The organism is Pusillimonas sp. T2 (assembly GCF_002236805.1).
Taxonomy (GTDB): domain Bacteria; phylum Pseudomonadota; class Gammaproteobacteria; order Burkholderiales; family Burkholderiaceae_B; genus Neopusillimonas.
On record NZ_NIQA01000002.1, the window covers coordinates 1 to 230,686 of the forward strand.

206 protein-coding genes, 3 tRNA genes, 1 other RNA gene and 1 pseudogene (1 of these 211 cut by a window edge) are annotated in these 230,686 nt (G+C 56.2%); 91 read left to right on the plus strand and 120 right to left on the minus strand.

Translation table 11 applies throughout. The annotated features are described in order from the left end of the window. Positions 1–194 precede the first annotated feature (194 nt). Together msrA and PuT2_RS03135 are read right to left on the minus strand one after the other, a co-directional pair. Complete coding sequence (msrA, locus tag PuT2_RS03130) at positions 195–773, minus strand: peptide-methionine (S)-S-oxide reductase MsrA (protein ID WP_093969594.1); 579 nt, start codon at positions 771–773, stop codon at positions 195–197. Positions 774–882: 109 nt separating this feature from the next. Further along, on the minus strand, positions 883–1,275 hold the full coding sequence (locus PuT2_RS03135; RefSeq protein WP_093969595.1) for a c-type cytochrome: 393 nt from the start codon (positions 1,273–1,275) through the stop codon (positions 883–885). 107 nt (positions 1,276–1,382) lie between these two features. On the opposite strand from PuT2_RS03135, the gene lgt reads away from it, so the two are divergent. Next, positions 1,383–2,177 (plus strand): prolipoprotein diacylglyceryl transferase, encoded by a 795-nt coding sequence (gene lgt / locus PuT2_RS03140; RefSeq protein ID WP_093969596.1) that lies wholly within the window; start codon positions 1,383–1,385, stop codon positions 2,175–2,177. On the opposite strand, the gene PuT2_RS03145 is transcribed toward lgt, so the two are convergent. The 4 genes from PuT2_RS03145 to PuT2_RS03160 all read right to left on the minus strand — a co-directional run bounded on the left by PuT2_RS03145 (position 2,131) and on the right by PuT2_RS03160 (position 3,998). Next, positions 2,131–2,886, minus strand: coding sequence for an SIMPL domain-containing protein (locus PuT2_RS03145; protein ID WP_093969597.1), 756 nt, complete (start codon positions 2,884–2,886; stop codon positions 2,131–2,133). The genes lgt and PuT2_RS03145 overlap by 47 nt on opposite strands. Before the next feature lie 50 nt (positions 2,887–2,936). Continuing rightward, positions 2,937–3,118: non-coding RNA, 6S RNA (gene ssrS, locus PuT2_RS03150), on the minus strand. Positions 3,119–3,206: 88 nt separating this feature from the next. Then, on the minus strand, positions 3,207–3,521 hold the full coding sequence (locus PuT2_RS03155) for a cell division protein ZapA (protein WP_093969598.1): 315 nt from the start codon (positions 3,519–3,521) through the stop codon (positions 3,207–3,209). A gap of 6 nt (positions 3,522–3,527) precedes the next feature. Further along, positions 3,528–3,998 carry a hypothetical protein gene (locus PuT2_RS03160; RefSeq protein WP_093969599.1) on the minus strand — a complete coding sequence of 157 codons (471 nt, stop codon included), beginning with the start codon at positions 3,996–3,998 and terminating at the stop codon, positions 3,528–3,530. Between the two features lie 112 nt (positions 3,999–4,110). Between PuT2_RS03160 and PuT2_RS03165 the strand changes: the two genes are divergently transcribed. Beyond that, positions 4,111–5,034: an NAD(P)-dependent oxidoreductase gene (locus PuT2_RS03165; protein WP_093969600.1), complete on the plus strand. Its 924-nt coding sequence runs from the start codon at positions 4,111–4,113 to the stop codon at positions 5,032–5,034. Here the strand turns inward: PuT2_RS03165 and PuT2_RS03170 are convergent. Further along, positions 5,031–5,609, minus strand: coding sequence for an RNA pyrophosphohydrolase (locus PuT2_RS03170; protein ID WP_093969601.1), 579 nt, complete (start codon positions 5,607–5,609; stop codon positions 5,031–5,033). The genes PuT2_RS03165 and PuT2_RS03170 overlap by 4 nt on opposite strands. A gap of 66 nt (positions 5,610–5,675) precedes the next feature. Here PuT2_RS03170 and PuT2_RS03175 point away from each other — a divergent pair, with 66 nt between their 5' ends. From PuT2_RS03175 to PuT2_RS03215, 9 genes are all read left to right on the plus strand, one after another. Beyond that, positions 5,676–7,424: a proline--tRNA ligase gene (locus PuT2_RS03175; RefSeq protein WP_093969602.1), complete on the plus strand. Its 1,749-nt coding sequence runs from the start codon at positions 5,676–5,678 to the stop codon at positions 7,422–7,424. After that, entirely contained in the window at positions 7,414–7,839 is a 426-nt protein-coding gene (ybgC, locus tag PuT2_RS03180; RefSeq protein ID WP_093969603.1) for a tol-pal system-associated acyl-CoA thioesterase, read from the plus strand. The genes PuT2_RS03175 and ybgC overlap by 11 nt, the downstream gene beginning before the upstream one ends. Before the next feature lie 2 nt (positions 7,840–7,841). Then, on the plus strand, positions 7,842–8,516 hold the full coding sequence (gene tolQ / locus PuT2_RS03185) for a protein TolQ (protein WP_093969604.1): 675 nt from the start codon (positions 7,842–7,844) through the stop codon (positions 8,514–8,516). Further along, the gene (tolR, locus tag PuT2_RS03190; protein ID WP_093969605.1) at positions 8,516–8,965 is read left to right on the plus strand and encodes a protein TolR; all 450 of its coding nucleotides are present in this window, start codon (positions 8,516–8,518) and stop codon (positions 8,963–8,965) included. The genes tolQ and tolR overlap by 1 nt, the downstream gene beginning before the upstream one ends. Before the next feature lie 14 nt (positions 8,966–8,979). Then, positions 8,980–10,170, plus strand: coding sequence for a cell envelope integrity protein TolA (tolA, locus tag PuT2_RS03195; RefSeq protein ID WP_093969606.1), 1,191 nt, complete (start codon positions 8,980–8,982; stop codon positions 10,168–10,170). 24 nt (positions 10,171–10,194) lie between these two features. Beyond that, complete coding sequence (gene tolB, locus PuT2_RS03200) at positions 10,195–11,502, plus strand: Tol-Pal system beta propeller repeat protein TolB (protein WP_093969607.1); 1,308 nt, start codon at positions 10,195–10,197, stop codon at positions 11,500–11,502. A gap of 34 nt (positions 11,503–11,536) precedes the next feature. Further along, positions 11,537–12,031, plus strand: coding sequence for a peptidoglycan-associated lipoprotein Pal (pal, locus tag PuT2_RS03205; protein WP_093969608.1), 495 nt, complete (start codon positions 11,537–11,539; stop codon positions 12,029–12,031). Between the two features lie 79 nt (positions 12,032–12,110). Beyond that, positions 12,111–12,794: a tol-pal system protein YbgF gene (ybgF, locus tag PuT2_RS03210; protein WP_093969609.1), complete on the plus strand. Its 684-nt coding sequence runs from the start codon at positions 12,111–12,113 to the stop codon at positions 12,792–12,794. Positions 12,795–12,807: 13 nt separating this feature from the next. Then, positions 12,808–13,638, plus strand: a complete 831-nt coding sequence (locus PuT2_RS03215) for an alpha/beta fold hydrolase (protein ID WP_093969610.1) — start codon at positions 12,808–12,810, stop codon at positions 13,636–13,638. A 15-nt stretch (positions 13,639–13,653) separates the two neighbouring features. Here the strand turns inward: PuT2_RS03215 and PuT2_RS03220 are convergent, their stop codons facing one another. Beyond that, positions 13,654–14,208 (minus strand): copper chaperone PCu(A)C, encoded by a 555-nt coding sequence (locus PuT2_RS03220; RefSeq protein WP_123661430.1) that lies wholly within the window; start codon positions 14,206–14,208, stop codon positions 13,654–13,656. A gap of 243 nt (positions 14,209–14,451) precedes the next feature. On the opposite strand from PuT2_RS03220, the gene PuT2_RS16180 reads away from it, so the two are divergent. From PuT2_RS16180 to epsC, 3 genes are all read left to right on the plus strand, one after another. Further along, entirely contained in the window at positions 14,452–16,413 is a 1,962-nt protein-coding gene (locus PuT2_RS16180; RefSeq protein ID WP_093969612.1) for a methyl-accepting chemotaxis protein, read from the plus strand. 206 nt (positions 16,414–16,619) lie between these two features. After that, the gene (locus tag PuT2_RS03230) at positions 16,620–16,835 is read left to right on the plus strand and encodes a DUF2061 domain-containing protein (protein ID WP_093969613.1); all 216 of its coding nucleotides are present in this window, start codon (positions 16,620–16,622) and stop codon (positions 16,833–16,835) included. A gap of 81 nt (positions 16,836–16,916) precedes the next feature. After that, positions 16,917–17,843, plus strand: a complete 927-nt coding sequence (gene epsC, locus PuT2_RS03235; RefSeq protein ID WP_093970042.1) for a serine O-acetyltransferase EpsC — start codon at positions 16,917–16,919, stop codon at positions 17,841–17,843. A 95-nt stretch (positions 17,844–17,938) separates the two neighbouring features. On the opposite strand, the gene PuT2_RS03240 is transcribed toward epsC, so the two are convergent. The 4 genes from PuT2_RS03240 to PuT2_RS03255 all read right to left on the minus strand — a co-directional run bounded on the left by PuT2_RS03240 (position 17,939) and on the right by PuT2_RS03255 (position 21,378). Further along, on the minus strand, positions 17,939–18,712 hold the full coding sequence (locus PuT2_RS03240) for a TorF family putative porin (protein ID WP_233575029.1): 774 nt from the start codon (positions 18,710–18,712) through the stop codon (positions 17,939–17,941). A gap of 153 nt (positions 18,713–18,865) precedes the next feature. Continuing rightward, positions 18,866–19,525 (minus strand): DNA oxidative demethylase AlkB, encoded by a 660-nt coding sequence (gene alkB / locus PuT2_RS03245; protein ID WP_093970044.1) that lies wholly within the window; start codon positions 19,523–19,525, stop codon positions 18,866–18,868. Between the two features lie 134 nt (positions 19,526–19,659). Then, positions 19,660–20,865, minus strand: a complete 1,206-nt coding sequence (gene hmpA / locus PuT2_RS03250) for an NO-inducible flavohemoprotein (protein WP_093969614.1) — start codon at positions 20,863–20,865, stop codon at positions 19,660–19,662. 60 nt (positions 20,866–20,925) lie between these two features. Next, the gene (locus PuT2_RS03255; RefSeq protein WP_093969615.1) at positions 20,926–21,378 is read right to left on the minus strand and encodes an Rrf2 family transcriptional regulator; all 453 of its coding nucleotides are present in this window, start codon (positions 21,376–21,378) and stop codon (positions 20,926–20,928) included. Between the two features lie 189 nt (positions 21,379–21,567). On the opposite strand from PuT2_RS03255, the gene purT reads away from it, so the two are divergent. Together purT and PuT2_RS03265 are read left to right on the plus strand one after the other, a co-directional pair. Continuing rightward, positions 21,568–22,773 carry a formate-dependent phosphoribosylglycinamide formyltransferase gene (gene purT, locus PuT2_RS03260; RefSeq protein WP_093969616.1) on the plus strand — a complete coding sequence of 402 codons (1,206 nt, stop codon included), beginning with the start codon at positions 21,568–21,570 and terminating at the stop codon, positions 22,771–22,773. Positions 22,774–22,842: 69 nt separating this feature from the next. Further along, positions 22,843–23,994 carry a mechanosensitive ion channel family protein gene (locus PuT2_RS03265; RefSeq protein ID WP_216820794.1) on the plus strand — a complete coding sequence of 384 codons (1,152 nt, stop codon included), beginning with the start codon at positions 22,843–22,845 and terminating at the stop codon, positions 23,992–23,994. 63 nt (positions 23,995–24,057) lie between these two features. Here the strand turns inward: PuT2_RS03265 and PuT2_RS03270 are convergent, their stop codons facing one another. The 3 genes from PuT2_RS03270 to PuT2_RS03280 all read right to left on the minus strand — a co-directional run bounded on the left by PuT2_RS03270 (position 24,058) and on the right by PuT2_RS03280 (position 30,162). Further along, positions 24,058–26,412 (minus strand): ABC transporter substrate-binding protein, encoded by a 2,355-nt coding sequence (locus tag PuT2_RS03270; protein WP_093969617.1) that lies wholly within the window; start codon positions 26,410–26,412, stop codon positions 24,058–24,060. A 143-nt stretch (positions 26,413–26,555) separates the two neighbouring features. Further along, complete coding sequence (locus PuT2_RS03275; RefSeq protein WP_093969618.1) at positions 26,556–28,724, minus strand: TonB-dependent receptor domain-containing protein; 2,169 nt, start codon at positions 28,722–28,724, stop codon at positions 26,556–26,558. Positions 28,725–28,938: 214 nt separating this feature from the next. After that, complete coding sequence (locus tag PuT2_RS03280; protein ID WP_093970046.1) at positions 28,939–30,162, minus strand: MFS transporter; 1,224 nt, start codon at positions 30,160–30,162, stop codon at positions 28,939–28,941. A gap of 249 nt (positions 30,163–30,411) precedes the next feature. Between PuT2_RS03280 and PuT2_RS03285 the strand changes: the two genes are divergently transcribed. Next, entirely contained in the window at positions 30,412–30,795 is a 384-nt protein-coding gene (locus PuT2_RS03285) for an RNA-binding S4 domain-containing protein (protein ID WP_093970047.1), read from the plus strand. A 60-nt stretch (positions 30,796–30,855) separates the two neighbouring features. On the opposite strand, the gene PuT2_RS03290 is transcribed toward PuT2_RS03285, so the two are convergent. Beyond that, positions 30,856–31,353 carry a DUF2165 family protein gene (locus tag PuT2_RS03290; RefSeq protein WP_093969619.1) on the minus strand — a complete coding sequence of 166 codons (498 nt, stop codon included), beginning with the start codon at positions 31,351–31,353 and terminating at the stop codon, positions 30,856–30,858. A gap of 118 nt (positions 31,354–31,471) precedes the next feature. Between PuT2_RS03290 and PuT2_RS03295 the strand changes: the two genes are divergently transcribed. The 6 genes from PuT2_RS03295 to pyrF all read left to right on the plus strand — a co-directional run bounded on the left by PuT2_RS03295 (position 31,472) and on the right by pyrF (position 36,958). Further along, entirely contained in the window at positions 31,472–32,161 is a 690-nt protein-coding gene (locus PuT2_RS03295; protein ID WP_093969620.1) for a VIT family protein, read from the plus strand. Between the two features lie 42 nt (positions 32,162–32,203). Further along, positions 32,204–33,517 (plus strand): ferric reductase-like transmembrane domain-containing protein, encoded by a 1,314-nt coding sequence (locus PuT2_RS03300; RefSeq protein WP_093969621.1) that lies wholly within the window; start codon positions 32,204–32,206, stop codon positions 33,515–33,517. A 158-nt stretch (positions 33,518–33,675) separates the two neighbouring features. After that, complete coding sequence (gene groES / locus PuT2_RS03305) at positions 33,676–33,963, plus strand: co-chaperone GroES (RefSeq protein ID WP_093969622.1); 288 nt, start codon at positions 33,676–33,678, stop codon at positions 33,961–33,963. 34 nt (positions 33,964–33,997) lie between these two features. Then, positions 33,998–35,644 (plus strand): chaperonin GroEL, encoded by a 1,647-nt coding sequence (gene groL / locus PuT2_RS03310; protein WP_093969623.1) that lies wholly within the window; start codon positions 33,998–34,000, stop codon positions 35,642–35,644. Positions 35,645–35,732: 88 nt separating this feature from the next. Further along, positions 35,733–36,122 (plus strand): diacylglycerol kinase, encoded by a 390-nt coding sequence (locus tag PuT2_RS03315; protein ID WP_093969624.1) that lies wholly within the window; start codon positions 35,733–35,735, stop codon positions 36,120–36,122. A gap of 20 nt (positions 36,123–36,142) precedes the next feature. Then, positions 36,143–36,958, plus strand: a complete 816-nt coding sequence (gene pyrF, locus PuT2_RS03320; RefSeq protein ID WP_093969625.1) for an orotidine-5'-phosphate decarboxylase — start codon at positions 36,143–36,145, stop codon at positions 36,956–36,958. On the opposite strand, the gene PuT2_RS03325 is transcribed toward pyrF, so the two are convergent. From PuT2_RS03325 to ribBA, 6 genes are all read right to left on the minus strand, one after another. Next, entirely contained in the window at positions 36,942–37,487 is a 546-nt protein-coding gene (locus PuT2_RS03325) for a CinA family protein (RefSeq protein WP_093969626.1), read from the minus strand. The two genes, pyrF and PuT2_RS03325, sit on opposite strands and share 17 nt — an antisense overlap. Next, positions 37,484–37,954: a phosphatidylglycerophosphatase A gene (locus PuT2_RS03330; RefSeq protein WP_254046950.1), complete on the minus strand. Its 471-nt coding sequence runs from the start codon at positions 37,952–37,954 to the stop codon at positions 37,484–37,486. The genes PuT2_RS03325 and PuT2_RS03330 overlap by 4 nt, the downstream gene beginning before the upstream one ends. A 140-nt stretch (positions 37,955–38,094) precedes the next feature. Next, complete coding sequence (thiL, locus tag PuT2_RS03335) at positions 38,095–39,063, minus strand: thiamine-phosphate kinase (protein ID WP_093969627.1); 969 nt, start codon at positions 39,061–39,063, stop codon at positions 38,095–38,097. A gap of 27 nt (positions 39,064–39,090) precedes the next feature. Beyond that, positions 39,091–39,597 carry a transcription antitermination factor NusB gene (gene nusB / locus PuT2_RS03340; RefSeq protein ID WP_093969628.1) on the minus strand — a complete coding sequence of 169 codons (507 nt, stop codon included), beginning with the start codon at positions 39,595–39,597 and terminating at the stop codon, positions 39,091–39,093. Next, positions 39,575–40,081, minus strand: a complete 507-nt coding sequence (gene ribH, locus PuT2_RS03345) for a 6,7-dimethyl-8-ribityllumazine synthase (protein ID WP_093969629.1) — start codon at positions 40,079–40,081, stop codon at positions 39,575–39,577. The genes nusB and ribH overlap by 23 nt, the downstream gene beginning before the upstream one ends. Before the next feature lie 13 nt (positions 40,082–40,094). Then, positions 40,095–41,255: a bifunctional 3,4-dihydroxy-2-butanone-4-phosphate synthase/GTP cyclohydrolase II gene (gene ribBA, locus PuT2_RS03350; RefSeq protein WP_093969630.1), complete on the minus strand. Its 1,161-nt coding sequence runs from the start codon at positions 41,253–41,255 to the stop codon at positions 40,095–40,097. 167 nt (positions 41,256–41,422) lie between these two features. Between ribBA and PuT2_RS03355 the strand changes: the two genes are divergently transcribed. After that, a complete protein-coding gene (locus PuT2_RS03355) occupies positions 41,423–42,970 on the plus strand; it encodes a CYTH and CHAD domain-containing protein (protein ID WP_093969631.1) in 1,548 nt (515 codons plus the stop codon). Positions 42,971–43,040: 70 nt separating this feature from the next. Here the strand turns inward: PuT2_RS03355 and ftsY are convergent, their stop codons facing one another. Next, positions 43,041–44,297: a signal recognition particle-docking protein FtsY gene (gene ftsY / locus PuT2_RS03360; protein ID WP_093969632.1), complete on the minus strand. Its 1,257-nt coding sequence runs from the start codon at positions 44,295–44,297 to the stop codon at positions 43,041–43,043. A 62-nt stretch (positions 44,298–44,359) separates the two neighbouring features. Here ftsY and rsmD point away from each other — a divergent pair, with 62 nt between their 5' ends. From rsmD to PuT2_RS03375, 3 genes are all read left to right on the plus strand, one after another. Further along, positions 44,360–44,941 carry a 16S rRNA (guanine(966)-N(2))-methyltransferase RsmD gene (rsmD, locus tag PuT2_RS03365; RefSeq protein WP_093969633.1) on the plus strand — a complete coding sequence of 194 codons (582 nt, stop codon included), beginning with the start codon at positions 44,360–44,362 and terminating at the stop codon, positions 44,939–44,941. A gap of 96 nt (positions 44,942–45,037) precedes the next feature. Then, positions 45,038–45,568, plus strand: a complete 531-nt coding sequence (gene coaD, locus PuT2_RS03370) for a pantetheine-phosphate adenylyltransferase (RefSeq protein ID WP_093969634.1) — start codon at positions 45,038–45,040, stop codon at positions 45,566–45,568. Next, positions 45,490–45,852, plus strand: a complete 363-nt coding sequence (locus PuT2_RS03375; protein WP_233575031.1) for a YfhL family 4Fe-4S dicluster ferredoxin — start codon at positions 45,490–45,492, stop codon at positions 45,850–45,852. Before coaD ends, PuT2_RS03375 begins: the two co-directional genes overlap by 79 nt. 44 nt (positions 45,853–45,896) lie before the next feature. Here PuT2_RS03375 and PuT2_RS03380 read toward each other — a convergent pair whose 3' ends face one another. Further along, positions 45,897–46,286, minus strand: a complete 390-nt coding sequence (locus tag PuT2_RS03380) for an MOSC N-terminal beta barrel domain-containing protein (protein WP_093969636.1) — start codon at positions 46,284–46,286, stop codon at positions 45,897–45,899. Beyond that, the gene (locus PuT2_RS03385) at positions 46,283–48,883 is read right to left on the minus strand and encodes an AsmA family protein (protein WP_093969637.1); all 2,601 of its coding nucleotides are present in this window, start codon (positions 48,881–48,883) and stop codon (positions 46,283–46,285) included. The genes PuT2_RS03380 and PuT2_RS03385 overlap by 4 nt, the downstream gene beginning before the upstream one ends. Positions 48,884–49,084: 201 nt before the next feature. Between PuT2_RS03385 and PuT2_RS03390 the strand changes: the two genes are divergently transcribed. Continuing rightward, positions 49,085–50,362, plus strand: a complete 1,278-nt coding sequence (locus tag PuT2_RS03390; protein ID WP_093969638.1) for a bifunctional O-acetylhomoserine aminocarboxypropyltransferase/cysteine synthase — start codon at positions 49,085–49,087, stop codon at positions 50,360–50,362. Between the two features lie 5 nt (positions 50,363–50,367). On the opposite strand, the gene PuT2_RS03395 is transcribed toward PuT2_RS03390, so the two are convergent. After that, complete coding sequence (locus PuT2_RS03395) at positions 50,368–51,300, minus strand: complex I NDUFA9 subunit family protein (protein ID WP_093969639.1); 933 nt, start codon at positions 51,298–51,300, stop codon at positions 50,368–50,370. Positions 51,301–51,325: 25 nt separating this feature from the next. Then, positions 51,326–52,294 (minus strand): helix-turn-helix domain-containing protein, encoded by a 969-nt coding sequence (locus PuT2_RS03400; RefSeq protein ID WP_158214002.1) that lies wholly within the window; start codon positions 52,292–52,294, stop codon positions 51,326–51,328. A gap of 157 nt (positions 52,295–52,451) precedes the next feature. Here PuT2_RS03400 and PuT2_RS03405 point away from each other — a divergent pair, with 157 nt between their 5' ends. Continuing rightward, positions 52,452–52,985, plus strand: coding sequence for a 2,4'-dihydroxyacetophenone dioxygenase family protein (locus PuT2_RS03405; RefSeq protein WP_093969641.1), 534 nt, complete (start codon positions 52,452–52,454; stop codon positions 52,983–52,985). A gap of 16 nt (positions 52,986–53,001) precedes the next feature. On the opposite strand, the gene PuT2_RS03410 is transcribed toward PuT2_RS03405, so the two are convergent. Genes PuT2_RS03410 through dctP form a run of 3 tightly spaced genes read right to left on the minus strand, consistent with a single transcriptional unit; the run spans position 53,002 to position 55,845 of the window. After that, entirely contained in the window at positions 53,002–54,321 is a 1,320-nt protein-coding gene (locus PuT2_RS03410; protein WP_093969642.1) for a TRAP transporter large permease subunit, read from the minus strand. A 12-nt stretch (positions 54,322–54,333) separates the two neighbouring features. Beyond that, positions 54,334–54,843, minus strand: a complete 510-nt coding sequence (locus PuT2_RS03415) for a TRAP transporter small permease (protein ID WP_093969643.1) — start codon at positions 54,841–54,843, stop codon at positions 54,334–54,336. Between the two features lie 30 nt (positions 54,844–54,873). Then, positions 54,874–55,845, minus strand: coding sequence for a TRAP transporter substrate-binding protein DctP (gene dctP, locus PuT2_RS03420; protein WP_093969644.1), 972 nt, complete (start codon positions 55,843–55,845; stop codon positions 54,874–54,876). Between the two features lie 110 nt (positions 55,846–55,955). Between dctP and PuT2_RS03425 the strand changes: the two genes are divergently transcribed. Next, positions 55,956–57,503 (plus strand): 3'-5' exonuclease family protein, encoded by a 1,548-nt coding sequence (locus PuT2_RS03425; protein ID WP_254046925.1) that lies wholly within the window; start codon positions 55,956–55,958, stop codon positions 57,501–57,503. Between the two features lie 3 nt (positions 57,504–57,506). On the opposite strand, the gene PuT2_RS03430 is transcribed toward PuT2_RS03425, so the two are convergent. The 10 genes from PuT2_RS03430 to PuT2_RS03475 form a co-directional block, all read right to left on the minus strand. Then, the gene (locus PuT2_RS03430; RefSeq protein ID WP_093969645.1) at positions 57,507–58,388 is read right to left on the minus strand and encodes a lipid A biosynthesis lauroyl acyltransferase; all 882 of its coding nucleotides are present in this window, start codon (positions 58,386–58,388) and stop codon (positions 57,507–57,509) included. A 192-nt stretch (positions 58,389–58,580) separates the two neighbouring features. Further along, positions 58,581–59,672 carry a redox-regulated ATPase YchF gene (gene ychF / locus PuT2_RS03435; RefSeq protein ID WP_093969646.1) on the minus strand — a complete coding sequence of 364 codons (1,092 nt, stop codon included), beginning with the start codon at positions 59,670–59,672 and terminating at the stop codon, positions 58,581–58,583. A 35-nt stretch (positions 59,673–59,707) separates the two neighbouring features. Then, positions 59,708–60,481, minus strand: a complete 774-nt coding sequence (locus tag PuT2_RS03440) for a type II CAAX prenyl endopeptidase Rce1 family protein (protein ID WP_093969647.1) — start codon at positions 60,479–60,481, stop codon at positions 59,708–59,710. Further along, the gene (gene pth / locus PuT2_RS03445; RefSeq protein WP_093970050.1) at positions 60,474–61,070 is read right to left on the minus strand and encodes an aminoacyl-tRNA hydrolase; all 597 of its coding nucleotides are present in this window, start codon (positions 61,068–61,070) and stop codon (positions 60,474–60,476) included. Before pth ends, PuT2_RS03440 begins: the two co-directional genes overlap by 8 nt. 119 nt (positions 61,071–61,189) lie before the next feature. Next, the gene (locus PuT2_RS03450) at positions 61,190–61,780 is read right to left on the minus strand and encodes a 50S ribosomal protein L25/general stress protein Ctc (RefSeq protein ID WP_093969648.1); all 591 of its coding nucleotides are present in this window, start codon (positions 61,778–61,780) and stop codon (positions 61,190–61,192) included. A gap of 104 nt (positions 61,781–61,884) precedes the next feature. Continuing rightward, positions 61,885–62,835 (minus strand): ribose-phosphate pyrophosphokinase, encoded by a 951-nt coding sequence (locus tag PuT2_RS03455; protein ID WP_173862506.1) that lies wholly within the window; start codon positions 62,833–62,835, stop codon positions 61,885–61,887. A 126-nt stretch (positions 62,836–62,961) separates the two neighbouring features. Then, positions 62,962–63,038, minus strand: a tRNA-Gln gene (locus PuT2_RS03460). A 10-nt stretch (positions 63,039–63,048) separates the two neighbouring features. Continuing rightward, positions 63,049–64,002, minus strand: a complete 954-nt coding sequence (gene ispE, locus PuT2_RS03465; protein ID WP_093969650.1) for a 4-(cytidine 5'-diphospho)-2-C-methyl-D-erythritol kinase — start codon at positions 64,000–64,002, stop codon at positions 63,049–63,051. Between the two features lie 7 nt (positions 64,003–64,009). Beyond that, positions 64,010–64,618 carry a lipoprotein insertase outer membrane protein LolB gene (lolB, locus tag PuT2_RS03470; RefSeq protein WP_254046926.1) on the minus strand — a complete coding sequence of 203 codons (609 nt, stop codon included), beginning with the start codon at positions 64,616–64,618 and terminating at the stop codon, positions 64,010–64,012. After that, on the minus strand, positions 64,619–66,391 hold the full coding sequence (locus PuT2_RS03475; RefSeq protein ID WP_093969651.1) for a tetratricopeptide repeat protein: 1,773 nt from the start codon (positions 66,389–66,391) through the stop codon (positions 64,619–64,621). It abuts the gene before it with no gap. Between the two features lie 84 nt (positions 66,392–66,475). Here PuT2_RS03475 and mutM point away from each other — a divergent pair, with 84 nt between their 5' ends. Continuing rightward, on the plus strand, positions 66,476–67,303 hold the full coding sequence (gene mutM, locus PuT2_RS03480; RefSeq protein WP_093969652.1) for a bifunctional DNA-formamidopyrimidine glycosylase/DNA-(apurinic or apyrimidinic site) lyase: 828 nt from the start codon (positions 66,476–66,478) through the stop codon (positions 67,301–67,303). A 44-nt stretch (positions 67,304–67,347) separates the two neighbouring features. Here the strand turns inward: mutM and PuT2_RS03485 are convergent, their stop codons facing one another. Next, on the minus strand, positions 67,348–68,760 hold the full coding sequence (locus PuT2_RS03485) for an FAD-binding oxidoreductase (RefSeq protein WP_093969653.1): 1,413 nt from the start codon (positions 68,758–68,760) through the stop codon (positions 67,348–67,350). Positions 68,761–68,843: 83 nt separating this feature from the next. Between PuT2_RS03485 and PuT2_RS03490 the strand changes: the two genes are divergently transcribed. Further along, positions 68,844–70,235 (plus strand): phosphomannomutase/phosphoglucomutase, encoded by a 1,392-nt coding sequence (locus tag PuT2_RS03490; RefSeq protein ID WP_093969654.1) that lies wholly within the window; start codon positions 68,844–68,846, stop codon positions 70,233–70,235. Here the strand turns inward: PuT2_RS03490 and PuT2_RS03495 are convergent. From PuT2_RS03495 to coq7, 9 genes are all read right to left on the minus strand, one after another. Beyond that, entirely contained in the window at positions 70,224–72,491 is a 2,268-nt protein-coding gene (locus tag PuT2_RS03495) for a glycosyltransferase (RefSeq protein WP_093969655.1), read from the minus strand. The two genes, PuT2_RS03490 and PuT2_RS03495, sit on opposite strands and share 12 nt — an antisense overlap. Beyond that, positions 72,484–73,605 (minus strand): glycosyltransferase family 4 protein, encoded by a 1,122-nt coding sequence (locus tag PuT2_RS03500; protein WP_093969656.1) that lies wholly within the window; start codon positions 73,603–73,605, stop codon positions 72,484–72,486. Before PuT2_RS03500 ends, PuT2_RS03495 begins: the two co-directional genes overlap by 8 nt. Beyond that, positions 73,602–75,512: an asparagine synthase (glutamine-hydrolyzing) gene (gene asnB / locus PuT2_RS03505; RefSeq protein ID WP_093969657.1), complete on the minus strand. Its 1,911-nt coding sequence runs from the start codon at positions 75,510–75,512 to the stop codon at positions 73,602–73,604. Before asnB ends, PuT2_RS03500 begins: the two co-directional genes overlap by 4 nt. Positions 75,513–75,525: 13 nt before the next feature. Further along, positions 75,526–76,641, minus strand: a complete 1,116-nt coding sequence (locus PuT2_RS03510) for a glycosyltransferase family 4 protein (RefSeq protein WP_093969658.1) — start codon at positions 76,639–76,641, stop codon at positions 75,526–75,528. A gap of 70 nt (positions 76,642–76,711) precedes the next feature. Beyond that, positions 76,712–78,043 carry a murein biosynthesis integral membrane protein MurJ gene (gene murJ / locus PuT2_RS03515; RefSeq protein ID WP_093969659.1) on the minus strand — a complete coding sequence of 444 codons (1,332 nt, stop codon included), beginning with the start codon at positions 78,041–78,043 and terminating at the stop codon, positions 76,712–76,714. Position 78,044: 1 nt separating this feature from the next. Then, complete coding sequence (locus tag PuT2_RS03520; protein WP_093969660.1) at positions 78,045–79,070, minus strand: SDR family oxidoreductase; 1,026 nt, start codon at positions 79,068–79,070, stop codon at positions 78,045–78,047. 9 nt (positions 79,071–79,079) lie between these two features. Continuing rightward, positions 79,080–80,354, minus strand: a complete 1,275-nt coding sequence (gene tviB / locus PuT2_RS03525; protein ID WP_093969661.1) for a Vi polysaccharide biosynthesis UDP-N-acetylglucosamine C-6 dehydrogenase TviB — start codon at positions 80,352–80,354, stop codon at positions 79,080–79,082. A gap of 17 nt (positions 80,355–80,371) precedes the next feature. Further along, a complete protein-coding gene (locus PuT2_RS03530; RefSeq protein WP_093970052.1) occupies positions 80,372–81,478 on the minus strand; it encodes a glycosyltransferase in 1,107 nt (368 codons plus the stop codon). 517 nt (positions 81,479–81,995) lie between these two features. Continuing rightward, complete coding sequence (gene coq7 / locus PuT2_RS03540) at positions 81,996–82,658, minus strand: 2-polyprenyl-3-methyl-6-methoxy-1,4-benzoquinone monooxygenase (RefSeq protein WP_093969663.1); 663 nt, start codon at positions 82,656–82,658, stop codon at positions 81,996–81,998. Between the two features lie 153 nt (positions 82,659–82,811). On the opposite strand from coq7, the gene PuT2_RS03545 reads away from it, so the two are divergent. The 3 genes from PuT2_RS03545 to PuT2_RS03555 are packed head-to-tail and all read left to right on the plus strand — an operon-like array spanning position 82,812 to position 84,576. Then, positions 82,812–83,234, plus strand: coding sequence for an OsmC family protein (locus PuT2_RS03545; RefSeq protein WP_093969664.1), 423 nt, complete (start codon positions 82,812–82,814; stop codon positions 83,232–83,234). Between the two features lie 7 nt (positions 83,235–83,241). Beyond that, positions 83,242–84,036 carry a thymidylate synthase gene (locus tag PuT2_RS03550; protein WP_093969665.1) on the plus strand — a complete coding sequence of 265 codons (795 nt, stop codon included), beginning with the start codon at positions 83,242–83,244 and terminating at the stop codon, positions 84,034–84,036. A gap of 36 nt (positions 84,037–84,072) precedes the next feature. Then, positions 84,073–84,576, plus strand: coding sequence for a dihydrofolate reductase (locus tag PuT2_RS03555; RefSeq protein ID WP_093970053.1), 504 nt, complete (start codon positions 84,073–84,075; stop codon positions 84,574–84,576). 38 nt (positions 84,577–84,614) lie between these two features. Here the strand turns inward: PuT2_RS03555 and gcvP are convergent, their stop codons facing one another. From gcvP to apbC, 9 genes are all read right to left on the minus strand, one after another. Then, positions 84,615–87,512 (minus strand): aminomethyl-transferring glycine dehydrogenase, encoded by a 2,898-nt coding sequence (gene gcvP, locus PuT2_RS03560; protein WP_093969666.1) that lies wholly within the window; start codon positions 87,510–87,512, stop codon positions 84,615–84,617. Between the two features lie 7 nt (positions 87,513–87,519). Then, the gene (gcvH, locus tag PuT2_RS03565) at positions 87,520–87,894 is read right to left on the minus strand and encodes a glycine cleavage system protein GcvH (RefSeq protein ID WP_093969667.1); all 375 of its coding nucleotides are present in this window, start codon (positions 87,892–87,894) and stop codon (positions 87,520–87,522) included. Between the two features lie 85 nt (positions 87,895–87,979). Continuing rightward, positions 87,980–89,065, minus strand: a complete 1,086-nt coding sequence (gcvT, locus tag PuT2_RS03570; protein ID WP_093969668.1) for a glycine cleavage system aminomethyltransferase GcvT — start codon at positions 89,063–89,065, stop codon at positions 87,980–87,982. A gap of 16 nt (positions 89,066–89,081) precedes the next feature. Continuing rightward, the gene (locus PuT2_RS03575; protein ID WP_371596399.1) at positions 89,082–90,344 is read right to left on the minus strand and encodes an NAD(P)/FAD-dependent oxidoreductase; all 1,263 of its coding nucleotides are present in this window, start codon (positions 90,342–90,344) and stop codon (positions 89,082–89,084) included. Further along, a complete protein-coding gene (locus PuT2_RS03580; RefSeq protein WP_093969669.1) occupies positions 90,326–92,587 on the minus strand; it encodes an arginine/lysine/ornithine decarboxylase in 2,262 nt (753 codons plus the stop codon). The genes PuT2_RS03575 and PuT2_RS03580 overlap by 19 nt, the downstream gene beginning before the upstream one ends. A 10-nt stretch (positions 92,588–92,597) precedes the next feature. Then, positions 92,598–93,164: a dCTP deaminase gene (gene dcd, locus PuT2_RS03585; protein ID WP_093969670.1), complete on the minus strand. Its 567-nt coding sequence runs from the start codon at positions 93,162–93,164 to the stop codon at positions 92,598–92,600. Positions 93,165–93,238: 74 nt separating this feature from the next. After that, complete coding sequence (locus PuT2_RS03590) at positions 93,239–96,778, minus strand: translocation/assembly module TamB domain-containing protein (RefSeq protein WP_093969671.1); 3,540 nt, start codon at positions 96,776–96,778, stop codon at positions 93,239–93,241. Positions 96,779–96,786: 8 nt separating this feature from the next. After that, a complete protein-coding gene (locus PuT2_RS03595) occupies positions 96,787–98,559 on the minus strand; it encodes an autotransporter assembly complex family protein (protein ID WP_093970055.1) in 1,773 nt (590 codons plus the stop codon). An 88-nt stretch (positions 98,560–98,647) separates the two neighbouring features. Beyond that, positions 98,648–99,730: an iron-sulfur cluster carrier protein ApbC gene (apbC, locus tag PuT2_RS03600; protein ID WP_093969672.1), complete on the minus strand. Its 1,083-nt coding sequence runs from the start codon at positions 99,728–99,730 to the stop codon at positions 98,648–98,650. Positions 99,731–99,836: 106 nt separating this feature from the next. On the opposite strand from apbC, the gene PuT2_RS03605 reads away from it, so the two are divergent. The 4 genes from PuT2_RS03605 to PuT2_RS03620 all read left to right on the plus strand — a co-directional run bounded on the left by PuT2_RS03605 (position 99,837) and on the right by PuT2_RS03620 (position 104,721). Beyond that, entirely contained in the window at positions 99,837–100,121 is a 285-nt protein-coding gene (locus tag PuT2_RS03605; protein WP_093969673.1) for a hypothetical protein, read from the plus strand. A gap of 113 nt (positions 100,122–100,234) precedes the next feature. After that, positions 100,235–102,307, plus strand: coding sequence for a methionine--tRNA ligase (gene metG / locus PuT2_RS03610; RefSeq protein WP_093969674.1), 2,073 nt, complete (start codon positions 100,235–100,237; stop codon positions 102,305–102,307). Continuing rightward, a complete protein-coding gene (locus tag PuT2_RS03615) occupies positions 102,307–103,239 on the plus strand; it encodes a cation diffusion facilitator family transporter (RefSeq protein WP_093969675.1) in 933 nt (310 codons plus the stop codon). The genes metG and PuT2_RS03615 overlap by 1 nt, the downstream gene beginning before the upstream one ends. Before the next feature lie 12 nt (positions 103,240–103,251). Next, complete coding sequence (locus PuT2_RS03620) at positions 103,252–104,721, plus strand: NAD-dependent succinate-semialdehyde dehydrogenase (RefSeq protein ID WP_093969676.1); 1,470 nt, start codon at positions 103,252–103,254, stop codon at positions 104,719–104,721. A gap of 68 nt (positions 104,722–104,789) precedes the next feature. Here the strand turns inward: PuT2_RS03620 and PuT2_RS03625 are convergent. Beyond that, a tRNA-Gly gene (locus PuT2_RS03625) sits at positions 104,790–104,863 on the minus strand. A gap of 63 nt (positions 104,864–104,926) precedes the next feature. On the opposite strand from PuT2_RS03625, the gene trmB reads away from it, so the two are divergent. Both trmB and thiS read left to right on the plus strand, forming a co-directional pair. Next, the gene (gene trmB, locus PuT2_RS03630) at positions 104,927–105,652 is read left to right on the plus strand and encodes a tRNA (guanosine(46)-N7)-methyltransferase TrmB (RefSeq protein WP_371596402.1); all 726 of its coding nucleotides are present in this window, start codon (positions 104,927–104,929) and stop codon (positions 105,650–105,652) included. Next, positions 105,649–105,849, plus strand: a complete 201-nt coding sequence (thiS, locus tag PuT2_RS03635) for a sulfur carrier protein ThiS (protein WP_093969678.1) — start codon at positions 105,649–105,651, stop codon at positions 105,847–105,849. The genes trmB and thiS overlap by 4 nt, the downstream gene beginning before the upstream one ends. 30 nt (positions 105,850–105,879) lie before the next feature. Here the strand turns inward: thiS and ffh are convergent, their stop codons facing one another. After that, positions 105,880–107,292, minus strand: coding sequence for a signal recognition particle protein (ffh, locus tag PuT2_RS03640; protein WP_093969679.1), 1,413 nt, complete (start codon positions 107,290–107,292; stop codon positions 105,880–105,882). Positions 107,293–107,394: 102 nt separating this feature from the next. Between ffh and PuT2_RS03645 the strand changes: the two genes are divergently transcribed. Genes PuT2_RS03645 through ampD form a run of 3 tightly spaced genes read left to right on the plus strand, consistent with a single transcriptional unit; the run spans position 107,395 to position 109,104 of the window. Beyond that, on the plus strand, positions 107,395–108,237 hold the full coding sequence (locus tag PuT2_RS03645; protein ID WP_093969680.1) for an inner membrane protein YpjD: 843 nt from the start codon (positions 107,395–107,397) through the stop codon (positions 108,235–108,237). A gap of 1 nt (position 108,238) precedes the next feature. Further along, positions 108,239–108,523, plus strand: a complete 285-nt coding sequence (locus PuT2_RS15800; protein ID WP_093969681.1) for a PP0621 family protein — start codon at positions 108,239–108,241, stop codon at positions 108,521–108,523. After that, complete coding sequence (gene ampD / locus PuT2_RS03655; RefSeq protein ID WP_173862507.1) at positions 108,520–109,104, plus strand: 1,6-anhydro-N-acetylmuramyl-L-alanine amidase AmpD; 585 nt, start codon at positions 108,520–108,522, stop codon at positions 109,102–109,104. Before PuT2_RS15800 ends, ampD begins: the two co-directional genes overlap by 4 nt. A 101-nt stretch (positions 109,105–109,205) precedes the next feature. Here ampD and htpG read toward each other — a convergent pair whose 3' ends face one another. Then, positions 109,206–111,116, minus strand: coding sequence for a molecular chaperone HtpG (htpG, locus tag PuT2_RS03660; RefSeq protein WP_093969682.1), 1,911 nt, complete (start codon positions 111,114–111,116; stop codon positions 109,206–109,208). A 215-nt stretch (positions 111,117–111,331) separates the two neighbouring features. Between htpG and PuT2_RS03665 the strand changes: the two genes are divergently transcribed. The 11 genes and pseudogenes from PuT2_RS03665 to PuT2_RS03715 all read left to right on the plus strand — a co-directional run bounded on the left by PuT2_RS03665 (position 111,332) and on the right by PuT2_RS03715 (position 128,079). Continuing rightward, complete coding sequence (locus PuT2_RS03665) at positions 111,332–114,367, plus strand: autotransporter domain-containing protein (RefSeq protein ID WP_093969683.1); 3,036 nt, start codon at positions 111,332–111,334, stop codon at positions 114,365–114,367. An 85-nt stretch (positions 114,368–114,452) separates the two neighbouring features. After that, positions 114,453–114,537 (plus strand) — tRNA-Leu (locus tag PuT2_RS03670). Positions 114,538–115,228: 691 nt separating this feature from the next. Next, complete coding sequence (locus PuT2_RS03675; protein WP_093969684.1) at positions 115,229–116,353, plus strand: Fic family protein; 1,125 nt, start codon at positions 115,229–115,231, stop codon at positions 116,351–116,353. Positions 116,354–116,369: 16 nt separating this feature from the next. Further along, positions 116,370–118,211 carry a class I SAM-dependent DNA methyltransferase gene (locus PuT2_RS03680; protein ID WP_093969685.1) on the plus strand — a complete coding sequence of 614 codons (1,842 nt, stop codon included), beginning with the start codon at positions 116,370–116,372 and terminating at the stop codon, positions 118,209–118,211. Then, positions 118,208–119,506: a restriction endonuclease subunit S gene (locus PuT2_RS03685; RefSeq protein WP_093969686.1), complete on the plus strand. Its 1,299-nt coding sequence runs from the start codon at positions 118,208–118,210 to the stop codon at positions 119,504–119,506. The genes PuT2_RS03680 and PuT2_RS03685 overlap by 4 nt, the downstream gene beginning before the upstream one ends. Further along, positions 119,503–120,438 carry a DUF5655 domain-containing protein gene (locus PuT2_RS03690; RefSeq protein WP_093969687.1) on the plus strand — a complete coding sequence of 312 codons (936 nt, stop codon included), beginning with the start codon at positions 119,503–119,505 and terminating at the stop codon, positions 120,436–120,438. Before PuT2_RS03685 ends, PuT2_RS03690 begins: the two co-directional genes overlap by 4 nt. Positions 120,439–120,491: 53 nt before the next feature. Continuing rightward, complete coding sequence (locus PuT2_RS03695; RefSeq protein WP_093969688.1) at positions 120,492–123,614, plus strand: type I restriction endonuclease subunit R; 3,123 nt, start codon at positions 120,492–120,494, stop codon at positions 123,612–123,614. Between the two features lie 337 nt (positions 123,615–123,951). Continuing rightward, positions 123,952–125,007: a retron St85 family effector protein gene (locus PuT2_RS03700; protein WP_093969689.1), complete on the plus strand. Its 1,056-nt coding sequence runs from the start codon at positions 123,952–123,954 to the stop codon at positions 125,005–125,007. Positions 125,008–125,009: 2 nt separating this feature from the next. Continuing rightward, complete coding sequence (locus PuT2_RS03705) at positions 125,010–125,936, plus strand: retron St85 family RNA-directed DNA polymerase (RefSeq protein ID WP_158214003.1); 927 nt, start codon at positions 125,010–125,012, stop codon at positions 125,934–125,936. 546 nt (positions 125,937–126,482) lie between these two features. After that, a pseudogene (locus PuT2_RS16065) lies at positions 126,483–126,584 on the plus strand (type I restriction-modification system subunit M N-terminal domain-containing protein); the annotation flags it as partial. Positions 126,585–127,014: 430 nt separating this feature from the next. Continuing rightward, a complete protein-coding gene (locus tag PuT2_RS03715) occupies positions 127,015–128,079 on the plus strand; it encodes a Fic family protein (RefSeq protein ID WP_093969691.1) in 1,065 nt (354 codons plus the stop codon). Positions 128,080–128,427: 348 nt separating this feature from the next. Here PuT2_RS03715 and PuT2_RS03720 read toward each other — a convergent pair whose 3' ends face one another. The 14 genes from PuT2_RS03720 to PuT2_RS03785 form a co-directional block, all read right to left on the minus strand. Further along, a complete protein-coding gene (locus PuT2_RS03720; protein WP_093969692.1) occupies positions 128,428–129,321 on the minus strand; it encodes an MBL fold metallo-hydrolase in 894 nt (297 codons plus the stop codon). Positions 129,322–129,441: 120 nt separating this feature from the next. Further along, the gene (locus tag PuT2_RS03725) at positions 129,442–130,227 is read right to left on the minus strand and encodes a GntR family transcriptional regulator (RefSeq protein WP_233574800.1); all 786 of its coding nucleotides are present in this window, start codon (positions 130,225–130,227) and stop codon (positions 129,442–129,444) included. Further along, on the minus strand, positions 130,224–131,339 hold the full coding sequence (locus tag PuT2_RS03730; protein ID WP_093969693.1) for an NAD(P)/FAD-dependent oxidoreductase: 1,116 nt from the start codon (positions 131,337–131,339) through the stop codon (positions 130,224–130,226). The genes PuT2_RS03725 and PuT2_RS03730 overlap by 4 nt, the downstream gene beginning before the upstream one ends. Positions 131,340–131,361: 22 nt before the next feature. Further along, positions 131,362–133,137 (minus strand): FAD-dependent monooxygenase, encoded by a 1,776-nt coding sequence (locus PuT2_RS03735; RefSeq protein ID WP_093969694.1) that lies wholly within the window; start codon positions 133,135–133,137, stop codon positions 131,362–131,364. A gap of 8 nt (positions 133,138–133,145) precedes the next feature. Next, positions 133,146–134,165, minus strand: a complete 1,020-nt coding sequence (locus PuT2_RS03740; RefSeq protein ID WP_093969695.1) for an ABC transporter substrate-binding protein — start codon at positions 134,163–134,165, stop codon at positions 133,146–133,148. 33 nt (positions 134,166–134,198) lie between these two features. Beyond that, the gene (locus tag PuT2_RS03745) at positions 134,199–135,050 is read right to left on the minus strand and encodes an ABC transporter permease (protein WP_093969696.1); all 852 of its coding nucleotides are present in this window, start codon (positions 135,048–135,050) and stop codon (positions 134,199–134,201) included. After that, positions 135,034–135,819, minus strand: a complete 786-nt coding sequence (locus tag PuT2_RS03750) for an ABC transporter ATP-binding protein (protein ID WP_233574799.1) — start codon at positions 135,817–135,819, stop codon at positions 135,034–135,036. The genes PuT2_RS03745 and PuT2_RS03750 overlap by 17 nt, the downstream gene beginning before the upstream one ends. A gap of 48 nt (positions 135,820–135,867) precedes the next feature. Next, positions 135,868–136,596, minus strand: a complete 729-nt coding sequence (locus tag PuT2_RS03755; RefSeq protein ID WP_093969697.1) for a dienelactone hydrolase family protein — start codon at positions 136,594–136,596, stop codon at positions 135,868–135,870. A gap of 60 nt (positions 136,597–136,656) precedes the next feature. Continuing rightward, complete coding sequence (locus PuT2_RS03760; protein ID WP_093969698.1) at positions 136,657–137,514, minus strand: SDR family NAD(P)-dependent oxidoreductase; 858 nt, start codon at positions 137,512–137,514, stop codon at positions 136,657–136,659. 179 nt (positions 137,515–137,693) lie between these two features. Further along, entirely contained in the window at positions 137,694–138,440 is a 747-nt protein-coding gene (locus PuT2_RS03765; protein ID WP_093969699.1) for a GntR family transcriptional regulator, read from the minus strand. A 130-nt stretch (positions 138,441–138,570) separates the two neighbouring features. After that, entirely contained in the window at positions 138,571–139,014 is a 444-nt protein-coding gene (locus PuT2_RS03770; RefSeq protein WP_093969700.1) for a nuclear transport factor 2 family protein, read from the minus strand. A 91-nt stretch (positions 139,015–139,105) separates the two neighbouring features. Continuing rightward, a complete protein-coding gene (locus PuT2_RS03775; protein WP_158214004.1) occupies positions 139,106–140,134 on the minus strand; it encodes an ABC transporter substrate-binding protein in 1,029 nt (342 codons plus the stop codon). A 95-nt stretch (positions 140,135–140,229) separates the two neighbouring features. Continuing rightward, positions 140,230–140,718 carry an aromatic-ring-hydroxylating dioxygenase subunit beta gene (locus tag PuT2_RS03780; protein ID WP_158214005.1) on the minus strand — a complete coding sequence of 163 codons (489 nt, stop codon included), beginning with the start codon at positions 140,716–140,718 and terminating at the stop codon, positions 140,230–140,232. A 10-nt stretch (positions 140,719–140,728) separates the two neighbouring features. Next, on the minus strand, positions 140,729–141,982 hold the full coding sequence (locus PuT2_RS03785; RefSeq protein ID WP_093969703.1) for an SRPBCC family protein: 1,254 nt from the start codon (positions 141,980–141,982) through the stop codon (positions 140,729–140,731). A gap of 172 nt (positions 141,983–142,154) precedes the next feature. Between PuT2_RS03785 and PuT2_RS03790 the strand changes: the two genes are divergently transcribed. Continuing rightward, the gene (locus tag PuT2_RS03790; protein WP_093969704.1) at positions 142,155–143,063 is read left to right on the plus strand and encodes a LysR family transcriptional regulator; all 909 of its coding nucleotides are present in this window, start codon (positions 142,155–142,157) and stop codon (positions 143,061–143,063) included. A 15-nt stretch (positions 143,064–143,078) separates the two neighbouring features. Here the strand turns inward: PuT2_RS03790 and arfB are convergent, their stop codons facing one another. After that, positions 143,079–143,492, minus strand: a complete 414-nt coding sequence (arfB, locus tag PuT2_RS03795) for an alternative ribosome rescue aminoacyl-tRNA hydrolase ArfB (RefSeq protein WP_093970059.1) — start codon at positions 143,490–143,492, stop codon at positions 143,079–143,081. 213 nt (positions 143,493–143,705) lie between these two features. Here arfB and PuT2_RS03800 point away from each other — a divergent pair, with 213 nt between their 5' ends. From PuT2_RS03800 to PuT2_RS03820, 5 genes are all read left to right on the plus strand, one after another. Further along, positions 143,706–145,235: an amidohydrolase family protein gene (locus PuT2_RS03800; protein ID WP_093969705.1), complete on the plus strand. Its 1,530-nt coding sequence runs from the start codon at positions 143,706–143,708 to the stop codon at positions 145,233–145,235. Beyond that, positions 145,235–145,534 (plus strand): YtcA family lipoprotein, encoded by a 300-nt coding sequence (locus PuT2_RS16070; RefSeq protein ID WP_093969706.1) that lies wholly within the window; start codon positions 145,235–145,237, stop codon positions 145,532–145,534. The genes PuT2_RS03800 and PuT2_RS16070 overlap by 1 nt, the downstream gene beginning before the upstream one ends. 5 nt (positions 145,535–145,539) lie before the next feature. Beyond that, positions 145,540–146,586 carry a multidrug transporter subunit MdtN gene (gene mdtN, locus PuT2_RS03810; RefSeq protein ID WP_093969707.1) on the plus strand — a complete coding sequence of 349 codons (1,047 nt, stop codon included), beginning with the start codon at positions 145,540–145,542 and terminating at the stop codon, positions 146,584–146,586. A gap of 13 nt (positions 146,587–146,599) precedes the next feature. Further along, positions 146,600–148,309 carry an FUSC family protein gene (locus tag PuT2_RS03815; RefSeq protein ID WP_093969708.1) on the plus strand — a complete coding sequence of 570 codons (1,710 nt, stop codon included), beginning with the start codon at positions 146,600–146,602 and terminating at the stop codon, positions 148,307–148,309. Between the two features lie 86 nt (positions 148,310–148,395). Beyond that, a complete protein-coding gene (locus PuT2_RS03820) occupies positions 148,396–149,880 on the plus strand; it encodes a TolC family protein (protein WP_093970060.1) in 1,485 nt (494 codons plus the stop codon). 27 nt (positions 149,881–149,907) lie between these two features. Here PuT2_RS03820 and PuT2_RS03825 read toward each other — a convergent pair whose 3' ends face one another. The 6 genes from PuT2_RS03825 to PuT2_RS03850 all read right to left on the minus strand — a co-directional run bounded on the left by PuT2_RS03825 (position 149,908) and on the right by PuT2_RS03850 (position 155,307). Then, entirely contained in the window at positions 149,908–150,366 is a 459-nt protein-coding gene (locus PuT2_RS03825; RefSeq protein WP_093969709.1) for a YaiI/YqxD family protein, read from the minus strand. 3 nt (positions 150,367–150,369) lie between these two features. Next, on the minus strand, positions 150,370–150,636 hold the full coding sequence (locus tag PuT2_RS03830; protein WP_093969710.1) for a hypothetical protein: 267 nt from the start codon (positions 150,634–150,636) through the stop codon (positions 150,370–150,372). 63 nt (positions 150,637–150,699) lie between these two features. Further along, the gene (locus PuT2_RS03835) at positions 150,700–151,866 is read right to left on the minus strand and encodes a PQQ-dependent sugar dehydrogenase (RefSeq protein ID WP_093969711.1); all 1,167 of its coding nucleotides are present in this window, start codon (positions 151,864–151,866) and stop codon (positions 150,700–150,702) included. Positions 151,867–151,919: 53 nt separating this feature from the next. Then, positions 151,920–152,972 (minus strand): enolase C-terminal domain-like protein, encoded by a 1,053-nt coding sequence (locus tag PuT2_RS03840; RefSeq protein ID WP_093969712.1) that lies wholly within the window; start codon positions 152,970–152,972, stop codon positions 151,920–151,922. Positions 152,973–153,051: 79 nt separating this feature from the next. After that, positions 153,052–154,245 (minus strand): serine hydrolase, encoded by a 1,194-nt coding sequence (locus PuT2_RS03845; RefSeq protein WP_093969713.1) that lies wholly within the window; start codon positions 154,243–154,245, stop codon positions 153,052–153,054. Between the two features lie 21 nt (positions 154,246–154,266). After that, positions 154,267–155,307, minus strand: a complete 1,041-nt coding sequence (locus tag PuT2_RS03850) for an amidohydrolase family protein (protein ID WP_093969714.1) — start codon at positions 155,305–155,307, stop codon at positions 154,267–154,269. 210 nt (positions 155,308–155,517) lie between these two features. Between PuT2_RS03850 and PuT2_RS03855 the strand changes: the two genes are divergently transcribed. After that, a complete protein-coding gene (locus PuT2_RS03855) occupies positions 155,518–156,258 on the plus strand; it encodes a GntR family transcriptional regulator (RefSeq protein WP_158214006.1) in 741 nt (246 codons plus the stop codon). A 52-nt stretch (positions 156,259–156,310) separates the two neighbouring features. On the opposite strand, the gene PuT2_RS03860 is transcribed toward PuT2_RS03855, so the two are convergent. The 8 genes from PuT2_RS03860 to PuT2_RS03895 all read right to left on the minus strand — a co-directional run bounded on the left by PuT2_RS03860 (position 156,311) and on the right by PuT2_RS03895 (position 164,388). Then, a complete protein-coding gene (locus tag PuT2_RS03860) occupies positions 156,311–156,904 on the minus strand; it encodes a mechanosensitive ion channel family protein (protein WP_370318027.1) in 594 nt (197 codons plus the stop codon). A gap of 172 nt (positions 156,905–157,076) precedes the next feature. Beyond that, positions 157,077–158,573 carry an aldehyde dehydrogenase gene (locus PuT2_RS03865; protein ID WP_093969716.1) on the minus strand — a complete coding sequence of 499 codons (1,497 nt, stop codon included), beginning with the start codon at positions 158,571–158,573 and terminating at the stop codon, positions 157,077–157,079. Positions 158,574–158,584: 11 nt separating this feature from the next. Further along, positions 158,585–159,211 carry a cysteine hydrolase family protein gene (locus tag PuT2_RS03870; protein ID WP_093969717.1) on the minus strand — a complete coding sequence of 209 codons (627 nt, stop codon included), beginning with the start codon at positions 159,209–159,211 and terminating at the stop codon, positions 158,585–158,587. Between the two features lie 34 nt (positions 159,212–159,245). Then, positions 159,246–160,526 (minus strand): TRAP transporter large permease, encoded by a 1,281-nt coding sequence (locus PuT2_RS03875; RefSeq protein ID WP_093969718.1) that lies wholly within the window; start codon positions 160,524–160,526, stop codon positions 159,246–159,248. Positions 160,527–160,535: 9 nt separating this feature from the next. Continuing rightward, entirely contained in the window at positions 160,536–161,105 is a 570-nt protein-coding gene (locus tag PuT2_RS03880) for a TRAP transporter small permease (protein WP_093969719.1), read from the minus strand. Between the two features lie 6 nt (positions 161,106–161,111). After that, positions 161,112–162,137, minus strand: a complete 1,026-nt coding sequence (locus tag PuT2_RS03885; RefSeq protein ID WP_093969720.1) for a TRAP transporter substrate-binding protein — start codon at positions 162,135–162,137, stop codon at positions 161,112–161,114. Between the two features lie 72 nt (positions 162,138–162,209). Continuing rightward, the gene (locus tag PuT2_RS03890) at positions 162,210–163,418 is read right to left on the minus strand and encodes a S9 family peptidase (protein ID WP_093969721.1); all 1,209 of its coding nucleotides are present in this window, start codon (positions 163,416–163,418) and stop codon (positions 162,210–162,212) included. Positions 163,419–163,497: 79 nt separating this feature from the next. Next, positions 163,498–164,388, minus strand: a complete 891-nt coding sequence (locus PuT2_RS03895) for a polysaccharide deacetylase family protein (RefSeq protein ID WP_093969722.1) — start codon at positions 164,386–164,388, stop codon at positions 163,498–163,500. Between the two features lie 208 nt (positions 164,389–164,596). On the opposite strand from PuT2_RS03895, the gene PuT2_RS03900 reads away from it, so the two are divergent. After that, a complete protein-coding gene (locus tag PuT2_RS03900) occupies positions 164,597–165,211 on the plus strand; it encodes a cupin domain-containing protein (protein WP_093969723.1) in 615 nt (204 codons plus the stop codon). A 43-nt stretch (positions 165,212–165,254) separates the two neighbouring features. Beyond that, entirely contained in the window at positions 165,255–166,241 is a 987-nt protein-coding gene (locus PuT2_RS03905) for an asparaginase (RefSeq protein WP_093969724.1), read from the plus strand. Between the two features lie 33 nt (positions 166,242–166,274). Here the strand turns inward: PuT2_RS03905 and PuT2_RS03910 are convergent, their stop codons facing one another. Next, positions 166,275–167,111, minus strand: a complete 837-nt coding sequence (locus PuT2_RS03910; protein WP_093970062.1) for a zinc-dependent peptidase — start codon at positions 167,109–167,111, stop codon at positions 166,275–166,277. Positions 167,112–167,374: 263 nt separating this feature from the next. On the opposite strand from PuT2_RS03910, the gene PuT2_RS03915 reads away from it, so the two are divergent. The 4 genes from PuT2_RS03915 (at position 167,375) to PuT2_RS03930 (ending at position 171,847) form a co-directional block, all read left to right on the plus strand. Further along, a complete protein-coding gene (locus PuT2_RS03915; protein WP_093969725.1) occupies positions 167,375–169,633 on the plus strand; it encodes a TonB-dependent siderophore receptor in 2,259 nt (752 codons plus the stop codon). Positions 169,634–169,722: 89 nt separating this feature from the next. Next, a complete protein-coding gene (locus tag PuT2_RS03920) occupies positions 169,723–170,403 on the plus strand; it encodes a Fe2+-dependent dioxygenase (protein WP_093969726.1) in 681 nt (226 codons plus the stop codon). Next, positions 170,400–171,506: an alpha-hydroxy acid oxidase gene (locus PuT2_RS03925; protein WP_093970063.1), complete on the plus strand. Its 1,107-nt coding sequence runs from the start codon at positions 170,400–170,402 to the stop codon at positions 171,504–171,506. Before PuT2_RS03920 ends, PuT2_RS03925 begins: the two co-directional genes overlap by 4 nt. A gap of 59 nt (positions 171,507–171,565) precedes the next feature. Beyond that, positions 171,566–171,847, plus strand: coding sequence for a peptidylprolyl isomerase (locus tag PuT2_RS03930; protein WP_093969727.1), 282 nt, complete (start codon positions 171,566–171,568; stop codon positions 171,845–171,847). A 62-nt stretch (positions 171,848–171,909) separates the two neighbouring features. Here the strand turns inward: PuT2_RS03930 and PuT2_RS03935 are convergent, their stop codons facing one another. The 3 genes from PuT2_RS03935 to PuT2_RS03945 are packed head-to-tail and all read right to left on the minus strand — an operon-like array spanning position 171,910 to position 175,385. Then, positions 171,910–172,968 (minus strand): aromatic ring-hydroxylating dioxygenase subunit alpha, encoded by a 1,059-nt coding sequence (locus tag PuT2_RS03935; protein ID WP_093969728.1) that lies wholly within the window; start codon positions 172,966–172,968, stop codon positions 171,910–171,912. Positions 172,969–172,970: 2 nt separating this feature from the next. Next, entirely contained in the window at positions 172,971–174,140 is a 1,170-nt protein-coding gene (locus PuT2_RS03940; RefSeq protein ID WP_093969729.1) for an ABC transporter substrate-binding protein, read from the minus strand. A gap of 51 nt (positions 174,141–174,191) precedes the next feature. Further along, on the minus strand, positions 174,192–175,385 hold the full coding sequence (locus PuT2_RS03945) for a 3-hydroxybenzoate 6-monooxygenase (protein ID WP_093969730.1): 1,194 nt from the start codon (positions 175,383–175,385) through the stop codon (positions 174,192–174,194). Between the two features lie 86 nt (positions 175,386–175,471). On the opposite strand from PuT2_RS03945, the gene PuT2_RS03950 reads away from it, so the two are divergent. Further along, positions 175,472–176,377 carry a LysR family transcriptional regulator gene (locus PuT2_RS03950; RefSeq protein WP_093969731.1) on the plus strand — a complete coding sequence of 302 codons (906 nt, stop codon included), beginning with the start codon at positions 175,472–175,474 and terminating at the stop codon, positions 176,375–176,377. 72 nt (positions 176,378–176,449) lie between these two features. Here the strand turns inward: PuT2_RS03950 and PuT2_RS03955 are convergent, their stop codons facing one another. The 7 genes from PuT2_RS03955 to brnQ form a co-directional block, all read right to left on the minus strand. Beyond that, the gene (locus PuT2_RS03955; RefSeq protein WP_093970064.1) at positions 176,450–177,685 is read right to left on the minus strand and encodes a TIGR03862 family flavoprotein; all 1,236 of its coding nucleotides are present in this window, start codon (positions 177,683–177,685) and stop codon (positions 176,450–176,452) included. A gap of 161 nt (positions 177,686–177,846) precedes the next feature. Further along, positions 177,847–178,581 carry an ABC transporter ATP-binding protein gene (locus tag PuT2_RS03960; protein WP_093969732.1) on the minus strand — a complete coding sequence of 245 codons (735 nt, stop codon included), beginning with the start codon at positions 178,579–178,581 and terminating at the stop codon, positions 177,847–177,849. Next, positions 178,578–179,357 carry an ABC transporter ATP-binding protein gene (locus PuT2_RS03965; RefSeq protein WP_093969733.1) on the minus strand — a complete coding sequence of 260 codons (780 nt, stop codon included), beginning with the start codon at positions 179,355–179,357 and terminating at the stop codon, positions 178,578–178,580. The genes PuT2_RS03960 and PuT2_RS03965 overlap by 4 nt, the downstream gene beginning before the upstream one ends. Further along, positions 179,354–181,276 carry an ABC transporter permease gene (locus tag PuT2_RS03970; RefSeq protein ID WP_093969734.1) on the minus strand — a complete coding sequence of 641 codons (1,923 nt, stop codon included), beginning with the start codon at positions 181,274–181,276 and terminating at the stop codon, positions 179,354–179,356. Before PuT2_RS03970 ends, PuT2_RS03965 begins: the two co-directional genes overlap by 4 nt. A gap of 131 nt (positions 181,277–181,407) precedes the next feature. Further along, the gene (locus PuT2_RS03975; RefSeq protein ID WP_093969735.1) at positions 181,408–182,619 is read right to left on the minus strand and encodes an ABC transporter substrate-binding protein; all 1,212 of its coding nucleotides are present in this window, start codon (positions 182,617–182,619) and stop codon (positions 181,408–181,410) included. A gap of 520 nt (positions 182,620–183,139) precedes the next feature. Beyond that, positions 183,140–184,738 (minus strand): PAS domain-containing methyl-accepting chemotaxis protein, encoded by a 1,599-nt coding sequence (locus tag PuT2_RS03980; protein ID WP_093969736.1) that lies wholly within the window; start codon positions 184,736–184,738, stop codon positions 183,140–183,142. Positions 184,739–184,863: 125 nt separating this feature from the next. Continuing rightward, a complete protein-coding gene (brnQ, locus tag PuT2_RS03985; protein WP_093969737.1) occupies positions 184,864–186,162 on the minus strand; it encodes a branched-chain amino acid transport system II carrier protein in 1,299 nt (432 codons plus the stop codon). A 294-nt stretch (positions 186,163–186,456) separates the two neighbouring features. Between brnQ and PuT2_RS03990 the strand changes: the two genes are divergently transcribed. Further along, positions 186,457–186,912, plus strand: coding sequence for a fasciclin domain-containing protein (locus PuT2_RS03990; RefSeq protein ID WP_093969738.1), 456 nt, complete (start codon positions 186,457–186,459; stop codon positions 186,910–186,912). Between the two features lie 119 nt (positions 186,913–187,031). On the opposite strand, the gene PuT2_RS03995 is transcribed toward PuT2_RS03990, so the two are convergent. Beyond that, complete coding sequence (locus PuT2_RS03995) at positions 187,032–187,214, minus strand: hypothetical protein (RefSeq protein WP_093969739.1); 183 nt, start codon at positions 187,212–187,214, stop codon at positions 187,032–187,034. Positions 187,215–187,305: 91 nt separating this feature from the next. Further along, complete coding sequence (locus tag PuT2_RS04000) at positions 187,306–188,082, minus strand: TOBE domain-containing protein (protein WP_371596275.1); 777 nt, start codon at positions 188,080–188,082, stop codon at positions 187,306–187,308. A 122-nt stretch (positions 188,083–188,204) separates the two neighbouring features. Here PuT2_RS04000 and modA point away from each other — a divergent pair, with 122 nt between their 5' ends. Genes modA through modC form a run of 3 tightly spaced genes read left to right on the plus strand, consistent with a single transcriptional unit; the run spans position 188,205 to position 190,794 of the window. Further along, positions 188,205–188,981 (plus strand): molybdate ABC transporter substrate-binding protein, encoded by a 777-nt coding sequence (gene modA / locus PuT2_RS04005; RefSeq protein WP_371596277.1) that lies wholly within the window; start codon positions 188,205–188,207, stop codon positions 188,979–188,981. 20 nt (positions 188,982–189,001) lie between these two features. Continuing rightward, complete coding sequence (modB, locus tag PuT2_RS04010) at positions 189,002–189,685, plus strand: molybdate ABC transporter permease subunit (RefSeq protein ID WP_371596279.1); 684 nt, start codon at positions 189,002–189,004, stop codon at positions 189,683–189,685. Positions 189,686–189,699: 14 nt separating this feature from the next. Next, positions 189,700–190,794, plus strand: a complete 1,095-nt coding sequence (modC, locus tag PuT2_RS04015; protein WP_093969741.1) for a molybdenum ABC transporter ATP-binding protein — start codon at positions 189,700–189,702, stop codon at positions 190,792–190,794. Here modC and PuT2_RS04020 read toward each other — a convergent pair whose 3' ends face one another. From PuT2_RS04020 to gltS, 3 genes are all read right to left on the minus strand, one after another. Beyond that, on the minus strand, positions 190,795–191,646 hold the full coding sequence (locus PuT2_RS04020; protein ID WP_093969742.1) for a fumarylacetoacetate hydrolase family protein: 852 nt from the start codon (positions 191,644–191,646) through the stop codon (positions 190,795–190,797). A 112-nt stretch (positions 191,647–191,758) separates the two neighbouring features. After that, entirely contained in the window at positions 191,759–193,252 is a 1,494-nt protein-coding gene (locus PuT2_RS04025; RefSeq protein WP_093969743.1) for a TAXI family TRAP transporter solute-binding subunit, read from the minus strand. A 1-nt stretch (position 193,253) separates the two neighbouring features. After that, positions 193,254–194,477 (minus strand): sodium/glutamate symporter, encoded by a 1,224-nt coding sequence (gene gltS / locus PuT2_RS04030; protein ID WP_093969744.1) that lies wholly within the window; start codon positions 194,475–194,477, stop codon positions 193,254–193,256. A gap of 613 nt (positions 194,478–195,090) precedes the next feature. Between gltS and PuT2_RS04035 the strand changes: the two genes are divergently transcribed. The 5 genes from PuT2_RS04035 to PuT2_RS04055 all read left to right on the plus strand — a co-directional run bounded on the left by PuT2_RS04035 (position 195,091) and on the right by PuT2_RS04055 (position 201,616). Next, positions 195,091–195,348, plus strand: a complete 258-nt coding sequence (locus PuT2_RS04035) for a DUF4212 domain-containing protein (protein WP_093969745.1) — start codon at positions 195,091–195,093, stop codon at positions 195,346–195,348. A gap of 11 nt (positions 195,349–195,359) precedes the next feature. Then, positions 195,360–197,186 carry a sodium:solute symporter family protein gene (locus tag PuT2_RS04040; protein WP_093969746.1) on the plus strand — a complete coding sequence of 609 codons (1,827 nt, stop codon included), beginning with the start codon at positions 195,360–195,362 and terminating at the stop codon, positions 197,184–197,186. Positions 197,187–197,278: 92 nt separating this feature from the next. After that, entirely contained in the window at positions 197,279–199,114 is a 1,836-nt protein-coding gene (locus tag PuT2_RS04045; protein ID WP_093969747.1) for a DUF294 nucleotidyltransferase-like domain-containing protein, read from the plus strand. Positions 199,115–199,149: 35 nt separating this feature from the next. After that, positions 199,150–199,677 carry a hypothetical protein gene (locus PuT2_RS04050; RefSeq protein ID WP_093969748.1) on the plus strand — a complete coding sequence of 176 codons (528 nt, stop codon included), beginning with the start codon at positions 199,150–199,152 and terminating at the stop codon, positions 199,675–199,677. A gap of 10 nt (positions 199,678–199,687) precedes the next feature. Beyond that, the gene (locus PuT2_RS04055; protein ID WP_093969749.1) at positions 199,688–201,616 is read left to right on the plus strand and encodes an exonuclease domain-containing protein; all 1,929 of its coding nucleotides are present in this window, start codon (positions 199,688–199,690) and stop codon (positions 201,614–201,616) included. Between the two features lies 1 nt (position 201,617). Here PuT2_RS04055 and PuT2_RS04060 read toward each other — a convergent pair whose 3' ends face one another. The 3 genes from PuT2_RS04060 to PuT2_RS04070 form a co-directional block, all read right to left on the minus strand. Beyond that, a complete protein-coding gene (locus PuT2_RS04060; protein ID WP_093969750.1) occupies positions 201,618–203,204 on the minus strand; it encodes an NAD(P)/FAD-dependent oxidoreductase in 1,587 nt (528 codons plus the stop codon). A gap of 9 nt (positions 203,205–203,213) precedes the next feature. Beyond that, positions 203,214–203,993: a cyclase family protein gene (locus tag PuT2_RS04065; protein ID WP_093969751.1), complete on the minus strand. Its 780-nt coding sequence runs from the start codon at positions 203,991–203,993 to the stop codon at positions 203,214–203,216. Positions 203,994–204,100: 107 nt separating this feature from the next. After that, positions 204,101–204,823, minus strand: coding sequence for a TetR/AcrR family transcriptional regulator (locus tag PuT2_RS04070; protein ID WP_093969752.1), 723 nt, complete (start codon positions 204,821–204,823; stop codon positions 204,101–204,103). A gap of 176 nt (positions 204,824–204,999) precedes the next feature. On the opposite strand from PuT2_RS04070, the gene PuT2_RS04075 reads away from it, so the two are divergent. From PuT2_RS04075 to PuT2_RS04095, 5 genes are all read left to right on the plus strand, one after another. Beyond that, the gene (locus PuT2_RS04075) at positions 205,000–206,208 is read left to right on the plus strand and encodes an NAD(P)/FAD-dependent oxidoreductase (protein ID WP_093969753.1); all 1,209 of its coding nucleotides are present in this window, start codon (positions 205,000–205,002) and stop codon (positions 206,206–206,208) included. A gap of 51 nt (positions 206,209–206,259) precedes the next feature. Continuing rightward, positions 206,260–207,213 (plus strand): TAXI family TRAP transporter solute-binding subunit, encoded by a 954-nt coding sequence (locus PuT2_RS04080; protein WP_093969754.1) that lies wholly within the window; start codon positions 206,260–206,262, stop codon positions 207,211–207,213. Positions 207,214–207,242: 29 nt separating this feature from the next. Next, the gene (locus tag PuT2_RS04085) at positions 207,243–209,192 is read left to right on the plus strand and encodes a TRAP transporter fused permease subunit (protein ID WP_093969755.1); all 1,950 of its coding nucleotides are present in this window, start codon (positions 207,243–207,245) and stop codon (positions 209,190–209,192) included. Positions 209,193–209,409: 217 nt separating this feature from the next. Then, positions 209,410–210,579: an ABC transporter substrate-binding protein gene (locus tag PuT2_RS04090; RefSeq protein WP_093969756.1), complete on the plus strand. Its 1,170-nt coding sequence runs from the start codon at positions 209,410–209,412 to the stop codon at positions 210,577–210,579. A 92-nt stretch (positions 210,580–210,671) separates the two neighbouring features. Next, on the plus strand, positions 210,672–212,150 hold the full coding sequence (locus PuT2_RS04095; RefSeq protein WP_093969757.1) for a GGDEF domain-containing protein: 1,479 nt from the start codon (positions 210,672–210,674) through the stop codon (positions 212,148–212,150). Here PuT2_RS04095 and PuT2_RS04100 read toward each other — a convergent pair. After that, on the minus strand, positions 212,147–213,352 hold the full coding sequence (locus PuT2_RS04100; RefSeq protein ID WP_093969758.1) for an MFS transporter: 1,206 nt from the start codon (positions 213,350–213,352) through the stop codon (positions 212,147–212,149). The genes PuT2_RS04095 and PuT2_RS04100 overlap by 4 nt on opposite strands. A gap of 169 nt (positions 213,353–213,521) precedes the next feature. Between PuT2_RS04100 and PuT2_RS04105 the strand changes: the two genes are divergently transcribed. Continuing rightward, positions 213,522–214,973 (plus strand): aldehyde dehydrogenase, encoded by a 1,452-nt coding sequence (locus tag PuT2_RS04105; protein ID WP_093969759.1) that lies wholly within the window; start codon positions 213,522–213,524, stop codon positions 214,971–214,973. A gap of 77 nt (positions 214,974–215,050) precedes the next feature. Here PuT2_RS04105 and PuT2_RS04110 read toward each other — a convergent pair whose 3' ends face one another. The 3 genes from PuT2_RS04110 to PuT2_RS04120 form a co-directional block, all read right to left on the minus strand. After that, on the minus strand, positions 215,051–215,722 hold the full coding sequence (locus tag PuT2_RS04110) for an OmpA family protein (protein WP_371596287.1): 672 nt from the start codon (positions 215,720–215,722) through the stop codon (positions 215,051–215,053). Positions 215,723–215,810: 88 nt separating this feature from the next. Then, complete coding sequence (locus PuT2_RS04115; RefSeq protein ID WP_093969760.1) at positions 215,811–216,833, minus strand: amino acid ABC transporter permease; 1,023 nt, start codon at positions 216,831–216,833, stop codon at positions 215,811–215,813. Beyond that, positions 216,830–217,846: an amino acid ABC transporter permease gene (locus PuT2_RS04120; protein ID WP_093969761.1), complete on the minus strand. Its 1,017-nt coding sequence runs from the start codon at positions 217,844–217,846 to the stop codon at positions 216,830–216,832. Before PuT2_RS04120 ends, PuT2_RS04115 begins: the two co-directional genes overlap by 4 nt. 110 nt (positions 217,847–217,956) lie before the next feature. Between PuT2_RS04120 and PuT2_RS04125 the strand changes: the two genes are divergently transcribed. Genes PuT2_RS04125 through mutY form a run of 3 tightly spaced genes read left to right on the plus strand, consistent with a single transcriptional unit; the run spans position 217,957 to position 220,652 of the window. Then, positions 217,957–218,628: a cell division ATP-binding protein FtsE gene (locus tag PuT2_RS04125; protein WP_093969762.1), complete on the plus strand. Its 672-nt coding sequence runs from the start codon at positions 217,957–217,959 to the stop codon at positions 218,626–218,628. Continuing rightward, entirely contained in the window at positions 218,625–219,533 is a 909-nt protein-coding gene (locus tag PuT2_RS04130) for an ABC transporter permease (protein ID WP_093969763.1), read from the plus strand. The genes PuT2_RS04125 and PuT2_RS04130 overlap by 4 nt, the downstream gene beginning before the upstream one ends. After that, positions 219,534–220,652 (plus strand): A/G-specific adenine glycosylase, encoded by a 1,119-nt coding sequence (gene mutY / locus PuT2_RS04135; RefSeq protein WP_093969764.1) that lies wholly within the window; start codon positions 219,534–219,536, stop codon positions 220,650–220,652. Here mutY and rodA read toward each other — a convergent pair. Genes rodA through PuT2_RS04160 form a run of 5 tightly spaced genes read right to left on the minus strand, consistent with a single transcriptional unit; the run spans position 220,621 to position 226,181 of the window. Beyond that, positions 220,621–221,760: a rod shape-determining protein RodA gene (gene rodA / locus PuT2_RS04140; protein WP_093969765.1), complete on the minus strand. Its 1,140-nt coding sequence runs from the start codon at positions 221,758–221,760 to the stop codon at positions 220,621–220,623. The two genes, mutY and rodA, sit on opposite strands and share 32 nt — an antisense overlap. After that, complete coding sequence (gene mrdA / locus PuT2_RS04145) at positions 221,757–223,670, minus strand: penicillin-binding protein 2 (RefSeq protein ID WP_093969766.1); 1,914 nt, start codon at positions 223,668–223,670, stop codon at positions 221,757–221,759. The genes rodA and mrdA overlap by 4 nt, the downstream gene beginning before the upstream one ends. Before the next feature lie 21 nt (positions 223,671–223,691). Continuing rightward, entirely contained in the window at positions 223,692–224,249 is a 558-nt protein-coding gene (gene mreD, locus PuT2_RS04150) for a rod shape-determining protein MreD (RefSeq protein ID WP_093969767.1), read from the minus strand. After that, positions 224,239–225,114: a rod shape-determining protein MreC gene (gene mreC / locus PuT2_RS04155; RefSeq protein ID WP_093969768.1), complete on the minus strand. Its 876-nt coding sequence runs from the start codon at positions 225,112–225,114 to the stop codon at positions 224,239–224,241. The genes mreD and mreC overlap by 11 nt, the downstream gene beginning before the upstream one ends. A gap of 23 nt (positions 225,115–225,137) precedes the next feature. Next, complete coding sequence (locus PuT2_RS04160) at positions 225,138–226,181, minus strand: rod shape-determining protein (protein ID WP_093969769.1); 1,044 nt, start codon at positions 226,179–226,181, stop codon at positions 225,138–225,140. Positions 226,182–226,369: 188 nt separating this feature from the next. Here PuT2_RS04160 and gatC point away from each other — a divergent pair, with 188 nt between their 5' ends. The 3 genes from gatC to gatB are packed head-to-tail and all read left to right on the plus strand — an operon-like array spanning position 226,370 to position 229,676. After that, positions 226,370–226,678, plus strand: a complete 309-nt coding sequence (gene gatC / locus PuT2_RS04165) for an Asp-tRNA(Asn)/Glu-tRNA(Gln) amidotransferase subunit GatC (protein ID WP_093969770.1) — start codon at positions 226,370–226,372, stop codon at positions 226,676–226,678. Between the two features lie 20 nt (positions 226,679–226,698). Further along, positions 226,699–228,222, plus strand: a complete 1,524-nt coding sequence (gatA, locus tag PuT2_RS04170) for an Asp-tRNA(Asn)/Glu-tRNA(Gln) amidotransferase subunit GatA (RefSeq protein WP_173862508.1) — start codon at positions 226,699–226,701, stop codon at positions 228,220–228,222. Then, the gene (gene gatB, locus PuT2_RS04175; protein ID WP_093969772.1) at positions 228,222–229,676 is read left to right on the plus strand and encodes an Asp-tRNA(Asn)/Glu-tRNA(Gln) amidotransferase subunit GatB; all 1,455 of its coding nucleotides are present in this window, start codon (positions 228,222–228,224) and stop codon (positions 229,674–229,676) included. Before gatA ends, gatB begins: the two co-directional genes overlap by 1 nt. On the opposite strand, the gene pyrE is transcribed toward gatB, so the two are convergent. After that, positions 229,673–230,344, minus strand: coding sequence for an orotate phosphoribosyltransferase (gene pyrE / locus PuT2_RS04180; RefSeq protein ID WP_093969773.1), 672 nt, complete (start codon positions 230,342–230,344; stop codon positions 229,673–229,675). The genes gatB and pyrE overlap by 4 nt on opposite strands. Before the next feature lie 201 nt (positions 230,345–230,545). On the opposite strand from pyrE, the gene PuT2_RS04185 reads away from it, so the two are divergent. Beyond that, positions 230,546–230,686, plus strand: the start of a protein-coding gene (locus PuT2_RS04185; protein WP_093969774.1) for a DoxX family protein. 264 nt of this gene lie beyond the right edge of the window; 141 of the gene's 405 nt are visible here — the first part of the coding sequence; the start codon lies at positions 230,546–230,548; the stop codon falls past the right edge of the window.

Genomic DNA, 230,686 nt, shown 5'->3' on the forward strand with positions numbered 1-230,686 from the left:
CTGCTGGGCTGACAGTTATTTCGCTGTGGCACCACTTAAAAATTACTGCAATCTCGCCTGCGACAACCTATTGTATTAAGCCCGAACCCTTACGGGGGCAACCGCTTGAAAGGAATTGTGACTCGAACCACCCAAACAACCGAAATAACTATATAGCTACACAACCACCGCAAATTGGCACTTTGCCTAATAACCTAAGACGCAGCCAACAGATCGGCATAATATTGGCGCAGCTTGGCGAGCTTGGGGGCAATAACAAACTGACAATACCCCTGGTACGGATTACGCGCGTAGTAACTATGGTGGTAGACCTCTGCCTCCCAAAAGCGCGCTGCCGGCAAAAGATGCGTAACGACCGGCTGACCCAATAGCGTCTGCACCTCTTCTATAACTTGCGCCGCCGTTTCTTTTTGCGCGTCGGACTGATAAAAAATGGCCGAGGCATATTGGGGGCCGATATCGGCGCCTTGTTGATCGGGTGTTGTTGGGTCGTGCGTTGCAAAAAATACGCGCAACAATGTAGCAAAAGAAATCTGGGCTGGGTCGAACACCACTTTCACGACTTCGATGTGACCTGTCGTCTTGTCGCACACCTGCTCGTATGTGGGGTTATCTACATGGCCACCGGTATAGCCTGGCTTAACCTCGACAACACCACGAAGCGACTGAAAAACCGACTCTGTACACCAGAAGCAACCGCCGCCCAATACGGCCTCTTCGAGGCTGGCCGTAGCGCCGGCATGTGTAGCATCGGTTGTCTTGGATGAACTCATGAACGCGATTCCGTTTAATGAAATGGACGTGGCCCACGGGATTCGCCGACCACGGCTCTAATTAACTACAGCAAAGACTACTGTAACAAGGGCGCCGATGCACGACTAGTTAACGTGGCAACGAGGCCGAGTCGCCAAGATGCGGGCCTGAACCGACACTGGCATCGCCCGTCAAAGACAACACCCAGGCGGCTAGCAGTTCGGCATTTTCTTGGCTAACGTGAGACTGTGCAGGCATGGGCACCGCCCCCCAGGCACCACGCGAACCATTTCGAATTTTGGTAGCCAGATGCGGGATGGCAGCAGCATTGCCCTGATACCGCTTGGCCACCACTTCGAAATCGGGGCCCAGACGCTTGCGACCCTCGGTCTCGTCAACACGATGGCACGCAACGCAATTATTGGCTTGCGCAAGGCCAATGCCCACCGTTTGGGCAGCGCCCGCGGGTGCATACACCGCCAAACTTAAACCTATGCTTAATACTGCGAAGCGAAAATACATAATCTACCTGCCATAAACAGTTTCGAGGCCGCCGAAACGGCCTACGATAACGCGTTATCATCCAACAAATTATCAGCGCCGGACGCTAAGATTAAAGGCCCTTTTCCATGCTTGTTCACCCCCAATTTGACCCCGTCGCCCTGCAGCTTGGCCCCATCGCTATTCACTGGTACGGCCTGATGTACCTTATTGGCTTTGGCTTGGTTTGGCTGGCCGGCCGTTGGAGAATCAACCACGGAAAAACCGACCTGAGCCTGCGCGACCTGGAAGACATCATTTTTTACGGGGTTATTGGCGTCATCGCGGGCGGAAGGCTGGGCTACATCCTGTTCTACAAGCCTGCCGAATACCTGCAAAACCCCATCGAAATTTTTTATCTCTGGCAAGGCGGCATGTCTTTTCATGGCGGGCTGATCGGCGTATTGGTTGTACTGTTTATATTGGCGCGCCAAAAGGGGCGAACCTTTTTGGAATTAGGCGACTTCATTGCCCCTTTAATACCCCTGGGCCTAGCCACGGGGCGACTGGGCAATTTCATTAATGGCGAACTGTGGGGCCGCCCCACCGACGTCCCTTGGGGCATGGTGTTCCCGCAACTGGGTGACAACCTAACTCGCCACCCCTCACAACTTTACGAAATGGCGCTAGAGGGCATACTGCTATTTGCCGTGCTTTGGTGGTTTGCCCGCAAGCCCCGAGCTACAGGTCAAGTGAGCGCCCTGTTTTTGATGGGCTACGGTGTATTCAGATTTTTAGCCGAATACACCCGAGAGCCCGATGCATTTTTGGGCCCAGTACTCGGGTCGCTAACCATGGGACAGCTACTTTGCCTGCCCATGATCGCCCTGGGCTTGCTTATTTATTTTCGAGCAAGTAAACCTCACCCCGAACAGACACCGTAACAGTCTCCACACCAGCCTCGAGCGGCACAGCCATTTTATCGGCGCTAGCTGCCATCATCATGCGCGGCATGGGCGTGTATTCGGCGCCGCCGCCATCGAGCGACAAAGTTTTAATACGAAACCCCTGATAACCAAACGCCTGCGAGACGGCTTGGGCACGCCCCTTAAACGCCTGAGCAGCGTCATTGAGCAAGTCGGCTTCCGCTTTCGCCCTTAATTGCGGGGAAACAGAGAACTGCAAGTTGGCAATAGGCATAAGCTCGGAGAGCTTGCCGGCCAAACCCGAAGCCGCGCCGAAGTCGGTTGATTCAAGAATGACCTCAGCACGCCCCTGCCAACCAGTGATTTTCCCTTCGTCGTTGGTGAGCGGCCAAACACGGTAATTGCCCGAATAAGTTTTAACCGAGCTGACGGCTTTGGCCTGTTTGACGACACTGTCGAGCGCTTGGGTTAACTGACTGCTGACCGCCTGATGACTGGCGTCTGCTACTTGCGCTGCGAGGGTGATTTTTATGGTGTCTTGGCTGACCTGCGACGAGGCCGAGGCGTTAAGGGTTGCCATTGGCAATTGGCCGCTGCGAACCTGCGCAGGCGCCTCGGGCATTATGTTTTGGGCGACCGCGGCGGGCGCACCCACGACCGCAAGGGCGGCGCTTAATACCAACGGGGCAATTGAAAAAGGCTTAGCCAAGGTAAACAAGTAAGACATGCGTTAGCTCCGAAATAGACAGGCCCGCATTAATGCGGGCCTGTCTTCAAAAATGCCCCGCCTGTGCCGTCAAGACCGGCATCCTGGAACCGAGGGTTCAAGGTGGTCGCCTTCAGTCAAGTTTCGGGATCGTCAGTTAAGACGTTCACTCCTACTTGTCAATCCGGCAACCTAATGCCATAAGCATTGGTTCAAGAAATGTAAGGTCAAGTCACGAACACTGCAGGGACTAACTTGTACAAGCCACAGCTTAGTAGATAAAACGGCTGTTTACCGAAACCGTATGTAAATACCGGGCCTGGCTTGAAATTTGGTGCTAACTAATTACTGGGGGCCGCCTGCTGGGGCAAAACCAGATCGAGCTGGCGATGCATATCTTCGAGACGACGTTTAAAGTCGCCAACGGCGACTTCACCCAATGGCCCGTCTGGGGCCCGCATGGCTAAAAGTTCGGCAGCAATTTGAATGGCTGCCATAACGGCAATGCGTTCATTGCTTGAGATTTTACCAGACCCTTTGATGGCCAGCATGCGCTGATCAACAAATCGGACGGCAGAGAGCAAATCATCTTTTTCGGAGGGCGAGCATGCCAGGGAATAATCGCGGCCCAAAATTGAAACATCGACGCGTTCCATGCGGGGTTACTCCTGAGGCGCGCCGGGCAGGCGCATAAGTACGGCGTCGATACGCTGCCGAGCGGACTCGACGGCTTGACGCAGGCTGGAGGTTTCGGACTGGCTGGCTTGCAGGTTTTGCCGGACTGTAGCCTGCTCGGCTTGCTGGCGTTCGAGCTGCTCTTTGAGCTGGGCCACAGCGCTGTCGGCTTGTGCGCGCAGGCTGGATTCGATTTGAGCGGCCTGCTGACGCAGGCTGTGAACCTCGGCATCGGCCTGCGCCCGCAGGGCATCCATTTCGGCCTGATGACGCGCAGCCTGAGCGGCAACGTCTTTATATTCGATGGCTTGCTGGCTAAGCTGGTCACGCAGCGCATCACGCTCTTGTTCAGCACGGGTAGCGCGCTGAACAAGCGTTTCGTTTTGCGACTGAAGCCGACGGGAGAGCTCAACCAGTTGGCCAACACGAGCGGCCAGAGATTCTAGATCTTGCAACATGGCGATATGGTAAACCACAGGCGCTTTCGAAGAAAAGCCCCGCGATCAAGTCTATGGAGCCGTTAGAATAACCGAAATTGCCTAACTTTCTACGACATCACGGAGCCTTGTCATGTCAGCATCAATCGCACCCCGAAGCTACGAAAACATCTCGCCCTTAAAAGTGGCGTTTATCGGGCTGGGCGCGATGGGCTTCCCCATGGCCGGTCATCTGGCCAAGGCCGGCCATCAAGTTTGCGTTTACAACCGCTCACCCGAAAAGGCCAGCCGCTGGGCAGCGGAGTTTGACGGCGTTACAGCACCCACACCCGCCCAGGCAGCAGCAGGCGCAGACGTCGTTTTTTGCTGCGTAGGCAACGACAACGACCTGCGCAGCGTACTAACCGGTAAAGACGGTGCGTTTTCCGGCATGAAGCCTGGCGCCCTCTGCGTTGATCACACCACGGCATCTGCCGACGTGGCACGTGAACTTTACGACGCGGCACGAAACGTCGGGCTGCATTTTTTGGACGCGCCGGTCTCAGGGGGGCAGAACGGTGCCGTACAAGGCATACTCACCGTGATGTGCGGCGGAGACGTGACCGACTTTGCCCGAGCCAAGCCCATCATGCAGGCCTACGCTCAGGCGACCACGCACATGGGCGCCTCTGGCGCAGGTCAGTTGTGCAAAATGGTGAACCAGATTTGCGTGGCCGGCGTACTGCAGGGCCTTTCTGAGGCCATCGCTTTTGGCAAGACTGCCGGGTTGGATATGGAAAAGGTCTTGTCGGTGATCAGCAAAGGCGCTGCGCAAAGCTGGCAAATGGAAAACCGCGGTCGCACCATGGTTAGCAACCAGTTTGACTTCGGTTTTGCAGTTGACTGGATGCGCAAAGACCTAGGGTTGGTGTTGGACGAAGCCCGGCGAAACGGAGCCAGCGTACCCGGCACAGCCCTGATAGACCAGTTTTATGCCGAGGTACAGAAAACAGGCGGTGGCCGCTGGGATACGTCGAGCCTGATTACCCGCCTACCCCAGCCTAAACAGCCCCTTTAGGGTGACCCTTCCGGGGCGGCCGCAAATTTAGCTGCAACGGGCTTTGCCGCGTCGCCCTTAGCGGCCTGCGGCCGCTGACGCAAATAACGACGTTCGTTAACGCGTCGAAACAAAATACCGGCGAGTTCATTCAGGGCTTGCGTATAGACATCGCGCTTGAACTCGATAACTGCATCAAGTGGCACCCAATAATGACTCCAACGCCAGGCGTCGAATTCGGGATGCCTGGTCGCACGCAAACTGACATCGGAATCGCGCCCCACCATCCGCAACAGAAACCAGATTTGCTTTTGCCCTTTGTAAATACCCCTTGAGTCGCGACGGATAAAATCATTGGGTACGTTGTAACGTAACCAATTGCGTGTACGCCCTAAAATTCGGACATGTTCTGGTAGCAAACCCACTTCTTCGCGCAGCTCACGGTACATGGCCTGCACCGGGCTTTCGCCGTATTTGATACCACCCTGCGGAAACTGCCAGGAATGCTCCCGAATGCGTTTACCCCAAAACACCTCGTTTTTATGATTAACGAGGATAATGCCGACATTAGGACGGTAGCCTTCACGGTCTAACATAGGCCACCTCTATAACGAATTTAATACAATTACACCCGATTATACGTATCTGCAGAGATCCTCACCATGCGCGCATCCAAGTATCACATCAACACCCTGAAAGAAGCCCCAGCCGAAGCGGAAGTCACCAGCCACCAGCTGATGACAAGAGCCGGCATGATCCGCAAAATTGCGGGCGGCATTTACACCTACATGCCGCTGGGCTTGCGGGTACTGAAGAAAATTGAAGCCATTGTGCGCGAAGAAATGGACCGGGCGGGCGCAGTTGAACTGCTGATGCCATTGGTACAGCCCGCCGAGCTATGGGAAGAGTCAGGGCGCTGGACCGCCTATGGCCCCGAATTACTCCGGATCAAAGACCGCCATCAGCGCGACTTCGTCCTCCAGCCCACCTCTGAAGAGGTCGTCACAGACATTGCCCGTAACGAAATTCAGAGCTGGCGTCAGCTTCCGGTCAACTTCTACCACATCCAGACCAAGTTCCGCGACGAACGCCGCCCCCGTTTCGGGCTGATGCGCGGCCGCGAATTCACCATGAAAGATGCGTATTCGTTTGATCGCAACGAAGAAGCCGCACAGGCCAGCTACGACAATATGTACGACGCTTACATGAAAATTTTCACGCGTCTCGGGCTTGAGTTCAGGGCGGTTGCGGCCGATACAGGGTCAATCGGGGGGTCGCGTAGTCACGAATTCCAGGTCATTGCCAACACGGGTGAAGACCTGATTGTGTATAACCCCCAGTCGCAGTACGCCGCCAATATCGAACTTGCCGACGCCCCCGCCTTACTTGCCACACGGGCACCGGCCGGCAAAGCCATGGAAAAAGTAGCCACACCCAGCATGACCAAATGCGAAGAGGTTGCTGCATTATTGAAGCGCCAGCTTTCAGATACGGTCAAAACCGTCGTTCTGGCCGTCGAGCCCACCGAAGAGATCAAAACCACACAGATTTTTGCACTGCTGATCCGCGGTGATCATGAACTAAACGAAGTCAAGGTAGGCAAACTGCCCGGGCTGAATCAAGGGTTCCGTTTTGCCACCGACGAAGAAATCAAACGTGCTTTCGGGTGCAGCCCCGGATCGTTAGGGCCGGTAGCTCCAGCAGAGCCAGTCACGATCATTGCCGACAAAACCGTTGCCAATATGAGCGACTTCATCTGCGGCGCCAACGAAGACGGCTTCCACCTTGATGGCGTGAATTGGGGTCGCGACTTGCCCGAACCCAACCTTGTCGCAGACTTGCGCAACGTTGTGGCCGGCGACGCCGACCCTAACGGTGGCACGCTGAACATCCAGCGCGGTATCGAGGTGGGTCATATCTTCTTCTTGGGCGACAAATACTCCAAAGCCCTGAACGCAACCTTCCTGGATACCGATGGCAAGCCGGCAATCATGCAAATGGGCTGCTACGGTATTGGCATCAGTCGCATCGCTGCGGCAGCCATTGAACAAAACCACGATGATCGCGGCATGATCTGGCCCGAAGCCATCGCCCCCTTCCAGGTGGTTATCTGCCCGCTGAATGCACACAAAAGTGAAACCGTTCGAAACACTGCTGAGCAACTGTATCAAGACTTGATTTCAAACGGTGCTGACGTCATCATCGACGATCGCGATATTCGCCCCGGTGTGATGTTTGCCGAGTGGGAGCTTATCGGTGTTCCTGTTCGCGTCACGGTTGGCGACCGCGGCCTGAAAGAAGGGGTTGTCGAGATCCAGCATCGGCGACAGTCCGAAGCCGAAAAAATAACTGTTGCACAAGCCACTGATTTCGTTCTGGAACAGTTAAAATTGCGCGCCCATGCCACCTGATTCAAACAACGTGCATTCAACGTTAGCTGTTCGTGTTTACTACGAAGATACCGACGCCGGTGGCGTCGTTTTCTACGCCAATTACCTCAAGTTCTTCGAACGAGGTCGCACCGAATGGTTGCGCAGACTGGGTGTCAACCAGTCCGAACTGGCTGTTACCGAACAGCGAATTTTCGTGGTGAAGCAACTCGACACCCGGTATATCAAGCCTGCAAAGCTTGATGATCTGCTGACCATCAACAGCCAGATCACCCGGGTGGGGCGGGCGTCCATCGACTTTTTCCAATGTGCAGAGCTCGATGGCCAACGCCTGTGTGAAGGAAATATACAAATTTGCTGCGTTGACGCAAACACCTTGCGTCCGGCAGCACTGCCCGACGAACTCAAAACATTATTGGAAAAGGTTCAGGTATAAACATGCAGCCCACCAGCGACTTGTCTATCGTCTCGCTAATTCTTGACGCCAGTATTCCGGTACAGCTAGTGATGCTGATTCTGGTTGGTATTTCCGTGCTGTCCTGGACGTACATTTTCAGCAAACGCACCGCGCTGAAACGTGCACACGAACAAACCAAGCTCTTTGAAGACGACTTCTGGGCCGGCGGTGACCTGACTGCCCTGCAGCAATCCGTATCAACCAGCCCTGCCGATTACGGGGCCCTGGCACGTATTTTCGATGCCGGCATGACCGAATTCATCAAGGCCCGTCGGGCCAACGGTAATACCGACGCCCTGCTCGACGGCCCACGACGCGCCATGCGCGCTTCGTACCAGCGCGAAATGGACAATCTGGAATCACACCTGAACTTTTTGGCATCGGCTGGATCCGTTAGCCCATACATTGGGCTATTGGGTACGGTATGGGGCATCATGCACGCGTTCCTGGGCTTATCCACCGTGCAACAGGCGACGCTGGCCGCAGTAGCGCCGGGTATTGCCGAAGCCCTGATTGCAACCGCCATCGGCTTGTTTGCGGCAATTCCAGCTGTCGTTGCCTACAACCGTTACACAAACGAAATCGATCGCCTGTCGATTCGCTTTGACAGCTTCATCGACGAATTCCTCAATATTCTGCAACGTCAGGTGCGCTGATGTCCTCTAACCGCAGTAGCATGGGGCGCTCATCAGGCCGCCGGCTCAAAAACGAGATCAACGTCGTCCCCTATATCGACGTCATGCTGGTTTTGCTGATCATTTTCATGGTGACCGCCCCCATGATCACGCCCGGCATTATCGAGCTACCATCGGTCGGTCGCGCTGCTGAAGTCCCCACCGAGCCGCTCGAAGTACAGATAGAGGAAAACGGCACCGTCTCTTTGCGTAAACGCATCGCCGGTGCCGAATTCGAATCAATTGCCAACGAAGCCTTGGTCGACGAGGTGCGCTCGCGCATCACCGCCGACACGCCTGTCGTGATTGCTGCCGACGGCAAAGTACCGTACGAAAAAGTAATGGAAGTAATGGACAAGTTGCGCAGTAATGGCGTGTCGCGCCTCGGCTTGCTGGTTGATCAAAGCGCTGGCAACCCCGACCAGAAATAACATAGGCTTGATGCATGAAGTGGCTTTGGTCTGAACCCTCTGGTCAATCTCCCGAACAGCTCGATGATCGTCGCGGCTTCGTGTATGCCATTTCGGCACACGTTGCACTGGGTCTGATATTGCTGTTGGGGGTCTTGACATCGGCGCCTCAAACGCCCGCTCCGGTTCAGGTCGAACTCTGGGCCGACGGCGTATCGCCAAACGCCGTTCAAGAGCCCCAGGAAGAAACGGCCACCGAAGAAACACCAGAACCTGAGCCGCAGCCCGAGCCAGAGCCCGTCCCTGCTCCTGAACCTACGCCTGAACCTCCGGCACCGGCACCTGCGCCAGAACCAGAGCCTGCACCGCAAGTGCGCCCCGAGCCCATCCCCGAGCCGCCTCAGGTTGATCCCGAGATTGCGCTCGAAAAAGCACGCCAGGAAAAAGCCGAGCAGGAACGCAAAGAGCGCCTTGCCCAACAAGAGCGCGAGCGCAAGGCGCGCGAAGAGGCAGACCGCAAGGCGGCCGAATTAAAAGCCAAACAAGAGGCTGAGCGTAAAGCCAAACAAGAGGCTGAGCGTAAAGCCAAGGAAGAGGCTGATCGTAAAGCGAAGGCTGAAGCCGAGCGCAAAGCCAAGGAAGAATCCGAACGCAAGGCTGAGGCAGAGCGTAAAGCCAAAGAAGCGGCCGAGCAAAAAGCTAAGACCGAGGCGGAGCAGAAGGCGAAAGCCGAGGCTGAACGCAAGGCCAAAGAAGAAGCCGCCAAAAAAGCAGCTGCCGATAAGAAAGCCAAAGAAGAAGCCGCACGCAAGGCCGCAGCCGAGAAAAAGGCCAAAGAAGAAGCGGCTAAGCGTGAAGCCATTAAACAAGCCATGCGAGGTGATGCACTAGGTGCTGCCGGTATTCCGGGTGGCACGGCCGACCGCAACCAGGCCGGTGGCGGTGGCAACGATAACGGATATGCCGCACAAGTCAGGGCCTGCATCAAGCCGCGAGTCACTTACCCTATTCCGCCGCGCGCGGGCGCAAACCCAACCGTGCAGTTCCGCGTTATGCTCAATGCTCAAGGACGTGTACAAGACGTCGAGATCCGCCGCTCGTCGGGCATTTCCGGTTTCGACCGCGCCGTAGAAAACGGCGTGCGCGGCTGCAACCCCTTCCCGGCACCGCCATCCGGCAAGTACCCGCCGTACATCGATGGGTACTACTATATGTACGATCAATAGCACGACCAACAGGAGATTGTCGAAATGACCCGTGTCACCTTCGCAAAAACCGTCGCCCGAACGCTCGGGCGACTGCAGGCCTGGGGCCTTGCGGTAATCGCCAGTGTGGCGCTCACCACACCGGCCTCGGCGCAATTACGCGTCGATATTTCAGGCGTAGGCGCCACCCAGTACCCCATTGCCATCGCCGACTTTCAGGGCAATCCGCAAGGCGCAAACCTGGCCGAAGTCATTCGTGCCGACCTGACCCGATCAGGGCAGTTCCGCCTTGTAAACGCCACAGGGGCAACACTAAGTGCCGAAACCCCAGTCGCCCACGACGATTGGCGAGGTCGAGGTGCCGACTACATTGCCTATGGTTCAATTACCGAAGCCGGCGGCCAGTACACCATTACCTACCGCCTGTCGGACACCGTACGCAAAACCGAACTTGATGGTATTGCTTTTGCCGGCAACGAACGTGAGCTTCGCCGCGTTGCGCACCGGATCGCCGACCGGATCTACGAAAAAATTACAGGTGTGCGTGGCGTTTTTTCAACACGTCTGGCTTATGTGGTACAAAAAGGCGACGTCTATGAGTTACAAATTGCAGACGCCGACGGCCAGAACCCGCAGGTCATGCTGCGCTCGAAACACTCGATTATTTCACCCGCGTGGTCGCCCGATGGCAAACAACTGGCTTACGTCAGCTTCGAACTGGGCAAGCCTGTAGTGTATGTACAAACGCTGGCGACCGGCCAACGTCTGCCCTTGGCCAACTTCAAGGGTAACAACAGTGCGCCCGCATGGTCCCCAGACGGCAGCCTGCTTGCCGTGGTGCTTTCGCGAGACGGCATTTCGCAAATTTATACGATCCGCAACGATGGCTCCGACCTGCGTCGAATCATGCGTTCGCCGCTTATCGACACCGAGCCGCAATTCTCGCCCGACGGTGCATCGATTGTGTTTACCAGCGACCGAAGCGGCAGCCCGCAAATCTACCGCGTGCCGGTAACTGGCGGCGAAGCACGACGTATAACTTTTAACGGAAGTTACAACATCTCACCAGCACTCTCGCCCGACGGTAACAGTTTGGTGTACGTTACACGTAGAGACGGTGCTTTCCGTATTGCATTGCAAAACATGAACACGGGTTCGGAACAGCTGTTAACAGCAGGCCCCGACGACCAGTCACCAAGTTTTGCACCCAACGGTATGCAAGTGCTTCATAGCGCCGTCCAAAACGGCCGCAGTGTGCTGGCCGTGGTTTCGGTCGATGGCCGTGTCCGGCAAACGCTGTCGACACTCGATGGCAAGGTCCGTGAACCGACCTGGGGCCCTTTTACCAATTAATTTCTAGTGTGACTCTTTTTCTAAAGGAACTTAAATGAGCTCGCGCATTACAAAAACGCTAAGTGTTGCTGCTTTAACTGCCGCTCTGGCAGCTTGCAGCTCTGTACCGCTTGACCAGGCCGGATCCGGCTCGGGTTCGGGTGCTGGGTCCTCGACCGGTATGGTCATGGATCCCTTCAACCCGCAAAGCCCGCTGGCGCAACAACGCTCCGTTTACTTCGAGTTCGACAGCTACGTCGTGCCTGAACAGTATCGCAACGTTGTAGAAATGCATTCGTCCTACCTCACCGCAAACAGCCAGCAACGCGTTCGCGTCGAGGGCCACGCTGACGCGCGCGGTGGTTCGGAATACAACCTGGCACTGGGCCAGCGCCGTTCCGAAGCTGTTGCCCGCATGATGACGCTGATGGGTGTACGTGCCGACCAAATCGAAACCATCAGTTTCGGTAAAGAGCGCCCGAAAGCCATGGGTAACACCGAGGCCGATTACGCAGAGAACCGTCGCGCAGACATCAACTACCAACGTTGATTTTTTGGCATAATCTGCATCAACAAAGCGCCGTGGCGGCTTCCCGCCGCGGCGTTTTCACTTGAATGGGACACACCTTATGACGAACTCTTTGTTTACGCTTCGCCGCATCGCCCTGACCGCATCTTTTAGTGCGCTAGCGCTATCAACCAGCGTTGCACATGCCTTTGCCGACGACGACGCACGCCGTGCCATTCTGGAATTGCGCGAACAAGTCCGTGTTCTGACCGAGCAGAACCGCCAGGCCCGTTTGTTACTGGCCGATCAGCTCGAAACGCTTCGCCAGGAAGTCACCAGCCTGCGCGGCCAGATCGAACGCATCCGTTTCGAACTGGATATTAAAAACGGCAATGGTCTGGGCAATAGCCCTGCAGCGCAAGTCAGCAACCCACAAGAGCAAGCTGCTTTCAATACGCCCATGGCGCAGTTCCGCGAAGGGAAATACAAAGACGCCGCCGACGGGTTCAAGACTTTTTTAACGCAATACCCCAACAGCCAATTGGTGGTTGATGCACAGTTTTACCAAGGCAGCAGCCTCTATGCCGCCAAAGATTTCAAAGGTGCAGTCCAAGCCCTCGGGGCGCTGGTTCAAGGTCACCCAGACAGCAACCGGGCCGCAGATGCCTTGCTGATTGTGGCCGCCGCGCAAATCGAACTGAACGACCTGGGCGGCGCCACCGCAAGCCTGAAACGTATTGTGGCCGATTACCCGGGCAGCAATGCGGCGCGCACTGCCCAAGACCGTCTCAAACTTTTGCAGTAATCCGACGGGCCTTATGCCAGCACTCGAGCTACCCGAGAAAGTATTCGCACTCGCAGATCATGCCCCGTTGACGTTCGTCGAACTGGGCTATGGGCGAACCACGCTGCTGATTCACGGCTCGTTGTGCGACTACCGATACTGGCGCTGGCAAATGGCGCCCTTTGCCGAGTACGGGCGTGTTATCGCGCCCAGCTTGCGGGGGTTCTGGCCCCATACCAGCACAGTCCCCGACCCTCGGTTCTCGGTACAACAACATGCGGCCGACCTGGTCGCGCTGATACGCGCGACCACCCCGGATGAGCCTGTCGATATTGTCGGGCATTCACGGGGTGCCCACGTCGCCCTCGAAATGGCCATACAAGCGCCTGAACTTGTGCGCAGCATGGTTTTAGCCGACCCTGGCATGAACGTCCCGGGCGTCTCGCGCAACAGCGGCTTTATCAACAATGCAGCACAATCGGTTGCTCAAGGGTTGACCGAAGCAGGCCTAGAAACCTTTATTGACACGGTTAGCGGCCCCGACACCTGGCGCCGAATGACCGGCTGGTTCAAAACTATGGTGCGCGACAACGCGGGCACGCTGCTTTCACAGGCGCTAGAAGCCGATACGCTGTACGACCTAGACACCGCAAGTCGGGTCAGCTGTCCGGTTTTATTGCTTGGGGGAAGCAATAGCCCGCAGCGCTATCGCCAGATTATCGATGCTTTGGCGCCCAGGCTAGCCGGCGCAAGCCGAGACACGGTGCCCCTCGCCTCGCATGGCATGAACCTGGCCAACCCTAAAAGCTTCAACCGGAAAGTACTTACTTTTTTTGCCGGCGAGCAAACCGCACTGCCGGCATAACCCCGGTTTGGTTCGTTAGTGCGACATCTTCCCGGGCATCGTGCCAGCCGGCTTGACTTCGCAGCTGGCCACGACTTTTTGACCCGACTTCAACACTAGATCAACCTGAATGGTGTCGCCCACAGCAACATCACGACGAGGCTGCTCGAGCATGATGTGATAGCCGCCTGGCTTGAATTCGAGCTGCCCCCCGGCCGGGACGGCAACCTCATCGACCATACCCATGCGACTCATGCCATTTTCGTGGCGCGTTTGATGCACCATTAACAGACCATAGTCTTTAGGGGCAGCCGCTCCCACAACGCTTACCGGCGCGCCAGTGCTGTTTTTAACCACAAAGTAACCTGCCGATGGCGCCGGAGCCGGCAACAACCTTACCCAACACGCTTCGGCGACAACGCCCTGGGCCACAGCTAAGTTAGCGGTGTCGACTTGTGGCGCCGCATGCGCCATAGCATGGGATTGACCACCATGAGCAGGCGACTGCCCATGGTCACCATGATGAGCGGCCAATGCAACACCTGATGACATCAACATCACAACAGAAGTATTTAAAAGCGTACGTAACATAACTTCCTCACAAATAAACTGCACAAAGTGTAGCGCTGAATCTTCCAATGCGCCTTGATGCGCATCAGACCTTGATCAAGGCGCCAGGCCTCACCCAGGCAATCCTTAAGGTTCAATCAAGCAGTTTTCTTCTATCTATTTCTGCTTACTGCAGGGTAAACACCCACGGTAGTATCGGTAAAGTTTCACCAAATATTGCCGTTACGTTAATTTGGTAACTATTTGCGCTTTCCCGGAGACAGAATGAGCAGAATTAAAACCCTGAGGGTCCGAACCAAACTGATTGGCGGCTTCCTGATTGTCGCAGCCATCGCCGCCATTATCGGGTTTGTGGGCATCCAGTCCATGCAGCGCATCAGCCAGATGACGGACCGCCTGTACGAAAACGAGTTTATCGGTATGCGCCATGCCACCGAAGCCGATCGTCAGTTGGTTGCCGCCGGGCGCGCCCTGAGCAATACCCTGCTCACCTCCACCGAAGACGAATACCGTTCCGAATACTTTTCTATCGATAACCACTTCATCTCGGCCAAGATGGCCCTAGATGACCTGGCACGTACCGTGAAAAGCGACGAAGGCAAACGCGCCGTCGAGAAGGCACGCGAGGCGGTCAATGCATTCGAAAAAACGGCAAAAGATATCGTTCGCGAACAACCTGCCGAAACACTGGGCCGATTGGACACGACCGAGCGCGTATTTAAAGAAATGCGCCCCCTGGGCGACGAAGCCGAAAGCCTGATCAAGCGCATTGTTTACGACCAGCAAGACAATGCGCTGACAGCCACCGAAGAAATCAAGGCAATTTACCTACAAGCTTTTACATTGATGATCGGCCTGACAGCCGGCGGTGCGCTGATTGCCATTATTCTGGGCTTGTTAATCACCCGGGGCTTTACGCGGCAGTTGGGCGGCGAACCCCACGAGGTGGCACAAATAGCAGCCGCTATTGCCAAAGGCAACCTGAACAACAAAATCGTTGTGCCACGCAATGCGAAGCAAAGCATCATGAACGCCATGAACCAGATGCAAGACTCGTTGCGCAAGGTCGTTCTGGCAGTGCGCAACAGCAGCGATCATATTGCAACCGGCTCGGCTGAAATCGCAACGGGCAACGTCGACCTGGCTCGTCGCACCGAAGAGCAAGCCGCCAACCTGACAGAAACTGCGGCAGCCATGGAGCAACTGGCCAGCACCGTCAAAAGCAATGCCGATGTCGCCAAGCAGGCTGCACACATGGCTTCTGCGGCCAGTGGCGCGGCCGTTCAAGGCGGTGAGGTGGTCAACAACGTTGTTGACACCATGCAAGAAATCAACGCGTCATCGCGCAAGATTGTTGACATCATTTCGGTTATCGACAGCATTGCGTTTCAGACCAATATTTTGGCGCTTAACGCCGCCGTCGAAGCTGCACGCGCAGGCGAGCAAGGCCGTGGCTTCGCAGTCGTAGCCAGCGAAGTGCGCAGCCTGGCACAAAAAAGTGCCTCCGCCGCCAAAGACATCAAGAATCTTATTGATAACAGCGTACAGAAGGTCGATGCCGGATCCAGGCTGGTGGACGAAGCCGGCGAAGCGATGCAGGGCATTGTTACCCACGTTCAGCGCGTTACCGACCTCATTAATGAAATCAGTGCGGCCACCGACGAGCAAACGTCGGGTATCGGTCAGGTCAATGATGCCGTCTTACAGCTTAGCGATGTAACCCAGCAAAACGCTGCGCTGGTGCAAGAGTCTGCCGCGGCGTCCGACAGCCTTAAAGCACAGGCAGCCAAATTAGTAGAAGTCGTTAACCTGTTTGATATTGGGCGTGACTATATCGACGTCGCCGCACGCGAAGTCAAGAACCCGGCACCCGAAGCCAACGCCCGGGCCATCCCAGTGGCTGCAGCCGCACAGTTGCCGACAGGCCACTCTGCCAAGAAGACGCGCGCCCGAGATACACACGCGGACGAAACGCATGCATTACATGATCACCAAGGCTACGCCGCACCAGCCTCGGGTGAGTCCTCCCGCGATTCGGCGCAGCGTCATAATGCACTTTCAAACGACGCAACACGCTCAGTCCGACGCGCGGGCGCATCAACCTCGGGGCACGACAGCTCGGGGTCTGGCGCAGCGCGCAACGACGCCCAGCTACGACGACCCGACCTTAATAATCAATCGTCGACAACAAGAACCGACAAAGAAGACGACTGGGAAGAGTTCTGAAGAAATTTCAGTATTAAAAGCCGGCAATCTGTTGATAAACCCCACTGTTGTTCATAGTGGGGTTTATTTTTTGAACGATTCCATCATCGGCATATCAGCCGCACGACCCCAATAGCACGCCCCTATCGTAGAGATTGAAACAATCAAATATCCCGTTTTATTGAGATTGATTATCATTAACTCAACTTAGAAGACGGAGTAACATCATGATTGTCCTTGAAAAAACCAGCCAGGTTCTCTTGCACATGGGCGTCGCCTTTGGCGTTACCTACGCGATGACCGGATCGGTGATGACGGGTGGCCTGGCTGCACTGGTCGAGCCGATTTGTAATGTGGCCTTGCTCCCCTTGCATGAACGGGCCTGGCGCCACATCAAGACGAAGTGGCGACTCTCCCTTCCGCAGTGGTCTCGCGCGTGCTGACCTGACAACATAAAGTCACCACCGCCAGAGCTTGTACCAGGTGGTAAGATTTTGTCTTTTATTCTTGGCGTAATTGCTGACATGGCGTCTTTCAACATCGACTCAATCGTTCAATCACTGGCCGATATCCGCAGCGAGTGGCGTACCGCCCAAGGGCGTTCTCGCGAACCCGGCAGTCGTGAGTTTCCATCGCGCCAGGCACTGGCCGACGTCATGGACGCCCTGAAAGGCGCCCTATTCCCGATGCGTCTGGGGCCTACCGACTTACGACACGACAGCGAAAACCATTATGTGGGTCATACCATAGACACGGCCCTGCATACACTGCTGGGGCAAGCTCGCCTGGAAATCCGCTACCAGAACAGGCACGCTCCACTAGACGACAACGAGCTTGAGGCTCGCGCTTTCAAAGCCGTCTCGAACCTGGCCAACAAATTACCGCACATCCGCAACATGCTCGACAGCGACGTGCTGGCGGCTTATCAGGGTGACCCCGCAGCGCAAAGTGTTGACGAAGTCTTGCTGTGCTACCCCGGTGTACAGGCCATGATTTACCACCGCATAGCGCACGAGCTGTACACCAACAAGTTGCCATTGCTGGCCCGGATTGCAGCCGAAATGGCACATGCCGAGACCGGTATCGACATCCACCCGGGCGCACAAATTGGCCGAAGTTTCTTCATTGATCACGGCACCGGCGTCGTTATTGGCGAAACCACCGTGATCGGCGAACGCGTGCGTATTTACCAAGCCGTCACCCTCGGCGCAAAAAGCTTCCCGACAGACGAAGACGGCTCACTTCAAAAAGGCCTACCGCGTCACCCTGTGGTGGAAGACGATGTCGTTATTTATGCCGGCGCGACCATTCTGGGGCGCGTGATTTTGGGCAAAGGCTGCGTCATTGGCGGCAATGTCTGGCTGACCCAGGACGTGCCAGCCGGGTGTGTCGTCACTCAGGCACGCTCTCAAGACACGCCTCGCTCCAAATGTCCCGATTCGATCATTTGACCCAAACTCGACTAATCCGCGCCATCGCCCTATAGAAAAAAGCGGGGTCTTCGAGCTGAAGACCCCGCTTTCACATTCGCCTCGAATCGTACCGATCAGAACGCTGCGGTTAATGAAAAAACTGCAGCAGCTTTCCCCTGGTATCGACCTGTGGCAGCGCTGGTGTATACGCCCTTGTCAGCGTTGGTGTCGACATAAGCCAGCGAGGCCGTGACATTACCCCAGGTTTTGCTTAAACCCAACGACCAGTCGGTATAGTTGCCATCTGCCAGGTTGCGCACGCGCTGGTAGCCCACATGACCATCGACATTCAAACCCCAAAAGCCCGTCGGCACACTGGCAGATAAATCGTAGTATTGGCTATTTTTACTGTCGGCCCAGCCAAACAAATTGGTGACCGCATGCGAATACTTGAATGACACCGGGCCATAACCCAGTCCCAGGTAAAGCTCGGTAGTGTCGGGGCTGACAAAACCCCGCGGGTAACTACCCGGGTAGTAATACTGCAAGACCCCGACATCAATGGTCAGATCGCCCCAGATCGGTGCGGTGTAGCCAGCGTAAAAATCCATCTCGAGGGGTGCAGAAACATTGTCGTCAGAATCACCCAGCCAACTGATGCTCGAGTTCCAGTTGCCGATGTAAAGACCACTACTATGACTCAAGTCGAAGCCACCCTGAATGGCAGGCTTGTTATTGGTCTGCATCAGCCCCCGGTAGCGGTACTGGCTAGCCAGCGTCATATTGGCGCTGAACGAAAAGTCTGAAGCCGGCGAGACCGGTTCGGTAGATTGCGCCGCAACCGGCGTGACAATCACAGCGGCCAAGACAGCACCGCACATAGCTTTTGCTACAGAAATTGAGGGCATGACGAGCTCCTTTTGAAGTTTGACAGCAAACAAGATGTGCCAAACTTACTTAAGCAATTTGCATGCCAAGACAAACGCGCTCTGTCGCTTGTCGCAAAATACCCATGGGGCGCGCGCCCTGCACCAAAACGAAACAGATTTAAACGTTTGCGCTCATCGGCGCTGCACGCGCCGAAATGTCAGGTTCAGGCGCTGCTCGCCCAATAGCTCATGATTTTCCTGTCGAACCGGCATAACCCCATGAAACCGCATACGGTCGGCCCCACCCCAAACCAACACATCGCCGTGCTCAAGCAAATACTTTTCTACCGGGTCTGTTCGTCGCAGCCCGCCAAATAGGAAAACTGCCGGCAACCCCAAGGACACTGAAACAATGGGCGCTGCCAGATCTTCCTCGTCACGGTCTTGATGCAAACCCATTTTGCTTTTCGGCCGGTAACGATTTAGCAAGCAAGCCTGCGGTTCGAAGCACTTAAACCCTGCAGCTTCGGCGGCCTCGAACGCACGCTGTTGCCACAACTCAGGCATGTCGGGCCAGGGTTGACCTGAAAGCGGGTCGGTGGACGAATAGCGATAGCCCGTTTTGTCGGATATCCATCCGTAAGGGCCACAGTTAGATTGATCAACCGACATCCATCCCCGTGCCGTAGGCATCCGACGCCAGGGGGAAACTTGCAAAACACCGTTCAGGTCAACAAGAAACTGCGCAGCGTCATCAAGCAAAAAGCCCCTGAAGATAAAAGCCTGCGGCCCGATTTGCTCAGACGAAGCCCCTTGGGTGCGGATTCCCCCGAGTAAATTCAGCTGTTGCATGGGCATCGGCTTGTCGGCGCACAAATGAAAAAAAAAGGCATGACCCCAAGTATAGGTCATGCCTTTCAGTCGACCCCGGCAGTTTGCGTGCCAACGCCGCCGAAGCGGGGCAGTGCACGCCCTGCTGACCGGAATTAACGCAGGTGATCCAGCAAGTCGGGGCCAAATACCTCTTGATGAATTTTGGTGGGCGGCACACCCTGTGCAACGAGATCGCGCCACTGCTGCTGCATGAATTTAAGCGGACCGCACATATACACCGGCACATCAGCATACGCCCAGGCAGGCAACTGATCTACACGCATAAAGCCTGCATGGTAGCCCGGCTTGCCCTCGTGTCCGGCATCCATCGTTTCGTAGAAAGTAACGACCTGCAGATTCGGCATGACAGCCTGGGCATGCGCAATATCGTCTTGATGAGCGTGATGCGCTGCATCACGTGCGGCATGTGCGAAAACAACCCGACGCTCAGGATGGCGCGTCGCGATGGCATTCAGGGCCGAAATCATGGGCGTTATACCAATACCAGCCGACATGAGTACGATGGGCGTCTGGGACGTGACATTGGGGGTGAAATCGCCGAACGGCGGGCTGATGCGCAATGTACCGCCCTGCTTCAGATTATCGTGCAACCAGTTCGACACTGTGCCGGCAGGTGTTTCGGCGCCCGCTGCTTCGCGCTTGACCGAAATACGATAGTACGGTGCGCCCGGCGCATCTGACATGCTGTACTGTCGCAGTTGGCGACGGCTGTTAGGTAAATTGGCTTCGACACTGATGTACTGACCGGGTTTGAAGTCAGCCAGCGGCTGGCCGTCAGTCGGCATCAAGATAAATGAACGCACATTGGCGCTTTGCTCGACCACCTGGGCCACCGTCATTTCACGCAATTGACCTGGCTCAACCCCGGCGGCTTCATACAACTTCCGTTCTTCGTCAATAAAGGCTTGAGCCAGCAATCCGTAGGCTTCGCCCCAAGCAGCCAGCAAATCGGGCGTTGCCGCGTCGCCCAATGTTTGCTGAATCGCCCCCAGCAAATGACGGCCAACAATGGGGTAGTGCTCAGCCGTAATACCCACCGACGCGTGCTTATGAACAATACGACTGACGACCGGGGCCAAGGCATCTGGGTTGTCGATGTTGGCCGCGTAAGCAAATACGGCCGCCGCCAATGACTGCTGCTGAGCACCGCTGGCCTGATTCCCCATATTAAAGATATTGGTCAGCTCAGGGTGTTCGGCAAACATGTTCTGGTAGAACGTGCGTGTGATGGTGACGCCATGCTCGCGCAAAACAGGGACACTGGCATCGATATACGGACGGGCTTCCTGCGACAACATACGACTCACTCCAATTGTTGCTTTTAATATGCAACATTTAAGTTAAAAAAACGCAAGCGTTCAACCCGCGCTTTGCTTTAAAAAACTGCGATGCATTTGTACGATTTTTTCGCCAGTTTCGGTACCGACCACATCGGCCAAAGTGTAGCGATCCATCGCGCTGTAAAACGCATTCAAACCTTCTTGCAACGCATTGCGTAAAAAACACTGCGTAGCAAGACGACAGGCCAACCCCTCGCAATCGATGGCTTCACGATCGCCTTCGAGGGTACGCAGAACGCTGCCAATAGGCAGGTGCCCGGGCGATACCGCCAAACGCACACCGCCGTGACGACCGCGCGTAGCGTGAATCCACCCTTGCTTGGCCATTGCCCCCACCACCTTAACCAGATGATTGTGCGGTACCCCGAACTGGCTGGAAATTTCGGCCACGGTAACGGGTTGTTCGCGAGCCTGCTGCGCCAAGTACATGAGCACACGCAGCCCAATATCTGAAAATCGTGTCAGACGCATTGCAAACTCCACTGGACTGGAATATTAACAAAGATGTATTTCATATGCAATTTATAAAACCAAAAACCAACACGCGCCTGAGCGAACGAAACATGACTTTATTGTAGAGGTGCAAGCGTCTTGACGACCGCTACTGTCTGACAAACATAACCGCTAAAATGACTGTTTTTGATGCTGGACAGAACCACCATGACAACGCTTGGCACCCCGCTTTCACCTTCTGCTACCAAAGTTTTACTGCTGGGTTCGGGCGAACTTGGCAAAGAGGTCATTATTGCATTGCAACGTCTGGGCGTTGAAACAATAGCCGTTGACCGCTATCCCGATGCCCCAGGTCACCAGGTGGCGCATCATGCCCGCACGCTGGTCATGACCGACCCGGAGCAACTACGCGCGCTGATCGAATCTGAACAACCTGACCTGGTCGTTCCCGAAATCGAAGCCATTGCCACTCCAGCCCTTGAAACACTGGAAGCAGAAGGCAAGGTCAAAGTCATCCCTACGGCGCGTGCGGCGCGCCTGACCATGGATCGCGAAGGCATTCGGCGGCTGGCCGCCGAAACACTGGGCCTGCCCACCAGCCCGTATCGTTTCTGCGACTCGCTGCGGGAGCTGCAAGACGCGATCGACAACGGTATTGGCTACCCTTGCGTTGTGAAGCCCGTCATGAGCAGTTCAGGTAAGGGCCAAAGCAAAATTGACGGCCCGCAAGACGTAGCGAAGGCTTGGGACTACGCCATGGCCGGCGGCCGCGTCAGCCATGGACGCATTATTGTCGAGGGCTTTATAGACTTTGACTACGAAATCACCTTGCTGACGGTACGCGCGAAAGACGCCGAAGGTCAGACACAAACCTATTTCTGCGACCCCATCGGCCACCTGCAAGACAAAGGTGACTACATCGAAAGTTGGCAGCCCCACCCCATGAGCCCGGCGGCACTGCAGAAAGCCAAAGATATCGGCGACGCTATTACACAAAACCTGGGCGGCCAGGGCTTGTTCGGCGTCGAGCTCTTCGTTAAGGGCGATCAGGTGTGGTTTAGCGAAGTCAGCCCCCGGCCACACGATACCGGCATGGTCACCATGATTACCCAATGGCAAAACGAGTTCGAACTTCATGCCCGCGCCATTCTGGGCCTGCCCGTAGACACCCGGCTGCGCAACCCCGGTGCCAGCGCCGTCATATACGGTGGCGTCGACGCGACCGGCATTGTCTTTGACGACGTTGACGTCGCCATGCGCGTCCCTCAAACCGAGATCCGCCTGTTCGGGAAACCAGAAAGCTTTGCTCGACGCCGTATGGGTGTGGCGCTGGCTTACGACGATGATGCAGAACGCGCCCGTGCAAGGGCACGTGAAGCTGCCGGCAAGGTCAAACCTCGACCCGCAAAATAAAGGGCCTATTGGCCGCGCTTTCCCTGTCTTGTTACACTAGGTCGCTTTGCAAACAGGGAAAGCGATTACATGGAAGAACCGATTTTTTCCGATCTTGCTGACAAGATCACCGAATATACCGGCGGAAACCACATGATCGGCCTGACGATCCAGGTCTTTCTGGTTGTATTTGCCGTTGTTGTCTTCAACTTTTTCTTGCGCCGTTTTCTGGCCAAACTAGAAGAAAAAACACACCACACGACCAGTTTCTGGGATAACGCCCTGATTGAGGCCGTTCGCAAGCCGGCAACCATTCTTGCCTGGATTATCGGCCTGTCGTTTGCCGCCGAGATCCTGCAGGTTGAAACTGAAGTGACGCTGCTCGACCTCATCGAACCCATCCGCGTCATTGGCGTTATTGGTTGTATTACCTGGTTCGTGATCCGCTTTATTGGCAATGTTCAAAAAGGAATTATTGCCAAGCGACATGCCAACAACGAACCCGTCGACATCACCACGGTTGATGCCGTCGGCAAGCTGCTACGCATTTCGGTGCTTATTACAGCCACACTGGTTACGCTGCAAAGCTTGGGCTTCTCGATTTCTGGGGTACTGGCGTTTGGCGGTATTGGTGGCCTGGCAGTCAGTTTCGCTGCCAAGGACTTGCTGGCCAACTTCTTCGGTGGGCTCATGATTTACATGGATCGCCCCTTTGCCGTGGGCGACTGGATCCGTTCGAACGATCGCAATATTGAAGGTACGGTAGAAGACATTGGCTGGCGTCTTACGCGTATTCGGACGTTCGACCAACGCCCCCTTTATGTGCCCAACGCCATATTCACACAAATAGCGGTAGAGAACCCGTCGCGGATGACGAACCGCCGTATCTCTGAAACGATCGGCGTACGCTACGACGATATTGCCAGCATCGGCAATATCGTCAGTGATATCAAGACCATGCTGCGCAATCACCCCGAAATTGACCAGAACCAAACACTGATTGTTAATTTCAACCAGTACGGCCCATCGTCCCTGGACATCATGGTCTACACCTTTACCAAGACCACCGCGTGGGTCAAGTTTCACGAAATCAAGCAAGATGTCTTGCTGAAAATGGGCGATATCATTGCTTCGCATGGCGGCCAGGTGGCCTTCCCGACGCAGACGTTGCACGTATTCAACAACGAGGCAAACCCCAATACGGAACCCGTCGAAGGTCGACCTGCAAGCCAGGCGTCGTAAGTAGGCAGCGCCGGTGGGTTTCTGCCGCCGGCCCCGCACACATTACACAGGCAATGGCCGGCGTTAACCGAGATCAAATACGATACGGTTACGACCTGCGCTTTTGGCTTGGTACAAGTTGTCGTCAGCCCCGGAAATTTGCTGGTCGATAGAGCCGCACCCAATCGAATCACAAATACCCCCGCTTACAGTCTGCACCAGGCCATGGTAAAGGGTTGCCCCAGCCAGGGCAGCCCTGACTTTATCGGCCACAACAAATGCATCCTTGGCAAGGGTGTCGGGGCAAATCAGCATGAACTCTTCACCGCCCCAACGCCCGAACGTATCGCTTTGGCGTATATTTTTAAGCACGATTTCGCAGAACCGACGCAAGACCTCATCGCCGGCCTGATGCCCGAACTGATCATTGACCTGTTTGAAGTGATCAAGGTCGAACATGACAATTGAAAATGGCCTGTGATAGCGCTGGTACCGTTCGAACTCTTTAAACAAGACGGCATCGAGGTGATAACGGTTAAATACACCCGTTAATTTGTCACGCACCGAGGCTTCTTGCAATTGTCGGTTCTTTTCGCGCAGCGCCTGTTCGGCCTCAAGCAAACTGGCGTTAGTCAGGCGAATACGCCGGTTAAGTACCCGCATGCGCATCGAATACACCAGCATGACCAACAAGGCCAGCGCCAACGCCCCAGCCCAGGGCAGAATCCGCCCCCACGGAAACGGGCTGGCCACCGACAGCTTGACCCAACGATCGTAGATGGCTGCGTGCTCTTGTGGCGTCATGCCTGCGAGTGCTTTGTCAATGGCATTACGCAGCAACGGCCAATCTGACCTTACCCCCATAGCCAGATCAAACGTATAAGGCGTTTGTCCAGAAATTTTAAGGTTGGCCAACCCTTGCATTTTGATGATGTGAGTGGACGCGGCCAAATTATCGATAAACGCATCGACTTCGCCGGCCGCCAGACGGCGCAAGCCATCGAGCGAACTGTCGTATCGGGTCAAAACAATACCAGGGTGGTAACGCGACAAAGTTTCATCAGACGCATACCCTCTCACCACGCCCACGCGCTGCCCTTCGAGCTGCGACAAGCTGGATATGTAATCGACGTCATCGCGGGTGACAATCACCATGGGCGAGATTAAGTAGGTATCGGTAAAGCCCATGTAATTGCGACGGTCGGGCGTAGACGCAGCCGACGGCAACATATCGATGGTGCGAGCCTTGACGCCTTCAAGCACCTCGCTCCAGCTTGGCGTACTGATGCGCTCGAACCTGACGCCCAGGCGCCTCGACAGCACATCGAGGTAGTCTGACACAATGCCCTGCAATTGACCCTGCGCGCCATAAAACTCGAACGGCGGCCAACCCACTTCGTCAACCGCAAACCGGATAGTTTCAAGGCTGGCCAAAAACTGGCGCTCTTCGGTGGTCAGGTCTATAACACCGCTCTCTGTTCCCGCCTTGTACACCAACCCTAGCGGTGCACTGCCCTGGGCACTGACCAGCTCAAGCGAACGCAGCTTGTCGTAAAGAAAGGCAACGCGCTTGGGATTGATTTGGCCCAACGGGGTTGTGTATCGATCGATCAGGGTTTCGATGCCACGCGCCTCGTTCATGAGCGCGTCGCGGGATTTATTTTGCGTGTTGTAGCGACGGTAAATCAGCTCGACCATTTCTTCTTTGTGATCAAGCGCGTAATGCCAGCCACGAATGACGGCTCGCCGGATAGCTTCAACCCGTTCCGGGTTGCCTTGGGCCTCGGCACGCGACGTAAACAACATATCGCCGTACAGGTCGATACCAAAATGCCGAGGGCTGATCAGGTTGACTTGATGGCCCTGCTCGTTCATGACGTAGGGCTCGTTGGTGAGGTAAACCGCTACGGCATCAATTTCGCCTGCCGCCAAACGTCGCAGACGTTCGTCCCACGCAACACGGATAGGGCTTTCGTTCAGCGCACGCTGCTCGACGAGCAAGGCTAATACGTCGATGCCGTCAGAATCGTTGTCGTAAAAGGCGACTCGCTTCCCCACCAGGTCTGCAGGTGCAGTCAAGCCCGAGCTGGTCATCGTCATGAGTGTGCCGGCCGAGTGCTGCAAGAATGCAGCCACCAGCACGACAGGGTCACCTGCCGCGTAATGCATGAGCAAGATGGAGTCGGCTACGCCATAATCGGCATGGCCTTCGAGCACTTCAGTGACAATATTTTTAGCTGGATCGCGCTCGCGCAAAACGACGTCGAGACCCTCTTCGGCAAAATAGCCCTGTTCAAGAGCAGCATACAAACCAGCGGACTGAAACTGATGCAGCCATTTAAGCTGAATGACGACGGGCTGGGCATTGGCCTGAGCAATGGATGCCGACGCCAACACAAAAACCAGAAAGGCTGCCAGCCGCCGTGCCACCCCAAGCATCGAAACTCTTTTGCCTTGATTTTTTTAAATTGGTGTCAAGATTAGCAGAACAGCAATGAAATTCGTATGAATAAATACACGAACGCCCCGACATCGTTGAAGATGCGGGGCGTTTACGACAAACCCAAAAGGGTTAACCCGGATTAAAACGTCATGTTCGCCGAAACCCAAAGGCGACGGCCTTCGAGGTTCTTGTAATAGGCGTTGCCCCAACCTGGGTTGCCGGTCGTTGTATAGCTGCCGTAGTCGACAAACTTTTTGTTCAACAGGTTTTCAACCGATGCATTAATTGAGATGCTTTTGGTCAATTGGTAGGAGCCGCCGACACCGAATAGCCAATAGGGGTTGTAAAAGTCTTGCTTACCCTCGGCGTTGATGCGGGCATACTGCTTGGCGCGATACTCGGCCCTCACCCATGCCGATGCCTGCGTGTTAATACGCCAGTCAAGACGCATGTTCAAACGGTGACGCGCTTCGCTGTTCAACGGTTCGCCCGCGTTGGCGCCGCTATCACGTTTTGCATCTGTGAACGTGTAATTGCCCGACAAGGTTAATACTTCTGTTAACGGCAACGCCCCACCCAGTTCAATTCCGCGTATGGTCGCTTCATCTACGTTTTCCCACGCGACAAAGTTATCTACCGGAGCGCCGCTACGGCGCCAATCGCCTAAGTCAAGACAACCGGGTACGTTATTGGCTCGACAATTTGGTACATTTTTTGTATTGAGCTTATCCTTGAAGGCAGTATGAAAAAGAGTCGCGTTGGCTTTTAAACCCTGCAAATCATCAAAATAAACGCCAATTTCTGATGACACGCTCTTTTCGGGCACCAGGGTAGCACTACCCACTTCAGGAATTGTCCCCTGCCCGCGCAAACCAATAATGCCATCGGTCATGACATTCAGGTCGGGCGTTTTATAACCGCGCGAAACCCCGCCCTTGACGGTCCAGTTTGGGCTGGCGTTCCATACGGCGTAGGCCCTAGGGCTCCAGTTACCTCCAAACTGTTCGTTTCGGTCGTAGCGCGCGCCCAAGGTAATGGCAAAGTCATCAACAACACGCCATTCGTTCTCAACAAACAACGCCCATTGCCATTGCTTCAAATCGAGTGGCGCCTCGGCCAAACTGTTGACAAATTTTTGCTCGCGCCATTGACCGCCAAAGGTCACATTGTTCGTATCGTCCAGCAACGACAGATTCCATTTGCTGTCCAAAACCAAGTTATCGTATTCCAATGTACGCGGTGCGCCATCGGTAGGCTTGCGAGGGCGACTCATGGGATTGGTTCGACCAATGGTCTCGGTAGTCTCGTAAAGAACGCTGGAATCGGAACTCAAGTTGCCGTAGCGCCCGAGGTGGGTCAAAACGTATCGGCTACGATCGTAACGTTGCTCTGGGTCGTAGCCGCCCCCAGCCGTATTCGGCGCGACGTTACTATTCAAGGTGCCCAGCTGGCCCGTGCTGTTGTCGTAGCGCTGCCGTCCTTGCTCAAGGTCTAGCAAGATATCGTGATTTTCATTAGGTGTCAGCGCAAAGCGTACGCCCAGATTATGCATTTTTGACCCGGCATAGCCATCTCCGGCAACGTTACCCGTGTATTTGCCGCTTGCGCTTTCAGCAGCACTTGCCGGGTACATTTCGTGCGCGGCCATTTTTCGGTCGTAGCGGCCATAAATCGAAATACCCAGCATGTCTTCTTTGATGGGGCCACTTAAGTAAAACGACGAACCGTAACCATTGCCGAACGTATCGTTAAGCTGCACGGTTCCGTCGGCCGTGATGCTGCCGCCCCACTCTTTGGCCACTTTTCGAGTAATGATGTTGATCACACCACCCATCGCGTCGGAACCGTACAAAGTCGACATCGGGCCGCGTACGACCTCAATACGCTCGATAGCCGACACCGGAGGAATGAAACTGGTGTCGACGTCGCCAAAGCCATTGGGGCGTGCACCCGAACTGTTTCGGTTAAGCCGCTTGCCGTCAACCAGAATCAGCGTGTAGTCAGACCCCATCCCTCGGATGCTGATGTTCATGCCGCCTGTCTTGCCGCCTCGCTCTACCGATACCCCTTCGATATCGGCAACCGCATCAGCCACATTGTTAAATGGCTTTTTCTCGAGCTCTTCGCGGGTGATCACAGAAATCGACGCCGGTGCGTCTTTAATCATTTGCTCGAACCCGCTGGCCGTCACCACAACCGAATCTAGCTGTTTGACGCTGTCGGCCTGCTGAGCAAAAGCGGCTTGCGTCGAAGCCACCAAGATTGCCGCATAGGCCAGTCGCCCTGTAACACGCTTCTTATGATGCATCACATTTCCCTTCTGAATAGAAACCTAAATGAGAACGGTTATTAATTTGATTTTCAGGATTCTATCAGAATTTTGTAAGAAACAAGATCAAGCGGAAACACTTTTAGCCGCATGATCAAGGTCAAGGCGGCAATTTAATAGGGGATGACTTGAAAACAAACGCACTACCGGCAACCAGAAAAATTTGCCGATAGTGCGAAGACGGGTAACCGCTTTACGCGGTACTACCCTGTGCGGCCGGGGGCACGACCCGGGCCTCTTTGATGGGCAAATTAACCAACGCAGCCAACAACGCCAGCACCATGTCGGCGTACCACATCCAGGTAAAGTCACCGAACTCGGTAATGGCCAAACCCCCTAGCCACGCGCCAAGAAAGCCCCCTACCTGGTGAGACAACAAGGTCAAACCAAACAATGTGGCCAAATAACGCGTACCAAACAATTTGCCGACAATGGCAGCTGTTGGCGGTACGGTGGCCAGCCAAGTAAAGCCAAGGCCCGCCGCAAACACGTAAAACACCCAGGGGTCGCGCGGCATGACTAAATACCAGGCAATAAGCACTGCCCGCGAAGCATACATAGTAGCCAGGATGTATTTGCTGCGATAACGCGCCACACAAGAGCCCGCGTAGATACTGCCAAAAATATTCGACAAACCGATAATGGCCAACGACCAACTGGCAACTGACGGCGGCAAGCCGCATAAGTCGACTTCGCCAGGCAAATGGGTGACCAAAAATGCAATATGGAAGCCACAGGTAAAAAACCCGAGGTTAAGCAAAATGTAATTCCGGTCTTTAACAGCTTGCGCCACCGCCGTGCGCAGCTTCTGCTCGCCTTCAACATGCGGGCGCGGTTTGTAGTCGGCGCCCACAAGCTTGCCAATAAGGGGAAGCGCAGCAAGCGCGGTAAGCGCCATGGCCCACATCGCGCCCATCCACCCAAACGACTGAATTAACTTCTGGAAGACAGGCGCAAAAACAAATTGCCCGAACGAGCCGCCGGCATTGATGATGCCTGATGCCGTGCCCCGCGACTCGAGCGGCAAGCGCTGCGCGGCGGCGCCGATAAGCACTGAAAAACTACCCGCGCCTGAGCCAATAGAGGCCAGCAACCCCAGTGAGACGATCAAACCAAACCCGTTGCCCATAAACGGCGTCATGGCACAACCCGCCGCCACAATTACCAGCGCCGCAATAAGCACAACCCTAGGCCCGTGCCTGTCGGCCACCGCCCCGGCAATGGGTTGGATCAACCCCCACGTAAACTGGCCAATGGCCAGCGCAAAACTGATGGTGGCAATGCTCATGCCGGTGGTGGCATTGATAGGGCTGATGAACAGGCCAAACGTTTGACGTATGCCCATGGTGACCATCAGGATGCCGGCTGCAGCCAGCGTAACCGCCATCGCACCCGGATGACGCAGGGAATAGAACATAATGACCTCGTTGCCAATACACAGACCACAAATGCGCTCGGGCGCGGGGCCATTTTGCCATATTAATCCTGTGACCTCTGAAGGCATCAACCGCGCAGACGTCGCCTTCGCAACTCAACGCTATCGCTAAGTGGGCTCTCGAAGACTTATGATCGAGGGTGGTGTGCCTTGCAAAACGGCGCAATAATGCATACCGACGTCGAGCAAAAACACCTGTGCCCTGAGCGGCGCAGCAAGTACGCAGAAACAATGGAAAAGATCAGAATAGATAAATGGCTATGGGCTGCGCGGTTTTACAAGACCCGTAGCCTGGCATCGCAAGAAATCACTAAAGGGCGCGTCTTGGTGAACGGCCAACCCGCCAAACCGGCGCGCGAAGTTGCAGTTGGCGATAGCGTGAACGTGCGCAAAGACGAACCAGCCATTACCGTAATTATCAAACAAATCAGTGCAGTGCGCGGCCCTGCGCCCGTCGCCCAATTGCTCTACGAAGAAACAACCGAAAGCCGCGAAAAGCGCGAAAAAGCCGCCGAACTGCGCCGATTGGCGCCGGAACCCGCACAAACCATAAGCGTCGGGCGCCCGACCAAGCGCGACAGACGTCAAATTGATTTGATTAGAGGCAAGGGGTGATCGCGCCGGGACGAAACAGATGCTCAGGGGCGCTAATGGCGCCAAATTGCACCTTGTCTTTTAGTCATCGAGTTCGGCATCGGGGACGGCCACGTAAATAAGCACCAGAATAATGGTGACCAAGAATCGGAAAGCCGACGGCACCCCATTCCATTGGGACGACATCCACATCCCGAACCACTCGCCACCAATAGACATAAACCCAACCTGCCATACCAAAAACCCCAACGACAGCCCCCACACTGCCATATTTTTAGCGCGATTGAAGTCACGCGCAGGCGCCTTGACCTGTCGCAGCAAACGCCAGGCTCCCAACCAGCAAAGCACTGCCGTCAATGCCTCGAGCCCGATGATGATGACGTAAGCCAAGTGATGAAACCAGGGTGCGTCTATGGCTCGATACCCGATGGCCGCGTCGGGAAAAATCGTATCCATACGCAGCACATGCCGTACAAAAGCAAAATTGCTGCCGTAATCGGTAATATTGCCGAACGCCACCAGCGTCGCGAATAAGGCTATAGCAGCCACAAACAAAATTTTTGAGTAACGGATCGCCATACGCTTTTAACTTATAAATGCCTGCCCTGAGTCTAGAACTCACCCGGTGCCAAGTGTAGAATTTTCAACATTATGTCACCATCTGTGCAGCCCCCGACGAAACGAACCGGCACGACCAATGAGACATAGCGAAAGGCATAAAACGCACCGCACCGGCTGGCTTAGGGCTGCGGTTCTTGGCGCCAATGACGGGATTGTCTCTACGTCAAGTCTGGTCTTGGGCGTGGCCGCTACAGGCGCGGGTACCCAAAGTATCCTTGTTGCCGGCGTCGCCAGCCTGGTTGCCGGCGCCATGTCCATGGCTGCAGGTGAATACGTGTCGGTCAGCTCGCAAGCCGACACCGAGAATGCAGACCTTGCCCGCGAAAAAGCAGAGTTAGCTGAAAACCCCGAACAAGAGCACGCCGAGCTTACAGCCATTTACGTCAATCGAGGCCTTGATGAACACTTGGCCTCGAGTGTAGCGACCCAACTGATGGCCCACGATGCCATCGCGGCACATGCACGCGACGAGCTGGGAATCTCGGACACATTGGCCGCTAAACCGGTACAAGCCGCTCTGGCCTCGGCGGCAACTTTTGCTGCGGGTGCACTCCTTCCTTTATTAGTGGTTCTGCTGTTTCCTACGTCGGCGCTCATGGGATATGTTGCAGGCAGCTCACTTTTCTTTCTTGCGCTTCTAGGCTTGATCGCCGCAAAAGCAGGCGGCTCCCCTTTACTGATCTCGACTGCGCGCGTAACCTTCTGGGGCGCCCTGGCAATGGGGCTGACTGCAGGCGTCGGTGCGCTGTTTGGTGTCGCAGCTTAACACTCACCGTTTTAACGTCACCAACCAAATCGGAGTGTTCTCTTGCGCCGTGCCATTGTTCTAATCCTGGCCTGTTTCTTTGTGATCTGGGCTGTCGAAGCCTTCTGGCTGTCGCCATCGCCACCCGGTGATTTGCTGTGGGTCATGCGCCAAGAAGGTATGCTGCTGACTGGCATTTTGGCCTTGGGTGCCATGACAGCCATTATGGTGCTGGCCTTGCGCCCCCGCTGGCTAGAGTCGCCTTTGGGCGGCATGGATAAAGCCTACCGACTACACAAATGGTTAGGCATCATTGCCGTTGCCCTGAGCTTTGCGCACTGGCTGGCTAAAGAGTCAAAGCCGCTCATTACTACAGCCATTGGCAACGCGGGCCGGCTGGCCAAGATGCCAGTACCCGAATGGGTCAGCGTTCTTAAGCCCTATGCCAAAACCATGGGCGAATGGACTTTCTACGCGCTGATCCTGATGCTGATCATCACGTTGGCCCGCCGCACCGTGCCCTACAAACGCTGGTATTGGCTGCATCGATTCATGCCATTGGCCTACCTGCTGCTGGTATTTCACGGCATCGTGCTGACCCCTTATGGTTATTGGGGCGGTGTCGGGGGCTGGCTGCTGGCGGCAACGATGACCATCGGCGTGATTGCCGCCGTGATGCAATTGATTCGTGATCTGAAACCAGCTTACCCGCACAAGGGTACCGTAGTATCGTGCACCCGGCTGGGCGACGTACTGGAAGTGCAATGCCGCCTGGGCGATTCGTGGCAGGGCCATAAGGCAGGGCAATTCGCCTTTTTGCGCGTGGCCGGAGAACAAGAGGCTCACCCGTTCACGCTGTCTGATGCAGACCAGAAGAACCATGTCGTACGCTTTCACATCAAACAATTAGGCGACTGGACACGCGGGCTATCCGAACGACTGCAACCCGGCCTCAGCGTAGAACTGGACGGCCCATATGGCCGCTTCGTGCCCCCTGACCACGACGATGGCGCTGTGCATGTCTGGGTCGGTGCTGGCGTAGGAGCAACACCCTTTTTATCTTGGCTAGGCCAGCATCACCAAGACGGCCATGCGCCACAAGCTTGGTTGCAGTATGCCTGTCAGCATGCAAACGACCCTTTGGCCAAAGCACTGAAAGAAGCTGCGGCCCTTCACCCCGATGTACATCTGGATATTTTTGCTGATGGCCGTCGCTGGACGCCAGAACAAGTCCTGCAACAGTATCAGGCCGGCAAACCACTGCAGGTGTGGTTTTGCGGTCCGGCAGCTATGGGCAAGCAATTAGAGCACGCACTTAAGAAGTCATTACCCCCTGGCTCCTGGCATTTGCACAATGAACACTTCGAGTTTCGTTGACCCTACGCCATCCCTCCGCAACCAGCAAAAATGTAACAAAACGCACCCTGCCTCTTGAAGTCTTAAGGTTCGTCCTTATAATTAGCACTCGACGGGGTAGAGTGCTAACAACACCCCCGATTATTGATTACATTCATTATTTTCTGAGGAGTACCTTCATGGCACTGCGTCCTTTGCACGATCGCGTGATCGTCAAACGCCTGGACAACGAGCGTAAAACCGCCTCCGGCATCGTTATCCCCGAAAGCGCCGCTGAAAAGCCTGATCAAGGCGAAGTTATTGCAGTCGGCCCCGGCAAGAAAACAGAAGACGGCAAGATTCTTCCCGTTGATGTCAAAGCAGGCGACAAGGTCCTTTTCGGCAAATATGCCGGCCAAACCGTCAAGGTCGATGGCGACGAACTGCTCGTCATCCGCGAGGACGAAATCCTCGCCGTGATCCAGTAATCAGCAACGAACAGAACAAGCAAGGAATCAAACCATGGCAGCTAAACAAGTCCTATTTGGCGACGACGCCCGTTCGCGCATTGTGCGCGGCGTAAACGTTCTGGCCAACGCCGTTAAAACAACTCTGGGCCCCAAAGGCCGCAACGTTGTACTCGAGCGCTCTTTCGGCGCCCCCACCGTCACCAAAGACGGTGTATCGGTTGCTAAAGAAATCGAACTGAAAGACAAGTTCGAAAACATTGGTGCACAACTGGTTAAAGAAGTTGCTTCCAAAACTTCCGACAACGCCGGTGACGGTACCACTACTGCAACAGTTCTGGCTCAGTCTATCGTTGAAGAAGGCATCAAGTACGTTACCGCCGGCATCAACCCAATGGACCTGAAGCGCGGTATCGACAAAGCCGTCACCGCCGCCATCGCCGAGTTGCAGAAGCTGTCCAAGCCCTGCACCACCAGCAAAGAAATCGCCCAAGTTGGTTCGATTTCGGCTAACAGCGACACTTCCATCGGCCAGATCATCGCCGACGCAATGGACAAAGTAGGCAAAGAAGGCGTTATCACCGTCGAAGACGGCAAATCGCTTGAAAACGAACTGGACGTCGTCGAAGGTATGCAATTCGATCGCGGTTACCTGTCGCCCTACTTCATCAACACCCAAGAAAAGCAAGCTGCTGTTCTTGAAGATCCGTTTGTCCTGATCTACGACAAAAAAATCAGCAACATCCGCGATCTGCTGCCCGTTCTCGAACAGGTTGCCAAGTCCAGCCGTCCTCTGCTGATCATCGCCGAAGACGTCGAAGGCGAAGCACTGGCTACTTTGGTGGTCAACAACATTCGTGGCATCCTCAAGACAACAGCCGTCAAGGCCCCTGGCTTCGGCGACCGTCGCAAAGCCATGCTCGAAGACATCGCCATCCTGACCGGCGGTACTGTTATCTCTGAAGAAACCGGCGGTTCGCTCGAAAACGCTACCCTCGAAGATCTGGGTCAAGCCAAGCGTATCGAAGTGGCCAAAGAAAACACCACCATCATCGACGGCGCTGGCGACAGCAAATCGATCGAGGCTCGCGTCAAGCAAATCCGCGTTCAAATCGAAGAAGCCACTTCCGACTACGACCGTGAAAAACTGCAAGAGCGCGTTGCCAAGCTGGCTGGCGGTGTTGCCGTTATTCGCGTAGGCGCTGCCACCGAAGTCGAAATGAAAGAGAAAAAAGCACGCGTTGAAGACGCGCTGCACGCCACTCGCGCTGCCGTCGAAGAAGGTATCGTTCCTGGCGGCGGTGTTGCCCTGATCCGTGCCAAAGCTGCTGTTGCTGCTGTTAAAGGCGACAACATCGACCAGGAAGCCGGCATCAAGCTGATCCTGCGCGCCATCGAAGCTCCTCTGCGCACTATCGTTGCTAACGCAGGCGACGAGCCTAGCGTCGTTGTCAACAACGTTGCTGCCGGTTCGGGCAACTACGGTTACAACGCTGCCACTGGCGAGTACGGCGACCTGGTAGAGCAAGGCGTTCTTGACCCCACTAAGGTCACCCGCACTGCCCTGCAAAACGCTGCTTCGGTTGCATCGCTGTTGCTGACCACTGAAGCTGCTGTTGCAGAACTGCCTGAAGACAAACCCGCACCTGCTATGCCCGATATGGGCGGCATGGGCGGCATGGGTGGTATGGGCGGCTTCTAATCAAGCCCCTGTAGTACCTGGTCTTTCCAGTAAAGCCCCCGCAGCAATGCGGGGGCTTTTTCGTGAGCAGACTTGACTACAATACGGTATGAATCACGCAAACTCCCCCTACAAAAGCAAAGGCGGCATGCGGCGCCTGGTTAACGCCCTGCGCTACTCTGCGCAAGGGTTCCGTGCTGCACTAGTACACGAAGCCGCCTTCCGCCAAGAATTGTTTGCATTTATTTTGCTGGTGCCCATCGCCATCTGGCTTGGTGACACGCTGGCCGAACGTGCCCTGCTTATCGGCGCCCTGTTTTTTGTACTCATTATCGAGCTGCTGAACTCGGCAATCGAAGCGCTTGCCGACACCATCACGCTCGATCACCACCCGCTTATCGGCCGAGCCAAAGACCTCGCCAGCGCGGCGGTCTTGCTGTCTATAACACTCGCCACCCTGATTTGGCTCATGGTCATCATCAGTCACCTGCTACCGTAACCCACACCTTTATTGCCGTCATGAAATTCACTGAAAAACTGGACTACGCCTGGGCGCACGCCGACTCAATGCTGATGGTTGGTCTTGATCCCGACCCCCAACGCTTTCCGGCCGAACTCAAAGGCAGGCCCGATGCCATCTATGAATTTTGCAAAGGGGTGATCGACGCCACTGCGCCGCATGTCTGCGGTATAAAGCCGCAAATTGCCTACTTTGCAGCTCAGCGGGCCGAAGACCAGCTCGAAGCCTTGTGCGATTACCTGCGCACCACGTATCCGCATTTACCGTTGGTTCTCGATGCAAAACGCGGTGATATCGGTTCAACGGCCGAACAGTACGCTGCTGAAGCCTTCGAGCGCTATCGTGCCGATGCAGTGACCGTCAACCCCTATATGGGTTTTGATTCGGTCGAACCCTATCTGGCCTGGGAAGAGAAAGGCGTGATTATTTTGTGCCGAACCTCGAACAAGGGCGGATCTGACCTGCAGTTTCTTGATGTCGGCAACGGCGAACCTCTTTATCTTCATGTGGCTAGCCTGGTCGCTAACCAATGGAACAAAAATGGTCAGTGTGCTTTGGTGGTGGGGGCCACTTTCCCGAACGAAATTGCCAAAGTGCGCGAGCGTGTTGGCGACATGCCCTTACTGATTCCAGGTATTGGCGCCCAGGGTGGCGACATTCAAGGCACAGTAGCGGCCGGCAAAAGCAGCACGGGCTTAGGCATGATGATCAATTCGTCGCGGGCTATTTTGTACGCCAGCAACGGCGATGACTGGCGCGAAGCCGCCGCCAAGGCGGCGCTTGAGACCCGCAACGCGATTAACGCGGCAAAATAAGCTGGATACTCGTCGCAAGGGCAAACTGAACCGCCGCTTGCCTGACCTGACGACGATCACCCTCAAAAACCCGGGTAACAGCCTGGGTTGAAACGCCGTCTTTAACGCGATGTGCAAAACCAAAGCACACCATGCCCACCGGCTTACCGGCCGTACCGCCCCCCGGGCCGGCAATACCTGTCGTGGACACCGCAAAATGGGCCGTCGGAACTGAAGCCAACACGCCAGCTGCCATTTCCATGGCGGTTTCTTCGCTGACAGCGCCAAAGCGATCGAGAGTGTCGGGCGCCACGCCAAGGTGAGCCACTTTGGCATCGTTGCTGTAGGTAACAAACCCACGCTCGAACCACTGGCTGGAACCGGCAATATCGGTGATGGTTGCCGCCAGCAGGCCACCGGTGCACGACTCGGCGCAGGCTAACATCCAGCCTTGCGCCTGCAAGCATTCGCCCAGCAAACGGGCATTATTTTGGGCGCCATCACCCAGCCCGACAATGGTCTCGTGTATTTCTGTGTACCGAATGCTCATAAAACCCCCAACAAACCTACGCGTTGCAATACAGCCAGCACCAAGAGCGCATATAACGCAGCAACGATATCGTCCCACATTACGCCGAAGCCGTTCTTGAGTCGAGCATCAAAATAGCGGATGGGTGGAGGCTTGACGATATCGAACAAACGAAACAAGCCAAATGCAATGGCTTGCGCCCATAAGGTGTCGGGCGTAAACCAGAGCACCAGCCAAAACGCGACCATTTCATCCCAGACCATCCCCCCGTGATCGGGGCGCCCTAGATCTTTGCCGACGCGATGGCAAACGAGGCAGCCATAGGCGAAGGACACCGCCAGCGCGACGGCCACGCCGGTATCGGACAACCGGGACAAGACGACAACCCATACAAGCCAACCAGCCAGCGTGCCCCACGTGCCTGGTGCCGGCCGTATCAAACCACTGCCCAGCCCAAAGGCGACCATTCGCGCCGGTGAGCGCAGCATCCAGCTAACAGAAGGCTGGATTGCCGCCTCGCCCGAAACGCCGGAAGCATCGGAGACTTGACCTGTTGAAATTGGAGGTTCGTTGTTATTTTGATTTGACATGACAACCTTGAAAGCTGCGACAGCCATTGGCGCCGGCGTTAAAAATGCTGAAAGCCGTGATGCGCCACCGACACGGCCTGACCATTATTGCGCATAACGTGCAGTTGACCGGCCTGCGGCACAATAGTGCCAATATGCGTCGCCAGAACACCGTGCTGATGGGCAAGCGCCTGAATGGCGCTACGTGACGTGACAGGCGCCGTAAAACATAGCTGGTAGACATCACCGCCGCCTAATACAGCCTCTTCTTGCCACGCCTGCGACAACCCGGCCAGGGCCGGGTCGATGGGCAAGTTATCGTAAAACAACTGCGCGCCGCAGCGGCTAGCCTTAAGAATATGCCCCAGATCTTGAAGGAGGCCGTCGGAAATGTCGAGCGCGGCGTGGGCGAGGCCTGGGAGCCCTTGCGAAAACGCGACGGGGGGTAACGGCTGTTCGAGCGAAGAGCGCACTTGGGCCAGCAAGGCCGCCGTGTTATTGCAGCCTGGCGGCACATGGCCTTGCAACAATCGCAACGCCACATGCGGGCCGCCCAAAAGCCCCGTAACCCAGATGTCGTCACCTGCGTGCGCCGCGCTGCGACGCAGCGCCAAGGCTGGGTCAACCTGACCAAACACAGTCACACACAACGTTATTTTGTCGGCTGCGGTGGTGTCGCCCCCAACCAAAGGGCAACCAGCCGCATCGGCCAGCGCGTAAAAGCCGTCGGCAAACGCTGCCAACCAGGATTCATCGATTGCCGGCATGGCAATGCCCAACACACAACCCAAGGGTTTAGCACCCATGGCCGCCAGATCGGACAAGTTAACTGCCAGTGCCTTATGACCTAAGGTGCGAGGGGATACGTCGGGGAAGAAATGCCGGCCTTCGATGAGCAGGTCGGTACTGACTGCCATTTGCATGCCTGAGGCAACAGGCAACAAGGCGCAGTCGTCACCGCCGCCCAGATAACCCGCCGGCACTTTACGGGAAAAGTAGCGGTCGATTAAATCGAATTCGCGACCCATGATGCCGGGTTGACGACGACCGACGCGTCAGGCGCGCTGCGCCGCAGCCTGAACCTCGGTGGTGCGCACTTGCGCGGCGAGCTTGTCGAGCACCCCATTGACGAACTTGAAGCCATCGGTACCGCCAAACGATTTCGCCAGTTCGACAGCTTCGTTGATGGCCACCTTGTAAGGCACTTCGACGTGATGAACGAGTTCGTAACTACCGATGAGCAAAATGCCGTGTTCGATGGGCGAAAGCTCTTCGAGGGGACGGTCGATGAAAGGCGTAAAGCCTTCACGCAATGCCGGGGCCTCGCGCAACACGCCATGCAGCAATGTTTTAAACCACGCCGCATCGGCTTCGGGGAATTCTTCGTTGTCGCGGATGTGGGCGTCGATGGCGCCTGCGTCTTGCAGACTTTCGTCGCCACGCAGCAACCAGGCGTAAACGCCCTGCAGCGCAAATTCGCGCGCACGGCGGCGCGCGCTACGCGCGTTGGCGCGGGCAGCGCCCGCGTTGTTGGACGCTTTACTCTTCGTCAAGATCTTCATCCTCGTAGTCGTCATCGTCGGCTTCGGGCTCGAGGGCGGCAACCAAGTTGGCCATTTCGACTGCAGCACGGGCGCAATCGCGACCTTTTTCGGCGGCGCGAACTTCGGCCTGCTCGTCGGTTTCGGTGGTCAACACGCCGTTGATGACGGGGATACCGGTTTCGAGAGCCACGCGCGTTATAGCCGTGCCGCTTTCGTTGCTGACCAGCTCGAAGTGATAGGTTTCTCCGCGAATCACGGCACCCAGAGCAATCAGGGCGTCGAATTCGTAGGTTTCGGCCATTTTGGCCAGCGTGATGCCCAGCTCGAGGGCGCCGGGCACGGTAACCACCATGACGTCGCGCTCGTCAACGCCCAGTTCGGCCAGTTCGGCCAGGCAGGCGTCGAGCTCGGTCATACCGATGTTTTCGTTAAAGCGGGCTCGGACGATACCAATGTGTAAACCTTCCCCGTTCATATCGGGAAACAGTGTGTAGGGAGTCATGTGCAGGATCCTTTCAGGCGTTGGAATCGGGTTCGGTATGGTAACCGGTAATGGTCAAGGAAAAGCCCGCCATGCTGGGCATTTTTCGGGGCCGGGCCAACAATTTGGCTTTACCCACGTTGAGGTCGCGCAAAATTTGCGCGCCAATGCCATACGTGAGCAGATCGAAGCGACTGCCCTCGGCACTTTTACGTGGCGCTGGCGGCTTGCCCCAGGCCTGCGCCTGTTCGAAAAGATGGTTGACCGAGCCTTCGCAATTTAAAAACACCATGACCCCGCTGGGTGCCGACTGAATGGTGCGCAGGGCGCGAGCGACTGTCCAGCTGTGAGCAGACGCATCTTCGGACAAGATATCGATGAGCGTGGTGGGTTCGTGGACGCGCACCAGCGTTTCGATGTCGTGGGAAATCGTGCCATGAGTTAACGCCAGGTGCGCGGCACCCGAGGCCTTGTCGCGGTACGCCACCGCATGGAATTCGCCCCAAGGCGTGCTCATGTTGCGTTCGCCCACGCGCTCGATCATGGATTCGTGCTCGGAACGATACTGAATGAGGTCTTCGATGGTGCCGATTTTAAGATTGTGTTGCGCGGCAAAAATTTGCAGGTCGGGCAAACGCGCCATGGTGCCATCGGGTTTGAGGATTTCGCAGATGACCGCAGCCGGGGTTAAACCGGCCAGCGCGGTCAGGTCGCAACCCGCTTCGGTGTGCCCCGCACGCACCAGCACGCCCCCACGCACTGCCTGCACCGGGAAGATATGGCCGGGCTGCACAACGTCAGACGGGCGGGCATCTTTGGCAACAGCCACCTGAATGGTGCGCGCACGATCGGCTGCCGAAATACCCGTTTCGACGCCTTCAGCGGCTTCGATGGACATGGTGAAATTCGTGCCAAATCGCGCCCCGTTTCGGGACGCCATAAGCGGCAGATCGAGTTGCCGGCAACGCTCTTCGGTAAGCGTCAGGCATACGAGCCCGCGCGCATGCGTAACCATGAAATTAATGGCTTCGGGAGTGACGAAGTCGGCCGCAAGTACGAGGTCGCCTTCGTTTTCGCGATCTTCTTCATCGACCAGAATGACCATACGGCCTTCGCGCAATTCGGCGATGATTTCTGTAACAGGGGAAATACCGGCCGGCTGGAGGGTTTGGCCGGCTGAAATCGTTTCGGTCATGACATCATGCTCAGTTGTAGTTGACGCCCATTTTAGCGCGTACGCGCGCGCGATTCGATCGTGCAGTGCAGCAGAACGGTCGCTTTGTTGATTCTTGTCATACAAACAAGCGCATACGGCAGGTATGATCGACGTTTAAATGAAATAACGGCTGCCCTCACCCCATCATGACTGAACGCGAAATCAAATTGCATGTTCCTGATCAGGCCAAGGCAGGCATTGCACGTCAACTACGCACCGCAAAAGCGAAACGGGTGACTTTGCAGGCCCGTTATTTCGACACGCCATCGCGCGAACTGGCCGGCGCAGGCATCGCCCTTCGATTACGCAAAGAGGGCCGTCGCTGGGTTCAAACCATCAAGGCACCCGGTGCAGACCCACTGTCGCGCATCGAGCTGAATCATCTGCGCAGCGCACCCGAGCTAGACCTTTCACTGTATACCGGGACAGCACTCGAAACCCTGTTCGCCAACTTGCAAAGCCCGCTGTGTCTGCGCTACGAAACGCGCGTCACGCGGCTCGTATTGCTGCAAGAAGGGCCGATCGGCAGCGTCGAAATCGCGTACGACCAGGGCGCACTTTTTGCCGGCGAACTCGAACTGCCCATCAGCGAAGTCGAGTTTGAGCATGTATCAGGGGACATCCAGCACATGTTCTTGCTCGCGCGCGAATGGGCCGAAAAGCACAACCTGATTCTCGATATCAGGTCCAAGGCCGAACGGGGCGACGCCCTGGCTGGCCTGGCTCTCACTACCACCACCGATGCCAGCGGTCAAACCGTCGTGTCAACCGTCGCCAATCCCAATGCAGGGCAGTTGTTCCGGGCCCGCAAAGCCGGTGCGGTAACACTCAAGCCCAAAGTCGACGCCACCCAGGCTTATCTGGCGTGCATTAACGAATGTCTGGCACAAATTATCCAGAACACCGCGTTTGCTGCGGGCGTTGATACCCAGCATGCCAATCAGGGGTTGCACATCGAATACACCCATCAGTTACGGGTGGGCATACGCCGGCTTCGGTCGTGCCTGAAACTGTTCAACGACTGGCTACCCCCATTGCCGGAAGCCAACCTTAAAGTGCTAAGGGCCGCATTCGACCAGTTAGGCATGGCACGCGACGGTGATGTTGTTGCCCTTGTTGTTCACCCCCAGTTAAAGCTGGCCGGCCTGCCCGACTTACGCATGCCGCGGCAATCTGCACGCGGGCCCAAGCCATCGGTTGTTGCCGCCAACCCCGAGCTTCAGACCACCCTGATCGACCTGATGAGTCATGTGGTGCAACTGGGCGACCAATGGCAAAAAGCCAACCTCGAATCAGCCACTCAACCCATCAGGCCCATGTTGGTCAAGCGGCTCAATGAATGGCTGAAGAAAATAGGCAAAAAAGGCAGTAAATTTAATGACCTGCCCATAGAAGCCCAGCACGACCTGCGTAAAGAAGTTAAAAGCCTGCGCTATTGCCTGGATTTTTCGAATGACCTGCTTGCAAAAAGCAATGTAAGCGGCCTGCGCAAGCTGCTGGAACTCGTACAAGAAGAACTGGGTGACCTGAACGACCTATACACCGCCGAAATTTTTTACGAGCCCATGACAGAAAAACAGCCCCAGGCGTGGTTTGCCATCGGTTGGCTGCGGGGCGCGCAAGCACAAAAACGTTTGCTCGCCCAGGCCCTATTCAAACAGTTGGCCAAAGCCGGCGCGATTAAAACCCGCTAAGGCCAGGCCGTCTGGGCCAGCGGCTCTAGCGAAAATGCAAGCAGGCCCGTCTGGGCCCATCGGCCCGTTGCTAGTCGAGTAGCGCCGCGGCAAACTCTGCGGCCACGAAGGGCTGCAAATCTTCAATCCCTTCGCCAACCCCAATCCAGTAAACAGGGACCGGGCGCACGCCCTGACTGCCAGCGGCTACCGCCGCCAAGGTGCCGCCCTTGGCGGTGCCATCAAGCTTGGTCACGACCAGGCCTGTGAGGTTAACGGCCGCGTCAAAGGCACGAATTTGCGCAATCGCATTTTGACCCGTGTTGCCATCAACCACCAACAATACCTCGTGCGGCGCATTGCCATCGGCCTTGCCGATAACGCGACGAATCTTCTTGAGCTCTTCCATTAAATGCAATTGGGTGGGCAAACGGCCAGCCGTATCGACCATCACCACGTCTACACCTCGGGCGCGACCGGCATTGACGGCATCAAAAGCTACAGCAGCAGGGTCGCCCCCCTCTTGCGAAATGACAGTCACATTATTGCGCGCACCCCAGGCAATCAGTTGCTCGCGTGCGGCCGCGCGAAAGGTATCTCCGGCCGCCAGCAAAACACTCTTGCCCTGTTGTTGAAAGGTATTCGCCAACTTGCCAATCGACGTTGTTTTACCCGCGCCATTGACGCCGGCAATCATCACCACCAAAGGCTTGGCGGCATCGATTGGAAAATGCTTTTCGAGCGGGCGCAAATGATCGGCCAATATATCGCGCAACGCGGTTTTAACCTGCTCGGCATCGGTCAAGCGGTCTTTTCGCACTTTGGCGCGCAATGCAGTCAACAACTTGTTAGTGGCCTCGACACCCGCGTCGGCCATAATAAGCGCGGTTTCAAGCTCTTCGAAAAGGTTCTCATCAACCTTGACACCCACAAACAACCCGCCCAACGATTGCCCTGTTTTCGACAATCCCTGCTTGAGACGGGCCATCCAGGACATTTTGGCGGGTGCCGCGGGTGCCGCAGGCGGGGACGCAGGACTTGGGGCATCGGCTGATTCAAGCGTAACCGGCTGGGCCGCGATCGTTTCTACGCCGGCCTGAGACGCTGGGTTCGCGCTTGATGAGTCAGAACTGGCCCCGAGGCTTTGAGACGTTGCATCAGTCGTCGGGGATGATGACGCCAACGCATCGCCGTCGGCCAACGCCTGCTCGGTGCTTACCAAGCGTGTCTCTTGCTGCGCCTGCTCTGCCTCGGGCGTACCCGTCTGCCCGGCGACGTCAGTAGCCTCGGGGGCCGTCACCTGATCTACGGCGTCGGATGATTTTTTTCGTTTAAAGAAACTGAACATACGCTTTACACTAACCTATATCAATTGCCAGACGAGCGCTGGCCAACAGCAAACAGCACAGTATGAAAAAACACAATGTCCGTATTGTAGGCGGTGAATACCGGCGGACTCCAATCCCCGTCATCGACGCCCCCGGCCTTCGCCCCACCCCTGACCGTGTTCGCGAAACGCTTTTTAATTGGCTTACCCACTTGTGGGCCGGCCAGTTCACAGACAAAAACGTACTAGACCTTTTTGCCGGCACAGGCGCCCTGGGCTTCGAGGCCGCATCTCGGGGCGCCGCTCACGTGCAAATGGTTGAGCAAAACCCCAAGGCGGTTGCCGCCCTTCGCGCCCTGCGCACCAAACTCAAAGCCGACTGCGTACGCGTCTTTCCGGGCGATGCCATGCATGTACTCGAGCGCACGGCCAACCCATTCGATCTGGTTTTACTCGATCCACCGTTTAACCAGGGCTGGCTTGAAAAAATCTGGCCGCTGCTTCCTTTAGTGCTATCACCCGACGGTTATGTCTATGTCGAGGCCGAGGGCCCCGTTACCCCACCGCCCGCCTTTGCAGTACTGCGCGAAGGAAAGGCCGGCCTTGTACACTACCTGCTACTTAAAATTGTTGCGGCGCAAGAAAAACCACAACCACTGAGTTAAACTAACCCGGACATCGGGCCTTATCGCGGCCCGCCATGCATACAATAACCGTCGCAGTCATTTAAAAACTACGCTTCTGACTCTCTCGGGAACCCTATGATTACTGCCGTCTACCCCGGAACATTCGACCCACTGACCCGCGGTCACGAGGATCTGGTCCGGCGTGCTGCCAGCCTGTTCGACCATCTGGTTGTTGGCGTTGCCCACAGCCAGGCAAAAAAACCGTTCTTTACTATCGACGAACGCCTTGAAATTGCCCAGGAAGTACTTGGACACTATCCAAACGTCGAAGTCAAAAGCTTTGCTGGTCTGCTCAAAGATTTTGTTCGCGAACAAAATGCCCGAGTTATTGTGCGGGGCTTACGCGCCGTTTCAGACTTCGAGTACGAATTTCAGATGGCCGGGATGAATCGTCACTTGCTGCCCGAAGTCGAGACGCTGTTCATGACGCCTTCAGACCAATACCAGTTTATTTCGGGCACGATTGTGCGTGAAATTGCCATTTTGGGCGGTGACGTCAGCAAATTTGTGTTTCCGTCTGTCGAGCGCTGGCTGCATACCAAAGCGGCGGCTCATCGCGAAGCGGCACAAGCCGCAGCGCAACTCGAACAACAAAAACAGGCTTAAGCCAGCAACCAAGCGCCGCAGCTATGGCATTGCATATCACCGACGAATGCATCAATTGCGATGTGTGCGAACCCCAGTGCCCTAACCAGGCCATTTACATGGGCGAGCACATCTACGAAATCGACCCATCGAAGTGCACCGAATGTGTCGGTCACTTCGATGAGCCGCAATGCGTGGTGGTGTGCCCGGTTGAATGCATTGAAATCCACCCCGAAAAAAACGAAACGCACGACGAGCTGATGGCCCGTTATCGTTTACTGACGGGTAGCGCCGACCCGGCCTGACCAGATTCAGGTCGTTCAATACAGAAATTACCGGGTACGTACGCTTATTCGGGCCAGCGCAATGCAAGCGCATCGGGGTGAATTTTCACCAAACGCGATTTTTGCCCCAAAAAATTAGATACCCAGGCTGCGGCCAGATCGCCCTCGTCGACAACCTTGACTGGCTGTTGCCCTAAATGGGCCTGACGAACAACACTGTCGTCATCTTCAATGACATCGAGCGGGATATCCATACGTAGCATGCCGGGCGCGCGCATTACCAGGTATCCGAAACTGAGCGTGACCGAAATGTCGGTCAGCAGCTTGCACTGGTCAGCCAGCAAAATTTGGCCGGCATCATCGGTAATTGCCCACCGTAAATGATACGGAGCGGCATCGACATCGTTCAGTGGCGCGCATCCGGCCACCGGATAATATTCATTGATGGTGCTCATCGGCCCAACAACCCCTTCAGTGTGTTCCCCAGATCTTTGACCGTATCGGCTGGCTTGGGCGCCGATGACGCCGCAGCGCCCCCTGACGGGGCCGGTGCTTTTTTATCGAGCAGATTCATTAGCCCGCGTTCGAGCAATTGCTTGGCAACGCGGCCACCAATTTCTTTCCATTCGACCGCGTATTTCATGTCGGTAAACGGCCCATGAACACGCACGGGAACGGTGACCCCCTGCAATTGACTGAGATCAGGCCCACCCTGCCCACGCGCGGTGTTGACCACCCGTACGTTCGAGACGACATCAAGCGTTTTTGTAACTAGGTTGATGGTCGCAGGCGACCCTTGCGAAACGCGCAACAACGGGGCCTCGACGGCCAGTTTACGCAGCGTACCCACCCCTTTATCAAAATTAAGGTTAGCTTCAAGCGAAGTGAACTGAGTTTCACGAGAAAGATCGTACTGCGCACCTAAATCGGGGATTTGACCACTGCTGATACGGCTTAATGCCTCGGAAATTTGCACCAGTGTTTGCTGAACGTTAAAGCCCTTGACGGCGCCATCGCGTAACGCCAGTTGCACCGAGCCCCCCAGGCCGGCTGGCAAGTCATCGACGGTATCGCCGCGGGTTGTCAGGTTGAGTTTAAGCGTGCCTGTGCCGGTCAGGCGATCTTGGCCCGTGGCAGCCGCCACCAATGGCCCTACCGACACCCCAGCCAGATTCAGCTGCGCGCCAAACACATTTTTTGATGTCACGCTGAATTTGCCGGTGGCGGTGCCGCCATATAAATTGGCCGACATCTGGCTGATGTCGAGACGACCTTTTTGTGCTTTGGCATCGAGGACAACATCGTCGGCTTCGATGCCGCGCCCTACCAACTTACCCACTTTGGCATTGGCCACAAGATCGATCGCGTCGAGCACGCTTAAGTCCAACTTGGGGGAAGCGGCCGGTGCGGCCGCATCGGCCGCAGGTGACGCTGCCGTATCAGATGCCGGCTTCTCTGTCGTTTCAGCCGCATCTGGGGCTGCTTTTGGCGCGGCCTGCACCACAGGGAAAAGCTTGTCGAAATCGAGTTCGTCAGCCTGCAGATTGAGTCGTACCGAAGGAGCGTCGAAACCCGCCACACGCGTCGAAAAACTTAGCGGGTTACCGTTCAAGACAGCATTCAGGTCGCTGTTGATCTCTTGCTTCTGAAGATTGGCCTGAAGGCTGCCAATAAGCGGGAACTCGAAACCGGCCGCACCCAACGCCTCGGCATTGATTTTCACATCACCCTTGATGGCTGTGAGCCCCAGCAGTTGCTCGGCAGCGCGCCACCGCACAGGCGACGACAAATTGACGCGAATCAGGCGGTCGGCCTTTTTGACCGTGCCGTCGACTTTCAGCTCTTTTAGATTGAGGTCTTGCGAGTTGCCGCCTAAACCCGACATCTCGAAGGCCAGCCCTGCCACGGATTCGCCGGACAACTTTAATGTGCCCGCAACGGTCTCGCCGGTTGCGGCTTCGGGCGAAACAGACAGATCGGGCGCGTCGAAAGCAACTTCGAAGGATTCGGCTGGCATTTTGCCAGAAGCCCTGACCGCAAGACGTTGAACCTGCAATAACGAACGGCTGGGATCAACTCTTAGTTGCGGTGCTGTCAGAGACACCTGCAACCCGTCGACCGCAGGCTGTTCGGGGGTCAGGCCTTGCACTTTGCCCTGCAACGCCACCGACAAACCCGTGGCGTCGAAATGCTTGTTGACGGCACTGTAGGCCACATTACCCTGCAATGTAATAGACTGGGCCTGGAGCTTGGCAAGTAAGCCCGTCACTTGAACATTAAGCTTCTGTGCCGAATATTGTTTTTTTAATGGATCGAGGCGCAGCAATGCCTGACCCTGAATATTGGCATCGGCGACCGGATTGTCACCGACCAGTTTCCCGCGCAACGTAACATCGAAGGGTTGATCGAACGTGACCCGACCGGTGCTGAGTTGAACACCTAACAACCGACCCATATAGCCTTTTTGGGCATCATTGAAATGGACTTCGCCGTCTTTCAGGTCGAGCCCGGCAATATCGATTTGCAATTGCGCACTTTCGGGCGTGAGTCGGGGGTCGAGGGCAACTTTACGGCCGTCGGTCGCCGAGGGCGTCGACACCCCGACGGTGGCCACGGCGGGCACCACTGCCAGAGCCGGGGCGGCGTTGTCGACCCCGTCGATAAGATCCTGAAAATTAAATATGCCCTGCGGCGAGCGCGTTACCCAGGCACGAAAACCCTCGACGGTGATGTGGTCGACCACGAGATTATTGGACAACAACGGCCAGATAGCGACGGCAACGCGGGCCTGCTGAACCGAGGCGAAAACGGTGGTGCTATTGCGGTCGGATACCGAAACGTCTTGAACGGTGAGCCCAATACGCGGAAACAACGACAAAGAAATGTCGCCATTGATCACGAGCGTGCGTTGGTAGCGCTCTGAGACCAGTTCCTGAACTTTGCTTTTGTATGCGTTGGGGTCGAACGTGAGCAGGAAAATAGCCAGCCCTAACAGTGCCAGAATAAACACTGCCACAGCGCCAACCACAATACGTTTGAACCAGACTTTCATTTAAGGCCTTCGGAACCCGGGCATGGCCCGACACTGCAAATAGACAAATACGCTCAATGCTAACCCAAGTCCAACCGTATTTCACGCTAGGCCAGCTCAATGGCGGAATTTTGCCGCGTAGGCCCAAGCATTACCAATGTTTTGATATGCTTGGCCGTCTAAAAGAACTATTTTCAACATCCAACCACGAGACAAGCACACATGAAACTTGAAACTCTGGCCATTCACGCTGGCTACAGCCCCGACCCAACCACAAAATCGGTCGCCGTCCCTATCTATCAGACCACGTCTTACGCCTTTGACAGCACCCAACACGGTGCCGACCTGTTCGACCTGAAGGTGCCCGGCAACATTTACACCCGCATCATGAATCCCACCAACGCGGTCCTCGAAGAGCGCGTTGCGGCCATGGAAGGCGGCGTCGCTGCCTTGGCGCTGGCGTCGGGTATGGCCGCGGTAACCTATGCCATACAAACCATTGCCCAAGCAGGCGACAACATCGTTTCGGTCAGCAAGCTGTATGGCGGTACATACAACCTGTTTGCGCATACATTCCCGCGCCAGGGCATTACGGTAAAGTTTGCGCCGCACAACGATATTGCCGCACTCGAAGCATTAATCGACGATAAGACCAAGGCGGTATTTTGTGAAACCATCGGTAACCCCGCTGGTAACATCGTCGACCTTCAGGCTTTAGCCGATGCGGCGCACCGCCACGGCGTGCCGCTTATTGTTGACAATACAGTGGCCTCGCCGGCGCTATGCCGGCCTATCGAGTACGGCGCCGACATTGTTGTCCATGCGCTAACCAAATACATGGGTGGGCACGGCACCACCATTGCAGGGTGCGTTGTCGACTCGGGCAAGTTCCCCTGGGCCGAGCACAAAGACCGCTTCCCGATGCTGAACGAGCCAGATCCGTCGTATCACGGCGTGGTTTACACCGAAGCCTTCGGCCCCGCCGCGTTTATTGGCCGCTGCCGGGTTGTGCCTCTACGAAACACCGGCGCAGCGCTCTCGCCCTTTAACGCCTTCCTGATTCTGCAAGGCATCGAAACACTAACGTTGCGCATGGAGCGCCACGTCGAGAACGCCCAGAAGGTTGCGGAGTTCTTGAAAAATCATCCGCAGGTATCTTGGGTGCAGTACGGCGGCCTGCCCGACCACCCCGAGCACGACCTGGCCAAAAAATATTTTGGCGGCAAACCCGCCAGCATTATGTCGTTTGGCATCAAGGGCGGCAGCGAAGCTGGCGCGCGGTTTATTGACGCCCTTAAACTGGTGCTGCGCTTGGTCAACATTGGCGACGCCAAATCGTTGGCGTGCCACCCGGCCTCGACAACGCATCGTCAATTGAACGAGCAAGAGCTGAAGTCGGCGGGCGTCAGCACCGACATGATCAGGTTGTCGATTGGTATCGAACACATCGACGACATTTTGGCCGACATTGCTCAGGCCCTTGACGCCAGCAAGGCCTAAACCCGTTACGCCCAACGTCGCCGCTGTGTGCCCAGGTAACCGGGCACCACAGCTTCGAGCGGCGTAGGCACAACCCCCAGCTCGGGCGCCAATGGCGCCCGAAGTACATTGTCGGCTTTAAGCGAATCGAGGTTGTCGCGCGACATGATGGGCTGCCCGGGCAAACACTCGAACAGACTTGCCTGCAAATAGCCCACAGCCCAAGGCAGCGAAACCACCGGCCTGGGATGCCCCGACCAACGCGCGGCAAAACCCACCAGTTCGGCCAGGGTGTAGGCCTGCGGCCCACCCAGCTCGTATGTATTGTTACGACACTTGGGGTGGGTAAGGCAAGCCAAAACCGCTTTGACGACATCACCGACATACACCGGTTGAAGCCTGGCATGCGCCCCAGCCAATGCCAACACCGGCATACAACGCGCCAACCGTGCAAACAAATTCATGAACTGGTCTTCGGGACCAAACACGACCGAAGGCTGCAAGATACTGAAATAAAGATCAGACTGACCTGTATAAGCGTCACGGATGACCTTTTCGCCATCTGCTTTCGAGCGGGCGTACCCGCTGGTGCCAGAGGAACTGGCTCCGAGCGCGCTGACGTGCACAAAATGGCGCACGCGAGCGGCCATGCAAGCCTTTGCAATTTTTTCAGGCAAATCGACATGCGCACGACGAAAGTCGGGGCCATAAGGCTGACCGCGGCGGCTGTGCAAGATACCCACCAAATTAACCGCAGCGTCGCAACCAGACACCAGACGCCCCAGGACGGCATCATCGTAGATGTCGGCCTGCAGCACATTGACGGTTGGCATGGGCAGTAAGTCACGGCCATGCGCATAACGACGCGTGGGGACAACGACCTCGTGACCTTCGGCAACCAGCCGCGCCACCAGATGCTGCCCAATGAAACCTGTACCCCCAGTCACCAAGACACGCATACAAAAGGCCCTCGCCGTTTAAAAATTACGATTCAACCGAAAACTGACGCCGATACTCGGAGGGCGTCATGCCAAATGCCGACTTAAAGCTGCTGGCGAAATGCGCCTGGGTGCTGAACCCGCAGCCCAACGCCACCTGCCCAATGCCGGCGGCCGGATTAGCCTGCAATTGCGTACACGCCAGTTGCAACCGTAACGACCAGATCAATTGGGCAACGGTAGTGTCGTGCGCCAAAAAAACGCGGTTGAGTGTACGCACCGACATATGCAAATGTGCGGCAACCGCTGCCGCATCCAGTTGCGGATCACATAGATTCTGCAATATGAAGGCTTCGGCTTTGTGGAAACGCGCTGCGGATGAATCAACCTGCGCATCGCACGGCGGCACCCCCATTAACTGGCCCAACAAGAACTGAATGCGTTGCGCCACTTGCTGCGCCTGCCCGGCCAAGGGCTGCTGCACAAAACCCGCCAGGGTCGTGCGCAATGACTGACTGACCCCGGACAATCGCGAACGTTGCGCGTCGATTTTGAGCGGCTCGGCGGGGCGTTTAAACAGCCCAGCTGCGCCACCTTCATCGAAGCTGATATCGACCAGAATTTGCCGTGTACCAGGCTGCGAAAACCCGAACAAATACGGACTAACCGTGGGATACACCACGACATCGCCCGGCTTTAACGTAATACAGGCGCCCGACTGATAAAAGAATGCGGCGCCATCGAGCAATACACTGGCAAACAGGGCATCTTTAGGATGCGTTTTAATCATTTGACGCGGGCGCTCGATGACGTGCTCGGCGCCACGAATATCACTAAGGCGCAAGACGCCCAAATCGAAATTGCGTTCGCCCACAAACAAGCCCGCCGGGCTGTAGTCGGAGCAACGCAACCCCACTAACTCGGCCGCGTTGTGGGCTTCCCAGTACTCAATGCGTTGATCGAGCGGAACGGCTTCGGTACTGGCATGAGAAACAGGAACAAAAGCGGTATCCATGGCATCTGCCTGAAAAAATATCGCGAACTGGACATCAGCATACCTTGTTGTCCGGTACAAGAAAACACCTCGTCGCAATGACGAAAGCCAAAGCGGGACACCCATGGCTAGAATGTCTTTGGACCCTCATCCATAACTTACAACACAGGAGACTTTTATGAGCAAACTCGGCGGCAACGAATTCTGGCGTTCCATCCCCCCCATCAAAGACGTTTTCAAGCCAGATGCAAAACCCGAAGCGTACATCCAGAACGCCCCGACAGACGACATGCGCTATTACGTCCCGTTCAGCGAAACAGTGTCTTCGCGCCCGCTCTGGATTTCACCCTCGGAAAACAAGTGGGCAGATATATTACGTGCCGACGCACCGGGGCTGATTAACCGCCATTACCATCCGCACGAAGTGTTTGCCTACACCATTTCGGGGCAATGGAGCTACCTGGAGCATGACTGGGTGGCCCGTGCCGGCGACTTTGTATACGAAACCCCCGGCGAAAGCCATACCCTGGTTGCTCACGAACACGAAGACCCAATGCGTGTGTTCTTTATTGTGAAAGGGCCACTGATTTGGCTGGATGAAGAAGGCAATTCGACCGGGCACTTTGACGTGCACGACTACATTGCGATGTGTAAGGCCCACTACGAGAAAGTCGGCATTGGTGCCGACTATGTCGAAAGCCTGTACCGTTAAAACCCAGCCGGGTTGCCTAGCCTTTTTGTATTAAGCTGGGCAACCAAAGCCCAATTTCGGGGAAAAACAAGACCGCCAGCAATACGCCCATTTCGATGATGATAAAAGGCATGGCGGCCTTGTACACCGTTGTAATACCTACTTCGGGCGGCGCAATGCCCTTCATGACGAACAACAACAGGCCAAACGGCGGCGTTAAAAAGCCCATCTCCATGGTGATGAGATAAATAACCCCTAACCAGACCAGGTCGATACCCAACGCGTTAGCTACCGGGATGAACAGAGGTACGGTAATCATGACCATGCTGACCTGATCAATGAAGCACCCCAACACCAGCAAAATCAGCATCATCATGAGCACGACAGTGAACGGGTCGGCCCCGGCACTGGTAATCAGGCTGACCATGCCACTGGTGGCCCCCGAAAACGCCAAAATTTGACTGAACGTGGTTGACGCCATGATGATGAACAGAATCATGGTGCTGGTTTTAGCCGTTTCAGACAGGGTGTCTTTGATGACCTTAAGGTTAAGGCAGCGATAGCAGGCCGCGGCCACAAACGAAGCTATTACACCCAGCGCTGCTGACTCGGTTGGTGTAGCAATACCGGCCAGCAGCGAGCCCACCACAACCACCAAAATACCCGACAGCGGTACAACGTGAATAAGGAACGGCATCCATCGCTCGGCCATGGTGCGTTGCACCGGTTCGTCGGCGGGGGCATCTTGCGGCCGCATTTTGGCGCGCACGACGATATAGCCAAAGAACAAAACGGCCATGATCAGGGCAGGAATGATGCCGGCCATGAGCAATCGCGAAATAGATATGCCCGCCAGACTACCCACCAGTACGGCCAGTGCCGACGGTGGAATAAGCATGGCTATAGCACCCGTGGCCATAATCGGCCCCATAGAAAGCGTGGGGTGATAGCCGCGCCGCAGCATTTCGGGCATCAACGAACGCCCCAGCATGGCGGTGTTCGCAATGGTAGAGCCCGACAACGTGGAAAACACTGTACCCGCCACAACAGACACCACAGCCATGCGACCTGGCACGCGCGTGATCAGGCGCTCGATGGCGTCGATGGCCTTGAACGCCATACCCGAATGCAGGAGAATTTCGCCCATTAAAATGAACAAAGGAATGGGCGCGAGGTTGTAATTGGTAATGGCTGTGACGACATTGCGTGTCATTTGCACCAAGCCAATTTCACCATTTAAAAACACAATGGCGCCAATAACGTTGACACCAAAAAAGGTTACGGCAACCGGCAAGCCCAACAACAGAAAAAACGCCAGCGCACCGACAAGCAAAGCTAAAGCAGAGGTCCAATCCATAGTGCAGTCCGGTTAGCGGGAATCGGTGACAGCATTCCGGCCAAGCCGGGCTTTGACCAACAATAAAAACTCGATGACCATGAAGAACATGCCAAAAGGCACGAAAAAGGTCACGAGCCACTCGGGTACCGTGAACGATTTGTACACCAGGCTACCGCGCTCGAAGGCACGCCAGGTCGCCAGTGCACTGTAGTAGAAAACAATAAAACAAATGACACTGCCCAGTAGCGCCGCAACCACCCCCACCCAACGCGCCGCGCCTCTGGGCAAGGTCGAAGTGATAATGTCGACACTGACGTGCGCCCCTTCGCGTAACACCCAGGGCGCAGCAAACACCGTAGCCACATAGATGGCATATTCCATGAGTTCGATGACCCAAGCCAGGCCGGCACCGGTGACGTTGCGCATTAAGACATCGGCGCCAATAAACACCGCCATCAAACCAAAAATGGCACCCGAAATAATGGCCAGACCTGTAACCACTGCGTTATAGGCCTGGCCAACAATGTGCTGAGACGACATATAGGTTTTGTTTTTTACGTTGAAACGCGATTAGTTTTTACTGAGCTTTTCGCGCAGGCGCGCGGCGGAGTCAGGGGCAACCTTTGTCACCTGCGCCCACCCGGCTTCGCGGGCAGTGTTCAGCCACTTCTCGCGCTCGGCGCCTTCAAGCGTGTAAACCTTCATGCCTGCAGCGGCCTGCTTCTTGACCTCTTCGGCGTTAATAGCCGCGTTTTCGGCGTTGGTCGACTCGAGCCATTCGGCCATCTTGTTGAGAAAGGCACGCTGCTCGTCGTTCAAGCTCTTCCATTTGTCGAGATTAAGCAGAACGTTGACGTCGACGTTATAAAAGCCCGGGTCGACGCGCGCTTTGGTAACTTCGTGCCAACCCAGGTCGAGAATGCCCTGGATAGGCCAGCCGTAGCCATCGGCCACACCACGTTCAAGCGTTGTGTAGACCTCGGAGGGTGGGGTTTGGATACTGTTGCCATTAAGCGCCTCGAAGAAGGCGCGGTAAACCGGCGTAACCCGCAGCGTTAAGCCAGACAGATCTGCCTTGGTGACGGGCTTGTTGACATACAAATGGAACGGAACACCGTCGCCGGTACGCGCTAGGTACCAGGTATTCATTTTTTTATTGTGCAGCTCGTTGATCAGTTCCCAACCGCCGTTTTTACGCAGCTCTTGCATGGTGTAGTCTGACAACTTGAGGGCATCGCCCTCGGGCAGAAGGTTGGAATAAAACGCAGTCGTCACGAACGCCATATCGACCACACCGGCAGAAACCGCGTTGCCGATTTCAAAGGGTGGAATAGCGGAAGGCCCACCAATAAGGTTAATTTTTACGAGGCCTTTACCCTCGGCATTGACTTTCTCAACGAAGCGTTCGAAGGGTCGCGCCACGGTAGACCCGGGCTGGAATGCAGTAACCGCGCGTAGCGTGACTTCTTGAGCCGCGGCAGGGGCCGCGCTGAACAGCATACCTACAGCCAAAGCGGCCGCAAGCTTGTTGAGTAGCTTCATGGTTGTCTCCTGTGTCTTGACGACTTTGAGTGTTTTCTCAAGTCTTGCACACTGCGGGACAAATGAACACTAGGGGTTGCCCCATGAAGTGAAAAGTCAGGCGGACTGTCTTGTTGCAAAACATTGTCACGTTAAATTCGGGCAAAAATACCGTTTGTGGCAACATCACCCGCTATCATGTGTGCACACTGACTGCGAGTGATATGCCTGCCCCTGACCGCCCCCTTGCTTTTGTCGACATTGAAACAACCGGTGCAACTGCAACCCGAGATCGGGTAACAGAGGTTGCCGTGATTACATGGGACGGTGTTGACACCACTACATGGTCGCAACTGGTCAACCCCGAAACCCGTATTCCGGATTTAATCACGTCGATAACGGGCATCGACAACCTCATGGTTGGCGACGCACCGCGTTTTGCAGACATCGCCCACGACCTGGCGGCCCGACTACAAGGCCACGTTTTCATTGCTCACAATGCACGCTTTGACTACGCATTTTTAAAAAACGAATTTCGCCGCGTCGGCATTGATTTTCGGGCCCCGGTGCTTTGCACAGTAAAGTATTCGCGTCGCCTGTTCCCAGAGCACCACAAACACAGTCTCGACGTCCTCATCGAACGTCATGGACTTAAAGTTAGCCAGCGCCACCGTGCCTTGGGCGATGCACAAGCCATTTTTGATTTCTGGCGCCTGACCGAAGCACAGTTTGCGACTGACCACCTGGAGTCTGTGCGCAAAGCCTTGCTGTCTCGTCCGGCACTACCCAGTCATATCGACCCCGATCTGATCGACAGCACTCCCGACCGTCATGGCGTTTACCTGTTCTATGGCGAAAACGACTTGCCCATTTACGTGGGCAAGGCCAACCGGCTACGTCAGCGTGTGTTGTCGCACTTTTCCGCCGACCATGCCATCGCCAAAGAGCTGACCTTGTCGCAGCAAGCCCGCCATATTGAATGGCAGGAATGCGCTGGCGAGATTGATGCCCTCATTACCGAAGCACGGCTGGTCAAAACGCTACAACCTACACTCAACCGGCAATTGCGACGCAACCGGGAACTATGCTCGTGGCTGGTACCCGCCGAAAGCTTTGATCAGCACGCGCCCCGCCTGGTGTACGGCCGAGATCTTGACCGAGGGCACCAGCCCAACTTATTCGGACTGTTCAACTCGGGCGCCGAAGCAAAAAAAACATTGAACGCTATTGTTAAAGAAGCCGGCCTGTGCCCCGTGGTGCTGGGCCTTGAAAAAGGCGCTGAAGGCAAACCCTGCTTTGCCCGACAGCTAAAGCGCTGCCGCGGCGCGTGTTGCGGCGAAGAGTCGGCCTCGCAGCATTATGTGCGGCTATTGGATGCCCTGGCTGGCTTGCGGGTTAAGTCCTGGCCCTTTGAAGGGCCTGCCATTTTGCGGGAAGGCAATGCGGTTCATGTCATTGACGGCTGGTGTCATTTAGGCACAGCCCGCTCTGACGAAGAACTACGGGCCTGCCTGAGCAACGGCCGACCAGGCTTTGACCGCGACACCTACCGGATTTTGATCAAGCACCAAGCGAAAATGCAGCGCTTGCCAGCTGCATTCGAATCTGAACTAGCTGACGCCGCAACATTTCTTGAGAACATGAATGAACAAGTTAGCAACCGAGGCCGAAGCTTCTAGTGCTTACAAGTAAACGGAAGGCTCAGCGTCAGGGCGTCGCTTAAACCTGCGATGCACCCAATAGTATTGTTCTGGTATCCGTCTGATTTGTTCTTCAAGAAACTGATTGGTGGTTATCGCGTCGGCTTTGTCGTCCCCGCTGGGGTAGTTTTGCAAGGGTTCAAAGATTTTCAGTGCATAGCCCTGGTAATCGGGCCGCACCTCGGTCACAAACGGGACCACGCGGGCACCGCTGATCTTGGCCAGACGGGAAACCGCCGTCAGGGTGCAGGTTTGAATGCCAAAGAAGGGAACAAATACCGAGTCTCGCAGGCCAAAATCCATATCGGCGGCAAGCATAATAGGCTTGCCTGTTTTCAAAACGCTCAGGGTTTGGCGGGCACTGGCACTGCGGGGTAGCATCACAGTTCCAAACCGCGATCGTTGCGTATAGGCAATTGTTTCCATCGCCTTGTTTGACATAGGCGTGTACAGCGAAGCCACGCCGTGCAAGATGGAGTAATACATACAGCCGGCTTCAATCGCGGCAAAATGAAAGCCCAGAAAAATTGTGGGTTGTTCGTAACTGTCCGCCAGTTCAATGGCGCTTTCCAGTGTGCTCAGGTCAAGCAGCGTCTGTCCCCTGCCATACCATTGCACGCCGCGCTCAAGGTAGCTGCGAATCACGTGCTGGAAAGTCGCCCTTCCCAAAGTATCCAGTTCCTGTTCGCTTTTTTCCGGAAAGCACAGCCGAAGATTGGTTTGCAGGATGCGTTTGCGTTTTCCGGGGAGGCGGTAAAGCAGGGAGCCCAGAGCGTGCCCCGTTCTTGCGACCCATCGGTAGGGCAGGCTGGCTAGCAGCCGCAACAGGCCGGAAATAAGTACGTGCTGGATTTTTTCACTCAAGACGGGTGCTCAGGAAGGTATACCGGGTGGTTTATCCCGGGTGAAGTATGACCTGACAGGATACAGGATGAATGTGTCATCGCTGCATAGCGTAGGCCCACCCATGCGTAATATCAGAAAAAAAGTCCCGTAAGATCTTACTCTTACGGGACTATGCTTATCTAAGCAAATTCGTGAAAATTTAACTCCGGTTCAGACGTTGAACAAGAAGTTCAACACATCCCCGTCTTTGACCACATACTCTTTGCCTTCGGCCCGCATTTTGCCGGCTTCTTTGGCGCCTTGCTCGCCCTTGTGGGCGATATAGTCTTCATAGGCAATGGTTTGGGCACGAATAAAGCCGCGCTCGAAGTCAGTGTGAATGACACCGGCGGCTTGCGGCGCGGTATCGCCAATATGGATCGTCCAGGCGCGGACTTCTTTGACACCGGCGGTGAAGTAAGTTTGCAAACCCAGCAACCGGAAACCGGCGCGAATCACGCGGTTCAGGCCGGGCTCGTCCATACCCATGTCGGCCAAAAACACGTTGCGGTCTTCATCGTCGAGGTCGGCGATTTCGGCTTCGACAGCAGCACATACGGCCACAACGGGCGCGTTTTCGGCCTTGGCGTACTCTTGCACGGCTGCCAGGTGCGGGTTGTTTTCGAACCCGCTTTCGATAACGTTGGCAACGTACATGCTGGGCTTGGCCGTAATAAAACACAGAGGCTTAAGCAAAGCCAGGTCGTCGGCATCGAGACCCAAAGACCGGATGGGTCGGGCTTCGTTAAGCGCCGGAATAACCTTTTCAAGCAGGGCCACCATTTTGATGGCTTCTTTGTCGCCTGCACGCGCCGTTTTCTGGTGACGCAGCAACGCCTTTTCGGCAGCCGTCAGGTCGGCAAGCGCCAATTCAGTGTTGATGACTTCGATGTCGGAAATTGGGTCGACGCGCCCTGCAACGTGAATGACGTTTTCGTCTTCGAAACAGCGCACGACGTGCACAATGGCATCGGTTTCGCGGATGTTGGCCAAGAACTGATTACCCAACCCCTCGCCCTTAGATGCCCCGGCCACCAAACCCGCAATGTCTACGAACTCGACGACAGCCGGCAACACGCGTTCGGGCTTGACGATTTCGGCCAAAGCATCGAGACGTGGATCGGGCACTTCGACCACGCCGACGTTGGGCTCGATGGTGCAGAACGGGTAGTTCTCGGCGGCAATGCCTGCTTTGGTGAGCGCATTGAAAAGAGTAGATTTACCAACGTTGGGCAAACCAACGATGCCACATTGCAAAGCCATGAGTATCCTGAAATTTGAACAATAAAAGGGCTATTTTAACTTGGCTGCCCCGAGACCGACGACAAGATCAGCCATATCACGAGGAGCGGACCTGCATTGAATATGGCATGTAGCGCAACCGCTGCCCCAAACCCACGGCGTACGCGGATCCAGGCCAAAACCAGGCCGGTCAGCCACTGTGGCAAAACCAACATGGGCATGACCCATAAGGGTGTTGCGTTGTACGAAAAATTACCCAGATGAATCGCGGCAAATGCCAGGCAAGACAAATGAATAACCCAGAAAAATACAGCGCGATACTTTTTTCGACGATGCCACATCCCGGCTGAAAACCGGGCTGTGGCACGCGCGTTAACCGGCCACCAAGCGGCCAGCAACACCAGTGCAACCAAGGCGATGGTTAACGCTTGCGGCCCGACAAACAAGGCACACAATGCGGCGGGCAATAGCCACCACAACTGCCAAAGGCGGCGCAGCCCGTAACGAAACACCAGCTCTTCGACCAGGGGTGCCCACAACACGGCTTGAAGCCACGGAATGCTGTCGAGCCGAAGACGGTGCTCGGCACCCCCTAAACCAGCGGCAGCGACGGCAATTGGCCCGAGCACCAACATGTTTAACAACCACAACAAACCGGCCCACTGAAACAGTCGTCCGATACGCAAACTTGGAAACCAGTCTTCGACCCAGCCGTCACGGGCGTGACGCCCAGGCAGTCGACCGAAATCGGGACGGCGCACAAAACGCACAAAGTCACGGAATTCGGTGCCGAAATCAGGCCAACCGTCTGCGACAGATGGCCTAGCCACTGTTGGCCTCGTGCAATTGGTTCATGGCTTGCGGATATCGACCTTCGAGGAGCGCCGGCATGACGGCACGACAACGTTCTAGCGATTGCTCGATTTGATCGAGCTCTTCGCGACGCGGCGCATTAAGCACAAACGCCGCGACCTGCTGCGCCAAACCCAATGTGCGCGGGTGACCGATACCAATACGCAAGCGCCAGAAATCGGCACTACCAAAGACAGCCTGGATATCGCGCAGGCCATTATGGCCGGCATGCCCACCACCCTGCTTAAGCTTGACACTGCCCGGCATCAGATCGAGCTCGTCGTGCAAGACCAGCACTTCGGGAGGAGTAAGTTTATAAAACCGCATAAGTGCACCGGCAGCCTGCCCGGAGCGGTTCATGAAGGTGGTTGGCTTGGCTACGATAACCTGCTCACCCGCCACCCTCGCCTTGGCCACCCAGGCAAAGAAAGCTTTCTCGAGTGTAAAACTGGCACGAAAATCATCGGCCAGTTGGTCGGCCAACCAGAAACCGGCGTTATGACGCGTTTTCTCGTATTCGGCTCCGGGGTTACCCAGGCCGATAATCAGGCGAATCGGAGGCTTCATTGCTGCCAACAAAAAGTATAAAGGGGCTATCGTAAAACAAAACCCCTGGCGGACAACCGTCAGGGGTTTTTTTGCACCCGGTGACTACGCACACGGGTACGACACAACAGTGCAAGCGATTACTCGGCTGCAGCTTCGCCAGCTGCACCACCCTTGACCATGGCAACAGCCAAAGCGGGGTTGGCATCGCCACCGTGAGCAACAAACGTTACACCTTTAGGCAGTGTAATGTCGGCCAGGTGAACAGTTTCGCCGGCAATCATTTTGCCCAGGTCAACTTCGATGAACTGGGGCAGGTTGCCTGGCAGGCAGCTGATTTCGAGCTCGTTCATGACTTGGCTGATGAGCGCACCACCCAGTTTGACCGCAGGCGATGCATCGCCGTTGATGAAGTGCAGAGGCACTTTAGTGTGGATGATGTGGCTGGCATCGACGCGCTGGAAGTCGACGTGCAGGACCAACTGCTTGAAGGGGTGCCATTGCACAGCACGCAGCAAAACTTTTTGCGATTTGCCTTCGAGGTCCATTTCGAGAATCGACGCGTGGAATTCTTCTTTACGAAGTGCGTGATAGATTTCGTTGTGATCGAGCTCGATGTTGATAGGGGCCTCGGGGCCGCCGTAAACAATGGCTGGAACACGACCGGCGTTGCGCAGGCGGCGGCTCGCACTCGTACCTTGGACGCTACGCAAAGTGGCATTAAATTTCATGGATAAAGCTCCGGAATAAAGGGCACTACGCCCCGTTAAAAAACAGCCATGAAGGCTGCAGTTACCTGCGGGCTGCCGCGACCAGCAAACCCGCAGTAAAAAATTTAATCGACAAACAACGAACTGACCGATTCGGCGTTTGAAATACGCAGAATGGTTTCGCCCAGCAACGACGCGCACGACAGCTGACGGATTTTGCCGCAATTGCGGGCGGCTTCAGACAGCGGGATGGTGTCGGTGACGACAAGTTCGTCGAGATCGGACGACGTGATGCGCTCGACGGCCTGACCGGACAAAACCGGGTGGGTACAGTAAGCATATACGCCCAACGCACCACGCTCTTTAAGCGCTTGCGCTGCTTTGCAAAGCGTACCGGCGGTATCAACCATGTCGTCCATGATGATGCAGGTACGGCCTTCGATTTCGCCAATGATGTTCATGACTTCGGACACATTGGCACGCGGACGACGCTTGTCAATAATGGCAAGGTCGGCCTCGAGTTGCTTGGCCAGTGCACGAGCACGCACCACGCCACCAATATCGGGCGAAACAACAACGACATCTTTATAGTTACGACGCCAGATATCGCCCAACAAAATGGGGCCGGCGTAGACGTTGTCGACGGGGATATCGAAAAAACCCTGAATTTGGTCGGCGTGCAGATCCATGGTCATGACGCGATCGACACCCACAACCTGAAGCATGTTAGCTACGACCTTGGCCGAAATTGACACACGCGCAGAGCGCGGGCGGCGGTCTTGGCGCGCATAACCAAAATACGGCAGCGCTGCCGTAATACGGCCGGCGGAAGCACGACGCAGAGCATCGACCATGACCATGATTTCCATGAGGTTGTCGTTCGTGGGTGCGCACGTAGGCTGCAACACGAAAACATCTTTACCCCGGACATTTTCATTGATTTCAACCATGACTTCGCCGTCGGAGAACCGGCCTACTGTCATTTTCCCGAGGGACATGTCGAGGTGGTTGACGACGTCGACGGCAAGGCGAGGATTAGCCGTGCCGGTAAAAATCATGAATCTGTCTTGTGCCATGATGGATGGGAGGTAGTTGCGAAGCGTTAAATAACAAAAGCTGTTGACCCGCACACCCTTTTTTATGGGGCCGACTCAACAGCTTGTATTAACTGCAAGCCTTTGAAAGGCTTTACACCAAATTTTTGGCTGGGGAAGAAGGATTCGAACCTTCGCATGCTGGAATCAAAATCCAGTGCCTTAACCAGCTTGGCGATTCCCCACCTGACTGTTTTACCAGTTGTACAACGGGTGATTAGCTAACCCGGGGCATACCCAAGTACTATTCACTGCCGCTGTGCTGCCGTTTTCATAGCACGCTATTTTACCGACAATTTTTTTCTGAAAGGCTTCGGCCTGGCTTAATGTTACAAACTCGACAAAAAGACAAGCGCCTGATCCTGTCATTCGTGGTGTTACCCCAAGGCTTTCGATAAAGCGGCTGGCATTTTGTACCGCCGGGTACTTTCCAAAAACAACGGGCTGCAAATCGTTTCGACCAAATAAAGCGTTGTTTGCATTACTGCCAACCTTCTTTTTTTGCTCAACCGATTCTTGCCAATCAGTAAAGACCGTTATTTTGACGTAATTTGTATTCCTTGTCAAATCGGGCGACGAAAAAATTCCTGCGGTGGGCACAGACTGCGTCGGTTGCACAACAACATAAGCCCGGTCAGGCATGGGCACCGGGCTAAGAACTTCGCCTATGCCTTCGGCAAACGCTGGCTGCCCAAAAATAAAAACAGGCACGTCGGCCCCCAGGGGCAACGCAAGCTGCATGAGTTGGTGACGGGTCAAGCCGGTACCCCACAACCGGTTAAGCGCAATGAGCGTACTTGCCGCGTCGCTAGAGCCCCCGCCCAAACCGCCCCCTGACGGAATATTTTTTCTGTAGCTGATCTGTGCACCAAATGAAGTACCCGATGCCTTTTGCAAAGCCATCGCGGCCTTAACCACCAGATCATCTTCGGGCGCAATGCCCGGAAAGGTGGTTTCACATACGATGCGACCATCGGTACGCAGATCGAAATCGAGGTAATCGTACAGACCGATAAAACGAAAGACGGTTTGCAGAAGATGATAGCCGTCGGGACGACGCCCCACCACATGCAGAAAGAGGTTTAACTTAGCGGGGGCCGGTACGTCGTATAACGCTGTGACACCAGGCGCGGGGGCTTGCAACACCATGACAGCCTTAAGAAGCGTCGACAACCAGGCGTACGCTGATCGACCTTTGGCCTTCGGTACGTTTAAGCTGCAACAAGCCTGGCCCCAGGTTGTCGTAACGCGACAACGTCACCGACCAACCGTCTTGCACAAAACGCGTCAGGCGGCCTTCAGCATCAGTTTCGCGCGACTGCACCAACCCCTGCCCCGTACGCCCCCTAAGCCAGTCGCGCAGACCCGCAACCGGAATAGCCACGCCGACGACTTCTTGCACCAGGGCATCGGCGTTAGGCGCCGTTTGCGTTGTGCCATTGCTGCGCGTTAACACGGCCTGCCCAGGCAATACTTCAACCCGAGCCAAGGTGCTGCCCAGCGGGTTGGCCAGGTCGAGCAACAAACGGTGGCCCGCGTCGTACCAGGCGAAACCACCCTGCACGGCCTGCGGATCGACGCCGACCTCTTCAACCGACACAGCGAACCGGCCGCTACGCTGAAAAGCCGGATCGGCGGACTGCACCTGAATGGCCGCGGGCGTAGCGCACGCCGCCAAAATGGCGGCAACCCAGACGACCAGAATACTGCGAAACCAAAGACGGTAACGCCCAAGGCGCGATGACAAACCCGTGCCGACAGCCAATTACTTCACCCCGAAACGACTAAGCGTTTTCAGCAAGGTGTCGTTATTCGGGTCTTTTTCGCGACCTTGCTCCCAGATTTTCAGGGCATCGTCTTTGCGCCCCATGGCCCAATAGACCTCGCCCAGATGCGCTGCAACGTCGGCGGCGGGCAAGGCGCGGAATGAACGCTCGAGGTATTGCACCGCCGCGGCGTAATCGCCCGTACGATACAAGTACCAACCAACGCTATCCAGAATATAGGGATTATTGGGCTCTAGCTGAAGCGCCCTTTCGAGCAAGGCCTGCGCCTCGTCCAGACGGATATTCTGGTCGGCAAAGGTGTACCCCAACGAATTAAAGGCATTGGCATCGTCGGGCTCAAGCACCATGACTTCACGCATGAGGCGCTCGAACGCCTCGAAATTGCCCTGGCGTTCGTAAAGCATGGCCAGATCGTATTTGATTTCGGCGCTATTAGGCACCGCCGCGTTGGCCTTGGCCAAGGTGTCGATGGCCAGGTCGGTGCGACCGCCGTCACGATATATGGACGCCATCGACATGGCCAGCACGGCACGCTCATTTTCGCTTTGGGGCGAAATGGCGTCGATGGTTTTACGAGCTGCAGTCAGATTGCCCATGCGGCCATAAAGCACGGCTTCATGCACGCGCACCTGAAACTCAAGCGCAGGCTCATCGATTTTGCGCAACTGCGCAATAGCTTCGGGCAAGTTGTTTTCTTGCTCGGCAATGCGCACGAGCATCAGCCGGGCGTCGGACGTATCGGCGATGGCATTACTGGCCTTGTCGTCGAGCGACTGGCGCCGCTGGGTTTGCACATTGATGTACTCGTTAAGTAAAGCCTTGGCCGCACTGTTATTACCGGCCCTGAAATTAACTTCGGCTTCGGTGTAGAGCAAGTCGAAATTTTCGGGGCTGCTTCGGCGCATTTGCTGGACTTGCCGCAACGCGGCGGCATAATCGCCGCGCTCGGCAAGCCGCGACACCAGCATCAGGCCAAGCCGCCCACTTTGCGGGTTGCGAGCAATAAAGGCTTGGGTAGCCGCAATGGCCGCCTGCGGGTCGACCTTAAGACCGTATTCGAGGATGCGCTGGGCAGCCTGCTCGGACGAGGGATCGAGTTCGAGTGCACGACGGGCATCGCCTAGCGCGCGCTGCGTATCGCCCCCCGCCCACGCGGCATCGGCCAGCGCCAGATAGGTAATAGGCAGTTTGCGAACCGGCTCGCGCAAAGCGGCGTCGAGCACTTGATAGGCTGCGCGCTTGTCGGCCAGCTTGCTGACAATAGCCGCCGCCTGACCCACTGCAGCGTCTTTATCGTCGGCCTTTTCGATGCGCGTCCAGAGTGCGGCGGCCAACCCTTCGGTTTTCCCGTTAGATGCGGACAAGGCCAGTGCGCTGGCAACGGCTTCGGGATCGTTGGGCGCCATTAAAGACCACAACTGAGCAGCCTGATCGGCCAGCCCAAAATTGCGACTAACCATGGCAAACTGGAACGCACGTTTGGCCAAACGCGGATCGGAGGTATCGCGCGCCGCGCCGAGCAGCAATTCGCTACCCAGGGTAAGGTCGCCACGCTGAACCGCAAATTCGGCCACCATCAGGCGGTATAGCAGTTCGGGCGTTAGCGTGACCGTGGGCAACGCATTAGGCCGCAAATGGATTTGCTCGACAGGTGTGGAAGGCGCATCGCCGGGCGCCGCGTGCGCCGCAGCAGAAAACTGCAGCAATGCCGCCGCCACAACAGAGGACAGCAGGGAAATCGAAAGTTTCATTAACAAGAACCGTCACAATTGCGCCGATAATACTGCGCCTGATGGCAAAATAACATAAAGCCGCATAGACCGTAGCCCCCCAATATGCCCGAATTACCAGAAGTTGAAACTACCCGTCGCGGAATTGCGACGGTCATGCCCGGACAAGCGCTCAGAGCCCTTAATGTCTTTGAGCCGCGTTTACGCTGGCCGGTTCCCTCCGACTTACCAGACCGGGTCAAAAACCAGGTCGTACGGGCGTGCGAAAGACGCGGAAAGTACCTGCTGATTGCGTTTGATCATGGCGTAATGATCGTCCATTTAGGGATGTCTGGGTCGTTGCGCCGGGCCCTGCCCGACGAGCCGGCAAAAAAGCACGACCATATCGAATGGCTGTTTGACGATGCCCGGTTTTTACTGCACGACCCTCGTCGGTTTGGCGCAGTACTGTGGCACGACCTGGCCGATGGGCCCGTGCTGATGCACCCTTTGCTGGCCAAGCTGGGCATTGAGCCCTTTGACGACGCCTTTACGCCCCAATATTTATTTAACGGGTTGCGCGGTCGCACACAAAACATCAAGCAGGCCTTGCTAAGTGGCGACATTGTGGTGGGGGTGGGTAATATTTACGCCTCTGAAGCCTTATTCAGGGCCCGCATCAACCCGCGCATCAAGGCCGGCAGCCTTTCGCTGGCGCGGGCCGAACGCCTGTGGGCAAGCATCAAGTCGACATTATCAGACGCGCTGACCTCGGGCGGCAGCACGCTTCGCGACTACGTTAATGCCACGGGTACGCCAGGCAGTTATTTCGAGATACACGCGGCCGTATACGACCGCGCCGGCCAACCTTGCCGCGTATGTCAGACACCCATTAAACGCATTGTGCAAGGGCAACGCGCCACCTACTATTGCCCAAACTGCCAGCGCCGTTGATAGCGACGCTGCAGCCCAAGAAGTGCAGACTAGCGGTTGGCAAGCTACATCAGCACCTTGCCCGGATTCATGATCCCTTTGGGGTCGAACACCGCCTTGATACGGTGCATCAGCGCCATTTCGACCGGGTCTTTATACTGGGGCAAGACATCGCGCTTGAGCTGACCCACGCCATGCTCGGCACTGATCGAACCGCCTAACCGATACACGCTGTTGTGCACCAGTTCGTAAACCTGGTCTTGCAACGCAAGCAAATCATCTTCTGATAGCTTGCTACCACGCGTAATGTTGTAGTGCAGATTGCCGTCGCCCAGATGACCAAAAATAACGTGCCCCAACCCTGGAAAACGAGCCTGCACGGCCTGGTTTGTCGTTTCGATGAACTCGGCCATTAGCGACACAGGTACCGATACGTCGTGCTTGATGCTTTTACCCTGCATTTTTTCGGCCAGCGGAATGCTTTCACGCAAGTGCCATAGGGCCTTGCTTTGGGCAATGTTTTCGGCAATGACAGCGTCGATGACCAGACCGGACTCGATGGCACTGCCGATAATGGTCTCGAAACGTTCGCGGGCGTGATCCGCACTTTCGGCGTCTGAAAGCTCGAGCAAGGCATACCAGGGCAGTTGTGCCGACGCCCCTTCGAACGGCAACCGCTGTTGCGGGAAGCAATCGTTGACGGCTTTGAGGCAATTACCGGCGATCAGTTCGAATCCGGTCAGGGCGGGCCCAAAACCCTTACGGGCCACCGACAGCAGAGCCACCGCGTCTTGCACGCTGTTAACCCCCACCAACGCCGTGCATTGCGCGACAGGTAAAGGGTAAAGCTTGAGCGTTGCTGCCGTAATGACACCCAACGTGCCTTCACTGCCGATGAACAGGTCGCGAAGATCGTAGCCGGTGTTGTCTTTGCGCAGGCCACGTAAGCCCTGCCAAATCTGGCCATCGGCCGTAACGACTTCAAGCCCCAGCACCAGGTCGCGCGCATTGCCGTAACGCAACACCTGCGTACCCCCGGCGTTAGTGGCCAGATTACCGCCAATAGTGCAGCTGCCCTCGGCAGCCAGCGACAGGGGAAACAGGCGATCGGCATCGCGGGCCGCCTGCTGCACCGTCTGCAAGATACACCCCGCCTCGACGACCATGGTGTCGTTGTCGACGTCGATACTGCGGATGCGATTGAGCCTACCCAGCGACAAGACCAAGGCGCGACCGGAGTTGTCGGGGGTGGCCCCGCCGCACAAGCCTGTGTTACCCCCTTGCGGCACCACGGGCACGTTATGGTGATTGCACCATTGCATAACGGCCGCGACCTCTTGAGCCGAGCCCGGCCGAACGACGGCCAGCGCCGCGCCGGTATAACGGCCTCGCCAGTCGGTTAAATAACTTTCGGCATCGGCGCCGGTCAGGACATTGGGTGCGCCAAGCAGGCGCACAAGTTCATCGAGCTGGGTCATGGCTTACCTCGTAGACATACATTTTTCATTTTAAGCCTATGCCATAATTGGATCGCTTTTAACCCCACGGTTCATCAGGATCTATTGTGACGACCTCTTCCTTTCCCGACGCTGTTTTTAAAGCCTACGACATTCGTGGCACAGTCCCCGAACAGATTAACCCCGACTTTGCCCATCACCTGGGTCTGGCGCTGGCTAAGCAAGCCATCAGCGAAGGCGTTGATACGCTGGTCGTGGGTTACGACGGTCGTCTGAGCAGCCCTGCGTTGTCGCAAGCGCTGCAAGGGGGCATTCAGGCAGGCGGCGTCAACACGCTGGACCTGGGTTGCGTACCTACACCACTGGTTTACTTTGCTGCACACACTAAAAAAACCGGCTCGGGCGTGGCAATTACGGGTAGCCACAACCCGCCCAATTACAACGGCTTCAAAATGATGATGGCCGGAAAAACGCTATATGGCGCGGGTGTGCAAACCCTGAAAGCCAGCATGAATCAAGGCAATATGCCGGTCGCTGCGACGCCTGGCAAAGGCACACATTACGCCCCCATCACTGACTATATTCAACGCATTGTTGGCGACATCAAGCTCACGCGGCCCATGAAAATCGCCATTGACTGCGGCAACGGCGTAGGCGGCGCAGTCGCACCTGCCCTGTTCCGCGCACTGGGTTGCGAGGTCACCGAACTGTTCTGTGAAGTGGACGGCAATTTCCCCAATCACCACCCCGACCCGGCCGACCCGCACAACCTCGAGGACTTGATCCAAACGGTTAAAACTACCGACTGCGAACTGGGCCTGGCCTTCGACGGTGACGCCGACCGCCTGGGTGTGGTCACCAAGTCGGGGCAAATCATCTGGCCTGACCGTCAACTCATTTTGTATGCACAAGACGTACTGCAACGCGAGCCCGGCGCCACCATTATTTTCGATGTAAAATGCAGCCGCCACGTTGCCCAGTCTATTCGTGCCGCCGGCGGGCAACCACTTATGTGGCAAACCGGCCATTCGATGATCAAGGCCAAACTGGCCGAAACCGGCGCGCCACTGGCCGGCGAAATGAGCGGCCATACCTTCTTCAAAGAGCGCTGGTTTGGCTTCGACGACGGCTTGTACACCGGTGCCCGGCTGCTCGAAATCGTGTCTCGTCAGGCCGACGCATCCGCGCTACTAGAGGCGCTGCCTCAGGGCGTATCAACACCCGAGCTGAAGATTGAGATGAATGAAGGTGAGCCGCACGCACTGATCGCGCGGCTTCAAGCCGAGGGGCGATTCGCAACGGCAACCGAAATAAACACCATCGACGGCGTTCGCGCCGAATATAGCGATGGTTTCGGGTTGGCTCGTGCCTCGAACACTACCCCGGTTGTGGTGCTGCGCTTTGAGGGCGACAATGCGCAAGCGTTGGAACGCATCCAGGCCGAGTTCCGTCAAGCGCTGTCGGCCTTGGCACCTCAGGCACGGTTACCGTTTTAACAACGACTCGTACAACTGCAAATGGGCCTGCTGCACTAGCCGAATATCAAACACGCGTTCGGCCAGTTGTCGGCCGGCCCTGCCCATTTGTTGACGTAGTTCAGGGTTTTCGGCCAAGCGCACCACTGCGTCAGCCAGGGCCTGCGCGTCACGCGCAGGCACCAGCACCCCGGTTTCGCCAGGCTCAATGGCATCGCGGCAACCCGGTACGTCGGTTGTCACTACCGCGCGGCCGCTAGCCGCCGCTTCAATCAGCGACTTGGGCAGACCCTCGCGATACGAGGGCAGTACGGCGATATGCGACGACTGGTACAGCTCGGCAATATCCGTGCGCTCGCCCAAACACTCGACCACACCCTCTTGTTGCCACGCTTTCAGTGTCTCTTCGTTTACGCTGGCTGGGTTGATCACGTCAGGGCTACCGACCAGTACCCAACGTAAGCCCGACGGATGCCCACGCGTGAGACGCGCTGCCTCGACAAACTCGTTGACGCCTTTGTCGTGCAACAAGCGCGACACCATAATGGCCACCGGCGCGCCACCGGGCTCAGGCAATGCAGGAAACTCGTTCAGATCGACCCCCGACCCGCGAATCATGACCACCTGCCCCGGCCGTAACGCTCCGGCTGCCTGCAACATATCGCGGTCACCACCGTTCTGGAATATGACCCGACTGTGGGGATGGCCGAGCGCCAATCGGTACAAACGTGTTGCCGCCCAACGAATAAGGTTGCGTTTAGGGTCGCCCCCGGTAAACACAAAGCCCAGCCCGGACACTGCCCCGATAAAGGCCGGCACTTTAGCCAGGCGCGCCGCTATCCCGCCGTATAACAAAGGCTTGATGGTGACGGCATGAACGATGGCGGGACGCTGCTGAATAAACAAGCGGCGAAACGCCAACATGGTCAGAAGCTCGCGAAACGGGTTGCGCCCACTGCGTGACATGGGGATGACATGGTGGCGGAAACCCAAGGCCTGGATTTGTGGCACGGTCGGGCCATCCATGGTCGCCACATGCACGTCGAACCCAGCCTCGCGCGCGGCTAGCGCCAAGGGCAAGCGGTGCGACAGGAAAAAGGCGGGGTTATTGATCGCAAACATCAGGCGACGGCGACCGGCCAATTCGTGCCAATGCGCACGGTAGGCTTCGACCATCGCCGACAAACTAAAGAATCGCGCCACACGCTCACGCCCTTTTTGAAGGCGGGTTGCCATATCGGGCTTGCCCAATTGCGCTAAGGCCTGATTTAGCGCGTCGGACAAGGCCTCGCTGTTTTGCGCAGGCGCAACCCAACCCAAGGTACTGACAATGCGCGACGCATCGCCGACATCGGTTACCACATTGGCAACGCCCACGGCCATGGCTTCGGCCACCACATTGGGAAACCCTTCAGCGCAACTGGACAATACATGAATATCAAGCGCTTTCATGATGTCGGGCACATCGTCGCGTCGCCCTAGCAGCAATACCCTGTCGCGCAGGCCATGCCGTTCAATAAGCGACATGAGCTGTGTATTGTTTTCGTCAACCTGATGGCCGACCAGCACCAACTTTAGTTTGGGGTGCGTTTGCGCACTACGCGCAACGGCAGCCAATAAATTGGCGTGGTCTTTCAGTGGGTTCCAGCGCGCAATACACCCCAACAAAGGTGTATCGAGCGACACATGAAGCTGCGACCGCATGCGCAAACGCACCTCAGGGTCAGGTTTCCAACGCGACAGGTCGTATCCGTTGGGGATAACGCGAAAAAGGTTGGCCCGGTACCCCCACGACTTATGACGGTGGGCGGCGTTATCGGCGCAAGCCACAATGCCCGCAGGAATAACGCCTGAAGTACGAGCGCACAGCCACGCAATGGCCCGACTGACTCGGCTGGCCTTGTGCAAGTTGGCGCCCGAGTTGCGAATACCCCAGGACACCGCCCGAATACCAGCGAGGCGTGCAACCACGCCGCCCACCAGATCGGCGTGGTACATCCAGGTTTGTACGACATCGGGCGACAACTGGCGCAACAGGCGATACATTTCGCGCAGACCAGACCAGGTCAGCCTGCCAGAGGGCATGTCAAGCGTCAGCACATTAACGCCGGCCTCACGCAATCGGGGACCAAACACGCCAGCGTCGGTCATGGAAATGACGGTATGACGATCTTTTTGTTCGGGTGCCGTCAACAAACGGTGCAACACGGTTTCGGCCCCACCGTGCCCCAGCCCCGAAATGATATGAACGATGTGCAGAACGGTCGTATCAGTCATTGTGCTTTGTTACCCTGGAAAGAACCCCGCCCCATTGCTTAACCACAGCAGACAGGCTGAATCGGGCCCGCACAGACTGCGCTGCCCCTTTACCCAGTTGTTGCCGTTGATCGGCATCGCCCAACAAGGCGCGCAAACCCGCGACAAACTTGTCTTCGTCGCCTAACGGCACCAACACAGCATGTTGACCGTCTTCGGTCAGCTCGCGCGGACCACTGGGGCAGTCGTACACAACAGCGGGCAGCCCAAGCGCCATCGCCTCGAGCAATACATTGGGAAAACCCTCTACAGAGGACGTCATGACAAACGCACTTGCCTTTTGCAGCTCGATCCACGGCGACGTCGTACGCCCCGGCATAAGCACCCTACCCGAAAGCCCCATTTGCTGAACCTTTAATTCGAGCCCTTCACGCATGGGGCCGTCGCCAAAAATATAAAGATCCCACTGCGGGAAATTGGTGTGAATGCGCGAAAACATGTCTATCAAACGGTCGAATTGCTTGTTGGGCATAAACCGGCCCATGGCGACAAGACGGAAACGACCGCTGTCATCGGGCATAAGCGACGAAAGCGCCATGTCGTCGAGCTCCGGTGGCATCGGATTGGGCAATACGTCGAGGCTGGGCATGTTCGGCACCATCTGCGCAAAAGCGCTGGCCGTTGCCTGGGTTTGAACACAAACCGCCGTTGCGCGTCGGTACAGCCATCGGCGCAGCATCGACAATACCCGCCCGCTGCTGTCGCTGAACGCCGGATTAGTACGCTCGCATACCACGACAGGCACGGTCAGCCCCCAAGTGGCCAATAACGTCATGACATTGACATTGGTCAGGAAAGAAACAACAACATCGGGCTGCGCGTCGGACACAAACCGACGCATCTGGCGTAACTTTAAAAACGGCGAACGCCACGAATGAGCGCCGGCACCTAACCGATCAGCAAGCCATTCGACCTGCACATTTGATGCCAGCGGATAAAAACTATGTCCCTTAACGGGATAGGTCGGCATGAGCAGCACGTGATGACCCTGCGACGCCCAGGCGTTGCACAGCGTTGCCGCAACACGTTCGGCACCGCCTGCATTCATCGAGCTGACCAGGAGCGCGATTTTCATGCCGAGAGGCCTTCGTTCGATTTCGCGTCAAGCCAGGCCTGCGTCATTAACACCCCCCACAAGTGGGCGCTCCAATCGTGATGACCCGCCAAATGCGACTGCCATTTTTTCATGACAGGCTCGGCATTGAACACACCATGGCGCGCAAGATGCGCTGGGTCGAGCAGACTTTGCGCCCAGTCTTTTAATGGACCACGCAGCCACTGCCCGACAGGTACGCCAAACCCCTTCTTGGGCCGGTCAATGAGCACTTCGGGCACATGGCGATAAAGCACTTGCCGCAGCAACCATTTGCCCTGCCCGTCGCGAAACTTGTATTGCGGTGTCAGGCGCTGCGAAAACGCATACACACGGTGATCCAGTAAAGGCACGCGTGTTTCCAGGCTGGCCGCCATGGCAGCCCGGTCGACTTTAACGAGGATATCATCAGGTAGATAGGTCAGCGTATCCAACAGCATCATGTGATCGGAAAACGGCAGGCCACTGGGTTGATCGAATACTGTGGGCGCCAGGCGTCCACCGTTAATTACGGCCGAGGGGTCTTCCCAGTACGACACAAACTGACGATAAAACGGCCCCGAGCCCTCAGCGTGCATCAGACGACCGAATTTATCGAGCTGCCCGGCACCGTTGCCAGGCCAAGCGCGACCGAACGTTTGTGCCAGCGAGCCAAATGGCTTGCGCATCAAACCCGGCATGCTGCTGCGCTTGTCCCACCAGCGCTGCGCACGCTGATAACGCGAATAACCGCCGAAAAGTTCATCGCCCCCATCGCCCGACAAAGCGACCGTCACGTGCTGACTGGCCATTTGCATCAGCAACACGGTGGGAATCTGGGAAGAGTCGGCAAAAGGTTCGTCGTAAATGTCAGGCAGCCGCGGAACGACATCCAGGGCATCTTGTGCCGACACATACAATTCGGTGTGCCGTGTTCCCAGGTGCGCAGCCACCTCACGCGCATATTCGGCCTCGTTGAACGCGGGCTCGTCGAAACCAATGGCGTATGTATTGACGGCGTTGGCGCTCAGCGCTTGCATCAGGGCTACAACCAGCGACGAGTCGACACCACCGGACAAAAAGGCACCCAAAGGCACGTCGGCCATCATTTGACCGCGAATCGCCGTCATCAACACTTCTTCAAGAGCGTCGACGGCATCCTCTTCGCGAGAAAAACTCAGCGCCTGCGACTTGCTTTCTTCGGCCACCTGTCGCGCCGACCAATACGCCGAGGCCGGCGGCAAATTGCGCTGCCGGCAGTCTTCGACGGTCAGCGTAATGTAGTGTCCGGGCGGCAGCTTTTTAATGTCTTCGTAAACGCTGAATGGCGCCGGAATATAGTTGTGACGCATCATCAGCGTCAGTGCGGTTTTGTCGAGCGCGGTATTGAAACCGGGCATACCGCGCAGCGCCTTAAGTTCGGAAGCGAAAACCAGCGCTTCGCCGGCATGGCCCCAATACAGCGGCTTTTCGCCCATGCGGTCGCGTGCCAACGAGAGTGTTCGGGCATCGCGATCCCAGACCGCAAAAGCAAACATGCCCACCAACGACCGCAATGTGGTTTCGAGCCCCCAGGCGGCAATGGCTGCGAGCAGGGTTTCGGTGTCGGAGTGGCCCCGCCAGTCGGGCGCCTGACTTTGCACCTGCAACAACTCGCGCAGCGCCAGATGATTGTAAATTTCGCCGTTAAGCACAACCACATAACGACCGCAAGCCGACACCATGGGCTGATGACCGGCTTCGGACAAATCAATGATGGCCAGCCGCACATGGCCCAGACCAATATTGGCGTCGGCGTCCTCCCAATAACCCTGACTGTCCGGCCCACGATGCTTCATCACCTTGCGGCTGTTGGCCAGAACATTCTGCCGGTCATTCAGCGGGCCCCAGGCCCCAACAATTCCACACATAATTACCCTTTTTTCAGGCTGTTTTACCCGGATCGGCAGCGTCGACAAACACCTGACGCCACAGCGCCATGACCCGGGCCGACGAAAAGCGGTCGCGCACATCGATGGCGCGCCTGGCCATGGCCTCGCGCTTTTGCGCGCGGGACATCAGGTCGGACAAATGGGCTGCCAAGGCCTCGACATCTTCAGACGGGCTGACCAAAACACCATCAATACCGTCACGGACGATTTCCCGCGGGCCTGTTTCACAATCGAAAGCTACAGCGGCCAACCCACTGGCCATGGCCTCTAGCAAAGTATTCGACAACCCTTCGACCCTCGAGCTGAGGACGTAAAGATCGGACTGCTCGTACCAGTGGCCGACGTTACCGACGCGACCTGGCATCGTAACCCTGTCGGCCAGACCCAGCGCTTCGATTTGCGCTTGTAGGTTTTCGCGCTCGGGCCCCTCGCCCAACAAGGTCAAGTCCCAATCGGGCAAATACTTTGCAATGGCGGCGAACGCGGTCAATAGAAGATCGAACCCTTTGTGCGGGTGCAGACGGCCAACCGCAAGTAAACGCTTGCGACCGTGCCGCTCGGGCGGTTCGACGCACGGATCGGTCGCATCAAGCGGCCAGCGTACCGCATTGGGGATGACGCAAACCTTCGAGCCCGGCACATGCTGCGACAACCATTGCGCCGTGCCCGATGTAAGCGCGACCACCCGTGCAGCGCGAGGATAGGCCCAGCGACGCATGCGCAACCAGAAGGTTGACAGCTCTTGCGATGGCGGGTGCGTGTGTTCGGTGGCAATGACCCGACACGGCAACCCCCGCGCAGCGGCCACAGCCAAGACCGATGACGTCGTCATCATGCCCAGCACGAGCGTAGGCCGCACACGCCGGATCACGCGGCGTAATTTCATCACACGACGCATGTTGGCCAACAACGCACTGACCCGCCCCCGGCTGGCCCCGGCTGTACCCAGCACAATACGGCTAATGCCCGCTTGCAGTGGATAGGCATCGGACGACGCATCGGCCTGGGTAACCACGGTGACCCGATAGCCCTGGTGGTACCAATAGGCCCCCAGGTCGGCTGTGACGCGCTCGGCCCCACCCCCACTCAGGGAGTGAATCACAATCATCAAATGCGGCGCAGACTTCTTTTTAGACACAACCCAACACAACCCAAAAATACATTGAAAACCATACGGTTTAAGGCCGGTACCGCAAGGCCGCAACCGCATAGCATACATAGGACGACGCATACATGAAGGCGGTGGCCAACATGATGCCCTGCGCGCCATACACTGGCGCCAGAACCGCGTTCATGGCCGCCTTTACGGCAAAGTTTGCCACTGCAATGGCCGCCATGACACGATAACGATTTTGACTGGCCAGCAACTGCACCAGAATCAACACCCCGAAATAGAAGGGCAACTGCAACAGCCCCCATCGCAATACTTCGGTTACGCGCTGCGTATCGTCGGCGCTAAAAGCACCACGCTCGAACAACAGCGCGACCCCATAGGGCGACAGCCACCAGCCGGCTGCCGTCGCGACGACACCCGCGGCCAGCATGACCACCGACCACTTAAGCGCAACGCGCCTTCCGTAAAGAGCGTCGCCCCGGCTATGAATATCGGCCAACACGGGCAAAGCCGCCCGCCCAACCGACGCCGCACCCACGCCAAGCACTAAGGCCAACAAGCGCGTAGCATAGCCAAGCGTGGCGTTGGTGTTGTCGCCCAGCGACGCCGCTGTGTATTGATCGATGGGGCCGACGAAACTCATGGCCACCTGCCCGATAAGCATGACGCCTGCCGCCTTGACCAATTCGGGCCAGTGCGAAGACCCAAACCCGAATCGCGGCATGGCCAATGTTTTATCAGCCCGCCCCGCCAACCAGAGCAACAGTACCGACTGCAAAAAGTACCCGACCAGCGTACCCCACAACAGCGGCCCCACGTTGTCGACGACTCCGGCCAGCAAGACCCAGATCAAAATAACCACTGCCGGCACACTATCAAGCAACGTATTCAGATGCCGCTCGTGGGCACGCAAACGGGCAGCACTAATCCCTGCAACCAGGGTCAGCAGTGCCGCTGGCGCAAACGCCCAGGTCAGCTGCAAACTCATGGCACGGGTTTGAGGGCTTAACCCTTGCCCAGCAATCTGGAGTACCCAAGGCCACGCCAAGTAAATCAATACGGCCAATACCGTGCCCAGCGCAATGGACCAGGCCTGAAGTTCGGACAAGAACCGGTTACGCGCCTGCTCGGGTTCGCGCCGCGTGCGAACCAATACAGGGATGAGAACAACCGACAGGACACCCACTAACGTGACGGGCAGCCAACTGACCAGCGTCAAGGTGAACTGATAGGCATCGACCGCATCGGACACGCCATAACGGTAGGCCACGGCCATTTCTTTGGCCGCCCCCGCAAACTTGCCCAGCAACAAAAACATCGCGACCCGCAGTGCTGCTTTGGCGATGCGCTGGTGATCGTGACCCAGCCGGGCAAGTTTTTGGGACAGGAAACTCAAATCAACCCAGGAATTGAACGTACCAAGGCATGGCCTTTTTCAAGCCGTTGACAATATCGTAAGCCGGGGCATAACCCAGCAAGCGTCCAGCCTTGCCAATGTCGGCTTGAGAATGGCGAACGTCGCCGGCACGGAAATTGCCGTAAACAGGAGACTTTGCATACTGGATGCCGTTCTCGGACAATGTTTGCGCCAGATACCCGAACAACTGGTTCAGGCTGGTACGCGCATTGAAGGCAACGTTATAAACCTGATTAACAGCTTCACCCGTTGCGACGGCCGACAATATATTGGCCTGAATGACATTTTCGATGAAGCAGAAGTCTCGGCTGGTTTCGCCGTCGCCATTAATGGTGACGTCTTGATTTTTGATCATGGCGGCCACCCATTTCGGGATGACTGCGGCATAGGCGCCATTGGGGTCTTGCCGACGGCCAAACACATTAAAGTAGCGCAGACCAATGGTATTGAACCCGTACGAACGCGCGAATACGTCGGCATAAAGTTCGTTAACGTACTTTGTGACGGCGTATGGCGACAGCGGGCGACCAATACGTTCTTCGACCTTAGGCAAGGCCTCGTGGTCGCCGTAAGTAGAACTAGAGGCCGCATAAACAAACGAGCTGACCTGCGCATCGCGGGCTGCGACCAGCATATTCAAAAAACCGGAAACATTCACCTCGTTGCTGGTGATGGGGTCGTTTAGCGAGCGAGGAACCGACCCCAGTGCGGCCTGATGTAAAACGTAGTCTGCGCCCTGCACGGCCTGACGGCAGGCGTCAAGATTACGGATATCGCCTTCGATAAAACTGAATCGTGCCCAGGCTTGCTGACCCACGTTTTTGCTGACCTCGTCGAGGTTGCGCTGGTGACCCGTAGCGAAATTATCCAGCCCGACCACGGTCTGGCCCTGCTCAAGCAAGACTTCGACGAGGTTGGAACCGATAAACCCGGCACACCCGGTGACCAGCCAACGTTTCGGCTGGGCACGCAGGTTATCGAGGACTTCTGAATAACGTGTCGTCATGCCCGCCCCTTACAGACGCAGATCGGCTTCGTCGGCCGACAACACATACTTCAGGTCGTAAAGCACATGATCGGGCTTACCCAAAGCGCGAATGGCCTGCGCGCCCATTTCGACAAACTGATGGTGCGAGACCGCGAGAATGATAGCGTCGTACTTGCCATTGACGGCCGATGGTACAGGCGTAATGCCGTATTCGTGCACAGCCTCTTCTGCCGACACCCATGGGTCGTAAACATCGACCTCAATGTTGTATTCGCCAAGTTCACGAACGATATCGACCACGCGGGTATTACGTAGATCGGGGCAGTTCTCTTTGAAGGTAAGACCCATCACGAGCACACGCGAACCCTGCACCTGAATGCGCTTTTTGGTCATGGCCTTGACCAGCTGAGAAACGACATAGCTGCCCATGGCGTCGTTAAGGCGTCGGCCCGCCAGAATGATTTCGGGGTGATAGCCGATAGCCTGCGCCTTGTGGGTAAGGTAGTAAGGATCAACGCCAATGCAATGCCCACCCACCAAACCCGGGCGGAACGGCAGGAAGTTCCATTTGGTGCCTGCTGCTTCGAGTACAGCCTGCGTGTCGATGCCCATTTTGTTGAAAATCAGGGCCAGTTCGTTGATAAGCGCGATATTGACGTCGCGCTGGGTGTTCTCGATAACTTTGGCGGCCTCGGCGACGCGGATGGACGGCGCTTTGTGCGTACCGGCCACAATGATTTCACCGTAGAGGGCATCGACAAGGTCAGCCACTTCGGGGGTCGAGCCGGATGTCACCTTTTTGATGGTGGACACGCGGTGCTGCTTGTCGCCCGGGTTGATACGCTCGGGGCTGTAACCCGCGTAAAAATCGACGTTGAATTTCAAACCCGAAACCCGCTCGAGCACAGGCACGCAGTCTTCTTCGGTGGCCCCCGGGTAAACCGTAGACTCGTAAATAACAATATCGCCGCGCTTAAGCACTTTACCAATGGTTTCGCTGGCACGAATCAGCGGTGTCAGGTCGGGTTGCTTGTAGTCGTCGATGGGTGTGGGCACCGTCACAATAAAGACATTAGCCTGACCCAACTGGGAAGCTTCGTGACTGAATATCAACCCACTGGCTTCGGCAAGTTCAGATTCTTCAACTTCGAGCGTGTGATCTTTACCCGTTTTCAGTTCGGCAATACGCCGCGCATTGATATCAAAGCCAATAACAGAACGCTTTTTACCGAATTCGACGGCCAGAGGCAGGCCCACATAGCCCAGGCCAACCACAGCAAGTTTTACGTCTTGAAGTTGCAAAATTGATCTCCAGAAAATTATTTAGTGTGACGACCGATAGACGGCAACAGTAACCAAGAGGGGCGACGCCAAGACACCAGGCGCGAGTAAATCCAGATGTAGACCGACGCAAACACAACAAGGCTGATGCACAGGATCAGGGTGTTGTCCCACCAGATAGTGGCCGGCACCAGCCCAATAAGCGTCAGCACCCACAAATAAGGGGATGTCATGGCATTGCACAACGCGGGGACCGCGTGACGGCCATCGCGACTGAACGTAACGCGTACCAGCCGACGAAAGACCAGTTGATGCAAATGCAAGGCGTCGGGTTGGTCGATAGGCGTACCGCGCTTGAAGCGACGACGCCAAATTGAGAAGAGGGTTTCGAATACGGGGTAAAACAAAACCGCCAGGGCATAAAACGGCGACACCCCGGGGTTACGGACCACCAGCTGGACCGCCAGCTCGGCCAGCATAAAACCCAGAAAATACGCCCCGCCGTCACCCAAAAATACGCGCCCGAACGGGAAGTTCCAGACAAGGAAACCCAGCGTAGCGGACGCCAGCGCCGCGGCAATAAGAAAAATGGGAATGTCTTGGACTTGCAACGCCACCAAACCGATGGATACAGCCATGAGCGTCGCCACCATGCCAGCCAGGCCGTTCATGCCATCGACAATATTGAGCGCATGCGTACAGCCGCCCACCGCCACCATGGTGAACAACAGCGAAACAGGCCAATACGCTAATAGCCAGTCGACGCTGGAGAACCCGACCCGTGAAACCCCACCAATAAGCCACCAGGCAATGGCAGCCGACAAAAAGGCTGCTAACAGACGCTTGCTGGCGCCGATATCTTTGGTGATGTCTTCAAGGAGGCCCGCGACGAACACTGGCATGGCTGCGATAAACAACACCGGCCAAAGCCAGGTAAGCGTCATATTGCTGGGGCCCAATACCAGCAACCCCGCCAAACTACCCGCAACGACAGCAAGCCCGCCCACGCGCGGCGTAGCCCGCGAATGCGAAGCCTGAGGCTTGCTCAGGTCGGAATCGCCCGTCAGCTTGCCGTGCCAGCGCTCGGACGCCACAATAAGACCGCCCACCATGAAGGCGACGATACAGATGTAGAGCCACGTCAGGGTGTCCCAGGTTTGAGGAGAATTCACAAATTACCTACAACGCAATTCAGATAAACGCTAATTATGCAGTGGATCTGTAACAATGGTGCCACTTGCATGCAATAAGATGCTACTGAAAATTGTTACCGTATTTAAAAATGGAACACCTGGGCAAAAAAAAGCCCGAGATCGAGAGATCTCGGGCTAAATCCACCAAAGGAGGAGGGTGGAGGAGACAACCTGGGCATGTCGGGCTACGAAGGCACTTGCCTGAGCCACACTGCGCTAAAACTAGGGTTAACCCCCTTGCGCTGCGTTTCGACATCCGATAGAAGCATTGTATTTAAACTTTTGTTGCGTTGCAAGAAAAATTTTATTTTCCTGCATTTTTACAACAGCCACTTTAACTTGCTGCGGCCTGTTCAAATACGTTTAAGCTTCAAACATTAAGCAAATTGTAGACTAGGGCAAACCCTAGGTCAATAGCTTTTTTGCAGCTTTTTGTTTTGTTACAAAAAAGGCGTATACGTGCGAGACACTACACACGGTATGCCGTGGTGGTCATTATTTTGGCCATGAATTTCATGCCTGCTTTAAGCGGGCCCGGCAACGGCACTGCCCCGTTTTTTTCGGCCGTTTGGCGATGACTGATTTCGTCGTCACGCATTTGCTCGACAATTTTGCGCGAACGCACATCGTTATCGGGCAGCATCGACAAATGACTTTCAAGGTGGTGCTCGACCTGGGTTTCGGTTTCGGCCATAAACCCCAGGTTATGGCCTATGCCGGCACGGCCGGCAACCACCCCTAGTGCAAAAGACCCGGCATACCAGAGCGGATTCAGATGGCTGGGTCGACTATGGAGCTCTTTAAGCCGGTCGGCGCACCACGCCAGATGGTCGACCTCTTCGCTGGCCGCGTCGTAAAGCATATTTCGCGTTGCAGCATCGCGACAAAAAAGCGCCTGGCCACGATACAACGCCTGCGCACATACCTCGCCAACGTGGTTGACTCGCATCAAGCCTGCTGCATGCTTTTGTTCGGTTTCGGATAGCGCGCGATCTACTGCGGTAGGCCGACCAGCCGGATTGGGCCTTGAAGCGTGAACGGCGCCGGCCAGAACCTCAAGCGCTCGCCCGGCCTCGGCCAGACATTGATCGACCGGACTGAACTGGCGTTGCATGGGTTTAACAGCAGTCATACGAACATCCTTTAAAGACAACATGGCGGCTTGAGGCGTCGCAAAGGCCCGGCCGGCTGGCATACCTGAATTCTACAAAATACCCGCCCAGCGCGGGGCACGGCAAACGGCGATGATAATATTGAAGCTTTTCTTCGACGCTGGATTTTTGCCATGGAATGCACAATTGACTGGGGTGGCCCCGAAGGCATGCTTTTTGTTGCCCGTACCGGTAGCGGGCACGTAACCGCGATGGACGGCGCGCCTGAAGGCGGCGGCAACAACCTGGCTCCGCGACCTATGGAAATGATGTTGACCGGTGCTGGCGGCTGCGCCGCGTACGACGTGGTGCTCATATTAAAGCGCGGCAGACACGCGGTAAGCGGTTGTCAGGTCAAGCTGACTGCCGAACGCGCCGACACCGACCCGAAAGTCTTCACGCGCATCAACTTTGCCTTTACCGTCACGGGTGCCAACCTGCCCGAAGCCGCCGTCGAGCGCGCCGTAAAACTGTCGCACGAGAAGTACTGTTCGGCGACAGCCATGCTGGCCAAAACGGCCGAAATCACCCACACCATTACCGTCGTCAATACCTGAGCGCCCAATGAACCAGTACGAAACCTTCATGCACCACGTGTATACGCACGGGGTACAAAAAACCGACCGCACAGGCACGGGTACCCGATCGGTCTTCGGCTACCAGATGCGCTTCAATCTGGCCGAAGGTTTCCCGCTGGTTACGACAAAAAAGCTGCACACCAAAAGTATTTTTATTGAACTGCTTTGGTTTTTGCAGGGTGGGCGTAACGTGAATTGGCTAAAAGAGCGCGGCGTTAGCATTTGGGACGAGTGGGCACGCGAAGACGGCGACCTGGGCCCCGTTTACGGCGTGCAATGGCGATCCTGGCCCACCCCCGATGGCGGCCATATCGACCAAATCAGCCAGGTTGTCGAGCAAATCAAAAGCACCCCCGATTCGCGCCGGCTGATTGTGTCGGCCTGGAACGTCAGCGACATCCCCAACATGGCGCTCCCGCCATGTCATGCGTTCTTCCAGTTTTATGTGGCCGACGGCAAGCTGTCATGTCAGCTTTACCAACGCAGCGCCGATATTTTTCTGGGCGTGCCCTTTAATATTGCCAGCTACGCCCTACTCACCCATATGGTGGCGCAGCAGTGCGACCTTGAAGTGGGCGACTTCGTCTGGACAGGCGGCGACTGCCACCTGTACAGCAACCACTTCGAGCAAGTCGAAACCCAGCTTTCGCGCGAGCCGTTTCCGTACCCCAAGCTCAATATCAAACGTCGGCCGGCGACCTTGTTTGACTACGCCTATGAAGACTTCGAAGTGCTTGACTACCAGCACCACCCGCACATCAAGGCGCCGGTTGCCGTCTGACGGCAGGTTCGCAACACGTTTATGACATTGGCCGACATGCCCCAATTACCCCGTATCAAGTGCGTAGTTGCGTATTCGCGCAACCGCGTTATTGGCAAAGACAATACCCTGCCCTGGCATTTGCCGGCCGACCTGCAACACTTTAAAAAGAATACGCTGGGCCAGCCCATTATCATGGGGCGCAAAACCTGGCAATCGTTGGGCCGACCGCTACCCAAGCGACGCAATATTGTCATCAGCCGCGATGCAGCCTTTAACGCGCCGGGCGCCGAAGTTTTTACCTCGCTAGAACTCGCGCTGGCGGCCTGCAGCCACGAAGCCGAAATTTGCATCATTGGCGGCGCACAAATATTTACCGATGCCCTGCCCTACATCGACGAAATCATTGCCACAGAAGTGCATGCCGATATCGAAGGCGATGTTTACTTTCCAGAGCTGCCTTCGGGGCAATGGCAAGAAACCGAGCGATTACTGCAGCCCCCTGAAAACGGCTACACCTACGACTTTGTGACCTACCTGCGGGTAGAGCCCACCCGCTAACGCTTACAGGTCGAGCCTTCCTGGCACGCCAAGTAGCGCTATTGCCCAGCCTGCCAGGGTGGGCAGGCACAAAACAGATTGCGGTCCCCGTAAACGTTGTCGACTCGCGCGACGGGAGGCCAGTATTTGGACTGCTTAAGCGTTGCCAGCGGATACGCGGCCTGCTCGCGAGAATATGGTGCGCTCCAGGTATCTGACAGCAGCATCTGCGCGGTGTGAGGCGCGTTCTTAAGCATATTGTTTTCGGCGTCGAACTCCCCCGATTCGATACGGGCAATTTCCGCGCGAATGGCGATCATGGCATCGATAAAGCGGTCAAGCTCGGCCAGCCCTTCTGATTCGGTGGGTTCGATCATTAGCGTGCCCGGCACCGGGAAACTCATGGTCGGCGCATGAAAGCCGTAATCGACGAGCCGCTTGGCCACGTCTTCGACCTGAATGCCTGCGCTGTCTTTGAACGGGCGCAAATCGATAATGCATTCGTGGGCGACCCAGCCGCCTCGCCCCGAGTACAGAATTGGATAATAGTCGCGCAAACGCGCGGCAATGTAATTGGCATTTAGTATGGCCACGGCCGTGGCCTCACGCAGACCCTGCGCGCCCATCATGGCAATGTACAAATACGGTATGGGCAAAATGCCGGCCGACCCGTACGGCGCTGCCGACACTGGCCCGCAAGGGTCGGTGGGCACAATACCCCGAGCGCCGGAAACACCGGGCAAGTAAGGGGCAAGGTGGGCCTTGACTGCTACGGGCCCAACACCCGGGCCACCACCGCCATGCGGAATACAAAACGTTTTGTGCAAGTTCAGGTGCGATACGTCGGCGCCAAACAGACCCGGCTTGGCCACACCCACCATGGCGTTCATGTTGGCCCCGTCGAGGTAAACCTGCCCGCCTGCCCCATGCACAATATTGCAAAGTTGCACGACTGACTCTTCGAATACGCCGTGTGTTGACGGGTACGTAATCATGACTGCCGCCAGGGCATCGGCGGCCTGCGCCACCTTTTGCTCAAGATCGTGCATATCGATATTGCCATATTCGTCGGCCTGCACGACACGTACCTCGAAGCCTGCCATTTGCGCCGAGGCCGGATTGGTGCCATGAGCGGATGAGGGAATAAGGCAAATATTCCGGTGCCCCTGGCCACGCGCGCGATGCCAGGCCCGGATGGCCAGCAAGCCCGCGTACTCGCCCTGGGCGCCCGAATTGGGCTGCAGGCTGATGGCGTCGTAACCGGTGAGTTCACATAGCCAGGCCGACAGCCGTTCAATTAATTGCTGATAACCTTGAGCCTGCTCGAGCGGTACAAACGGGTGCAGCTGTGAAAAGGCCGTCCAGGTAATGGGGAGCATTTCGGCCGTCGCGTTCAGCTTCATGGTGCACGAACCCAGCGGGATCATCGTGCGATCGAGCGCCAGGTCTTTGTCGGCCAAGGCGCGCAAGTAGCGCAACATGTCGGTTTCGGACTTGATGGACGAAAACACCGGATGGGCAAGCACCGGTCGGGTACGCTGCAACGTTGCTGGGAATAACTGCGGCAACAGCACACCGACGGTCTGAGGCTTGAACGACCCCAGAAAGTCAGAGATCGTTTCATGAGCCTGCGCGGGTTCGGCCGAGACCTCGGCAAAGACCGCCAAAATATCTTGCACGTCAGTCAACTCGACAGTTTCGTCGAGCGAAATGGCAAGGCTGTCGGGGCTCGGTTGCCTGAAGTTAATATGCCGGGCTTGCGCCGACTGCACTAAGGCCGAAGTTTGGCGACCTGTGGCAATGTGCAGTGTATCGAACTGGCTCGCATTAACCACGCGCCACCCCAAGGCCTCGAGTGTGCGCCGCAATAATGTCGTACTGGCCGCGACGTGCGTGGCGATCGACCGAAGGCCGTCAGGGCCATGCCATAAGGCATACATGCCCGCCATCACGGCCAACAGCACCTGGGCCGTACAAATATTTGACGTGGCCTTCTCGCGCCGGATGTGTTGTTCGCGCGTTTGAAGCGCCAGACGCAATGCCGGATTGCCTTGCGAATCGACAGACACCCCAACCAGACGCCCCGGCAAATGCCGGCGCAAGGCTTCGCGACAGGCCATGAAGGCGGCGTGCGGCCCGCCATACGCCATAGGCACACCGAAGCGCTGCGCCGAGCCGACAACGATGTCGGCGCCCCACTGCCCTGGCGGTGCCAGCAACACCAGCGCCAATAAGTCGGTGGCAACCGCCACCGTGGCGCCCGCCTGATGCGCCTGGTTAACCAACCCGGCGTAATCGACGACCCCGCCCAAAGAGTGCGGATATTGCAATAAAACACCAAAGCACTCGGGCAGGCCCTCGGCCTCGTCACCCACAGTGAGCTCGATACCCATAGCCTGCGCTCGCGTATGAAGCACCGCCAGCGTTTGCGGATGACAATGCACCGACGCGAAGAAACAACGGCTGGGGCCGGTGGCATTGCGCAGGGCCATACCCATGGCTTCGGCTGCCGCTGTTGCTTCATCAAGCAACGAGGCATTGGCGATGTCCATGGCGGTAAGGTCGGCCACCATGGTCTGAAAGTTAAGCAGCGCTTCGAGGCGCCCCTGAGAAATTTCGGGCTGGTAAGGCGTGTATGCCGTGTACCATGCCGGGCTCTCGAGGACGTTGCGTTGTATGACGGGTGGCGTATGCGTACCGTAATACCCCTGACCGATATAGCTGCGAAACAATGTGTTTTGCTTGGCCAGTTCAGCTACCTGTCGCAAGGCAGCCGCTTCGGTCAGCGGCTCGGGCAACGACAAACCGTAGTCGCGAATGCCCTGGGGTACGACTTTTTCGATGAGATCGTTAAGGCTCTCTGCCCCAACTACCGAAAGCATATGCACCTGTTCGGGCGCAGAAGGCCCAATATGACGGGCCGCAAAAGGGTTGAGGTTTTGGGCGCCGCGGTGCATAGGCTATTTACTCGTGGGCCTGCCGATAAGCTTCGGCGTCGAGAAGGCCGTCGAGATCGGCCGGATTGGCGGGGCGAATCTTGAATATCCAGGCCTCGTAGGCCGACGCGTTGATAAGTTCGGGCTGCCCTTCAAGCGCAGTATTGAACTCGACAATTTCACCGGCTACCGGCGCGTAAATGTCGGACGCCGCTTTGACGGATTCGACAACGCCTGCAGTGTCTCCGGCCTTCAGTGTATTGCCCACCTTGAAGTCGCCGACGAACACCAGGTCGCCCAACTGGTCTTGGGCATTGTCGGTAATACCGACCGCCAGAACATCGCCATCGGCTTTAACCCATTCGTGCGACGCGGTGTATTTACGATCGTTTGGCAAATTCATTCAAACCTCTTTGTTCTGGAAAACTGTGTTCTGGAAAATAATGACAAGCATAGCGTAAGCCGGGCCAACTGCGTAGCTGGCGTTTTTACGCCCGCGAGCGGACAAACGGGAGTTGGACAACCCGCGCAGACAACCACTTATCGCGCATTTCGACGTTGACGGCCTGACCGACAGAAACGCCCGCCGGCACCCGGGCCAACGCGATCGAATGCCCCAGCGTCGGCGACATGGAGCCGCTGGTGATTTCGCCATCGCCCAGCGGTGTTTGAACGGCCATCCCCGCCCGCATTACGCCACGTTCGAGCAGCTCAAGGCCGACGCGAACGCGATCTCTCGGGGCAATATCGAGCGCATCTCGACCCACGAATTCGCGGTCCGGATCAAGCAAAGATACCGTCCAACCCAGACCGCACTCGTAAGGGTTGACGCTTTCATCCATGTCTTGCCCGTACAAATTAAGCGCGGCCTCTAGGCGCAAGGTATCGCGCGCGCCTAGCCCACATGGCTTTACCCCGGCGTCGAGTAGCGTTGCCCACAACTGGACAATCATGGCCAACGGGCCGGTAACCTCATAGCCGTCTTCGCCGGTATAGCCTGTTCGCGCCACCAGGACGTCGTCGGGCAAAACGGTTGAGCCAAAAGACGGCACAACCGAAAGAACGTCAGCCCATTGGGGCCACGCCCGGTGCAGCATCGACCGCGCATCGGGACCCTGCAAAGCCAGCATGGACAAATCGGATCGCGGGATAACCTGCACGTTGAAGTGCTCTTCGTGGGCAACGCGACGCATCCAGTCAAGATCGGCGTCGGCTGTGGCCGCGTTTAACACCGTGCGCCACGAGCCCTCGGCATGGCGATAAACGATCAGGTCATCGATGACGCCGCCCTCAGGGTTAAGCATGCAGCTGTACATGGCCTGCCCCGGACGCTGGACCCGAGCGGCATCGTTAGCCAACAACCGACGCAAAAACGGCAAACTGCCATCACCCTGGATGTCGACCGCCCGCATATGCGAGACATCGAACATACCGCAAGCACGACGTACCGCGTGATGCTCTTCAAGCTGCGACCCATAAGTCAGCGGCATCGACCATCCTGCGAAATCGACCATGCGCGCACCCGCGCTCAGGTGAGCGTTGTACAGCGCCGTTTGTTTTAAAACGTTTGTCATACCACCCCGCTCAAACCTATACCGGGCGCGCCGTTGCAATAAGCGCCCTGGCGCACGCCACTGCCGACGACCACGCCCATTGAAAGTTATAGCCGCCAAGCCAGCCGGTGACATCGACGGCCTCGCCAACGAAATAAAGCCCGGGCACCGCCTTGGCCTGCATGGACTTTTGATTCAGGCCCTGCGTGTCGACACCGCCCTTCATGACCTCTGCCTTTTTATAACCAGCCGTGCCGGTGGGAGCAAGCACCCATTGATGCACGCGCTGGGAAAGGTCGCGCAAAAAGCGGTTTGACGCATCGGCCAAACGTATGGTGCCTGCCTGACCTTCGTACCCTGGCATATCGGCCAACCACTGCTCGGCCAGGCGGCGGGGCCACAACCCGGCCAGCACCGTTGATAGTTGCTGCTTGTTCCCCGGCCGTGCGTCGAGCAAAAGCTGCTCGATTGACTGACCGGGGGCAAGATCGATATGAATGGACTGTCCGGGTTGCCAATAGCTGGAAATTTGCAAAATAGCGGGGCCCGACAAACCACGATGAGTGAACAACAAATCTTCGACGAACTGGCCGCCGTCCCCTTTTCGCCCGGTCTGGCCACAGCTCACTTTAACTTCGAGCGCCACACCGCTGAGGTCGGCAAACGGTTTCCAGTGATCGGGATCGAACAACAGGGGTACCAGCGCAGGCCTGGGCTCAACGACTTTCAGCCCAAACTGGCGCGCTATTTTCAAAGAAAAGTCGGTCGACCCCAATTGCGGGATAGCCATGCCTCCGGTGGCCATGACCAACTGCCCGGCCCGGATGGTTCCACTGTCGGTGGACAACACAAAGCCCGCTGTATCTTGACCAATGTCGTGCACCGTGCACGGCATGCGCCAAGCCACGCGCCCCGTGTCGCACTCGGCACGCAACATATCAATAATGGACTCACTGGAGTCATCGCAAAAAAGCTGACCCCGGTGCTTTTCGTGCCAGGCAATACGGTGGCTACGGACCAGTTTGAGGAAGTCTTCCGGGGTATAACCGGCAAGCGCCGAACGGCAAAAGTGCGGATTTTGTGAAATGAAATTGGCAGGAGTCGTGCCAATATTGGTGAAATTACACCGCCCCCCGCCCGAAATACGGATTTTCTCGGCCAGACGAGCCGCGTGATCAATGAGCACCACGCGCAAACCGCCTTGACCGGCAACAGACGCTGCCATCATGCCGGCCGCACCGGCCCCCACAATGGCAACGTCGAAGTCAGCGCGCGACACGCTTAGTCTTCGCGCAAGCAGTCAACGTAGTAGCGAGGCTGACCGTCGGGGCCGACATCTTCGGCCAAACCATGCACATAAGTTTCGAAGCCCGGGAAACGGGAGTTAAATTCGCGGACAAACTGCAAATAATGAACAATGCGCGAATTGAACCGTTCGCCCGGAATGAGCAATGGAATGCCGGGAGGATAAGGCGTCAGCAACACGCCCGTTACGCGGCCTTCAAGCTCGTCGATCGAAACGCGCTCGACCTCGCGGTGGGCCATTTTGGCGTAGGCGTCAGACGGCTTCATGGCCGGCACCATGTCGCTGAGATACATTTCAGTCGTCAGGCGCGCGACGTCGTGATCACGATAGGCTTCATGAATTTGCTGACACAAATCGCGCAAGCCCATGCGCTCGTAGCGGCGATTTTCTTTGCAGAAGTCGGGCAAGATGCGCCACAGCGGATGATTGCGGTCGTAGTCATCTTTAAACTGCTGCAGCGCAGTCAGCAATGTGTTCCAGCGGCCTTTGGTAATGCCGATGGTAAACATGATGAAGAACGAATAAAGGCCGGTCTTTTCGATGACCACGCCGTGCTCGGCCAGGTACTTGGACACCAGCGCAGCCGGAATGCCCGTTGGCGCGAACGTGCCTGAAATATCGAGGCCGGGCGTAACAATAGTGGCCTTGATCGGGTCAAGCATATTGAAGCCCTTGGCCAGCGGGCCAAAGCCATGCCACTCGTCGTCGGCTTCAAGCATCCAGTCTTCGCGGCTACCAATGCCGTCGGGCACGAGGCGTTTGGGGCCCCACACTTTGAACCACCAATCGTTTTTGCCGAATTCGGATTCGACCTTGCGCATGGCGCGACGAAAATCGAGCGCCTCTTTGATGGACTCTTCGACCATGGCAGTACCGCCAGGGGGCTCCATCATGGCGGCGGCGACGTCGCACGACGCAATAATGGCGTATTGCGGCGAGGTCGACGTGTGCATGAGGTACGCCTCGTTGAACACGTTGCGGTCGAGTTTACGGTTCTCGGGCTCTTGCACTGTAATTTGCGAAGCCTGCGACAAACCCGCCAGCAGCTTGTGAATAGAGTGCGTGGCAAACACCATGGCATCTTTGCTGCGCGGCCGATCTTTACCAATGGCGTGCATGTCTTTGTAGTACTCGTGGAACGCCGCGTGCGGGATCCAGGCCTCGTCAAAGTGCAGGGTATCGACTTCGGAACCCAGCTTTTCTTTGATCATCTCGACGTTGTAGCTGACACCGTCGTAAGTACTTTGCGTGATGGTCATGATGCGCGGACGCTGGTTTTTAACGCCGCGCGCAAAAGGGTTGGCTTCGATTTTGGCCCGGATGGACTCGGGCTCGAATTCTTCGAGTGGAATGGGGCCAATAATGCCCAGGTGATTGCGGGTTGGCCGCAAAAACACCGGGATGGCGCCCGTCATGGTGATGGCGTGCAAAATTGATTTATGGCAATTGCGGTCGACCACAACGATGTCGTCGTTGGCCACGTTGGCATGCCACACAATTTTGTTCGACGTAGATGTGCCGTTGGTCACGAAAAAGCAGTGGTCGGCGTTAAAAATACGCGCCGCGTTGCGTTCGGACTCGGCGACCGGCCCGGTATGGTCGAGCAGCTGGCCCAGTTCGTCGACGGCATTACACACGTCGGCACGCAGCATGTTCTCGCCAAAAAACTGGTGAAACATTTGCCCGACGGGGCTTTTCAGAAACGCCACCCCGCCCGAGTGCCCCGGGCAGTGCCACGAATACGACCCGTCAGATGCATACTTGACCAGCTCGCGGAAAAACGGCGGCGCCAGGCCGTCGAGGTAGGCACGCGCTTCGCGAATGATGTGACGCGCCACGAATTCGGGGGTGTCTTCGAACATGTGAATGAAACCGTGCAGTTCGCGCAGGATATCGTTGGGAATATGCTGCGATGTGCGGGTTTCACCGTACAAGTAGATAGGGATATCTTCGTTGCGAAACCGCAGCTCGCCAATAAAAGAACGCAAGTTCTTGATGGCGTTGGCGACGTCTTCCGGAGAATCAACGTCGAATTCCTCATCGTCAATCGACAAAATAAATGCACTGGCCCGGCTTTGCTGCTGAGCGAACGAGCTGAGGTCGCCGTAGCTGGTCACCCCAAGTACTTCGACCCCTTCAGCCTCGATTGCAGCGGCTAGCGCGCGAATACCCAGACCCGAAGCATTTTCGGAACGGTAATCCTCGTCGATGATGACGATGGGAAAACGGAATTTCATGCGCCTGCTCCTATGTGCGTGGCAATGTCACGCCCTGCTGACCCTGGTACTTGCCACCACGGTCACGGTACGAGGTTTCGCAAACCTCGTCGCTTTCAAAAAACAACATTTGTGCACAACCTTCGCCCGCGTAAATTTTGGCCGGCAAAGGCGTTGTGTTGGAAAATTCGAGTGTAACGTGCCCCTCCCACTCGGGTTCGAGCGGAGTCACGTTGACGATAATGCCGCAACGCGCATACGTGCTTTTGCCCAGGCAAACCGTCAGCACGCTGCGGGGAATACGAAAGTATTCGACCGTGCGCGCCAACGCGAATGAATTGGGCGGAATAATGCAGACATCGCCTTTGAAATCGACGAACGATTTCTCGTCGAACGCTTTCGGGTCGACAATAGTTGAGTTGATATTGGTAAATATCTTGAATTCGTCGGCGCAGCGCACGTCGTAGCCGTAGCTGCTGGTGCCATAGCTGACGATTTTCCCGCCATTAACACTACGCACCTGGCCGGGCTCAAAGGGTTCGATCATGTGGTGCTCTTGCGCAACACGACGAATCCAGCGGTCACTTTTAATCGACATAGGGATCCCTTGTTTAATGGGCGTCTATTTTATAGCCAGCCCATGACAAATGCGCGGGCAAACAGACAAATGAATCAATCACGGGCGACGTAACGGTAAATAAGCGCCAAGCCATTGACTGTACCGGCACTTAATTGGGCAGAAAGCCCCCGCGCAAGACGGTAGCTGACCCGGCCCACTGTACCCGTATCGGACAAGGCCTGCTCGAGGCTGACAGTGAAGCCACTGGCCAAATGCTTGGCGGCCACCATGAACTGACGTTCGATATCGCTGGTGCCGCTATCGAGCCCGCGCACCACCGACTCGGCAGGCAAGATGCTACCCACACTACCCAATTCGCCAGAACGCATACTGACCTCGTCTATGCCAAATTTTCTGTAGAACGGCTCACCATCCCCCAGAAACGACGTCCCGACAGAGAACAACAATGCCGCATCGCCGCCCGAATCATCGGGGCCGCGCCCCAGCAACAGCCAAGACAATTTCTGGACATCGGCGACTTCGGGATAAGAAATCAGATCGATGCGCGGGCGCCGCGCCGTGCCGCTGACCCGCACGCCAGCCTCAACGGCCACGCCAGTACGCAAGGCTTCGATGTTCAGGACAGGGCTAGCGATATCACCCTGGAACGTGATGGTACCGCGACGCAACTGCAACCGCTGGCCATAAGCCTCTATGGCGCCGCCCCGCGTGCGTAGGGCGCCATAGGCCGAGAGCCTGCCATCGTCCATGATGATGCGCATTTCTCCGACCAAACCGGAGTCGACACCATAACCAGTAATGTAAAAACGCGGCCCAAGATCTACCGAAATATTCATCCCGATATTCATGGGTGCGGCCTTAGGCGGCGGTTTCCCGGCCCGCACAACCACAACGTCGCTATCAAGGGTGGGCACGCTGCTGAGCATGTCCAGATCTACCCAGCCCGCGTCAACCGTAATCTCACCATTGATATCCAGCCGCTCAGAGGGGGCATCGACACCGATCTTGCCCGTCACCATGGCAAAGCGATCCGAACGCTGCAATATGGGATAACGATAGAGGTCGACCTCGATTTTGCCGCCCTGGTCGCTTAAGTCCCAGTAACCCGTCAACGTCAGTTTGCCCCCCTGCGCGTCCGGGTTTGCGCGGGTCCACTCTTCGGTCCGCCACTCTTTGGGAATGGCGCGACGCCGTGCGGGGAACTCAAGACTGTCGAGCACAAAACGGTCGCCTTCCATATGGGCTTGCAATGTGCCCTCGACAAGCCTGACACCGTCATCAATACGCACAAAGCGAATATCACTGCCGCTTACCGTGCCACTCGTCTGCCAACTGCCATCGGGGCGGCTGCGGGCCTGCACATCGGCGGTCAAACGGCCGCCGATGTCGGTGGCATCGCCAACAAACAGGCTTAACCAGCTCAAGTCGGCTACGTCGGCGCTGACATTGACCGTTGTTGCGTCGCTGGAACTGACATAAAAGCCGCCCTCGGGCGTCGTTCGCAGCAACGTATTGGCCTGAATCTGAGCACGCCCCATTTTCACGGTGTCGACATTAATGTCTACGTCGATCCGACTGGACCCGTTTCCGTTAGGCCGAGCGCGCACGTCGGCCTGCAAAGTACGCAAACCCAGCGGAAACGGCGGGTCGCCCGGCACGATCATGTCGCCGCCCAGACGTCGCACCTGCGCAGCGCCCGAAAGCGCCCCTTCGAAAGCAAAATCCCAATTAAGCGCGTAGGTGATTTCGACCAGGTCATTACGATCGTCGACATCGAGAATGACGCGTCCGCGGTCGTCCCCGCCTGCGGGGCTTGCCGCGTCGATCATTGCCGTCACCTCATCAATGATCCGCTTCGAGAGCGTCAGGCGATTGATATCACCCCGGGTGGACCAACGGCCCGGCGAAAACAAAGTACGCGCGTGATCGATGACCACACTATTACGCGACGGCAGGGCCAGTTCGATTTTCGTTGCGCCAACGTCGAGCAGCCAAGCCGGCGCCTGAGCAGTCGGCACAACTTGCAGCGGTACCGGTGAGCGCGCATCGACCTTGACGCCGGCGTGCCCGATATCGAGCCGGGTGACACGGCCCGACCATGCTGACGGCAAATCGGGCCTCGCGGTATAGCCACCCTCGACCTGGGCATCGAGCACAACGGGCGCTTCTCCCAGAGTATTGCCGCCGGGCTGGTTTAAATCGTACTGCCCTTTAACGGTGAGATTGTGAGCAGCCATCGCCCCCGAAAGACGGGTCTCGACAGAAAGTCCGCCTGGCAGCCCAGGCCAGAAATCGGCCAATCGTGACGCACTGAGTGCCAACTGCATTTGAGTGTCGGACCACCCCAGGCGCCCGCTGCCTTTGAGCTGATGCGACCCGAGCCGGACATCGAGTTGCAGATTGTCGGCCCGAAACCCCGGGTCGTCGGGCGCTACAGGCGCGGTGTGCCTTATTGCCAAAGCCACGTCGGCCTGCAGAGGCTGACCGTTCCACCGCGAACCCTCGTTAACCTTCCATGTCAGGTCGGCGGCCTGCAACTGGGTTTTCTCTTTAAGCGTCGCCGCAAACGTCAGGCTGGATGACAACAGCGCCTCGGGCAACCCTGCCCCTGCCAGACCCGTCAGGTTCAATTGACGGACAGTCAGTTGCCCGTTTACCTGATCGGCATCGCCACCACTTTTCCAGTCAAGGTCGGCGTTGACCGAAGCACCATCGCTCAAACCTAGTTGTAGTCTGGCGGTGCGCAGCGGGAACGGCTCGCGTGGCGCCAACTGCGCGGCTGCGTCAAGTGTCATGTCCTGACCGCTACCTTCCAGCTTGACAGACACTGCGTCAAGGGAGCCTTCTGCAGTCGCTTTCAGGTCTACTGCACAAAAGGTACTGATGGCATCCAGCTCGGTCGCCGGCTCGCCGCTGGACGGCGCTGCCGCTGCCGTTTCGGCTGACTGCGGTAACCCCGGCAAAAAACGGCGCGCGCACAACAAGGAATCGGGCACGCTGCTTTTAGCATTGGTTTCTATGGCCAACGAGAAAGGCCACGGGTCGGCCAGCGCCAACAACCTAAACTCGCCAGTAACATCGGCGTCGATATCTTGCTGGCCCAACAACACCCGACGAAACACCAACTGCGCATCTTGCGCGTTCAGCGCCAGCGAGGCTTCGAGATTTTTAACGCGGGCCAGCACAGGCTCGCCATTGAGCGATACATTCAGTTCGCCCAGCGCAATGCGATCAAGCGCCAGAGTGACAGGAATCGCCGGTAACGCAAACGGTTGGTCTTCGGGCGGCGGCTCGTCGCTTTCAAGTACATCGAGCGACAACTTCCCGGCAGAAATATTTTGCGCATGTAGACGGCGATCACGCAATGCCGGCCAATCAACGACCAGGTTGACGTCGGCCAGCCCGATTTTTACCGCTGGCGTATCGACCTGGAGTTCGCCGACGCGAAGACCTGCCCAAATGGTGCCGTCGACTTGCGCAACCCGGCCGCCGGCCAGACCGACGCCTGTTTCGAGCGCCCAACGCGACCCTGGCGACGAGGCCACGACCCAATAAACGAACGCCGCCAAAATGGCGACAAGCAAAACCAGAACCGGCCCCAGCCAGAACAGAAAACGACGAAGTCGACGCATTGGCCCGCTCAAAATGCCACGCTCAGGGAAAAATGCAGTTTCAGGCGGCGATCGCGCTGACCATAGGCCAAGTCGATCGCAAATGGCCCAGCAGGCGTGCGCAATACCGCACCCAAACCATAGCCATAGTACATATTCATGTCGCGGAACGATGGCGCTGCATCGCCCGCATCAAAAAATGCCCGCATACCCCACTGCTCGGTAAAGAAATGCATGTACTCAATACTGGCCCAAGCCAAGGCGGGCGCGCCAATAATGGCATCGCCCCGCGGGATACCAATACTGTTGTACCCATAACCACGAATAGTTCGCGCCCCGCCGGTGCGAAACCCGAAATCTTCAGGCAAACGTTCGGTTTGTGACCAGACCTTACCCACTTCGGCACGCACGGTAAACACGTCGCGACGCCCAACCGGCCACCATTGCTGACCGCGCAGACTGGTTTTATAGAACGGTTCGCCACGATCGAGCGTTACGCCGGCACCCAAGCTAAGATCAATCAGATTGCCGTCGCGCGGGTCGTACTTGTCGTTGACGTCGCGGCGCAGCCATTGCCAGCCTGCCACCATTGTTGGGACGCGATACGATTCGGCCCCCGCAATTTTGGTTTCGTCTTGGGCGGCCACCAAGCTCCATTGCGTTTCGTACTCGACTCGACTATTACCGGCCGCTTTACGCGTTTGATTACGCCGCCACCCCAGACCATAACGAGAGGTGTCCAGGCCTTCGATGTCGGAATGACTCGCCAGCACACCAAAACTGTCGGTATAACCGCGCGTGTCGGGTGGCAAATGCACATCGAAAAATAAACGCTGACGGTTTTTATCGACGCCCAGCCCGGTTTCAATCCAAACCGGCTGACCGAACACCACATTCTGGCGATACAGGCCTTCGACACGGGCACCGTTATCGGTATCAAAACCCAGTGATGCCGTATACACGCGCGGCGGCGCCTCGGTCACCCGAACAACTACCGGCATTTCTACGTCGCCATCGGGAAGCTGGATACGCTGGTCGGCGCTGGTGTCCATAACGACAAAAGCGCCACGAAAAAAAGCAGTTGACTGCAAGGCCTGCTGCCAGTCGTCGAGTTTGTCCTGATCGTAGGCATCACCCGGGGAATAACGGACATAACGGTCGATAAGCTTGGGCGGCACACGCTTCAGGCCGATTAACGTCAACTCGCCCATCCGCACACGCGGGCCGCTATCGACCTCAACATCGAGATCGGCCCGAGCCTCTTCCGCCAAAACAGTGGCTTGAGACCGAACCATGCGGGCCAGCAAAAAGTCTTTGCGGCTTACTTCGGTAATCAGGTCAGACTTGGCCTTGCTCCACGACTCGTTGATAAACGGCATCCCCTCGTCGAGCGGCCACTCTTCTTCCAGTAAACGCACACGACCCGCGAACTCGGGCTCGGCGATTTTGCCGGAAAAGCGAATATCGACCTGCCCAACCTGGGCGCGTGGCCCTGGGTCTATTGTGATTTCCCAGGTTTCACCGGCGTAGTCTTGCCCGACAACCAGATCGACCTTGGACGCAAAATAGCCCTGAGTCTCGAGTGCCGACAGCGTCGCGTCGCGTGCGCGACGACGCAACCGCGAGACCTCGCCGCCATCTTGGTCTTCGGCCAGACGCGTGATGGCGTCGATAGCCCCCATAATCGATTGCAACGCTTCGGGCGGCACCACGCCAGGGTCGATAATAACTTCGGGTTTGGCGGCCCACGCCAGTTGCGTACCTGCCAGGCCCAATGCAAGCAGCAGGCGTCGGGCCGACATAACCACCCCACCGGACTTTGCCCGAGCCAGGCCCGACCGATTCGAACCCCGATTACCCGCGTAAAACACCCGCAACGACATGGGTAACTTAGTTCTGGACGACGACAGACGGCATCTTGGCCGCCATATCTTTGGGCAACGCTGCCACCAGCATCGCCACCCTGTGCGCAATACGCTGATACTCGGCCGCGGCGTCGCTTTGCGGGTCGGCCACAACGGTAGGCGTACCCGCATCGGTTTGAGACCGGATACTCATGGCCAAAGGCAAAGACCCTAACCAGGGCAAATTAAACTCGGCCGCCAGATGCTGACCGCCGTGCTCGCCGAAAATCGGTTCGGCGTGACCGCAGTTTGAACAAATATGCATAGCCATATTTTCGACGATGCCCAAAACGGGAACGTCGACTTTACGAAACATTTGTAACCCTTTGCGAGCATCAGCCAGTGCCAGGTCTTGCGGCGTAGTGACGATAACCGCCGCGGTGAGCGGCACTTTTTGGGACAAGGTCAGCGCGATATCGCCGGTACCCGGCGGCATGTCGATAATCAGGTAATCGAGGTCGCCCCAATTAGTTTGACGCAACAACTGCTCAAGGGCCTGACTGACCATTGGACCGCGCCAAATAGCAGGTGCGTCAGGGTCGATAAGAAACCCGATGGAATTGGCCTCGATGCCATGCCCTACCAGCGGCTCCATGGTTTTGTTGTCGCGACTTTCGGGCTTGCCCGACAATCCCAGCATAATGGGGACACTAGGGCCGTAGATATCGGCGTCGAGCAAGCCTACCTTGGCCCCTTGCGCACGCAAGGCCAACGCCAGGTTGACCGACGTCGTGCTTTTGCCTACGCCCCCTTTACCCGAAGCCACGGCAATAATATTGCGCACATTAGGCAAGGGTTTAAGGCCGCGCTGCACAGCGTGGGTTTCGACCGCCAGCGTGCAATCGAGGCGCTCGAGCGACAACCCGGCCCCGGTCAAAACGGTTTCAATTGATTGCCGAAGTGCATCGACCCCATTGAAAACCGGGTAGCCTAACGCCAGATTAAGCTTAAGAACCGAGCCGTCGATGACGATCTCACTTTTTTTTACGATTGGGCCCAGTTTTTTTTGCGTGTTCGGGTCAACAACGTCAGACAATAGGGTCTGGATTTGCTCTACGGTAAAGCTCATGGTGTGGCCTTGCAGGTATTGTTTTCAGCTAAAGTCAAAGCATAGCGGATTGCCGTGATTCTTGGGGACTGGAACTTTTCCCCGCAAAAATGTCATACTTGATCATATGAATACATTCACTCAAATTCTTCGCGGCCTGCTGTTTTTCGTACTTGCCATTTTTGGCATGGCCATGGCGTTTATTTTCATGGTGTCTACCGCCATTGCCGTTGGCATTTTGTACATTGTGGCCAAAATCAAAGGCAGGCCTTTTGGCGCCCGCGCCTACTGGGAGGCACGCCAGCGTGCGGCCGCCGCCAGTGCCGGCCGGTATCGGCCCGGTGCGGCCAAACAGGCTTCGCGCTTTAACAAAACCGACGTCGTCGACGTCGAAATGCGCGAAATCCGCTAGTTACCCTAATCAGGCCGGCGATAGCCGGCGCTGGGGGGTATACCCCGAACACCGCGGCAGACGATTCATTACAATAGAGACTTCGTTTCTATTGTTGATAAATACGCCTGCCCATGTCGCGCACCCTATTCGTTACCACAGCACTTCCCTACGCCAACGGCTCATTCCATATCGGCCACATCATGGAGTATATCCAGGCCGACATTTGGGTGCGCACCATGCGAATGGCGGGTCACACCGTACACTTTGTCGGGGCCGACGATGCCCACGGCGCGCCCATCATGCTCAAGGCCCAGGCCGAAGGCATTACGCCGCAGGCGTTGGTGCAGCGTTACGCGAACGAGCGCCCTCAATACCTGAATGGCTTTCATATCCAGTTCGACCACTGGCACTCAACCGATTCGCCCGAAAACGTCGAACTGTCGCAAAGCATTTACAAAGCGCTTAAAGCCCAGGGCCTGATCAGCACCCGCCAAATCGAACAGTTTTATGACCCGGTCAAGGGCATGTTCCTGCCCGACCGCTACATCAAGGGCGAATGCCCCAAATGTCACGCCGCCGACCAATACGGCGATTCATGCGAATCGTGCGGGGCAGTGTATGCGCCCACCGACCTGATCAAGCCTTATTCAACGCTTACCAAAGCCACGCCCGTACTCAAAAGCTCCGAGCACTATTTCTTTAATTTGTCCGACCCGCGCTGCGTCGCGTTTTTGCAAGAGTGGACGACCGGCACCAACACGCGCGGCCAAAAACGCCTGCAAAGCGAAATTCTGGCCAAAACCCGCGAATGGCTGGGTTCTGGCGAGGCCGACAGCGAAGCCAACCTGGCCGACTGGGATATTTCCCGCGATGCGCCCTATTTTGGTATTGAAATTCCCGACGCACCGGGCAAGTACTTCTATGTCTGGCTCGACGCGCCCATTGGTTACCTGGCGTCGCTGAAAGCCTATTGTGCCAAGCAGGGCCTTGACTACGATGCGCTTGTCGCACCCGACAGCGCCACCGAGCAGGTTCACTTCATTGGTAAAGACATCGTTTACTTCCACGCGCTGTTCTGGCCTGCCACCCTGAAATTTTCAGGGCGCAAGGTGCCCGACCAATTACACGTACACGGTTTCATTACCGTCAGCGGCGAAAAAATGTCAAAAAGCCGCGGCACCGGCATTTCGCCCCTGCGTTACCTCGAATTGGGTATGAACGCCGAATGGATGCGCTATTACATCGCGGCCAAACTGAACGCGCGTGTCGAAGACCTCGACTTCAACCCTGATGACTTTATCGCACGGGTCAACAGCGACCTGGTCGGCAAATACGTCAATATTGCCAGCCGCGCCGCCAATTTCATCAGCAAATATTTTGATGGGCAATTGGGCTACGTGGGCGATACCTCGGGCCTGACGAACGACATCACCGAAGTGGTCACCGCCGTTCAGGCCGACCTTGAAGCCCGGGAATACGGCCGTGCCGTGCGCACTGCCATGGCTTATGCCGATCGCCTGAACCAGGCCTTCGATACCGCCCAACCTTGGGTGTTGGCCAAGGGCATTGCCCAAGCGTCGGACGAACAAAAAGCACAGCTGCAAGACATCTGCTCGCGTGCTTTGGCCGGCTTCAAAGCCTTGTCGGTTATGTTAAGCCCCATTTTGCCGGTACTTACCGCGCGTGTGGCCCAAGAGCTGTTTGCCGATGCCGACCACTACCAGTGGGCCGACGCCACCCAGCTGCCGTCCAAAATCAATGCCTTCAAACACCTCATGCAGCGCGTCGAGCCCCAGATGCTCGAAGACCTGTTTGAGCCCCCAGTCGTAGAAGCCCCCAAACCCGGCGGCGAAGCCATTGCAGACACCATCGACTTCAAAGATTTCGCAAAAATCGACCTGCGTATTGCCCGTATTGTCGAATGCACTGAAGTCGACGGTTCGGACAAACTACTGCGGCTCATGCTCGACGTTGGCGAAGGCCGCCACCGCCAGATTTTCTCTGGCATCAAGGCCGCCTACAAACCAGAGGACCTGGTCGGCAAGCTCACCGTTGTCGTGGCCAACCTGGCCCCGCGCAAAATGCGGTTCGGCGTGTCTGAAGGTATGGTGCTGGCAGCCAGTCACGCCGACGAAGGCACAAACCCCGGTATTTATATTCTTGAACCCGTTGCCGGCGCAGAACCCGGCATGCGCATCAGTTAATGGATAAACATACAGACGACACACCACACGCGTCACGATATGCCCAGGGGCAATTCAGCACCTGGGTCAGTGTGGTGGTCAATGTTGTTTTAACCATTGCGCAAGCCGTCATCGGCGTCTTTGCCCAGTCGCAAGCGCTGGTGGCCGACGCCGTGCACTCGCTGTCCGACCTGCTGTCTGACTTTGTTGTACTGGTGGCCAACAAACAGGGGCAAAAAGCGCCTGACGCCGACCACCACTACGGCCATCTGCGCTTCGAGACCGCCGCGTCTTTAATACTTGGCGTACTGCTCCTGATCGTCGGCATTGGTATGCTCTGGGCAGCATTTAGCAAGCTGCAAGACCCGACACTCATCCCGCAAGTTCATTGGGCTGCGCTAGTCGCAGGCGTTCTGACGCTGGCCTGCAAAGAGTGGCTGTTCCGCTATTTGCTCAGGGTGGGCGAACGCGTGCGCTCCAGTATGTTGATTGCCAACGCCTGGCATGCCCGCTCCGATGCAGCCTCGTCGCTGGTGGTTGTCGTGGGCATTGGCGCCAACATGTTGGGCTTCCCTATGGCAGACCCCCTTGCGGCGCTTATCGTCGGGCTTATGGTCGGGCGCATGGGTTGGCGGTTTTTTCATAATGCCTTCAGCGACCTGATGGACCGCGCCGTCGACAACGATACCGAAGACCGTATCCGAACACACCTGTTGTCCACGCCCGGCGTACAAGGTATTCACGACCTGAAAACCCGAAAACTGGGTGACATGATCTGGGTAGAAGTCGACCTTGAAATGGATGCGACGCTTACTATCGCCCAAGGCCACGACATCGCCGTCGAGGCGCGTCGTCGAGTCATCGAGAACGAGCCCGTACTCGATGTCATGACACACTTCGACCCGGTCGACATCACCACCCGCGCCCAGGCTACCCCTAACCCACCTTCCTGAACGGAGCTGCTCATGACCACTGCCGCCACATTCCAGTTGCAAGACCCCACCCTGTTGCACACCCAATGTTATGTCGATGGTCAGTGGCGCGATGCAAACAATGGCAAAACGCTGGCTGTCATTAACCCAGCTAATGGCCAAGTACTTGCGCACGTTCCCGAGGCCGGCACCGACGAAACCCGGCAGGCGATAGACGCCGCCCAAAACGCCTTGCCTGCCTGGCGCGCCCTGACAGCAGCCGAACGCGCACGATATCTGCGACGCTGGTACGAACTGATGCTAGAGCACAAGGCCGATCTGGCGCGCATCATGACGCTGGAGCAAGGCAAGCCGCTAGCCGAGGCCATCGGCGAAATCGGGTATGCGGCCTCGTTTATTGAGTGGTTTGCCGAAGAAGGCAAACGTGCTTATGGCGAGGTTATTCCAGCGCCAGCACCCAACGCACGCTACGTGGTGGTCAAGCAGCCGGTCGGCGTGTGCGCCGCCATTACCCCCTGGAACTTTCCATCGGCCATGATTACGCGCAAGGCCGCGCCGGCATTGGCCGCAGGATGCACACTGGTATTGAAGCCGGCCGAACTCACCCCCTTATCGGCCCTGGCTTTGGCCGAACTGGCCGAACGCGCCGGCATCCCAGCAGGGGTGTTCAATATTGTGACCGGCGACGCCAAAGCCATTGGCGCAGAACTCTGTCGCAACCCTATTGTGCGAAAACTATCGTTTACGGGCTCTACCCCGGTCGGCAAACTGCTGATGGAGCAGTGCGCCCCCACGCTTAAAAAATTGTCGCTTGAACTGGGCGGCAACGCACCGTTCATTGTCTTCGACGACGCCGACATCGACGCTGCCGTCAAAGGCGCCATGGCTGCCAAATACCGTAATACCGGCCAAACCTGCATCTGCGTCAATCGCTTTCTGGTGCAGTCGGGCATTTACGAGCGCTTCGTCGAAAAGCTGACCGCAGCCACCCAAACGCTCAAAGTGGGCAACGGTCTGGAAGAAGACGTCGTTCAAGGCCCACTAATCAACGATGCCGCTGTGCAAAAAGTCGAACGACTTATTGCAGACGCCACCCATAAAGGCGCTCAAATCCACACTGGGGGCAAACGTCGCAGTTCCGACACCCTATGGTTCGAGCCCACCGTGCTTGCCAACCTGACGCCAGACATGGACATTGCCCGCCAAGAAATCTTTGGCCCGGTTTCTGCCGTATTCCGCTTCGATACCGAAGAGCAGGCCATCGCCATGGCCAACGATACCGAATACGGCCTGGCCGCGTATTTTTACACGCGCGACATCGGTCGAGTCTGGCGAGTGGGCGAAGCGCTTGAGTACGGCATGGTGGGCATCAACACCGGCGCCATTTCATCCGAAGTCGCCCCGTTTGGCGGCATCAAGCATTCTGGCCTGGGCCGCGAAGGCTCGCGCCACGGGCTGGACGAATACCTGGAGCTTAAATATATGGCGATGGGCGGGCTGTAAAGCAAAAAAGCCAACCCTTAAAACGGTTGGCTTTTTTGTGCGAAACCAAGAAAGGCTTCGAAAAATTCTGGAGCGGGTGATGGGAATCGAACCCACGACGGAAGCTTGGGAAGCTTCAGTTTTACCATTAAACTACACCCGCGGCGCACGCATTATAGCGCCAAGTATAATGGCGCGCATGACCAGCACGCCTAATCCCAACCTCATGTCCGACACCCCCAATAGCCCTGCCTCCGATAGCGCCGATACCGAAGCGCTGCGCACTGGCCATATCCGAAGCTTCGTGCATCGCCGCAGCCACATTACGCCCAGCCAGCAGGCGGCTATCGATGTGCTGATGCCCAAGTGGTCATTGCCCTATAAGAACACGCTGTTAAATGTCGAACAGACGTTTGGGCGCCCCGGGCCCGTTATTTTAGAAATTGGCTTTGGCATGGGCGAAACCACTGCAAAAATTGCAGCGGCACGGCCCGATGACAACTTTCTGGGCGTTGAAGTTTTTAACGCCGGAGTTGGCGCGCTGTTAAAGCGTATTGATGAAAACGGGCTGCAAAATATTCGCATTATTCAACACGATGCCGTCGAGGTCGTACGCGACATGATCGCTCCCGACAGCTTGGCTGGCGTGCATGTTTACTTTCCCGACCCGTGGCCCAAAAAGCGGCACCATAAACGCCGCTTGCTTCAGCCGCCGTTTGTACAACTGCTGGCCAGCCGCATTGCGCCGGGCGGCTATTTTCACTGTGCAACCGACTGGGAAAACTACGCCGAACAAATGCTCGAGGTCTTGAGCGGCGAGCCCTTGCTGCAAAACACCTGCACAGACTACGCGCCCCGGCCCGATTACCGCCCGCAAACCAAATTCGAAACCCGTGGCCTGCGTTTAGGCCACGGCGTCTGGGACTTGATCTTTACACGCAAACCGTCATGAACATCACACTGAACGGCCAGCCCAAAGCGCTGGACCAGGTGGCGACTGTGGCCGACCTGATTCGTTATCTGGGTTACGAAGGCAAACGTATTGCCGTAGAACGCAACGGTGACATCGTGCCCAAAAGCCAACACGGCCAGCAAGCGCTGGCCGAGGGTGATGAAATTGAAATTGTGGTGGCTGTAGGCGGCGGCTAACCCCCGCCCCACACCCTGAAGGTCAAAAGCTTAACGGAACGGGAAACCGCCCTTGCCCAGGCCCTTCAGGCCGCCCATGGCCCGCATCATTTTGGCCATGCCACCCTTCTTCATTTGCTTCATCATGCCCTGCATTTGGTCAAACTGGGCCAGCAGTCGGTTGACCTCTTGCACCGACACACCCGAGCCCGCCGCAATGCGGCGCTTGCGCGATGCCTTGAGTAATTCGGGCTTGGCGCGTTCGGCTGGCGTCATGGAATTAAGAATGCCCTCGGTACGGCGCAGTTGCTTTTCGGCCTGACCACTTTGCAACTGACTGGCCGCCTGCGCAAACTGAGCGGGCAGTTTTTCTAGCATCGACCCCATATCGCCCATTTTCTTGACCTGCTGCAGCTGGTCGCGAAAATCGTTCAGATCGAATTTGTCGCCCGACTTAAGTTTAGTGGCCAGCTTCTGGGCTTCGGCAATATCGATATTTTTTTGCGCTTGCTCTACCAGCGAAACGATATCGCCCATGCCCAGGACGCGTTGAGCCATGCGTTCGGGGTGGAAGGGTTCAAGGCCGTCAAGCTTTTCGGACACCCCTACAAACTTCAGCGGCTTGCCTGTGACATGACGTACCGACAACGCCGCACCGCCGCGCGCGTCACCGTCGAGTTTGGTAAGCACCACCCCGGTAAGCGGCAGGGCATCGCCAAACGCCTTGGCCACATTAACCGCATCTTGACCCTGCATGGCGTCGACCACAAACAGGGTTTCGATAGGGTTGAGCAAATCGTAGAGCGCGCGGATTTCGCGCATCATGTCTTCGTCGATACCCAGGCGACCGGCCGTATCAACAATAAGTATGTCGTAATAATGACGCTTGGCGTGATCGAGCGCCGCACGCGCAATGTCTTCGGGCTTTTGCGAGCCATCGGACGGGAAAAAGTCGACCCCGACCTGGGCGGCCACGGTTTTCAATTGATCGATAGCCGCGGGACGATAGACGTCGGCACTGACGACCAGCGTTTTCTTTTTGCCCGATTTCTTACCCTTGGCCGTATGCCCGCCTTCGGACAGCCACTTGGCCAACTTACCCGTGGTGGTTGTTTTACCCGCACCCTGCAAACCGGCCATAAGGATGACGGCGGGCGGCTGGGTCGCCAGCGACAACTCGCTGGCGAATTCGCCATCGGCCCCCCCCATCAAGCCGGTGAGTTCTTTATGCACCACCCCGACCAGGGCCTGGCCTGGGTTAAGGCTGTCGGCTACCTCGGTGCCCAGCGCCTGTTCTTTGACGCGGGCGATGAAATCGCGCACAACAGGCAGAGCAACGTCGGCCTCGAGCAAGGCCATGCGCACTTCGCGCAGCATATCTTGCGTGTTGGCTTCGGTTAAACGCGCTTCGCCCTTGATGGTTTTAACAACACGGGAAAGACGCTGGGTAAGATTTTCTAGCATGACGATGGATTCGCTGAAACTGGTTTAGTATCGTGGGATACCGTCTAAAATGATGGCTTTGGGGCATTATGCCCCAGGCCATCAACGAACAACGCAGGATGTATGTCTGAAGGCATTGTATTTCACACCTTGGCCGCACTGGCCTACGCCGCTTTAGCCCTATTAGTTTGGCGCCCCCTGCGGCACGGCCGGATACCTACCAACACCAGCGCAACCGCCAAAGGTTGCCTGCTGGGCGCACTGGTACTGCACGGCGTTGCGCTTTACCAAGCCGTATTGCCCGCCACCGGGCTTTACTTGGGCTGGGCGCTGGCACTATCGGCCGCCATATGGCTGGGCATGCTGATTTTCTGGCTTGAAAGCCTGGTGCTCAGTCTTAACGGCTTGCTGCTTATTTTACTCCCCGGCAGCGCCCTGGTCAGCGCACTGGCCGCCCTCTTTCCCACAGGGCACCTGGTTGCGCACGCCCACAACGAACTTCTGCGGCTTCACCTGCTCATTGCGCTTATGGCCTATGGCCTGGTCACTGTCGCTGCCCTACAAAGCATTTTAATGGCTGCGCTCGATCGCTATCTGCACCGCCCGGCCGAGCAATCACAACACGCCCCCTGGTTTACCCACGCGCTCGATGTCATGCCGCCGTTGCTGGTACAAGAGCGCTTGCTGTTCCGGCTGATCTGGATCAGCTTCATTGCCCTGACGCTCACGCTTATTACTGGCTCGCTGGTGTCGCTTAACCTGGCCGGCCCGGCGTTTCCGATAGACCACAAAACCATTTTCACGCTGCTGTCGTGGCTTACCTTTGCCGTGTTGCTGGCGGGGCGCTATGTCCGCGGCTGGCGCGGTCGTCTGGCCTTGCGCTGGACACTCACCGGCTTTGCATTTGTGCTACTGGCCTACACAGGCAGCCGGTTCGTCATCGACGTCATTCTTCAACGGGGCTAATGTGGGAAAACTGCTTTTCTGGATCATTGTTGTTATTGCGGCGCTGGTGGCCGTACGCCTGCTGGCTATACACAACCGCAATAAAAACGCAGCCGACAACGGCACAACAACCACAACAGCGCGCAACAAACCCGGCGGCAAATCGGTTGCCGGCAGCACTGCAAACGCCGAATCTATGGTGCGCTGCGCCCACTGCGGCATACATATGCCACGCTCTGAAGCGGTGCTTTCGGGCGGCGACACTTGGTGCAGCGCCGAACACGCCAAGCTTGGGGTCAGCCAATGATCGGGCTGATGCTCGACAGACAAGGCTGGCTTAAACCGCACGGCAAGGTACAACGCCTGCCTTCCCCGAATTTCGACAAACGCCCCAAAGGGGTCGAGCCCACGCTGCTGGTGCTGCATAACATCAGCCTGCCCCCGGGGCAGTTCAGCGGCAACGCCATTTGCGATTTTTTTCAGAATAAGCTGGATTGCGACAGTCACCCCTGGTTTGAGAACATCAGGGGGGTAAAAGTATCGGCCCATTTTTTAATTCGTCGCGACGGCGATGTCGTGCAGTTTGTTTCGACCCTGCATCGCGCCTGGCATGCCGGGGTTTCGCGCTTTAACCAACGCGACAACTGCAACGACTTTTCAATCGGTATCGAGCTGGAAGGCACTGACACCGAGCCGTTTACCGACGAGCAATACCACGCCTTAAAACGGCTGACGACCGCGCTGCAGGCTCGGCATACCTTAACGGCCGTGCGCGGCCACGAACACATTGCGCCAGGCCGAAAAACCGATCCGGGGCCCCACTTTAACTGGCGTCGCTATGGCCGCGAGGCCCGCTGGCTTTTGCGGCAACTGCCGCCACTGGCGTGATGTACGAATAAGCCATTGCCTTAAAGCGCCACAACGCCCCCCCAATAAAACAAAGGCACGCATAGGCGTGCCTTTGTTTTATGCGCAATAGCCGTTAACGACTATGCACCTTGCAACAACAACTTGTTCAGCCGCTTCACGAAAGAGGCTGAATCTTTCAGTTGCGCGCCTTCAGCCAACATAGCCTGGTCCAGCAACAACAGCGCCCACTCGGCAAAATCGGCTTCGTTGGCGTCTTGCACACGACCAATCAGCGGGTGCTCGGGGTTGATTTCAAGAATAGGCTTGACCTCGGGCGCCGCCTGGCCCGCTGCTTGCAACATACGCAGCAAGTGCGGGCTCAGCTCATTAGCATCGACCACCACGCACGACGGCGAATCGACCAGACGAACGGTGACGCGCACGTCTTTTACTTTGTCGCCCAATGACGTTTTCAGGCGCTCGACCAGCGGCTTGAAGTTTTCGGCGACTTCTTCCTGACGCTTTTTCTCGTCTTCGTCGGCCAAAGCGTCGAGGTCGAGCCCGCCCTTGGCAATCGACACCAACGACTTGCCTTCAAATTCTTGCATGAAGGACAGCATCCATTCGTCAACGCGATCGGACAGCAACAACACTTCAAGACCCTTCTTGCGGAAGATCTCGAGGTGCGGGCTATTGCTGGCTGCCGCATAAGATTCACCCGTAACGTAGTAAATCTTGTCCTGGCCCTCTTTCATGCGCGACACATAATCGGCCAGCGACACATTTTGGGTAGCGCTGTTGGCCTGGGTCGAGGCAAAACGCAGCAACTTGGCAATGCGCTCTTTGTTGGCCGCGTCTTCGCCCATACCTTCTTTCAGGACCTGGCCAAACTGCCCCCAAAACTCGGCGTACTGCTCGGCATTGTTCTCGGCCATGTCTTCAAGCACCGACAAAATGCGCTTGGTCGAACCCTCGCGAATAGCGCGAACATCACGGCTTTCTTGCAAGATTTCGCGCGAAACGTTCAGCGGCAAATCGGCCGAATCAATCACGCCACGCACAAACCGCAAGTAAGCCGGCAGCAGCTGTTCGGCGTCGTCCATGATGAACACACGCTTGACGTAAAGCTTGACCCCACGGCGCGCATCGCGGTCCCACAGGTCGAACGGCGCCCGCTTGGGCACGTAGAGCAGTTGGGTGTACTCGCTGCGGCCTTCTACCCGGTTATGGGTCCAGGCCAGCGGGTCTTCGAAGTCGTGTGAAACGTGTTTGTAGAATTCTTTGTACTGCTCGTCGGTCACGTCAGACTTGGCGCGTGTCCACAAGGCATTGGCCTGGTTGACGGTTTCCCATTCAGTCGTCTTGACCTGCTTCGATGCTTCGCTGTCCCACTCTTCTTTCAGCATCTGCACGGGCAACGAAATATGGTCGGAATAGCGACGCAAAATTTCGCGCAGTTTCCAGCCGCTTAAAAACTCGTCTTCGTCGGCACGCAAGTGCAGGGTTACCGCGGTGCCGCGGTCCGCCTTCTCGACCGTCATGATGGAAAACTCGCCCTGGCCGTCAGATTCCCAAAGCACGGCTTCGGTTGCATCGGCGCCGGCACGACGGCTTAACACCGAAACTTTGTCAGCGACGATAAACGACGAATAAAAGCCCACACCAAACTGACCGATAAGATGCGCGTCTTTTTGCTTGTCGCCTGTCAGTTGCGAAAAGAATTCTTTGGTACCAGAACGGGCAATGGTGCCCAAGTTGGCAATGGCTTCGTCACGCGACAAACCAATACCGTTGTCTGAAATCGTAATAGTGCGCTTATCGGCATCGTATTCAACACGGATGCGCAAATCGGCATCACCCTGCATTAGCTCGGGTTTGTCGATGGCTTCGAAACGCAACTTGTCGCAGGCGTCTGACGCATTCGACACCAGTTCGCGCAAGAAAATTTCTTTATTGCTGTACAACGAATGAATCATCAGGTGCAGCAACTGTTTGACTTCGGCCTGGAAACCCAGGGTTTCAGAGGCCATTGCGGTTTCGGATTGGCTCATGTCAGCGCACTCCATAAATGCGGTTAAAAACGGTAGCAGCCGCCACAGGCGGCGAACTCGGCATATTTGGGGGCTGTCTGCCCGTTTTCAAGGGCCCAGCTTGCTTCTATGCAACAAAACGCTCGGGACAGCGGAACCAATGCCGCATGAATGCTGGGCAATTGCCATTAAATAGTGCTAAGGTTTCGCCGGATTGCATCACCTCCTGTCATGTCATGCGCCGTTTAATCACTATCTCTTTACTCGCTGCCGTCACCGCTTTCCATTCTGCGGGGCACACCCAAGACTACAACACCGAAGAATATCGTAACCAAACCGGCCTTGACTTGATCAAGGCCGGGGACGCTTACCGCCTGGGCTTTACCGGACAGGGGGTCACTATCGGCGTGGTTGACTCGGGCATTGCGGCCTGGCACCCAGAGTTTGCCGGACAAATTGTGGGCGGCTATGACTTCAGATTGAGTCAGGCAGTCAGCCAATCCAGCGGCATCGACACCGATGGACATGGCTCGCACGTGAGCGGCATTATGGCGGCCCGACGCGACGGCGTGGGCATGCATGGCGTCGCTTTCAACTCGAAGATATTTTCCACCCGTTACGGGGCTGACGATAACGACGACGATGATGATGACGACAACGGAATCGACGATTTCGACATCGGTAGCGGCATCACATTTCTTGAAAAAGCCCAGGCGTTTGACCCCGTCTTGAGCTCCGCCTGGAACTACATGGCGCGCCAGGGGCTGACGGTCATAAACAATAGCCTGGGACTGAATAGTTGCGCACCTGGCGCATCTGGCACCGCAACCGAACCCTGCAACGTTAAAGATTTTGGTTTAAGCACCGACACCGGCTACACCGGCAATTTCAAGGTCGACGAACTGTTTGGCGAGACCATTTTGGCGATGCATCGGTTAAAAGATGCCGGCACACTAATGGTGTTTGCCACAGGCAACGAGTCCCAGCCGCAACCCGACATACTGGCCGGCATGCCTGTGCTGTACCCCGAACTCGCCCCCAACTGGCTGGCCGTCACCGCCGTTAACGTGGATATCGACTTCAACAACCCGGTTGTAGCCACCTACGCCAACAAATGTGGTGATGCCAAAGCGTGGTGTCTGGCCGCTCCGGGCAGCCGATCGACCCCCGACGCCAACGACTCGAGCACCTGGCAAGGCATTTGGTCTGTTAACAAGGACGGACTTTACGTCTCCCTGCCCGGCACCTCGATGGCCGCACCCCACGTCACCGGCGCAGCGGCCCTGGTCAAAGAGGCCTTCCCGTTTTTTAACGCCTACCAATTGCAGCAGACCCTGCTAACCACCGCAACCGACCTGACACCATCGGATAACAAACGCTACGACGACATCTTCGGCTGGGGCTTGTTAAACGTCGGCAAAGCCGTTCTGGGCCCGTCGGCGTTTGTATCTGTTTTTGATGTAGACACCAAAGGGTACAGCGCGACGTTTTCTAACAATATTGGGGACCTGTCGGGCGAAGGGCTGGGCGCCGGGTCGTTAATCAAACGCGGTGCCGGTACGCTGACCTTGGCCGGCACCAACAACTATACGGGCACAACAACCGTTGAAGGCGGCACCCTTATTGTTGCCGGCACCAACAACACGGGCGACACCATTATTAATGGGGGTAACCTGACCGTAGACCGCAGCGGCCAATTGAACTCGACCGCCAATACCGTCAATGGCGGCAAAATGGTGGTCAACGGTAACCTGGCAACCACCAGCACCACGACCGTCAAACTTAACGGCATTTTGGGTGGCCGCGGCAATGTCGGCATCTTGGTCAACGAAGGCACCGTCGCCCCCGGCAACTCGGTCGGCACCTTGACCGTAAAAGGTAACTACACCCAGACGGCAACATCGGTGCTAGAAATTGAAGTTGACGGCAATAACGGCTTTGACCAACTGGTTGTAGAAGGCAACGCCGCACTGGACGGCACACTGGCATTGCGCGGCGGGCCATTTCGCCAAGGCGTGAACTACAACTTTTTGTCGGTGGCTGGCGGCGGTGGTTTAACAGGCAACTTTGCGCAAATCGACACCTCTTTGCTCTTTCTAAGCCCAAGCCTTAGTGTTTCGGGAACGGGCATTTCGCTGTCGGTGGCCCGCAACGCGCAAGCCTTTGCCGCGTATACCCACACCGCCAACCAGCGCAACGTAGCCGCCGCGCTCGACCCTTTCTCGGCCAACCCGCCAACCGCGCTGTCGAGCGTGTACGACGACGTCTTGAATGCCACCGCCAGAACCTTGCCTGGGCTCATGGACGCCCTGAGCGGCGAAATTCACGCCAGCGTTGCGTCTAGTTTATTCAGCCAAAGTCAGTTATGGACGGCGTCTGCAACGCGACGGTTAAACCAAGTGCTGACGCGCCCCGACATTAACCAGCGCCGCCCCCTATGGGTTACGGTACAACGCCAATGGAGTGACCTGAATGGCGCGAATGGCTCGGCCGCTACCCGCAGCTACGCCAACGGCCTTTTCCTGGGCGCAGACACCGCGCTACGCAACGGGTGGCACGCCGGCGCGGCCCTAGGGGCTCACGACACACGCATTGACGTCGGCGAACGACGCAGCCGCGCCGATGCGCACAGCTACACGGCCGCCCTATACGGCGCAAAGCATTGGCCGACTAGTGAGAACACCGCCCTGAACTGGCGTGCTTCAACCGCCTATACCTACCACGACCTGAACACCCGCCGCCAACTGGACGTTGGCGGTAGCCAGACCCTAAAGGCCGACTACCACGCCCACCAGGTACAAGCGTTTACCGAACTGGGATATGCCTTTGCGGCAAACCAAAACCTGGTACTGGAGCCCTACGCGCGCCTGGGATGGACCCAACTGCAGACGTCGTCGATGCGTGAAAACGGCGGCCAGGCAGCGCTGCAATCTGGCGCTGCGACAGACCGACAAGGCACCCTGAACCTGGGCCTGCGTGCCTATAGTGAATTGGCGCTAACACCCGCCACCACTGCACGGATTAACGGCGAGCTAAGTTGGCAACACACCCATGGCGACACCACCGCCACACGCCATATGGCCTTTGCCAACGCAACTGATGTGGGCTTTAGCGTCAAAGGCGCCCCAGTAGCGCGCAACGCGCTGCAACTGGCCTTGAACGGCGAAGTAGACGTAAACAAATCCACCCAAATTGGCTTGAACTACAGCGGCCAGTTCGGCGGCGGCAACACCCAAAACACGGCTTCGCTGTATTTGAATTTGCGGTACTAAACGGACTTCTGCAAAACATTTAAATTCAGCGTATAATCGTGCCCTTCTGCCCGGTGGCCCTTCTAGCCACCGACCCAGTCCGAATGCCCGGGTGGTGAAATTGGTAGACGCAGGGGACTCAAAATCCCCCGCCGCAAGGCGTGCCGGTTCGATTCCGGCCCCGGGCACCAAATTTTAAAGACCGTCTCTGTTTTGCAGAGACGGTCTTTTGTTTTTGGGGTCTGGCTCTTCCCCATTATCGGGCTCTACCCCATTATCGGGGGATACGCATTCACTAGACACGGTTAATCACACCGTTCCAACCGCACTGGGCCAAGACACGCAGGCGGTAATTTTGACCTCACGTCCGAGCGCCTTGACGCGTTCACGTTCGGCGCTGGTAACACCATCGCGTGTACCGGTATTTGAGCCACCNTTCGATTCCGGCCCCGGGCACCAAATTTTAAAGACCGTCTCTGTTTTGCAGAGACGGTCTTTTGTTTTTGGGGTCTGGCTCTTCCCCATTATCGGGCTCTACCCCATTATCGGGGGATACGCATTCACTAGACACGGTTAATCACACCGTTCCAACCGCACTGGGCCAAGACACGCAGGCGGTAATTTTGACCTCACGTCCGAGCGCCTTGACGCGTTCACGTTCGGCGCTGGTAACACCATCGCGTGTACCGGTATTTGAGCCACCAAGCCTCCTGACTACGATTAATGTACGAGAACTATTCGAACTTCGGCCCGGAGAAAAAGTAGCCGAGGCCCCGGCTCACCAGCAGATGCCGAAACTCAGCGTGACCGAGCCATCCGCATAAACCCCGCGACGGTGTATCAGGGTTTGACGAAAACCTAAAACGCCGTCACAATCACCGCATGAAATACGGCGAATATATCTGGCAATCGCCGCACTGGCCTGACTGGCGCTACGACCTGGCCGCCCTGGCGGAACCCCTGGCGGCTGTCAGTCGTGCTCAGGGTCTTTTGCTTGGCCGCCTGGCAGACGTGGGAATGGCACTGCGTGACGAAGCCCGCTTGGCAGCGCTGACCGAAGACGTCGTTCAAACCAGCGCGATTGAAGGCGAAACGCTCAACGTCGCCTCGGTCCGGTCCTCCGTCGCACGCCGCTTAGGCGTCGACATCGGGGCTTTGGCACCCACAGATCGTCATGTCGACGGCATCGTTGACATGATCCTAGACGCAACCAGCAAAGCGATGGCTCCCCTCACTACCGAACGCCTATTCGGCTGGCACGCGGCGCTATTCCCAACTGGCTACTCTGGCATCAGTGCGATCAAAGTCGGCCACTGGCGGAACGACAGCAACGGCCCTATGCAAGTCGTTTCAGGCTCTATCGGACGGGAAAAGGTGCACTTTGAGGCACCGCCTGCCAACCGGCTCGCGGCAGAAATGGCACGCTTTTTGGCCTGGCTCAATGACTCATCACAAAAAGAGCCCGCCCTCGTTCGCGCTGGCCTAGGACACCTCTGGTTTGTCACCCTGCACCCCTTCGACGACGGCAACGGCCGCATTGCACGTGCTATTGGCGATCTGCTGCTGACCCGTGCCGACGGCAGCCCACAACGTTTTTACAGCTTATCAGCCCAGATCCAACGAGAGCGCAAAGCCTATTACGACATCCTTGAACGCACGCAAAAGGGCGACATGGACGTGACGCAATGGCTAGCGTGGTTCCTCGCAACCCTATTGAAAGCCATCGAACATGCTCATGGCGTCCTCGATCAGGTGTTCACCAAAGCGAAATTCTGGCAGCACGCCGCGACCATTCCGATGAATGAGCGGCAAATCAAGGTGCTGAATCGGCTGTTGGATGGGTTTGACGGCAAGTTGACCACTGGTAAATGGGCCGCACTCGCCAAATGCTCAAGCGACACGGCCTTGCGCGACATCACAGAGCTGCTGCAACACGGCATCCTTCAAAAAAATGACGCGGGAGGGCGTAGCACGAGCTATGCCATCAAGCTCAGCGACAACCTATAAAGAGTATAGAAATACTATGAATCACCAAGCACTATCATCCTTTATTTGGTCTGTTGCCGACCTGCTGCGCGGCGACTATAAGCAATCCGAGTACGGTCGCGTCATTCTGCCCTTCACCATACTGCGCCGCTTGGATTGCGTACTGGCCACAACTAAACCTGCCGTCCTCGCTGAATTCGACGCTAAAACCAAAGCGGGCCTGAATCCTGATCCCTTCCTATTGCGTAAGGCTGGCCAGAGTTTCTACAACACCTCACCACTGGACCTTGGCACACTGCTTGGTGACCAGGACCACATTCGCCAGAACCTGTACGCTTACGTTCAGGCCTTCTCGCCAGCCGCACGCGACATTTTCGAACGGTTCGACTTCCATACCCAGGTCGAGCGTCTTGCCAAAGCCAACCTACTGTATCTGGTGACTGAAAAATTCGCCAATATCGACCTGCATCCACAATCGGTCGACAACATGCAGATGGGCCTGGTTTTTGAAGAGCTCATTCGTAAATTCGCTGAAATATCCAACGAGACCGCTGGAGAACACTTCACCCCACGCGAAGTGATTCGCCTGATGGTCAACCTGCTGTTCATCGAAGACGATGATGTGCTCACCCCCGGTAATGCCGTAGTACGCACCATTTATGACCCAACCGCGGGAACTGGCGGCATGCTGTCCGTAGCAGGCGAGTACCTTCGGGAGCACAACCCGCAAGCACGACTTACCATGTATGGCCAAGAGCTCAACGACGAGTCCTACGCCATTTGTAAAGCCGACATGCTCATCAAGGGCCAGGACGTAGGCAATATCGTCGCTGGCAACACGCTCAGCGACGATGGCCATGCCACCCGTAAATTTGACTACATGCTTTCCAACCCGCCTTTCGGTGTGGAATGGAAAAAAGTAGAAAAGGCCATCCGCCAAGAGCACGAACAGAAAGGCTTCGACGGGCGCTTTGGTCCTGGCCTGCCCCGCGTGTCCGATGGCTCCATGCTGTTCTTGCTCCACCTTGTCAGCAAAATGCGTCCCGCCCAAGATGGTGGCAGTCGCTTTGGAATTGTGCTGAACGGCTCACCGCTGTTCACCGGTGGAGCAGGCAGTGGTGAGAGTGAAATTCGCCGCTACGTGCTGGAGAACGACTTGGTTGAGGCGATTGTTGGCCTGCCCACGGATATGTTCTACAACACCGGGATTGCCACCTACGTTTGGATCTTGTCGAACAAGAAACCTGCCGAACGCAAGGGCTACGTACAGCTGATAGACGCCAGCAGCTTCTGGCAAAAAATGCGTAAAAGTTTAGGCTCCAAGCGCAAGGAGATGAGCGACGCTCACATCGACATGGTGACACGTCTATTTGGACAGTTCACTGAAGCCGAAATGATCTCCGTGCTAGACGCCAGTGGTCAAACCATAGGTGAACCACAACTTGTCACCACGATGGATTCGTTACCTACAGCTCCGGACGGCGGTCGTCTCAAACGTGTACCGATCTCACGCATTTTCAAGAATGAAGCGTTTGGCTATACCACCATCACGGTCGAGCGCCCGCTGCTGGACGACAACGGTCAAGTGATGCTGGGTGTCAAAGGCAAGCAGAAGGGCAAGCCACAGCCCAATACCGCATTACGAGACACCGAGAATGTGCCATTAGGCGAAGACATAGACGCCTACTTCCAACGTGAAGTCTTGCCACACGCGCCAGATGCCTGGATAGACACGGAAAAAAGCAAGATCGGCTACGAAATTCCGTTTAACCGCCACTTCTACGTGTTCGAACCGCCGCGCAGCCTTCAGGTTATTGATGAAGAGCTGAAAACAGTGACGACCAACATCATGAAGATGCTACAGGAGTTGGCGGAATGAGCTTGCCAACATACTCCGAATACAAAGACAGTCGTGTCTCGTGGCTAGGACGGGTACCAGCACATTGGGAGGTCAAACCTCTTAAACACAATTTGCGACTGCTAACCGCAAAAACTGACCGCCGTATCAATCCGGTGGCTTTAGAAAATATCGAAAGTTGGTCAGGACGTTTTGTAGCTACCGAGAGCGAGTTCCAAGGGGAAGGCATAGCATTTGAGCGCAATGACATCTTATTTGGAAAGTTACGTCCCTACTTAGCCAAAGTATTAGTAACCTCTGCGGCAGGAGAAGCCGTTGGCGACTTCCTCGTTATGCGCCCAAACATCACGTTTCAGTCCAAATTTGCGCAGTACAGCATGTTGAACCAGAGCTTTATCGAAATTGTGGACGGCTCCACCTTCGGTTCAAAAATGCCGAGAGCGAGCTGGGACTTTGTCAGCTCGATAGCTTTACCCACACCTCCGATTGCTGAGCAAGCAATCATTGCCACCTTTCTCGACCGCGAAACCGCCAAAATCGACGCTTTGATTGCCGAGCAGGAAAAGCTCATCGCCCTGCTAGCCGAAAAGCGCCAAGCCACCATTTCCCATGTCGTCACTCGTGGCCTTAATCCTGATGTACCGATGAAGGATTCTGGCGTCGCGTGGCTGGGGAAGGTACCGGCGCACTGGAAGGTACTTGCAGCGAAGCGAATAGCGACTGTTTTTGTACCCCAAAGAAATAAGCCTGAAATTAACGAGGTCGGAAACGGTATTTGCTGGGCGACCATGGAGAATGTAAAACAAGCGTTCTTAACGGCCACAAGCTGCTGGGTGAGCGAGAATGCACGCGTAAATGCTGGCTCACGAGTTCTCGCGGCAGGAGCGGTCATAGCTAGTTGCGTTGGCAACTTTAACGTTGCAACCATTAACACGGTAGACGTTATCATTAATCAGCAATTACAAGCTTTTATACCGAGCGCCGCCATCAACCCCGAGTACCTTCGATATGTTGTACTAATCTCGCAACCCTACTTTGAACTAATCGGTACAGCGGCAACTCTTGCCTACGTAAACCAACAGGGCTTCGAAAACCTTCCTATTCCTCTCCCTCCCCCTTCAGAACAGAATCAAATTTTAGAGGCCCTAAATTGTGAGTTGGAAATATTCGATCGGATAGCTGATGATTCGACGTACGCGATCCAGCTGCTTAAGGAACGACGTAACGCCCTCATTACTGCTGCCGTTACGGGCCAAATCGACGTACGCGACTCAGCAGCTAAGATTGGCGTTGAAGAAAAGACGGAGGCTATATGAGTGACATCCAGCTATTCCGCCTAACCGCAGGCAATGCTACCGAACTGACCGGCGCCCTCGCGCCGTTAGAAAAGTCTTTGCAAACCCTCATCGACAGCCAGATGAGCACCTTTCTAGGCGTGCAATTTCTCGCCAGCGAGTACCAAACAGGTAAGACTCACCGAGGTCGCATTGATTCTCTGGGGTTGGATGAAAACGGCTGTCCTGTCATCATTGAGTACAAGCGTCACAGCAATGAGAACGTCATTAACCAAGGGTTGTTCTACCTTGACTGGTTGATGGACCATCAGGCAGAGTTTCGCTGGTTAGTCATGGAAAAACTAGGCAAGGAAGCAGCAGAAAACATAGAGTGGGCAGGCACTCGGCTGTTGTGTATCGCGGCAGACTTCACTCGCTACGACCAATACGCCGTGCAGCAAATCCCGCGCAATATCGAATTGGTTCGCTATAAGCTCTTCGGTGAGGACTTGCTACTGCTTGAGCTGGTGAATGCGCAAGCTGTGCCAGACGCAACAGTTGCGAAAACATCGACCCCTGCCGACCTCTCAACCGGATCACCCACTGCGAAATCAGCCGGCAAGGACAAATCCCTAGCTGAGCAGTTGGCTCTTGCGACGCCAGACATCCAGCACCTCTACGCGCAGACAAAATCTTACCTGCTTGGATTGGGCGAAGACGTTCAAGAAAAACCCCTCAAGCTCTATACCGCCTTCCGTCGATTAAAGAATTTTGCCTGCGTCATCGTGTCTCCTAGCCGAATGCTCATCACTCTGAAGCTTGACCCCACCACGGTGGCATTAGAGGAAGGTTTCAGTCGTGATGTGAGCCAAGTCGGTCATTGGGGCACAGGCGACACCGAACTTTGCCTGCGCAGCTTTGCAGACTTGGAACGCGCCAAGCCGCTGCTAAACCGCAGTTATTCGGAAAACTGAGACGTCTCGACAGATCGGTCAGCACCACATAAAGCAAATAGCCTGGAGGGACAATGAGTCAGCAGAATTTTCATCAAGAGCACCATTTCGAATCAGCCATCTGCCAGCATCTGGCCGCACATGGCTGGTTCTATCAAGAGGGTGATGCGGCGCTATTTGATCGTGCCCATGGGCTCTTCATGCCAGACCTGCTGACATGGGTAGAAACCACACAACCAGACAGCTATCAACGTCTCAGCAAGACGCATGGCGCTGCACTGACGAGTATTCTCGCTGACCGCATTCGCAAGAGCCTGAATGAACGCGGCACGCTGGATGTACTCCGACGCGGTGTTGAAATGCTGGGTCTGAAAGAGCCACTGATGCTGGCACAGTTCAAACCTGCGTTAGCCATCAACCCCGAGACGCAAGCACGTTACGCAGCCAACCGGTTGCGCGTGGTTCGTCAGGTTTGTCACTCACCGAACAATCCAAAAGCCGAGCTCGACTTGGTGTTGTTTCTCAACGGGATTGCCGTCGCCACGGCAGAACTGAAATCGAATTTCACTCAGAGCGTGCAGGATGCCGTAGACCAATATCGTTTCGACCGACACCCGCAGCCCAAAGGTGGCGTCACCGAACCGCTGCTTAGCTTTCCGGGTGGCGCTCTGGTGCATTTTGCAGTGAGCCAGTCAGAAGTGATGATGACGACCAAGCTGGCTGGGCCAGCCACGACGTTTTTGCCATTTAACCGAGGCAACGAAGGCGGGGCAGGCAATGCGCCGAATCCCAACGGGTATGCGACCGCCTATCTTTGGGAAGAGGTGTGGGCCCGCGAAAGCTGGTTAAACATCCTGCATCGCTACCTGATTGGAAAACGTGACGATAAGAAGCAACTCAGCGCCGTTATTTTCCCTCGGTATCATCAGCTGGATGCCACACGTCGGCTGGTCGCTGACGTCTTGGACAATGGCGCGGGCCAGCGCTATCTGATTCAACACTCAGCCGGTTCCGGCAAAACGAACTCGATTGCGTGGACGGCACACTTCCTCGCCGATTTGCACGATGCCGAACACAAAAAAGTGTTTGATAGCGTGTTGGTGGTGAGCGACCGCAACGTGCTCGATGCACAACTCCAAGAGGCGATTTTCGATTTTGAGCGCACCACGGGCGTGGTCGCCAGCATCACGAATGAACATGGCAGTAAAAGCGCACAACTTGGCCAAGCCCTAAAAGATGGCAAGAAAATCATTGTCTGTACCATCCAGACGTTCCCGTTTGCACTGCAAGCGGTGCAAGAGCTGGCAGCCACTGATGGCAAGCGATTCGCGGTGATTGCGGATGAAGCACACAGCTCGCAAACGGGCGAAGCTGCTTCTAAGCTCAAACAGTTGTTATCTGCCGAAGAGTGGGCGGATCTGCAAGATGGAGGTGAGGTCGACACCGAAGCTTTGCTGGCCGCACAGATGGAAGCCCGCGCCAATGTGAAAGGCCTGACGTATGTAGCCTTCACCGCGACACCAAAGGGTAAAACGCTAGAGCTATTCGGCCGCCCAGGACCGAATGGGTTACCGGAGCCCTTTCACGTGTATTCGATGCGCCAAGCCATCGAAGAGGGTTTCATTCTCGACGTATTGAAGAACTACACGAGCTACAAACTAGCCTTCAAGCTGGCGCATGACGGCCACGAGTACGACGATACCCAGGTCGAACGCAGCACAGCCATGAAAGGCATCATGCAATGGGTACGGCTGCATCCATACAACATTGCCAGCAAAGTGCAGATCGTCGTAGAGCACTACCGCGAAAATGTTCAACCACTGCTGCAGGGGCGCGCCAAGGCGATGGTCGTTGTGGGCAGTCGCAAGGAAGCCGTACGCTGGCAGAAAGCGATTCGAGCGTATATCGCTAAGCAGAACTACCCATTGGGCGTACTGGTCGCGTTCTCAGGTGAAGTGGACGACCCTGAGAGTTTCCCGGAAGCTGTGACCGAAAACAGCAAGGATCTAAACCCAGGCCTTAAAGGGCGCGACATCCGTGAAGCATTCAAGGAGCCGGACTATCACCTGCTGCTCGTGGCTAATAAATTCCAAACCGGCTTTGACCAGCCCTTGCTATGCGGCATGTACGTAGACAAGATGCTAGGCGGTATTCAGGCCGTCCAAACATTGTCACGCTTGAACCGAGCTTATCCGGGGAAAGACGAGACGTATGTCCTCGACTTCGTCAACGAACCGGCTGAAATCCTAAAAGCGTTCAAGACTTATTACGAAACGGCCGAGCTGGAGGCGACAACGGACCCTCACCTCGTCTACGACTTGCGAGCCAAGCTAGATGCCTCCGGCCATTATGACGATTTCGAGGTGGACCGGGTCGCCCAGGTCGATTTGGACCCCAACGGTACGCAAAAGCAGCTTGATGCCGCCATCGCACCGGTTGCCGATCGCTTACTCAAGCGCTTTAAAGCAGCGCAACAAGACAAAAATTTTGCTGAAGAGCAAGGTGACGACAAAGCTGCCAAGGCTGCAAAGGAAGTGCTGGATGCCCTGCTGCTATTCAAAGGCGACATGGGTGCCTACATTCGCTTGTATGCGTTCCTGAGCCAAATTTTTGACTACGGCAATACAGATATCGAAAAGCGCTTCCTGTTCTTCAAGCGCCTACTGCCGTTGCTGGAGTTCGGGCGAGAACGCGATACGGTAGACCTAAGCAAAGTGGTACTTACCCACCACACGTTGAAAAATCACGGCAAACAGCCCTTGGGGCTGAACCACGACGGCACCTACAAACTAGCACCTATGGAGGCTGTGGGCAGCGGCTCAGTGCAGGAGAAGCAGCGTGCCTATCTGGTGGAGATCATCCAGAAGGTCAATGGCCTTTTCGAAGGTGACTTAAGTGATGGTGACCAACTCGTTTACGTCAATGGTGTACTGAAGGGGAAGCTGCTCGAAAACGAAACGCTGATGCAACAGGCAGCGAGCAACAGCAAGGAGCAATTCGCAAACTCACCTGACCTGAAGGATGCACTATTGAATGCCATCATGGATGCTTTGGACGCGCATCAAATCATGAGCTCGCAAGCGCTTGGGTCAGAGAAAGTGCGTGACGGGTTGCGCGATATTCTTCTAGGGCCTGCTCAACTATATGAGGCGTTGCGTGCGAAGTCCAATGATGGTGACCATGCTACTTCGAACTAACGGAGTGGCCTACTAACAGCATCGTGGACCGGCAAGAGTTTGCCATGGGATACGTATATAGCAAGATATTAAATACACATGATGAAAGACATTCCTACCACTGATGATTTCAATTCAACAGTACAAGCCCAATATGAGTTACCTTGGGATATCGTAATTTCCCTCTCCCACCAAGCAAGGAGCCACAGCCGTTCAACCGTGTTTTATCTTCAACAGTCACATTGATTATGCTGCTAAGAGGGTAAACCCCAAGCCCAAACTTCGTTGCGTAACAACAAGAAATATAAGATAATAATTACTCAATTACGCGTAGGTAGCCTCAACTACAGGGCTATCAATGTCGGGCGATTCGCCAGACTGTATTGCAGTGGATATATTTTACGAGGCAAAACCGGCTTGGCCGGAGAGCCTCGACACTCGGCTCTCCGGCCAAGCCGGTTTTGCCTCTATCAAGGTAATTGAAATGCCGTACGCGGCTCTTGTGGCACATTTCACAGGTGCTATTGCGCCGGAACAGACAACAATTTACCGGTACCCTCAACATATCTTAATATTTGGGGGGCTAGCTGGCGTCGGAGATTCTTTTAAAGCAGACGCTTCATGCCGGCACGTATTTATTAACAAAGCGACCACCCTAGGCCATCCTTTGGCCAACAGCTTCATTATCCCCGAAAGTTACCCTGAGTGGAATTTAGCTGACGGCTATCATAATCTCGTAGAGTTCGAGCTTGATGCTGGGTATTTAGCTAGGGCTATTGTTTTAATCGTAGAGACGGCTGGCTCTATTGCAGAGCTTGGCTCATTCTGCATGGACCCTACTCTACGAAAACGGCTTTTGATCGTAATAAATCAAAAATATGTCCATGCTGCAAATTCTTTTATATTCAACGGCCCTGTAAAATTAATAAAGAGAGACAATGAGGATTACTCCGTCTGCGCAGTGGACTTCATTGAACAACCAGAAAAATTTGAAGATGAAGTTACCCATATACTTGATGTTTTAAAAGAAAAACTAGAAAAGGAAACCAACAAACCAAAATTTATTAAGGACCAGGAACGAGACAGGTTTCTATTAATTGCGGATCTTATCGATCTATTCCGCGCCCTTCTCATAACAGAAATACAATTTCTATTAGAGTTTTTTGGTATCCACATAGAGAAGCGCCGCCTTAATCAAATGATTTGGCAACTAAAACTATTCGAGCTAATTCAAGAGATTCAAGTTTATGGGAAAGTCTATTTTGTTGCGTTCAAGCGAAAAGACCATCAACTCCTTGACTACACCGCACCAGCCGAACAAAAAAACTTTTCACGGCTTGGATTTAAAGCGTTAGTGCAAGCTGCTATTCAAAAAGATCAAAAACGACGTAAAGCTATTGAGCAAGGGAGATGAACATGAAAAGCCTCATCTCCCTACTAGTAGATGAACTTCCTTTTAGTGAGCGCGAAATCCGTGAGCTATTGAATAGCGCACCTTCACGATACAAAGTACATTATATTGAGAAACGAAAAGGTCGAGGATTGCGGCAAATTGCGCAACCGACCGCTGAAATTAAATTACTTCAACGCTGGGCGATAAATCAGTATCGCGATCAGCTTCCGGTTCATCCTACTGCGAAGGCTTACATTAGCGATTCAGGAATTCGCCAGCATGCCGCTGCGCACGTGAAAAATTCTTATTTATTGAAACTAGATTTCAAAGATTTTTTCCCTTCAATTAAAGGCATAGACGTGCGCCGCCATCTCGCTAAGCACCTTGGTGCGCCAAGCGAAGATCTGTCACTTCTAATGAAACTGTTCTGCTGGAAAGGGAAACCAGTGGGAGGCTTGCGACTTTCCATCGGCGCCCCAAGCTCTCCTTTCATTTCAAATTCCATAATGTTTGAAATGGATGAAAAAATACAAAAAAAATGCAGCGACTATGACGCTACTTACACGAGATATGCAGATGACCTTGCAATTTCAACCAATCAAAAAGACGCACTATCAGCAATATATGAGCATATTTTAGAATTATGCGATAGCTCCAAATATCCTAGCTTAAAAATAAACCCTGGAAAAACTGTTTTTACTTCCAAAAAACATAATAGACATTTAACTGGATTAACACTTTCGAGTGATGGCAAGGTCTCTTTGGGAAGAGACAGGAAGCGTCTTATTCGAGCCATGACTCACGCCTACACCACTGGAAAATTAAACCCCGACGAACTTGGTAAGCTTCGCGGATGGATTGCATTTGCCTATTCAATTGAGCCTGATTTTGTAGAGAGCTTAGAGCGCATGATAGGCCTGCAAGCATTAAATCGCATTCGAAGAACTTAGATTAACAATTGGTGGCAAAAGTACTGTACCGAAAATCGGTACAGTACAGGTACATTCATCAGTTCCACTGGTTTTCGCTAAAATGCGCTAACTCACTGATTAGCAATTACTTTTACCTACTTTACCCTACGCTCACCTTCGCCGCACTCCCCTACACAAACACCTTCGCACGCCAACTCAAAATCCCCCGCCGCAAGGCGTGCCGGCTCGATTCCGGCCCCGCACCAAATTTTAAAGGCCGTCTCTGTTTTGCAGAGACGGCCTTTTGTTTTTAGAGCCAGGTCAACAAATGGGCAGAGATGGCCAAATGCTCGCAAGACAAAGCTTTACGTGGTACGACAGAGTTATTGCAACGCGGCATACTGCAGAAAGCTGAAGACGGGAACCCTAGCACCAGCTACAAAATCGGACATTTTCACCAGAAAGCGTAAACACCGCATAGAAATTTTTATGCTAGCTTCGATTCAGTTTCATTAACTTTCACTGACTTGTAAGCCACGCATGATCCAAAACATCAAAAAAACCTTATGAGCCGCTGCTGACAAGCTGCGTGCCAATATGGACGCCGCAGAATACAAACACTTGGTTCTGGGTCTGATCTTCGTCAAGTACATTTCGTACTCATTTGAGGAGTCGGCATTGGAGTTGATGCCGAAGGGGTGGCATGATACGGCGCTCGTTGAAACCCCATCCATTATTGTTGGCCGAAAAGGAACAGTCGGCGGTCTGTATTGGGAGAGCCGTTCTTCCCAATTGACACAGTCTTCTACGTCCAAATCACTCTGCCGATCACTTACTGCTATCAGCTGTTACAAACATTAAATCTGCGCGACATGAATCCCGATGCGGAAGAAGCCATCAATGCGGCTGTGTGACTCTTATCGACAAACACAACCTGCGAAAATTCTGGCATCTATCTACTTGACCTAACCACCACCTCTTTCCAAATAAGCAGAAAACGGTGGTTTCTATTCACATCCTGGGTTATATGTATAGAAATCTTGATTTTTTATACATATCAAACCCAACCCGCATAGAAAAAGACCTTTCCTATACATGGTGGGTGGCCTAACTTGCGATGCCGACACTCTCCTCCTTAAACACCCTCGACCCTAGTCGTTTCGATACCGCACCGATCCTTAAACGACTCGCGGCGGCCAGTCGGGCGCTGGCGGAGCTGAAAGGTGTCGCCGCTTCTATCCCGAACCAAGGCATCCTCATCAATGCCCTGGGGCTACAGGAAGCCAAAGATAGCTCTGAAATTGAAAACATCGTCACCACTCACGACGAGCTGTTCAAAGACGATGTGCTCCCCGCCACCTTCACCAACCCTGCTGCTAAAGAGGTGCTGCGCTACCGACAAGCGCTGCATCTTGGCTATCGGCTCGTGCGTGAAACAGGACTTATCACGACCAATCACATCATTCAGATTCAAGCTGAACTAGAACGTAACAATGCCGGGTTTCGCAAACTTCCCGGAACAGCGCTCAAGACAGGAACGGGTGTGACGGTCTATACCCCGCCCCAAGACCCCACAGACATCATTGCGCTAATGGGCGAGTTAGAACGCTTCGTCAACGATGGATCAGAATTCGACGTCGACCCGCTGATCCGCATGGCACTGATTCATCATCAATTTGAAAGCATTCACCCCTTCTACGATGGCAATGGACGCACAGGGCGTATTTTGAATGTGCTGTACTTGGTAAAAGAAGGCTTGCTCGACGTCCCGGTGCTTTATCTTTCCCGCCACATTGTGCGTACCAAGACAGAGTATTACCACCTACTCCAAGCCGTGCGCGATGCGGGGGCTTGGGAGGAATGGGTGCTGTACATGCTGGAAGCCGTGGAAAAGACCGCAGGTCAAACGATTCAAACTGTTTTGGCAATTAAAGAGGCGCTGTTTGACTATAAGCATCGCATCCGCGAAAAGTACAAGTTCTACAGCCAAGACCTGATTAACAGCTTATTCATGCATCCGTATAGCAAGATTGAGTTCATCGAACGAGATTTAAACGTCTCGCGCCTGACGGCGAGCAAATATCTCGATGCATTAGCAGCAGGCGGCTTTTTGCAAAAGAACAAAATTGGGCGTAGCAACTATTACATCAATCTGGCCCTGAATCAGATACTCCAAGGATAAGCGGATGACAGAGGACCAACTTGAGCAAGAGGCCTTAAGCTGGCTTGTAGAAACGGGTTGCCACCCGATCATTTCGCTGTGTTCAGAGCACTTACTAGGTATGCATTCGTCGAACGCGAGGCCGTTCTCGAAGCCCTTGGCATTTCCATGCATAACCCCAGGAGTGAGCGACGTCGCATCTGCACGCCCGAAGAACTCAATACGAAGGCCCCCCCATCACAAGACGCACCAGCCAACCCGCCCCCAGTCCCAAAACCAAAAGGCCGTCTCTGTTTTCCAAAGACGGCCTTTCGTTTACCTGACGCTTAACTAGTCTGCTTTTAGCACCTTGACTCGTTAACTTACCTCTTACAAATCAATGCGCATCAGGTCTTGTGCCAGGCGAAGCTCGCCACGGTAGCTCTTGCGAATGTCGCGGGCGACTTCGTCCAGGCGTTCGGGGCCCATCAAGTCAACCGGCAAGTGGTTGCCGGCGGCGCGCTTGATAACGGGGCTCAGCGAGTCAAAGTGCCCGAAGTGGGTGGCCACCAGGCTCTTGACGTTGGCCTTGACTGCCAATTCACCAAGTTGCAGCGGGCTGGTGTGCGCATAGGTACCTACACCCGAGCGGGCACGATGTTCGAGGAACGATTCGGGGAAGGTGCACTCGTGGATAAGCAGGTCGGCGTCTTTGGCCAAGCGGATCATGGCTTCGCACGGTGCGGTGTCGCCGCTGAACGCAACCACTTTGCCTTCTGCTTCGAAACGGATGCCGAAGCAGTCGGTAATTTCCGTTGGAATATGCTCTACCAGGTCAATATAGACTTTGACGTCTTCATCTTCGTACATCAGGCCGGGCGCCACTTCCGTGACAACGGGTCGGACGGCGCGGATGTTCTTTTGGCGTGCAGGGTAGCTGGCGCGCGCCTGAATATCGATTTTGAATGCGCCTTTTTCGAATGAGTGATCGACAAAGTCTTGAATACCGCGCGGCCCAAATACTTGCAGATCACCCTCGCGGTTGAACACCCAGCTCGACAGCACAAAGAAGGGCAAGCCGCATACGTGGTCGTAATGCAAATGGCTGACAAACACCCAAGGCACATCGGCCGGGTTGATATTGGCTTTGACCATCTGACGCGTGGCGCCTTCGCCGCAATCGAATAAATAATTTTTCCCGTTATCGAGGGTCACAAGAATGGCGGACTGGTTACGGTCTGGGTCCGGCAGTGCGGCGGCGGTTCCAAGCAAAGTGATTTTCATGGCAGCTCTCTGTAATAAATTTGAAGGTAGTAAAGGTTTTCTAAAAAATCATTAAATTCGTTTTTAAATACTTTTAAGGCCGGTTTTTTGAAAGATATTTCCTCCGGATCAAATCGACGTTTACCTTGACCTCAAGCCAAAGTCATTGCGTATGTATAAGTAATTTGCCGGGTACAAGACCCTTGCGGCATAAACAATTTCACCCGCCTGATTACGAATCAGGCGCACAACCCGCGCGACAGGCATGCCGATTTCAATTTGCAGTTGCCGTGCCATCACCGCGTCGGCAATGCGTACGGTCAGCATCTGCTCTGCGTGGTCCAGCTCGTTAGAAAACTGGCGTTTCAGTACCAACAACACCGGGGATGATTCGAAATCATCGCGTTGCTGCTGCCAGAACCGTTCGCACACATGCACCGTACTGATGCTGTAGGGGCGCCCATCAGACCAGTTGACTCGGGTGGTCCACCAGTAATTGCCCGTCGTCGTCTCGTTGGGAACGAGTCCGGCAGGCAGGGAAGCAACGCCCGAACCCAGCGAGGTAAATACGGCATTCAGCGTTTCGATGTGGTTGATCCAGGTATCCCAGTCGGTCGGCAACATCAGCCAGTGCCCTTTGGCCGCATCACCGATCACGAATGTACCTTTGCCTCGGATCCGCTCAATCAACCCTTCGCGTTCAAGCTCGTCTAGCGCAGCACGAACGGTAGCGCGAGAAACGCCGTATTCGGTCGCGAGGTCTTCCAGGCGGGGGATACAGGTTCCAACCGGCCATTCGCCTCGTTCGAGGCGCCCGCGCAAGGTGTATTTCACCTTCAAAGACAAGGGCAAACGCGACTGCTCTCGCAGGGTCGAGTTAACGCCCTCGGTCATTTCTGTCGTCAAACCCGAAAGATGGAAGCTCATGACAACAGTCCACTTTCATGAACAACATGCTCGGCCGTCGCCAGACATGCCGTCAGACCCGGGGTTTCAACGGCGTACAAGTTCACCAAATTGGCAATGCCGTGAACCTGGGGCCCATGAATTGCCCAATCGCTGACCGGTTCGCCTGGGCCTGTTAAGCGAGGGCGAATACCCGCGTAGCTAACTTGCAAACGTTCCGCATTGACGTCGGGCCAGTAGCGGCTGATGTTTTCGACAAACGCACCAACGTCATCGGGGTTGACTGAGTAGTCTCTGGTCGTCACCCATTCGAGATTCGGACCAAAACGCCCCTGCCCCGCCATATCAAGCGTAAATGCACCACCACGCCATAGGGTGTCCCCAACCGGCATGATCAGACGCGAGAAAGGTGTTTTCCCCTGACAGCTAAAGAATGAACCTTTGGCAAAGTGCACATTGGGCACCAGCGCCTGCGGGTAACCCTCGATGCGTTGCGCCAACGGACGCGCGCCCAGCCCAGACGCGTTGATCAGATAATCAGCCGTCATGGTGCCCGGTACATTGTCGGCGGTGAAGTCGACGCGAAACCGTCCGGACGGCTCAATATGTACGGCATCGACCGATGTCCCCAACGCCAGCATTGCCCCGTGCGCTTCCGCATCGGCCAATAATGAAATCATCAGCCCATGGGAGTCGACAATGCCGGATACCGGAGAGTAAATCGCCGCCTGGCAATTCAGGTTTGGCTCGAGGCGACGGGCCTCGGCTGCACTTAGCAGCTCGACGCCAGGTACTTGCAATACATTGGCGCGCTCGGTCAGACGCTCGAGTATGCCGACCTCGCGATCATCAAGCGCCGGCAGCAACTTGCCGACCTGACGGTGACCCACGCCATGTGTCTCGCAATACCGATACATCAAGTCCCGACCGCGGATGCACAACCGCTCTTTGATTGAGTCTGGGGGATACAAAAAGCCCGCGTGAATCACTTCGTTGCTTCGCGAGCTGGTCTCCTCGCCCATGCGATTATTCACTTCAACAATCACAACCTCGCGCCCGGTCATTGCCAGTTCGCGCGCAATGGCCAGCCCAACAACGCCGGCACCAACAACAATACATGTCACATGATCCACTGGAATGACTCCTGTTGCCAGATTAATGTGTGGACAAAATTTGCCGCAAAACGTGTTCTAGGCACTGTTCTGGATCATCAACCGCAACCGGTTGCCGATACGCGACGTAACGATCGGGCCTAACCAAAATGACCCCTTCAGGCCCGATGCCGCGATGCCGCGCCCACGAGCCGCGCAAGTCCAGATAGTCTCCGTCGTAAAGCCCTACGCGAATGGCACGAATGGAAAGCCCCAACCGGGCGCCAACGGCCTCTGCGGCCCGAACCCACGGCTGCCCTTCCTCTCCGGCCAACACCACAAAATGCCCACCCTCGACGAACGACGCAATGGGAACAACCTGCCCCAAGCGACTCAGCCACGCATGAGGCAGCGGATGACCTGGGCGGGTGCTGGGCTGGTAAAGCAAGACCGGATCAGGGCTTTGCACGGCAGGGCTCGCATCGCTGACGAGCGCCCCTTGGTCGTAGGTGTAGCCGAATTCGATATTGTGATGACGAAAACCGATGCGCTGCTTGGCAATGGCATTGGCAACAGCGACACGGACGGGTTCGGTCTCAGGCGAGGTGTCCCATACCTGCTTCAGACGTCGCCAATTTTCTTCTTTGCTGTTCTCTTCCGACAACCCTATGGCGGCGTCGATCAGAAAGTGCTGCATGGCATTGCCCAAGGCAACCGATACATTGCGTTGCGCTACGGGCCGGCGCTCAAGCTCATAAGATTCCAGAAGGGCCTCGGAGGCGCGCCCTTGAAGCACATGCGCAACCTTCCAGCACAGGTTGTAGGCGTCTTGTACGGCGCTATTCAGGCCCAGGCCGCCCGTGGGCGGATGCTTCTTGCACGCATCACCCACCAAAAAAATACGGCCATCCTGGTAGCGACTTGCAAGGAAGCCGCCCATCACCCACTCGCTGACATGATGGACATGAGCCTCATCGGGCGAGATACCAAGGACCTCGTACATACGGGCCAACACCCGCTCTGCATCTAACGGCGCATCATCTCCGAACAAACAACGCGAGTGATAAACCCATTCTTCAGCCATGTTACCCCAACGGGTCGGCCCTTCGGGCAAAAGAACACCACTGGCCCACGACCCGCCAAAATCCGGGTTGATCAAGAAACGGGTCAACACATCAGAGCCACCCATCCGCGTGCTCAGGTCGGCAGAGAAATGCACGGAACTCATCCGCATAGACTGGCCACTGGACTGCATCTCGATACCCAGACGCGGCCCAACCGTCTTACCTGCATCGGCGGCCAACAGATAGCGGCAACGCACTTCGTAGCACTCGTCGTCAGCGCGGTTGCGTATTACGGCGGTGACACCGTCTTCATCTTGCGAGAACTCGACCAATTCCTGGTAAAAAAACAAACCGTCAGGCGCCAGCGTTTCGGCATGGGCCTTGAGAATAGGTTCGAGATACATCTGGGGGTAATTGGCGGGCAAGCATGGGCTGGCGGCCAGGTAATCAGGATCCTCGCCACCGGCGCCCCAGGCTTCTACCCGACCAATTTCGCGACCATGATAAGGGCTACTGCCCCCAACACCGGCATACCAGCCTGCGTATTTCATGGCCTGCGGCGGCGTAGACACTTTATAAATTGCGTCTGCCACCCCAAGCTCGGTGAAAATTTCCATGGTCCGTTGATTGATGATATGGGCCTTGGGCTGTGGCGACGTTCCGGGAAAGTAAGTCACCAAGCGAGCCTCTACACCCAACCGCGCCAGCAGCATCGAACACGTCAAACCCGCAACGCCACCGCCAACGATCAGAACAGGAACTTCAATTCGTTTCATTTTTCGCCTCAATCAGCTGCGGCCTGATCCCATACCATTGCCGCCGTATCTACAGGCGTTTTCAGCTCACCGGTCTCTAGCATGATGGCCTGGGTATCGGCGATGGCCTTCGGATAAGTCGCCACGGTGAAGTAGCCGGGTACTTTCTCGGCAACCGCCTTGAAGTATGTGTCGGCCTCTAGCCCCTGGGGTACGGGGTAAATTTTCTTCAGGGCGGCGACCAGCGCATCCCGGTTCGCGGGATCGCGAATCCATTGGTCAATCTCGCGATGCGCCTTGATGTACGCTTGCATGGCTGCCGGGTTCTTCTCGAGGAACGAACGTGTGGTCCACCAGGCCTGGCTCATGCGACCCGTTTCTGTCGCCCAGGCAGGGCATTCCTGGGTAGCGCAGTCAAGCAAAAGCTTGCCCTGCCCCAGTTGCTCAATCATGATGACCGAGGCAAAGACCTCGGTAACGGCATCCATGCTGCCTGTCTGCAAGCCCGCCAATGACTGCCCGCCACCGCTGACACCGGTGTACTTCAGCTCATCGGGTTTCAGGCCCGCATCACGTGCCAGCAATTGCACGTAACGGTGCGCTGCCGAACCCAGCCCATACACACCCACCGTTTTGCCCTTGAGCGACTGCATGGCTGTTTTGTAATCGGCACCGGGTGCGACCGTAGTTTTAGCGGGGTGGCCCACCAAACGCATGACGGGCTCTTTGGCATTACCCATTACCGCAACAGGATCAAAGCCCCTGGACTTGAACAACAACATATTGTCGGGCGTGGTCATGATGACATCGACACTGCCGCCAGCGAGCGCCGCGTTAGCCTGAGGCCCCGTACTGATATTGACGAGTTCAACATCAAGACCGTGCTTTTTGTAGTAGCCCAGCTCAACGCCCATGTAGGCAAACAGGCTGGTGATATTGCCTGGATAAACCTGCACTTTGAATGCCGTTTGCGCTGATGCGCCCTGACTCGCCAATAAGGCCAGCCCCATCACCATACCTGTACCGAGTTTTTTGAATAGCCCTTTCATTCCTGTTCTCCTTGACGCTACGCCATCGACGCACTACTGCCAGCGCAGCAAATAGTTTTCAATTTTTCTCAACAACTCGACTGCAAATGTCGCAATCAAACCCAGCACGAACAGCAAGGCAAACACGGCATCAGTGCGCAATACGCCCGAGTAGTAAGCAATTTGCTGGCCAAGCCCCCGGTTGGACCCGATCATTTCCCCTACGACCACTGCCAGGAAGCCGTAAATCAATGACAGGCGCAGCGCAGCGAAAATACTGGGTAAGGCGTTCGGGATCACCAACTTCGTGAAGTACTCGAGGCGGCTTGCACCCAACTGACGCGTCAGCAGGCGAAGGTCAGGATCGATACTGCCCAGGCCGGTCAAGGCGCCATTAAGCACAATAAAAAAGCAAAGGCTGAACGCCAGAACGATTTTTGACATCATCCCCAGCCCGAAGAACGCGACGAACAAAGGAGCGAACGCAACGCGCGGCAGGCTGTTCAGAAAACTTAGAATGGGGTCCAGCACTTCGCGCAGCATCCTGCTTTGCACCAGTACAAAAGCAACGACAACGCCCAAAATGCCTGCAATGCCAAAGCCCCACAGTGTTTCTTGAACCGTGATCCAGGCGTCTTCCCAGAACTTGGTATCGCCCAGGTTATCGACCAAAAACCGCCCGATGTCCTGGGGGCTGCTGATGAAAAACTTGTTCACCAAGCCCGTATCTGCGGCAACCTGCCAAATGCCAAGCAACGCGGCAATTACAACCAGTCGCCAGAACCACAACGAGACCAGGTAGCGCTGCTTAGCGGCAACCATGCGCGCCGCCTCTTGTTCGGCCCAGCTTTGCTTATCAATTTCGGGGGCCAATTGGGCCGCCCCGTGACTAGTGTTTGTATTCATGACTCATCAAGCTCCAGATGCGGCTATACAGTTCGTGATATCGGTTATCTGTCTGCAACTCGCTTAGCGACCGTGGCCGCTCAAGCGGGACTTCAACGTCAGCAATAACTCGACCAGGGTTAGGACACATGACAATGACCCGATCGGCCAGGGAAATGGCCTCATGCAGATCGTGCGTCACAAACATAATGGTGCGACGGTCTTTGTCCCAAAGTTGCAGCAACAGCTCACCCAACTGAATCTTCAGATGAATATCCAACGCCCCATAGGGCTCATCCATCAGCAAGATTTCAGACTTGAGCGCGAAGGTTCGGGCAAGCGCCACCCGTTGCCGCATGCCATGCGACAGCTCGGATCGGTAAGCATTCTCGTAGCGCCCCAAACCCACGGCATTGAGCAACTCACGTGCACGCTCGCGCCGGGCAGCCCGCCCCTCTCCGCGCAACTCCAGGCCGTACTCGACATTGCCAATCGCGGTTCTCCAGGGCAACATGGCATCGCGTGCCAACATGTATGCCACATCGGGACGGCCCGCCGCCGGAGGTTTGCCATTGAGCAGCGCGACCCCAGACTGGGGCGTTACCAAACCCGCTGCAATATTCAATAGCGTCGTTTTTCCGCAGCCGCTGGGTCCCACCAAAGCGATGAATTGGGTTTTCTTTATTTCAAGTGAAACACCACCCAGCGCTTCGACCGCCTGCACCTTGCCACGATCTTTGAGCATGAAATACTGCCTGACATGCTTGAAACTGATCCCTTCTTGCGCCACTGTTATCTCCTCTAGTTCATTTAATCGTTCGTAGCAAAAAGCGATCACTCACACATCAGCGCGGTCGCCGATCAGATGCTGCCGCAAAAATTGCTCTGAGCGCGCGTTGGCCAGGTCGGCCGCCGCAGCGTTGTAGTTCGCGCCGCCTTTCAAGGCAAACGCATGATTGACCCCTTCGTAAGTTTCTATACGTACGTTGGGGTTTGGGCTTAACGCCTGCACAATCTGTTGCCGCAAGGGCTCGGGGACAAGAAAATCACTGCCGGCCATATGCATCAGAATCGGCGTGGCAATGCGAGCGGCCTCGTCAAGATGACGCTCTAGATGAACGCCGTAGTAAGCCACTGCGCAGTCAACCGGTACGTGTGCAGCCATGCGATAGCTCAGTCGGCCACCAAGACAGAACCCAAGAACGCCGACCTTGCCATTGCAGCCCGGATGGCTTTTTACGAAGTCATACGTTGCAGACAAATCGGACAATGCTTTGTCATCATTGAACGCGTCATTCAACGCCATCGCCTTGCTTACTTCTTCGGGCGTGGCCGTTGCCGGATCGTCGGCCAAACGCACATCGGCCTCTTGGCGCCAGAACAAGTCAGGGACAACGACGAAGTAGCCGAGACTGGCATAGTGGTCGGCCAGATCTCGCATTACTTTGTTGACGCCGAAGATGTATTGCAAAAGCACCAGACCGGGGCCAACGCCTTTAGGGGGTACGGCCACGTAAGCCGAAAACGTACCTGCATCATGGGCATTGATCAAAACTGAGTGACTCACGGTATTTCCTTCCTGCTAAGCTGATTTAATGTTTGAATTCGAGACAATGGGTCGCCCTGACTAAGACAGATTCCCTCGCTCCGACATCACGATCGTCTTCACCAACTGGGGCCAGGCCACGGGCTCTGCAGCCTCGTCCATGTTTTCTTGAACAGAGCGATTGGCGTGCCAATAGGCGGCGGTCAAGCGCGTCGAGGTGACATGCGATGAGTCATCGCTGGCTAGCCAGTTCATGACCGGCACCATCACGTCGGGCTGCAGCAGTTTTTCGCGCGGGACGCCGATATCCTCGGGCACCTGGGCGGTATCTACTGGCCCGCCAGGAATGACAGTGTTTACGGTAATACCGTGCGACTTGAGTTCGGTTGCCATCGCGGCCGACATTGATTCCAAGGCCGCTTTCGAGGGCCCATAAGATGCAAACCCGGGACGCAGCATGGTCTCCCATGTTGTGGAGACATTGATCAAGCGCCCGCCGCCACGCTGCAACATCAGGGGAATGGCCGCCCGCGACAGCAAAAAGGGCCCAATCGCGTTCACGTCCATGATCCGGCGCCATTTTTCAGGGGGGATCTCCCAGACGTTCAAAGGCCTGGAGATAAAATCGGGCCGGATGATCTGCGCCCCGGTGCCGGCATTGTTGACGACAACATCAAGCCCGCCGAATACTTTCATTGCCGTTGCGACGATCTGCTCTGCGTCTTGATCTTTTGTGATGTCTGCACGGCAGGCTGCAATATGCCCGGGCAGCAAGGTATCGACCGACTGAACAACCCGCTCTAGTCCCGTAGCATCAAGGTCAGCGATGACAACGCAGGCGCCTTCTGAAACAAACCCCTTGGCTATCGCGGCACCTAAGCCATTGGCGCCCCCTGTGACAACACATACCTTGCCCTTAAGGGCAGTTCCAATCGACATATTCAACCTCAAGATTTGATGATGACCCTGCGCACTTCCTAATATTCGAAAGTACGGTTTTAAGTACTTTATAAAATAGAGGCTATCGTGTCAACGAATCTGAGGCTAGTAATTACCCTGAATCAGGCACCCGAACTTACCTTTCACAACTAGGCAGCTACAGCGCGCACAAGGGAAAATCAGGGGCGCAGGTCGTTCTCGATGTACAGGTGTCGTGCCGGGTAAAGCACCTCGGCACAATAGACAACGCTGTCTTGCGCATCACGCACAACCCGGACAACACGAACCACCGGGCTGCCTATTTCAACTTTCAGGTGGCGGGATGCCGTTGCGTCGGCGGCACGCACTGTCAACGTCTGCCGGGCTGAAACCAACAACGGCTTATAGGCCCGATCGAGAACCAGCAGCACAGGCTCTTGTTCGAACGCTTTTTTCTGTTGGGTATAAAGGGCATGGGCCACATAAGCCGAACTCATGCTGTAGGGCACCCCTTTGATCAGGTTCACGCGTGTGGTGTGCCAGTAGTCATCAGGCACTGCTTCCCCACCGCCGACAAGATCGGCCGGCAAGCGCCCGACCCTGTTCTCGAGAACAATAAAGTCAACGTTCAAGCGATCGATGTGGCCGATCAGGGTGACCCAATCTGTCGGCAGCATCATCCAATGCTCTTTCAATACGTCGCCAATAACGTAAGTGCCTTTTCCTCGGGTGCGCTCGATCAGCCCCTCTTGTTCAAGCTCGTCGAGCGCCGCACGAATCGTCGCGCGCGATACCCCGTACTCGCTTACCAACTCGAGTAAGGTAGGTATCTGCGTTCCTACGGGCCACTCCCCACGCTCCAGACGGGCTCTGAGCATGTATTTCATTTTCAACGACAATGGCAGGCGAGACTGCTGTTTCAGCGCGAGTTTTATTTTATTTTCCATCACGGAAGGGCTCTTGAGACACCAGGGAAGACGACGCTATGATACTTCGTCCCCGGACATCAGCGACCCTCTGACGTAAAGTCGCGCCCTTGACGCCAAAACCAAGGCAAAAAACCCCGAGCTGCTTTGATCACCCCATGGGCAATTCAAACCAATTTCGCCCCTGCCGACGCTCAATCAGCCAAGCCCCGTTTTCTAGCACAAACGTATCTTCGTAGCAGCCGACATAAATAGTCCCGTTGAATCGGACAACGGCATTGCCTGCAGCGCCCTCATGTTGCAAATAGACGGTGAAATAGCTACTTGCCTTCGCCGATCTTGGGTCGATGACATCGACAAGAATATTTGTACACACATGTACTGAGCGCATCTCTGGCGGCTTGCGACTTAAATCGGCCGTGATGGCATCCCGCCCCCGAATTGGGGTGTCTGGCGACAGCGGGCGCAAAAACACCCCATCGTCAGCAAACAGTTTCGACAAGGCTTCATACTGTCGTGAGTCATTTAACAGCGCAAACTTCAAAATGACTGATTCACAACAAGATTTAATGTGTGCTTCCTGCAACTGATCCATATCCACCACCTAAAAAGTTCGCTGCAGGACAACATCGACGTTGTCCTGCAGCGTATCGTTAAACCACCCACTCACCCCTGACGCTGGCTCGTCAATCGATGACAGCCGACCAAACCATGTCATCCAAAGGTTTCGCTGACTTGATCTCTCCGCTCTCGACCAAACTCTGTTGAATGGCGTCCAGCGCCGACAACCTGACCCGTGTGCCAAAAAATGCAGCAGCCCGATCGGCCACATCGGCGTAGTAAGCGTCGGGATTATCCAAGGCGGGTGCCGGCAAAATTTTCTTTAACTCGTTAACGAAAGCGACGCGATTTGAAGGGTCTTTAATCCAGGCATGGATCTTGCGATGCGTGCGTACGAACTTTTTCATCGCATCGGGGTTAGCCGCCAGAAAATCGCTTGTCGTAAAGTAGGCGAGCGAGGTTTTACCGCCTTCGGTAATAAGCGGCGGACACTGTGCCACCGGATCTGAACAGTCGAGGACGAACTCCCCAATCCCCATGTGCTCGACCAGAATCCCGCTGGACAAGACATCGACGGAAACATCCAGGTTGCCTGCGACCAAACCCGACACAGAGGCGGCCGGACCGCCCATAGCTGCCCGCTTCAAATCGGCATCGTTCACGTTTGCGCTTTTAGCCAACTGACGTACAAACCGGTCGGTCGAGGAGCCCAAACCGTAGACACCAATTGTCTTTCCTTTGATACGGCTCATGACCGACCGGTAATCTTGGCCCGTAGGCAAGCCCAGCCCTTTGCGTTGAATTAAAAAGAACGGGTACTGCACGGCATTGCCCACCACCGCGACAGTATCAATACCTCGATGCTTCAAGAGAATCATGTTGTCTGGCATGTTCATGATGACATCGACACTTTTGGACACGAGTGCCGAATTGGCTTGCGGGCCATTGGCAATATGAACCACCTCAACATCCAGCCCCTCTCGCTCATAAAAGCCGAGACTGGTCCCCAAATAAACGTACAAGCTGGCGATATTCCCGGGCATGATCTGCACCCGCAGCGGCGCTGCCGTTGCCGCCCCGGCAACCGATAGCAACCCCGACACCATCACCAAAGCAGCCAACCCTTTACGGAACAATTTTGCACATGACAACATGATTTCTCCTGGCGCGAATAATCGCGCATATATGGTTTTACATCTGTACAACACTCCATCCATCTGCAACACGATGACCAATACCGACCCAATGTCTACAGAGGAACAGCCACCAGCCCGTGCATGTTGAAACTATCGGGAACAACAATGCGCTCTTTGAACTTGAGGACGCCACCAGAGAAAACCATCTTGTCCAGATACTCCCCTGTACAAAAGAATCGCCCCCGCCCCTCTACATCGGACTGCAAAATCAAGAATGAAGACCGAGCGTGAAATACCCCGTCTTGCTCGCCATCGAACATCACCCCCGTCACAATGCGACGATCTTGATGAATGTTGTAAAGGTTGGCCTCGCGCAGCGACTTGACCCGATCGCGCAACATGGCATGGTTGTCGAGGTACAGCCAATACCCCTCAAGGCCCGCAACATAGTTATCTCTGGGGTGAATGGCGTACTTGCAATCGTCGACAAACAGGCCCGGCCACTCCTCCAGCCGATCGTCATCGAGTATTCGTGCACACCGATAGTTCAACCGGGTAATCTCTTGCTCAATCTGATCAATCGCAATATCTGACGTATGCATGAGGCGCTCCTTAAGCTGACTGGCCATTGAGTTTCGGGGTGTATCCCATCAGGGTGCTGTAACCTTTCCAGAACCCTCGAATCGGCAGTTCGGTGACCACATGCGACTGGTCATCAACACCTCGCCCCCCCATTTCAATAATCGAGTGCCCCCGATCTTCGCCCTTGGCGATGGCCGACTGTGTCAGCTCCAGTGCCTCGACGTCCTCAATGGCGACATAGCCCGCAGGCCCAAACAAATTAGATTGCTTGCGACGCATCGACCGCTGCTCTGGCGTATCGTCCTCGAATCCGAAATGCGTATACAGCAGCTCTACGACGCCCACGGCTTTGGGGCGGATTTGTCGAACAGACAGCGTATTACCCACACAGGTGAACAAGGTGCTCGGGAAAATAGACACAATGTTCAAACTCAAACCCAGATCGTTTTCTTTAAAACCGTTCATCAGCGTCGGATCGTCCAATTGCGGTCCACGATGCGACTGCTGCCCGCGAACCGTTTTTGAATCTTCAGCATCGTTGAAAACGCTGATAATTGAATGGACGCCACTTTCGCTGATTTCGCACGCACCACGATCCGAAGGATTCATGAATCCGAAAGTCGGCAAGAAGGGGTGCAACATCGGCGCGTGATAGGCATCCCGAGAGTTTTCAGCAAACAGTTTCCAGTTCGCCTTCAAAGTGTGGCGGTGGTACCCACTGACTCGTAAAGGCTTGCGCAAGGTGTGCTGCAAACGCGTCACGACTTTTTCACCAAGGTAGTCGCGTAAAGCAGGCGCCTGCAGATCCAAGGTTCCAAATATGACGCCATTAATGGTGTCCACTTTGAGTGGACGCATACCATGCTGTGCCTTGTCGAAGTCGTCAGGCATGCCCCCATGCCCACTATCCCCCTTCTGCAAAGGGACACTGGCCAGCCGACCTTCGGACGTATAGCACCACTGGTGATAAGGACAAATATGGCTGCGCCGATTCCCGCTCAGTTCTCGCACAACCTGCATGCCCTTATGCGAGCAGCGATTTACGAACGCACTGATCGACCCATCGGGAGCACGCTGCACAACAACCGGCGTTGTGCCGACGAAACGCGTCACAAAATCACCTGGCGTCGCGATTTCGCACTCTAAGGCCAGGTAGTTCCAGTTAGGACCACGAAACAAAACCTCCATCTCGCGATCGAAAACGTCCTGCTCGGTAAATACCCAGTACGGCGTACGCGTGTAGTCGTCTGTGGGCCAATGGCGCTCTTGCATTTGGTCTTGCATCACACTTCTCCTCTCTTGACATCGCCGCTCTGATTAACAGTCGTCCATCAGTCGGTCGATTTAAAATACCTAAAACCGTTTTTTCGGATGTTTATATAATCAAGATATTGCCGCAGGCGCGCAAGAACCCAGCACCAATACCCAGTATTGGGTTTATGAATAAAGGTCGAAAATGGAACTGAACGAGCTGGACCTCAACCTTCTGCTGACCTTTCACGAAATCATGCGGGAACGCAGCGTATCCAAAGCTGCCGAAAACCTCGCCCTGGCACAACCCACCGTCAGTCAGGCCCTCAGCCGCTTAAGGGCTACCCTCAACGACGACCTGTTTCAGCGAACGTCCACAGGCATGGAACCGACGCCATTCGCAGAACAACTGGCAGATCCGGTTGCATATGCCTTAAGCAGCCTGAAGGAAGCATTGAATCAAAGGGGTTCATTCGATAGCGCCAGTTGGACGGGCACGTTTACCCTGGCGACGACTGACTTTGGCGAGGCGTATCTGCTGCCCCGTATCTTGGAACAAATAAAAGGCGTCGCACCTGGAATTTGCGTACGTTCGGTGCGTTACATGCCAGATACGCTGAAAGCCCAAATGGAAAAAGGCGAAATCGATCTGGCCATCGGACTACTGCCTAACCTTGAGGCCGGCTACTATCAGCGCCGCCTGTTTCAGCATGACTACGTTTGCCTATACAGACGTTCCCACCCCTGGGCCGGTATGAAACTTGACGCCGACAAGTTCCAGGAGGCCGATCATTTGGTGGTCGAGTCCCCCGACCCGGGACACTACATGATTGAAACGGTACTAAAAAAAATGGCTGTTCAGCGCAAAATAAAAGCCGTCGTATCGCACTTCGGGGCCATACCGTATATCTTGCGTTCTACCGACCTTATCGCGACCGTACCCCGAATTATCGCGCTCGCGCACCAGGCGCAATTTGATCTGGACTTCCAGCCACACCCACTGGACTTACCCACATTTTCGGTAAATGTTTTCTGGCATGCGCGCTATAACCGTGACGGGGCCAATCAGTGGCTAAGAAATCTTATTTTTGATTTACCCTCGCCCAGCCCCTGAATCCGGACTAAATCGCTAGCCCTCGACAAACACTCGTCCTCGGCCGCGCTTAACTTGCCCACGAACCAGCTTTCCTTCCAGCCTTCGCCGTTTTGAGGCCAACGTGGGCCGGGTCGCTTTACGCGCCAAGGGTGGTTTGGACGCGCTATCGACCAAGGCCTGCAAACGTGCAATAGCTTCTAGTTTGTTCTTCTCTTGACTGCGACTACTCTGCGCTTTAATGACGATCACGCCTTCGTCGGTAATGCGCGAATCGCGCAAGGCAAGCAAACGCGCTTTTACGTCGTCGGGCAAAGAAGATTGCGGTATGGAATAGCGCAAATGGATTGCGCTTGAGACTTTGTTGACGTTTTGGCCACCCGCACCCTGCGCACGGATAGCGCTAAAAATCATTTCGTCTTGCAAGACGGGAAATCGGGAAGTGATCATATTGAACCGAGATTCTTTGCGTTCAACGGCCAGCAGGCCATGGCAACCAAAAAAATAAAACAAACTTAATCAAAGCGAACCAAAATAGCCATTTTGACCACTGAATAGGCTATAAACAGCGCCATAAGATTGCGTAGTGGGCCCAGCCCGCGTCACACCGTCTTTAGCCAATTGCTGTTAAAAACCATTATCGCGTTGCAGGAAACTTTTACTATGCGCATTGCTGCCTCCCCAAAATTCTCGACCTTGGCCAACGCTCCCTGCGTTCCTACAACGCATAGCGACAACACTGCGGCTAATGGTGCATACCTAGGCCAAAGCCAACCCCATGTGTGTACCTGCGGCGGTAAAGCCGCCCTTGCACTGCACAACCGCGCAACCGCCGCCATGACGCGCAGAATGTTTTTGGGGGGCGCTGCTGCGGCCATCGTCCCGTTCATCGGGTTTCAAACCAGCAAAGCAATTGCGCAGCAACCCGCGCCACCCGACCGCCCCGTTCTGTTTACCAACTTACGCTTGTTTGACGGCATCAGCAACACCGTGCGAACCGGGGTCAACATCCTTGTCGAGGGCAATCGAGTCGCAGCGCTGCCCCCCGTCGGTGAGCCCGTCGAAAACGCCAAGATCGTCGACTGCGGCGGGCGGCTGGCCATGCCGGGCCTGATCGATGCGCACTGGCACTCAATGTTCTGCGGCATTACCGAAATGGCCGCCATGACCGCCGACATAGGCTACGTGTATTTGGTCGCGGCCCGCGAAGCCGAGCACACCCTACTGCGCGGCTTTACCAGTGTACGCGACGCAGGTGGCCCAAGTTTTGCACTCAAACGGGCCATCGATGAAGGTATTGTGGTTGGCCCCCGTATTTTCCCGTCTGGCGCAATGATTTCGCAGACCTCAGGTCACGGTGACTTTCGCATGCGTCACGAAGTGCCACGCAACGACAGCGACCCGCTCAGCATAGCCGAGCGTATGGGCGCGGCCATGATTGCCGACGGCGCCGACAACGTACTGCGGCGCGTGCGCGAGCAGCTTATGCTGGGGGCCAGCCAGATCAAACTGATGGCCGGTGGCGGGGTCACGTCGTTATACGACCCGCTCGACACCACACAATATTCCGAGGCAGAGTTACGTGCTGCCGTTGGGGCCGCCGAAGACTGGGGCACCTACGTCATGGTGCACGTCTATACGTCGCGCGGCATACAGCGCGCCATTCGGGCTGGGGTTCGGTCTATCGAGCATGGCCAGTTGGCCGATGAACAAGCCGCCCGCCTGATGGCCGACGAAGGCGTATGGTGGAGCCTGCAACCATTTTTGGCCGACGACGACGCCAACATCAAAGCCGACCCGGGGGCAAAAGCCAAGCAGCTCGAGGTGGCTGAAGGCACCGTACGAGCCTACCAAATGGCCATAGACATGAAAATTAAAACAGCCTGGGGCACAGATATTCTGTTCACACCTCAGAACCTAAAATCTCATGGCCGGCAATTGGCTAAACTTACCCGCTTTTACGACCCAATGGCACTATTAAAGATAGCCACAGCCAGCAACGGCGAACTGCTTGGCCTGGCTGGTAACCGCAGTCCTTACCAGGGCAAATTGGGGGTGATCGAGCCAGGCGCCTTTGCCGACCTGCTTATTGCCGATGGCGACCCGACCGTCAATCTCGACTTCCTTGGCGACCCCGACACGAACTTGAAACTCATCATGAAAGACGGTCGTATCTATAAAGATCAACTGTAATGCGCGCCCTGCACATCTTTCGACCCGCTTTGGCCGTCGCGGCCAGGCTTGGCCTGCTAACGTGCCTGCTTGCCCTGTCGGGCTGCAGTCAGGGGCGAGCCCCCTCGTTCATGATCATGGGCAGCTATTTCCCAGCCTGGCTGGTGGGTCTCGCAATCAGTATTCCGCTAACCGTTGTTATCCGTCAGGGCTTGATCCGTAGCGGTCTTGACGACGCGCTGCCTGTGCGGCTGCTGGTCTATGTCTGCCTTTGCGTACTGCTGACGCTGGCCTTCACTTACATATTTTCGCCCCAATAAGACTCATGTCACACGAACAAAATGCAGCGCATGGTCGCTACGCCCGCTGGCTTGCTTTTGGCATTATTGCCGCTACGGTACTGGCGGCATTAGCCTGGTGGCGATACATCGACGTTAACCTGCTATCTGAAGACGCCATCCTGGAAGCAGACGTTGTCCATATCAGCACGCCAGTGCCGGGAAAGATCATCGAACTCGCTGTACGCGAAGGCGACCGCGTCGCACGTGGCGACCTTCTGTTCAAGCTTGATCCGCAAGCCTACGAGTTGCGAGTCGCCCAGGCCCAGGCAGAAGTTGCCATGACTAAAGCAACATTAGCCTCGCGCGAACGACAAATTCGCGCCGAAACGGCCAACGCATCCATTGCCAACCAGCAAATCAAACGCGCCGAAGCCAATCTTGAATTGGCGCGCAGTACGGTGCATCGCCTCGAACCCCTGGCACGCAAAGGGTATGTCCCCCAACAAGAGCTTGACACTGCCCGAACCGCAATGCGCGACGCTCAGGTATCCCTGACGCAGGCACAGGCACAATCCGAGGCCGCCAAAGAACTGATTGGCGAGATCGAAGCCGCCCAGGCTGCCGTGTTGGCTGCAACCGCCGGCCTAGGCCTGGCACAAAAAGCACTTGCCGATACTACCGTCACCGCGCCCCACAACGGTCTGGTCGTCGGGCTCAAGGTATCCAGCGGCGAACACCTGGGGCCAGACCAAAGCGTCTTTACCCTGATCAACACCGATCAATGGTATGCCACCGCCCTATTCCGGGAAACGGACTTGGCGAGTTTGCGCGTCGGGCAATGCGGTCAGGCGTTCGCACTGGCCGACCCTTCACGTCATATTCCAGGCCGCATCGTTTCCATTGGCTGGGGGGTTGCTACCGAAGACTTAATTAGTCTGCCGCGCGCCCTGCCCTACGTGCAGAAATCATTGAACTGGGTTCGCGTCGCACAACGCTTCCCAGTCAGGCTTTTGCTCGAAAATCCTCCCCCAGAGCTGATGCGCGCGGGTGGGTCGGCCTCTGTTGTGATTCGCACCGACGCGCAATGCTAAGGGCGCAAAGTCAATGAATCGAGCTTTGTGGCACGAGGTCGGCCGTGAGCTGGCGCCCTTCGATGGGCGTTTGGGGACGGCCTGGCGCATCAGCGTAATTTGTTCGCTAGCGACGCTGGCCTTTATGACATGGCAAATCCCGTTAGCCGCCATTGGATGCTACTTGGTGCTGTTTGTCATGAAGCCCGATCCAGGTGAAAGCACCTTGATGGCCATCGGCATCTGCATCCTCGTATCGACGGTCGTTGCCCTGCTGGTTTGGCTCACCCAGCTGTCCATCGATATCCCAGCCTTACGACTATTTGTACTGGCCAGCGCCTCATTCATTTTTATGTACCTGGCCTCCGCGTCAAAGCTGGGTCCGGCCGGCAACATTATTGCCCTGGTCATCGCTTTCATCATGACGCTGCTGGGCAGTGCGCCGTTTGGTGAAGTCGCCACCCGCGGTATTTTGTACGCCTGGCTGATGACGCTGATTCCTATGGGGCTGCTGATTGCCTGCAACATGGCTTTTGGCAGATCGGCACCGTCGCTGCTAACTGCCGAACTGGCTCGCCGCATTCGCCTGGCAGAAGATATTCTTGCAGGTACCCAACCGCCTGCATCGGCACGGCAAGCCCTGCACGAAGGCGGCGCGCCGGTTGCCAGTTACCTGCAGTTCATCAGCATTTTTCATTTACTACCAACCACCGAAATACATCGTCTTCGAACGCGCCATGAGCATATGCTGCAGCTATTAATGCTGGCCACGCGACTCCCCGACCCGACAGACGACGCAACGGCGCTTTCCGATACGACGCAGGCGGCGGCAGTGCGGCGTGAGATTCAGACAGGCCTGAACCAACTGGATGCCCCTGTGCCCCAGGGCCCGCCAGAGCCGCATTCAGGTTTTTTTCGCGCCGATGCGCTCAGCAACCCTGAGCACTACCGGTTTGCCCTGAAAACCACCCTGGCGGCGAGCCTGGCCTACATCACCTATACCGCGCTGGACTGGCAGGACATCCACACGGCTATGGTGACCTGCTATGTGGCAGCACTGGGCTCGACCGGCGAAACCTTACACAAACTGACCCTGCGCATTGTGGGCTGCCTAATTGGTGCAGCCATGGGCATAGCGTCCATTTTGTTCCTGATTCCCTACATGACCTCGATCGGGGAACTGATGCTTCTGGTGTTTGCCGGCATTTTGGTGGCGGGCTGGGTCTCCAGCGGCTCAGAGCGCATTGCCTATGCGGGCGTGCAAATCGGCCTTGCCTTTTTGCTGACTGTCCTGCAAGGGTTTGGCCCCGATGTGGAGATTTCTGTCGCGACAGACCGTGTGGCTGGTATTTTGTTGGGCAATGCACTGCTGTACCTGATTTTTACAAGAATCTGGCCAATCAGCAGCCTTGAAATGGCACGTGCAGGCCTGGCCGAAGTCCGCGAAAAATTGCAGGTTTACGGCAAGAACGCGCAAAAGTTGCAGACGCTTGCGCCTTCCCAGGCGGCAAACCTGTTGGGCGCGCTGGGCGGTGTTCGTGAGCAACTGGTAATGCGGCGGTTCGAGCCGCGCACACTGCATACCGACCCTCACGAAGCCACCCAATTGCAGCAAACCCTGAACGACTATGAACTGCGCTGCATTTCCGCTGCGCTAGACCCGCAGTGGGCGACCCCACCGGCCACCGAAGCGCCGTTGCACACCTCGCTTGCCACACCCATATTGTCACGCCCAACGTCATGACCCCAACCCAAACGAAAAAGCGACTGTTTTTAATCGGACCATCGGTCCGCCTGGGCAGCTATGGTCGCGGCGCAGGCGCCGCTGCGATGACCCTGCTTCTAACCGCTTGCGCCAGCAACGCCATCGATCGTGCGCCGCGTTCACCCAATACCGCCTGGCAAGCCGATAGCGCTGCCCAGCCGAGCAACACGAGCGAGACCTTAGGGCCGACGGGTCGCAACGAAGGCTTCAGCGTTCCCCCTGTTGCCGCGCTAGGTCAGCTAGCCACCGGCATTGATATTGATCTAGAAAAAACGCATTCACTGCCCGAATTGATCGATATTGCGCAACGCGGGCATCCCGATACGCGTCTGGCCTGGAATCGTGCACGTCAGGCTGCGCTGGCCGTTGGCATGGTCGAAGCGACCTTCTTGCCCATGCTATCGGCAAACGTTGTAGGCGGGTACCAGCGGACCCGCTACCCACTGCCTGAAAATATTACCGGCATCCGAGACATCAAGACTGAATTAAGCGGAGTCGTCCCCGCACTGACCCTGGGGTGGTTGCTATTCGACTTTGGCCAGCGCAAGGCGCTATACGACGCGGCGTCAGAGTTATCGTTTGCACAGAACGTTCTGTTTAATGCTGCACACCAAAAAATCATACGCGACGTCACCGACCAGTTTTACCAATACAACACCGCACGCACGCACCGCGCACTCTCGGCGTCGATGCTAGTCAACCAACAGAAAGTACTGGCCGCCGTCACACAGCGACAAAAAGCAGGGCTGGCGACAACGGTTGAGCTAGCGCTGGCGCGCCAAGCCGTTGCGCAGGCAAAGCTGCGTGTCGTTGAAAGACAAGGCGCTGAACGCAACACGTATCTGGGCTTGTTGAATGCCGTGGGCGTTTCGCCCACAGTCAAGCTGAAGGTCGCCGAGCCCGAGCAACGCTCACTTCCTGACACCATTGACCCACTGACCGCCGACATCATCCAGAATGCACTCACGCAGCGCCCCGATCTTGTGGCCGCCTATTCGGCGGTGAAGGCCGCACAGGCCGGAATCACAGCGACAGAGGCCGACTTCCTGCCCAAGGTATACCTGGGTGCAGTCGCCGCACATAACCGTACTTCGTTTGACGTTGTTGGCCTACCCGGGCTCAGCCAGACCTCGACATCGCACGGCGTGCTTTTAGGTGTGACCTTACCGATTTTTGATGGCGGCCTGCGCAGGGCACGCGTACATGAGGCGCGCCTGCGCGCCGACGACGCCCAAACCCTATTGGAAAATCAACAGCGTAATGCCGTCCGAGAAATTATCGCGGCCGAGACAATGTTGCAGACCGCATTGCAAAGCACAAAAACGGCCCGTGAGCTGGTCGATGCGGCGCAAACAACCTACGATGCCGCACTATCTTCTTACCAAGAGGGTGTTAGCACGGTGACGATAGCCATCGAAGCCACATCACAATTATTGACCGCGCAACAGGCCTACGCCGACGCCCAAACCGCGTCATTAATTGCTGCGGCCAACCTGGCATTTGTCATGGGTGACATGACAACGCCCCGAAGCGAGTGGTTATCCCGTTAGCAGGCAAACACTCACCACGTTTTTTGCTCAGTTTCCCTTTCTGGACCAAGTCATCATCAGCTTATCTAGCGCATTACCGAATGCGCGTCTGTCTGACTGACTGAACGTTGCGGGCCCGCCCGTATCAACGCCCTGGCTACGCAACTCGTCCATCATGTCGCGCATAGCCAGCCGTTCGCCTATCGTCTCAATCGTGTAATGCTCGCCTCGCGGGTTAAGCGCAAAAGCGCCTTTGGCCAATACAAGGCTGGCCAAAGGGATATCGCCGGTAATCACTAAATCGCCCGCACAAGCTTTTTGAACAATGTAATCGTCTGCCACGTCGAAACCGCGTGGCACCTGCACCGCCCGAATAAACGGTGACGGCGGCGTGCGCAACATTTGATTCGCCACAAGCGTTGTCGAACGCTGCCAACGCTGCGCCGCCCGATAGAGAATATCTTTGACGACGACGGGGCAGGCATCGGCGTCAACCCAAATTTGCATGCGTTAAGCCTTCAGGGCGTCGGCCAGCAGGCTATTGATAAGGTCGTTGACGGCCACACCATCGGCTTGCGCCTTGGCATTCAGGGCCGTAATGACGGACTGTTGAAGTTTAACGGGGAACGAAACAAGACCCGCAGCTTGGTCCAGCCGCCGTTGCTCACGCCGGTCGGGTACAGCAGCGGCACCCGCAAAACGCCCAGGAGGCAAGCTGGCATTAAGTTTGCCCATGATTTTCAGGGCTTTGTTTTTTTCGAGATCAGTTTTTTTCATGAAGGGTCCGTGTGACGCGCCCCGTCAGCGACAGAGCGGCAGCGCACATTCTAGTTGAAAACCTTACAAACCCAGTTTCAATAATCGACCATTGCCACTATCGGTGAGCACATAAACATAACCGTCCGGGCCAACGCGCACGTCACGAATTCGCTCACTCAATGACTCCAGCAAGCGCTCTTCGCCCGTAACCTTGTTGCCCTCTAGCGTCAGGCGAAGTAACGCCTGCCCGCGCAGTGCGCCGATAAACAACGACCCTTTCCAGGCCGGAAACTGGTCGGCATCGTAAAACGCCATGCCCGAAATGGCCGGCGATACCTTCCAGTAGTGAATGGGCTGCTCGGTTCCCTCTACGGTCGTCCCCTGCGCTTCGGGGATGTCAAAGCCAGAATAATTGATGCCGTAGGTGGCCAGTGGCCAGCCGTAATTTTTACCGGGTTTGGGGATGTTGATTTCATCACCACCACGCGGCCCGTGCTCATGTGTCCACAATTCACCCGTCCAGGGGTTAAACGCCGCGCCTTGCTGGTTTCGATGGCCGTACGACCAGATCTCCGGGCGAGCACCCGCTTGGTTAACGAAAGGGTTGTCATCCGGAATGCGGCCATCTGGGTGCAACCGAACTACTTTGCCTTGAAGCTTGTCCAGATCTTGAGCAGTGGGGCGCTGGTTGTTGTCGCCCAGGGCAATATAAAGATAGCCCTTTTGGTCAAACGCCAGGCGCGACCCAAAGTGCACACCGCTCGATAAACGCGGCATCTGCCTGAAGATGACCTTGAAATCATTCAGTGCTGTGCCGTCGTCCGACAGTACGCCGTAGCCGGCAGCCGTGCTGCCATTGCCTTCGCCCTCTTCAGCGTAGGTCAGATAAACACGACGCGACTGCTCAAAGTCGGGTGCCAGTGCGACGTCAAGCAAGCCCCCTTGCCCACGCTCGTAAACTGCCGGCACGCCTTTTATGGGTTCAGACAGCCCCACTTCAGCGCGCCACAAACGCAGATTGCCGGGCTTTTCGGTAATGAGAATACCTTCATTGCCAGGTAAGAACGCCATTGCCCAGGGGCGGTCAAGATTACGGGTCACTTCAGTCAAGTTCAGTTGACCCAGTTGGCTGGGCAAAACCTGCACAGCCTTGTCTTGCGCGTTAACCAAGGTAACGGGCGCGGCCCATACGGCTGCGGTCAACGCAGCACCCACCAAAAGGCGCCGGGTTATAGACAGTTTTGTCATTGATCGCTCCAAGCTGAATATCGGCAAGCTACACCTTTTGACCTGCTGTCCCGCTACGTCTTTAAAGACAAACCATGGCCTGGGGTGTCTTGAGGTTGCAGCATGCCATCGGCGCTGCGCTCAGGCCACCCCTCGAAGGCATCTTCAACAATCGGAAAGGCTTCAAGTAACAACTGGCCGTGAAATGCACCCGAAAAATGCACGAACAGCCCAGGCAAAAAGTGCGGGGCAACTAGTATGCCCTTCGATGCTGCCATTCGGGCCACCTCCAGACAGGGGGTCAAGCCCCCCGCCATGGCCAGGTCGGGCTGAATGACGCCAGCAATACCGTCTTCTATGCATACCGAAAAACGATCCAACCCCTGAAGGTGTTCGCCTATGGCAATGATCGCACCCGTATTTTGAGCAGAAAGACGGCGATACCCCAACACGTCATCGGCAGGTAAAGGTTCTTCAACAAAGCTTAGCTTGTACTCGGCAGCCAATGCCAGCAGCTTTGCTGCGCTTTGGGCATTGCCTTTTTCATTGGCATCGGCCATTAGCCGAGCTTGCGGGCCGATAGCATCACGCACGGCGCTTAAGACGACTTCGTCGCCGGCATCGGCATTGACCCGCGGCTTAACGCCGGCATAGCCGGCTGCCATATATTGCGCCGCCAACTCGGCGACGGCTTGAGGGTCGTCTTTAGGGCCGAACCCGCCGCTGGCATATACCGGCACAGGGGCCATGCCGCCGCCCAGCGCCTGAGCCAATGGCCGGTTTTGACGCCTTGCAGTCAAATCCCATAAGGCGACGTCCAGCGCAGCAAGAGCCAACATGTTGGGGCCATCGCCAGTTCTGTTAAAGCTCTTTTTTATGTCGGCCCAATGCTCGGGCGGCGTTTTTAATACCGCCCATTGCAAAAAGCGGTTGGCCTGCGCCTGGGCAAGCTGCGCGACGACACCGCCCCCTCCCCCGATCACATACGAAAACCCCAGCCCTGTTGCGCCATCGGTATCGCGCAAGGTCGCGACAATAATGTCAACGCCCGTGACCCCGGAACCCCCGATGGGCTTTGCAAATTTCTTTTCAACAAGCTGGATGTGAGCGGTAGCGATTTGTGTCATGGCAGAGACCTAACTTTTTAGGCATAGTACCTGACCATAACGCCAATACAAGGGGTTGCCGCGCACCCATGCTGGCGGGTCAACCTATTACCGGCGGGCTCTTGTACACGGCTTCGACCAGCGCCTCGGTGCGATCACCGACACTTTGGCCGCCGCACTGAAAGTTTGACTGGCAGGCAAACGAAAGGTTGGCGTCGCAATCGGCAAATGCCAGCGTGCCGCCCGAACCAAAATGACCAAAGGCATCGGGGTTAGGCCCCATGGGTACCCATCCCGGCTTGTTTTTGAAAAAACCCAAAGCCATACGCAACGGGCGATTGAGGATGGCATCTTCAGCCTCCCATTGCAGGGTCTGTGCTTGAGCCACCGCCGCATCGGACAACAACCGGACACCGTTGAGTTCGCCATAATTAGCCAGCAAGGCATAAACAGTAGCTTGCCCACGCGCCGTGCCGTGACCGCCAAACGAGGGCAAAAATGCGGTTCGCACCTTTGCTGAATTAATCACGTCGACGTTCCAAGGCTTGGGCATTGCGTTCCAGGCCCGATAGATATTGGACCCCGGTGTCTGGCCGCGTTGGTATTGCTCGTTGACCGTATCGGCCGGATACAGCGTTGCTACCTTATCCAACAACCCCGGCGGCACCCCAAGATAAAACGCGACCCCCAAAGGCCCGCAGACCTCGGCTTTTAAAAATTCGACCACCGAACGCCCGCTGACGTTCAAAATGATAGTTGCAAACAAATAGCCGATGTTGGTGGTGTTATAGGCCGGCTGGGTACCAGGGGGCCACGGCAGCTTTTGTTCGGTCAGCGCGCGACGCATGGCCTCGAAATCAAACACGTCGTCGGTCTGAGCGCTGTCGTTAAAACACATCCCGCACTGATGCGACAGCACATGCCTGATCAAGACCTTTTCTTTGCCCGGGTCGGCATCTGCAAACCCAGGCCAATAGCGGGCCACTGGGTCATCAAGGCTAAGCAAGCCTTGATCGGCCAGCATGTGTATGCACAACGCGCTCATGGCTTTGGATACCGAGAATAAAACAGACATACTGTCTTCTTCCCATGGCGCTTGACGATCGAGGTCGCGAAACCCACCCCATAAATCAACGACTTTTATGCCTTGATGAAACACCGTGACGGCCGCGCCTATTTCACGCCGCGCCTCGAAGTTTTCGCGAAAAGCATCAAGCACATGCCTAAACCCCGGGGCGCAAAACCCGGAAATTAGTGCCGGCTTGCCTCGTGCCAGAACACCTTCATTGAGCATTATCGAGCTCCCGATGCCGTATCAGAGACTAAGCAAGCGCTGCGCGTTACCGGCAAGAATTTGGTCTTTCTGCGTTCCGCTGAGCGATGCCAGTGTTTCCACCGGGGTACGCGGTGCAGCCACACCCATATCGAAGCAATAGTCGCTACCCAGCATGACGCGCTCTGCCCCCACCTGCTTGATCAGAAAATCGAGTGCGGCTGCGTCGTGCGTAATGGTGTCGTAGTAAAAGCGACCCGCATACTCGCGCGGGCTGCGCTTGAGCGCAACGCACTCGGGGCGAACCGACCAGCCATGCGCAATACGGCCCAACAAAAAGGGCAAGGCGCCGCCGCCATGCGGCAGGGCCACTTCAAGTTTGGGGAACTGATCCATGACACCCGAGAACACCAGATGTGCCGCGGCAATGGCGGTGTCGAACGGGTTACCCAGCAAGTTTGCCAAGAAGTACTGGCTGAGCCGATCTTGCATGCCAACCACCTTGAGCGGATGCAGGAAGATGGGCAGGCCAAGTTCCTCAAGGACTTCGTACACTGGCCAAAATTTCGGGTCGGATAAATTGGTGTCGTTGATGGCCGTACCCAAATAAACCCCTTTGATGCCTTTTATTTTCGACACCCGCTTTGCCTCGGCAATAGCGCGCTCGGGAAACTGCATGGGCAATGTGGCAAAGCCAAACAACTTACCGGGCGCCTTTTCGTGCGCCTGCGCCAGCGAGTCGTTGAACACCTGACTTAACCGGTCGGCCAAATCGGCGTCGGCCCAATACACCATGGGCTGTGTCAGCGACAAAATCTGTTGCGTGACGCCTGTTTCTTCCATATCGGCCAGACGCAGATCAAGGTCGATGAATTTATTGGCAATAGGGCCAGTAAACAACGGGCCTACCTTGAGCGCCTGCACTCCCCCCAGGTCAACGGCTTCGGCCCCTGCTGCCCCCCCCTGGCTTTTGACCAGATCGATATAGGCTTGCGAGTAGTAGTGCGCATGGATGTCAATCGCGCGAAAAGCGTTGCAGGAGTTGCAATTACAGCCTGACGTAGCGTTGGATAAGTGACTCATGGTTTGCCTTGTAGAATGAGTTGGCGGCATAAAACAGATATATTATTAAATCAATTTGATATATCTAATGCGTTTATCATAAACTTCAAGGGTGGTTTTTCATAGGGGGTTAACCCCAAACCTTAACTTGCAGGGCCCCTGTAAACTCGACCCTTTAATTCCAACACAATACGCATGCCGCAACCCGCAGGCCGACACGCGCAAGGTGACATGACAGATTCCCGCAAACCATCAAATCGGTCGGCCAGCATGACCGACCATGTCAAAGAAGCTATCGAATCAGACATTCACAATGGCAGTCTGTTGCCCGGAGATGCCCTGGACGAAGCACGCCTTTGCGAACGGTTCAATGTTTCCAGAACACCGGTTCGCGAGGCTCTTTTGCAGCTATCGGTGCAGGGCCTTATTACGATTGTGCCCAGGTCGGGCATATACGTGGCGCGCCTGTCATTGCCCGAACTGTTTGCCATGTACGAACTATTGGCCGAACTTGAAGGTATTTGCGCCAAATTTGCCGCGCTTCGCATGAGCCGATCGGAAGTCGCTACGCTACGCGCTGCACACGAAGATGCCGCGCTTAGCCGCAATAGCAAAGACCCCGCGGCGTACGGTGCGGCAAACGCCCGCTTCCATGCCCTGATTTACGAAGGCTGCCATAACCCGTTTTTAAAGTCGCAAGTCGCGCTGATTCGCAAGCGCACGCAGGTATATCGGCAAAACGTTTTCGAGAACATTGCCCGCATTGCACGATCGCACGAGGAACATGGACGTGTTGTGGCCGCGATCGAGGCCGGCGACGCCGAGACCGCAGTAGAGGAAATGCGCAAGCATATCGACGGCGGCGGCCGCGATTTTGCAAAGTTTTTGGCCGAGACACCGGCAGAGCGCTTCGAGCCTACTGCCCCGAGCACCACAAAAAACAAAGGTCGGCCGGCGCGCAGCAAACCTTAGCCAGGGCATCCGCACGACGGCGGTTGGGCCGCAACGCAGGCCTTTACGCTATTTAAGGCAACTTAGCGCTAGTGCCCAACGGCGGCGGCCCGCCCTTCCATCGGCGTACCACGCGCTGAAACACTAACGCATTAGGTATTTGCAACAAGGCCCCGGCATTCTCTTCTGTAGCGTCGCGCAAGGTGACGTACAACAAACTGATGTCAACGACCTCTCCTTTGGCGCCGGGCTTCTCGGCGGTATCGAGAATTTCGACGTAGTCACCCAAGCGAAATGGGCGCGCGGTAAAAATAAGAATGGCGCAAAAAATGTTAGAGAGCACGCTCCAGGCCGCGAAAAACGCCACAGCGGCAACCGCTGCAAAGCCGGTAAAGGCTGTCCAGAGCACCGTGCCCGAAACACCAAGGCGACCCAGCACAAGCAAACCGGCCGCAATCATGATGACCCAGCGCACAATGGTGGCGGTGGGCTGAATCAAGTGCATGGGTAAATCGTAGCGTTCGCTGGCGCGCAGCAAAATCCGTCTCAGACCTCGTTGCAAAAACCAGGCAACCAGCAAAATCACCAGCACCTGGAAGGTCAAGAACAACGAGCCCAGCCACTCATGGCTCCAGGCAGGAAAGTAGGGGATTAACGACGCAAGCACGGCAAAGTTCCAGAAAACCCGTTGGCGGCACAGGGGTGGCGATATGCAAGCCAGCCCGCACCGATACAGAAAGTTTGAATCACAACCTGTACTTTACCCAAGTTCAACACGCCGCATGCCGGCGCCCGCGCATTCAGAGTGCGGACAGACCGACACGCGCCGTTGCCCAGTCTCAGCTATACCGCTTTTCTACCGCCTTGTTTTCGTCGAACCAATCGAACGGCTCATCGGAAAGATTCACCACCACACTTTGTGTTCTGGTATAGGCCTCGTAAGTAACAATACCGTTCTCTTTGCCAACACCGCTTTCTTTAAAGCCACCCCACGGCGACGAGGGGTCGATACGATGGTGATCGTTGATCCAGACTATGCCCATTTCAAGCGAATGCGCAACACGATGCGCGCGAGCGATATCGCGTGTCCAGACGCTACCGGCAAGCCCGAAGTTCGTGGCGTTGGCCAACTCAATGGCGTGCGCTTCGTCGCGGAACGGCATAGCGCAGACTACCGGACCAAAGATTTCCTCTTGCTCGACCCGCATCCCCAACTTCACGTTGGTAAATACAGTAGGCTGCAAGAAGTACCCATCGGCCAACGCGCCGCCGGGTCGTTCGCCGCCTACAGCCACGGTTGCGCCTTCAGAGCGACCAATATTGATGTAGTCCATAACGCGATCGAGTTGACGCTGGCACACCACCGGCCCGATTTCAGTGTTGATGTCAGCCGGATCACCCAAGCGCAGGTTCCGGGTGCGCTCGACCAGACGGCTGACCACCTGATCATAGATAGACTCTTGCACCAGCAAACGAGCGCCCTGCACGCAGGTTTGGCCCGCCGCAATAAACGACGCAAACAAGGCGCCGCTGACGGCGCGATCAATGTCGGTGTCGTCAAACACCAGCACCGAAGCCTTGCCGCCCAACTCTGCAGCAAAGCCAGCCAGGTTGCGCCCGGCCGCTGCACCAATATGGCGACCGGTCTCGGTACCACCCGTCACATCGATCTTCTGAATGTCGGGGTGTTCGGACAAGGCCTTACCCGCCGCCGCGCCGTAACCTGTAATGACGTTGTAAACGCCTTCGGGCAAACCGGCTTCGCGAAAGACATCGGCCAACATCAAAGGCGTAATGGGCGCCAATTCGCTGGGTTTGACGACCACGGCGTTACCCGCTGCAAGCGCTGGCGCCAGCTTCTTGGTCAGAATCAGCATGGGGTGATTCCAGGGTGTAATCAACCCCACTACCCCTAAGGGCTGACGACGGGTGTAGTTAACGTAAGGCCCGCCAAATGGGTGAACGCGCCCTTCGTGTGTACGCGCAACGGCCGAAAAGTATTCGTACCACTCGGGCAGGCGCGACACCTGTGCACGCATTTCGCGGATGGGCCGCCCAATCTGCTCTACTTCGCAATCAATAAATTCGGGCAGGCGCTCACGCAACAAACGCGCAAACTTTTCAAGCACGATAGCGCGCTCGGTGGGCGTACGTGCGCCCCACTCGCGTTGCGCCTTGTGTGCGGCCGCCACGGCAGCATCGACATGCGACGCATCACCCGCCGGCACGGTGGCAATAACCTGCCCATTAGCCGGGTTTTCAACAGGGATAGGCTCGGCGCCGGGCGCATCGACTTCTTGCCCGCCAATCAGCATTTTCCAGTGTTTTACAGCCATTTCTTCCTCGCTTAAGAACGTACAGCGGCAATCGCTTCATCGCCAGACATGACCCAGCCAAAGGCCGCGCGAACACACTTCAGTGCGGCGGCATGGGCTTCGGGGCCGTCCATGGTGTCGACACACTCTTCAATCACAATGGCGGCAAAGTCGCGTACGCAGGCGGCAACGGTTGTCGACAGCACGCATGAGTTCGTGTTTACGCCCGTGATCAGCAAGGTGTTGATGCCGTTGTTCTTGAGTGTGAATTCGAGGTCGCTGCCGATGAAGCAGTCATAACGACGCTTGGTATTGACCACCCAGTCACGCTCGTCGAGCAACTCGGGGATCACCTCGGTACCCGGCATGCCCCACAAGTTATGCTTGAGCACATTCTTGCGCGTGGCGGTCGGGTCTTCGGCACGGGTGCGCCAGTAAGGGTTGGTCCGAATTTCCTCAACGCTGCGGTACAAGGTCAACAGATGAATGACCGGGATACCCGCGTTGCGGCAGTTGTCGAAAAACCGCTTGTTGGTTTGAATCACCGCTTTTGACTGGTCGGCCGGCAATGGCATGGTGGCCACTTCAGGGTCGAGGTGACCGCGGTGCAAATCGATGGCAATTACTGCCGGACGAACAACATCTACGCCTAAATTCATTGAATACTCCTGGACAGGTTCAAGGGGGCCACGGTTAAACACCGTGCACCAAGTTGGGAAGCCACAGCAGCGCACTGGGCACGTAGGTAATCAGCAAGAGGGTCAACAACGACAACAGAATGAAAGGGATTGTTGACTTGACCACTTCCACATAGGGCAACCGGAAGGTGGCAATACCTATGAAAATATTCAAACCAAAAGGCGGGGTCACCATGCCTATGGCCAGGTTAAAGACCAATACCGTGCCCAGATGAACAGGGTCGATGCCGATAGCCGTGGCAGCCGGGGAAATTAGGGGCGCCATGATGATGACCGCTGAGTTCGGGTCGATAAACATGCCGGCAATCAAGAACAACCCATTAATAACAGCGAGCACTGCCGCAGCCGGAACGTCGTTGAGCAAGGCCGTGATGGCCACGGGCACGCGCTCCAATGTCATGAACCATGTCATCAGACTGCCGACCGAAATCACCACCATCAATGTTGAAATCATGATGGCCGAGGTTTGCGAAAGCTTGAACAACTCTTTGAACGAAAGCTGTCGGTAAACCAGAGTTTCGACCACGGCGGCGTATACGCAAGCGGCTGCAGCTGCTTCAGTGGGGGTGAACACGCCACTGTAGATGCCGCCGAAAATCACAACGGGTAGACCGATAGCCCAGATGGCTTCTTTGGCGCGTGTCAGATTTTGACGCCAACCGATGCGATCAGAGGTGTTGACCTTTGTGCGTACGGCATACCACCAGCAATAAACGCTTAAGAAGATGACAAACCAACCACCTGCGGCCAAGCCACCCAAGAATACGCGGGCTACCGAGGTAGACGTTTGCACTGAATAGAGAATCATGGCCACGCCTGGTGGAATCACCATGGCCAGCGTGGATGCCGACAAAATAAGCCCCACGGCAAAGCCACGACCATAGCCTTGCTTGAGCAACGCGGGATAGACAATGGGCCCGATGCTGACTACCGCCGCCGCACCAATCCCGGAAATGGCGCCGAACATGGCGCACGCCAGCACCGTCGCGATGGCAAGGCCCCCGCGCAGGTGGCCGACAAGCCCTTCCATCAAAGCGACAAGCTTGGCACCAATTTGCCCGCGGCCGACGATGTCGGCAGCAAAGATAAACAAAGGTACGGCCAGCAACGCGAAAATATTGATGCCCTCAACCAAACGCTGAGGCAGAACACGGGCGGGCATGGCTGGACCGAGCCACTCAAAAGACAGCACAGTGCCCGCGAGAATGGCCAGATATATCGGAAACGCAACGATAACCAGTAAGAACGCAACGGCAACTAAAACGGTGGTTGGCATAATTGACTCTCAGGCTTTGGTTGGAATGGCAGATTGATCTTGGGTATCAACATCGGGCACATCATCAGGCAGGCCGTAATCTGCAGCCCTGGGTAAAGTGCCCCCACCAAATAAAGTCACAAGCAGCTCAAACACGTAAGCCAGTGCCATCAAACCGCAGCCAACCGGTATTGCCATGTAGATCCAGCCGCGCCGAATCGGCAAACTACTACTCATCTGGCCGGTGCCCATGATGAAGCTCGCAAGCTCCCAACCCAGAAACGCGACATAACCCAAGGTAATGGCGCCAACAATTGCGCACAGAATCTGTACCAGCCGGACAACTGGCGACGGCACAATCCGGACGAACACATCAACCGTGATGTGGCGCTGGACCCGGACCAATAGATATGACCCAAGAAACGTCATCCAAACCAAAAGGTATCTGGACAGCTCCTCGCTGCCGATGACAACAAAATCAGCAAAATAACGAGCCACCGCGTTGGCAAAAAGTGCCCCAGTGATAACGAGCAAAGAAATGCCTGCCATAAAGCTGACGACCGCATCACAACCGCGAAGAAGACTGTCCAGAACTCTCATGAAGGATTACCCCTTGTTGATTTCAGCTTCGATGTTTTCCAGAATCTGACGACCGTTGTCGCCGTTCTGGCGGATAAAGAACGCACGCACCTCGGGCAACGTCGCATCACGCAAGCCATTACGCTGTTCGGGTGTCAGCTCAACAATCTCGACGCCTGCAGCTTTCATGCCTGCCATAGCTTTGGCCTCGGCTTTCTTGGTTTCTTCAACAACGACGGCAGCACCACTATCAATGGCCTTTGTCAGCTCGGTACGACACCCTTCGGGCAGTGCGTCGAACCAGGCCTTGGACACCATGAAGATCTGATCAAGGTTGCCGTGATACGTCATGGTCAAGGCTTTTTGAACTTCGTGCAGGCCCATCAGGTAGCTGGTGGACACTGGGTTCTCTTGGGCAACAATCGCCCCGCTTTGCAGTGCGTTGTAAGTCTCGGGGAACGGCATGTCGACAGGGGTCAGACCCAAAGCCTTTTGCTGCTCGATAAGCACAGCTGAGGGCATGACACGGGCGCGCTTGCCACGGAAGTCGGCGGTTGAGCGAAGCGGCTGGTTACCCGTCCATTGCTTGTAGCCGGTGTGCCAGACCTTGACCGAGTAAATACCCTGCTTGTTTGTGGTGTCGAGCAGAGTGCGCACAGCAGGCGAGTTCTGCACCGCCAGCAATTTGTTCAAGTCGCTGGGCCACATGAACGGGAAATCGAAAATACCCATCAGGGGTTGGAAACCAACGAGGAACGAAGCCGGCAATACAACGGCCTCGATCGAGCCAATTTGCATACCTTCGATCAAGTCGGTTGTCGCGCCCAACTGCCCCGCCGGAAACACCTGCGCATCCATGGGGCAGGTTTTAGAGTCTTTCATCATCTGAGCCACATGGTTAGAGGCCAGATCGCGCGGGTCGCCCTTAGGGGCAACGTGACCGATTTTCATGACTGGGTTGGCTGCGTGGGCAGCCGAGCCCATGAGTGCTGCAATAGACAGGGCCAGAACTGCTTTGCCTGCTTTCAGACGGAGTCGTGCGTTTTGTTTCATGTCTAAGCTCCTTGATCGCCGCAATGGGCGTGGACTCCCCCGGCTCCCCCGGGGGAAAGGGGTTAACGATGATCAACCTTTAAGCAATGCGCGCTGGTCAATGCCCAGGACGTCGGTCAGCCAGTCATTGATGCGCTCCTGACCCAGAGTGGGGTTGTCGTGCTGACAATGTTCTGCGCCGGTTTCTTCTTCGCCGACCAGATCCAACGTGACATCGACACCATGTTGCTTGGCGTAGTCGTAGACCTTCTTGGCCTGATCGACACCCAGCACGTCGTAGCCGCCGTGCAAAATGAGGTACGGGCACTTGATCTTGTCGATAACGCCTTCCAGTACAAAATCTTTGCCCTTCTCGAAGGCCTCTTTCATGGACTTGGCGCCAAATACCCAGCGGATGTGGCCAGCCAAACCATGGCTGTCATCGGCAGAGCCCCACAGTTCGTTGACGCTCCAGATGGCGCCATGCGACACCACGGCGGCCAGACGGTGCTCAAACGAAGCGGCCCGCGCGGCGTAGTACCCACCCAAGCTAGAACCACTCATGGCAATGCGCGACGTGTCGACGTCATCGCGGGTTTCGAGGTAATCGATGCATTTGCCTACAGGCACCTCGTAGTCGTAGCGATTCACAATTTTGTGGCGGCGGATCGTGCCGCCCTGGCCTGGGCCGTCAACCATGAGTACCGACATCCCACGCTGAATGGCGCCATGAGCCACCATGAACCACATTTCGTCTTTGAACGAATCAAGGCCGCCAAAGCACATGAGTACAGGCTGGCGAGGCGAAGGGTTGACGGGTGAGCGTAGGAAATAGGCATACAAGAATTTGCCATCCAGATAAGGCACCTGGACTTTTTCCAATTTGGGGTTCAGGTACTGCCCCCATTTTTCTGTGCACGCTTCCAACTTGTCGAAAACCTGCAGACGACGCGGATCTTCACCCTCCAGCCAGAACTCGGCTTCGCGGTAATAATCGACAGCACGCAACCAGCAGTTTTGCGCAGTGACGACATGACCTTTGGCATTTGCCGCATCGCCACGCTCATGATTGCGATCACCAATGTGAAGCCACTCGCGGTACCAGGACTCGGAATCGGAAGGATCGATACGTGCGCCAGCCTGGAAAATTTCACTAATGGCGCCGCCGCCTTCCTGGGTTTCGCCCAAAGCACGGCGAAACTGATAAGACATCCAGGGATAGTCGGGCCATTGGTGCCAACCGTAAGGTTTGTAGTGTGGCTCTTTGCGATCGAGCACTTCGTTAATCAGTTTTTGTTCCATTGAAGGGGTCTCCTGAGCGCCAGGGGCGCATGGTCAAAGTCATCACGCTGCGGCAAACGTACGGATTGCCGCAGGTGCTTTAAAACTCGGGTTTACGTTGGGTTTGAAACCAGTCATGAATTTGCTCGCCGGTGTGAAAGGCAACGTCTTCATGACCAGCGATGTATTTGCACAGCGCGTCGAGTGCGCCAATACGATGCGGCACTCCGGTCAGGTACGGGTGGATGCTGATTGCCATGACACGGGCAGAGTCAGCGCTTTCGGCATACAACTGGTCAAACTGCAATTTGCCGCGCTTGAATAGTTCGTCGGAAGCATGCAATTGCACAGCGCTCATGACGACGTCGTTGATCTCGACCGTGTAGGGCACCGAGGTGATTGGGCCATGTGCCGTTTTGAGGTGCACCGGCTGGTCGTCCAGCACCCAGTCGGCCACGTACTCAATTCCGGCCTCGGCCAGCAAATCGAGGGTGACTTCGGTTTCTGTCAGACCGGGGCTCTCCCAGCCGCGAGGCGGCTTGCCCGTAACCTGACGGATCGCCTCGATGGTGTCGCGAATCGCTGTTTTTTGATCGGGCACTTTGTGCATGGGGCCCTGTAAGAACCCGTGCCCCATGAACTCCCAACCCATATCGTGCGCTGCCTGGGCAATACGCGGATAGGCGGTGCATACCGAACCATTAATGGCCAGTGTCGGTGTAATGTTGTAGCGCTTGAGCACTTCGACAAAACGCCAGAACCCGACACGCATGCCGTATTCGTGCCATGCCCAATTGGGAACGTCAGGCAACAAAGGCTGGCCCATGGGCGGCGGCAGCACGGCCCGCGGCATGGCGTTGGCATGGTGCCAGTGCTCGACGTTAACAATGACCCAAACCGCCATCTTCTTGCCGTTAGGCAAAGACAGTTTGGGACGATCGACAATGGCGCTGTAAGGCGCACGGATCGGGGGTGTTAATTCTCCAGCCATTCGCGTTTCTCCTGATGCACGTTCAACAGATTTATCTTCATAATAAAATCCATTGCCGTATATTCAACTAATTTGAATGACTTGAAAAATTGGTGTTTATACTAATGCCTGTTGAAAACTCTCGATTGACCCGGAATGCGCCCAGTGAACATTCCCGCCCAATTCAAAACGTAACAAAGTGAATACTGCACAAACAAGGAGATCCGCAATGACGGATTCGGCCAAACACCTTGAAAATGACGACAACGAAGATGTTGCGCTGTCAGAAACGCTGGTTGGTGCGCGTATCAGGCACGCACGAATTTCGCGTGGGCTTACCCTGCAACAACTCGCGACCATGGTCGATTGCTCGACCAGCCTGCTGTCAAAAGTTGAAAACCGAAAAGCCAATCCATCCATCCCCATGCTGCATAAAATTTGCCGCGCATTGGGCACCAACATCGCCGCGCTATTTGCATCGCCGGAAGACCGTGACACGGTAGTCGTGCGCGCACACGAACGACCTGTTCTGGCGACCGACCAGATGCACAATGGCATTGGCATTACGCTGGAACGACTCATCCCTGCCCTACCAGGCAATTTGTTGCAGGGCCACATGCATGTGGTTCAGCCTGGCGGCTACAGCGATGGCACGCTCGAACACGAAGGCGAGGAGGTCGGCTATGTCGTTGAGGGCACGCTGGAAATTGTGGTGAACGGAAAGATGTACCTGGTTGAAGCCGGCGACTCGTTTTTCTTTCATTCAGACCTGCCCCACAGTTACCGCAACCCAGGCGAAGTCGTAACCCGCGTTGTCTGGATCAACACGCCCCCAACCTTTTGACCCGCTTTTTAAAAGTTGCCCCACCTTCCAAGGAGCCTTACTGATGACATTGCCACGCGTTAAAGTCGTTGTACTTGGCGGCACAATTACCATGGCGCCCAGCGCTGCACCCGGCATCACCCCCACCCTTACCGGCGACGACCTGCTCGCGCAAATTCCATCGCTCAAAGATGTCGCGCAGCTTGAGGTCTCGACACCCTTCCTGAAGCCTGGCGCATCGCTGACCTTTGAAGACATTGCGGGGTTGGCAAAAGGCTTTGCACAAGATGACGCCAACGGCATCGCCGGCATTGTGGTCGTGCAAGGTACTGACACCATTGACGAAACCAGCTTTCTGATCGACTTGCTTTATGCAGGTGATGCCGGCGTTATCGTGACTGGCGCCATGCGCGGCGCCAGCGCGCTAAGCGCTGACGGCCCCGGTAACCTGTATGCCGCTATCAGCGCTGCCGCCAGCCCCGAAACCCGAGGCATGGGGTGCCTGGTCGCGTTAAACGAAGAGCTGCACGCTGCAGCTTCGGTCGAAAAAATGCACAAAGGCCTGGTGTCATCATTTCAGTCGCCAGATGGCGGCCCCCTGGCGTACTTCCTCGAGAACCGCGTGCGGCTGCTGCGCAAGCCTGTTCGTCGCTCGACCCTCAAACGCCAACCTTCGGCTTTTCCGTCGGTTTGTATCATCAAGCCATGCCTGGACGAGAACCCCGCCTTGCTGAACGCCCTGCCCGCTTTGGGTTATAGCGGCGTGGTCATTGAGGCCATGGGGGTGGGTCATGTGCCGCAACAAGTCCTGGAGGCAATTGACAAGGTGGTCAAAGATATCCCGGTGGTGCTGGCTTCCAGAGTGCCTGGCGGCCCCGTTTACAAAAACACCTATGGCTTTCCCGGGTCGGAAATCGACTTGATCAGTCGTCGCGGATTGATTCCAGCCGGCTGGCTATCGCCCCAAAAAGCACGCCTGCTGCTAACACTTTGCCTGGCCTGCGGTATGAACAAAAGCGATATGGAAGCCGCCTTTGCCCACTTTGATTAAAAGTGGCCAATAACTTACGGACGGCAGGCCCGTTCAGCCTAACCGCTGCAACGGGTCTTGCCGAAAGTAAGTCGACAACAGCGCATACCAGTCGGGATACCAGTGCGCCAAGCCCTGCGGGCTTAGAAAAAACGCTTCGGCACTTACCGCGAAGAACTCGGCCGTATCGGTGGCCGCGTAGGGGTCCAGCGGCAAATGGCTGAAGTAAATCATGGCAGCTTCCGATTCTGGGTCGACGTCGCGCGGAATACTGTCCTCGGCGTCAGTCAACATGTGTTCGAAATGTGACCAGGTATCGTGCAGCACGTCGGCCCACCGTGCCGGCGAAATTTCGGTATGCGATGCAAGGCTGGGCACACCATCAGCGTCGCCGCACTGCAAGTCAAGCTTGTGCACGAACTCATGAATAACAACATTGACCTCGTCGCCGTGGCCCGGCTGAACATCGTGCCAAGACAGCACGAGCGGACCGCCTTCCCAAGCCTCGCCTGAGGCTTCTTCAATATATTCATGCACGACACCTGCCTCATCGACCTCAGTCCGGGGTACCAGAAAGCCGGCCGGATACACGATGATTTCTGTCCAGCCCTCGTAAAGGCGAGGATCAAGCTGCATGACCGGCAAAGCGGCCTGCAACGCAATTGATAGCTGCATCTCGAACGAAAGCGCTAACCCGTGCGCGCCGCAGAACGACTTGCTGGCCAGCACCCAGGCGGTTCTTTGCTTAAGCGCTGCCTCTTCTTGAGCCGATAAGCCACGCAAAAAAGAATGCGCGGCCAGCGCACGTTGCCAGCACGCTGGCGTGAGCCGTGCCATTTGAAAATCAATTTCTTTTTGACGGGCCCCACGCCCACCCAACCAACGAAACACCATGACGCCTGTATTGAATAACGTGAAATTTACCTGGCAGCCTTAAGGTTAACGCGTATCAGGCGTCCTGTGCCGGACCTGAATATCTACTTTTTAAGTATAAAAAATTCAGCTTTCTTTAAACAAAATTTAAGCTGAATTTCAATTTTTATTCAGCCAATTTTCAATGTTGTAAAAGTCGCATAAAAAACAATTGGCTTGGTTTAGAATTCCTGCACCTGAGAATCATTCGCATTATCAATTAATAAGGGTAGGGAAAATAAATGCAGTCATCCATTGCGAAACCATCCAAAACGTCTTTACGCGCGGTGCCATCGCTAGCGCTGGCGCTGGCTTCGTCCGCCGTGTTTGTTCCAACACATGTGTTCGGCCAAGCCGCCGACAACACCCCGGTACTGGCCCCCGTTAAAGTAACGGGCGAGCGCGAACAAGGCAGCTACCAGACCCCCGTAGCGTCGCAGCCCAAGTTCACTGCGCCGTTGCTCGACACACCCAAAACAGTGCAAGTCATTCCCCAGGCGGTCATTCAAGATAGCGCTGCTTCGTCGCTGGAAGATGTGTTGCGTAATGTGCCCGGCATTACTTTTGGTGCAGGCGAAGGCGGTCAACCCCTGGCAGACCGCCCTTTTATTCGCGGCATGTCTTCGGGTAACAACGTTTATGTTGATGGCATCCGCGACCCAGGCGGCCAAACCCGCGAGATTTTCAATCTGGAGTCGGTCGAAGTCATTAAAGGCGCAGATTCGGCATATGGCGGACGCGGCTCAGGTGGCGGCAGCATCAATCTGGCCAGCAAACGCGCCCGTCTGGGCAATTCTGCAGAAGGGTCGTTAGGCTTTGGTACCGATCACTACTTGCGCGGCACCGCCGACGGCAACTGGCAGTTCAATGAAACCTCGGCATTCCGCCTGAGCGTACTGGGCGCCAAAGGCGACGTTGCCGGGCGCGAAGCCGTTGACTACAAAAAGAAAGGCATCGCGCCATCGCTGTCGTTCGGGCTGGGTACGCCAACCCGCGTTACCCTAAGCTATTACCACCTGGAAACCGACGGTATGCCCGACTATGGGGTGCCACTGGCCAGCAAAGCACCTGCCCTGGGCAACGGCAGCGGCATTCTGGATGTAAGCCGAGACGCTTTCTATGGCCTATATGCGCGTGACTATCAAAAAACCAAAGCCGACATCGGTACGGTGGAAATCGAACACGACCTTTCAGACAAACTTACCTTTCGCAACGCAACACGCTATGGCAAAACCCTGAACGACTACGTGGTCACCAACCCCGGCGATGGCACAGTAAAGCTTGACCCAACCACCAATACCTACTGGATGAAACGCGGCACAAAATCGCGCTGGCAAGAATCCACCATGCTGACAAACATCAGCGAACTGTATGGCGAATTTGAAACTGGCAGCCTGAAGCACCGATTTAATGCCGGCGTTGAACTCAGCCGAGAAACCAATGAAAACGCCACCTATAACGTCGCCACGCTGTCGGGCACCACATGCCCAGTGACTGCAGGGTTTGGCGTTGGCGACCGTGATTGCACGCCGTTGCTGTCCCCTAACCCCAACGACCCATGGACAGGCACCATCACCCGCAATGCGCTAAGCCAAGACCTGACATCCACCACGCGCTCGGCCTATCTGCTCGACACTATCGACCTGAACGAGCGCTTTCAGTTGAATGCAGGCTTACGCGTAGACAACTATCGTCTCTCGGGCGATTACACGGCGGGCCGCCCCGCCGTGACGGGTTCTGCAGACGGCGAGTGGACCATGTTCAACTACCAGGTCGGCCTGGTCTACAAGCCGGCCTCAAACGGCAGTATTTATGTTTCGTATGCCACAGCATCGACGCCGCCCACCATTTCTGGCGGCGACCAGGAAAGCCTTGGCGCAGACACATCGAGCCTGAAACCTGAACGCAGCAACACCATCGAGCTGGGGACAAAGTGGGACGTACTCGACAACAAACTAAGCCTGACGGCGGCGATCTTCCAGAACGAGCGTAAAGATGCCCAAATTAATATCGACGCCAACACCACAGCTCAGGCCGGCAAAACACGGGTTCGCGGACTGGAACTGGGGATCTCGGGTCAAATTACCCGAGAATGGAGTGTCTTTGGTGGCTACACCTACATGGACAGCGAATTGCTTAAAGGCAGCTACAACAGCGTTAACGAAGGCGACCCGCTGGCAAATACGCCCAAACACAGCTTGAGCCTGTGGTCGACCTATGACGTCACCCCCGACTTTACCCTGGGCGGCGGTGCCTATTACGTAGGCAAAACCTTTGGCGGCAACCAGAACGGCGCTGGTGGCGGCACCAACAAAGTGTATATGCCTGCCTACTGGCGATTCGATGCAATGGCGTCCTACCAGGTCAACAAGCATCTGAATATACAGTTGAATGCGCTGAATCTGACCGACAAGGAATACTACATTCGCACTAACGGTGTTCATCATGCCGACTTTGGCCCAGGTCGTCAGTTCATCTTGAGTGCCAACATGCGCTACTAAGCGCCTTGCGACACTGACTTGTCATAAACTGCTTTTCTTTAAGGCCCTGGTCCGGGTCGCCTCTAAAACGGGCGACCCGGCTTGTCATTATGATCATTACGATTCCCGATATCCTCACCCCGGAACAGATCGCGACCTGTCGCCAGGCGCTTGCTTCGGCCCATTGGGAGAGCGGTTTGGCAACGGCCGGTCACCTGGCTGCCACGGTCAAAAGCAACGAGCAGTTGCCCTTAGATCACCCGGTGGCGCGGCAACTGGGCGAACTGATTTTGCAAGCACTGTCTGTTCACCCCACGTTCGTTGCGGCCACATTGCCGGCTCGCATTCTGCCGCCACGGTTTAACCGCTATGCAGGCGGCGGCGCTTACGGCAACCATATCGACAATGCCATTTTTGCGGTGCCGGGCACCAGTCAGCGCTTACGCAGCGATATCTCCGCGACTTTGTTCTTTAGTGACCCGGCCGACTACGAAGGCGGTGAACTGGTCATTGAGGACACCTTTGGCACGCAGCACCTGAAACTGCCCGCAGGGCACATGGTGGTGTACCCCAGCAGCAGCCTGCACCGCGTCAACGCTGTCACGCAAGGTGCTCGGCTAGCGGCTTTCTTCTGGGTGCAAAGCCTCGTGCGCGAAGATCATCGTCGGCGTCTACTATGGGACCTGGATCAGTCCATTCAGAGTCTGACACTGCAAAACGCAGAGCCCGCAGAAATTGCGCGATTGACGGGGGTGTATCACAACCTCATTCGCGAGTGGTCGACGCCATGACATCAGCTTCCCTGCTGCCAACGCTAGCCACAATACCGCCAACCATCGCCTCGGTTACCGACTATATTGACTACGCACGCGAACGGGTCACGCCTGCCGCCTGGGCCTATCTAACAGCAGCTGCAGGAGACGGCCTAACAGCGCAAGACAATATCGATGCCCTGCAACGACTCAAGCTATTGCCCAACGCCCTGCAGTCAAGCGCCAACGCATCAACCGCCATCGAACTCTTCGGCACCGCTTTCCCCTACCCGATACTGCTGGCGCCCGTCGCTTACCAAAAGCTGGCTCACCCTGACGGTGAGCTGGCCACAGTACTGGGTGCGTCAGCCGTGCGGGCCGGCATGGTGGTCAGCACCCAGGCCAGTGTCAGCCTGGAAGACATTGCTGCACGTGCCCAAACCCCCTTGTGGTTTCAGCTATACATGCAACCCGTATTCGAAGACACGCTGACGCTAGTGCGCCGGGCCGAATCGGCGGGCTATCGCGCAATTGTGGTCACCGTCGACGCACCCATTAGCGGGCTGCGTAACGAAGAGCAAAGGGCCGCCTTTGTATTGCCGCCCCATATTGCGGCCGTTAATCTACCACCGACCGCGCGGGCGGGTACCGCACAGGCGGTTGCTGGTCAGGCCTTGGCGGGGCCGCTATGCACCCCAACGTCTACTTTTGACGACCTCGCCCGCCTGGTGGCGCACACCCGCCTACCTGTAGTGGCCAAGGGCATTGCGCATGGCGCAGATGCGCGCCGAGCCATAGACGCCGGGTGTGCCGGCATTATTGTGTCGAACCATGGCGGCCGTGTGCTCGACACCCTGCCCGCCGCCATCGACCTGCTACCTGGTGTTGTACAAGCCGTAGGGCCCCAAGTTCCCGTACTGATGGACGGTGGCATACGCCGCGGCACCGACATTTTGAAAGCCTTGGCCCTGGGCGCGCGTGCTGTGCTGATAGGACGGCCCCAGATATACGGCCTGGCGGCCGCTGGCGCCGCAGGTGTGGCCCACGTTTTACACATACTGCGCACCGAACTTGAAATGGCCATGCTGCTGAGCGGTCGGCCCCGTATCGACGCAATTGATGCCTCGGTGCTTTGGGCGTAACACCCAACTTTTGCGTTATCCTGTCAGGCCAACCCATTAAATCGCTTTAAGGATTACTCATGCAAACCGCATCCGCACGTCATATTTTGGTGCAGTCTGAAGACACCGCCAACCAACTGAAAACCGCTATCGAAAATGGCGCCGATTTCGCGCAAGTCGCCAAAGAAAACTCTTTGTGCCCGTCGTCGGCGCAAGGCGGCGAGCTGGGCAGCTTTGGCCGTGGCGCCATGGTCCCCGAATTCGACGCCGTCGTCTTCAGTGCACCGGTTGGCGTTGTACAAGGCCCCGTTAAAACACAATTTGGCTACCACCTGCTCGAAGTCACCGAACGCAACGACTAAGCCTTGTTGCCGCCAGGCCAAAGGCATGCCAAAAACTACGGGCCCTTCGGGGCCCGTAGTTTTTATAACAAAGGCAATGGTGCCAGTACCGTTTGCGGCACCTGCTCCTCGCGTTGCACCTGCTGCTCAAGCAAGCGTCTTGCCCGGACAGCGGCTTCGTCCAGTCGAATCGCCACATTGGGTACCGCGCTGCCATACGCTTCAAGCTGCTTTTGCTGTATCTCGAGCACGACCTGGTCTTCGTCAAACGTTGCCGAAATCGCGGCCTGAATCTTGCCAGTCAATGCCTCATCATCCAGATCGAAATTACGCGCCACCGTCCAGAAGTAATGCGTGCTGGTTTCTGTTTCTGGTGTCAGCAAATGCATGACGTGCATCATATGGGCCTCGTCTTTGGTCTTTTCAACCGGATAGACGCCCACATCGGTCATATTGATGCCCGGCAGCATATTGATGGCGGTTTGCCACCGATGAATAGGCCCATTGTGTTTAAGCACCATAGCGAAAAAGGGTGGCGGATCAATATTTGGCATGTCGCGATGCGCTCGCACCAATCGCTCGCCCTCGATGGTGACTTTAAGCGGGTAATTGGCAATCGACTCCTCTTCATCGTTGCCTATCGTGCGCAAGTGCACATAACTTTCATGGCTTAAATCAAGCAGGTTGTCGTTGACCAACCTGAAGTCACAAGCCAGACGGTGATAGCCGATCGAAGGGGTCCACATGGGGTCATCGTTCCAGTGCACATCAGGGATCAGGTCGTCGCTGGCCAACGCGGCATCACCCATCCAGATCCATAACAAACCGTGCCTAACTCGCAGCGGGTGTGTTTGCGCGCACGCCTTGGCCGGAATCTGTGTCTGCCCGGGAATGTCGGTGCACGCCCCCTGAGCATTAAACCGCATGCCGTGATAGCCACACTGCAGTTCGTCGCCCACTCGGCGCCCTTTGGACAAGGGCATCAGCCGGTGCGGGCACAGATCGCGCAGCGCGCTGACCTGCCCATCTGACGTACGAAACATAACCACCGGTTGACCCAGAAAGGTACGGGCAACAAAAGGCGCCTGATCGAGCTCGTGCGTAAAACCCGCCACGTACCAAACATTCTTCAACCAATTCATGGTTACTCCTTACCCATGTCTTTGACGGCGTCGAACTTGTCGAAATCAATCGCGACGGGCTGGCCATCGACCATTTCAACTTTGCGCACATAAACGGTATTGATCACGTCGCGTGTGTCTGGGTCGATGGCAATTGTGCCTCGGGGGCTTGGCAGCGCCAGTCCCTTCATGGCGTCAACCAGACGGGTGCCGTCGACATCGCCACCGGTTTTCTTGAGCGCTTCGTAAATAACCGCCATGCCATCGTAGGCGCCGACAGCCAGATAATTAGGCAATGTTTTATCACCTGCGACCTCTTTGTAAGCCTTCAAAAAGGCCTGATTCTGAGGCGTCTGATTGGACGGTGTGTAGAAGCCGCCCGAGATGGCGCCTACCGAGGCATTGCCCGCCGCGCGAAGGACGTCAGGATCAACCCACCCTTCGGGAGAAATCAGCTTGATGCCGGCATCGCTCAGGCCCTTTTCCGCCCAAGACTTGTAGTACAGGATAACGGGCTCACCCACCGGAAGAAACGAAAAGACCGCATCTGGCTTTTGGTCTTTAATGCGCTGCATGAAAGGGCCATAATCGAAGCTGGTGATAGGTAGCGCGACTTCACCGACGATATTGCCACCAGCTTCGGTAAACGCTTTCTTGAACCACTTTGCCGCTTCGTGGCCAGGCGCAAAATCGGCCACACTAATGTAAACATTTTTCAGGCCTTGCTTGGCAGCCCATTCACCCATGGGGTAAGACGTTTGGGCTGTCGTGAACGAAGTACGCACAATGTAAGGCGAGCGCGCCGTAATAATCGACGTGGCGGCATTCATGACAACCATGGGTACTTTGGCCTGTGTCGCCAATGGCGCCACGGCCAGCGCACTAGGCGTAAAGTCGAAACCGGCCAGCACATTCACCTTGTCGGCGGTAATCAGCTCTTGCGCCGCACGTTTGGCCACCTCGGGGTTGGGCCCCGCCGTATCACGATAAATAACCTTGATTTTTTTGCCGGCCACTTCGTCGCCGTGTACTTTCATGTAGGCGTTGATACCCGCCTGCAACTGCTGACCGCCGACGGCATATACGCCGGTCATTGACGTGACAACCCCGATACGCAGCTCTTCAGCCGACTGTGCCTGCACGAAAGGTACGCCTGCCAGCGCCGTAGCGACCAGCCATTTTTTTAATTGCATTTTTGTCTCCTTTGGTTTTTATATAGATACTGCTTTGTCTACCACCCCCTGTCAGGGCACGCCAGCGGCGTCGTACAACCACGACAGGCTTTCGTAGCCCTGCTCGTCGTTTCGTGACTGAAGCATCAGGTTGCGCAACTCACGTTTGACGCCATCGGCGTGATAAACCTCGCCATACAGTCGTGCCGTCAGCTGAACACGCCCAGTGCGCAAATAACGTTTATTTTGGTAACTCAGCAGCGCAGCGGGAACATCATCGCCACTGTCCAAAGCATCGGCCAAACACACCGCATCTTCCATGGCCATGGCGGCGCCCTGCGCCAGATACTGCAGCATGGGGTGTGCCGCGTCACCCAACAAGGCCACCCGCCCTTGCGTCCAGGTCTTGACTGGCTCGCGGTCGCACAACACCCACATACGCCAGGTTTCAATTTTTGAAAGCATCTGACGCACAGGCTCGCAATTTGCGGCAAACCGGCGGTGCAGTTCTTCGGGGTCGGCAGACGCGTCCCAACCTTCGACATAACGGTCACTATGAAAAACCGCCACTAGGTTGTAAAGCTCGCCGCAACGCAGCGGATACTGCACCAAGTGATTTTTGGGCCCGGCCCATAACACCATGTCATTGCGACGCAAATGGGCTGGGACTTCTTCGGTGGGCAACACGGCACGGTAGGCAATGTGCCCCGACACGCGAGGCGGACCGTCTTGCAGCATTTGTGCGCGAATCCGCGACCACAAGCCATCGCATCCAATCAATGCATCGCCGGTGTAAGACACCCCTGACTCGGCATAAACAGTGACCTTATCGCCATGCGCCTCGTAGCGGTCGACCTTGCAACCCGTATGCATTTCAATGCCCGCCTGCGCCTCACAGGCCTTGACCAGCGCCATGTGCAGGTCAGCTCTGTAAATAACGCCATAGGGCTTGCCGAACCGATCGACAAAAGGCTGGCCCATGCGCATGCTGGTCACCTGCTCGCCCGTCAGACCATCCATCATGACGAGGTGGTCGGGATAGACGACCGTCTTTGCGACCTCAGCCGTAATGCCGAGTTTGTCGAACATGCGAAAGGCGTTCGGCCCAAGCTGTATGCCCGCGCCAATCTCGCGCAGGGCGTCGGCCTGTTCGAGCAAAAGTACGCGCCGCCCTTTACGGGCCAGCATCAGTGCAACAGCACAGCCCCCGATACCGCCCCCCACGACCAACACTGTGTCGTGATCTTGTCGAACTGCAGAACTCATGAATGCATCTCCTTTCTGATGCATTGTCTTTCAGACCAAACTCTTACTCAATATAATGACTTTAATAATTTCAATTAATTTTAATTATGGAAAAGCTGGCCAATATCGACCTGCGGTTGCTGCAGCTGTTCGATGCGATCTATCAGACCAAGAACTTGTCCAGAGCAGCAGAAATGCTGGACTTGACCCAGCCGGCGGTTAGCCTGGCGCTGGGCCGTCTGCGCAAACATTTTGACGATCCGCTGTTTGTACGCGTAGGCGGCAGCATGACGCCCACACCCACAGCCGACCAGCTTCAAGACATGGTGGCCAACGCCATTGCATTGCTTGAAGCGACGCTGAGTTACCAGCCGCACTTCAATCCGCAAAACGACCATCGCGAGTTTCGGATTGCCATGACGGACATCGGCCAAATTGTTGTTCTGCCGGCCATTTTGAACACGCTGCGCGACGTTGCACCCAATATTCAGCTAGACGTGCAAACCATTACACACGCCTTGCCCGAGCAACTGCAACATGGCGAAATCGATATCGCGCTTGGCTTTATCCCCGATATGGACGGGCGGTTCGTGCAAGAAAGCTTGTTCGAAGAAGGGTTTGCCTGCTTGGTGCGCCAAGGGCACCCCCGTATCAATCAAACCATGACACCGGACGACTACGCGCGAGAAGACCACGTCATAGTGACTACATCGGGCACCGGCCACCTGATTATCGAACGCAGCCTGAAACGCCTGGGTATCGATCGCAAAGTCGGTGTGCGGATCCCCAACTTTTTAGGGTTGGGTACAGTTGTGGGCAACAGCGACATGATCGCCACCTTACCCCGCCGCGCTGCGGCCGAACTGGGTAAGGCTTATGGGGTACAGGTCATGCCGCCTCCGGTCAGCCTACCCTCTTACCATGTGCGCCAACACTGGCACGAACGCATGCAACGCGACCCGGCGCACTCGTGGCTGCGACGCATGATCAGCGCGATCTTCAGAGCCGCCTAAATTTTTGACTTTAAAAGCTGCTATGTGCTGGGGAGGCCGCAACAAGGGTGCACCTCAGCCGTTTTACGCCGGTCACCTTGCCTTCAGCCAGGCGCACAGGCCATTGCCGGCCCACACCCCCTGGGCCAGGCAGGCCGTGAGCAAATAACCGCCGGTCGGCGCCTCCCAATCAAGCATCTCCCCGGCGACAAAAACGCCTGGCATGGCTTTCAGCATTAAGGCGTCGTCTACCGCATCAGCCGCAACACCACCGGCCGTGCTGATCGCCTCGGCCATCGGCCTGGGCGATAACAATTTGATGGGCAGCGCCTTGATAGCCTGCGCCAGTTGCATGGGGTCGGCCAACGACGTTTTGTCGAGCACTTCGTAAAGCAGGGCCGACTTGACCCCAGTGATCCCAACCCGACTTTGCAGATGGCTGGATAACGACCTGGATCCGCGCGGACGTGCCAGCTCGTTGAACAATGCATCAATCGACCGGTCGGGCGCCAAATCTGCGTAAACCGTAATCGCACCTTCTTGCAAGATCACGTCACGCAATGGCGCCGAAAGGGCATAAATCAGATTGCCCTCGACGCCGGTTTCGGTCACCACGAACTCCCCACGCCGGGTATGCGTTGTACCCAACGTGTCGGTAAAGGTAAGCGCCACGGCTTTAAGCTGCGCGCCGGCAAATTTGGCACGCAAATGCGGCGTCCAGCTCACGTTGAACCCGCAATTGGCGCTTTGCAACGGGGCAATGTTTACACCCTTTTCTTGCAACAAGGGGACCCAGGCCGCGTCGGCGCCCAGTTGCGGCCAACTCGCGCCCCCAAGGGCCAACAGCGTTGCCCTGGCCTTCACACGCAGCTCACCCGAAGGCGTCGTAAAACAAAGGTCATCGTCCACCCATCCTTGCCATCGATGCCGCAACTTGAACGTGACGCCCTTGTCGTGCAAGCGCTGCAACCAAGCCCGCATTAGCGGCGCAGCCTTCATCTGAACTGGAAACACTTTGCCGGAGGAGCCCTCAAAGGTCTCAATGCCCAGGCCTTGCGCCCAACGCCGAACATCTGTTGGCGTAAACGCGTCGAGCATAGGCTGGAGCCAAGGCTGCCGATCACCGTAACGTGAGCAAAACTGTTCGTACGCCTCGGCATGTGTGATGTTCAGCCCGCCCACTCCGGCCCGCAAAAACTTGCGCCCTAGCGATGGCTTGGCCTCGAATACTGCTACCGACAAACCCGCAGCTGAAATAACTTCGGCCGCCATAAGCCCTGCCGGGCCGGCACCAATAATGGCAACATCAAATGAAAGCGGATCAGGCATAGACTGACTAAAAACAAAATGGGCAATGAATTGAGACGCACTGCGACGCACCTGCCGAACGCACAGATGACGGCAACGCGACCGCCCCGATAGTAACGGTTTGGCATGAAAAAAGCCGGAGCACCTTACGGCGCCCCGGCTAAACACAGCCACCAGGAGGATTAAACAGTCAGATAGGTACGGCGCACATTTTCGTTGGCAGCGAGCGCCTCGATAGTGTCTTGATAAACAATCTGGCCTTTTTCAAGCACATAGGCCCGGTCAGACACCAGTTCTGCAAAGTGCATATTTTGCTCGGACAGCAAAATACTGACCCCTTGCTTCTTAAGCTCAAGAATCATGTGCGCCATTTGCTCGACAATTACCGGCGCCACGCCTTCGGAAGGCTCGTCAAGCAATACCAGAAACGGGTTACCCATCAGCGCCCGAGACACCGTCAACATTTGTTGCTCACCCCCGCTCATGCGGCCGCCCGGACGCTGCGGCATCTCACCCAGGTTAGGAAACAGTTTGAACAAACGCTCCGGCGTCCACTCGGGTGCGGCGACGCCATCGGGCCATGCACGCGGCGCCTGGCGGCCCACCGCGAGGTTCTCCATGACCGTTAAATCGGTAAAGACGCGGCGGTCTTCGGGTACAAAGGCCAAGCCCATACGTGCTGCATGATAGGGTTCGGTACGAGAAATATCGCTGCCCATAAACGAGATCTGGCCACGACGTTTTTCTAGCATGCCCATAATCGCTTTAAGGGTCGTAGATTTGCCCGCGCCATTACGCCCCATTAGCGCAACGACCTCACCCCGCCTGACTTCAAGGTCGAGGTCATACAAAATTTGTGCGGCCCCATACCAGGCCACCAGCCCGCGTGCTTCAAGAAGAACTTCAGACTTACTCATGCCGGCTCCTGCGCTTGCACTTCTTTTTCAAAGGTTTTACCCGTCCCGAAATACACTTCTTGTACCTTGGGGTGGTCCCTGATCTCCAATGGTTTACCTTCGGCAATCAGCCGCCCGCGCGCCAAAACAATCATGCGATCGGCATACGCAAAGACAACGTCCATGCTGTGTTCGGTAAACAGCACGGCCATGCCACGCTCAACCACCAAGCGTTTGGTCAGCGCCATCAGGTCGTTACGTTCTTTGGGCGCCATGCCCGCTGTGGGTTCGTCCATCAGCAGTAACTTGGGGCTATTGGCAATGGCCACAGCCAGCTCAACGCGCTTGACGTCGCCGTAAGCCAGTTCGCTGCAGGCTCTGTCGGCCTGGGCCGCCATGCCCACCTGGTCAAGCAACTCAAGCGCCTCGGTACGCTTGTGCCCCGCAGCGCGGCGCCAAGTAGACAGCAGCCGGTTATCGGCCGATAACAGCGCCATTTGCACGTTTTCGACGACGGTAAAAGACGAAAACGTTTCCGCAATCTGGAAGGTTCGGCCAACGCCCAGCCGCCAAATATCGCGCGGCGGCTTACCAATGAGCTCGTGACCATCTAGCTTGATGGAGCCACGATCGGCTTTCAATTGGCCATTGACCATGTTGAAGGTCGTGGACTTGCCCGCCCCATTCGGGCCAATAAGCGCCAGCAGCTCGCCGGCGTGCAAATTAAAGTTAATGCCATCGACCGCCTTGACGCCGCCGAACGACTTACCCAGGCCGTTTACTGTAAGCAAACTCATGACCGTGCTCCTTCAAGACCTACCGCAGGCTTGACACCACGGTTTTGAATATTTGACACCAGTTGCTTGAGCGTACCGGCAATACCCTGCGGGAACAGCAACACAAGAATCAGGATGATGCCGCCCAACATGGCGCGCCAGAACTCTGTATTGCGCGCGACCGTGTCGTGCAACCAGGTAAAGGACACCGCACCCACGACCGGCCCCATCAGGTTTTGCATGCCGCCCAGCAATACCATGACCAGGCCGTCAATAGACCGGTTCACGTGCAGGGTTTCGGGGGCAATACTGCCCTTCGAGAAAGCAAACAATGCGCCGGCCAAACCTGCAACGACACCTGCCAGGACAAAGCCATACCAATGGATTTTCTTGACGTCGATACCAATGGCGTCGGCTCGAAGGAATGAGTCACGCCCTGCCCGCATGGCATACCCAAAGGGTGAAAACAATACGCGGCGCAGCCACATAATGCCCAGCACAACCAGCGTCAGGACCAGGTAGTAGTAGACCGTTTTATTCGACAACCACTCGGAAGGCCAGATACCGGTCAAGCCGTTACTGCCGCCGGTGAAGTCGTCCCACTGGAAGCAGATGGCCCAGGTAATTTGCGCCACAGCCAACGTCAGCATGGCCAAATACACGCCAGACAACCGCACACAGAACCAGCCGTAGAAGAATGCCCCCAGACCAGCAATGACCGGACCGACAATCAGCGCCATCTCCATGGGCAGACCTGCGGCCTGTACCAGCAACGCCGCACCGTAAGCCCCAAGACCAAAGTAAGCAGCGTGACCGAATGAGTGCATCCCCCCAGGGCCCATGATGAAGTGCAAACTGGTGGCAAACAACGCTGCGATGAGAATGTCGATCATCAAAACGGTGATGTAAGGCGCACTGGAAAAAATCCCGGGGGTAGCGACCAGGAACAGCAGGACAATGCCAATACCGATCTTGAAGATTTTCGAGCCCGGCAACAAAGGCATTTCGCCATCGTTGTTTTTATGACCCGCCGCTTGCGGTCGGCCAAACAAACCCCAGGGCCGTAAAACAAGCACCACGGCCATGACCAAGAACTCAACCACCAGCGTCAGCTTCGAGAACGAAATCGTCAAACCGAATATTTCGACCAAGCCAAGCCACATACAGATCGCTTTCAGTTCGGCGATAAGCAACGCGGCAACATAGGCGCCGGTAATCGACCCCATACCCCCCACCACGACGATCACGAACGCCGCACCAATAATGTGGATGTCCATTTCAAGGTTGGCCGGTTCACGAGGCAACTGCAGGGCCCCACCTAATGCGGCAAGCGCAGCTCCGAGGGCGAACACTGCCGTAAACAGCCAGGCCTGATTAATACCCAGGGCGCTGACCATGCCGCGGTCTTGTGTGGCCGCGCGCACCAACGTCCCCCAGTGGGTTTTGGTCAACAACAACCAAAGCAAGCCAAGCACAATCGGGCCAATAAGAATCAGGAAAATATCGTACTGCGGGAAGTTGCGACCCAGAATTTCAATGGACCCTTCCAGCCCCGGCACACGTGGTCCCAATAGCTCTTCGGGCCCCCAGTACCACAGCACAGCGTCTCGCACCATGAGCGCCACCGCAAAGGTGGCCAGCAGCTGGAACAGCTCAGGCGCGTGATAGATGCGACGCAACAGAAATATTTCGATCAGGGCGCCAAACACCCCCACCAAAAGCGCCGCGGCGACAACAGACACCCAAAAGCCCAATGCGCTTTCAAAGGTCATGACCAAAGAATAGGCAACGTAGATGCCCACCATGTAGAACGAGCCATGCGCAAAGTTGACGATGCGCGTAACGCCGAATATGAGCGACAGCCCTGCGGCCACCAGGAACAGCGACGATGCGCCGGCCAGGCCGTTCAGCAACTGCACAATAAACCCTGAGAAATCCATAACAACTCGCAGCAGGTAATTTTTAGTGGCGGGTAACGCGCCGATAAAGAGCGCGTTACCCGGTAAGGCCGCCTTTTACTGAATACGCCTGACTAATCAGTTAGCGTGCGTGGCGGCTCTTCTGGATGACTTCAATCGGCCTTGCGAAGTGACTTCACATAATCGTCTGAAGGCTGAAGCTTCTCACCGGGGATGTACTCACCGGTCGGCATGACGCCCTTACGGTTTTCTACAGCCAGGCGGCCTACGTAAATGCCCATCATCGACTGGTTATCGAGCTCGCGGAAATACGTAGGTCCAAACGGCGTGTTGAACTCGAGCCCTTTGAATGCCTTGATTAACGCTTCGGTATCGGTAGAGCCTGCCTTTTCGATACCTGCGGCCAATGCCATGACCGTGGCATAACCAATGATGGAATTCAGGCGTGGGTAATCGTCATATTTCTTCTGATAGGCGTCGATAAACGCACGATGCTCTGCCGTATCAATGGTCTTGTAAGGATAGCCAGTAACAATCCAGCCCTCAGGTGCGTCGCCACGCAATGGGTCCAGGTACTCGGGCTCGCCGGTCAGCAAGCTGACCACTTCGCGGCCTTCGAACAGACCACGGGTTTTACCTTCACGTGCAAACTTGGTCAGGTCTGGCCCAAACAAAACGTTGAAAATGGCGTCGGGCTTGGCGTCTTCAAGCGCTTGCACGGCTGGGCCGGCATCCAGACGGCCAAACGGCGGCGCTTGTTCGGCCACAAACTCTACATCGGGCTGCAAACGCTTCAATTCGGACTTAAACGACGCAACGGCGGCCTGACCGTACTCGTAGTTGGGGTAAATCAGGGCCCAGCGCTTTTTGTTCAGTGCTGCGGCGGCGGGCGCTACGGATGCAGACAGTGCATGCGTACCCGCGCGCAAGCGATAGGTATAACGGTTGCCATTGTCCCAGACCACCTTGTCGCTTAACGGGCCGGATGCCAGGAAGAAACGCTTGCGCTGCTTGGCAAAGTCTGTGACAGCCAACCCGACGTGCGACAGCGTCACACCCGTCAAAATATCAACTTGCTCGCGCGAAATCAGTTCTTCGGCAATACGAACGGCATCGCCTGCGTTGGCGTTGTCATCACGAAAGATGGTTTCAAGCTGCTTGCCCAGCACACCACCCTTGGCATTGACCTGCTCTTGGGCCAACAACCACCCCTTTTTGTAGGGCTCAAGGTTGGCCGGCAACGCTTTGTAACTATTGATCTCGCCGATCAGGATCTTGTCGCCGGCTGAAAATGCCGACCCCGAAAAGGCACTGAGCCCCATTGCCATTGCTGCAGCAACAGTGATTTGTTTTAACAACTTCATTACTTTTCTCCCGAAAACTCTGATGAGCCGGTTAGGCACGTAATACAGCAATTACCAATGGCCTGTTGCGAACACCTGGCATTGAGGCCACAAACTCGAAACCTGTCTTCAAAATGTAGCAAACACCGAAAAAAATTGTAGTGAGTACTAAAGACATAAAAAATACTAAGTGAAATGGCGGCCATGCGCAATGTGGGTTCTCCCCAGCATCCCCCCCGTTTTTACCCCTAAAATCGCAACAAAATGAAACAACCACTAATGGGCAAAAGCCGTCCATGAGCTCAATGCCGACTAGCAGGCGGCGTTCGAAACGTGCTCATGATGCTCGGCGGGTACTACACGCGCTTGAAAAGGAAGAAATCAGCTCGACGTGACCTGGCAGCGTATCGGCCAGTATTGAATTAGCCAGCTTGCGTGGCTATACGTCGACATAAGGCAGTATTGCCGCGATAGACGCGGCAATATACGACGCCAGGAAATCTGCGGGCACCTCACGCACCCGCATTAAAGCGCACGCACCCTAGCGACTGGGCGCTACGATCTTGAACTCGCTGACCAGCTCGGACAACGACTGGGCCTGCCGCCGCATTTGTTGGGACGCCCCGGCAACCGCATCAACTTGCGCTTCATTCTGGACATTGAGCTGATCAAGATGGGCGATGGCCTCGCTGACCTGCGAGACCCCTACGCTTTGCTCGCGGCTGGCGTTGGCAATATCGATCATGAGCTGCGCAGCCTTGTCGGCCGATGACAGAATTTCGCCCATCGTTTTTTCGGCGTCACGCACCGACGCGTGGGCGCGCTCGACATTGCCAGACGACGTCACGATCAGTTCGCGAATTTCTTTGGCCGCCGTTGCGCTGCGTTGAGCCAACGCACGTACTTCGCCCGCCACTACCGCAAACCCTCGGCCCTGCTCGCCTGCCCGGGCCGCCTCGACCGAGGCATTCAGCGCAAGAATATTGGTCTGGAATGCAATGCCGTCAATCACCGTAATGATGTCGTTAATTTTGCGCGAGCCATCGTAAATTTCGTCCATGACTGCCGTAACCTGCCCAACCGACGTTCGCCCGTCCCGCGCGACCTCGGAGGTTTTGTGAACCAGATCGCTGGCCGAGTTGGCATTGTCGGCATTGCTTTTGACCGTCGAGGTGATTTCTTCCATGGCGGCCGCAGTTTCTTGCAGGCTGGACGATTGCGCTTCGGTGCGTTCGGCAAGCTCTGCGTTACCGCTGGCAATACCTGCTGAGCTTTGGTTGACCAAATGGGTGGTTTCTTGAATTTGCCCCACCAACAACTTGATATTGACCTGCAGAATGCGCAGCCATTGGCTAATTTGGCCAAGCTCGTCGTCTCCGCGTGCGGGAATGCGGTCGTAAAGGTTACCGCTGCTTAGAGACACCAGCATTTTAGTGGCGTCGGTTAACGGCGAAATAAGCGAACGGCGCAGGGCATACAACCCCACCAAAATAATGGCCAGTTCGGGAACGAGAAGATAAAGTTCGTTGATGCGACCGTTAAGCACCGCGTTGACGCCGCTGCCCCCCAACACCAACGTGACCAACAAGGCCATTAAATTAAATTTGGTTTTTAGCGAGAACTGGAACAGGCGTCGGGTGCGCGCCCAAAACGACATGGATGTCGGCACGCCATTGTGCAGTACCGTCGAGTCGTCGCCTTGATTCAGGCGCTCGTAAAGCGCAATGGTCGCGGCCAGGGCCTGCTCGGCCGGCTTGACACGAATAGAGGTATAACCGGTGACTTCACCGTTTTTTACAATAGGTGCCACGAAAGCAAGCACCCAATACTCGTCACCGTTCTTGCAGCGGTTTTTAATCATCCCGCCCCAAGCCTTGCCGTCTTGCAGGGTTGACCATAAATCGGCAAACACCTGTTTGGGCATGTACGGATGGCGTTCGATGCTTTGCGGTGCACCAATAAGCTCGTCGCGGGTGTATCCACTAATGCGAACAAAGTTGTCGTTCGCGTAGGTGATGTTGCCTTTTAAGTCGGTTTTCGAAATGATGGTTTCGTTGGGCCTTAGCACGTATTCTGCTGGCGCGACCGCTCTTCCCGAGGCCACAACGCCCGAATCAACTACCGAAATACCTTGCCGCATACATCCCTCGAGAGGGCGCAAATACCAGACGCCCGAGTCCTGTTAATTTGTTACAAAAGTCGAACAAATCATAGCAAACGGCAAAGCTATCGGGGCATAAAACGGGTCAATCTTATGGAAAACACTTAGGGTGCCGGCGCCAGGCGGTCGAACAAGACACCTACCACCACAGCCACAAAAACCGGCACCAACCAGGCCAGCCCCAAAGACGCGGCGGGCAACGCACTCACCCACTCGGGTAGCCATGCACCGAAACCTGCAGCGTTCAGGCCATCGGCAACGCCAAAAACAGCCGCGACGGCCAGCGCAGGCACAAATACTCGAGGCGCTGATCGCCAGAAGCGCCCCATCAGGCTTAACATCACGAGCGTGATGGCCACAGGGTACATACCAACCAGAACCGGAACAGAAACTGCAATCAGTTGAGTTAGACCCAGATTGGCTACGCCCATGCTGCACAGGCAAAATACGACCACGACCTTGCGATACGAAACCCCCAGCAAGGCGCTGAAGTATTCGCCGCAGGCGGTAATCAACCCTACCGCCGTCGTCAGGCAAGCAAATACGATGACAACCGCCAACAAAATACTGCCAAAATGGCCAAATGTTTGTTGCGTGAAGCCAGCCAAAATAGGGACACCGGTAGTGGCATCGGGGTGCAACCCCGCGCTGGTTGCGCCAAGGTAAATAAGCGACACATACACCAGTGCCAACCCAATAGCCGCGATAATAGCGGCCCATATGGCGTAATAGGTTTGCAAGCGTCTGTCGGTAACGTTACGCCCCCTTATGGCGTTAACAATGACTATCCCAAAAACCAGCGCCCCCAAAGCGTCCATGGTTTGGTAGCCGTGCAAAAAACCTTGTACTAAAGGCGCGCTCTGATAAGCGCCGCGGCTACTGCCAATGTCGCCGGCCGGTGCATACAGCGCAGCAGCACCAAGTAAGACCAGTGCCCCGATAAGCACGGGCGTGATGAACTTGCCCACAGTGTCGATGAGCCGGTTTGGGTACAACGCAATCAACATCACTACGGCGAAGTAAATAACGGAATACACCAGCAATGGCCCCGCGCTGGCGTCGAAGAAGCGCGAGAATCCGATTTCGAACGACACCGTGGCCGTGCGCGGTGATGCAAAAAAAGGCCCGATTGCCAAATACACCAAAACGCCAAACATTGTGCCCGCCACGCGCCCGATCGGCGCTGTGAGCGCAGCAATACCGCCACCCACGCGCGCCAGCGCCACAATCGTTAATAACGGCAGCCCCACACCCGTCAGCAGGAAGCCCAGCGACGCCATACCCATGTCATCGCCCGCCAGCATGCCAACCAGAGGCGGAAAAATAATATTGCCCGCGCCCAGAAAGAGCGCAAACGTCATGAAGCCCAGGGCAATCAAATCGGAAAGTTTTAGTGTCTGCATGTAGAAAAATCTCAGTGGCTTGCGCGAATGTTAGCGCAAGCCCAGGTTGCCTGGGCACGGCGTTACATCAGGACGCGTGCAATCATCTTGTTTCACTTGTTTGATTTTTAAGAGATATTGAACAGCTATTGAACCGCTTTGTTTAGCCTTGTCTAGCACAAACTATGGACAGCAACTGAATGGGACCTTAAATTAAAGACCTGTCCAGTTCATACGAAACGGACGCAACCCGCAGCGACGGCAGCGGCCTCAGTAAACCGGCCCCGCCGTCTCGCAACGAACAAGGAGTGAACGATGAAACGCTTTCTGATTGGTGCCTCACTGGCCCTTGCCCTGGGTTCCGCACATGCAGCAGACATTGTCGACACCGCCAAGTCCGCTGGTTCTTTCAATACCCTGGTCACCGCTGTTCAGGCGGCTGACTTGGTCGACACGCTCAAAGGGCCAGGCCCATTTACGGTGTTTGCCCCCACCGACGAAGCCTTTGCCAAAATCCCCAAAGACCAGCTGGATGCCTTGCTTAAAGACAAAGCAGGCCTGACCAAGGTATTAACCTACCACGTTGTATCCGGCAAGGTTATGGCAGCCGACGTCAAGCCCGGTCAAGTGCCCACGGTACAAGGCAGCCCGCTGACCGTGTCGGTGAAAGACGGCAAAGTCATGGTTGATGGCGCCAATGTGGTCCAGACCGACATCAACACCGACAACGGCGTGATTCACGTCATCGACGCCGTCATCATGCCCAAGTAATACGCGCGTACCCCACGTTGATGAAAGGATATCTTCCCCTGGATATCCCAAAAAAAGCCTGCCGGGCTAAAACCCGGCAGGCTTTTTTTTCGGCCTGTGCCGCGCCAGACTGCCGCAAGCTACTTAGCGGCGTCTTGCATTTTTTGGCCAGCATTTTCAATGGCCGAGCCCACCGATGCTGCTGCCTTGTCGAGTTCTTTACCCGCACGTTCGGCCGGACCTTCTTTTTCTTGGCAGCCGGCAAGCACAAACCCAAGCGCCAACACAGCAGCAGTAGAACGTATCAGTTTGCCATATGTCATGACTTTCCCCTTTGTGTTTATTAAAGATACCCACGACGAATTGTTGCCTTGATGGCAGATCGCATATTAACGCGGACCACCAAAGCGCATCTTATGTCAGCGACGCAATCACGACCGCTGCCTCATCAACACATAACGTCACCAATGATCCTTTCTTGACTGTGGTATCGGTCTGCATAAAGCCAATCACCTGAGCCCCCGATGTCAAGGTGACTGTTGCCTCGCTCACCTTGCCTGCGCGCACGGTGTTTACCAATAGACCGTCAAGATGATTTTCGGAAGATGCATGCACGCATTCATTTGAAGCAGAAGCCACTTCAACGGCCGTTGCCTTGAACATGGCCATTACTTGTCGACCCGACTCAAGACCAAGCAACTGGGCGCTTTCTTTGGTAATGCGGGAAACAAGGGTCGAACCATCGTCGAGCGACAAATAAACGCGAACCGCCCCACCTGCCCGCTTTATGTCGGAAATCAGGCACATCAGTTGGTTGCGCATACTGGTGCGCATGCCCAACGCGAGCGCGCCACTGACAAGCGAGGCGCCATCGCCCGCATACTCTTGTGCAATTTGATCCGCGACCTGCCGTCTGGCCAGCATGAATCGATCGGCCGCAGCGAGCAATCGATGCCCCGCCGCTGTAACAATGGCCCCACCCCCGCCACTACCGCCAACGGCCTTTTCAACTAAAGGCGTGCCGGCCAGATTTGTTAGGGTCTCGATGGCTTGCCACGCCGCTTTATAGCTTACGCCGGCAGAACGTGCCGCTTCAGAAATAGACCCCGTATGAGAAATACGCCGAAGTATGTCGAGTCGCTTGTCGCTGGCTTCGTAGCCAAGCAACGTATTCAGGGGTAAAGAAGACATAACCATCGAACAGCGTTTACTCCGAGTGCAGGGTTTGTTGAAATCATATTCGCTATTCATACTTAGAACAACGACAAAAAATCGTGCTAGCATTCTCGCTATTCAATATAGGAATAGCGAGAATGCGCATGCTGAATCATATCTGTAAGGTCATCATCCCCGCCTTAATTGGTGTTTTTGCCACCCAAACCGCCATGGCAGACACTGTTTCGGTTGCCGTTGCGGCAAACTTTACCGCCCCCATGCAAAAAATAGCGGCGCTTTTCGAGGCTGAAACCGGCCACAAGGCTGCACTGTCTTTTGGGTCGACCGGGCGGTTCTACGCGCAGATAAAGAACGGCGCGCCGTTCGATGTGCTGCTGGCCGCCGACGACAAGACGCCCGCAAAACTTGTTGAAGAGGCGCTGGCACTGGCGCCGACGCAAATGACTTACGCCATAGGCAAACTGGTGTTGTACAGCCGGAACCCGTCGGTCGTTGACGACCGGGGCCATGTATTAAAACAAGCACAACCCGGAAAAATTGCGATTGCCGACCCAAAACTTGCGCCCTACGGCCTTGCGGCGCAACAAACCCTTCAAGCCCTAGGGGTGTACGCACAACTCCAGCCCAACCTGGTCGTGGGTGAAAGCATTGGTCAGACTTACCAGTTTGTTGCCACCGAAAACGCCTTAATGGGCTTTGTTGCCCTATCGCAAGTTAACGCTGCAGACCAAAAACAAGCCGGATCAAGCTGGATTGTCCCTCAAGCACTCTACGACCCGATTCGCCAAAATGCCGTTGTACTGGCACGGGGCAAAGACAACCCTGCCGCATCCTCGTTGATAAAGTTTCTGCAAACCCAGGCAGCCCACGACGTGATTCGCAGTTATGGTTATGGTTTGCATACGAACCCCTGACATGACATATCTTCGACGCCATGATGTTTGATGAAGCGGCCCGGCAAGCCATTTGGCTTACCATTGAACTTTCGGCACTGACGACCCTGGTCTTACTGATTGTCGCTACGCCCCTGGCCTGGTGGCTGACACGCACATCATCGGGGTTGCGCGCCCCTATTCATGCGCTGGTTACCTTGCCGCTGGTGCTGCCGCCTTCTGTATTGGGTTTCTATTTGCTGGTCGCCATGGGGCCCAACGGCCCACTGGGCCAGTTCACACAGGCCATGGGTTGGGGTGTACTGTCCTTCACCTTCACCGGTTTGTTAATCGGCTCTATTATTTTCTCACTGCCCTTCGCCGTTCAACCTATCCAGAACGCCTTCGAAGCCATGGGCCGTCGCCCCATGGAAGTGGCCGCCACATTGGGCGCAAGCCCGCTCAACGCCTTCCTTACCGTTGCCCTTCCACAAGCACGCAGCGGTTTGCTTACTGCCGCAATTCTTAGCTTTGCGCATACCGTCGGAGAGTTCGGCGTAGTGCTGATGATCGGCGGCAATATTCCGGGGCAAACGCGGGTTGTATCCACCCAAATTTACGGCCATGTCGAGGCCATGGAATACACCCAGGCGCATTGGCTGGCGGGCGGCATGTTGGTGTTCTCTTTTATTGTGCTACTTGCACTGGCCGCTCTGCGCAAGAATAACGCCCGTGTACTGCCCTGAATAGACTCATCATCATGACGCCAGATCCTTCTTCCTCGCTGCTTGTCAATATCGAACTTCCCAGAAAAGGGTTCCGGCTGCAGGTCGATCTCGTACTACCCGCGCAAGGCATTACCGTCCTTTATGGCGTGTCGGGCTCAGGCAAAACCAGCCTGTTGCGGTGCGTTGCGGGCCTCGAGCGTCCGGAGCGCGCCAAAATAGTCATTGGGAACGAGGTCTGGCAAGACAGCGATCAACGCCTTTTCGTACCGACACACAAGCGCTTGCTAGGTTATGTCTTCCAAGAAGCCAGCCTTTTCGAACACCTGAATGTTCGCGACAACCTGCAGTTTGGGCTAAAGCAACGGCACACACCCCAGTCGTCAAGCCTGCTCGACACTGCAATCTCACTTTTAGGCATTGGCCATCTGCTGCACCGACAACCTGCCGGGTTGTCGGGCGGCGAGCGCCAGCGCGTTGCGATTGCGCGGGCGCTCGCGTGCGGCCCGCAGATCTTGCTGCTCGACGAGCCCATGTCCGCGCTGGATCAGGCCCGTCGAGACGAGGTCATGCCCTGGCTTGAAAAACTACGCGACCAGCTGAAGCTACCCATGCTCTACGTCACCCATTCAGCCAACGAGCTGCAAAGGCTTGCTGATCATGTGGTCGCGCTGGAACAAGGCAGAGTGGTGGCTTCCGGCCCAATACACGACATACTTGGCAATGCCGAGCACCCGATAATTGCGGGCGATGACGCCGGCAGCGTGCTGATTGGGCGGGTAAGCGACCTGCACTCCGAATGGCAAATGGCCCGCATCACCCTCGGTCCCGCCGATTTCTGGGTATCACAAAACAATCTTGCCATTGGCCAAGACGTACGGCTGCTTGTAATGGCACGCGACGTCAGCATCACACAAGAAAAGCCCGAACACACCAGCATTCAGAACCACCTGCCGTGCCAAGTCGTTTCAATAGCGCCTGACACCCACCCATCACAACTGCGCGTGCAATTGCGTTGCGACAACATCACCCTCACCGCCCGTATCACGCAACGCGCCCAAGCCATGCTGCAATTGCAACCGGGTCAGTCTGTATGGGCCCAGGTGAAATCGGTTGCCTTGGTCAAGTAATTAGTGCACTTTTACGACCAGTTCGCCCAGTTGTTGAACACTGGCTTTGATGGTCTGACCACTGTGCACGGGGCCAACGCCCTCTGGGGTTCCGGTAAAAATCACATCGCCTGGGTGTAAGGTGTAAAACTTCGACCCAAACTCGATCAGGGCGGCGACACCCAGAATCAGCTCCGAAGTGTTCGACGATTGACGAGGCTCGTCGTCGACAGACAGCTTCAGGTCAAGATGACCGGCATCTGGCAATTCATCGGCTGTCGTCAGCCAAGGCCCCAAGGTGGTATAGGTATCGGGCGATTTACGCATGCTGCGCTCTTCAGGGCCGCGAATTGTGATGTCGAGCCCCACACAATAGCCAGCCACATAATCAAGCGCCTTTTCGCGCGACACATTGCGTGCGGTTTTGCCAATCACTACCACCAGCTCGACCTCATGATCGGTACGACGATCGGGCAAAGCCTGAGTAATACCTACACTGGGATCAACCAGCGAACTTTGCGCCTTCAAAAACAAGCCGGCCCGCTCGATATGATTGATCTGGTTGTTGTGATGCAGGTTAGGGTCATCGAGCACTTCTTGCAGGTGCTTCTTGTAATTGACTGGCGCCGCGATAATTTTGCCCGGGTTGGCAAAAGGCAAGAGCAATGCCAGATCGCTTAAATTGAGCACCGGCGCGGTTGCCTTCAGGCGCTGAACTTCGGCCATGACCGCAGGCAAATGGGCAATGAGCTGATCACCCAACGGATACGGGTAGGTCGCTTGCGGCACGCAGGCCAAGGCGGGGGTCACATCGTAAACCGTCTGGCCTTCGACCAAACCCAGACGATCGGGAAAGAACCGGCATAACTTCATATCGAGAATCTCTTCAAAAAGTGATTAAAACTTTAGTTGAAGAGATTCTCGGCCAGGCCGAAAGCTAAATCAATATAATGAATTTAATAATTTTGATTAAAATATTTTATATTTAGGGCCGATTACCCAATGCCGATAATGCCTCGTCGGCGCCGTCGTGCAACGGCACAGTTACGCCCATGCGTGCGCTGGCGGCCGACACCTGCGCCCCCTGCGCCGACCCATAACCCAACAAGTCATACCCAGCCTGAAACACGCGATTCGTCAGTTCGATAGCTTCATCGCGGGTTAACTCTGTGGTCGTCAGCAACAACGCCGCCATACCTACCGTGGCCACAGGTTGAGCCTGCCCCGGGTATACGCCCTGGGCAATATTCAACGCCATGAGTGCCGGCTCATCTTCGATTAAAGCCTCAATGGCTTTCGCATCGAGGGGCAACAGTTTTAATGGCGCTTTGGCCAAGGCATCGCGCAGGGGTGTAGCCGGGATACCAATAACATGCACCGTTGCATCGATAACACCGGCGGTGAGCGCCGGCAACGAGGCCGTAAACGGCATATCGACCACGGTGTAATCTTTGCCGGCCTGAAGACCGTGTGCCTCGAGTACATGTTCGAGCGTGGTGCGAACCGCAGAACCTGCCGGGCCCAACGCCACCTTTTTGCCCTTCAGGCTGCGTACCCCGCGGTAGGCCGGGTCATCGCGAACCACAATATGAACCAGTTCGGGGTACAAGCCGCCCAAGGCGCGCAAGTTCGTAAACGCCCCTTTTGAATAGAACGGGCCGTTGCCCTCGTATGCCATGTCAGCCGCATCGGCCTGCGCAAGCGCGATGACAGCATCGCCAGATCGCAGCATTTCGATATTGTCGACACTGCCTCCAGTAATTAACGGTGTAATTTTTGTTTGGCCGTCGTGTGTCAAAGCGGCCAACGCTCTGGCGAAAGCCACATACTCGCCTCGGTCGGGGCCTCCCGCAAGCGGGTACCCTTGCTGCATGCGGCTAAGACGGCCATTAATACGCGCCACAGAGCGTTGCAGCTCTTGCTGCACAATGCGCTCACCGGCGCTGGAGTTGCTGCGCACCACAGAACGAGAAATGTCGTCGAGCGTGGCGAGCAAGCGCCGGGAGACCGGCTGCGGCTCGCCAGTATCGATAGCGGGCGCCTGGGCATTGCTGACTCCGGGTGGCGTCGACAAAACCCATTGCCCATCAGCATTCTTGGCATAAACGGCGCTGGCATGCGCGATGATCTGATCGCCAGCCAGGTTTCCGCCAGACTTCACGCCTGAAATACTACGCGGCCCAGCACCCAACAACGTGACTAGCGAAGCCACGCCAGGGCGATCCCAGGCATCGAGAGTGAAGTCTTTATCAAATTCGAGCGCGATGTCGTAGTACACCACGCGGCGATCCTCGCCTTCTGGGGCCGTACTATCGGTGGCCGAACCTTTTCGGTCGAGCTCAACAATTTTAAAGACCCCTTCGCCATAGGTAGCTTCGAGTCGTTGGCCAATATCGGTACGCAAGGTGCTGACGTCGGGTTGCCGGCCGCACGCGGCAAGCACAAGACAACACGCAGCCAGAAGCAGTCGTTTGAGCATGTTAGAGCCCCCCGACAAAAGGCAACGACAAGAACGTCGTTAACACAGTGACGTTAATGATGTCGACCAGAAAGGCGCCTGTGACCGGCACCACAATAAAGGACTCGGGTGCCGGACCGTGCCGCCTTACCAGGGCTTGCATATTGGCAATGGCAGTCGCGGTGGCCCCCATAGAAAACCCGCAGAATGCGGCGGAAATAACGGCCGCCTCGTAGTCTTTTTTAAGCGCCCTGAACACGACCAGGCTTGCGTAGACAGCAGCAAATATTGCCTGCACAAGCAAGATAATAGCCAACGGGCCGGCCAAGGCCAGCACGCTGCCTACATCCAGGGTCATCATGGTCAGGCCCAGAAAAATAGACAGGGCAAGCGTACCAATCATTTCGGTTGCCCGATCGTCAAGCTTTAACCCTAACCAGCCACCCAAGTTGCGAATGACAATACCGATAAGCATGCACCACAAAAAATTGGGAATATTGACCGGCCAGTCTTGTGCCATATCGGCCAAAGCAATACCGCCAGCCAGACAGACAAACGCCGCGGTCAGCGACACGATGTAAGTGCTTGAATCGGGCGGTGCCTGACGGTTGCTGTCGGCCATGCCGGCGACATCATTACCGCCCTCAAGATCCGTATCGGCACGATCCAAGCTGCCCTTCAGTTTGTGCCGTTTGAGCAACCGCTCGGCCACCGGACCGCCAATCAACCCGCCAAGCACCAAACCAATGGTTGCCGACGTCATAGCCAGCGTCATGATGTTCTGGATATTGTTGACGTCGGCAAAACTGCCCGCATAGGCCGCGCCAGTGCCATGCCCGCCTACCAGGGTAATAGAACCCGCAATCAGCCCCATAAGGGGATGCAAATCAAGCAGCCAGGCCATACCCAGGCCAATGACGTTTTGCAAGACCACAAACGGAATCAGCACCAGCAGAAACGCAATCAACCGGGGCCCGCCCGCAGCAAGCAGTTTAAGGTTAGCCGTCAGGCCCACACAGCCGAAGAATATCAGCATCAGTGTGGGGCGGATATTAGCTTCGAGCGCCACCGTGACCCCGGAAAAGTCGGCCAGCAAAAAGACTAATACGGCAAACAAAATACCGCCCACTACCGGGTCTGGAATGCTGTAGCGCGCGAGCACACCGACACGACTGGTAAGGACACGGCCGGCCACCAGGACAAAACAACACGCCAGCAGCGTTTCTATGGCAGAAAGAGAAATCATCGGACACCTGTATGGCCTGACCACAGGCCGTTTAAGACCGAAAGCATAACCCGGGAAACCTGTTGCATGAAGCCCTCATGACTGTTGTTTGAGGCCCTCATGGGTTTCCCGGATTCATATCAATAAACCTTACACAAACAAAACCGATGGGTATAGAATCGGAAAAAAAGCCAGACCAATAATTACTGGCAAGCACGAGACAAACACTTCGGGCTACACCGAAGCAACCCGCAAAAAGCGGGTTACCACCAAAAGGGGGTGCCTATATGGCAGGCAGGAAGCATTCCGTATTGCGGCTGTTCCATCCGTCCATTGCATCGTTCGGGCCCATCGGCGGCCTGGTTCTCCCATTCGTTCTACGCGTCGGCTTCGGCGTAAAAAACCCTACAGCAATCATAACTATTCAACCCCGCCTAGCTGCGGGGTTGTTTTGTATGCGTCAGCGTGTGGCCAAAGCCACAGGCTGCTTGCAGCACCGCCGATACGACAAGGTAAAGCCTGTTTACCAGCCTTTACCTTGCCGGCTTGGCGTCGCCCCAAGGCGAACCTGGCAGGAGGGGCCGGGCGTGTAGGTTTGCCCGGCTTAAGACAATAACGACAAGGAGTACTTTGCATGGTAGACAAATCGTCGTCGGACGCCTACTGGAAGGCAAACGTCCGCATCATCCTGATATCGCTGGTCATCTGGTTTATATGTTCGTTCGGCATGGGCATTATTTTGCGCCCTGCACTTATGGGCATTTCAGTTGGCGGTGCCGATCTAGGCTTCTGGATGGCCCAAAACGGTTCCATTTATGTGTTCATTGTTCTTATTTTTGTGTACGCAAAAATGATGAACAAGCTCGACCGTGAACACGGCGTAGAAGAATAAGGAGCACATTCATGGATCAATTCGTACTTAATCTAATTTTTGTAGGTTTTACGTTTGCCATATACATTGGCATTGCGTTCTGGGCCCGGGCCGGCACCACCTCCGAATTCTATGCCGCTGGGCAGGGGGTCCATCCCGTGCTTAACGGCATGGCTACTGGTGCCGACTGGATGTCTGCCGCATCGTTCATTTCCATGGCCGGCATTATTGCGCTGGCACCGACAGGCGGCTATACACAGTCAGCCTTCTTAATGGGCTGGACAGGCGGCTATGTACTTCTGGCGCTGTTGCTGGCGCCATACCTTCGCAAATTCGGCAAATTCACCGTGCCCGAATTCATCGGCGACCGCTTCTATTCGGGGGGGGCACGCCTGCTGGCCGTTATCTGCCTTATCATCATTTCAATCACCTACGTGATTGGCCAGATGCGCGGTGTAGGCGTTACCTTTAGCCGCTTCCTCGAAGTGTCTACCGACATGGGCCTGTACATTGGCGCAGCCATTGTGTTTGTGTACGCGGTGTTTGGCGGCATGAAGGGCATTACCTACACCCAGGTGGCGCAATACGTGGTGCTTATCATTGCTTACACCGTGCCCGCCCTGTTCATCTCGCTCAACCTTACCGGCGACATTCTGCCGCAACTGGGGTTAGTTGGTAGCTATGCCCCGTCGGGTGGCGAAATCAGCCTGCTGACCAAGCTCAACCAGGTCGTTACCGAACTGGGCTTTACTGCCTACACGGCCGACACTCCCAATCGGTTGAACATGTTCTTGTTCACCATGTCGCTCATGATCGGTACCGCCGGCTTGCCACACGTCATCATCCGCTTCTTCACGGTGCCGAAAGTGGCCGACGCCCGTTCTTCAGCAGGTTGGGCGCTGGTGTTTATTGCCTTGCTGTACACCGTAGCGCCTGCCGTTGGCTCCATGGCCCGCCTTAACCTGACCACCACCATGTGGCCGGCAGCTATCACCAGCACAGCCACCAGCGGCCCTGCCATTTCGCGTGCCGATATCGACAGCAAACCCGAACTCTCCTGGATCCGTAACTGGGAGAAAACCGGCCTGCTGGCCATCGAAGACAAAAACGGTGACGGCCTGATCCAGTACTACAACGACAAAGCACCTGCCGATTCGCCCATCATGAAAATGGCCGAAGAAAAAGGCTGGAAGGGTAACGAGCTGACCAAAGTCGACAACGACATCATGGTGTTGGCCAACCCCGAAATCGCAGCCCTGCCAGGCTGGGTAATCGCACTGGTTGCAGCAGGTGCGCTGGCAGCAGCGTTGTCTACTGCGGCAGGTTTGTTGCTGGCCATTTCGTCGGCTATTTCGCACGACCTTATCAAAGGGTCTATCAAACCCGATATCTCCGAGAAGGGCGAGCTGACAGCCGCACGCATTTCCATGACATTTGCCATTGTCGTGGCGACATGGCTGGGGCTTAACCCTCCGGGTTTTGCGGCACAGGTTGTGGCGCTGGCCTTCGGCCTGGCGGCGGCAACCATCTTCCCGGCGCTCATGATGGGCATCTTCTGGAAGCGTATCAATAAAGAAGGTGCTATTGCAGGCATGCTGATTGGCCTGATCTTTACTGCGGTTTATATCTTCGTCTACAAAGGCTGGTTCTTTATTCCGGGCACCAACAACCTGCCCGACACTGCAGCCAACTACGTCTTCGGGATCTCGCCGCTGTCTATCGGTGCCGTCGGCGCACTACTGAACTTCATCGTGGCATACCTGGTGTCTTCGGTTACCGCAGCACCGCCGCAACACGTTCAAGATCTGGTCGAGTCCATCCGCATCCCTAAAGGCGCTGGCACAGCCACCCACCACTAACCCATCGACCCGGGCGGCGCAAGCCCGCCCGGCACCTCATTGATCAACACTCAGGGTGCCGCAGGGCACCCTGACCGTTTAAAGGCCTGGTCATGACAACATCACCGATTGATATTGGCGACTTTCTTGAAACCCTGGCCCCTTACAACAGCTTGCCGGGCGAACAGCTCGCCCAACTGGCCCGAACGGTCAGCCTGCGGCATTACCGCAGCGGCGACTACATCTACCATATCGACGAACCCCTGGACGGCGTATACGTTGTTGTCTCAGGTGACGTCGACATCACCGACCGCAACGGCGCAACGGTATCGCAACTATCGCGGCGGCAAAGCTTTGGCGAACGCGGCCTTATGCGCAGTGGCAACGGCTTGGCCTCGACCACGGCACAGGCCCGGTCCGACACCGAAACGCTGCTCATCCCCGCCCCCGAATTCCGTCGGCTGATTCGCCACTCACCTGCGTTCGACCACTATTTTTATTACGGCAGCCGCACTAAAAACCGGCCTACCGACATCAATTCGTTAAAGGTCGAAGACCTGATTACCCGCAAGGCCATTGCCTGCTCTCCCGACACACCCGTGGTGCGCGCCGCGCAAATCATGCGCGACGAGAGCATTTCGTGCCTAGGCGTACTGCAGGCCGACACCCAGCAACTGGTAGGTATTATTACAGTGCGCGACCTGACAAACCGGGTACTTGCCGAGGGCCTTGACCCGCGCACCCCAGTTGGCCTGGTCATGACGCCCAACCCGCCTACACTGCCCCCCAACGCTTTGGGTGCTGACGTGCTGCGTACCATGATGGAAAACAATATTGGTCACTTGCCAATTGTTCATTACGGGCATTTTTACGGCATCATCACCCAAACCGACATCACACGGTTTCAGGCCGTTAGCAGCGCCCTGCTTATCCACGATATCAGTCAGGCCCAGAACATCGAGCAACTCGTCAAGCTGGCGCAGACACTGCCGCGCCTGCTGGTGCAACTGGTAGCGGGGCAACAACGGCACGAGGTCGTTACCCGCCACGTCACCGACATTACCGACGCCATCACGCAGCGGCTGCTGACCATGGCCGAATTGCGATTAGGGCAACCGCCCGTACCGTACTTGTGGCTGGCCTGCGGAAGTCAGGGGCGACAAGAGCAGACCGGTGTGTCGGACCAAGACAACTGCCTGTTTCTGGACGACAGCGTACGCCCCGACGATATGCCTTACTTTGCCCAGCTGGCACGCTTTGTGTGCGACGGCCTGAACGCATGCGGCTACGTGTATTGCCCAGGCGACATGATGGCCATCAATCCGCGCTGGTGCCAACCAGTCAGCGTATGGCGCGAATACTTCCGGACCTGGATGACGCGCCATGCCCCCGAGTCGCACATGCTGGCTTCCGTCATGTTCGACCTGCGCCCTATTGGCGGTCATCTGCCGCTTTACCACGACCTGCAGGCCGAGACATTACTGGCAGCGTCGAAAAACACAATTTTTATGGCACACATGGTGGCCAACAGCCTGAAACACACCCCGCCCTTAGGCCTGATCCGCGGGTTTTCTACCGTACGTACCGCCCGCAACCGCCACCAAATAGACCTGAAACACAATGGTGTAATACCCGTAACCGACCTGGGCCGGGTTTACGCCCTGATGGGGCAACTGACCGACATCAACACGCGCGCACGTCTGCAGGCAGCAGGCCACGCCGGCATTATTTCGAGCAGCGGCGCCGACGAACTCATTGCGGCTTACGATCTGATCGCCACTTTACGCCTCGACAACCAGGTCAAGCTTATTCGGGCAGGCGAAAAGCCCGACAATTTCCTGACGCCTGCCGACTTGCCCGACTTCGAGCGCAACCACCTGCGCGACGCCTTTGTCGTCGTGCGGACCATGCAATCGGCCGTCGGCCACGGCCGGCGCGTTCCGGTTTAAGCTACTTCAATTACAACAACAAGGGACAACAATTCATGTGGGCTGATTTCATCGCAATGCTGGCCATTGCAGCCTTGGTGGCATGCATCGTATTCATTATCGGGCGCTTCATGCGCCGTTCAGGGCGTCAGATGGAACGCTGGATCATGCCTGCAGCTATCGGGGCCTCGGTCATTGCTTACGCTGTCTGGAACGAATACACCTGGTTTTCCAGACTTGAGTCCGCACTGCCCAACCATATTGTCGTTGTGGGCACTGGCGAACGCAGCGCCCCATGGGCCCCCTGGACATACCTGGCGCCGGTCACCACACGGTTCGTTGCCGTCGACACTCAAGCCATTGCAAGGTCTGAAACCCGTCCCGAACTGGCCCGCACCGAGATCTACCTGATCGAACGCTGGCAGCCTACGCGCACAGTCACGGTAGCCTTCGATTGCAAGCAACAACTGCGCGCCGACCTTGGCGGCGCCGCCAGCTTAAGCCCTGACGGCACCCTGACCGGCGCACAATGGCAGCCGGCAAACGACGACGCGGCCTTACTTAGTGCCGTGTGCCGTCCATAACCCACACATCATGGCCGCACACAGCCGCACCCGCCTGAGAATCTTTCGGGTTTTTGCCGCCTTGTGCACGGGCTGCCTGCTCGCGTTGGCGGGCGGGCTTTATTTTGGGTATCACAAAGCCAACGATCCAGACATCGTCCACGCACTAATCATTGGTGGCGCCATTGCCGGGTTTGCCATTTTTGGGCTAACCGCATGGGCCTGGTTGGTCATCGACGAACATATCGCCCGACCTGTCCAGCGCCTGGCCGGCAATCTGCGCACGCTAACTCATGGCAAGGCTACAGCTATCCCCGCCCACGAACGCACAACCTATTTGTCCGACCTCGTCCCCGCAGCGCGCGAAATGGCCCAACAATTGCTTGATACCCGCGTCGCGCTTGATCAGGCTGTTGCCCGCGAAACTGAAACGCTTGCGCTAGAGAAAGACAGACTTGAGCGACTGTTGTCTGATGTGCCTGTGGGGTTAATGTTGTGCTCGGCAGAACACCAACTGGTGTTCTACAACGGTCAAGTCGTCAGTCTGCTGGGCGGGGTCAATGCCGATGTCGCCCCCGGCCTGAACCGGCGGGTGTTCGACTATCTGCATCCCGCACCCATCGAGCATGCATATGCACGGTTACTCGAAGCCGACGACCCCGACGCCGCATCAGACATCCTGTGCTCGACGCAAAGCGAAGGCCGGGTACTGGCCGCACGCATGCGCCTGCTGGGGAATCACCCCGGAGCTAACAACGACAACCCCGCAGACATCGGCTATGTTCTGACCTTACGAGACATCACAGGCGACCTGGCCACGCACAGTATCCGCCCTGATATCGATCGCCCCGGCGACTGGCCTTTGGCGATGATACGGGCCAGCGACCTGGCCTCGACGCTGCAAGCCACATTACGCAGCAAAGGCGTGACGCTAACAACCGAAACCACCGACCTGATCCTGCGATGCGACGGGTTTCAATTGGTGGCGCTCATTACCGCCCTGATCAACCGGTTGCCGTTGCCGCACGGCGCGCTGCACCTGAAGATCCGCAGCGACGGCGCTGGCGCAATGGCCGAATTGTCATGGGAAGGCCTAAGTCTATCTGACGACGCGCTGGCACAACTCCTGAGCGCACCGCTCGATGTCGGCTTGACCGACATGACCGTACAAGGCGTGCTGTCCATTCATGGCGCCACGCTGGTCACCGACAACAGTAGTCGGCTGCACCCCAAACTGTGCCTGCATATCCGCGAGGCCAGGCTGGCTCAACGGCGCCCCCCTGCCATACCGCGTGCTGTGGTCTACGATTTCAAGTTGCTGTCCAAAGCGGGCAACGCCGAGGTGTCGTGCACCCCATTAGACGAACTTACTTATGTCGTGTTCGACACCGAAACCACCGGTCTGTACCCAGACCAAGGGGACGAGATTGTGCAAATTGCCGCTGTTCGCATCATCAACGGCAAACGCGTCAAAACCGAGGTTTTCGATACGCTGGTCAACCCGGGCCGCAGCATCCCGGCAGCCAGCACACAGGTGCATGGCATTACCAACGACATGGTCGCCGACGCGCCCGACACTGCAACAGCAGTACAACGTTTTCATAAATTTGCCGAAGGCGCCGTGCTGGTCGCGCACAACGCGCCCTTCGATATGGCGTTTATACGCCGGCACGAAAACGCTGCGGGTTGCCGTTTCGACCACCCCATTCTCGACACGGTATTGCTCTCGGCAGTCGTGTACGGCGAGGCCGAAAGCCATAGCCTTGATGCATTGGCGCACCGACTGGGCATCACCATACCCGAAGAAGCGCGCCATACTGCAATTGGCGATGCCATTGCCACCGCAGATGCTTTACTTAAGGTGATACCAGCGTTGAAGGCACGCGGGCTGGAGACATTTGGCGCGGTGCTGTCTGAGGTAAGACAACACCGCCGCCTGCTTAAAGACCTAAACGGCTGAATTAGCGTTTAGTCAGCATATCGGCCACAATTTGCCCCGAACCGCCGCCCAGACCTGGGCCAGGGTGCGTTGAAGCGCCGATTTGGTAGACATTTTTATAAGGCGTACGATGCGCCTTCGCGCCCGAATTGCTGGCAAACGGACGGAACCAGAAAAACTGGTCTGGCGAACACACCCCTGAATAAGGATCGCCGCCCACCAGGTTGCAATTCATGGCCTCGAGGTCGCCAGGCGAATAGGCCTTGCGGCCAATAATCAGGTCGGACAAGCCGGGCAAAACGGTTTCGATGCGCTTTTGCACACGGTCGGCCACGGCTTCGCGCACGGCCTCGTTCCAGCGGCCATCGGCAGGAACGTCGATCTCGCCGGCCGCATCGCCCCGCAACTGCGAAGGCATTTCTTGCAACTGCAGCCAAAGTATCCATTTACCCTCGGGCGCGCGGGTCGGATCGACCGCAACCGGTTGGCCAATAGCCACTGTGGGACGACGCGGAATCAGCCCATTGTTGGCTTCGCAAACAGCCAAAGCCACGTTTTCCATGCTTTCGGTCAGGTGAACCAAAGGCACTTTAAGCATTTCGGGGTCAGCCCAAGGCGCAGGGCCATTAAGCGCAAAGTGAATTTGCATGCAACCGCGGCCAAAGCGATAACCTTGTGCCTGCTTGCGAACGGGTTCGGGCGCGCGGGGCAGCAAACGACCATACAACTGTGGCGGGGTTACGTTGCACACCACGGCTTCGGAAGCCTGGTAGGCCTGGCCATTGGCCACGACACCCGTAGCGCGCGAGCCGTTGAGTGTGATCGATTCGACATCGACACCGGTCAGCACTTTACCGCCGCGCTGCTCGATAAAGGTTTGCAGGCCTTCGACCAGACGCTGGCCACCGCCTTTAACAACCGGCATGCCACCGGCCACAACAGCCGCAAACGTTAACTTGCCGATCAGGGCGGAGCACGCTTCGTCAGGCCCAAGGCCCGTGTGCAACACCCACGGGCTGATCATGGCGCGGGTCAGGTCAGACTTGAGCTCGCGTTCGGACCAGCGCCGGAAAGATTCGATAGAGTCGGCGCCAAACTGCAGCAAGCCATTGAGGCCGCGCTTGCGCCACTCGGAGAACAACAAACGCAACACTTTGCCGCTATAAGGCGAATTGCCCAACAGGCCAAAAGTGAGCGCCGCATCTTGACCGAACAATTGCCCGGCCATGGCACCGAACGCATCGCCATCGCCCGGGGCGATGGCGTTAATGCGCTTGACGCTGTCTTCGATGTCTTGCTTCAGTGCCAGTAACTGACCGTCGGGGGTGACGATACCCGTGGTGTAGTCATTGGCGACGAACTCGACACCAACACTGGCCAAATCGTCTTTGAGTTCGGCGTAAGCGCCGCCACCCATGAACAACGGATACCACGACGACAAGACTTCGTGGGTGAAACCGGGAAACAGCGTTTCGGTACGGATGCAACCACCGGCCCGGTCGTTACGCTCGAGTACCAGAACAGACTTGCCTCGCTTGGCCAACAACGCGGCACAAGCCAGCGAGTTCATGCCACTACCGATAATAATAACCTGGGCCTGGTGGGTCATTATGCCTCCTTAGGGAACCAGTGCCAGAACGCGCAGAGGGCTGCCCGAACCGCGCTGGATCTTCAAGGGGGCTGCAACAATGATCGCGCCGGTTGTAGGCAACTGGTCGAGATTGTTAAGGCACTGCAAGCCGAATTTGTTGGCACCGTGCATTAGCGTATGACAAGGGTAAGGCATGGGCCATGCGTACGACTGGCCAGCATCGGTGTTGATGGTTTCTACACCAAAGCCATGAACATCGCGCTCTTTAATGAGCCACTCGACAGCCTCTTGTGAGGGGCCGGGGGTGTGTGCACCGTCTTCGCGAACGTTAACGTAAGAAGCGGGGTCTTTGAACAGGCGAGCTGCCCAGCCAGTTCGCAGAAGCACCCAGCTGCCTTTGGGGATACGACCGTTCTTTTCTTCCCACTTTTGCAGGAAATCGACGCTCATGATCCAGTCTTCGTTGGCAGCGACTTCGGCAGTGGCATCGACCACAACAGCAGGCGCAATGAAGTTTTTGGGGTCGATAGTGTCGACTGTATTTTGGGGATGGTCTTTACCTGTAACCCAGTGTGCAGGCGCGTCGAAGTGCGTGCCAGTGTGTTCGCCACAGGTGAAGTTATTCCAGTACCAGGCGGGGCCGGCGTCGTTGTACTCGGAGATGGTTTCCATCTTGAAGGCAGCTACCTGACCAAACTGCGGCGGCAACTGCAGGGGGGGAAAGTCGGGCGACAATGTGTGGGTCAGGTCTACGACCTTGAAATTGCCGGCGGCCAGTTGTTCCAGGGTATTGGCGGCGGTGCTCATGGTATCTCCTTAGTTGAAACCTAAATTATCTTGCATCCGCTATTTTGCACGACTTGGTTTAGATTTCAACCATTTTTCGATACCGATTTACCCCAAGGTCAGTGAAATTAAGCGCCAGACAACCTGTCTGACCCAGTATCCGGAGCCCCACTCAAGCCAGGCCCTGGGGCGACGCCTCGAATGGCCAGGGCCGCCAGTTCACGAAAACGACGCAAACCCTCATCAGCATCTGGCGCAGGTTCCATCAGCCAGCGGCGTACTTCGGTCAGGTAAATAGTAATGAACAACGAAGCAGCCAGTTCAACGGGAACGTCGGCCGCTACAAGTCCGCGCTGTCGCCAGCTTCGTACAATGTCGGTCAACAACGCCAGCATGCGAGGGCGCCGCGCATAAAACCTGATAGCTTCCGGCCCTTGCGGCGCAACGCCGCCCAGGAAGTCGAGCGTCTCGCGCACCGCAGGCCTGCCCAACGCAGGCTGACCGGCCCAATACCGGTAGCGCGACTCAAAAAAAGCCGCCAGTTGGTCAACCAAAGGCGCGCTCGGGTCAACCGACCGAACTGCTGTCCCCGCCAACGCATCCAGATCATCATTAATGATCATGAGCAGCAACTCGCGCTTGTCTTTGGCGTAGGTAAACAAAGTGCCAATACCAATTTCAGCCAATCCCGCAATATCGCGCGTGGTGGCCGCATCGTAGCCTCTTTCAGTAAACGCCTGGCGCGCGGCCGCCTTGATACGACGCCTTTTTTCCAGTTTTCCGCGCTCTCGCAAACCTAATGTCGCGGCATCGTCGGCCTGCGCCGCTACTGCCTGGTTTTTTTTAACCATACGTCGTTGCTCTCTAGTTTTTATACGTCTTCTTGATTAACCCGGGCAAAAAGGCGGACTTCGCGTTTTACCTGAGTTGACCAACGACAAAATACACCCATAGAATGGAACACGCTCAAAAATGAGCATGTTCAGAATTAAACAACTTCGGGTCGAGCATAAACTAGGTAACACACATGAGCAATCACCCCATCATTATTTCTGGCGGCGGGCCCGTCGGGCTCGTCGCAGCACTGTCGCTGGCCGAAAAAGGACTTGACGTCATTATCCTGGAGACCAGCCCAGAAATCCCCACCGACTTGCGCGCTGGAACATTCCACCCGCCCACAGTGGAAATGCTGGACACCTTATCTATTGGTCAAGAATTGCTGAATATGGGGATCAAAGTACCCGAGTGGCAAATCAGGGACCGCAAGCAGGGCCTGGTGGCCCAATTCGACCTGAACCTGATTGCAGACGAAACCCCTTACCCCTTCCGTCTGCATTGCGAACAACATAAATTGTCGCATCTGGCTTTCAAGGCACTGCAAAAATACCCCAATGCACGCGTCATGTTTGGCCATACGTGCAGCAGCTACACGCAAGATGAAGATGGCGTCACCGTGCAGGCCGAAGGCGCCGATGGTAAAGCGGTCGAGCTGCGCGGCAGCTACTTGTTGGGCTGCGACGGCGTTCGCAGTATTGTGCGTAAAACCGCCGACATTGAGTTTGAGGGTTTTACGTGGCCCGAACGCTTTCTTGTATTTGCCACTACCTTCGACCTGAAAAAACATGGGTTTACCGGCAACGCCTACATTGCCGACCCCGACGAATGGGCCGCCATTTTTGTACAGCCGCACGATGGCCCCCCAGGCATTTACCGCATCGCCTTCCCCATCAAGCCAGAGCAGGACGAGGCCGAGGTGCTGTCAGACGACTATGTACAAAGCCGCATCCAGGGGTTTCTGTCGCCCGACCAAACCTACGAAATCCCATACCGCAGCGTCTATCGTGTCCATCAACGCGTCGCCCAATCATTTCGTAAAGGCCGCATTGCGCTGGCCGGCGACGCCGCACACGTCAATAACCCCTTGGGCGGCATGGGCCTGAACAGCGGTATTCACGACGCCATGAATCTGGCCGACAAACTTGCCCGGATTATGCTGGACGACGCCCCCGAAGCCCTGCTTGACCAGTACGATCGCCAGCGCCGCTTGACCAATATCGAGTATGTGCAAGCCATCACAATTCGCAATAAGAAAATGCTCGAAGAGCGTGATCCGCAGATCAGGGCTGAGCGCCTGCAAGAGATGCGCGATACCGCGGCCGACCCAGAAAAGCACCGCGCTTTTCTGATGAATTCTTCGATGATTAACAGCGTACGTCGCGCTGCCCAAATCGACTAAGATTTGCAAAAAATAATATTGCTTTACCCCCCAACCCCGAGGAGACAAACCATGAAATTTAAATTTCTAGCCGGGCTTGTTGTCGCCGCTGCCTGCAGCGCAACAGCCGTCGCACAAAACGTTGGCGTCGGCACCATGAGCCAGGGCACCATGAGCTATTCAAGTGGTTCAGCACTGGCCAAAGTCCTTACCGAAAAAGGCGGCATGCAAGCCCGTGTTCAGCCTAACAGCGGCGAAAGCGTCCTGATCCCCCTGCTCGACACCGGCGAACTGGACTTCGGCATTGCCAACGTCATTGAAAGTGCCGAAGCCGTGCACGGCGAGCGCGTATTCAAAGGCCGCCCCGCCAAGAACCTACGAGTCGCCTCGGTACTCTTTCCACTTAAAACCGCGGTATTCGTTCGCGCCGATTCCGACATCAAAACCGTAGCCGATCTTAAAGGTAAGCGCCTGACCTACGGCTTTACCGCCATGGGTTCAATCAACACGATTCTTGATGCACTGCTGGCTACCGGTGGCCTGACACCAAAAGACATTCGTCAGGTCCTGGTTCCCAACGTAGCCCGTGGCGCCGACGAACTGGCGTCAGGCAACGTCGACGGCTTCTTCTTTGCCGTAGGTGCCGCCAAAGTCACCGAAATCGACGCCTCGGTCGGTGGCCTGCGCATGCTGCCTATTAGCACCGACGCCGCAGCCCTTGACGCCATGCACAAAGTCTTCCCGTATGGCTATCCGTTTGTCGAGAACCCACGCCCCGGTCTGGCTGGCGTTAGCGAACCAACCGCTGCTTTGGCGTATGACAACCTGCTGCTGACCAGCACCAATACCAAAGACGATGTGGTTTACAAAGCCATGAAAACCATCTACGAAAGCCAGCCAGAACTCGCGGCTTCGTTTGCACCGTTTCGCGGCTTTGACGTCAAGCTGATGTACAAGCCCGACATGCCTGGCGAATTCCATCCTGGTGCATTGCGCTTCTACAAAGAAGCTGGCCTCGTCAAGTAAACAGGTAAGTTATCCCAAAGGCGGTGACCATGAATCAGATCGCATCCGGGCTGCAGGCAGGGGGACTCCCCTCAAAGCTTCGCAACACGCTTTCTTTAACCCTGCAAACCCTGATGACGGTCACAGTCATCGCCTGGGTACTCAAGCTGCCACTATATTTGCAGCTTAGTCTGTACAACGAACAATTTTTAGCGGCCATTTTAGGTATGGCCCTTGGTCTGGCGTTTCTGCTTGTCCGGGCGCGCCCTTCGCCCGAAGACACGCCCACGCCTTGGGGTGACGCCATAGCCGGCCTGGTCGGCATGATCGCCTGCTTTTATATCGCCATCCGCTACCCCACGCTGGTTAACGAAGTCATTTACCGGCCCCTCGACGCCATTGTCATCAGCGCCATTATTGTGGGGCTCATCCTCGAGGCCGTCAGGCGCACCGCCGGTATGACTCTGGTCATCGTGGTACTGGTGCTGGTCGCCTACGCCATGCTGGGCCACTTATTGCCCGACGAATTCGTCAGCCGACCCATCGACTTTACGCGCCTGCTGGTCTATCTGGGTATGGACACCAATGCGGTGCTGGGCCAAACCTTGGCCATTGCCATTATTGTGGTGGTGCCCTTTACTCTCATGGGCCAAATTCTGGCCCGCACGGGCGGCTCACATTTCTTTGGCGACCTGGCTATGGCCGTCATGGGCAAATATCGTGGGGGTTCGGCAAAAATTTCTGTTGCCGGGTCGGCCCTGTTCGGCATGATTTCCGGCAGCGCGGTCTCTAACGTGGCTGCTGTGGGCGTCATTACCATCCCCATGATGAAGCGCTCCGGCTTCCCCAAGCACGTCGCTGCAGCCATCGAAGCGGTAGGTTCCACAGGCGGCCAGCTGGCGCCGCCGGTCATGGGCGCAGCCGCGTTCCTGATGGCTGAACTACTTGAAACCTCATATGCCTCGGTATTGATTGCAGCGCTCATTCCAGCCTTTTTGTATTACCTGGCGCTCTTCATCCAGGTCGACCTCGACGCCGCCAAGCATGGCATCAAAGGCGAACCTATGGATCGCCTGCCCGCCATCAAAGAAGTCATGCGCCATGGCTGGTATTTCCCCATCCCCTTTGTTGTTCTGGTTGTCGGTTTGGTGTTTTTCAATGTGGCCGCAGAATACGCCGCCTTGCAAGCCGCGGCGCTGCTAGTCATATTCAACCTCATCTTCGGCTACAAAGGCGAACGCACTCCCCTACGCGAACTGCTGCTCGCGGCCATTAGTACCGCCAAAGCTTCAATCGACTTGCTGGTCATTGCCGCGGCTGCAGGGCTGGTTATTGGTACGCTCAACCTGACAGGGCTGGCGTTTGGCCTGACGCTGCAACTGCTCGCCCTGAGCGGCGACAGCACCGTCGTTCTGTTGCTAATGACGTCGGTCGTGGCGATTATTCTTGGCATGGGCATGCCCACCGTTGGTGTCTATATTTTGCTGGCTACGCTTATTGCTCCAGCCCTTATCCAAGCCGGCCTATCGCCTATGGCATCGCACATGTTCGTCATGTATTTTGGCATGATGTCCATGATTACACCGCCTGTGGCCATTGCCGCTTTTGCGGCAGCCAATATTGCGGGTTGCGACGGCTCGAAGGTGGGCTGGACGGCAACACGCGTGGGTTGGTGCTCCTACGTCGTGCCCTTCTTGTTTGCCTTCTCTCCCGCGCTGCTGATGGAGGGCTCGGCAAGCACAATCATCTGGGCCGTCATTACCGCGTCATTGGGCGTGCTGGCCGGCTCGATTGCCGTTGTCGGCTATTTCATTGTCGCCGTCGGTGCCTTGCAGCGGGTGCTTTATATGGCGGCAGGCTTGCTTATGCTTATTCCGGCAGACGCCTACCCAGGCGCTGGCTGGACAGACGTCATCGGTTTGATCATGATGATTCTTTTGGTTGCGTTTCACTGGTTTCAAATCAAACAACAAAAAAATACAGTGCCGGCAACCAGTTAACACGGCTGTCCAATTTAGCGGTTCGGCGAACGGCCGAACCGCTTGCACACTCTTCCCAAATAAGTAACAATCCCGTTGTGCAGACATTCAGTACACTCAACCACATACTGTCTGTCGTACGGACTTACGCTAGTAGTATCCTCGCGTGTTTTGTGGTTACATACTTTGGCAATACCTTGGTTTTTAAAGCTATAACCATCCTCTCCAGGAGCAGACAATGAAAAAATTCGTCAAGGTGGCGCTAGCTGCCACCTGCCTGATGACCGCAGCAGTCAGCCAAGCAGCTGAGCCGTTCAAAATTGGCCTCATTATCCCCATGACCGGTCCGTTTGCCTCTACTGGCAAACAAATCGAAGCCGCCGCCCGTCTTTACATGCAGCAACACGGCGACGAAGTTGCCGGCCGCAAAATCGAACTTATCGTCAAAGACGACGGTGGTGTTCAGCCCGAGGCCACCAAGCGTATTGCCCAAGAACTGGTCGTACAAGACAAGGTTGGCGTTCTGGCCGGCTTTGGCCTGACACCGTTGGCCTTTGCAACCGCCCCCATCGCAACGCAATCCAAAACGCCTATGGTCGTCATGGCCGCCGGCACATCGTCCATCGTCCAGAAGTCGCCCTATATTGTGCGCACTTCAATGACGCTGCCCCAGGTGACCGCACCTATGGGCCAATGGGCAGCCAAGGAAGGCGGCATTAAATCGGCCGTGACGCTCATCGCCGACTACGGCCCAGGTCACGACGCCGAAAAAGCTTTCGTCAAGAACTTCACCGACGCCGGTGGCAAGGTACTCGAGTCGCTTCGCGTGCCCATGCAAAACCCCGACTTCTCACCGTTCTTGCAACGTGTGCGCGACCTGAAACCCGACGCTCTTTTCATTTTCGTCCCTTCAGGTCAGGGTTCCACCCTCATGAAGCAGTTTACCGAGCGCAACCTGGCCGGTCAGGGCATCAAGCTGATTGGTACGGGTGACGTCCTCGACGACGACCTGCTGCCAGCCATGGGCGATGAAGCCTTGGGCATCATCACTTCGCAGCACTACTCCACTGCGCACGATTCGCCAGAAAACAAGGCCTATGTCGAATCTTTCCGCAAGCTGACCAACAACAGCATGCGCCCCAACTTCATGTCGGTGGGTGGCTACGATGGCATGCACCTCATCTACGAAGCCCTGAAAAAAGCCGGCCCCAACGCCAATGGCGATCAGCTTCTGGCTGCCATGAAAGGCATGAAATGGGTCAGCCCGCGCGGCCCAATGCAAATCGACCCCGAAACGCGTGATGTCGTGCAAGACATTTACATCCGTCGTTCCGAGCGTCAGGCCGATGGCCAAATCTACAACGTCGAATTCGACGTCATCAAAGAGTTCAAAGATCCTGGCGTCTAAGCACCCTATGTTCTAACTCTTTAACAGCAGGCCCTTCACGGGGCCTGTTTTTTTTGGTTACCATGCTGTCCAGCACAACTCCGGAATTCGTCATGCAGCCAGGCAATACACAAAACAGCCAAGCCGACACCTGGGGCACTACGCTGCCCGCCTTTTTCGAGATCATGCCCAACTCGCTGTGGCTCGAAGATTACAGCCAGCTGTTCGAACTTTTCGCCCAATGGCGGGCAACTGGCGTGTCTGACCTGCGTGCCTACCTCGAGGCCGACGTCAGTCGCGTCGCGGCCTGCTCCGCCTGCATCAAGGTTTTGCTGGTCAACCAGAAAACGCTCGATATGTTCAAGGCGTCTTCATTCGACGAGCTGGCCAGCAGGCTTGGCGAAGTGCTGCGCGACGACATGCTCGAGGCACATATCGACGAACTCGAGCAGCTTTGGGTGGGTAACGAGCAATTCGAAAGCAAGAGCGTCAATTACACACTCGAAGGCGAACGTCTCGATGTGCTGATCAAAGCCGTTGTACTGCCCGACCACCAAAAGCGCTGGGACCGCGTCCTGGTGTCGCTGGACAATATCACCGCACTCGAAATCGCCCACGCGCAAGTCGCCCAACAAGAGCGTTATGCCACCGGCATTTTCGAGTACGCGCCGGTATCGCTGTGGGTAGAAGACTTTTCGCGCATCAAGACACTGCTCGACGAAGTCCGCGGACGCGGGATTACCGACTTTCGCACCTTTACCGACGTCCATCCCGATTTCGTCGAACAATGCATGACCGAAATACGCGTACTCGACGTCAACCAGTACACCCTGGATATGTTCAAGGCAGGCAGCAAGTCAAACTTGCTGGCTCATTTGCCCGATGTATTCCGCGATGAAATGCTGCCCCACTTTCGCGAACAGCTCATCGACCTTTGGGAAGGCAAACTGTTTATGCAGCGCGAAGTACTTAATTTCGCGCTTGACGGCAGCCCGCTTAATATCCACCTGCAGCTTTCGGTATTTGCCGGGCACGAAGCCTCGTGGGACCTGGTTTTACTGGCGTTAACTGACATTACAGCGCGTAAGAAAGCCGAAGCCTATCTCGAGTACCTGGGCAAGCACGACGTCCTGACCAAGCTCAAGAACCGGGCGTTCTTTGTCGACGAACTTAACCGGGTCGAACGTAAAGGGCCGTTTCCAGCGACTGTGATCATGATCGACCTGAACAACCTGAAAGAGGCTAACGATACCCACGGTCACGCTGCCGGCGACGCGCTTTTGCGTCGGGCGGGCGAGGTATTGGCGCAGGCTGCCGGCAAAAACTTTCATGCCATGCGTATCGGCGGCGACGAGTTCTCGATTGTCATGCCAGGCGCCACCGAAGAAGAACGCGAGCTGTTGCTTGAAAGCATTGAGAAACTGATTGAACTGAACAATCAGTTTTATTCCGGACCACCTCTGCAAATGGCGATTGGCTGGGCGCTATGTCAAAAAGGCGAACGCATCGAAGCCGCGTTGCGCGAAGCCGATCGCATTATGTACGAAGACAAAAGAAAGTTTCACGAGCGAAGAAAAGTCAGCCGCAGCTAGGCCCGCCGATGCAGCACCATCGCAGATGCTGTCAGAAACACCAACAACACCGCCGTTACCGCGCTATACGAAAAAATGGCCGACGCCAGCCCAATGCGGTCGGCCAGCAAGCCTAAGGCCACGACAGGCACCGATGCACCGATGTAGGTAAACAAGAAAAACGTCGATATATTGGCAGAACGCCGATGTTCGTCGGCGTACAGCCCGACAATCATGGCCGAATACATAAAACCAAATCCTTGCCCGACACCAAACGTGACCATGCTGAAAATCAGCACCCACACATTATGCGAGGTCATGCCAGCCATAAGGGCCAGCACACTTAGCGCAAACGCAAACATACCCAGGGCCTGACCCACAAAAGGCGCGTGCCTGGTTTGCGTCATTTGAACGACCAGCGATGCCACCGACATAAACAAAAACGCTACGCCAACCACTAGCGGCCCTTGCCATTCGAGCTCGAGAGCGGGCAATAAAGACGGCACCAGCGACGCAAACATGCACCCCACGGCGAACGTAAAAAACCCGCCGACACACCCCTGTAAAAATGGAATACGCCGCCCGGCGCCCGGTAACGCCACTTTGGGCAGCACCGACAACGGCGGGCGCGCGCCCACAGGCCCAGCCAACTGATGGCGCGAGCGCAACACAACGAAAAGCGTTACCACAGCGAGCACCAGCACAAATACGTAGGGCAACACTAGCGGATACACATTGAACTGGCCAATCACGCCGCCCAGCACCGGCCCCAACCCAAAACTGACCGTTACTGCCGTGGAATTAACAACGGCAGCTTTGCGTTTGTCGCGATCGGGATGCGACTCGCCCATGGCCAGCGCAGCTGTAGTCATTAGCATGCCATTGCCTATGCCAATCAGCACCCTGGCCGCCAACAGCGTGGGTACCCCGGGCGCCAGCATCGACATGACCAACCCGACAATAAGCGTGACCAGCGCCGTGACGACAATAGGAAAGCGTCCAAATGTATCCGACACCCGGCCAAAACACAACAAACTAGCAAGTACACACGCCATATAAGCGCTGAAGACATAGCTCAGTTGACTGGGCGGAATATCCCAGGCACGCTCGTACAAAGGGTAAAGCGGCGTAGGCAGCGAGCTGGTTGCAAAGCATAGAGCAACGGTTGCAGTCACCCCGGCAAACCCGCCCCAACGATTCAGCAACGATGTCAGAAAGTGCATGTGTACATCCGAAAATGGGCTGTACCGATTATAGAGACCTCGGGGCAATTGCCAAACCAGCAATCAACATTGAAGAGTTACACTTGGGAGGTCGCGAAACATGATGAGCCGGCCCCACGGTGTGCGGCCCTTCGCTTCGCGCCCATACCACCCATTACGGAGTCCCCTTATGACCACCATCTCACTGTTAATCAATGGCAAGAAACAGGCGGCAAGCAACGGCGCTACCTTCGAGCGCAAAAACCCGCTCGATGGCAGCGTAGCAACCACTGCCCCGGCAGCAACCGTCGACGATGCCATTGCCGCAGTAGAAGCCGCATCGCGCGCGTTTCCGGCGTGGGCCGCCATGGGCCCCGGCGAGCGTCGGGGTCTGTTGCTCAAGGCAGCAAAGGCCCTCGAGGCCCGTACCGACGACTTCATCAAAGCTGTCGCCGAAGAAACTGGCGCCTCAGCCATGTGGGCAGGTTTCAATGTTCATTTAGCCGCCAACATGCTCATCGAAGCTGCGTCGCTCACCACCCAGATCAGCGGAGAGGTTATCCCGTCAGACGTACCCGGCAACTTGGCCATGGCCGTGCGCCAGCCAGCGGGCGTCGTGTTGGGCATGGCGCCCTGGAACGCACCCATCATTTTGGGTACCCGAGCCATTGCCGTACCATTGGCTTGCGGTAACACCGTCGTCATGAAGGGCTCTGAGCTTTGCCCCGCCACGCACGGGCTCATCATCGAAGCGCTTCAAGAGGCCGGCCTGCCCGAAGGCGTCGTCAACTTTGTCACCAACGCCCCCGCCGACGCCGGCCCCATCGTCGAAGCCATGATCGCGCATCCGGCCGTTCGCCGTGTCAACTTCACCGGTTCGACGCGTGTCGGCCGAATCATTGCAATGGCATGCGCCAAGCACCTTAAACCTGTCATCCTCGAACTAGGCGGCAAAGCGCCTCTGGTCATCCTCGACGACGCCGACATCGAAGATGCAGTCAATGGCGCCGCCTTCGGTGCTTTTGCCAACTCGGGGCAAATTTGCATGTCGACCGAGCGCATTATTGTCGACCAAAAAATCGCCGACGAATTTGTTGCCAAGCTCACGGAAAAAGCCCGCAACCTGCCATTGGGTGACCCGCGCAAAGGCCCCGTCGTCTTGGGCTCGGTTGTCGACATGTCGACGGTCGAACGTTGTAACGCCATGATTGACGATGCGCTGGCCAAGGGCGGCAAACTGCTGTGCGGCGGCAAAGCCACCGATACACTCATCCCCGCCACACTCATCGACAATGTCACCCCCGACATGAAGATCTACAGCGAAGAGTCTTTCGGCCCAGTCAAGGGGATCGTCCGGGTCAATGGCGTTGAAGAAGCCATCCGCGTGGCCAACGACAGCGAATATGGGTTGTCGTCAGCCGTGTTTGGCAAAGACATCGCCCGTGCCTGGCAAGTTGCCGCACGCATTCAGTCGGGCATTTGTCACATTAATGGCCCCACTGTTCATGACGAAGCCCAAATGCCATTCGGTGGCGTCAAAGACAGCGGCATCGGCCGCTTCGGCGGTAAAGCAGGTATCGAGGCTTTCACCGAGTTGCGTTGGGTGTCTATGCAAACCACCCCACGCCACTACCCGTTTTAAACCTTCCTAACCTGTACAAAAGCAAACTGCCCCGCAATACGCGGGGCAGTTTTTTTGAAAAAAGGCTACCCGCCAGGCTAGCGCACTGCGTACAAGAAAAGTTCGACACGCCGGTTCATAGCACGGCCTTCAGGCGTACTGTTGTCGGCAATAGGGTTGCTAGGGCCACGGCCTTCAGACATCAGACGCGTACCCGAAATGCCCCGTGCGGCGATGTAGTCGGTCACCGCACGCGCCCGATTCACAGACAACGTTTGGTTAACCTGCGCCGTGCCCGTGCTATCGGTGTAGCCAATTGCCTTAGCCCGTAATTCAGGGTGCTGCGTAAGTGCACGGGCAACGCTGTCGAGCACCGGCAGCAATTCGGGCTTGAGTGCATATTTACCGGTGTCGAACGACACATGGCTGGGGATAAGCACCTTGAGCGTGCCATCGGGCATTTCGACGACGTCGACGCCCAGGCTCGTGGCACCCGACTGCTGCACATCGTTCTTGATGCCCGTCCAGTTATAGCCAGCAATAGCGCCAGCTACCGCACCGATACCGGCGCCAATCAGCGCCGCTTTGCTGCTATCGCCGATAATCGCACCCAGCCCTGCACCAACGGCAGCACCAGCGCCTACGCCAGTCGCCGTACGGCCGCCCTGACTCATGCCTCCCATGGTGTCGTTTACCGCAGCGCAGCCCGTCAGCAACGCGGCAATACCCACCCCTGCAATCACACGATTCAATCGCATAGACACGTTCATATTGTTCTCCTTTTTGACAGGACGAACCCGCCCTGATCGTTGTTCATACTACCAAGGCTCAGGCAATGACGTTGTTACAATTTTATTCTCAGGTTTGCCAGCGTCTTTCAAGCGTCCGGCTATAACGCGACATGGCATAACAGAACACAAAATAGATTGCCGCGATAAACAGGTAGGCCTCTGTACTGAAACCTTGCCACTGAGCATCGGCCAACGCAGTCTTGGCGGCCTGAGTCAGGTCGAAAACACCAATCACGACCACCAGCGATGTATCTTTGAACAAAGAAATGAAAATGCCTACCAACGGCCCGACAACGGTGCCAAGCGCCTGAGGCAGGATGATGTTGTTCATTTTTTGCCAATAACTCATCCCCAGAGAATCGGCCGCAGCGTATTGCCCGGGTGACACCGCCTGTAAGCCCCCGCGCACGGTCTCGGCAATATAAGCCGCAACAAACAGCACGATGGCCAGTTGCGCGCGTAACAGCTTGTCGATACTGACGCCTTCAGGCAGAAACAAGGGCAACATCACCGAAGCCATGAACAACAAGCTGATCAACGGCACGCCTCGAATCAGCTCGATGTAGGTAATGCACAATACGCGTACCGCCGGCATGTCGCTAGTGCGGCCAAGTGCCAGCAACACACCTAACGGAAACGCCAGCCCGACGCCCAAAACCGCCAAAACAAGCGTTAATGGCAAGCCACCCCATAACCGATTCTCGACCCAGCTCAGGCCGAACACTCCACCCCACATCAAGACGCCGACCAGCACCAAGACAACCAGCCACACCAACGCCAACCATTTGCGCCAGAACGCGCGCACGCAGCTGAACGCGACCAAAGCGACCAGCAACACACTGGCCAGCAAAGGCCGCCATTGCTCGTCATATGGATACACACCAAACAAAATCAGGCGATATTTATGTGCAATAAACGACCAGCACGCCCCGCCGGCCTGGCGACATCCTTGGGCGTCGGTTGCGTTAAAACTGGCGCTTAACCACAGCCAATCGAGCGCGGGAGGCACGAGTGCCAACAACAAACCTGCGCACAACACCGTCAGCAAGGTATTGAACGGGGTGGCGACAAGCAGGTGCAGCCGGCTCATCGGCCCGCCACGCGCGCCAGACGGCGGTTGTACATATTCATCAGAACGGAGATCGACACACTGACGCTAAGATAGGCGGCCATGATGATCAATACCCCCTCAATGGCCTGTCCCGTTTGGTTGATAGTGGTGTTAACAATCGAAACGATATCCGGATAGCCAATCGCCACGGCCAGCGAGCTGTTTTTGGTTAAGTTCAGATACTGGCTGGTCATGGGGGGCACCATAATGCGCAAGGCCTGAGGCAGCACCACCTGCCTTAACACTTGACGCTCAGACAACCCCAAAGCCCGTCCTGCGGCCCACTGCCCTTTGCCCACCGCCTGTATACCCGAACGCACAATTTCGGCCACAAAGGCCGAGGTATACAACACCAGCCCCAGCAGCAACGCCAGGAATTCGGGGCTGACGGTAATACCCCCGACAAAATTGAACCCCTGCAAAGCCGGAACACTGAAACTCAGGGTGTTAAAGTCGAAGCTTGGCAATACCAGCCCCCGGTTCGACAGAAACATGCCCGGCAGCACGGCAATTGCCTGACGCGGGCCGGGCGCCGCCTCGGTAATCAGGGCGTACCAGAAGAACAGCTGCAGCAGCAGCGGCACATTGCGCATGACCTCGATGTAGGTGCGTGCCAGCCACGACAGCAACGGGTTGACAGCCAGGCGCGCCAACCCAACAAGCAGGCCTAATATCGTGGCCAACACTGCACCGATGGCGGCAACCTTCAGCGTATTCGCCAAACCCACCCAAATGGCGCGCGCGTAGGTATCGGCAGGGCGATAGGCCAACAGAGACTCGCTAATGGCAAAGCCCGCCTCGTGGTCCAAAAAACCGAACCCCGTCGCCACATTGCGGGCCTCAAGATTATTTAGCGTCGTGACAACCAGATAGGCGCAGGCCAACGCCAGACCGGCCACCAGCAGCACCTGATAGACCAACGCACGAAACCGGACGTTATGCCAGGACACAAAGCCTTTGAGCGAATTGAACCGAAAAGACGACACAGCCATTAAAAATCAGCACCGATTAGGAAATTGCCGATGGGCACAATATCATATTCACTTAGAATACCCGGATTACCCAACGGGTCTAATCAACAGGTTACCCATCGCTGTTCACCATGATTGAGTTTCAGCACGTTTTCAAGTCTTACGGTCGCAGCCGGAACATCCTTGCCGACATCAATTTCCGCGTTGATGCGGGCGAATTTGTTTTCGTCTCGGGGCCATCGGGCGCAGGCAAATCTACCCTGCTCAAGCTCATTGGCGGGCTCGAACCCCCAAGCCGCGGCAGCATCACCGTCAATAACCACCGTATCGACAAAATGCCCAGCCGGGCCAGACCCTATCTACGGCGAGCGGTTGGCGTTATTTTGCAAGACACCCACTTATTGTTTGACCGCTCGGTCATGGCCAATGTGCTCCTGCCGCTTACGGTCGTGGGGTTAGAACAGTCTCAAGCGGTCGCCCGCGCCCGCGCCGCCCTCGAAAAAGTCGGACTATCTGGCAAAGAAGACCTGAACCCCATTGAAATGTCGGGCGGCGAACAACAACGCCTGGCCATCGCTCGGGCTATCGTCAACCGCCCCGCCATCCTTATTGCCGACGAACCCACCGCCAATCTCGACCACGACAGTGCAACGCGCATTATGGACGTTTTCCGCGACTTCAACCGGGTAGGCGTCACCACCCTGATCGCATCCCACGATACGGCCCTGATGGCCACTTACGCCAACCGCACCCTGCAAATTACCGCTGGCCGCTTTGCTGACTTCAAAGGGGTAATGGTATGAAGCGCTGGTTAAGGCAACATCGTTACGCGTTGGCTGTCGCCATCAGGCGGCTTTGGCTGCATCCATTCTCTTCAGTGGCCAACCTGCTGGTTATTGCGCTCACACTGGCGTTACCCATCTTGGGCGCAAGCTTTTTGGCCGCGGCGCAGCCCGTCGTCAAGCAGGTGTCCATCTCGCCCGAAATCACCCTGTTTATGGCTCCCGACGCCCAACGCGGGGCCTCCGAGTCCGTCGCCAAAACGCTCGCCGACGACTACAAAGAGCATATCGAAGCCACACGTCTGGTGCCTCGCGAACAAGCTTTAGCTACCCTGAAACGCAATCCGAACTGGGCAGACGCACTGGCCGTGTTGCCAGGCAACCCCTTACCCGACGCCATTATCGTCACCCTGAAAAACACCGACGACCTGGCGGCGAAAACCACCACTCTGACCGCCGCCTGGAAAGCCCTACCCGGCGTACACAGCGTGCAACACGATGCCAACTGGGTACAGCGCTTGGCGGCCATTCTCGACTTTGTTCGCATTGGCTTAGGCATGCTGGCCGCCGGTGTCGCCTTGGTTGTACTGGCTACCGTCTTTAATACCGTCCGCATGCAGGCGCTTACCCAGCGCGAAGAAATTGCAGTGGCCCGCCTGGTGGGTGCCACCGAGTCATTCGTGCGGCGCCCCTTTTTATATTTGGGTGCACTTACGGGGGCCCTGGCCGGCGTTTGCGCCATTGGCATTGCCTCGCTCGCGCTGCACCCACTTAATCAGGCCATCGCCAACCTGGCCAACAGTTACGGCACTCAGATCCGACTTCAACTCCCCGATGGTCTCTGGCTATCGGGTTCTATCGTCGGTGTCGCCGTTTTAGCTGCATTGTCGGCGCGCTGGTCTGTGACCCGAAACACCCGGTTCTAAATGTCGTCTTGCACTCAGCCGTACCCCGCGCAAAATTTGTCGGCATTCGTCACCACTATCATCCAGTGGCAAAAGCAGCATGGGCGCCATCACCTACCCTGGCAGCAAACGCGCGACGCCTACCGCATCTGGCTGTCCGAAATCATGCTGCAACAAACCCAGGTGTCAACGGTTATTGACTATTACCAGCGTTTTCTTGAACGATTTCCGACGTTGCAGGATCTCGCCCAAGCCGATCAGGCGCAGGTCATGCCCTACTGGGCGGGGCTGGGTTATTACGCGCGCGCGCGTAACCTGCATAAATGTGCGCAAGCGTTGCAAGCGGACCATGGCGGAAGCTTTCCTGAAGACCCAGAGGTGATCGCTACCTTGCCGGGCATTGGGCGCTCTACCGCAGGCGCCATCGCTGCGTTTGCCTATGGCGTGCGCACACCCATCATGGATGGCAACGTTAAACGCGTATTCACCCGCTATTTTGGTATAGCTGGCTATCCGGGCAATGCCAAGATAGAAAAGACATTGTGGGCCCTGGCACATAATGCTCTTGATGCAGCCCCGGCCACCCTGGATATCGCAGCCTACACGCAAGGCCTTATGGACCTTGGCTCGGGCCCGTGCGCCCGCCGGAACCCTTCCTGCGAACAATGCCCGCTTACGCAAAGCTGCCACGCCCGCGTGCACGGGCTTCAAAATCAATTACCGACACCAAAGCCGCGGGCCGAGGTTCCCGTCAGGTCGTGTCACATGCTGATCTTGCTGAGCAATGACACCGTTTTACTAGAACAGCGGCCAGACTCGGGGATTTGGGGCGGCTTATGGAGCCTGCCTGAATTTGACAGCCCGACTGCACTTGCCTCGTACTGCGTGCAGCGTGGCGTTGCCGCGGCCCCTCAGCGCATGGGTGGGTTACAGCATGTCTTTACGCATTTCAAGCTCGACATCACGCCCTGGCAGGTAAATACCACAAGCACCACCGCCAACGAACCCGAACCACAAAGACAATGGTTCGACCTGCAACATTGGCCAGCGCTAGCTTTACCGGCCCCGGTTAAAAAAATACTTGCAGGGCTGGCACAACCGTCTTTAATTAGCGCGCCAGTTGCGCCCGATGTCGGCTGATACTCATCAACAAGCCGCTGGCAACACCAAGCGTCAGCAAGGCCGTCCCCCCGTAACTCATGAAGGGCAGCGGCACACCTACAACGGGTAAGATGCCCGTTACCATGCCAATGTTCACAAACACATAAACAAAGAACATCATGGCCATAGCGCCCGCCAGCAACCTGCCGAACTGTGTTGTGGCCCAGGCCGAAATAAACAAGCCGCGTCCAATCAACAGGAAATACAGCACCAGCATCAAAATACCGCCATACAGGCCAAACTCTTCGGCATAAACAGCAAAGATAAAATCGGTGGTGCGTTCGGGAATGAAATCCAGGTGCGTCTGAGTACCTTCCATGTAGCCTTTCCCGTACACGCCGCCTGAGCCGATCGCAATCATAGACTGGATCGTATGAAACCCTTTGCCTAAGGGGTCTGTGCTGGGGTCGAGCAAGGTGCATACCCGATTCTTCTGGTATTCGTGCAGCACCACCCAATCAAGGCCCGGCTGACAAATATCGTGCTCGAAGTAAATTAGCGCCGACAGCCCCACAACCAACGCAATACCTGCCGGCACCAGCAGCTTGAATGACAAGCCTGCAAAGTACATAACGAAAAAGCCCGACATTAACACCAGCAGCGCCGTGCCCAGGTCGGGTTGCTTGACGATAAGCACGAAAGGGATCGCCAGCAAAATGCCGGCCACGATGAAGTCGAGAAAACCGAACTTGCCTTCTTTACGATGAAAATACCAAGCCAACATCATGGGCACAGTAATTTTCAGCATTTCGGAAGGCTGAATACGCACAATACCCAGATCAAGCCAGCGAGTCGCCCCCTTGCTGGTTTCACCAAAAAACTCAACCCCAAGTAATAACACCACGCCGAACACGTAAAGCAACGGGGTCAAACGCATCAAGAACCTTGGAGGAGTCAAGGCCACTACCCACATGGCAAAAAAAGCCAAGGCAAAATTTCGGGCCTGATCGGCAAAGCGCCAGTCGGTGCCACCGACTGCCGAGTGCATGATCACCAACCCAAGCACCCCCATGAGCACCAAAATGCACAACAAGGGCCAGTCGAAAGCTAGAACGAGGCGCAACACCCATTTGCCTAGACGTTTCATTGCCCTACCCCCGCTGTTACACCGCGACGATCGGATCGTGCATTCTCATCAGGCGATACGGGCTTGACGTAATCGCGCAACCAGTAATCGAAAGCTTTGCGCGCGATAGGTGCGGCCACGGTTGACCCCCACCCGCCGTTCTCGACAATGAGCCCGATGGCAATTTTCGGGTTTTCGGCCGGCGCATAGGCCATGAACAACGCATGGTCGCGCAGGCGTTCGTCAATGGCCTCGGCGTTGTACTTGGCACCGCGCAAACTGTAAACTTGGGCCGTCCCCGTCTTCCCGGCCGCCTGATAGGGCGCCCCGGCAAACGCGCGACGAGCCGTGCCTTCGTTGACTACGCCCGCCAGCGCCTTAGTAATAACCGCCAGATTTTCGGGTTTAAGCGGCACTTTATGCGATGGTTCTGTTACGGTTTTTTCAAGCAACCCTGTCTGCGCATTACGAACAAGATTGACCAGGTGAGGCTTCATGTAAACCCCGCCATTGGCCAGCACAGCTGTTGCCTGCGCCAGTTGCAACAAGGTAAACGAGTTGTACCCTTGCCCGACCGCTACAGATACCGTCTCGCCCGCATACCAGCGCTGTTGCTCGGGTTTGCGAAATGCCTGCCGTTTCCAATCGGTCGACGGCAAGATGCCCTTTTTCTCGCCATCAAGGTCTATACCCGTCATCTGACCAAAGCCGAATTGCCGACTGAAATCGTGTAAGGCATTAACACCCATTTCGGGGCCCAGTGAATAAAAGTACGTATCGGAAGAGACCACCAATGCGCGATGAATATCAGTCGGCCCATAGGCCACAGACCCCGCATTGCGAAAGCGCTGACCACCAAATTCGAAATAACCCGGGTCTGAAATGCGTTGCGTTGGCGTACGCAGGCCCATCTCGAGTGCAGCCAGTGCGACGAAAGGTTTGTAAGTCGAGCCAATGGGGTAAGTACTGTAGAGCGGGCGATTGATGAGTGGGTGGTCGGGTGATTCGTTGAGTTCACGCCAGTTATCGACATCAATGCCGTCGATGAACAGATTGGGATCAAACGAAGGCGCCGACACAAAAGCCAGAACCTCGCCCGTCTGGGGCTCGATAGCCACAAAGGCGCCGCGTTTGCCCTTGTACTCTTCTTCAATCAGCTGCTGCAAACCAATGTCGAGCGACAACACCAGATCGGCCCCCGGAACCGGATCATCACGATGTAAGGTGCGCACGGGGCGGCCTGTCGCCGTCACCTCGACTTCTTCAAGCCCCGTCCGGCCATGCAACACCGATTCCCAGGTTTTTTCTATCCCCTTCTTGCCAATGTTCTGCGTGCCGCGATAATTACCCAGTTGGTCGGTCTCTTCTAGGTGTTCGAGATCGGCTTCAGAAATACGCCCTACGTAACCTAAGACATGGGCGGCAGTTTGCCCATGCGGGTACTCCCGCACCCAACGCGCGCTTAATTCAACACCATCAAACTTGTAGGCGTGTGCAGCAAACCACGCGGCCTCGGTTTCGTTCAGATTATTGCGTACTGGAACTTGCGCGTACCGACTGCTTTGCTGCACTAGCTGGAAAAATCTTTTACGCTGCGAGGGGCTGATATACACCAACGCAGACAGGTTATCGAGCAACTGATCAAGGTCTTTAACCTGGGCCGGCGTTACTACAAGTGTGTAATCGCGGTAATTGCGCGCCAGCACGACACCGTTTCGGTCGAGAATTTCGCCACGACGTGGCGGAATAGGTACGACTGCGATACGGTTTGCATCGGCACGGGCAGCCAACCCTTCGTAGCGTTCGACCTGCAAATGCCACAGGCGCGCGACCAACAAGCCGAAACACACCAGCACCAGCGCGGCAGCGACACAAAGACGCAGCAATAAACGGCGTTTTTGGGCTTGCGAGGTTATTTTGAATTCAAACATGTGATGCGTGCAAAGACGGCCTCAGGCCGTCCCCGACTCGACTTCATCGTGCAATCGATTGGGCAGGTAGTGCAGCAAAATGTAGGCAATGGGCCAAAGCGCAACCGTAAACAGGGCCGACCAGAACCATGACCAACCTACCCACTGCCCCGCCAGCCAGGCGCTGATCAAGGCGTATACCGCCTCGGACACCACAAAAACAGGTAACAAATGCAAGGCCTGCACAACCGCATTAAAACGGGCCAACCGGCGGCTTAACACCACGGTTCCGTATGCAACCAAACCATACACCAGTGCCTGCCCGCCCAATGGGCCAGCATCATGGACGTCCATGAGCAGGCCAAATACGAATGCGGTAAACAGACCAACACGCCGTGGTTCGTAGAGACACCAGAATGCAATAACCAGCAGAAGTAAGTCGGGCGCGGGCAGCCACAGGCGCCATGACAACAGCGAAACGACCCAGACCAGCAGAATTGAGGTCCACACCAGCCATATACTGGCTGGCCCCCCGAACGAACGGGTATCGAGTGGCTGCAGAGAGCTTAACGAACGAGGCGTTGTATTGCTAGGGCGCATTGTCACCCTCGGCATTGGCCGCAGCACGGGCTGCCTCGGTGCTTAAAACAAGAAAATGCCGATAACGCTCAGGGTGCGACGACGGTGTAACAAGCGCGACGGCAAAACCGCTGACCGTATCATGTCTGACTTCGTCGACGCGACCTACCGCCAGACCTGCCGGGAAAAGCCCGCCAATACCGCTGGTCACCAGCGTATCGCCCGGCTGAATATCGGCATTGGCCGTTAAATAACGGACTTCAACCTTACCTTCGGGGTTGCCGCCAAAAGCAATAAGCCGCAGCCCGTTACGCACGACCTGAACGGGCACCGACACCTTATCGTCGGTGAGCAGCGCAGCTTCGGAAGTAAACGGCGTAACCCGAATGACCTGACCGACCACACCGCCCTCATCGATAACAGGCATACCCGGCGCTATACCGCTGGTCGTGCCTTTATTAAAAATAAGATGATGATTAAACGCGTTGGCCGGCTCGTAGAGCACTTCTACGGCAATCGACTGCTGCTGGCCCAGTTCGGTCACACTAAGCAAACGACGCAACTGCAAATTTTCGGTGGCCAACTGTGCCGCGTGGCTGGACAGTTGGGCCAACTCAATGCGTTGACGCTGAAGCGCTTCTTTTTCGGTACGTGCCAGCGTGGCCGCGTTCATCCAGTTATCGACAAGCTCAATAACATCGCGCGGCGCCATAGCCAGCCTTTGAAAAGGATAAATGGCCACTGACACCACGCGTCGGACGGGATCGAGCACCGACCAGCGCGCATCGACAAACAACAAAACCAAACTAAGCAAAACCACAACCAGCAGACGAAACTCAGGCGTTGGCCCGCGCTTGAATAACCGGAGAGTTGCGTTTTGCTGCATTGATCAAGGCCGCACCGTCGGTGTTAATCGTAGATGAACACCGTGCCCAGACGTTCAAGGTGCTCGAGCGCCTCACCGCAGCCACGAACCACGCAGGTTAGCGGGTCTTCGGCGACGATAACGGGCAGACCGGTTTCCTCTTGCAGCAAGCGATCGAGGTCGCGCAGAAGTGCCCCACCACCAGTAAGGGCGATACCCTTTTCGGTAATGTCAGAGCCCAGTTCTGGCGGTGTCTGTTCGAGCGCGGTTTTTACCGCGGACACGATCTGGTTGAGCGGATCGGTAAGGGACTCGAGAATTTCGTTGGACGACACCGTAAAGCTTCGCGGCACGCCCTCTGACAAATTGCGGCCCTTGACTTCGATTTCGCGAATTTCGGCACCCGGAAACGCAGAACCAATTTCTTTCTTGATGTATTCGGCGGTGGGCTCGCCAATGAGCATGCCGTAGTTGCGACGGATGTAGTTGATGATAGCTTCGTCGAATTTGTCGCCGCCTACACGTACCGAGCCCTTGTACACCATGCCGCCCAGGGAGATCACCGCAACTTCGGTGGTACCGCCACCGATGTCGACAACCATGGAGCCGCTGGCGTCGGACACGCCTAACCCGGCACCAATGGCAGCGGCCATGGGCTCTTCGATGAGGTAAACCTGACTGGCGCCCGCACCAAGGGCCGACTCGCGAATGGCGCGACGCTCGACCTGGGTGGAACCGCAAGGTACGCAAACAATGATTCGGGGGCTAGGCGCAAACATGCTGCCCGGATGCACCATACGAATAAACTGCTTGAGCATTTGTTCGGTCACGGTAAAGTCGGCAATCACGCCGTCTTTCATGGGCCGAATGGCCTCGATGTTGCCCGGCACCCGACCCAGCATTTGCTTGGCCTCGCGACCGACTGCCTGGATGATTTTTTTACCATTTGGGCTGCCGTCGTGGCGGATGGCGACGACCGAGGGTTCGTCGAGCACAATGCCCTTGCCGCGAACGTAAATTAACGTGTTGGCCGTACCAAGGTCGATGGCCATATCGCTGGAGAAATAACTGCGGAGAAATCCGAACATGTGCGCTTAGTCGTAGATAGTTTATTAAAGCGAATTAATCAGCCATCGCGGTTTTGAAGCTTAGCACGCGCCCCACGGGCCCAATTAACAGAATTAGCCGTAAATGATAACTTATAATTCATTTTAGATAGGGCCAGATTATTGGCCCATTAATTTTTAGTAACCGATCCCTCTACCGGACAATTTCCATGGCCATTACCCAAGACGACGTTACCCGCGTCGCGCGTCTTGCGCGCATTGCACTGTCAGAACCAGACAGCCAAACCATGCAAACCGAACTCAATGGCATTTTGGGCCTGATCGAACAACTGCAAGCCGTCGACACCTCGGGTATCGAACCTATGGCGCATCCGCTTTCTGCTCACCAAGACATTGCCCTTCGGCTGCGCGAAGACATCCCCGCCCCCGCGCATTCGGCGGAGGGTCGCGATGCACTCATGTCGAACGCCCCGGCAAACACCGAAGGCCTGTTCCTGGTGCCCACGGTCATCGAATAAACTCTTACTAAATGTTACCCATGTCCACACTTCAAGAATTCGACAGCATCGAAGCCTTGCGTCAGGCCTTAACAGCGCGCAAAGTCAGCGCGGCCGAGCTTGCCAACGCTGCGCTCCAGGCTGCCCAAGCCCAGACAGGGCTGAATGCCTTTTTGCACGTCGACCCTGAACTCACCTTGGCTCAGGCGCGCGCCGCCGACCAGATGCTGGCCGAAGGGCGAGCTCATCCACTGACTGGCGTCCCCATCGCGCACAAAGATGTATTTGTCACGCAAGGCTGGCGCACAACGGCAGCAAGCAAAATGCTGGCCAACTACACCAGTCCATTCGACGCCACGGTCGTTAGCAAACTGGCGCTGGCAGGCGCCGTATCGGTGGGTAAACTCAATTGCGACGAATTCGCCATGGGTTCGGGCAACGAAAACTCGGCATTTGGCCCCACGCGCAACCCGTGGGACACCCGACACGTGCCCGGTGGCTCGTCGGGCGGATCGGCTGCCGCCGTTGCCGCAGGTATTGTGCCTGCAACTACCGGCACCGATACCGGCGGCTCAGTGCGCCAACCGGCCGCCCTTTGCGGCGTCAGCGGCATCAAGCCCACCTACGGTACGGTGTCGCGCTTTGGCATGATTGCCTTCGGGTCCAGCCTCGACCAGGCCGGACCAGTGGCACGCCACGCTAAAGACCTCCTCGAGCTACTCGACACCATGAGCGGCTTCGACGAACGCGACTCGACCAGCCTTGAGTATTGCGATGGTATCGCCAATGCGCCCGGCCGTATGCGCAACGAATTTACACAGCACGCCGCTCAGTTCGACGCCAACGACGCCAAGCCCCTGCAAGGCTTGCGCATTGGCGTGCCCGACGAATTTTTCGGTGATGGCCTAAGCGCAGACGTCGCGGCAGCTATCGAGGCCGCACTACAACAATACGAAGCATTGGGCGCCACACGCGTCAACATCTCGTTGCCACGCACCAAACTGTCCATTCCGGCGTATTACGTCATTGCACCGGCCGAGGCATCCAGCAACCTGTCGCGCTACGATGGTGTCCGTTACGGCCATCGCACCAGCCAATACGGTGACCTGGCCGACATGACCAGCCGCAGTCGCGCTGAAGGGTTCGGCCCTGAAGTGATTCGACGCATCATGGTGGGCACTTATGTACTGTGCCATGGCTACTACGACGCCTACTATCTGCAGGCTCAACGGGTGCGCCGCATGATTGCCAACGACTTCCAGCAAGCCTTTGCCAACCAGTGCGACGTCATCATGGGGCCCGTCACGCCGACGGTCGCCAAACGTATTGGCGACAACCGCGACGACCCGACCGCCGACTGGCTGGCCGATATCTACACCCTGGGCGTCAGCTTGGCGGGGTTACCGGCAATGTCTATCCCTTGCGGGTTTGGCGGTACCGAAGGCAAACTGCCCGTCGGCTTACAAATCATTGGCAACTACTTCCGCGAAGGCCAGATTCTGGCCATTGCCGACCGCTTCCAACAGGTCACCGACTGGCACCAACGTAAACCGGAACAAAAATAATGGAATGGGAAATTGTCATCGGGCTTGAAACACACGCCCAGCTATCGACGGCCTCCAAGATATTTTCAAGCAGCAGCACCAAATACGGGGCGTTGCCCAACACCCAGGCCAACGAGATCGACATGGCGCTACCCGGCAGCCTGCCGGTGCTCAACTGCGGCGCTGTCGAACGCGCGATTGCATTCGGCCTGGCGGTGGGGGCACACGTGGCGCCGCGCTCAATTTTTGCGCGCAAAAACTATTTTTATCCCGACCTGCCCAAAAACTACCAAATCAGCCAATTCGAGATTCCGGTAGTCCAAGGCGGCGAGATCCGCTTCTTTGTGGGCGACACCGAAAAGACGGTGCGCCTGACCCGTGCCCACCTCGAAGAAGACGCGGGTAAATCGTTGCACGAAAACTTTACCGGCCCGCACGGCGAATCATCTACCGGCATTGACCTGAATCGCGCCGGTACGCCATTGCTCGAAATCGTATCCGAACCCGAGATGCGTTCGGCGGCCGAGGCTGTCGCCTATGCCCGCACACTGCATAGCCTGGTCGTTTGGTTGGGCATTTGCGACGGCAATATGCAAGAAGGCTCTTTCCGCTGCGACGCCAACGTTTCGGTGCGCCCGAAGGGGCAAGCCGAGTTCGGCACGCGCTGCGAAATCAAAAACCTGAACTCGTTCCGCTTCCTTGAGCGCGCCATCGTGTACGAGGCCCAACGCCAGATCGAGCTGATCGAAGACGGCGGCAAAGTGCGCCAGGAAACCCGCCTGTACGATGCCGACAAAGACGAAACCCGCAGCATGCGAAGCAAGGAAGACTCTGACGACTATCGTTACTTCCCCGATCCCGACTTGCCACCGCTGGTTATTGCGCCCGAATGGGTTGAGCGCGTCAAGGCCGGTATGCCCGAGCTGCCGAGTGCCAAGCGCAAACGATTCGAGTCTGACCTGGGCCTGACCGGCTACGACGCAGCACAGCTAACGCTGGACCGCGCCTTTGCAGACTACTTCGAAGCCACAGCAAAACAACTGCCAGAAGGCCAGGCCAAGCTGGCCGCCAACTGGGTCCTGGGCGAAGTTTCGGCAGCACTGAATCGCGACGAAATCGGGATTGAAGCCATTCCTGTTTCAGCCGATGCCCTGGCCGGCCTGATCAAACGCATCATCGATGGCACGGTGTCTAACAAAATTGCTCGTGATGTGTTTACCGCAATGTGGGCCGGCGAGCACAACGGCAATGCCGATGCCATCATCGAAGCTAAAGGCCTGAAGCAAATCAGCGATACCGGCGCCATCAGCAAAATGGTCGACGACGTTCTGGCTGCCCATCCCGCCATCGTCGAAGAATACCGGGCGGGCAAACAAAAAGCCTTCAATTCGCTGGTTGGCCAGATCATGAAGGCCGCCAAAGGCAAGGCCAACCCGCAGCAGGTCAATGACCTGCTGAAAGAAAAGCTGGGTTAAACGCCGTATTTCTTGCGGTAGGCCGCGACAGCGTCGCGGTGTACCGCAAGCTCAGTGCTGTGCTCGATAAGCGCCATGATATCGGCGAGTGATGCAATACTGACCACCGGCATGCCGTAACGGTTCGAGACCTCTTGCACGGCCGAATGCGGTGACAAGGCATCGTCAGGCCCCGCCCGCTCCATGCGATCGAGCGCAATAAGCACTGCTGCCGGTTCGGCGCCTGCCGCCTTAATAATTTGCACCGACTCGCCCACCGACGTACCGGCCGTGATCACGTCGTCGATAATGACAACCTTACCCTTTAGCGGCGCGCCCACCAATACACCACCCTCACCGTGATCTTTGGCTTCTTTACGGTTAAACGCAAACGGGATATCGCGCCCTTGCATGGTCGGATGCTGAGCCAATGCCACCGACGTGGCGGTAGCCAACGGGATGCCCTTATAAGCCGGCCCGAACAACATGTCGAATTCAATGCCCGAGTCGACCAGCGCCTGTGCATAAAACTGCGCCAGACGCCCTACCGACAAGCCGGAGTTGAACAAGCCGGCATTAAAAAAATAAGGGCTGAGTCGGCCGGACTTGACCTTGAACTCGCCAAAACGCAAAACGCCTTGCTCGAGCGAGAACCGCACAAAGTCGGTACGTGTGGTGTTTACAGACATGATGGACCTGGAAAATAAACGGGAAAAGAAACATTATCGTGCATAAGTGGCCTACCTTGCGCCACGAACCCTTTGCCTTCTTATAAACTGGGCACGTGATTCGACGCTGAACAGGCCAGCATCACAGGTAGCAGAATAATTTTTTCTCTTTGCTTCACGGTTTGCTGTTCGCAGTTGCTCTTTTTCTTATAAAGGAAAACCATGGATAACACCTGCACACTCTGGGCGCCCCGCGTTCTGGGCATCTTACGTATCGTCAGCGGCTACCTGCTGTTCTGGCACGGCTCGGCCAAGCTGTTGGGCATACCCCATATCGCCATGTTCGATAACCTGCAGCTTTTT

Excerpts from the sequence above, each read along its gene's own strand:
- PuT2_RS16180 (WP_093969612.1), top strand. The coding sequence starts at position 14,452 with ATGAGCAGAATTAAAACCCTGAGGGTCCGAACCAAACTGATTGGCGGC.
- PuT2_RS03815 (WP_093969708.1), top strand. The coding sequence starts at position 146,600 with ATGAATCGAGCTTTGTGGCACGAGGTCGGCCGTGAGCTGGCGCCCTTC.
- PuT2_RS03135 (WP_093969595.1), bottom strand. The coding sequence starts at position 1,275 with ATGTATTTTCGCTTCGCAGTATTAAGCATAGGTTTAAGTTTGGCGGTG.
- PuT2_RS03605 (WP_093969673.1), top strand. The coding sequence starts at position 99,837 with ATGAATACATTCACTCAAATTCTTCGCGGCCTGCTGTTTTTCGTACTT.
- PuT2_RS03295 (WP_093969620.1), top strand. The coding sequence starts at position 31,472 with ATGAGACATAGCGAAAGGCATAAAACGCACCGCACCGGCTGGCTTAGG.
- PuT2_RS03550 (WP_093969665.1), top strand. The coding sequence starts at position 83,242 with ATGAACCAGTACGAAACCTTCATGCACCACGTGTATACGCACGGGGTA.
- gatB (WP_093969772.1), top strand. The coding sequence starts at position 228,222 with ATGGAATGGGAAATTGTCATCGGGCTTGAAACACACGCCCAGCTATCG.
- PuT2_RS04090 (WP_093969756.1), top strand. The coding sequence starts at position 209,410 with ATGAAAAAATTCGTCAAGGTGGCGCTAGCTGCCACCTGCCTGATGACC.
- PuT2_RS03845 (WP_093969713.1), bottom strand. The coding sequence starts at position 154,245 with ATGCTCAATGAAGGTGTTCTGGCACGAGGCAAGCCGGCACTAATTTCC.
- groES (WP_093969622.1), top strand. The coding sequence starts at position 33,676 with ATGGCACTGCGTCCTTTGCACGATCGCGTGATCGTCAAACGCCTGGAC.
- PuT2_RS03595 (WP_093970055.1), bottom strand. The coding sequence starts at position 98,559 with ATGTCGGCCCGACGCCTGCTGCTTGCATTGGGCCTGGCAGGTACGCAA.
- PuT2_RS03400 (WP_158214002.1), bottom strand. The coding sequence starts at position 52,294 with ATGGATACCGCTTTTGTTCCTGTTTCTCATGCCAGTACCGAAGCCGTT.
- nusB (WP_093969628.1), bottom strand. The coding sequence starts at position 39,597 with ATGAAGATCTTGACGAAGAGTAAAGCGTCCAACAACGCGGGCGCTGCC.
- PuT2_RS03840 (WP_093969712.1), bottom strand. The coding sequence starts at position 152,972 with ATGACACAAATCGCTACCGCTCACATCCAGCTTGTTGAAAAGAAATTT.
- PuT2_RS03500 (WP_093969656.1), bottom strand. The coding sequence starts at position 73,605 with ATGAAAATCGCGCTCCTGGTCAGCTCGATGAATGCAGGCGGTGCCGAA.
- PuT2_RS03725 (WP_233574800.1), bottom strand. The coding sequence starts at position 130,227 with ATGAGCTTCCATCTTTCGGGTTTGACGACAGAAATGACCGAGGGCGTT.
- PuT2_RS03690 (WP_093969687.1), top strand. The coding sequence starts at position 119,503 with ATGAGTGACATCCAGCTATTCCGCCTAACCGCAGGCAATGCTACCGAA.
- PuT2_RS04125 (WP_093969762.1), top strand. The coding sequence starts at position 217,957 with ATGATTGAGTTTCAGCACGTTTTCAAGTCTTACGGTCGCAGCCGGAAC.
- dcd (WP_093969670.1), bottom strand. The coding sequence starts at position 93,164 with ATGTCGATTAAAAGTGACCGCTGGATTCGTCGTGTTGCGCAAGAGCAC.
- PuT2_RS03455 (WP_173862506.1), bottom strand. The coding sequence starts at position 62,835 with ATGGCACAAGACAGATTCATGATTTTTACCGGCACGGCTAATCCTCGC.
- PuT2_RS03920 (WP_093969726.1), top strand. The coding sequence starts at position 169,723 with ATGATCATTACGATTCCCGATATCCTCACCCCGGAACAGATCGCGACC.
- PuT2_RS03220 (WP_123661430.1), bottom strand. The coding sequence starts at position 14,208 with ATGTTACGTACGCTTTTAAATACTTCTGTTGTGATGTTGATGTCATCA.
- PuT2_RS03615 (WP_093969675.1), top strand. The coding sequence starts at position 102,307 with ATGGATAAACATACAGACGACACACCACACGCGTCACGATATGCCCAG.
- PuT2_RS04095 (WP_093969757.1), top strand. The coding sequence starts at position 210,672 with ATGCAGCCAGGCAATACACAAAACAGCCAAGCCGACACCTGGGGCACT.
- gatA (WP_173862508.1), top strand. The coding sequence starts at position 226,699 with ATGTCCACACTTCAAGAATTCGACAGCATCGAAGCCTTGCGTCAGGCC.
- PuT2_RS04020 (WP_093969742.1), bottom strand. The coding sequence starts at position 191,646 with ATGAAGTTATGCCGGTTCTTTCCCGATCGTCTGGGTTTGGTCGAAGGC.
- PuT2_RS03820 (WP_093970060.1), top strand. The coding sequence starts at position 148,396 with ATGACCCTGCTTCTAACCGCTTGCGCCAGCAACGCCATCGATCGTGCG.
- PuT2_RS03330 (WP_254046950.1), bottom strand. The coding sequence starts at position 37,954 with ATGCTGCGCTCACCGGCGCGAATGGTCGCCTTTGGGCTGGGCAGTGGT.
- PuT2_RS16070 (WP_093969706.1), top strand. The coding sequence starts at position 145,235 with ATGCGCGCCCTGCACATCTTTCGACCCGCTTTGGCCGTCGCGGCCAGG.
- PuT2_RS03255 (WP_093969615.1), bottom strand. The coding sequence starts at position 21,378 with ATGCGTCTGACACGATTTTCAGATATTGGGCTGCGTGTGCTCATGTAC.
- PuT2_RS03700 (WP_093969689.1), top strand. The coding sequence starts at position 123,952 with ATGTCGGGCGATTCGCCAGACTGTATTGCAGTGGATATATTTTACGAG.
- PuT2_RS03230 (WP_093969613.1), top strand. The coding sequence starts at position 16,620 with ATGATTGTCCTTGAAAAAACCAGCCAGGTTCTCTTGCACATGGGCGTC.
- PuT2_RS03385 (WP_093969637.1), bottom strand. The coding sequence starts at position 48,883 with ATGAAAGTCTGGTTCAAACGTATTGTGGTTGGCGCTGTGGCAGTGTTT.
- PuT2_RS04070 (WP_093969752.1), bottom strand. The coding sequence starts at position 204,823 with ATGGTTAAAAAAAACCAGGCAGTAGCGGCGCAGGCCGACGATGCCGCG.
- PuT2_RS03935 (WP_093969728.1), bottom strand. The coding sequence starts at position 172,968 with ATGAATTGGTTGAAGAATGTTTGGTACGTGGCGGGTTTTACGCACGAG.
- PuT2_RS04025 (WP_093969743.1), bottom strand. The coding sequence starts at position 193,252 with ATGCTCAAACGACTGCTTCTGGCTGCGTGTTGTCTTGTGCTTGCCGCG.
- PuT2_RS04000 (WP_371596275.1), bottom strand. The coding sequence starts at position 188,082 with ATGTCTTCTTTACCCCTGAATACGTTGCTTGGCTACGAAGCCAGCGAC.
- thiL (WP_093969627.1), bottom strand. The coding sequence starts at position 39,063 with ATGGGTCGCGAATTCGATTTAATCGACCGCTACTTTTCCCGTAAAGTG.
- PuT2_RS03870 (WP_093969717.1), bottom strand. The coding sequence starts at position 159,211 with ATGAATTTAGGCGTAGATGTTGTTCGTCCGGCAGTAATTGCCATCGAT.
- PuT2_RS04115 (WP_093969760.1), bottom strand. The coding sequence starts at position 216,833 with ATGAGCCGGCTGCACCTGCTTGTCGCCACCCCGTTCAATACCTTGCTG.
- PuT2_RS03555 (WP_093970053.1), top strand. The coding sequence starts at position 84,073 with ATGCCCCAATTACCCCGTATCAAGTGCGTAGTTGCGTATTCGCGCAAC.
- pyrF (WP_093969625.1), top strand. The coding sequence starts at position 36,143 with ATGAAATTCACTGAAAAACTGGACTACGCCTGGGCGCACGCCGACTCA.
- epsC (WP_093970042.1), top strand. The coding sequence starts at position 16,917 with ATGGCGTCTTTCAACATCGACTCAATCGTTCAATCACTGGCCGATATC.
- ispE (WP_093969650.1), bottom strand. The coding sequence starts at position 64,002 with ATGGTGTTGCAAGCCCCCGCGCCTGGTGTCACAGCGTTATACGACGTA.
- PuT2_RS03940 (WP_093969729.1), bottom strand. The coding sequence starts at position 174,140 with ATGCAATTAAAAAAATGGCTGGTCGCTACGGCGCTGGCAGGCGTACCT.
- PuT2_RS03275 (WP_093969618.1), bottom strand. The coding sequence starts at position 28,724 with ATGCATCATAAGAAGCGTGTTACAGGGCGACTGGCCTATGCGGCAATC.
- PuT2_RS03675 (WP_093969684.1), top strand. The coding sequence starts at position 115,229 with ATGAAATACGGCGAATATATCTGGCAATCGCCGCACTGGCCTGACTGG.
- msrA (WP_093969594.1), bottom strand. The coding sequence starts at position 773 with ATGAGTTCATCCAAGACAACCGATGCTACACATGCCGGCGCTACGGCC.
- ampD (WP_173862507.1), top strand. The coding sequence starts at position 108,520 with ATGATCGGGCTGATGCTCGACAGACAAGGCTGGCTTAAACCGCACGGC.
- mdtN (WP_093969707.1), top strand. The coding sequence starts at position 145,540 with ATGTCACACGAACAAAATGCAGCGCATGGTCGCTACGCCCGCTGGCTT.
- PuT2_RS03735 (WP_093969694.1), bottom strand. The coding sequence starts at position 133,137 with ATGAAACGAATTGAAGTTCCTGTTCTGATCGTTGGCGGTGGCGTTGCG.
- tolA (WP_093969606.1), top strand. The coding sequence starts at position 8,980 with ATGAAGTGGCTTTGGTCTGAACCCTCTGGTCAATCTCCCGAACAGCTC.
- PuT2_RS03355 (WP_093969631.1), top strand. The coding sequence starts at position 41,423 with ATGACTGAACGCGAAATCAAATTGCATGTTCCTGATCAGGCCAAGGCA.
- PuT2_RS03620 (WP_093969676.1), top strand. The coding sequence starts at position 103,252 with ATGACCACTGCCGCCACATTCCAGTTGCAAGACCCCACCCTGTTGCAC.
- ybgF (WP_093969609.1), top strand. The coding sequence starts at position 12,111 with ATGACGAACTCTTTGTTTACGCTTCGCCGCATCGCCCTGACCGCATCT.
- gcvH (WP_093969667.1), bottom strand. The coding sequence starts at position 87,894 with ATGAATTTGCCAAACGATCGTAAATACACCGCGTCGCACGAATGGGTT.
- PuT2_RS03980 (WP_093969736.1), bottom strand. The coding sequence starts at position 184,738 with ATGCGGCAAGGTATTTCGGTAGTTGATTCGGGCGTTGTGGCCTCGGGA.
- coaD (WP_093969634.1), top strand. The coding sequence starts at position 45,038 with ATGATTACTGCCGTCTACCCCGGAACATTCGACCCACTGACCCGCGGT.
- PuT2_RS03765 (WP_093969699.1), bottom strand. The coding sequence starts at position 138,440 with ATGGAAAATAAAATAAAACTCGCGCTGAAACAGCAGTCTCGCCTGCCA.
- PuT2_RS03155 (WP_093969598.1), bottom strand. The coding sequence starts at position 3,521 with ATGGAACGCGTCGATGTTTCAATTTTGGGCCGCGATTATTCCCTGGCA.
- PuT2_RS03955 (WP_093970064.1), bottom strand. The coding sequence starts at position 177,685 with ATGCCTGATCCGCTTTCATTTGATGTTGCCATTATTGGTGCCGGCCCG.
- PuT2_RS03825 (WP_093969709.1), bottom strand. The coding sequence starts at position 150,366 with ATGCAAATTTGGGTTGACGCCGATGCCTGCCCCGTCGTCGTCAAAGAT.
- PuT2_RS03680 (WP_093969685.1), top strand. The coding sequence starts at position 116,370 with ATGAATCACCAAGCACTATCATCCTTTATTTGGTCTGTTGCCGACCTG.
- tolR (WP_093969605.1), top strand. The coding sequence starts at position 8,516 with ATGTCCTCTAACCGCAGTAGCATGGGGCGCTCATCAGGCCGCCGGCTC.
- PuT2_RS04080 (WP_093969754.1), top strand. The coding sequence starts at position 206,260 with ATGAAATTTAAATTTCTAGCCGGGCTTGTTGTCGCCGCTGCCTGCAGC.
- PuT2_RS03900 (WP_093969723.1), top strand. The coding sequence starts at position 164,597 with ATGACGGATTCGGCCAAACACCTTGAAAATGACGACAACGAAGATGTT.
- PuT2_RS03950 (WP_093969731.1), top strand. The coding sequence starts at position 175,472 with ATGGAAAAGCTGGCCAATATCGACCTGCGGTTGCTGCAGCTGTTCGAT.
- pth (WP_093970050.1), bottom strand. The coding sequence starts at position 61,070 with ATGAAGCCTCCGATTCGCCTGATTATCGGCCTGGGTAACCCCGGAGCC.
- mutY (WP_093969764.1), top strand. The coding sequence starts at position 219,534 with ATGTCGTCTTGCACTCAGCCGTACCCCGCGCAAAATTTGTCGGCATTC.
- PuT2_RS03280 (WP_093970046.1), bottom strand. The coding sequence starts at position 30,162 with ATGTTCTATTCCCTGCGTCATCCGGGTGCGATGGCGGTTACGCTGGCT.
- modC (WP_093969741.1), top strand. The coding sequence starts at position 189,700 with ATGACGCCAGATCCTTCTTCCTCGCTGCTTGTCAATATCGAACTTCCC.
- PuT2_RS03695 (WP_093969688.1), top strand. The coding sequence starts at position 120,492 with ATGAGTCAGCAGAATTTTCATCAAGAGCACCATTTCGAATCAGCCATC.
- PuT2_RS03890 (WP_093969721.1), bottom strand. The coding sequence starts at position 163,418 with ATGGAACAAAAACTGATTAACGAAGTGCTCGATCGCAAAGAGCCACAC.
- PuT2_RS03715 (WP_093969691.1), top strand. The coding sequence starts at position 127,015 with ATGCCGACACTCTCCTCCTTAAACACCCTCGACCCTAGTCGTTTCGAT.
- PuT2_RS04060 (WP_093969750.1), bottom strand. The coding sequence starts at position 203,204 with ATGACCCACCAGGCCCAGGTTATTATTATCGGTAGTGGCATGAACTCG.
- PuT2_RS03975 (WP_093969735.1), bottom strand. The coding sequence starts at position 182,619 with ATGAAGTTGTTAAAACAAATCACTGTTGCTGCAGCAATGGCAATGGGG.
- PuT2_RS03580 (WP_093969669.1), bottom strand. The coding sequence starts at position 92,587 with ATGAAATTCCGTTTTCCCATCGTCATCATCGACGAGGATTACCGTTCC.
- PuT2_RS04040 (WP_093969746.1), top strand. The coding sequence starts at position 195,360 with ATGGATCAATTCGTACTTAATCTAATTTTTGTAGGTTTTACGTTTGCC.
- purT (WP_093969616.1), top strand. The coding sequence starts at position 21,568 with ATGACAACGCTTGGCACCCCGCTTTCACCTTCTGCTACCAAAGTTTTA.
- alkB (WP_093970044.1), bottom strand. The coding sequence starts at position 19,525 with ATGCAACAGCTGAATTTACTCGGGGGAATCCGCACCCAAGGGGCTTCG.
- PuT2_RS03990 (WP_093969738.1), top strand. The coding sequence starts at position 186,457 with ATGAAACGCTTTCTGATTGGTGCCTCACTGGCCCTTGCCCTGGGTTCC.
- mreC (WP_093969768.1), bottom strand. The coding sequence starts at position 225,114 with ATGCAGCAAAACGCAACTCTCCGGTTATTCAAGCGCGGGCCAACGCCT.
- modA (WP_371596277.1), top strand. The coding sequence starts at position 188,205 with ATGCGCATGCTGAATCATATCTGTAAGGTCATCATCCCCGCCTTAATT.
- PuT2_RS03645 (WP_093969680.1), top strand. The coding sequence starts at position 107,395 with ATGTCTGAAGGCATTGTATTTCACACCTTGGCCGCACTGGCCTACGCC.
- PuT2_RS03800 (WP_093969705.1), top strand. The coding sequence starts at position 143,706 with ATGCGCATTGCTGCCTCCCCAAAATTCTCGACCTTGGCCAACGCTCCC.
- gcvP (WP_093969666.1), bottom strand. The coding sequence starts at position 87,512 with ATGCACCGCGGCGCCCAAAACCTCAACCCTTTTGCGGCCCGTCATATT.
- PuT2_RS04045 (WP_093969747.1), top strand. The coding sequence starts at position 197,279 with ATGACAACATCACCGATTGATATTGGCGACTTTCTTGAAACCCTGGCC.
- PuT2_RS03175 (WP_093969602.1), top strand. The coding sequence starts at position 5,676 with ATGCGCGCATCCAAGTATCACATCAACACCCTGAAAGAAGCCCCAGCC.
- PuT2_RS03780 (WP_158214005.1), bottom strand. The coding sequence starts at position 140,718 with ATGCATACGTCAGATATTGCGATTGATCAGATTGAGCAAGAGATTACC.
- PuT2_RS03930 (WP_093969727.1), top strand. The coding sequence starts at position 171,566 with ATGCAAACCGCATCCGCACGTCATATTTTGGTGCAGTCTGAAGACACC.
- PuT2_RS03315 (WP_093969624.1), top strand. The coding sequence starts at position 35,733 with ATGAATCACGCAAACTCCCCCTACAAAAGCAAAGGCGGCATGCGGCGC.
- PuT2_RS03485 (WP_093969653.1), bottom strand. The coding sequence starts at position 68,760 with ATGACCCAGCTCGATGAACTTGTGCGCCTGCTTGGCGCACCCAATGTC.
- htpG (WP_093969682.1), bottom strand. The coding sequence starts at position 111,116 with ATGAGCCAATCCGAAACCGCAATGGCCTCTGAAACCCTGGGTTTCCAG.
- PuT2_RS04035 (WP_093969745.1), top strand. The coding sequence starts at position 195,091 with ATGGTAGACAAATCGTCGTCGGACGCCTACTGGAAGGCAAACGTCCGC.
- ffh (WP_093969679.1), bottom strand. The coding sequence starts at position 107,292 with ATGCTAGAAAATCTTACCCAGCGTCTTTCCCGTGTTGTTAAAACCATC.
- PuT2_RS03875 (WP_093969718.1), bottom strand. The coding sequence starts at position 160,526 with ATGCCAACCACCGTTTTAGTTGCCGTTGCGTTCTTACTGGTTATCGTT.
- PuT2_RS03285 (WP_093970047.1), top strand. The coding sequence starts at position 30,412 with ATGGAAAAGATCAGAATAGATAAATGGCTATGGGCTGCGCGGTTTTAC.
- apbC (WP_093969672.1), bottom strand. The coding sequence starts at position 99,730 with ATGAGCTTTACCGTAGAGCAAATCCAGACCCTATTGTCTGACGTTGTT.
- rsmD (WP_093969633.1), top strand. The coding sequence starts at position 44,360 with ATGAAAAAACACAATGTCCGTATTGTAGGCGGTGAATACCGGCGGACT.
- lgt (WP_093969596.1), top strand. The coding sequence starts at position 1,383 with ATGCTTGTTCACCCCCAATTTGACCCCGTCGCCCTGCAGCTTGGCCCC.
- PuT2_RS03945 (WP_093969730.1), bottom strand. The coding sequence starts at position 175,385 with ATGAGTTCTGCAGTTCGACAAGATCACGACACAGTGTTGGTCGTGGGG.
- PuT2_RS03495 (WP_093969655.1), bottom strand. The coding sequence starts at position 72,491 with ATGACTGATACGACCGTTCTGCACATCGTTCATATCATTTCGGGGCTG.
- PuT2_RS03290 (WP_093969619.1), bottom strand. The coding sequence starts at position 31,353 with ATGGCGATCCGTTACTCAAAAATTTTGTTTGTGGCTGCTATAGCCTTA.
- mrdA (WP_093969766.1), bottom strand. The coding sequence starts at position 223,670 with ATGTTTGAATTCAAAATAACCTCGCAAGCCCAAAAACGCCGTTTATTG.
- PuT2_RS03770 (WP_093969700.1), bottom strand. The coding sequence starts at position 139,014 with ATGGATCAGTTGCAGGAAGCACACATTAAATCTTGTTGTGAATCAGTC.
- PuT2_RS03520 (WP_093969660.1), bottom strand. The coding sequence starts at position 79,070 with ATGACGACACGTTATTCAGAAGTCCTCGATAACCTGCGTGCCCAGCCG.
- pal (WP_093969608.1), top strand. The coding sequence starts at position 11,537 with ATGAGCTCGCGCATTACAAAAACGCTAAGTGTTGCTGCTTTAACTGCC.
- PuT2_RS03895 (WP_093969722.1), bottom strand. The coding sequence starts at position 164,388 with ATGGCTGGAGAATTAACACCCCCGATCCGTGCGCCTTACAGCGCCATT.
- PuT2_RS03885 (WP_093969720.1), bottom strand. The coding sequence starts at position 162,137 with ATGAAACAAAACGCACGACTCCGTCTGAAAGCAGGCAAAGCAGTTCTG.
- PuT2_RS03475 (WP_093969651.1), bottom strand. The coding sequence starts at position 66,391 with ATGAAACTTTCGATTTCCCTGCTGTCCTCTGTTGTGGCGGCGGCATTG.
- PuT2_RS03405 (WP_093969641.1), top strand. The coding sequence starts at position 52,452 with ATGAGCAAACTCGGCGGCAACGAATTCTGGCGTTCCATCCCCCCCATC.
- gatC (WP_093969770.1), top strand. The coding sequence starts at position 226,370 with ATGGCCATTACCCAAGACGACGTTACCCGCGTCGCGCGTCTTGCGCGC.
- brnQ (WP_093969737.1), bottom strand. The coding sequence starts at position 186,162 with ATGCAGACACTAAAACTTTCCGATTTGATTGCCCTGGGCTTCATGACG.
- PuT2_RS03590 (WP_093969671.1), bottom strand. The coding sequence starts at position 96,778 with ATGCGTCGACTTCGTCGTTTTCTGTTCTGGCTGGGGCCGGTTCTGGTT.
- mreD (WP_093969767.1), bottom strand. The coding sequence starts at position 224,249 with ATGCGCCCTAGCAATACAACGCCTCGTTCGTTAAGCTCTCTGCAGCCA.
- ybgC (WP_093969603.1), top strand. The coding sequence starts at position 7,414 with ATGCCACCTGATTCAAACAACGTGCATTCAACGTTAGCTGTTCGTGTT.
- gcvT (WP_093969668.1), bottom strand. The coding sequence starts at position 89,065 with ATGACAAACGTTTTAAAACAAACGGCGCTGTACAACGCTCACCTGAGC.
- PuT2_RS03970 (WP_093969734.1), bottom strand. The coding sequence starts at position 181,276 with ATGGATTTCTCAGGGTTTATTGTGCAGTTGCTGAACGGCCTGGCCGGC.
- PuT2_RS04075 (WP_093969753.1), top strand. The coding sequence starts at position 205,000 with ATGAGCAATCACCCCATCATTATTTCTGGCGGCGGGCCCGTCGGGCTC.
- PuT2_RS03265 (WP_216820794.1), top strand. The coding sequence starts at position 22,843 with ATGGAAGAACCGATTTTTTCCGATCTTGCTGACAAGATCACCGAATAT.
- PuT2_RS03835 (WP_093969711.1), bottom strand. The coding sequence starts at position 151,866 with ATGACAAAACTGTCTATAACCCGGCGCCTTTTGGTGGGTGCTGCGTTG.
- PuT2_RS04110 (WP_371596287.1), bottom strand. The coding sequence starts at position 215,722 with ATGAACGTGTCTATGCGATTGAATCGTGTGATTGCAGGGGTGGGTATT.
- PuT2_RS03390 (WP_093969638.1), top strand. The coding sequence starts at position 49,085 with ATGAAACTTGAAACTCTGGCCATTCACGCTGGCTACAGCCCCGACCCA.
- PuT2_RS04085 (WP_093969755.1), top strand. The coding sequence starts at position 207,243 with ATGAATCAGATCGCATCCGGGCTGCAGGCAGGGGGACTCCCCTCAAAG.
- PuT2_RS03685 (WP_093969686.1), top strand. The coding sequence starts at position 118,208 with ATGAGCTTGCCAACATACTCCGAATACAAAGACAGTCGTGTCTCGTGG.
- PuT2_RS03880 (WP_093969719.1), bottom strand. The coding sequence starts at position 161,105 with ATGAGAGTTCTGGACAGTCTTCTTCGCGGTTGTGATGCGGTCGTCAGC.
- PuT2_RS03665 (WP_093969683.1), top strand. The coding sequence starts at position 111,332 with ATGCGCCGTTTAATCACTATCTCTTTACTCGCTGCCGTCACCGCTTTC.
- PuT2_RS03995 (WP_093969739.1), bottom strand. The coding sequence starts at position 187,214 with ATGACATATGGCAAACTGATACGTTCTACTGCTGCTGTGTTGGCGCTT.
- PuT2_RS03760 (WP_093969698.1), bottom strand. The coding sequence starts at position 137,514 with ATGTCGATTGGAACTGCCCTTAAGGGCAAGGTATGTGTTGTCACAGGG.
- ftsY (WP_093969632.1), bottom strand. The coding sequence starts at position 44,297 with ATGTTCAGTTTCTTTAAACGAAAAAAATCATCCGACGCCGTAGATCAG.
- ribH (WP_093969629.1), bottom strand. The coding sequence starts at position 40,081 with ATGACTCCCTACACACTGTTTCCCGATATGAACGGGGAAGGTTTACAC.
- PuT2_RS03705 (WP_158214003.1), top strand. The coding sequence starts at position 125,010 with ATGAAAAGCCTCATCTCCCTACTAGTAGATGAACTTCCTTTTAGTGAG.
- metG (WP_093969674.1), top strand. The coding sequence starts at position 100,235 with ATGTCGCGCACCCTATTCGTTACCACAGCACTTCCCTACGCCAACGGC.
- PuT2_RS03510 (WP_093969658.1), bottom strand. The coding sequence starts at position 76,641 with ATGATTGTGATTCACTCCCTGAGTGGGGGTGGGGCCGAGCGCGTCACA.
- PuT2_RS03915 (WP_093969725.1), top strand. The coding sequence starts at position 167,375 with ATGCAGTCATCCATTGCGAAACCATCCAAAACGTCTTTACGCGCGGTG.
- PuT2_RS03160 (WP_093969599.1), bottom strand. The coding sequence starts at position 3,998 with ATGTTGCAAGATCTAGAATCTCTGGCCGCTCGTGTTGGCCAACTGGTT.
- PuT2_RS03785 (WP_093969703.1), bottom strand. The coding sequence starts at position 141,982 with ATGCAAGACCAAATGCAAGAGCGCCATTGGCCCACAGACGACTACACG.
- thiS (WP_093969678.1), top strand. The coding sequence starts at position 105,649 with ATGAACATCACACTGAACGGCCAGCCCAAAGCGCTGGACCAGGTGGCG.
- dctP (WP_093969644.1), bottom strand. The coding sequence starts at position 55,845 with ATGAAGCTACTCAACAAGCTTGCGGCCGCTTTGGCTGTAGGTATGCTG.
- PuT2_RS03450 (WP_093969648.1), bottom strand. The coding sequence starts at position 61,780 with ATGAAATTTAATGCCACTTTGCGTAGCGTCCAAGGTACGAGTGCGAGC.
- PuT2_RS04105 (WP_093969759.1), top strand. The coding sequence starts at position 213,522 with ATGACCACCATCTCACTGTTAATCAATGGCAAGAAACAGGCGGCAAGC.
- asnB (WP_093969657.1), bottom strand. The coding sequence starts at position 75,512 with ATGTGTGGAATTGTTGGGGCCTGGGGCCCGCTGAATGACCGGCAGAAT.
- PuT2_RS04100 (WP_093969758.1), bottom strand. The coding sequence starts at position 213,352 with ATGCACTTTCTGACATCGTTGCTGAATCGTTGGGGCGGGTTTGCCGGG.
- PuT2_RS03745 (WP_093969696.1), bottom strand. The coding sequence starts at position 135,050 with ATGAATACAAACACTAGTCACGGGGCGGCCCAATTGGCCCCCGAAATT.
- PuT2_RS04160 (WP_093969769.1), bottom strand. The coding sequence starts at position 226,181 with ATGTTCGGATTTCTCCGCAGTTATTTCTCCAGCGATATGGCCATCGAC.
- PuT2_RS04120 (WP_093969761.1), bottom strand. The coding sequence starts at position 217,846 with ATGGCTGTGTCGTCTTTTCGGTTCAATTCGCTCAAAGGCTTTGTGTCC.
- PuT2_RS03925 (WP_093970063.1), top strand. The coding sequence starts at position 170,400 with ATGACATCAGCTTCCCTGCTGCCAACGCTAGCCACAATACCGCCAACC.
- ribBA (WP_093969630.1), bottom strand. The coding sequence starts at position 41,255 with ATGACCGAAACGATTTCAGCCGGCCAAACCCTCCAGCCGGCCGGTATT.
- hmpA (WP_093969614.1), bottom strand. The coding sequence starts at position 20,865 with ATGTTGTCGCAGGAAGCCCGTCCGTATATCGATGCCAGTGTCCCTGTT.
- pyrE (WP_093969773.1), bottom strand. The coding sequence starts at position 230,344 with ATGTCTGTAAACACCACACGTACCGACTTTGTGCGGTTCTCGCTCGAG.
- PuT2_RS03965 (WP_093969733.1), bottom strand. The coding sequence starts at position 179,357 with ATGAGTTTGCTTACAGTAAACGGCCTGGGTAAGTCGTTCGGCGGCGTC.
- PuT2_RS03170 (WP_093969601.1), bottom strand. The coding sequence starts at position 5,609 with ATGTTAGACCGTGAAGGCTACCGTCCTAATGTCGGCATTATCCTCGTT.
- PuT2_RS03830 (WP_093969710.1), bottom strand. The coding sequence starts at position 150,636 with ATGAAAAAAACTGATCTCGAAAAAAACAAAGCCCTGAAAATCATGGGC.
- PuT2_RS04050 (WP_093969748.1), top strand. The coding sequence starts at position 199,150 with ATGTGGGCTGATTTCATCGCAATGCTGGCCATTGCAGCCTTGGTGGCA.
- PuT2_RS04130 (WP_093969763.1), top strand. The coding sequence starts at position 218,625 with ATGAAGCGCTGGTTAAGGCAACATCGTTACGCGTTGGCTGTCGCCATC.
- PuT2_RS03545 (WP_093969664.1), top strand. The coding sequence starts at position 82,812 with ATGGAATGCACAATTGACTGGGGTGGCCCCGAAGGCATGCTTTTTGTT.
- PuT2_RS03165 (WP_093969600.1), top strand. The coding sequence starts at position 4,111 with ATGTCAGCATCAATCGCACCCCGAAGCTACGAAAACATCTCGCCCTTA.
- PuT2_RS03865 (WP_093969716.1), bottom strand. The coding sequence starts at position 158,573 with ATGGCTGTAAAACACTGGAAAATGCTGATTGGCGGGCAAGAAGTCGAT.
- PuT2_RS03240 (WP_233575029.1), bottom strand. The coding sequence starts at position 18,712 with ATGCCCTCAATTTCTGTAGCAAAAGCTATGTGCGGTGCTGTCTTGGCC.
- PuT2_RS03215 (WP_093969610.1), top strand. The coding sequence starts at position 12,808 with ATGCCAGCACTCGAGCTACCCGAGAAAGTATTCGCACTCGCAGATCAT.
- trmB (WP_371596402.1), top strand. The coding sequence starts at position 104,927 with ATGTCCGACACCCCCAATAGCCCTGCCTCCGATAGCGCCGATACCGAA.
- tolB (WP_093969607.1), top strand. The coding sequence starts at position 10,195 with ATGACCCGTGTCACCTTCGCAAAAACCGTCGCCCGAACGCTCGGGCGA.
- PuT2_RS03740 (WP_093969695.1), bottom strand. The coding sequence starts at position 134,165 with ATGAAAGGGCTATTCAAAAAACTCGGTACAGGTATGGTGATGGGGCTG.
- tolQ (WP_093969604.1), top strand. The coding sequence starts at position 7,842 with ATGCAGCCCACCAGCGACTTGTCTATCGTCTCGCTAATTCTTGACGCC.
- PuT2_RS03395 (WP_093969639.1), bottom strand. The coding sequence starts at position 51,300 with ATGCGTGTCTTGGTGACTGGGGGTACAGGTTTCATTGGGCAGCATCTG.
- groL (WP_093969623.1), top strand. The coding sequence starts at position 33,998 with ATGGCAGCTAAACAAGTCCTATTTGGCGACGACGCCCGTTCGCGCATT.
- modB (WP_371596279.1), top strand. The coding sequence starts at position 189,002 with ATGATGTTTGATGAAGCGGCCCGGCAAGCCATTTGGCTTACCATTGAA.
- PuT2_RS03270 (WP_093969617.1), bottom strand. The coding sequence starts at position 26,412 with ATGCTTGGGGTGGCACGGCGGCTGGCAGCCTTTCTGGTTTTTGTGTTG.
- coq7 (WP_093969663.1), bottom strand. The coding sequence starts at position 82,658 with ATGACTGCTGTTAAACCCATGCAACGCCAGTTCAGTCCGGTCGATCAA.
- PuT2_RS03380 (WP_093969636.1), bottom strand. The coding sequence starts at position 46,286 with ATGAGCACCATCAATGAATATTATCCGGTGGCCGGATGCGCGCCACTG.
- PuT2_RS04055 (WP_093969749.1), top strand. The coding sequence starts at position 199,688 with ATGGCCGCACACAGCCGCACCCGCCTGAGAATCTTTCGGGTTTTTGCC.
- PuT2_RS03775 (WP_158214004.1), bottom strand. The coding sequence starts at position 140,134 with ATGTTGTCATGTGCAAAATTGTTCCGTAAAGGGTTGGCTGCTTTGGTG.
- arfB (WP_093970059.1), bottom strand. The coding sequence starts at position 143,492 with ATGATCACTTCCCGATTTCCCGTCTTGCAAGACGAAATGATTTTTAGC.
- PuT2_RS03325 (WP_093969626.1), bottom strand. The coding sequence starts at position 37,487 with ATGAGCATTCGGTACACAGAAATACACGAGACCATTGTCGGGCTGGGT.
- PuT2_RS03850 (WP_093969714.1), bottom strand. The coding sequence starts at position 155,307 with ATGAGTCACTTATCCAACGCTACGTCAGGCTGTAATTGCAACTCCTGC.
- PuT2_RS03720 (WP_093969692.1), bottom strand. The coding sequence starts at position 129,321 with ATGAAAATCACTTTGCTTGGAACCGCCGCCGCACTGCCGGACCCAGAC.
- PuT2_RS04065 (WP_093969751.1), bottom strand. The coding sequence starts at position 203,993 with ATGAGCACCGCCGCCAATACCCTGGAACAACTGGCCGCCGGCAATTTC.
- mutM (WP_093969652.1), top strand. The coding sequence starts at position 66,476 with ATGCCCGAATTACCAGAAGTTGAAACTACCCGTCGCGGAATTGCGACG.
- rodA (WP_093969765.1), bottom strand. The coding sequence starts at position 221,760 with ATGAAACGTCTAGGCAAATGGGTGTTGCGCCTCGTTCTAGCTTTCGAC.
- PuT2_RS03145 (WP_093969597.1), bottom strand. The coding sequence starts at position 2,886 with ATGTCTTACTTGTTTACCTTGGCTAAGCCTTTTTCAATTGCCCCGTTG.
- PuT2_RS03905 (WP_093969724.1), top strand. The coding sequence starts at position 165,255 with ATGACATTGCCACGCGTTAAAGTCGTTGTACTTGGCGGCACAATTACC.
- PuT2_RS03790 (WP_093969704.1), top strand. The coding sequence starts at position 142,155 with ATGGAACTGAACGAGCTGGACCTCAACCTTCTGCTGACCTTTCACGAA.
- PuT2_RS03415 (WP_093969643.1), bottom strand. The coding sequence starts at position 54,843 with ATGTCGTCTCAGCACATTGTTGGCCAGGCCTATAACGCAGTGGTTACA.
- PuT2_RS03960 (WP_093969732.1), bottom strand. The coding sequence starts at position 178,581 with ATGAGTAAGTCTGAAGTTCTTCTTGAAGCACGCGGGCTGGTGGCCTGG.
- PuT2_RS03855 (WP_158214006.1), top strand. The coding sequence starts at position 155,518 with ATGACAGATTCCCGCAAACCATCAAATCGGTCGGCCAGCATGACCGAC.
- ychF (WP_093969646.1), bottom strand. The coding sequence starts at position 59,672 with ATGGCTTTGCAATGTGGCATCGTTGGTTTGCCCAACGTTGGTAAATCT.
- gltS (WP_093969744.1), bottom strand. The coding sequence starts at position 194,477 with ATGATTTCTCTTTCTGCCATAGAAACGCTGCTGGCGTGTTGTTTTGTC.
- PuT2_RS03410 (WP_093969642.1), bottom strand. The coding sequence starts at position 54,321 with ATGGATTGGACCTCTGCTTTAGCTTTGCTTGTCGGTGCGCTGGCGTTT.